This is a genomic window from Pseudomonas thivervalensis (genome assembly GCF_001269655.1).
Classification (GTDB): Bacteria; Pseudomonadota; Gammaproteobacteria; order Pseudomonadales; family Pseudomonadaceae; genus Aquipseudomonas; species Aquipseudomonas thivervalensis.
Genome location: NZ_LHVE01000001.1, coordinates 173,015 through 403,700, shown reverse-complemented (window position 1 = coordinate 403,700; position 230,686 = coordinate 173,015). Strand labels below are relative to the sequence as shown.

Here is a 230,686-nt window from a genome sequence, read left to right as displayed (position 1 = left end):
GCCGTGACCACGCTGCCGAGGCTGCGACCGCCCAGGATGTAATCGGAAAGGTTATTGGTGGAGCGGTAAGCCATCAGACCGATCAGGACCATGGCTGCGATGTAGATCACGAAAGTGATCAAGGTAGGATTACTAACACTCATGAGTTACGCCCTGGCTTTGTTTTTATGGTGCGGTGGCAGTTGAAAGCGTCGACAACACAGACGTTGTAGACGATTTGCAGACCCGCGATTTTTATGACCGATGTTTCCCCAGGAAAGCCATCAGCCGATGCCCCTCGGCTTGGAACCGGTTGCACCTTGGCCGCGAATGCTATTCAACAAATCAAATAAGGTGCAACCAGTTTCGCTCGAATAAGTTGCACCTGATCGGTTTTGTCGCCAAAACGCTGTTTTTTGCTCCCTTTTAGTGCAGTCAACGACGCGTTGCTAGAAGTCAAAGCACTAAGGCGGTGCAGGATTGGCGGGGCCGCGCTGGCTTCCGGATGAGCTGTCGGTCGTTTCAAGAAAAAAAGGGTTGCACCCGGTTGCACCTCAATCAGCGCACAGCTAATCTTGCGGCCAGCTGATGCCACGCCATACGTGGTAAACATGAGGATAAAAATATGGCTACCACCACCCTTGGGGTCAAACTCGACGACCCGACCCGCGAACGCCTGAAGGCGGCCGCAACCTCGATTGATCGCACGCCACACTGGCTGATCAAGCAGGCAATTTTCAATTACCTGGAAAAACTCGAGGGTGGTGCAACCCTGACCGAGCTGAACGGTTCCCCTCGTGCCGACAGCGATGATGCTGGCGACGTGCAGGTCGACCACGCTCACCAATGTTTCCTCGAATTTGCCGAGAGCATCCTGCCGCAATCAGTCCTGCGCGCTTCTATTACTGCCGCTTACCGTCGCCCTGAGCCGGAAGTGGTGCCGATGCTGATCGAGCAGGCCCGCCTGCCGGCGCAAATGGCCGAAGCCACCAACAAGCTGGCCGCTTCGATTGCTGAAAAACTGCGCAACCAGAAAAGTGCCGGCGGCCGCGCCGGTATCGTTCAGGGCCTGTTGCAGGAATTTTCCCTGTCGTCCCAGGAAGGCGTGGCGCTGATGTGCCTGGCCGAGGCGCTGCTGCGCATCCCGGACAAAGGCACCCGTGACGCGCTGATCCGCGACAAGATCAGCACCGGCAACTGGCAGCCCCACCTGGGCAACAGCCCATCGCTGTTCGTCAACGCCGCCACCTGGGGCCTGCTGCTGACCGGCAAGCTGGTCGCCACTCATAACGAAGCAGGCCTGACCTCTTCCCTGAGCCGCATCATCGGCAAGAGCGGCGAGCCGATGATCCGCAAGGGCGTCGACATGGCCATGCGCCTGATGGGCGAACAGTTCGTCACCGGCGAAACCATTGCCGAAGCCCTGGCCAACGCCAGCAAGTTCGAAGCCAAGGGTTTCCGTTATTCCTACGACATGCTGGGTGAAGCCGCACTCACCGAACATGACGCCCAGAAGTACCTGGCCTCGTATGAACAAGCCATTCACTCGATCGGCAAAGCGTCCCATGGCCGTGGGATTTATGAAGGCCCGGGCATTTCCATCAAGCTCTCGGCCCTGCACCCGCGCTACAGCCGCGCCCAGTACGAGCGCGTCATGGAAGAGCTGTACCCGCGCCTGCTGTCGCTGACCCTGCTGGCCAAGCAGTACGACATCGGCCTGAACATCGATGCCGAGGAAGCCGACCGCCTCGAACTGTCCCTGGACCTGCTGGAGCGCCTGTGCTTCGAGCCGCAACTGACCGGCTGGAACGGCATCGGTTTCGTGATCCAGGCGTACCAGAAGCGTTGCCCGTATGTGATCGACTACGTCATCGACCTCGCCCGTCGCAGCCGCCACCGCCTGATGATTCGCCTGGTAAAAGGCGCGTACTGGGACAGCGAGATCAAGCGCGCCCAGGTCGAAGGCCTGGAAGGTTATCCGGTCTACACCCGCAAGGTGTACACCGACGTTTCCTACATCGCTTGCGCCCGCAAGCTGCTGTCGGTGCCGGAAGTCATCTACCCGCAATTCGCCACGCACAACGCCCATACCCTGTCGGCTATTTATCACATCGCCGGTCAGAACTATTACCCGGGCCAGTACGAATTCCAGTGCCTGCACGGCATGGGTGAACCGCTGTACGAACAGGTTGTCGGCAAGGTTTCCGAAGGCAAGCTGAACCGTCCGTGCCGTGTGTACGCCCCGGTCGGCACCCATGAAACACTGCTGGCCTACCTCGTACGCCGCTTGCTGGAAAACGGCGCGAACACTTCGTTCGTCAACCGCATCGCCGACCAATCGATTTCCATCCAGGAACTGGTCGCCGATCCAGTGGCCAGCATCGAGCAGATGGCAACCCTGGAAGGCGGTTTCGGCCTGCCGCACCCGCGCATCCCATTGCCGCGCGACCTGTACGGCAGCGACCGCGCCAACTCCAGCGGCATCGACCTGGCCAACGAACATCGCCTCGCGTCGCTGTCCTGCGCCCTGCTGGCGACCGCCCATAACGACTGGAAAGCCGTACCGATGCTCGGTTGCGCCGCCAGCGAAGAAACCCCGGCAGCGGTGCTGAACCCGTCCGATCACCGCGACGTGGTCGGCCATGTGCAGGAGGCCACGGTCGCCGACGTCGACAACGCTATCCAATGCGCCCTCAACGCCGCACCGATCTGGCAGGCCACGCCACCGGCCGAGCGCGCCGCGATCCTCGAGCGCGCCGCCGACCTGATGGAAGGCGAGATCCAGCCGTTGATGGGCCTGCTGGCCCGCGAAGCCGGCAAGACCTTCGCCAACGCCATCGCCGAAGTGCGTGAAGCCGTGGATTTCCTGCGCTACTACGCAGTGCAGGCGCGCAACGATTTCACCAACGACGCCCACCGCCCACTGGGCCCGGTGGTCTGCATCAGCCCGTGGAACTTCCCGCTGGCGATTTTCAGCGGCCAGGTCGCCGCCGCACTGGCCGCCGGCAACCCGGTACTGGCCAAGCCCGCCGAGCAGACGCCGTTGGTGGCAGCCCAGGCGGTGCGCCTGATGCTCGAAGCCGGTATTCCGGAAGGCGTCCTGCAACTGCTGCCGGGTCGCGGCGAAACCGTCGGCGCCCGCCTGGTGGGTGACGAGCGGGTCAAAGGCGTGATGTTCACCGGATCCACCGAAGTCGCCCGCCTGCTGCAACGCAACATCGCCGGTCGCCTGGACAACCAGGGCCGTCCGATCCCGCTGATCGCCGAGACCGGCGGCCAGAACGCCATGATCGTCGACTCCTCGGCGCTGACCGAACAAGTGGTCATCGATGTGGTGTCGTCGGCCTTCGACAGTGCTGGCCAGCGTTGCTCGGCCCTGCGGGTCCTGTGCCTGCAGGAAGATTCCGCCGACCGCGTCATCGAAATGCTCAAGGGTGCCATGGCCGAATCGCGCCTCGGCAATCCTGAGCGCCTGTCCGTGGACATCGGCCCGGTGATCGACGCCGAAGCCAAGGCCGGCATCGAGAAACACATCCAGGCCATGCGCGACAAAGGTCGCAGCGTGTACCAGATGGCAATCGCCGACAGTGACGAATGCAAGCGCGGCACCTTTGTGATGCCAACCTTGATCGAGCTGGAAAGCTTCGATGAACTGCAGCGCGAAATCTTTGGCCCGGTGCTGCACGTGGTGCGCTACAAGCGCAAGGAACTGGATCAGTTGATCAACCAGATCAACGCTTCCGGCTACGGCCTGACTTTGGGCGTGCACACGCGCATCGACGAGACCATCGCCAAGGTCATCGACAATGTGCATGCGGGCAACGTCTACGTGAACCGCAACATTGTCGGTGCCGTGGTCGGTGTGCAGCCGTTTGGTGGCGAAGGCCTGTCGGGCACCGGCCCCAAGGCGGGTGGTCCGCTGTACCTGTACCGCCTGTTGTCGACACGTCCTACCGATGCGATCCAACAATCCTTCGTTCGTGGCGATGCCCTGACTGCACCGGACCTGCGCCTGCGCGACGCCATGGGCAGACCGCTGGCGGCGCTGCAAGCCTGGGCCGACAGCCAGAAGCTCGCCGAACTGAGCGCCCTGTGCGTGCAGTTCGCCGCCCAGTCGCAAAGCGGTATCACCCGCCAGCTCACCGGCCCGACCGGCGAACGCAACAGCTACGCCATCCTGCCGCGTGAGCATGTGCTGTGCCTGGCCGACGTGGAAGGCGACCTGCTGACGCAACTGGCGGCCGTACTGGCCGTGGGTGGCTCGGCCGTGTGGCCGGAAACCGACACCAGCAAGGCCGTGTTCACACGCTTGCCGAAGGACATTCAGGCACGCATCCAGCGCGTGGCCGACTGGACCAAGGACGATGTGCTGTTCGACGCAGTCCTGCACCATGGCGATTCGGACCAACTGCGCGGCGTTTGCCAGCAAGTGGCCAAGCGCGCCGGCGCCATCGTCGGGGTCCATGGTTTGTCCCAAGGCGAAACCGGGGTGGCGCTGGAGCGCCTGGTGATCGAGCGCGCCTTGAGCGTCAACACCGCCGCGGCGGGTGGTAACGCCAGCCTGATGACGATCGGCTAAGCGAAACGTTAGCTGAGCATCTGCAACAGATGCTCAGCCCACCGACCCTGTGGGAGCAAGCTCGCTCCCACATTTTTGATTAGCGTCACCCTCGCTCCTCCATCACCCAAATCAATCATCCTGTTCAGCCTCCATTCCCACGCCTAGACTCGGCCCATTCCAAAAAAAGGTAGGCCGCCATGTCCGAGACGTTGCTCAGTTCCCGCAATCTGGCTTTCGAGCTGTATGAAGTCCTCGATGCCGAGGGCCTGACTCAGCGCGAGCGGTTTGCCGAGCATAATCGCGAAACCTTCGACGCAGCCCTCGGCACGGCCCGCAGCATCGCCGAGAAATTTTTCGCGCCCCACAACCGCAAGAACGATGAAAACGAACCACGCTACGAGAACGGCGAGGCGATCCTGATTCCCGAGGTGAAACCAGCGGTGGATGCCTTCCTCGAAGCAGGTTTCCTTAACGCTGCACGCAGCTTCGAAGCCGGTGGCATGCAGCTGCCGACGTTGTTGTCCCAGGCCTGTTTCGCCCATTTCCAGTCGGCCAATGCCGCGTCGACTTCTTACCCGTTCCTGACCATGGGTGCGGCGAACCTGATCGAAAGTTTTGGCAGCGACGAGCAGAAGCAGCGCTTTCTGCAACCGATGATCGACGGCCGTTTCTTCGGCACCATGGCCCTGACCGAGCCCCATGCGGGTTCTTCGTTGTCAGATATTCGTACACGCGCAGAGCCGGCGTCCGACGGCAGCTATCGACTCAAGGGCAACAAGATTTTCATCTCCGGCGGCGATCATCCGCTGTCGGAAAACATCGTGCACATGGTCCTGGCGAAATTGCCGGACGCCCCGCCGGGCGTGAAAGGCATTTCGCTGTTTATCGTGCCCAAGTTCCTGGTCAACGATGATGGCAGCCTTGGCCCGCGTAACGACGTGCTACTGGCCGGGCTGTTTCACAAGATGGGCTGGCGCGGCACCACCTCTACCGCGCTGAACTTCGGCGACAACGGCGAATGTGTCGGTTACCTCGTCGGCAAACCGCACCACGGCCTGAGCTACATGTTCCAGATGATGAACGAGGCGCGGATTGGCGTCGGCATGGGGGCGGTGATGCTGGGTTACGCCGGCTACCTGTATTCCCTCGAGTACGCCCGCGAACGCCCGCAGGGCCGGGTACCCGACAGCAAGGACCCGACCACCGCCCCCGTGGCGATCATCCAGCACGCCGACGTGCGGCGCATGCTGCTGACCCAAAAGGCCTACGTCGAGGGTTCGTTTGACCTGGGCCTGTACGCCGCCCGGCTCTTCGACGACACCACCACCCTCGAAAGCGAGGCCGAGCGTCGGCGCGCCCATGAGTTGCTGGACCTGCTGACCCCCATCGTCAAATCCTGGCCCTCGGAGTTCTGCCTGAAAGCCAACGAGCTGGCGATCCAGATTCTCGGCGGCCACGGCTACACCCGCGAATATCCGGTGGAGCAGTATTACCGCGACAACCGCTTGAACCCGATCCATGAAGGCACCCACGGTATCCAGTCCCTGGACTTGCTGGGGCGCAAGCTGGCGCAGAACGGCGGGGCCGGGCTCAAGCAGTTGATCCGCCTGGTGGCCGACACCACCGAACGGGCCCAGGCGCACCCATCACTGACGCCGTTGCGCCAGCCGCTGGAGGCGTTGGTGGCGCGCCTGCAAACCGTCACCCTCGGTTTGCTGACGGACCTGGCCCAGGGCAAGGTCAACAGCAGCCTCGCCAACTCGGCGCTGTACCTGAAGGTGTTCGGGCACATGGTGATCGGCTGGCGCTGGCTGGAACAGGCCATTCGTGCAGAGGAAGGCCTGGCCAAAGGGAATGCCGCGGACAGCGATTTCTATAAAGGCAAGCTGCAAGCGGCGCGCTACTTCCTGACCTGGGAAGTGCCGGGGTGTCACCATGAACTGGCGATTCTCGAGGCGCGCGATGATACGTGCCTGGGGATGCGGGATGAGTGGTTCTGATCGGGTCTTTTGGTGTGGCTGAGAGCCAATCGCGAGCAAGCTCGCTCCCACAGGGGCAGGCGTGAATACAGATTTTGTGTTCACCGATATCTACTGTGGGAGCGAGCCTGCTCGCGAAAGCAATGGACCAGGCAAATCAGTTACAACTGACACACCGCTTCGCGAGCAGGCTCGCTCCCACAACTGGATCGCCACCAATATCAGATCTAATAGAGGTCAAGCCTGCTGGATCGTCTTGGCAATCACTTCGACCGTGGCGCTGACTTGCTCTTGGTAACGGTCGAGTTCCGCTTGATGCTGCTTCTGCATTTCCATCTGTTGCGAACACAGGTTCATGGCCGCCAATACCAGCAGGCGATCACCGATCAGCGTCGGGTATTTCCTTTTCGTGTCGGCCAGTGCGGCCTTGAGCATCGAAGCGGCGTCCAACAGGACCTGTTCCTGCCCGGCCGGCGCTTTGATTGAATAGTCTTCTCCCAGGATCGAGATGACCGTCACCCCATCGGCGCCGTGCTTCATGCGCTGACAGGACCGGCGCTGGCGCGCTCGATCAGGGCCTGGATGCGGGCGGCGGTGGCGCCGTGCAGTTCTTCCTGTTCCATCAGGCTCAGTTGCAGGCTTTCGTTTTCATCCTTGGCCCTGGCAAGTTCCGCGCTCAGGGTTTCGTTCAGGCCGGTGAGGTGCAGGTTCTGTTGCACCAGGTCGTTGACCAGTTGCTCCAGTTGGCTGAGGGATGTTTCCAACATATTGATTTCCAGGCTTTTCCAAGGGGCGCGTACGATAAAGAAAAGTCACCGCCGATGCCACGCTTTACACAGGTGGCGGTGCTTCGCTCGCGAGCTGTAGAGACTGCGATTCAGGAATCTGGTTCCTACCCTTCGTCGCACAACGAGTGCGGCACTGCGACAAAAGCACGCACGGCACTCAAGACTTCAGTCGCAAGACCGATAATTCAGTGAAACCAGTCACAGCCCCGCACGGACGCGCTTCTTCACGGTAACTTCCATGTCCCTACGTAATATGAACATCGCGCCGCGGGCGTTCCTGGGGTTTGCCCTGATCGGCGCCCTGATGCTGGCCCTTGGGGTGTTTGCCCTGAGCCAGATGAGCAAGATTCGCGTGTCTGGCGACAACATCGCCCAGAACAGCGTGCCCAGTATCAAGGCCCTGAACGAGTTCACCCAACTCACTCTGCGTCTGCGGGTGTTGTCCTATCGCCTGCTGACCAACCGCGAAGCGGATACCCAGCAAAAAACCCTGGATCTGCTCGATCAACGCAATCAGCAGGTCCGAGCCGCACAGACGGCCTATGAAAAGCTCATCAGCGCTCCGGAAGAACGGGCCGCGTATGACCAATATGTGCAATTGCTCAATCAGTACCGCCAACTCGAAGAGCGGATGAAAACCCTGTCGCGCAACAATCAGGTCACTGAACTGCAGGCGCTGCTCAACACCGAGCTGATGAGCAATTCCGACGCCATCAACGCCGTGCTCGCTCGTTTGACGGACATCAACAACCAGCAAGCCGAGGCTTTCAATAAAGGCGCGGCGCAACAGTATTCGACGGCCTTCAACTGGGTGGTCACGCTTCTGGTCATCGCCACCGGCCTGACCCTGCTGTTCGCCTGGCTGCTGACCAACAGCATCACCAAGCCGATTGCCAACGCGCTGGAGGCCGCCGAAGAAATCGCCAAGGGCAACCTGACCCGGCCGATTACAGTGGATGGCAGCGACGAAGCCGGCCGTCTGCTGCGGGCAATGTCGACCATGCAGGACAAACTGCGCGACACCTTGCAGCGGATCTCCGGTTCCGCCACGCAACTGGCCTCCGCCGCTGAAGAACTCAACAGCGTCACCGACGAAAGCGCCCGTGGCCTGACCCAGCAGAACAACGAAATCGAGCAGGCCGCCACGGCGGTCAACGAAATGACCAGCGCCGTGGAAGAAGTCGCGCGCAACGCCGTCAGCACCTCGGAGGCGTCGAAACACGCCACCACGTCCGCTGGCGACGGCCGCGACCTGGTGCAGGAAACCGTCGGCGCCATCGAACGCATGAGTGCCGACGTACAAAGCACCGCCACGCTGATCGGCAACCTGGCCAATGAATCCCGCGATATCGGCAAGGTACTGGACGTGATCCGCGGCCTGGCCGACCAGACCAACCTGCTGGCCTTGAACGCCGCCATCGAAGCCGCCCGTGCCGGTGAAGCCGGTCGTGGCTTCGCGGTAGTAGCCGACGAAGTCCGCGCCCTGGCCCATCGCACCCAGCAGTCGACCAGCGAGATCGAGCGCATGATCGGCAGCATCCAGAGCGGCACCGAGCAAGCCGTGGATTCGATGCGCAACAGCACCGAACGCGCCGAGTCGACCCTGAACATCGCCCGCGGTGCCGGCATGTCCCTGGACACGATCAACAGCGCCATCGTCGAGATCAACGAACGCAACCTGGTGATCGCCAGCGCCGCCGAGGAACAGGCCCAGGTGGCCCGTGAAGTGGACCGCAACCTGGTGAACATCCGCGACCTGTCGGTGCAATCGGCCACCGGCGCCAACCAGACCAGCGCCGCCAGCGCCGAACTGTCGCGCCTGGCCGTGGACCTGAACAGCATGGTTGGGCGGTTCAGCCTTTAACCGCAAACCTATTGATCGCTCACAGTCCGTGAGCGATCAATGCTGTTGTGGCGAGGGAGTCCCGCTGGGCTCTGTAGGAGCTGGCGAAGCCTGCGATCTTTTGATCTTGATCTTTCGCTCGGGACTCAATTGGCGGTGGAAAGATCGCAGCCTCGTTGCACTCGACAGCTCCTACAGGGCCGAGCGGGAGCAAGCTCCCTCGCCACAAGGGCTACGCCCAAACCCCAATCCCAAACCTTTTTTGACAGTATCACATTTCAACAGGTTAGAATCGCTGGCACGCAGACTGCATGGTCAGTCTGTGCTCGCCCTTCAGTATTCCCGGAGTAACGCCTTTGACTGCAACGACCATCAACAGCCTGTTCTTGATCGGCGCGTTGCTGGTAGGTGCGAGCATCCTGGTGAGTTCTCTTTCGTCCCGCCTGGGCATCCCGATCCTGGTGATCATCCTGGCCGTGGGCATGGTGGCCGGTGTCGACGGCGCCGGTATTCTTTTCGACAACTACGCCACGGCCTACCTGGTCGGCAACCTCGCCTTGGCCGTGATCCTGCTGGACGGCGGCTTGCGCACGCGGGTATCGAGCTTTCGCGTGGCGTTGTGGCCGGCGTTGTCGCTGGCCACGGTCGGGGTGTTGATCACCACCGGGCTGACCGGCCTGGCGGCGGCGTGGCTGTTCAACCTGAACCTGATCCAAGGCCTGCTGATCGGTGCCATCGTCGGCTCCACCGACGCCGCGGCGGTGTTCTCGCTGCTGGGCGGCAAAGGCCTGAACGAGCGGGTCAGCGCGACGCTGGAGATCGAGTCCGGCAGTAACGACCCCATGGCGGTGTTCCTCACCGTGACCCTGATCGGCATGCTCGCCAGTGGCGAAACCGGCCTGCATTGGAGCCTGCTGGGGCACCTGGTGCGTGAGTTCGGCATCGGCGCGGTGATCGGCCTGGGCGGTGGCTGGCTGATGCTGCAACTGGTCAATCGCATCAACCTGGCCAACGGCCTCTATCCAATCCTGGTCATCAGCGGCGGCCTGGCCGTATTCGCCCTGACCAACGCCCTGCACGGCAGTGGCTTCCTGGCGGTGTACCTGTGCGGCCTGGTGCTGGGCAACCGTCCGGTGCGCAGCCGCCACGGCATCCTGCACATGCTCGACGGCATGGCCTGGCTGGCGCAGATCGGCATGTTCCTGGTACTGGGCCTGCTGGTCACGCCCCACGACCTGTTGCCGATCGCCCTGCCGGCCCTGGGGCTGGCGTTGTGGATGATCCTGTTTGCCCGCCCACTGTCGGTCATGGTCGGCCTGTTGCCGTTCAAGGCGTTCCACGGTCGCGAAAAAGCCTTCATTTCCTGGGTCGGCCTGCGCGGCGCGGTGCCGATCATCCTGGCGGTGTTCCCGCTGATGGCCGGCCTGCCCCATGCCCAGCTCTATTTCAACCTGGCGTTCTTTATCGTGCTGGTCTCGCTGCTGGTGCAGGGCACGAGCTTGCCGTGGGTCGCCAAGTTGCTGCATGTCACCGTCCCGCCCGAGCCGCTGCCGATTTCCCGGGCCGCCCTGGAAGTGCATGTCACCAGCGAGTGGGAGTTGTTCATCTATCGCCTGGGCAAGGAAAAATGGTGCATCGGCTCACCCCTGCGGGACCTGAAAATGCCCGATGGCACCCGCATCGCCGCCCTGTTTCGGGGCCAGCAACTGCTCCATCCGTCGGGTAGTACGGTGTTGGAAGTCGATGATTTGCTGTGTGTTATCGGCCATGAACACGATTTGCCGGCCCTTGGAAAACTGTTCAGCCAGGCGCCGCAACGGGGCCTGGATTTGCGCTTCTTCGGCGACTTCGTACTCGAAGGAGACGCCCAGCTGGCCGCGGTTGCCGCGCTGTACGGGTTGAAGCTGGACGGCATCGATCCGGACATGTCCCTGGGGCGTTTCATTGCCCAGAAAGTCGGCGGTGCGCCGGTGGTCGGTGACCAGGTGGATTGGAACAACACCCTGTGGACCGTCGCGGCCATGGACGGGAACAAGATCGGCAAAGTGGGCGTCAGATTCCCCGAAGGAAGTCGCCCGGGTCCCGGCTTGTTCCTCTAAACTGCTCCCACTCTCACTTGCTTGACCGGTCTCTATGCCTACCCTGCGCTCCTTTTTCGCCATCGCCCTGCTGGGCCTGAGTCTCTCCGTCTGCTCATTGCAAGCCGCAGACCTTCCCGCCAGCACCTCGGTGCAGGCCAGCCTGGACAAGATCGCCGACCGCAAACTGCCGGAAGCCGACCAGAAGGCCCTGCAGGCCGTCTTGCAGAACACGCTGACCCAGCTCAACAACAAGGCTGATTACGAACAGAAGCTGCAGGCGCTCAAGCAGCAACTGGCCACTGCGCCCAAGCAGAACATCGAGAACCAGCGCGAGCTGGCGCGACTCAAGGGCACCACGGTGGTGCCGGTGGCCCAACGCTACGCCAACCTGCCGATTCCCCAGCTCGAGCAAATGCTCACGGATCGCTCCACCCAGCAGAGCGATCTGCAAAAAGCCCTGGCCGATGCCAACAGCCTGATCATCACCGCCCAGACCCGTCCCGAGCGCGCCCAGGCGGAAATTTCCAGCAGCCAGACCCGTATCCAGCAGATCAATACCATCCTCAAGGCCGGTCGGGATGCAGGCAAGACCCTGAGCGCCGAGCAGCGCGACCAGCTCAACGCCGAGTTGGCGGCCCTCAATGCGCTGATTCCCCTGCGCCGCCAGGAACTGGCTGGCAACAGCCAATTGCAGGACCTGGGTAACGGCCAGCACGATCTGCTGATGGAAAAGATCGCCCGCATGGAGCAGGAAATCCAGGACCTGCAGAACCTGATCAACCAGAAACGCCTGGCCCAATCCCAGGAGACGGTGACCCAGCAATCCATCGAAGCCCAGAAGGCCGGCGGCAGCAGCTTGCTGGCGACCGAAAGCGCGGCCAACCTGAAGCTCTCCGACTACCTGCTCAAAAGCACCGACCGCCTCAACGAAGTCACCCAGCAGAACCTGCAGACCAAGCAACTGCTGGACAGCGTGACCCAGACCGACGCCGCCCTGGACGAGCAGATCAGCGTGCTCAAGGGCAGTCTGTTGCTCTCCAAGATTCTCTACAAGCAGCGCCAGACCCTGCCGCGCCTGAAGCTGGACCAGAACCTGGCCGACCAGATCGCCGACATCCGCCTGTACCAGTTCGAAGTCAGCCAACAGCGTGAACTGCTGAACAACCCCAGCGCCTACGTCGACAACCTGCTGGCCTCCCAGCCCTCGGAACAAGCCACGCCGCAACTGCGCAAGACCTTGCTGGAACTGGCGCTGACCCGCGTCGACCTGCTGGAACGCCTGAACCGAGAACTGAGCGCGGTGCTCAACGAATCCATCACCTTGCAGCTCAACCAGAAGCAACTGCTCAGCACCGCCCAGAACCTGCGGGCGACCCTCGAAGAGCAGATGTTCTGGATCCCCAGCAACAAGCCGCTGGATTTCGAATGGATGCGTGCCGTGCCGACGCGCCTGGAGAAGCAGATCGACTCGCTGCCCTGGGCTTCGAGTCTCAGTGAGCTGGCCGACGGCCTGACCCAGCGGCCCTTGCTGTTCCTGCCCCTGGCGCTGCTGATCGGGGCGCTGCTGTGGCGGCGCAAGAATCTCTACGCCCGCTTGAACAAGGTTCACCAGGACGTCGGTCACTTCAAGCGCGACAGCCAGTGGCACACGCCCCAGGCGATCCTGATCAACATCCTGCTGGCAATGCCGGTGGCCCTGGCGCTGACCCTCTGCGGCTATGCCTTGCAAATCGATGCCCGTGGCCAGAACACCAACCTCGGTGCCGCACTGTTGCAGATCGGCCAGGCCTGGCTGGTGTTCTACACCGCCTATCGGGTACTGGCGCCGGGCGGCGTGGCCGAGTTGCACTTCCGCTGGGAGAAACCCCAGGTCGAGTTCCTCCAGGGCTGGATCCGTCGGCTCGGGTTGGTGGTGCTGGCGCTGGTGGCCGTGGTGGCCGTGGCCGAGTTGCAACCGTCGACCCTGGCCGATGACGTGCTCGGCATGCCGGTGGTGCTGACCTGCTATGCGCTGATGGCGTGGCTGCTCAGCCGCCTGCTGCTGAGCAGCCCGACGCACAAGAACACTTCGCTGTTCCGCAAGGCCGTCGGGATGCTGTTCACCGCGCTGCCGATCGCCCTGTTCGTGGCGGTGTGCTTCGGCTACTACTACACCGCGCTGAAACTCAGTGATCGACTGATCAATACCTTATACCTGCTGATGTTCTGGCTGGTGATCGAGGCCACCTTCGTCCGCGGCCTGTCGGTGGCGGCGCGGCGCCTGGCCTACCAGCGCGCCCTGGCCAAGCGCCAGGCCGCCAAGGAAGCCGGCGACGGCGAAGCGGTGGTCGAGGAGCCGACCCTGGACATCGAGAAGGTCAACGAACAGTCCCTGCGCCTGATCCGCCTGGCCCTGCTCGGCGGTTTCATGGCCGCGTTGTACTGGGTCTGGTCGGACCTGATCAGCGTGTTCTCGTACCTGGACAACATCACCCTCTACGAATACACCAGCGGCACCGGCGCCAACATGAGCATGGTGCCTATCAGCATCGGTGACATGCTTGGGGCGCTGATCATCATCGGCATCACGTTCGCCCTGGCGCGCAACCTGCCGGGCCTGTTGGAAGTGTTCGTGCTGTCGAAGCTGAACCTGGCCCAGGGCAGTGCGTATGCCACCACCACGCTGCTGTCCTACGTGATCGCCGGCGTCGGCTTCGTCACCACACTGTCCACCCTGGGCGTGAGCTGGGACAAACTGCAATGGCTGGTCGCGGCGTTGTCGGTGGGCCTGGGCTTCGGCATGCAGGAGATCTTCGCCAACTTCATTTCCGGGATCATGATCCTGTTCGAACGCCCGGTACGGATCGGCGACACCATCACCATCGGCAACCTGTCGGGCACGGTGAGCAAGATCCGTATTCGTGCGACCACCATTACCGACTTCGACCGCAAGGACATCATCGTCCCGAACAAGACCTTCATCACCGGGCAACTGATCAACTGGTCGCTGACCGACACCGTCACCCGGGTCACCCTGAAGCTGGGCGTGGACTACGGTTCGGACCTGGATCGGGTGCGCGAACTGCTGCTCAAGGCCGCTCGCGACAACCCGCGCGTGCTGAAGGAGCCGGAGCCGATCGTGTATTTCCTGAACTTCGGTGAAAGCACCCTGGACCATGAACTGCGCATGCATGTGCGCGACCTCGGCGACCGCAACCCGGTGCTGGACGAGATCAACCGCTTCATCAATCGGGAATTCAAGAAGGAGCACATCAACATCTCCTTCCGGCAGATGGAAATCTATCTGAAGAACCTGCAAGGCCAGGAATACAAACTGGTGCCTGCCGAGCCCGACAAAAAAACCATCACGCCCGTGCCGTCGGCTGTCGCCAGCATCAAGCCGGTGCCGGAGCCGCCGCAAGGCACACTCGACTGATTGCGGGTTGCCTGCGGGCGACCCGCCGGAGAAGGCCATGAAAACGCTGGAAACGCTGACCTTCGATAACCGTTTCGCCCGCCTGGGCGACGGTTTCTCGGCCCACGTGCTGCCCGAGCCCATCGACAATCCACGGCTGGTGGTCGCCAGCCCGGCCGCCATGACGTTGCTGGACCTGGACCCGGCGCAAGCCGAGACAGCGTTGTTTGCCGAGATCTTTGGCGGCCACAAGCTCTGGGCCGAAACCGAGCCGCGGGCGATGGTGTATTCCGGGCACCAGTTCGGTCACTACAATCCGCAATTGGGCGATGGCCGCGGGTTGCTGCTGGGCGAGGTCTACAACGAGGCCGGCGAGCATTGGGACCTGCACCTCAAGGGCGCCGGCCAGACGCCGTTTTCACGGATGGGCGACGGGCGCGCGGTGCTGCGCTCCTCGATCCGCGAATTCCTCGCCTCCGAAGCCCTGCACGCCCTGGGCATCCCCACCACCCGCGCCTTGTGCGTGATCGGCTCGGACACCCCGGTGTGGCGGGAAAAACAGGAGCGCGCCGCCATGGTACTGCGCCTGGCCCCCAGCCATGTGCGCTTCGGGCATTTCGAGTACTTCTACTACACCAAGAAGCCCGAGCTGCATGCGGCCCTCGCCGAGCACGTGTTGAACCTGCATTTCGCCGAGTGCCGCGAGCAGCCGGAGCCGTACCTGGCGATGTACCGCGAAATCGTCGAGCGCAACGCCGAGCTGATTGCCAAATGGCAGGCCTACGGCTTCTGTCACGGCGTGATGAACACCGACAACATGTCGATCCTGGGCATCACCTTCGATTTCGGGCCGTTCGCCTTCCTCGACGACTTCGACGCCAACTTCATCTGCAACCACTCCGATGACCAGGGCCGCTACTCCTTCAGCAACCAGGTGCCCATCGGCCAGTGGAACCTCAGCGCCCTGGCCCAGGCCCTGACGCCTTTCATCAGTGTCGACGCCCTGCGCGAGACCCTCGGGTTGTACTTGCCGCTGTATCAGGCCCATTACCTGGACCTGATGCGCCGCCGCCTCGGCCTGACCTGCGCCGAGGAAGATGACCAGAAGTTGCTGGAGCGCCTGCTGCAATTGATGCAGAACAGCGGCGTCGACTACAGCCTGTTCTTCCGCCGCCTGGGCGACCAGGCGCCCGAGCACGCCGTCGCCACCCTGCGCGACGACTTCGTCGACCTCAAGGGCTTCGACGCCTGGGGCGAGCGCTATGTCGCCCGCGTCAACCGCGAGGGCCCCGTCGATCAAGACCAGCGCCGGGCCCGCATGCACGCCGTCAACCCGCTGTACGTGCTGCGCAACTACCTGGCCCAGAAAGCCATCGACGCCGCCGAGTCCGGCGATTATGACGAAGTCCGCCGGCTGCACACCGTGTTGAGCAAGCCGTTCGAGGAACAACCGGGCATGGACAGCTACGCCGAGCGGCCGCCGGAATGGGGCAAGCACCTGGAGATCAGTTGCTCGTCGTAATGGGCGGCGCCCTGGCTGGAATCAACCTCCCGCCAAACATAGAACCCTGTGGCGAGGGAGCTTGCTCCCGCTGGGCTGCGCAGCAGCCCCAAAACCTCAAAAGCGACGACTGCTTCGCAGCCGAGCGGGAGCAAGCTCCCTCGCCACAAGAGCCCTGCAATCTGTTCACCGTCGTCAATGGCGTCGACACCGAAACCCTGCTCGCCAACCTCAGCGAAAACCTGGCTTCGGCCAACGCCATGGTCAGCGACCTGGCATTCGACCTGAAAGGCTCCAGGCGGCACGTCGCCCTGGGCATTCAGCAGTTGATCGAACTGAGCAGCTTATTGGCGAACCGCGCACTGGACAACGTCGAGCCCCGCCAGTCGACATAGCGCATCCCCCTGTGGCGAGGGCGCTTGCTCCCTCGCCACAGTTAGTGCGCCGCGCCAAGCCATCAAATAAAGGTCTCAACCGATACGCCGAAGCGCTCCGCCAGCCAGCGGATCTGCCTTAAATTGAGCTGACGCTTGCCGCTCAATATCTCCGATACCACCGACTGGGCGCCTATGCCCGGCAAATCGCTCTGGCTCAAACCGTGTTCGCGCATCAGATAACGAAGCGCCTCAACACCAGTGGCCTTGGGCATCGGCCGGTGTTGATGATCCCAGGCCTCGACCCATTCACCGATGATGTCCACCAGGCTCATCAGCGGGTGGGCTTCTTCTTCGCCAACCAACTCCAACAATTCATCGAGCGCTGCGACCAAGCGGTCGTAATCCTCTTCGCTCCTGGGCTTACGCAGCAGGGGCGACACAAACTCCCAATGGGCGGCGACTTGTTCGATCAGTGCACTCATCCCTTTTCCTCCTTCCACTTGCCTCTGTCGTATTCCCGATGGTCAAGCACGCATTTGATATACAGACGCTGCGCTCGGTATCGAATCACCGCAATCAGCCGCAACTTGTTTCCACCGATGTCAAACACATGCAGCGGACCGACTTTATCAGTTGCCGGAAATATGGATTTCATCGCTGCAAAATCAGCCGGGCTATTGCGCTTGATCAGCCGATACCATTGATCCAACGCATTCGCTGAATGTGGCCATTTCTCCTTGGCCTCCCAAATGCGTTTCTCAGTGATCACATGCATGCAACGTCCTTATCGCATTTTGCTATGGGGAAGTTAAACACAAATCTGGCGCATCGCAAATTGCGATAGCGCCAGTTAGACAAATGGTTAGTTCTTGCTGGTTTCCAGCCTAGTCGCCAAAAGCTTTAGGTCTCGGTAAGAAATGTGAGCAGATATGAGTCCTGCTCATCCAACCTTATCGTTCCCCTGCTCAGGCGTCTCGATCCCCGGCTCTGTCTCTTCAACCCCCTTCTCCTTGGGTTTTTCCGCTGGTTTTTCCTCGGGATAACCGGGCATGCCGCGGGCGTCTTCAGGGGTCAGTTCGTCCCGGTCGTGGCGGCGGTCGGTGGCGTAGGACGGCGCGGCGTTGGGGTCTTCGTCGCGGCCGGCGGTGCCGAGGACGAAGCCGTCGTCGTTGGGGTTGTCCACTGCCTGGGGAGTGGCTGGGTCTTGAGGATGGCTCATGGGACCTCCTGGGGTTGCAAACAGATACTTGGTGTCTTTTTGAGGCCGTGACACATTTTCAGTGCGGCGCACCTGATGAATGGCAACCTTGGATACTTTGGCAACCCCCTGGCCAGAGGGTCGACTAAAAGCCTGCTCCCACAAAAGCTTGGTTCCCACAGAAGCACTTTCAGTCAAGATGGCCTGCCCTACGCCATATCACTGTGGCTGAACTCCTCGGCCAGAAAATCAATCAGCGTCCGCACCGACGGCAACAAACCGCGGCGTGAGGCAAAGATCGCGTGGACGATCCCGCACTTCGGCGTCCAGCCCGGCACCAGTTCCACCAGCCGGCCAGCCGCGATGTCTTCGCGCACCACCACGGTAGGCAGGTGAGCGATGCCGATACCTGCCAGCACGGCATGACGCAGGGCCAGCAGGTCGTCGGTGACCATGCGTGGCTCATGGCGAATCAATGCGCGGGTGCCATCCGGGCCGAACAACTCCCACTGGTATTCCCGCTGCGCCGCGCCCCAGTGCACGCTCGGCAAGCCGTTGAGGTCCGCCGGGGACGCCGGTGAAGACAATTGCTCCAGGAACGCCGGGCTGCCCACCAGGCATTGGGTGCTGTTACTCAACACCTTCATGACCATGTCGGTGTTTTCCAGCGGCGGAAAGCGTACCCGCAAGGCGATATCGAACCCTTCATGAATCAGGTCGACCCGGCGGTTGGTGCTCTCGATGAACAACTCCACTCGTGGGTACTTGAGCATGTAGCGGGTCAGCATCGGCCCGACCCAACTGTTGAGCAGCGCCGTCGGGCAACTGATGCGCACCAGCCCCTGGGGTTCGGAACGGTTGCGCTCGATCACTTCCGCCGCGCTCTCGGCCTCGACCCGCATCGCCAGGCAGCGCTGGTAATAGGCCTGGCCGATCTCGGTCAACGTGCAGTGGCGGCTGGTGCGATGGAGCAGTCGCACCCCGAGTCGCTCTTCCAACAGGGCAATGCGCCGGCTCAGCTTGGATTTAGGCATGTCCAGCGCCCGGCCGGCAGCGGCGAACCCACGGTGTTCAACCACCTGGGTGAAGTAGTACAGCGTGTTGAGGTCTTCGATGATCGTTCTCCAAATAGAACGCCAAGGCTGATTTTTGCAGTCTAGCGCTTCAAAGGTGCCAGTTTTAATCTACACCCATCGAAACGCAACACGGATTCAAGCCGGCGCTTCGGCCAGATGAGTCACCGATCAATCGCTGCACCGACATTAAAAACCTTAACCACGCCGAAACCTTCGGCAACCAAAACTTAATGAGGGCTACGCCATGACTACTTCCTACAACCGTCTCGACAAAGATAACGCCGCCGTACTGCTGGTCGATCACCAAGCCGGTCTGCTGTCCCTGGTACGCGACATCGATCCGGACCGTTTCAAGAACAACGTGCTGGCCCTGGCCGACCTGGCGAAGTACTTCCAACTGCCGACCATCCTCACCACCAGCTTCGAAACCGGTCCCAACGGACCGTTGATGCCCGAGCTCAAAACGCTGTTCCCGGACGCGCCGTACATCGCTCGCCCTGGCCAGATCAACGCCTGGGACAACGAAGATTTCGTCAAGGCGATCAAGGCCACCGGCAAGAAGCAACTGATCATCGCCGGCGTCGTCACCGAAGTCTGCGTGGCTTTCCCGGCACTGTCGGCCCTGGCTGAAGGTTTCGAGGTGTTCGTGGTCACCGACGCATCCGGCACGTTCAACGAACTGACCCGTCAATCGGCCTGGGACCGCATGTCGTCTTCGGGTGCGCAACTGATGACCTGGTTCGGCCTGGCCTGTGAACTGCACCGCGACTGGCGCAACGACGTGGAAGGTCTGGCGACCTTGTTCTCCAACCACATCCCGGACTACCGCAACCTGATGACCAGCTACAACACGCTGACCAACGGCAAATAACCGACAACGCATAGCCCTGTGGGAGCGGGCTTGAACTGGTCCAGTAATTTTGGACATTTTTTTCGGTTCTCACGCAGCCAGCTTTTCCGCTGCTACAGGTGAGTGGTAACCGTTGTAACTGTGGCGCCTGACATTGTTGTAGCGCGTCACATAGCGGTTTATATCAACTCGGGCTTCGTGTTCCGAGTTGTATCCCTCTTCAGGCACCCACTCGGACTTCAAACTGCCAAAAAAACGCTCCATCGGGGCGTTATCCCAGCATTGGCCTTTTCGACTCATGCTCTGCTTAAGCTCGTGCGCCACCAGTTCGTCCCGGAATTTATGGCTGGTGTACTGACATCCCTGGTCAGAATGGAACAGTACGCCTTTAGGTCGCCCTCTCAATTCGACGGCCATTCGCAGTGATTCGCGCGCCAGTGTCGCGTCGGCGACCAGTGAAAACGACCAGCCCACTACTCGTCGCGCAAATAGATCCAGAACGACTGAGAAGTAGAGCCAGCGCTTGCCCAGCTGGATATAGGTGATATCTGCGCACCAAACCTTATTGATATCAGCTACGTAAAACTCACGGTCCAGCTCATTCTCAGCCACCAGCGACTCAACGCCCGATGACTTGTACTTGTGAGGTCTGCGCTGACGGCTAGCGATCCCAGCTTCCTTCATCAACCCGCGGGCCATATAGCGGCCCACCTGATGGCCGTCGCCCCGCAGGTCTTCGGAGAGGGTTCGTGCACCTGCCGAGCCTTTTGATGCCTTGTGGTATTTAATTAGAACAACCTTGAGCGCTTCGCGCTCCGGGTTGGTTTTACCTTGGCGCTGACGCCAGGCGTAATAGCTGCTGCGGTTGACTTCAAACACGCGGCAGCAGTCTGTAATGCCGTACTGCTCGCCTAGCTCACTGATCAGAGGGAATGATCTTTGGAGTCTAAAAGCAGGAGAGCACTGGCCTTTTTTAGGATTTCGATATCCCGGTCTTTCTGCCTGAGCAGGGCTTTAAGTTCCTGGATTTGCTTCTGATCGGCGGTGATTGCCTTGGTACCGACAAGCGTCGATCCGGCGCGCTCTTTTCGCACCTGCTCGACCCAGCGGCGCAGGGCTGTTGGGCCGATATCCAAGCTGGCACAGATCTCGGGAATCGGCTGATCCTCATCGAGCACCATGCTTGCAGCTTTGAGTTTGAACTCACTGGAATAGGATTTTCGCATCATCATGCACACCTCAGATTTGGGCGCCATCATAGCGCCCTATTGATGTGTCCAAATTCATTAGGCCAGATCAGCTTGCTCGCGAATGCGGTGTGTCAGACACCTAGATGACGACTGACACACCGTCTTCGCGAGCAAGCCCGCTCCCACAGGGGTTTTTGCGGTGGTTTCTATATAGTGTTCGATCTGTACCAATGATTTTCTGGAGACGACCTGATGCTGATCCCCTGCCCCCATTGCAACGGGCTCAACCGCATACCCGCCGAACGCCTGGGCGACCAGCCCAAGTGCGGGCGCTGCAAGGCCCAGGTGTTATTGAGCAAACCGTTCGAACTCAAGCAAGGCGACTATGCCAGCCAGATCAAGGGCGACCTGCCGTTGCTGGTGGATGTGTGGGCCGATTGGTGCGGGCCGTGCAAATCCTTCGCGCCCGTGTTCGAACAGGCCGCCGCGCAACTGTCGGGCAAATGCCGGTTGGCCAAGCTCGACAGCGAGGCCAACCAGCAGCTATCGGCGCAGTTGGGGATCCGCTCGATTCCGAGCCTGATTCTGTTCAGGGATGGCCGGGAGGTGGCGCGCCAGAGCGGGGCGTTTCCCTTGCCTCAATTGATGAGCTGGTTGCGCAGCCAGGGAATTTGAAGCCAGCCCCCTTGTGGGAGCGAGCTTGCTCGCGATGGCGGTGTATCAGTCAATACTGCATCGACCGGCAGGCCGCTATCGCGAGCAGGCTCGCTCCCACAGTGGACCTGTGTAAGCCAGTCAATCAGGCGCTTTCCAGCAGGCTATGCAACTCCATGAACTGCTGGGTCAGTTTGTGCCGCGGGTCGAGGTGGATCAGCGGCAGGCTGGCCTGGTGGGATTCACGCATGCGTACCGAACTGCTCAGGTACACCGGCAATACCGGCAGGCCTTCGGCGATCAGTTCGTCGAGAATCTGCTGCGGCAGGCTGGCGCGGGCCTGGAACTGGTTGACCACGATGCCTTCGACTTCCAGGCCTTCGTTATGGTCGTCCTTGAGCTCTTCGATTTCCGCCAGCAGGCCGTACAGGGCCTGACGAGAGAAGCTGTCGCAGTCGAAGGGGATCAGCACCCGATCGGCGGCGATCAACGCTGAAACCGCATAGAAATTCAACGCTGGCGGGGTGTCCAGGTAAATCCGGTCGTAATCCTCCTCCAGCTCCTCGAGCAATTTTCGCAGCTTGTTGATCTTGTGCTTGGCCTCGAGCTTGGGCTGCAGGTCCGTCAACTCCGCCGTGGCAGTGATGACGTGCAGGTTGTCGAACGGCGTTTCGTAGATATCCACCTTGTTCTTTTTCGAGAAAGGCCCGGAGGACAGGGTCTGCTTGAAGAAATCAGCAATGCCCATGGGAATGTCATCGCCGGTCAGGCCAGTCAGGTATTGAGTGGAGTTGGCCTGGGCGTCCAGGTCCACCAACAGCGTGCGATAGCCCTCGCTGGCGCTGACTGCCGCCAGGTTGCAGGCGATGCTGGACTTGCCCACGCCACCTTTCTGATTGAACACCACACGCCGCATGTCAAAACCTCCGTGTATCAAAGATTCCCGAGTGTAGTAGGCCGCGACACCGCTTAGCTACCTTCTGCGTAGAAGGACTACAGCAAGAGTGGCTTTTCCAACGATTCAGACGTCAATTTCGCCCGGACAATGACAGAAACAACCGACAGACAAGCTCGCGATGATCGCGACAATGGTCCAGGCCTGACATCGAGCGGACCAACCCGTACATTTTGCTGGGCAAAATGTAACCAGTATTTGCTACAAGCCAACCGCACCGGGATAATGCGCGCCACTTGGGTCGCAAGGCCATGCAGGGTTGGACGCGGGTCAAACCACTGAACCGTGACAATAAAAGCCCGCAGGGGTGGGATGAATTTTGTGATCAATTTCAGTATCGCCCAATGGCGCGCGTGGGCCCCTGGGCTCGAAAGCGTGGACGACTGGCAGGCCTGGAGCCGACAGCCGGTCGTATTGCCGGCCAGCGATGCCGCCCCTGACGTCTCGTTCCTGCCCGCCATGCAACGCCGACGCCTCAGCCGCCTGGCGCGGATGGCCTTCAGCGTCGGCTGGCCATTGGCCGAGGGCCGGCCGGACCTACCGTTGGTCTTTATTTCCCGCCACGGCGAAACCCCACGCACTTTCGAGATTCTCAAGGACCTGGCGGCTGACCAGCCCTTGTCGCCAACCCAGTTCAGCCTGTCGGTGCACAACGCGGTGATCGGCCTGTGGTCGATCATGCGCGGCGAAACCAGCGAAATGACCGCCCTGGCCGCTACCGGCGATGGGTTGGAACATGGCGTGCTAGAAGCCGCCGCCCTGTTGAACGAAGGCTCGCCGGCGGTGTTGCTGGTGATCACCGAAGAACAACCGCCGCAGGTCTACGCACCGTGGGTCGACGATGTGCCGTTCCCTTATGCCATGGGCCTGCTGCTGACCCCGGGCGATGACTGGCGACTGGACCTCTGCGCGCAGGCCGGCCAATGGCCTGGCAGCGACTGGCCCCATGCCCTGGATCTGTTGCGTACCCTGCTGAACGACGAAACCACCTGCCAACATGCCTGGAAGAATCGTGTATGGACCTGGCAACGCAACCGGTGACCGGTAAACATCGCGACGCCTATTACTGGCGCCTGGTCGCGACCGCCGCAAGCTTCGCCCTGTTCGGGCTGGGCGGGCTGTGCCTGCGTTTGCTGGTGTTCCCGTTGCTGGCCTGGTTGCCCGGGGACGCCAAGGCCCACCGACAAAGGGCGCGCCGCACCGTCGGACGGCTGTTCTGGTTCTTTATCCGATTCATGGCCCGCACCGGGGTGCTCACCTATCAGATCGATGGCGCCGAACGGCTCGGGCGCCCCGGGCAGATGATCATTGCCAATCACCCGTCGCTGATCGACGTGGTGTTCCTGATCGGGCTGGTGCCCGACGCCAACTGCGTGGTCAAGCGAAGCCTGTGGGACAACCCCTTTACCCGTGGCCCACTGCGTTCAACCCAATACATCAGCAATGACGGCAGCATGGACATGCTCGATGCCGCCAGCGACGCCCTGCAAGATGGCCAGGCGCTGATTGTCTTCCCCGAAGGGACACGCACCCAGCCAGGCCAAGTGCCGGCCTTTCATCGGGGGGCCGCGGCCATTGCCCTGCGGGGTGCGAAAATTCTCACGCCCGTCACGATCAAGGTCAGCCCCACGACCCTGACCAAGGCTGAGCCCTGGTACCGCATCCCCCAGCGTCGTGTGCATTTCAGTTTTCACGTCGGGGCCGATATAGACCCACAGGCGTTCGCCGCGCTCGGCCCGCCACCCCAGGCTTCGCGCAGGCTCAACGATTTCTTGCATCACTATTACATCAAGGAGCTCGCCGAAGATGAGCGATCTGCACCGTGACATCAAACAGCTGATCATCGACGCCCTCGGCCTGGAAGACATCGGCATCGACGACATCGGCGACGACCAGACCCTGTTCGGCGAAGGCCTGGGCCTGGACTCGGTGGATGCCCTGGAGTTAGGCCTGGCGATCCAGAAAAAATATGGCATCAAGATCGACGCCGACGCCAAGGACACCCGTAATCATTTCAGCAATGTGGCGAGCCTTGCGGCCTTCGTCAGTGCAAAACAAGAAGCCTGAGACCGGACCATGCAAACTCGCGACGACATCTTCAACACCCTGCGTGATGCCTTGGTCGAGCTTTTCGAGCTGGACCCTTCACGCGTGACACTGGAATCGAACCTGTACCAGGACCTGGAAATCGACAGCATCGATGCGGTCGATCTGATCGACCACATCAAGCGTCAGACCGGCAAGAAGATCGCCGCTGAAGAATTCAAGTCGGTGCGCACCGTCAATGACGTGGTCGAGGCGGTCTATCGACTGGTCCAACCGGCCGCATGACCCGGCTGATTGGCCTGGGCCTGCTGCTGGCGGGCCTGCTGTACCCCTTTGCGGTGTATTTCGGCATGGAGCATTTCGCCCCGTGGCAGTTCGGGTTGCTGCTGGGTAGCCTGTGGCTGGCCCGGGCGGTACTGGGCAAGGGCGGCGCCGGCAGCCGCTGGATGGCCGTTACCGCGATCGGATTTTGTGTATTGCTTGCGCTGTTCGACAGCCCGCTCCTGCTGCGCTGGTACCCGGTGCTGATCAGTGGGTTCATGCTCGGGCTGTTCGTCCTGAGCCTGAAATACGGCCCGCCGATGATCGAACGCCTGGCCCGCCTGCGCGAACCGCAACTGCCGGCCAAGGCCGTGGTGTATACCCGCCAGGTCACAGTGGCCTGGAGTGTGTTTTTCCTGTGTAACGGTTTGCTCGCCGCCGCCCTGACTCTCTGGGCGCCGCTGAGCTGGTGGATGTTGTACACCGGCCTGATTTCCTACGGATTGATGGGGCTGCTGTTTGCCATTGAATGGCTCATACGACAACGGGTAAGAGGCCGCCCATGAATTGGATAACACTTGAGCAGATGTTGCTCAGGGCTCAGCCGGAACGCACCGTCGCGGTCGACCCGGCGCTGGATCATTCGCAACTGCGCGACGCGGCGTTGTGCCTGGCGGCCGGCCTGCAAGCCCGGGGCGTACGGCAGGTGGCGGTGCACCTGGACGATGCCGCCGACCTGGCCATCGCCCTGCTCGGCGCCTGGCGCGCCGGGGTGCGGGTCCTGCTGCCCGCCGACCTGCAGGCGCAGACACGCCAGCGCTGGGCGGCGGACGTGGACCTGTGGCTGACCGACCAGCCCGGCGACACCCATCCCGACGACGTACAACACGCGCCGATGGACGCCGCCGAACTGGACCTCGATCACTGCTGGCTGAGCCTGTGCACCTCCGGCTCCAGCGGCGAACCCAAGCGCATCGAGAAAACCCTGCGGCAGTTGAGCAACGAGGTCCAGGCCCTGGAAGACCGGTGGGGCGCCGACCTCGGCCCGGCCTGCATGATCGGCAGCGTGGCCGCCCAGCACATCTACGGGCTGCTGTTCCGGGTGCTGTGGCCGCTGTGCGCCGGGCGTCCGTTCGTGCGCCGGCAATTGGCGTTCCCCGAAGACCTGCAACGCGCCAGCCGCGAACAACCCGCGTTCGCCTGGGTCGCCAGCCCGGCATTGCTCAAGCGCATGGGCGACAACCTCGACTGGCCGGCCCTGAGCAGCGTACGCCGGGTGTTCTCCTCTGGCGGCGCCTTGCCCTCCGAGGCTGCGCACCGCTTGCAGCAACGCCTGGGGCAATGGCCGACGGAAATTTTCGGCAGTTCGGAAACCGGCGGCATCGCCTGGCGCCAGGGTCACGGATTGTGGCAACCGTTTGCCGGCGTCGAGCTGAGCCAGGACAGCGACGGCGCCTTGCTGATCGCTTCGCCCTATCTGCCGGCCGGGCATGTGGAACACACCGCCGACGCGGCGCGGATCGCCGACGATGGACGCTTCGAGCTGCTCGGGCGACTGGACCGTATCGTCAAGCTCGAAGAAAAACGCATCTCGCTGCCGATGCTGGAACAAGCGTTGGTGGCCCACGATTGGGTCAGCGAAGCACGGTTGGGCGTGGTGCAGGAGAATCGCGCCTCCCTCGGCGCACTGGTGGTGCTGAGCGACGCTGGCCTGCACGCGTTGCGCAACCAGGGACGACGCGCCATGACCGAAGGCCTGCGCCGGCACCTGAGCGCGCATTGCGAAACCCTCGCCCTGCCACGACGCTGGCGCTGGCTGCGGCAGTTGCCGCTCAACGCCCAGGGCAAGCTGCCCCAGGCCGAGGTCGAGGCACTGCTGCTGGCGCCACGCCCCAAAGCCCCCGAGGTGTTGGAACAAGTCGAAACCGACGGTGAGTGGAGTCTGCAACTGGTCGTGCCGCCAGACCTGGCCTACTTCAGTGGCCACTTCCCCACCGCGCCGGTCTTGCCAGGCGTGGTGCAGGTCGACTGGGCCTTGAGCCTGGGCCGGCAACTGCTGGACCTGCCGCCCCGGTTCGTCGGCATGGAGGTGCTGAAATTCCAGCAACTGGTTCGCCCCGGCGATGAAATCCAACTGCACCTGCGCTTCGACCGCGAGCGCGGCAAGCTGTACTTTGCCTACCGCAATGCCACGGCGGCGTGCTCCAGTGGGCGGATTGTGTTGGGGGAAAACAATGCCTAGGCACCTGCACAAATCACTGTGGAAAGGGAGCTTGCTCCCGCTGGGCGGCGTAGGAGCTGTCGAGTGCAACGAGGCTGCGATCTTGTCCCTATCAATTGAGTCCAAAGCGAAAGATCAAAAGATCGCAGCCTCCGGCAGCTCCTACAGCGGGAGCAAGCTCCCTCGCCACAGAATGCTCCTTAGCCACCGAGACATGCCGCATGCATAACCCCTGCGCCGTCATCCCCGTCTACAACCACGAAACCGCCATCTCGGCGGTGGTCCAGGCGCTGCTCGCCAACGGCCTGCCCTGCGTGCTGGTGGATGATGCCAGCAGCCCGGCGTGTGCCGCGGTACTGGAACGGCTGGCCAAAGGCGAGCAGGTGCATCTGGTCAGGCTGGCCGTCAACCAAGGCAAGGGCGGTGCAGTGATGGCCGGCCTGCGCGAAGCCTCGCGCCTGGGTTTCAGCCATGCCTTGCAGGTGGACGCCGACGGGCAGCACGATCTGGGCGACGTGAAGACCTTCATCGAGCAATCCCGGGCCCACCCGGACGCGGTGATTTGCGGGTATCCGCACTACGACGCCAGCGTGCCGAAAGGGCGCCTGTACGCGCGCTACCTGACCCACGTCATGGTCTGGATCAACAGCCTGTCTCTGCAAATCCGCGACTCGATGTGCGGCTTTCGGGTCTATCCGCTGCCACCGGTGCTGGCACTGATCGACTCGGCCAATATCGGCAAGCGCATGGATTTCGATTCGGACATCCTGGTGCGCCTGGCCTGGCGCAATCAGCCGATGCACTGGCTGCACACCCGGGTCCATTACCCCCGGGATGGGGTCTCGCACTTTCGCCTGTTCCACGACAACGTGCTCATTTCCAGCATGCACACCCGGTTGTTCTTCGGCATGCTCGTGCGCTTCCCCCTGATTCTCTGGCGACGGTGGCGGACATGAGCCTTCAGGCAGACAAGCAACATTGGGCCGACCGTCAGGAGCGCGGCAGTTACTGGCTGATGAAACTCACCGCGCTCGCCGCCAAGGTGCTCGGTCGGCGTTTATTGACCCCGGTGCTGTACGGCATCGTCCTGTACTTCTTCATTTTCGGCCGTAGCGCCCGGCACGCGGCCTGGCAATACCAGCAGCGTCTGGCCGATTGGAGCGCACGTCCCGAACTGCGCCCGACCCGCTGGCGGGTGTTCGGGCAGTTCATGGCCTTCGCCGATTCGCTGCTGGACAAGCTCGACGTCTGGAACGGCAAGTTGAGCATCGACCAGATCGAAATCGTCGACCCGGCGCTGCTGCGCAATCACCTGCGCGATGCCCGCGGGCAAATGCTGGTGGGCGCTCACCTGGGTAACCTGGAGATGTGCCGGGCCCTGGCCGAGCTGGGCGAAAAAGTCACCATGAACGTGCTGGTGCACACCAAGCACGCCGAGCAGTTCAACCGTTTGCTGGGTGAAGCCGGTGCCACGCACTTGCGGCTGATCCAGGTCAGCGAGCTCGACCCGGTGATCATGTTGCAACTGAGCGAGCGCCTGGAGCGCGGCGAGTGGCTGGCGATTGCTGGCGACCGCGTACCGCTGCACGGCGGGCGCAGCGTGACCGTGGATTTCATGGGCCACCCGGCGGCATTCCCGCAAGGTCCGTGGCTGCTGGCCGGCCTGCTCAAATGCCCGGTCAACCTGCTGATGTGCCTCAAGCATGAGGGCCGCTATCGCGTCACCCTCGAACCCTTCGCCGATGCCGTGGCGTGGAAACGCAATGAGCGCGAGCAAGTGATCGCCCACTGGGCCGCCCGCTACGCCGAGCGCCTGGCGCAGTACTGCCTCCAGGGCCCGCAACAGTGGTTCAACTTTTACCCTTTCTGGAAGACCGATGACGATGCCCACTCTTGAGCCTGTAACCTTCGGCGAACGCCCCTTGCGCATTGAAGACGTGTTGGCCCTTGCCAACCGTCAGGCACCGACGCAGTTGCAGGATGACCCGGCGTTTCGCCAACGCATTGCCAAGGGTGCGCAATTCCTCGATTCCCTGCTGGACAAGGAAGGCGTGATCTACGGCGTGACCACCGGTTACGGCGACTCCTGCGTGGTCGCTGTGCCGCTGCACCACGTCGAGGCCCTGCCGCGTCACCTGTATACGTTCCACGGTTGCGGCCTGGGCAAGCTGCTCGACGCCCAGGCCACCCGCGCGGTGCTGGCGGCGCGTTTGCAGTCGCTGTGCCACGGCGTGTCGGGAGTGCGAGTGGAACTGCTGGAGCGCCTCCAGGCCTTTCTCGAACATGACATCCTGCCGCTGATTCCGGAAGAAGGTTCGGTGGGCGCCAGCGGCGACCTGACGCCGCTGTCCTACGTCGCCGCCACGTTGTCCGGCGAGCGGGAAGTGCGGTTCCGTGGCGAGCGGCGCCTGGCCGCCGACGTGCACCGCGAACTGGGCTGGACGCCGCTGGTGCTGCGGCCCAAGGAAGCCCTGGCGCTGATGAACGGCACCGCCGTGATGACCGGCCTGGCCTGCCTGGCCTTCGCCCGTGCCGACTACCTGCTGCAACTGGCGACCCGCATCACCGCGCTGAACGTCGTCGCTCTGCAAGGCAACCCGGAACACTTCGACGAGCGCCTGTTCGCCGCCAAGCCACACCCGGGGCAGATGCGAGTCGCCGCGTGGCTGCGCAAGGACCTGGCGATCGACGCGCCGACCGCGCCGCTGCATCGCCTGCAAGATCGCTACTCCCTGCGCTGCGCGCCCCATGTACTCGGGGTATTGGCCGACAGCCTGGGCTGGCTGCGTTCGTTCATCGAAACCGAACTCAACAGCGCCAACGACAACCCGATCATCGACGCCGAAGCCGAACGCGTGCTCCACGGCGGGCACTTCTACGGCGGGCATATCGCCTTCGCCATGGACAGCCTGAAGAACCTGGTGGCCAACGTCGCCGACCTGTTGGATCGCCAGCTCGCGCTGCTGGTGGACGAGCGCTACAACCATGGCCTACCCAGCAACTTGTCCGGCGCCAGTGCCGAACGGGCGATGCTCAACCATGGTTTCAAGGCCGTGCAGATCGGCACCAGCGCCTGGACCGCCGAAGCCCTGAAAAACACCATGCCGGCCAGTGTGTTCTCGCGTTCCACCGAGTGCCACAACCAGGACAAGGTGAGCATGGGCACCATCGCCGCCCGGGACGCGATCCGCGTGCTGGAACTGACCGAACAAGTGGCCGCCGCCACCTTGCTGGCCGCCAACCAGGGTGTCTGGCTGCGCAGCCGCGCCGAAGACGCACGTCCACTGCCGCCGGCCCTGGCTGCCATGCACGAGCAACTGGCCGAGGATTTCCCGCCCGTCATCGAAGACCGCGCCCTGGAAGGCGAACTGCGCCTGTGCCTGCAACGCATCGCTGAACAACACTGGAGGCTGCATGCGTAGCCAAGGCGTTCTGCACGTCGACACCCAGATCGTGGTGCCGTTTTTCGACGTCGATTCCATGAACGTGGTCTGGCACGGCCACTACGTCAAATACCTGGAAGTGGCCCGCTGTGCGTTGCTCGACCTGATCGGCCACAACTACAACGACATGCTCGAATCCGGCCATGCGTGGCCGGTCATCGACCTGCAACTGCGCTACGTGCGCAGCGCCGTGTTCGGCCAGGCCCTGACCGTACGTGCCAGCCTGGTGGAGTGGGAAAACCGGCTGAAGATCAATTACCTGATCAGCGATGCCGCCACCGGCGAACGCCTGACCCGCGCCAGTTCGGTGCAAGTGGCGGTGGACATGGCCAGCCGCGAGATGCTGCTGGCCTCGCCCCGGGTGTTTGTCGATGCCGTCGAAAGGAAACTGTCATGAGACGCCTGTCAGTCTGGCTGTTGCTGTGCTGCCTGGCGCCCCTGGCCCAGGCGTTCGACTTGCAACAACTGAGCGACCAACTGGCCCGCCCAGAGGTGATCCACGGGCAGTTCATCCAGGAAAAACACCTGCGCGCCCTGCCCCAGCCCCTCACCAGCAAGGGTCGCTTCGTGCTGGCGAAAAACCATGGCCTGCTGTGGCTGCTGCAAACCCCACTGCAACAGGACTACCGCATCACCGCCCAGGGCATTGCCCGGCGGGACGGCAACACCTGGCAGATGCTGCCGAACAAGAGCGCCGGCGCCGAGCAGAACCGGCTGTTCCTGGCGGTATTGCAGGGCGACAGCAGTGGCCTGCAACGGGATTTCGAGCTGAGCCTGTCGGGCGAGCCGCAGCAGTGGAAACTCACCTTGACCCCGCGCTCGGTGCTGCTCAAGCAAGTCTTCAACCAGATCAACATTGACGGCGGCGAACTGGTGCAGCGTATCGAACTGCTGGAAACCCAGGGCGACAGCACCGTGCTGCGCATGCTGGACGCTACCCCCGCGCAACCTTTGAGCGAAGCGGAGCAACATGATTTTGCCGAGTGAACGGATGCTGCCCCGGCTGTTCCTGATCCTGCTGTTGGCGGTGCTCGCCCTCGCTGGCTGGCAATGGCGCAACGGCGCACCGCTGTCGGCCAACCTCATGGAGCTGGTGCCGGGCTCCTCGCCCGACGCCCTGGAGCTGATCGCCGAGCAGCGCATGCAGGAGCCGCTCAACCGCGAGGTGCTGGTGCTGGTCGGTCATGCCGATCGCCAGCAAGCCATCGCCCTGGCGCAAACCCTGGGCGAGCAATGGCAGGCCAGCGGTCTGTTCGACAAGGTGCAGTGGACGTTGCAAGCCGACGTGCCGGCGCTGCGTACGCAACTGCTCAACGGGCGCCTGGCGATGCTCTCGGCGGAGGACCGGGAGCAATTGATCGAGCAGCCCCAGGCGTTCATCCAACAGCGGGTGCAGGCCCTGTTCGATCCATTCAGTGGCTTCAGCCTGGTGCCGAACCAAGATGACTGGCTGGGGCTGACCGGGCGCATCCAGAACAGCCAGCCGCAACGCGGCGCGATAAAATTCGACATCGGCAGCGGTGCGTTGGTCGCCGATGCCGACGGTAAAAGCTGGGTGATGCTGCGGGCCCGCGCCCAGGGCAACGCCTTCGACATGAACCTGCCGCTGCAAGTGGCCGAGCTGCTGCAACGCAGCCGCGACCAGGCGGGCCAGGCCCAAGGGCAACTGCTGGCGGCCAGCGGCCTGCTGTACGCCGCCAGCGGCCAGCAACAGGCGTCGCGGGAAATCACCTGGGTCGGCGGTGGCGCGACCATCGGCATCTTGCTGCTGCTGTTGCTGGCCTTCCGGCGCCTGCGCGTGTGGCTGGCGTTCGTGCCGGTGCTGGTGGGCATGCTGTTCGGCGCCGTCGCGTGCGTGGCCTTGTTCGGGCGCATGCACGTGATGACCCTGGTACTGGGTTCGAGCCTGATCGGCGTCGCGGTGGATTACCCATTGCATTACCTGTCCAAGAGCTGGAGCCTCAAGCCATGGCGCAGCTGGCCGGCCTTGCGCCTGACCCTGCCAGGGCTGAGCCTGAGCCTGGCGACCACTTGCATCGGTTACCTGGCCCTGGCCTGGACACCGTTCCCGGCCCTGACCCAGATCGCGATATTTTCCGCCGCCGGGCTGATCGGCGCCTACTTGACCGCGGTGTGCCTGTTGCCGGCGCTGCTCAAGGGCGTGGACCTGCGTCCGGCCCAATGGCCGCTGCGGCTGTGCGAATGCCTGCTCCAATGCCGACAGGCGCTGCTGGCGCGGGTGCCCACGCCGCTGCTGCTGGTGTTGCTGCTGGGCTTCTGCGCGGGCGGTCTCTGGCACCTGACCACGAAAAACGACATCCGCCAGTGGATCGGCACGCCCCAGCACCTCACCGACGAAGCCCGCGACATCGCGCGCATCACCGGCTTCCAGCCCACCAGCCAGTTCTTCCTGATCCGCGCCGACGATCAGCCCCAACTGCTCGAGCGCCAGACCGCCCTCAACGAACGCCTGGACCAGTTGATCGCCCTGGACAAGCTCCAGGGCTACCTGTCCCTGAACCAATTGGTGAGCCCGCCCGCCGAACAGCAGAAAGTGCGTGAGGCCCTGGCCCGCTTGCCGACTTCCTGGCAACCGCTGCTAGACCTGGGCGTGCCGCTCGCTGCGCTGCAAGCGGAGCTGGCGCAATTGCAGGCCTTGCCGGTGACCGACATCGATGCCGCGCTGGCCGGCCCCCTGGCCGAGCCGTACCGGACGCTCTGGCTCGGCCCCACCGGGCAAGGCGTGGCCGCCATGATCAGCCTGCAAGGCTTGAACGATGCCGCATTGCTGCGGGTGCAGGCGGTGGATCTGCCGGGCGTACAACTGGTGGATCGCCTGGGCGACCTGAACCGGGTCTTCGCCGCCACGCAGGTCAGCGCCGCCGAGTTGAAACTGGCCTCCTGCGTGCTGATTGTGCTGCTGCTGATCTGGCCGTTCGGCGTCGGCGCGGCCTTGCGCATCGTCGCCCTGCCGTTGCTGGCCGCGCTGTGCAGCCTGGCCAGCCTCGGCTGGCTGGGGCAGCCACTGACCTTGTTCAGCCTGTTCGGCCTGTTGCTGGTGACGGCCATCGGCGTCGACTACGCGATCCTGATGCGCGAACAGATCGGCGGTGCCGCCGTGAGCCTGCTCGGCACCCTGCTGGCGGCGGTCACCACCTGGTTGTCGTTCGGCTTGCTGGCGTTGTCTAGCACACCGGCGGTGAGTAACTTCGGCCTGGCGGTGAGCCTGGGGCTGGCCTTCAGTTTCCTGCTGGCGCCGTGGGCCGGGCGTCAGGAACACCCTATACCTGCTCAAGAAGACCAACGATGACCAAGGACATTCAAGGAGTCCCAATGCCTGCCACTGAAACGGAACATCGCCAGGTCGTCATCATCGGTGCCGGCCCCTCCGGCGCCATCGCCGCCGCCCTGCTCAAGCGCAAGGGCCACGATGTGCTGGTCATCGAGCGCCAGCATTTCCCACGGTTCTCCATCGGTGAGAGCCTGCTGTCCCATTGCCTGGACTTCGTTGAAGAAGCCGGCATGCTCGATGCGGTGAATGCCGCCGGGTTCCAGCGCAAGAACGGCGCTGCGTTTGCCTGGGGCGAACGCTACAGCGCCTTCGATTTTGGCGAGACCTTCAGCAACGGCAAGCCCACCACCTTCCAGGTGCAACGCGCCGACTTCGACAAGTTGCTGGCCGACCAGGCCGCCCTGCAAGGCGTGGAAATCCGCTACGGTCAAGCGATTGCCAGCGCCGATTTCACCCTCGCCAAGCCATGCCTGGGCGTGCAGCGCGAAGACGGCAGCGAGTACCGTGTCGAAGCCGACTTCGTGCTCGATGCCAGCGGCTATGGCCGCGTCCTGCCGCGCCTGCTGGACCTCGAGGCGCCGTCGAACTTCCCCGTGCGCCAGGCCGTGTTCACCCATATCGAGGATCGCATCGACGCCCCGGCGTTCGACCGGGAAAAGATCCTCATCACCACCCACCCGAGCAAACGCGACGTGTGGTTCTGGACCATCCCGTTCAGCGGTGGGCGCTGCTCGGTGGGCGTGGTCGCGGCGGCGGAACATTTCGCCGGTCGCACCGACGACCTCGATGCCTGCCTGCGCGGTTTCATCGACGAGACCCCAAGCCTGGCCGGCGTGCTGCAGAACGCGGTGTGGGACACCCCGACGCGGACCATCGGCGGCTACTCGGCCAACGTCAAGACCCTGCACGGCCCTGGCTTTGCCCTGTTGGGCAACGCCGCGGAATTCCTCGACCCGGTGTTCTCCTCTGGCGTCACCATAGCCATGCGTTCGGCGAGCATGGCCGCCGATGTGCTCCACCGTCAGTTGCAAGGTGAACGCGTCGATTGGCAAAGCGAGTTCGCCGAGCCGCTCAAGCGCGGCGTCGACACCTTCCGCTGCTATGTCGAGGGCTGGTACGCCGGGACGTTCCAGGACGTGATTTTCTACACCGAAGGTTCAGACGACATCCGTCGCATGATCAGCTCGATCCTGGCCGGCTACGCCTGGGATCAGCGCAACCCGTTCGTCAGCGAACCCAAGCGGCGCCTGCGCATGCTCTCGGAAATCTGCGCGAGCCCGGCGCCGAGTCAGCAGCCATGAGCTACCTGAGCGACAACTACGTCGAAGAAACCCGCTTCGGCTTCTGGTTCCTGCGCAGTCACACCTGGCAGCACCACGTGTTGCGCGTGGCGATCAACGACCTGCGCAGCCTGTTCAGCACCGCGTTGCCGGCCAACCCGGTGCTGCTGGACGCCGGCTGCGGCCAGGGCAAATCCTTCCAGTACCTGCGCCAGGCGTTCGCGCCACAACGCCTGATCGGCGTGGATGCCGACCCTCACAGCCTGGACTTGAGCCGGGAGGAGGCCGCGCGCCAAAGCATGGCCGTGGAACTGATCGGCAGTGACTGCGCGACTTTGGCGGTGCCCGATGCCAGCGTTGACCTGCTGTTCTGCCACCAGACGTTCCATCACCTGGTGGAACAGGAAAAAGCCCTGGCCGAGTTCTACCGCGTACTCAAACCCGGCGGCTATCTGATGTTCGCCGAATCCACCGAAGCCTACATCGATACCTGGGTGATCCGCTGGCTGTTCCGCCACCCCATGCACGTGCAGAAAAGTGCCTCGCAGTACCTGCAGATGATCCGCGATCAAGGGTTCCAATTCGAAGACCGCAACGTCTCCTACCCGTACCTGTGGTGGAGCCGTGCCAAGGATTTCGGCCTGCTGGAGCGCTTGGGCCTGCGCCGGCCCAAGCCCTTTGGCGAGCGTGAAGAAACCCTGGTCAACGTGGTGGCGCGCAAGCCTCACGAAGGGGTTGCCGAATGATCCGCGGCCTGCTGATCGCCTGTGTGTTGCTGCTCAGCGCCTGCGCCAGCCAGGCACCACTGCCCGCCCGCACGCCAACCCTGGCGCTGCCGATGCAACTGCACGTCGAGCGGACAATGGCCGGCCAGCGTCAGGACTGGTTGCTGGTGGTCCAGCGCGAAGGCACCGGCATCCGTTGGTCGATGATGGACCCGTTGGGCATTCCCCTGGCCCGCCAACGCCTGGTCGATGGCCAGTGGCAGGCCGACGGTCTGCTGCCCCCCAATGCCGAGGCCCGGGAGTTGTTCGCCGCCCTGCTGTTCGCCCTGACGCCTGAGGTCGAGCTGCCCGGCAACTACCCGGCGGCGCGACAACAGGCCTCGCAACGGAGCCTCGAGAATCGTTGGCAGGTGCGCTACACACAACCGCTGGATTTTGAAATGAGCCTGCCCCAAGGCCTGCGCTACCGCATCACACCGTTGACCGAGAACGCCCCATGACTCATGCCGATCAGCCAAGTGAACACCACGGGGAAACACACAAACCGTGGCGAGGGAGCTTGCTCCCGCTGGGCTGCGCAGCAGCCCCAAAACAGGGCCGCTTCGCGCCCCAGCGGGAGCAAGCTCCCTCGCCACAGGATTATTGCTCGGCTTTATTTCTCTTAACTGACTGGCATTAGCCCATGACCGCCTATTTGAATGCCCTCGGGGTGATCTGCGCCCTGGGTCGCGACAAACACACCGTCGCGCGCAACCTGTTTGCCGGCGACTGCTCGGGCGTGCGTATCGAGGACGGCTGGGTGGCCGAACGGGCCTTGCCGGTCGCCGCGGTGCCCGGTGAACTCGCGTCCATCCCCCCGGCCCTGGCAGCGCAACGCAGCCGCAACAATCAACTGCTGTTGGAGGCGGGGCTGCAAATCCGCGCCGAGATCGACCAAGCCATCCAGGCCTACGGTCGCGCCCGCATCGGCATCGTCCTGGGCACCAGCACATCGGGTATCGATGAGGCCAGCCAGGGCATCGCCCATTACCTGCGCGAGCAACGCTTCCCTGACGGCTATGACTACCAGCAACAGGAGCTCAGCGCGCCGGCCAACTTTCTTTCCGACTGGCTCGGCCTCAGTGGCCCGTCCTACGTGATTTCCACGGCCTGCACCTCCAGCGCCCGCGCCTTGATGAGCGCCCGGCGCCTGTTGGACCTGGGCCTGTGCGATGCCGTGCTGTGCGGTGGCGTGGACAGCTTGTGCAAATTGACCCTCAACGGTTTTTCCGCACTGGAGGCGGTGTCGAACGAGCGCTGCAATCCGTTCTCGGTGAACCGCAGCGGCATCAACATCGGCGAAGCAGCGGTGCTGTTTCTCATGAGCAAGACGCCAGGCGAGGGTGTACCGATTGCCTTGCTCGGCGATGGCGCCAGTTCCGACGCCCACCATATTTCCGCGCCTGAACCCAGCGGTCGCGGCGCGCGCCAGGCCATGGAAAAAGCCCTGCGCTGCGCCGGCCTCGACGCCAGCCAGATCAACTACCTGAACCTGCATGGCACCGCCACGCAACACAATGACGCCATGGAAAGCCAGGCCGTGGCCGGGCTGTTTCCAGCAGGCGTTCCTTGCTCGTCCACCAAGCCCATGACCGGCCATACCCTCGGCGCGGCCGGAGCGCTGGAGGCGGCGTTCTGCTGGCTGGCCCTGAGCACTGAAAACACCGCCCAGGCCCTGCCGCCGCATGTCTGGGACGGCCAGGCCGATCCGGCGCTGCCGACGCTGGACTGGGTCACCGCCAGCACCCGCCTGAACCCGGCCACCCCGCGCCGCCTGATGAGCAATTCATTTGCCTTCGGCGGCAACAACGTCAGCCTGATTATCGGAGACGCCCCATGATTGACTGGCCGCTCGCCGAACTGCTGCCCCATGCCGGCGACATGATCCTCATCGACCGGATCGTGTCGTTCGATGACGAGCAGATCCACACCCACGCCACCGTCAAGCCCAGTGGCTTGTTCAACCGCGACGACGGTGCGCTACCGGCCTGGGTCGGCATCGAGCTGATGGCCCAGAGTGTGGCGGCGTTTGCCGGTTGCCATGCGCGCCGTCGCGGCGATGCTGTGGAGCTGGGTTTTTTGCTCGGCACCCGCAAGTTCGAGTGCAACGTCGATTGTTTTCCCGTCGGCGCCGAGCTGAGCATCCATGGCGTGCGCTCCCTGGAAGACGACAACGGCATGGGCGTGTTCGAATGCCACATCAACGCCCCCGGCATCCATGCCACGGCCCGACTCAATGTATTCCGTCCGCCCCAGGCCGCCCATTATCTTCATGAACCGTCCGCAACAGGAAACCCGTCATGACTGAATCCGTACTGGTCACCGGCTCCAGCCGTGGCATCGGCCGCGCCATCGCCCTGCGCCTGGCCCAGGCCGGGCACGACATCGTGCTGCACTGTCGCAGCGGCCGCGCCGAGGCCGAAACGGTCCAGGCACACATCCAGGCCTTGGGCCGCAACGCCCGGGTGCTGCAATTCGACGTGTCCGACCGCGCCGCCTGCAAGGGCATTCTCGAAGCCGACGTCGAAACCCATGGCGCCTATTACGGCGTAGTGCTCAATGCCGGCCTGACCCGCGACGGCGCCTTCCCGGCCCTGAGCGAGGACGACTGGGATGTGGTGATGCGCACCAACCTCGATGGTTTCTACAACGTGCTGCACCCGGTGATGATGCCGATGATCCGTCGCCGCGCCGCCGGACGGATCGTCTGCATCACCTCGGTTTCCGGGCTGATCGGCAATCGCGGCCAGGTCAACTACAGTGCCTCGAAGGCCGGGCTGATCGGCGCGGCCAAGGCGTTGGCAATCGAGCTGGGCAAGCGCAAGATCACCGTCAATTGCGTCGCGCCGGGGTTGATCGACACCGCCATGCTCGATGAAAACGTACCCGTGGAAGAACTGATGAAAATGATCCCCGCCCAGCGCATGGGCACCCCGGAAGAAGTGGCGGGCGCGGTGAACTTCCTGATGTCCGCCGAAGCCGGCTACATCACCCGGCAGGTCCTGGCCGTCAACGGAGGCTTGTGCTGATGAAGCGCGTCGTCGTCACCGGCATGGCCGGCATCACTTCCGTGGGCAGCGACTGGGACACCATCGCCGCCAACTTCGCCGCCAACCGCAGCGGTATCCGGCGCATGGACGAGTGGGACCGTTTCACCGAACTGAACACGCGCCTGGCCGGGCCCATCGACGACTTCCAGGTCCCGGCCCACTGGACGCGCAAGCAACTGCGCAGCATGGGCCGGGTCTCGCGCCTGTCGGTGGCCGCGGCGGAACAGGCCCTGGCCGACGCCGGCCTGCTGGGCGACGAATCGATCAAGGACGGGCGCATGGGCGTGTCCTGCGGTTCATCCACCGGCAGCACCGACGAGATCAAGGCGTTCGGCAACATGCTGCTCAACAGCGTGGCAGAAGGGCTGAACGCCAACTCCTACGTGCGGATGATGCCCCACACCACAGCGGCCAACATCAGCATCTTCTTCGGACTGACCGGACGCCTGATCCCCACCTCCAGTGCCTGCACCAGCGGCAGCCATGGCATCGGCTATGCCTACGAGGCCATCAAGTTCGGGCGCCTGCCGTTGATGCTCGCCGGCGGTGCGGAAGAACTGTGCCCGACCGAAGCGATGGTCTTCGATGCGCTCTACGCCACCAGCCTGAAAAACGATGCGCCGCAAACCAGCCCGCGCCCCTACGACAAGGGTCGCGATGGCCTGGTGATCGGCGAAGGCGCCGGCATGCTCGTGCTGGAAGAACTGGAACACGCCCTGGCCCGTGGCGCGCAGATTCATGCCGAAATCGTCGGCTTCGGCAGCAACGCCGACGGCCAGCACGCGACCCGCCCTGAACTGGTCACCATGCGCCGAGCCATGGAACTGGCGCTGGAAGATGCCGGCCTCGAACCCTCGGCCATCGGCTACGTCAACGGCCATGGCACCGCCACCGAACAGGGCGACATTGCCGAAACCCTGGCCACCAGCAGCCTGTTCGGCGAGCACATGCCCATCAGCTCGCAGAAGAGTTTCCTCGGCCACACCCTGGGTGCCTGCGGCGCGCTGGAGTCCTGGTTCAGCATCGAGATGATGAACCGCGACCTCTACGTGCACACCTTCAACCTCGATGAGGTGGATCCCCAATGTGGCAAGCTCGATTACCTGCGCAACGAGTTCAGGTCGATGAGCCATGAATACGTGATGAATAACAACTTCGCTTTTGGTGGGGTCAATACTTCGCTGATTTTCCGCCGCTGGCACTGAATCGGATTCAAAACCCTGTTACCCCTCGTCAAGGAGACCATGATGTCGTTGAAGAAAATCGCCGTGACCGCCGCCCTGTTGCTCAGCACCCTGCCAAGCCTCAGCCAGGCCCGTGATACCGCGCTGTTCCTGCCGTTCGACAAAGTCGTCGCCGAAGCCATCCGCACCGGCAAGATCGACGGCAGCGTCAAGTTCTACCTGGCCGGCAACAAACCGGCCGGCAACGTCACCGTGGTCAGCCCTGGCGCGGTGACCAACAAGAAAACCAACGCCTTCAACAAATCCGATGAAGTGGCCTGCGAATGGGTGCTGCAATCGGCCCTGATCAGCCTGCACGAGGCGGCCAAGAACGCCGGCGCCAACGCCGTCACCAACATCGTCAGCTTCTACAAGCGCAACGAACGCAAGGACCCCACCACCTACGAATGCCACGCTGGCGCGATCATGGCCGGTGTTGCGTTGAAAGGGGATTTGGCGAAGGTGCAATAACAAGCATCTTGAGCTGTGTAGGAGCTGTGTAGGAGCTGACGAGTGCAACGAGGCTGCGATCTTCCCCCAGACACTTGAGTCCCAAGCGAAAGATCAAAAGATCGCAGCCTTCGGCAGCTCCTACAGGGGCCGATAGCGGTGGGTCAGTACCGATGATGTTGGCTGTGCTGCCATCATCGCGAGCAAGCGTACTCAGATAGTGCGGACACCCTAGGATCCTTGTGGCGAGGGAGCTTGCTCCCGCTGGGCTGCGCAGCAGCCCCCGATCACGAAAGGCACTCCTTCATCGCATTCGGGTGCAAGCGATGAACCTCCGCCAGCCTGAGAGCAGGCAAAAAATCCTCCGCCATCGGCACGCCTTCACGCACGATGATCATGAACCGTCTCTGAAGCGTGTTGATGATCTCGTCGCCATTACTCAAGCGGCTACCGACCAGTGCGATGTTGCTGTTGGCTGCCCCGGCACCGGTGACGATCCGCGCCGTGCGGCCATCGGCATACACCACCTGGTCGCCTTTCTGCGCGGCCCGTACTTTCCAGCCATTGTCCAAGGTGAACGTCAACGACGATGACACTTGCTGGATCGTTCCGCCGTCACGCGTCTGGCTGCCCTCGGTGGCCACTCGATAAATAGCGATCGGCGGATGTGCTTCGACAAATACTTTTTGTCGATTCATGAATGCCGCGACTTCTTCGCCGTAACCCTCCAGTTGGCGGGGCTCCAGATACAAGTCATCCAGATGACGAAGAGATTCATGGGAGATTTCGTTGGTGTAGGGCGCATCCAAAGATGAGTGCATGTCCAGGGACCTTATTCATGGGCTTCACGCTACGTCCCTTGCCGCTGGGAAGGAGCACTGAGCCGGACGATTCGGAATGATGAATAAGACGCTGCAGCACAGGCGAGTCGCAATCCCAGCGGCGTGGTATCTGGAGCGAATAGGAAGTGTCGTAACCAGAATTGCGCGTTTTCCTACAGATTCGACGCAACTCCCACCCCGCTTTTCACCCGTCCCCCTTTCTGCCGATTTCAATCAAAGCGGCACTTTTGCCGTTTGTCGGAACTGTCAGCTTTGACAGTATCGGCGGGGCTCGGCATAGCGTCAGGCTGCTAGCTGCCAGGCGCCTTCCAGGTCAACGCTCAATAAAACGGTTCAGCCTTATGAGCTGCTACTCGCCTCTCATAAAAATCAATTTGGTCCCAGCATGGATAAGGAATTGATGAACACAATCGCCTGGTCGAGCCGCGCGGCCATATCGTCCATAGACCCCGCCGCATCGCCCTCAGCGGAACAAAACAGTGTCGTTGTCGACGGTGCGACATTTACCCATGCCTATGCATCCGTGAACGGTATTCGCCTCCACTACCTTATTGGCGGCGACGGTGAACGCCCGATTTTGCTGGTGCATGGGTTCCCGGGCAGTTGGCGCAGCTGGGAGCCACTGATGGGGGTATTGGTGCGTGCCGGTTTCACCCCCATCGTTCCTGATTATCGCGGCGCTGGCGAAACGGAGATTTCAGCCGGTGGCTACGACAAAAAAAACATGGCCCATGATCTGCACGAACTGGTCACCCTCTTGAATATCAAGCAGGTCGATATCATTGGCCATGACATAGGCTTGATCATTGCCTACGCCTACGGGGTGCTTTATCCAGATGAAACCGGGCACATTGTGTTGATGGATGGGTTCATTCCGGGCATTCCCGGGTGGGAGGCTGCCTATAACGGGGATCCTGCAGCCGGCATTGCCAGTAAATGGCACTTTCGCTTCTTTGGCAAAGTGGCCCTCGCCCTGATTCAAGGACGAGAGAAGACCTACCTGGACATGTTCTTCGATGACTTCGTACTCGGGCGCAACTCTAAAGTCAGTCATGCGGTGCGACAGGCGCTGGTGGAGGACTACTCCCGGCCTGGACGCATGGAAGCGGCATTCAAGCTCTATTCAGCCTGGGTAGAACAGGATGCGAATGACAACCTGGAATTTTCCAAAAACAAATTGACTGTTCCACTACTCACCATCGGCGGCGACCACTCGCGAGGAAAAACCTTGGCCGAGCAGGCCTTGCACATTGCGGCGCAACCGCACTCATTGATATTGGTGGATACCGGGCATTGGGTGCTGGAGGAGCAAACCCAGGCGACTCGCGAAGCGATTTTGGCATTCATCACAATCACTCAATGACCCAGGTGCGCCTAATGCCAGTCAGTTAAGCGGGATCTCACAGGTTCTGCGACTCACTGACAGACATTGCCCGACTGCCCCACGTTATAGCCGCTCATTGATTGTTCCTACCCTACTTTCCGTCCCTGCATGCGGTACCTATATACCACCCACCCAACGTTTTCTTGAATAGGTTGTGCTGCCAACATTCCTCCAGGAAGAAAGCAGTGGAACACACCCCCTTGACAATGTCTTATGACTTACCGCCGGTCGACAGCGCCGTGCCGGCGGATGCCCCGCTGGTCAGCCAGCTCAAGGCGTCGCAACAACACATGATCCGCCTGAACGACGCCATCCCACGGCCTTCCAATGTGTTGAGGGAACACCTGGATTATTGGTTCAGGAGAACCTTCCCTGCCTTGGCGGGCAGCGTGACGGTGCACGAACTGTCCGTCCGCACGCTGCGAGAAGAGCCGATTCCACCCGCGCAGCGCACAGCCAATGGCCCGGCAACCCGTCGGTCGGTGACGGACATCCGCTTCCTCGAGACGCTTTTGCTGCAGTCCGTCGCCGGCAGGATCGACCCGCGCGCGTTCTTCCGTGACCTGGACACCATCGAGATTGTCACCCGCCGGGACAGCGCCACCGCGGCGCCCAGTCCCCTGAACGAGCGCGCCGTAAAAACTGAAATCAAGCGGCTGATCAGCACCGCGCCAGCGCTCCATGATCGACTGCTCAGCCGTGCATTGGATGAGTTCTGGAACACGTCGGCTGACTTCAGCCGAGGCCGCAACGTCGGCGACTGGCTGGCGGATGAATTCGCCAGGCAACTCAAGGCCCAGGCCGACCTTCATAGGCTGGACATGACGTTGGGCCCGCACATGCACACGGCGCTGACCGACCATGCGTTATCGGCACCGGACGCAGCGTCTCGCGCTCAGTTGGCAGAGCGGGTCCGCCCCGGGGTGTTCAGCCTGGGGATCACACCCCACAGGTGGAGTTTCAGCGTACCGCTGTCGGGCGCCGTTGCCTTGTCGCGACATGACAACGCCAGCGATTCGGGGAGCGCCGTGCTGTACCGCCCAGGCCAGCCGTTGCACCTGTACGACACACTCGCGGCGCTCAAGGCCGGCCTGGTGCAAGACGGCCATGCCGGGGATCACGTCGACACCGCGCCTGTGACCGAGCACTTCCTTGTTCGCCTGGTCACGGAGCTGCGGGCGGCGCAGAAAGCCGCCGTGCGCAACGCCGTGCGGGAAGGTCCGGCAGCGTCGGAAGAAATCACCGCCTGGATGAACAGGATCGACGTGGCGGCAGACATCGGCCACCAATTGGACCTGGCGAACGCCATGGCCGAGCGCGAACTGCGGCTGAACCTGAAGAGGCTCAATGACTGGCTGCACGGCAACCCGCACGTCACCGCCAGTGATCGCCTGGCGTGGTGGGCGGCGACGCGGGCCCTGCACAAAACCCTGACCGATCTGCCCCCGCCACCGGACCCGGTGACGCTGGCCACCCCGGACGCCCTCCGGGAACGGACCCGTCAATTGCTCGCCGACGTCATCAAGGCGAAATACCCACCGGTCGACCCTGAGGACGTGTCCCTGAGCATCAGGAAAACGGTGGTCGACCCTCACGCCCCAACGGGAGGTTCACCGTTCGGCTCCGGAGTCTCGCAAGGCAGCGTGAGGGGATTCGTCAATGACCGTCGCTCCCTGACGCAGTGGGCGATGGCCAACCTGACCCAGGACGAACGCAATGCCCCCCGACCGACCGTGGAAGGGCCGCTGAGCTTCACGCAAATTGTGGAAATCATTGAAAGGGCGAACATCGGCGCCCGGCTTCCAGGCGAGTTGCAACGTGTGGCCCGGGAGCGCCAGGCACAGTGGATGACCCTGAAAGCGCAACAGATGCGCGCCCAGGTGTGGGCTGCCCATATTTCCGGGGACTTGAGGCACGACCGGGACAACACCGGCTTGAAGCTGGTGCTGGCCGCACTGGACAGCCCGACCGCGGCGGAGCGCGACAAAGTCAACGGGCACGAGGTAGTGGTCCGCCAACTGCAATGGGGCGACAGTGTGCTGAAGGAATTGCTGGCGTTTGGCGTGAAGACGGCAGCGAGCCGCCCCTCGTTGACGCTCTACACGCCAGGCGCGCCCGACGGCAAGACGTTCAGGGACGTCGACGCGGCCAGCGCCCGGGCATTGGAAATAACCTTGGCGCAAACACTCACCGCCACGTCGGAAATGACCCGCTGGCTCATTTCGCACCTGCCGCTGCTCGACCAGGCCGAGCAACTTGCCAGCATGGTAGCGACCTCCGCGGACCTGGCGCTCGAGGAAAAGATCAAGCAAGTCACGCAGTCGGTCTTCGCCCTGGCCAAGGACCGGGCACAGGATGATTTCGCCAAGGCACTGGCTTCGCCCGTGGTCGAGGGGAATGTGTTCAAGGCATTGCATGAGACGCAAGTCGCCCATGGGCTCAAGACGGTGGACATGCTGACGGTGACCAATGCCGAGCGCGACAGTGCCTCCGCCCAGGAGGGACGCCGCAGCGCTGTCATGCTGCTGACCGGCGCGATGTCGATGTTCCCGGCCGGCCGGCTGGGCGGAATATTGGGGCGTGCGATCCTGCCGACCATGGCCGCGGGCGCTGCGGTGTCGGCGATAGACACCGAGGGCGGCAGTCTCCAGCAGTGGACCCACGACTTTATCGCCGGGCTGGGGGACGTCCTGAGCGAGGCCGGGCAAGACTTGATCATGGCCCGCGCCGGCCGCCATCAGCGCCAGACACGCCCAGCGCTATCAGCCCTGCCTCGCATGCCGGACCCGAACCTGGAACCGTTCGCTCTCAAAGGCTTTGACGGCAAGGGGTTGGTGCCCGAGGGGCGTCAGCGCTACAGCGACGCCGGCGGACAGGAGTATCTGAAGCTGGGCAAGGGTTACTACAAGACGCAGATGCAGGCAGGTGAAAGGATCATCTACGCACCGAACAACCGCACGCACCAACGAACGGTGACTTGGCAAAATGGCCAATGGAACGTTGAAGAACCGCTACGGTTGCTCGGCGGCGGACCTGTACACAGCCTGCTCGGCTGGACCGCGCAAACCCCACGACAGAAAACCCTCGATGCATTGGTAGAGGGCGTGCTGGTCAAGAACCGCTATCGCTATGCCGATTTGGTCAATACAGCAAAGCGTGTCTTCAATTCGATGCCCGATGAACTGGCCGAACGCATCCTTCGCGAAAGCATGGCGGAGACAGGCGTGCCCGATATAGAGACTTATCGCTCACGGATATATGACCTGACACAGGGATACGTCAGCTTGACCCCCCATGAAACGGCCCATAACAACCTGCTGGACAAGATGAACACCTGGAGCATCGTCACCCTCAGCAGCAAAGACATCGAAACCAACGTGTCAGGCGTACACCTCACCGATCCGCAAAAAATAAAAATCTACGACACGGTCCTGTCCAACAAAAAAGAGTTCTTTAGCGACGACCGGATTCAGGTCAATACAACAGTCATCACCGATAACATCACCGGCGCCGTATTCATGGCATACACCGCCAAGCAAGGAAAAAAGAAAACCGCCATCGAAAAAATAGCGAGAGACACCCGAGAGATGATCGAGGCGGCAGAAGCCACCCAGAATGCCAAGGCACTGGAACTGTTCCCCGGAGATGCACCGGAAACGGTGGCTGCCAGGCGAACATACATGGCCTCGGTCGAATACTACAACGAGCTGATCGAAGCCCTCAGGGACGAGAAAATACGCAGGCACAAACCGGGGCTGTTGACGGAAATAAGGAACCATCGGATTCCTTACGTCATTGCCAACAAGGGCCAGACACAGCGAAATGTCCTGTTGATTTCCGGAGAGGACATTACAACGTTTTCAAACACCCTTTCGCACTATGAGCCGTTCGATATCGATATCGTCACCCAGGCCCGGACCAACAGAGTCACCGGCACACAGCCTACCGTCACGGCCCCGGTCCTGCCCGAGCCAGCGCCCGTCACGGACCGGTACATCGTCAGCACCAGCCCACTGGCTGAAGCGCAGATGTCGTACGCCAACTTTCCTGAGACGGCCAGGATCAAGATAACGGAAATCATGGAAGACATCCGGGCCGGCAGGTCGACAACGAAGGTCATCAATCGATATTACTGGTACGACATGGCCCGGTTGTCCCCCGGCGGTGGCCGAGGGGCATGGCGCGCCGCGTTTGAACGCCAGGGCGATACCTGGACGCTGCAGGGGTTTTATGACTATCACGTCAGCAAGCCTGCGACGGTCTGGGGTGGTTGAGATAAAAGACCATTACTCTCTGAAAACGCCGGGGCATCTCAGCCACATCGATGCTCGCTGAGATTGCATCGCGAACACTGGAAACCAAAATGTGGGAGCTTGCTCGCGATGGCAACCTGTCAGCCCATTAAGTATTGGCTGATCCGACGCCATCGCGAGCAAGCTCGCTCCCACAGGATTTTCTTCGTCCCCGGCAATCCTGTTCGGGCTGAAGCCGGCGTTGCAGGTAGGCCAGTATCATCCGCGCCGACACTAACCATTCGATAACGCCACCCCATCGGTCAACAACGCCACAAACGCCGCCGCCATCGGCGAACGCTGATCCTTGCGTTGGACCAGCCACACCGCCGACACCGCTGCCGGGTCGAGCAGCGGTCGATAGACCACCCCCTCGATACGCATCCGCTGGTAGGACGCCGGCAACACCGAAACGCCCAGCCCCGCCGCGACCAAGCCGATGATGGTCATGGCTTCACCGGCTTCCTGGGCGAAATGCGGGCTGAAGCCGGCGTCGCGGGCCAGGTTCAGGAGTTGGGCATAGAGGCCACTACCGTAACTGCGGGGGAAGAACACGAATGGCTCCTGGGCCAAGGCCGAGAGAAACAGGCCGTCTTCATTGCCTTGGGCCAGGGGATGCTTGGCGCTGAGCACGGCCACCAGCGGTTCGCGGCTGAGTTCGATTTCCGTCAAGGTGTCGGGCAACGGCAACGGGCGCATGATGCCCACCTCGATCACTTCATCGAGCAGTGCGTCGGCCACTTGGGTACTGCTCATTTCCCGCAGGTTCAGGTGCACCGCCGGGAAGCGTTGCCGGAATGAAAAAATTGCCTGGGGAATGGTGGAATTGAACGGTGCCGAGGAGGTGAAGCCGATTTTCAGCTCGCCCAATTCACCCAGTTGGGCACGCCGGGCCACGTCGGCGGCCTTGTCGACCTGGGCCAATACCCGTCGCGCCTCTTCAAGGAACAACCGCCCGGCTTCGCTCAATTCGACCCGACGATTGGTACGCTCGAACAGCCGTGCGCCAATCTCTTGCTCAAGCGCCTGGATCTGCTGGCTCAACGGCGGCTGGGAGATGCCCAGGGCCAGCGCGGCACGGCCAAAATGCAGTTCTTCGGCCACAGCAATGAAGTAACGCAGGTGACGCAGTTCCATGAGCCATCCAATAGGTCGTCAAACGTCTTAAACAGGTCGAACAATATATTGGATAGAAACATTAGCCGGCTATATGCTTTTTTCATTGCCTGCCTGATCGTGCCCTTGCGAGGTCTACCGTGAAAACTGCTGTCGCTCCACTGGCCCATGAAATCCCGCCGCGTGCGCAGGACGATGCCGTCGCCGAACTGAAGGACATCTACATCGAGAAAGGCACGCCGATGTTCATGCGCACGGTGCTGGCGCTGTTCTGCGGTGGCTTTGCGACCTTCGCCCTGTTGTATTGCGTGCAACCGATGATGCCGCTGCTGTCCAAGGAGTTTTCCATCAACGCGGCGCAAAGCAGCCTGATCCTGTCGGTGGCGACCGGCCTGCTCGCCATCGGCCTGTTGATCACCGGCCCGATTTCCGACCGCATCGGCCGCAAATCGGTGATGGTCACGGCGCTGTTCGCCGCGGCGGTGTGCACGATGGCCAGCGCCCTGATGCCGACGTGGGAAGGTGTACTGCTGCTGCGCGCCTTGGTGGGGCTGTCGTTGAGCGGCTTGGCGGCGGTGGCGATGACGTATTTGAGCGAGGAAATCCATCCCAAGCACATCGGCCTGGCGATGGGGCTGTATATCGCCGGCAACGCCATTGGCGGCATGTGCGGGCGCCTGATCACCGGGGTCTTGATCGACTTCGTCAGTTGGCACACCGCGATGCTGGTGGTGGGCGGCCTGGCGCTGATCGCCGCGGCGGTGTTCTGGCGGATTCTTCCCGAGTCACGCAACTTCCGTCCCCGCTCGCTACACCCGCGCAGTCTGCTGGACGGTTTCATCATGCACTTTCGCGACGCCGGGTTGCCGCTACTGTTTCTTGAAGCCTTCGTGCTGATGGGCGCGTTCGTGACACTGTTCAACTATATCGGTTATCGCCTGCTGGCCGAGCCTTATCATCTGGACCAGGCCTTCGTCGGGTTGCTATCGGTGGTGTATCTGTCGGGTATCTACAGCTCGGCAAAAGTCGGCGCGCTGGCGGATAAACTCGGTCGACGCAAAATGCTCTGGGCAACCATCGCGCTGATGCTCGCCGGCCTCGTGCTGACCATGGCCACTCCCCTGTGGCTGGTAATCCTGGGCATGCTGGTGTTCACCTTCGGCTTCTTCGGCGCCCACTCGGTCGCCAGCAGTTGGATCGGCCGGCGCGCCCTCAAGGCCAAGGGCCAGGCCTCGTCGCTATATCTGTTCAGCTATTACGCCGGATCCAGCGTTGCGGGTACGGCGGGCGGCGTGGCCTGGCACTTGGGCGGCTGGAACGGAATCGGCCTGTTCATCGGTGCTTTGCTGGTGATTGCGCTGTGTGTGGCGGTGAAACTGGCGAAATTGCCGTTGTTGCCGGGGAATGTGCAGGTCTAGCCATCGCTATCCAGATCAGGAACAGCGTGAACACTTTGTGGCGAGGGAGCTTGCTCCCGCTGGGTGGTGTAGGAGCTGTCGAGTGCAACGAGGCTGCGATCTTGTTCCAGACAATTGAGTCTGGAGCGAAAGGATCAAAATCAAAAGATCGCAGCCTTCGGCAGCTCCTACAGGGCGCAGCCGAGCGGGAGCAAGCTCCCTCGCCACAAAACCTCCCATACCCTGATCAAGACTGCCGTGAGTCATTGACGCAAAACCACTCGCGCCTCCAACACATCATCACGCGCTTCCAGCGTCAGCGACCGTAGCACCGCGCCCTCCCGTTCCTGTTGATCCAACCAATGCAGCAACGCACTCGCATTGCCACTGACGACGAGTCGCAACGAGTCACCGTCGACCTCCATTTCCGCTATTTCCAAACCCGCCGCTGTCGCACTCTCGTTAACGCGCACCGACAAGGGCCGGGTGGAGGCAGCTGCATCACGGGAGGGTTCGGCGCTCTGGATACGGGCGTTCAATTCAGCCTGTTGGCGATGCTGTCGTTCGGCAACCGCCAGCCGTTGCCGGGTCGGTTGCCAAACCGCGGTGTAGGCCAGCGCCACCGCCAACAACCCGGCGAGCCCCAGCAACAGCCCTTGTTCTCGGCGCGACAGGCTTTCCCAGGCCGGTTTCAAGGCCCGCCATGCATTGACGCTCATCAGCTGTTCTCCAGCGTGAGAATGGCCTGCACGCGATTGTTCTGCTTGCTGGCGCTGCCCAGGGTGACGGGCAATCCGTTTTGCTGCCCGCGTTCACGCAGTTGTTCAAGTTCGACGAAACTGTTCGCCGTCAGCTGGATTTTCCAGCCTTCCCCTTCACGAAAATCGATGCGCTGCACCTCGACGTTGCTGGCACCAATAACCTGTTCGGTCAGACGGGCCAGACGCGCGACCTGGGTATCCTGACTCTGCCCACGCCGGCTCTGCATCGCCTGGAATTGCGCCGCCAGGTCGACGATCCGCTCCTGCCCGGGGTACAGCGACCTGAACCGCTGCTCACTTCGGGCATACAAAAGCCAGGTTTCGCTTTCAAGAAAACGTAGGCGGGCTTCGCCGAAGGCCCAGGTGAGCACCAGCAGGCCCAGTACCATCGCCGAAGCGCCACGCCATGGCAGCGGGCTTCTGCGGCGACGAAACGCCCCTTGCAACAAGTCGATAGGACGTCCACCCGCCTTCAAAATCCATTCATCGATACCCGGGCAATCGCGCTCTTCGTCCAACCAATGAATAGCTTCCGGCAGGCCGGGCTTGAGCGCGGCCAAGGCCCGTGCCGACAACGACACCCGCGCAGGCAGTCCTCCGCCCAACAACCAACGTCCGAACCAGCGCACGCCCAATGCCTGGTCATCGGCGAGCAGGTCGGCATCGACATGCACCGTCCGCACATCGATGCCTTGTTCGGCCAGCAGCGTCAGCAGCGCCTGGAACCGGGCTCGCTGCGTCACCATCATCGGATAGCGGTGCTGACGGTCGCGCGGGCCGATGCCGATGTGCAGCGCCTCCAGGTTTTCACTCAGTTGCTCTTCGATGGCGAAGGCCAGGGCCTGCGGTCGGGGTTGGCGTCGAGAGGGCCACGGATCACTGCGCAACCAACTGCACATTTCCATCGGCAACAGCACATCGACAAGTCGTCCGTTCAACTCGCCGGCTGCCTTGTGCAACGGCAGGCGACGACGCTCGCCGGTAGGCGACCACACGCAGCACGGCCAGTTGGCGCATGGCGCGTCCAGGCCTTCGGCCGTCAGGTAAAGCCAGGTTTTCATCAAGGAAGCTCGCTGGGGCTGAAAGGTAGGAAACGACGCTGACGAACCGTCCAGCGCCCGCTAACAGGGTCGCGCTCGATGTCCGAGGCCAGCCGCAGACGGCTGTCGCCACGGGTCACGTTCACGGTGATCCGGAACCAGCGACTGCTCACGCCCAACCCATGGCTGTTGAGGCCTGCTCCGGACAACAACGGGTCGTTGGTAAACGCTTGCACGCTGGCGTATGGCCCGTGGCGACGTTGCTCGACCAACGCCTTGGCGGGTCCGACTGCCATCTCATCGAGGCTCATCAACACGAGCTGCGGGGCGGTATTGATGTTCAGCCGCGCATCCTTGGGCAACAACGCCACCCAGGGCTCCAGGCGCCGCAGCGTCTGGCCGTCGACGCCTGGCAGCAGGCGCAATTGACTCAACTCCTGCACCGGCCCGACCTGGGGCAACGCCAGTGGCGGCAGATCCAGCAGGGTCAGCAAGCGGGTCCAGCGACCAAGGCTGACCTGATCGATTTGACCCAGGGCCAGCAGCGCGTTGAGATTCAGGCGCCCGGACAAATCCTCGATAGCGATGTGCAACTCGGCGCCGTCCCCTTCCAATACGGGTCCGAGCCGGGCCCAATCCTGGCTCAGGTCAACGGTCCCGGAGGGCGTTATCCCACTGTCCTCCAGCACCACCCGCGCCCAGTCTTCCCCGGCCAACCCCCATTGCCGCAGCTGGACCTGCTGCAGTTGCTGCGCGCTGCTGTGCAACAACAGGCGATGGCTGCGCAACAGGCCACCGACCAGTAGCAAGGCCAGGCTCAGCACCAGCAGCACGCTGATCAACGCCACGCCGTGTTGTCGCTTCATGGCAACGCCTCCGGCAACAGCAGCACGCGGCGAACCTGCTCGAAACGCCCCGTCGACACGATCAACTCCAGCGCCAGCGGCGCGCTGCCTCCCGCGGTTTCGCGGTGCCAGCCCCGTTGCCGGTCGAGCACACGCCAGCCCAGGCCGCGGATGTCGTCGAGCAATTTCTGCCGCTGCATAAGCGTCGAGCCCTCGCCGACACTGTCACGCCACAACACCGCACCCTCGAGTCGATAGCTCACCGCTTGCCGCTCGCTGCGCGCCTGGTCCAACGGGTTGCGCCAATGGCTGCGTTGCAATTGCAAATGCCCCGGCGCGAGCACGACCGAGTCGGCAACCGTCTGCCACACATCCCGTTCGATCACGCCGACAGCACGCTGCAAGGCCCGGATGTCGCGCTCATGCTGACCGGTCCCTTGCTGGGTCCGCACGACGCCATCGAACAATCGCCAACTGGCCAGGCCGAGCAAGGCAAAAATAGCGATGGCGATGACCAGTTCCAACAAGGTGAAACCCGACTGCTTATTCATGACGGCGGCCGATCCACCCGGTGGTGCGGTGCACGACGGTCGCACTGTCACCGCGGCTGACCTGGATCTCGACCTGCAACAGGCGCCCATCACGGGCCGGGGCGATACGCTGTTGCAAGACCCAATCGCGGCGGTCCAGGTGCCGATTCAGTCGCTGCTGTCCGGGCGGCGTGACGGCTTGCAGGCGCAATTCACTCAGCTGATTGTCCGCCAGCCAGGCGCCGAACAGACGCTCCTCGAGCCCGACGCTTTGCTTGAGCACGAACTGGCTGGCCGAGAGCACGGCCGCCGCCAGCGTGGCGAAAATCGCCAGGGCGATCATGACTTCCAGCAACGTGAAGCCTCGGCAATTGGCGGCCTGCCTGCACGCGTTATTCATCGATCAGCGGCTCCGCCAGACCATCGCTCGATACCCGGGCAATCGCCTGCCCTGCGACGTTGATCAGCAGCCTGAACGGGCTGATCTCGTCACTGCTGAGCATCAACAACTGCGGTGGGCCTTGCACGTCATCGAGGCGCAGGACATGGCCCTCCAGCTCCAACCCAAGCGTCAGACCCTCGGGCAATCGATGCAACGCCGACACCGCCGTCCAGTCCCGGGCTTCGAGCCGCAACACCTGATAACCGCCGGGCTGCACGCGCACACCGTATTCCTGCCCGTCCAACACCGCCCGCTCGCGCAACTGCTGCGCCACCGCGACGAAGTCTCGCGCCTGCTGCCGGGCCTCCCGCGACGGGCTCGACCCCGTGGCGAAGCGGACCATGCCGGCCAGGACGCCGATCAAAACAATGACGATCATCAGTTCCAGCAAGGTGAAACCCCGGCAACGACGCGGCATGTTCACTCGACCCAATTGCCGATGTCGGCCGCCATTCCTTCACCGCCCGACACGCCATCGGCGCCCAGTGAGTAAAGGTCGTAGCTGCCATCGACGGCTTTGTGCCCGGGGTTGAGGTATTGGTAAGGCGTGCCCCAGGGGTCGACCGGCAGACTCTTCAGATAACCCTGGGGGTTCCAGTTCCTCGCTGCGGGCGTGCCGGACGGGCGCTTGCTCAATGCCTCCAGGCCTTGTTGAGTCGAGGGGTATTGGAAGTTGTCGAGGCGGTACATTTCCAGGGCTGTGGCGATCGCCTGGATGTCGGTGCGGGCGGCCGTGACCTTGGCCTGATCGGGTCGGCTCATGAACTGCGGCACCACGATGGCGCCCAGCACACCAATGATGACCACCACCACCATGATTTCAATCAGGGTGAAGCCGCGTTGAGGGCGTGCAGGTCGGTTGTTTCGGAGTTTCATCGGTCAATTCACCAGTTGGTTGAGGCTCAGGATCGGTAGAAGGATGGCCATGACGATCAGCAGCACGACGCCGCCCATCAGCACCAACATGGCCGGTTCGAAAAGGCTCACCACCAGCGCGATGCGCGCCGCGAGGCTGGCTTCCTGTTGTTCGGCGGCCCGGGCCAGCATGTTGTCGAGTTCGCCGGCCCGTTCGCCGCTGGCGATCATGTGCAGCATCAGCGGCGGGATATCACCGCCCTGCTCCAGGCCACGGGTCAACGTCCCGCCCTCGCGGACCGAACGGGCGACGTCGGCCATGCGGGCACGGATCGTCAGGTTGCCGATCACCTGCGCGGCAATGTGCAAGGCGTCCACCAGCGGCACCGCGCTTTTGCTCAGGATCGCCAAGGTGCTGGCGAATCGCGCCGCTTCCATCGCCCGCAGCACTTCGCCCAATAGCGGCAGCCGCAACAGCCAACGGTGCCAGCGCAGGCGCCAGGCCGGTTGGCGCAGGCTCCAGCGCCACAACCCGAACAGCCCGGCCAGCGCACCAAGCATCAACAGGCCATGGCGGCGCAAGCCATCGCTCACGGCGATCAGCGCCTGGGTCAGCCAGGGCAACGGCTGGCCGCTGTCGATGAAAATCTTCACCACATCCGGCACCACGTAACCGAGCAGGAAGGCGACAATCGCGACGCAGGCCAGCATCAGGATCAGCGGGTACACCAACGCCAATTGAATGCGCTGGCGCGAGGCCTGGCGCGCCTGGGTGTAGCTCGCCAATTGTTCCAACACGTGGCCCAGGTGGCCGGATTGTTCGCCCGCTGCGACCGTCGCGCAGAACAGCTCGGGGAACGCCAGGGGAAAAGCCCGCAGTGCCGTCGCCAACGCGTGCCCTTCCATCACCCGGCCGCGCACCGCCGCCAGCAGGTGGGCAACGCGGCGCTTCTGGCTCTGTTGCACCACCGCCCCCAGCGACTCTTCGAGGGGCAGCCCGGCCTGGATCAGGGTGGACAACTGCAATGTCAGCAACGCCAGATCCGCCGGGCTCAGACGCCCCCCGGCCAAGCGCCCGCCAAAGGTTCGCTGTTCCTTGGCTTCAGCCAGTTCACTGGGCAGCAAGCCGCGCTCGCGCAGCAACTGGCGTGCATGGCGAGGGCTGTCGGCGTCCACGCGGCCCTTGCAGCGTCGACCCTGGGCGTCTTCGGCCCGATAGACGAAGGTCGGCATGGCGCTAATCCTCCTGGGTGATGCGCAGCAATTCGTCGACACTGGTCAGGCCTTCCAGCACCCGCTGGCGGCCGTCCTGGAACAGGCTGCGGGAGGTCTTGCGCGCCTCGGCGGCCAGCGCCTGCTCGGTGGCGCCCAGGTGAATCAACTGCGACAGGGCGGCGCTGACATTCACCAGCTCATAGATGCCGAAGCGCCCGCGATAGCCTTTCTGGCATTGCTCGCAACCCTGAGCCTTGAACAACCGGGGCGCGGCATCAGCGTCGAGGCCCAGGCGCCGACACGTGGCGGCGTCGGCCACATAGGGCGTTTTGCAGGATGGGCACAGGCTGCGCAACAAACGTTGGGCGACGATGCCGGCCAAGGATGACGCCAGCAGATACGCATCCACGCCCATGTCCACCAATCGCGTGACCGCGCCGACGGCGGTGTTGGTGTGCAGGGTCGAGAGCACCAGGTGCCCGGTCAGCGAGGCCTGGACGGCGATTTCGGCGGTCTCGCGGTCGCGTATTTCGCCGACCATCACCACGTCCGGGTCCTGGCGCAAAATGGCCCGCAAGCCGCGGGCGAAGGTCATGTCGACTTTCGGGTTGACCGGCATCTGGCCGATGCCCGGCAGGTGATATTCGATGGGGTCCTCGACGGTGAGAATGTTGCGGCTCTGGTCGTTGAGGCTGCTCAGCGCGGCGTACAACGTGGTGGTTTTCCCTGACCCCGTGGGCCCGGTGACCAACACGATGCCGTGGGGCTTGCCGAGCAACAGGCGCAGGCTCGCCAGGGTGTCGTCGGGCAGGCCCAGGCGTTGCAGGTCCAGGCGCCCGGCCTGCTTGTCGAGCAGGCGCAACACCACCCGTTCGCCATGGGCCGAAGGCAGGGTCGAGACCCGCACATCGACCTCGTGACCGGCCAGGCGCAACGCCATCCGGCCGTCCTGGGGCACGCGTTTTTCGGCGATGTCCAGGCGCGCCATGACCTTGATCCGCGACACCAGCAGGCTCGCCAGTTCTCGGCGCGGCCGGAGCATTTCCTGCAACTGACCGTCGATGCGCATGCGCACCGACAGGTATTGCTCGAATGTTTCCAGGTGCACATCCGAGGCGTGTTCGCGAACCGCCTCGCTGAGCAGGGCATTGATCAGGCGGATGATCGGCGCATCGTCCTGCTGTTCCAGCAGGTCGGTGGTCTGCGGCATCTGGTCGGCCAGGCTGAGCAGGTCCAGTTCCTCGTCCAGGCCCTGGGCCACCTGCTCGGCGGCGCTCTGGCCCTGGCGATAGACGCTGGCCAGGCGCGTGGCGAACTGCGCCGGTTCCAGCACCTGGATCGGCAAGTCCCGCCCACACAGGCGCCGGACTTCGGCCACGGCGGTCAGCGGCGTGTCACGACGCATGACCAGCGCCAAGGCCGGCCCCGTACCTTCCAGCAGCACGCCCAGGCGCCTGGCGAAACCAAAGGGCAACGGGGCTTGCGGGTCAGTCACAGGGCACCCGAGCGTTGTTGCGGATCGGCCGCCGACGCATCGGTGGATGACTCGAACAACTGGTGGGCATCCCGGGGCAGCAGCAGCGAATTGTTTTTCCGCGAGCCGGGTTTGCTCAGCTCCCGGAGCGCGTCGTAGCGCTGGCGACTGACCTCGGCCAGGTCTTCATTGCTGCGCACGATGGTCGGGCGCAGGAACACCATCAAGTTGCTTTTGGTCTGGGTGTCGCGGGTCCAGCGAAACAGCGCGCCCAGGTACGGAATGCTGCGCAGCAGCGGCACGCCGCTTTGCTGGGTGCGGACACTGTCGCGGATCAGGCCGCCGATCACGATGATCTCGCCATCGTCCGCCAGGATCGTGCTCTTCAAGGCGCGCTTGTTGGTGATCAGGTCAGAGGAATCCACGCCGGAGACCGACGGCGCGATGTCCGAAACCTCCTGCTCCACTTCCAGGCGCAAGGTCGAACCCTCGTTGATGTAGGGCTTGACCTTGAGGCTGATGCCGACGTCCTTGCGCTCCACGGTAGTGAACGGATTGTCCGCGCCGTTGCCGCTGGTGGCGTAGGAGCCCGTCTTGAACGGGACGTTCTGGCCCACGATGATTTCCGCTTCCTGGTTATCCAGGGTCAGCAGGCTGGGGGTGGACAGCAGGTTGCTGTGGGCATCGCTCGCCAGCGCCGAAACCAACGCACTGAAGCGATCGCCGCCCAGCCGCAGAAACGCGCTTTCCTTGGTTTTATCCAGCTTATCGAGGTCCATCCCGATGATCGGGATGTCGGTTCCCGGAAAGTTGATGGCCCCTGTCGCGCTGCCACTCTTGAGGCCCCACTGCACTCCCAGCGCTTCGGAGATATCCCCAGTGACCTCGACGATGGCCGCATGAATGAGCACCTGGGCCCGGGGCTGGTCCAATTCGCGGACGATGTTTTCAATGGTGCGCACCTGGGCCGGTTCGGCGATCAGTACCAGGGCATTCTGGCTTTCATCGGCCTTGATCATGAATGGACTGGCGACGGCACTGTCCCGCAGGCCGGCCAGGGCCGGCGTGGTTTTCTTGTCCTGCCCGACCGCCTCCAACACCTCGGCCAACTGTTTAGCATCGCTATGGCGCAGGCGGATGACCCGGGCATTGTCCAGGGAGGCGGCGGCCGGGACATCCAGCGTCCGGGCCAGATCGACCAGGCGCTGGCGCACCGCCGGGGCGCCGATGATCACCAATCGATTGCTGCGGGCATCGGCGATCACCGCGCCGGCCGTGTCACTCTCGCGCTTGCCACCGGCGGCTTCCATCAGCGGCGCGATGTCCCCAGCCAAGGCGTGCTGCAAACGCACCACTACATGATTGCGATTGCGCCCGGCGTCCAGCTGCCGCACCACTCCAGCGATGCGCTGGACATTGGCGGCGGTGTCGGTGACCACCAGGGCGTTGGACGATACCGAAGGGCCGACGTAACCATTGGCCGACACCAAGGGGCGGACCAACCCGGCAACGTCTGCGGCGATACTCGATTGCAAATCCAGCACCCGAGTGACGAACTGCGACGGCGTGGCGCTGCGTTCATCGGCGATACCGGCGCGCGTCTTCGCCTCGCTGACGGGCGTGATCAGGATCCGTTCGCCCTCGTCGATCACGCTGAAGTTATGTGCATCGAGTACCGAATAGAACAACCGCCGCACGCCTTCGCGGTCCAGCGCCTCGCGGGACATGACGGTAATACGCCCCGATACCCGAGGGTCGAGCACCACGGTCTTGCCCAGGATCGCTGAGAACTCCTCGACCACGTCGCGCAGTTCCGCGTTGTTCATCGCCAGTTGCCATTGAGTCTCCTCGGCGCGCAATGAACTGGAGAACGCCAGCGGGCAGGACACGGCAAGACAGAACAGGGCGTGCGATACACGATCCCGGACAAAGCGGTTCATCAATTCGATCACTCTGATTGCCCAGCCACCGGGCGTAGGTATTGCGAGGAATGAAGCGCGGCATGGCGCCCGTCTTCGAGGCCCAACCGGCGCAGCAAAGGCTTGGCCGTGGGTTGCAGGGCCAACCGCTCTTCCCGTCCATTGCGCCACAACGTCACATGGCTGGCCTCGACCCGGCGCAGCACGCTGCCACCGGACAAGCGCTCACCCACCTGGTAAACACGTGGGCCGGCGGCATCCGCCAGCAACGCCCGGGACAATCCCTGACCGGCGACAAAACTGGCTTGCAAGGTAATGGGTTCGGCGCTCGGCGCCTGGCCACCGTCAGGCGCCAGGCCGAGCACAGTCGCCACTGCCTGGACGTTGGGCGCGTCGTGAACCGACGCCATCGGTGACTCGGCAACCACCGGCACCTCGCGGCCCAATGCCTGGCGAAAACGCCATTCATGTCCGGCCAGGACTATCCCGTAGAGCAGCGGCACGAGCAGCAGCACCCGTCGCCTGAAGTAATGGGTCGGCATCATTGCGTCCTCATCTGAAGGCCCGAGGCAACCCGTGCGGATCGCCTGGGGCCGTGCCTGTAGGACTTAGAGCTTGTCCCAGGCGAGTTGCCAGGACGCACCGACACCCGGCTCGAAACCGTTCGCCGTCGAGCTGTACTGTTTGCAGTAGCCGGACGCGGGGAACGGCTTGCATTCAAAAACTTCGTCAGTCTTGGGCTGCAGCACTTTCGTGCCGGCGGTGTAGTCGCTGATGCCTTCAGGGAACACAAAGTCGTATTCGATGCCTGCGCCTTCGCCGGTCAAGGTGACCGACTGGGTGTCCTGGCGTGTGGTGCGCCCGTCTTCGGTGGTCCCCACCAGCGTCAGGGTGTGGGCGCCTGGGGCGCTGCGCACGTCCAGGCTCAGGCCGGTACTGCCTTCGCCCACCTGGCTCACGATACCCACCTGTTTGTTCTTCTCATCGAACAACGTGGCTTCGAGGTTCATCCTGCGGTTTGTCTGCGCAGTGAACGCCATGCTGACCCGGCCGTTGTCGAGTACATACTCTGGCTGCAGAGCAGAAATCTTCATGCTGGCGCCAGCGTCTTCCTGCATTTCCAGTTGCACTTCATAGCGGCGCACACCGCTTTCTGTCTGGGCATATAGGCTGTTGTTGCCCCTGATCGGGGTGATGTTGCCGTCTTCGTCACGAACGCCGGCACGAATCAGGGAGTGGGCGTTATTGATCGCTTCGGCCAGTTTGAACGACCAGTTTTCAGCCTGGCCTTCGTCTGCGTTGTCGATGCTGATTTCTACGCTGTATTGGGTATTTTCACCGGCGGTGGAAAATGCCCGGGCCTTGACCTTGTCACCCACCCGCAACGGGGTCGATGGCGCGATGCTGCCCACCGGCGACCAACCGCCCGGCAACGCGGCTTCGGCGATGATGTTTACATCCACCGGGTCGTAGAACGCGTTTGCAGTGTCGTCCACCGTCCAGACCGCCAGGATGACGTGATGACCCGACTTGCTGTCAGGAATGACGCAGTTTTGCTTGGCGCCTCCGACTGGAACTTGATGACCGCCGTCCACCGTACAGAATGGCGCGCTATCGAACGAGGCACGCTTGAGTGCTTCGTTCGGGTTCCAACCGTCGCGGGTAATGAAGTATTCGTATTGGGTCGCTGGGTGCGCTGCGGTGTATTGCCATTGGAAAGTAATGTTGCGGTCGCTGATTTCAGTCAGGTGCCAACGCGTGGCCGATTGGGCATCGAGGGCGGAAAACAGTGCGTTGCCGCCGCTGGCGATCTTGCCGTCGATGGGACCTTGCAGCGGGGCACCACCCGCTCCGTTTGGGAAACCCTTGAAGGTTTCACCGGTACTTTGCGGCTCGTATTGCGCTTGGCCGCAATTTTTGTTTTCGCCTTTCTGGCACAGCAATGCGCGCGAAGGGGGTACCTCAAGGTAGCCGTGGGCCCATACACTTTGGGACGCCGCCATGGCCGACAACAGAACTAATGAGGAAGCACACCCCGTTATTAGATTGCACGTGTTGAAGTTGTTCTTCATATAAATTCCAGACTAATCATAAAAAATGAAAGACGTATCACCGTCCTCTTGAAAGGTGCGCCAGACCGCTCAGCGCATGCCTTTGCAAGTGCCCGAAACCTTATAGAAAGCTGGCCATTTTATGTGTAGGACAAATCCCTCAACATAGAAGGAATGATCTCTTAATCGATTTCCCCTACACAACTTGGTAAGCAACTTAGGAAGAGAATTCGCCGCTAAAAAAAGACGAACAAACAGAAACAAACACGCCAGATATACAACCGGCCGGGCTCAGGACGGAGGGTTAAACACGCGGACAATAAAAAGCCTGTCCGGCACAGGTCCGGACAGGCTGAGTGACAGGGGGCCGCAATCAGACGTGATATTGCGCCGACAACTCATGCACCGCCCGCAGGAAAGCACCGGCGTGTTCCGGGTCGACTTCCGGGGTGATGCCATGGCCGAGGTTGAACACGTGGCCGCTGCCACTGCCGTAGCTGGCCAGGATGCGTCCGACTTCGGCGCGGATGGCTTCAGGCTTGGCGTAGAGCACGGTAGGGTCCATGTTGCCTTGCAGGGCGACCTTGTGGCCGACACGCTCGCGGGCGTCGCCAATGTCGCAGGTCCAGTCCAGGCCCAGGGCGTCGGCACCGGCCTCGGCGATGCTTTCCAGCCACAGGCCGCCGTTCTTGGTGAACAGGATCACCGGGACTTTGCGACCTTCATGCTCGCGAATCAGGCCACTGACGATCTTGCGCATGTAGGCCAGGGAGAATTCCTGGTACGCCGCCGCCGACAGGTTGCCGCCCCAGGTATCGAAGATCTGCACCGCTTGCGCACCGGCCAGGATCTGGCCGTTGAGGTAGGACGTGACCGACTGGGCCAGCTTGTCCAGCAACAGGTGCATGGCTTGTGGGTTGTCGTAGAGCATCGCCTTGGTCTTGCGGAAGTCCTTAGACGAGCCGCCTTCGACCATGTAGGTCGCGAGGGTCCATGGGCTGCCGGAGAAACCGATCAGCGGCACGCGGCCGTTGAGTTCACGGCGAATGGTGCTGACCGCATCCATGACGTAGCCCAGGTCCTTCTGCGGATCGGGAATCGGCAGGGCCTCGATGTCGGCCAAGGTGCTGATGACTTTCTTGAAGCGTGGGCCTTCGCCGGTCTCGAAGTACAGGCCTTGGCCCATGGCGTCGGGAATGGTGAGGATGTCGGAGAACAGGATCGCCGCGTCCAGCTGCGGATAACGATCCAGCGGCTGCATCGTGACTTCGCAGGCGAACTGGGGATTCATGCACAGGCTCATGAAGTCACCGGCCTTGGCGCGGCTGGCGCGGTACTCCGGCAGATAGCGACCGGCCTGGCGCATCATCCACACGGGAGTGACGTCTACGGGTTGCTTGAGCAGGGCGCGAAGGAAACGGTCGTTCTTCAGGGCAGTCATGTCGGCATCCGGAAAAAAAGTGCGGGCATTTTCTCAGAGCGCGACGCAAAAGGCACGGCAAGAGCCGTGCCTTTTATCTATCGGGGCAATTTGTCGCGGTGCCACATCATTTTTGACTGGTCGTAACTGATCGTTCCCCACGCTCTGCGTGGGAATGCAGCCCGGGACGCTCTGCGTCCCCTTGGAACGCGGAGCGTCCCTAGAGGCATTCCCACGCAGAGCGTGGGGAACGATCGACGGCGGTCAGACTTGCAGGTAATCCAGGATCCCTTCAGCCGCATTGCGGCCTTCGAAGATCGCCGTCACCACCAGGTCGGAACCCCGGACCATGTCGCCACCGGCGAAGATCTTCGGGTTGCTGGTCTGGTGCTTGTACTGGCCCTGCTCCGGCGCCACGACGCGGCCCTGGCTGTCGGTCTGGATGCTGAACTGCTCGAACCACGGGGCCGGGCTCGGGCGGAAGCCGAAGGCGATGACCACGGCGTCGGCCGGGATGATCTCTTCGGAACCGGGGATCGGCTCGGGGCTGCGACGGCCGCGGGCGTCCGGTTCGCCGAGACGGGTCTCGACCACTTTCACGCCCTCGACCTTGTCTTCACCGACAATGGCGATCGGCTGGCGGTTGTAGAGGAACTTCACGCCTTCTTCCTTGGCGTTCTTCACCTCTTTGCGCGAGCCGGGCATGTTCGCTTCGTCGCGACGATAAGCGCAGGTCACCGACTTGGCGCCCTGGCGAATCGACGTGCGGTTACAGTCCATCGCCGTGTCACCACCGCCGAGCACCACGACCTTCTTGCCTTTCATGTCGACGAAATCTTCCGGCGACTTTTCAAAGCCCAGGTTGCGATTGACGTTGGCGATCAGGAAGTCCAGCGCGTCGTAGACGCCCGGCAGGTCCTCACCGGCAAAGCCGCCCTTCATGTAGGTGTAGGTGCCCATGCCCATGAAGACTGCATCGTACTCTTCGAGCAGTTGTTCCATGGTCACGTCCTTGCCCACCTCGGTGTTCAGGCGGAACTCGATGCCCATGCCGGTGAAGACTTCGCGACGATTGCTCAGCACGGTCTTTTCCAGCTTGAACTCGGGGATGCCGAAGGTGAGCAAACCGCCGATTTCCGGGTTCTTGTCGAACACCACCGGGGTCACGCCACCGCGCACCAGCACGTCGGCACAGCCCAGGCCCGCCGGGCCCGCGCCGATGATTGCCACGCGCTTGCCAGTCGGCTTGACCTTGGACATGTCCGGGCGCCAGCCCATGGCGAACGCGGTGTCGGTAATGTATTTCTCCACCGAACCGATGGTCACCGCGCCGAAGCCGTCGTTAAGGGTGCACGCCCCCTCGCAGAGACGATCCTGCGGGCACACCCGGCCGCAGACTTCCGGCAGGGTGTTGGTCTGGTGGGACAGCTCGGCGGCCTGGAGGATGTTGCCCTCGGCCACCAGCTTCAGCCAGTTGGGAATGAAGTTGTGCACCGGGCACTTCCATTCGCAGTACGGGTTACCGCAACCCAGGCAGCGGTGAGCCTGGTCGGCCGACTGCTGGGGTTTGAAAGGCTCGTAGATTTCCACGAACTCTTTCTTGCGTTGACGCAACAGTTTCTTCTTCGGATCCTTGCGCCCGACATCGATGAACTGGAAGTCGTTATTCAGACGTTCAGCCATTGTTAAAACCTCATCAAACTCTTCAGGCGCATATCACTGCGGGTTGGCACGAGTGCTGGAAAGCAACGATTTCAGGTTGGCAGCCTTGGGCTTGACCAGCCAGAAACGACGCAAGTAGTCATCGAGGTTCTCGGCGAGTTCACGACCCCACTCGCTGTCGGTTTCCGCGACGTACTCGTTCAGCACGTTTTGCAGGTGGCTGCGATAGGCCTCCATTGCCTCGCCGCTGATCCGCTGGATTTCCACCAGTTCGTGGTTGACCCGGTCAACGAAGGTGTTGTCCTGGTCGAGCACGTAGGCGAAACCACCGGTCATGCCAGAGCCGAAGTTATAACCGGTCTTGCCCAGCACGCAGACAAAACCACCGGTCATGTACTCGCAGCAGTGATCGCCGGTGCCTTCCACCACGGTGTGGGCGCCGGAGTTACGCACGGCAAAACGCTCGCCCGCGGTGCCGGCGGCGAACAGCTTGCCTCCCGTGGCGCCGTAGAGGCAGGTGTTACCGATGATTGCACTGTCCTGGGTCTTGTAGACGCTGCCCTTGGGCGGAACGATGACCAGCTTGCCGCCGGTCATGCCCTTGCCCACGTAGTCGTTGGCATCGCCTTCCAGGTACATGTTCAGGCCACCGGCGTTCCAGACGCCGAAGCTCTGGCCTGCGGTGCCCTTGAAGCGGAAGGTCACCGGCGCCTTGGCCATGCCCTGGTTGCCGTGCTTGCGCGCGATTTCGCCGGAGATCCGCGCGCCGATGGAGCGGTCGCAGTTGCAGATATCCAGTTCGAACTCGGCACCGCTCAGGTCGTTGATCGCCGCAGCGGCCATGTCGACCATCTTCTCGGCCAGCTCACCCTTGTCGAACGGCGGGTTGCGGTCGACCTGGCAGAACTGTGGCTTGTCCGCCGGGATGAGATCGCTGCCCAGCAACGGGGTCAGGTCCAGGTGCTGCTGCTTGGCGGTCTGGCCTTCGATCACGTCCAGCAGATCGGTACGGCCGATCAGCTCTTCAAGGGAGCGCACGCCCAGCTTCGCCAGCCACTCACGGGTCTCTTCGGCCACGTAGGTGAAGAAATTCACCACCATGTCGACGGTGCCGATGTAGTGGTCCTTGCGCAGCTTGTCGTTCTGGGTCGCCACGCCGGTGGCGCAGTTGTTCAGGTGGCAGATGCGCAGGTACTTGCAGCCCAGGGCGATCATCGGCGCGGTGCCGAAGCCGAAGCTCTCGGCGCCGAGGATGGCGGCCTTGATCACGTCCAGGCCGGTTTTCAGGCCGCCGTCGGTCTGTACCCGGACCTTGCCACGCAAATCGTTGCCGCGCAGGGTCTGGTGGGTTTCGGCCAGGCCCAGTTCCCACGGCGCACCGGCGTACTTGATCGAGGTCAGCGGCGAGGCACCGGTGCCGCCGTCGTAGCCGGAGATGGTGATCAGGTCGGCATAGGCCTTGGCCACGCCTGCGGCAATGGTGCCGACGCCGGCTTCCGCCACCAGTTTCACCGAGACCAGCGCCTTGGGGTTCACCTGCTTGAGGTCGAAGATCAGTTGCGACAAGTCTTCGATCGAGTAGATGTCGTGGTGCGGCGGTGGCGAGATCAAGGTCACGCCAGGGACCGCATAACGCAGCTTGGCAATCAGGCCGTTGACCTTGCCGCCGGGCAGCTGGCCGCCTTCGCCGGGCTTGGCACCCTGGGCGACCTTGATTTGCAGCACTTCAGCGTTGACCAGGTACTCCGGCGTCACACCGAAGCGGCCGGTGGCCACCTGCTTGATTTTCGAACTCTTGATGGTGCCGTAGCGCGCCGGGTCTTCGCCGCCTTCGCCGGAGTTGGAACGCGCACCGAGGCGGTTCATGGCTTCGGCCAGGGCTTCGTGGGCTTCCGGGGACAAGGCACCCAGGGAAATGCCGGCCGAATCGAAGCGCTTGAGCACCGATTCCAATGGCTCAACTTCACTGATGTCCAGCGGCGTCTCGAGGGTCTTGACCTTGAGCAGGTCGCGAATCATCGACACCGGACGGTTGTCCACCAGCGAGGTGTATTCCTTGAACTTGCTGTAGTCGCCCTGCTGCACGGCGGCTTGCAAGGTGTTGACCACGTCCGGGTTGTAGGCGTGGTATTCGCCACCGTGGACGAACTTCAGCAAACCGCCCTGCTGGATCGGCTTGCGCGGGCTCCAGGCTTCGGCAGCCAGGGCTTTCTGTTCGGCTTCGATGTCGACGAAACGCGCACCCTTGATGCGACTCGGCACGCCACGGAAGCTCAGCTCGCAGACCTCTTCGGACAGGCCGATGGCTTCGAACAGTTGCGCGCCACGGTACGAGGCGATGGTCGAGATGCCCATCTTCGACAGGATCTTGAGCAGGCCCTTGGTGATGCCCTTGCGGTAGTTCTTGAACACCTCGTAGAGGTCGCCCAGCACTTCACCGGTGCGGATCAGGTCGCCCAGCACTTCGTAGGCCAGGAACGGATACACCGCCGAGGCACCGAAACCGATCAGCACCGCGAAGTGATGCGGATCGCGGGCGGTGGCGGTTTCCACCAGGATGTTGGAATCGCAGCGCAGGCCTTTTTCGGTCAGGCGATGGTGCACCGCACCGGTGGCCAGCGAGGCGTGGATCGGCAGCTTGCCCGGGGCGATGTGGCGGTCGCTGAGAACGATCTGGGTACGCCCGGCGCGTGCGGCTTCTTCAGCCTGGTCGGCGACGTTGCGGATCGCCGCTTCCAGGCCGACGCTTTCGTCGTAGTTCAGGTCGATGACCTGGCGCGCGAAACCCGGACGGTCGAGGTTGGTCAGCGAGCGCCACTTGGCCGGGGAAATCACTGGCGAGCTGAGGATCACCCGTGAGGCGTGCTCCGGCGACTCCTGGAAAATGTTGCGCTCGGCACCGAGGCAGATTTCCAGGGACATCACGATCGCTTCGCGCAGCGGGTCGATCGGCGGGTTGGTCACCTGGGCGAACTGCTGGCGGAAATAATCGTACGGCGTACGCACGCGCTGGGACAGCACGGCCATCGGCGTGTCGTCACCCATGGAGCCGACCGCTTCGTAGCCCTGCTCGCCCAACGGACGCAGCACCTGGTCACGCTCTTCGAACGTCACCTGGTACATCTTCATGTATTGCTTGAGCTGGTCGACGTCGTAGAAAGCCGAGCCATGATCGTTGTCTTCCATGGTCGCCTGGATGCGCAGGGCATTCTTGCGCAGCCATTGCTTGTATGGATGACGGGACTTGAGGCGGTTGTCGATGGCGTCGGTGTCGAGGATCTGGCCGGTCTCGGTGTCCACGGCAAAGATCTGGCCCGGACCTACGCGGCCCTTGGCGATGACGTCTTCGGGCTGGTAGTTCCAGACGCCGATTTCCGACGCCAGGGTGATGAACCCGTTGGTGGTGGTAACCCAGCGCGCCGGACGCAGGCCGTTACGGTCCAGCAGGCAGACGGCGTAGCGACCGTCGGTCATGACGATACCGGCCGGGCCGTCCCACGGCTCCATGTGCATGGAGTTGTATTCGTAGAAGGCGCGCAGGTCCGGGTCCATGGTCTCGACGTTCTGCCAGGCAGGCGGAACGAGCATGCGCACACCACGGAACAGGTCGATGCCACCGGTCACCATCAGCTCGAGCATGTTGTCCATGCTCGAGGAGTCCGAACCCACGCGGTTGACCAGCGGGCCGAGCTCTTCGAGGTCCGGCATCAGGTCATTGGCGAACTTGGTGCGACGGGCCACAGCCCAGTTGCGGTTGCCGGTGATGGTGTTGATCTCGCCGTTGTGAGCGAGGAAGCGGAATGGCTGGGCCAGCGGCCATTTCGGCAGGGTGTTGGTGGAGAAGCGCTGGTGGAACACGCAGATCGCGGTTTTCAGGCGCTCGTCGCTCAGGTCCGGATAGAAGGCGGTGAGGTCCGCCGGCATCATCAGGCCTTTATAAATGATGGTCTTGTGGGAAAAGCTGCAGATGTAGTGGTCGGTGTCGGCGGCGTTGGCCACGGACGAGCGACGACGGGAGCTGAACAGCTTGATCGACATGTCCTGGTCGCTCAGGCCTTCGCCTGCGATGAACACCTGCTCGATCTGCGGCAGGCGCTCGAGCGCCAGACGGCCGAGAACACTGGTGTCGATCGGCACTTTGCGCCAGCCGACCAGTTGCAGGCCGGCGGCCAGGATCTCGCGATTCATGTTCTCGCGAGCCGCTTCAGCCTTCACCGGGTCCTGGTTGAAGAACACCATGCCCACGGCGTATTGCTTGGGCAGGGTCACGCCAAACGTTTCCTGGGCGACGGCACGCAGGAACTCGTCGGGTTTTTGAATCAGCAAGCCACAACCGTCGCCGGTCTTGCCGTCGGCGTTGATCCCACCGCGGTGGGTCATGCAGGTCAGGGCCTCAATGGCCGTTTGCAAAAGGGTATGGCTGGGCTCGCCCTGCATATGGGCTATCAGGCCGAAACCGCAGTTATCCTTGAATTCATCTGGTTGGTACAGACCTGCTTTCATAGACACTTTCTCACCAGGCTGCCTCTTATCGAGGCAAATTTCTTTTCAATTCAACCAGTTGCGTGCCGCGCCGAACGTACGCCAGCTTTGCGGGGGCAAAAGGGAGGTCATTGTACACACCGACACAGGGGCTCACAAATTTGACGACGAACTGTCGCAAATCCATGTCGCATTTGTGAAAGGTTTAAAGCTATATGCTGTGCTAGTCAAAACTTTTTTGGGTTCGACCGCTACGACTCAAACACTACTGTGACGCAGACACCACAAGGCGCGCGGCCTGAAAGGTCGCTCGCCCTTGCGGAAATTTTTGAGGTTGCCGGGAGAGGCGGCCTGGGTAAGGCCGCCGAATCTTCAGCGAGTTGCTGCCAGTTCCTGTTGGACGCTGGCGACAGTGCGAGGCCAAGGTTTACCAGCCTGAACCTTCGCTGGCAAGGCCTTGATGGCAGAAACGGCTGCATCACGGTTGGCAAAACTGCCGTAGGTAATGACATACAGCGGCTTGCCGTTGAGCACTTTCTTGAAATAACGGTACTCGCCGCCCTGTTCCTTGACGAAGTTCTGCGCCGCGGTTTCGGAACTGGTGCCAAGGATCTGCACCACGTAGTTGCCCGGTGCCTGGCCGGCGTACCAGCTACCGCCGGCGGCCTTGGCCGGGGCTGCAGCAGGCTTGGCCGCTGGTGCAGGTGCTGGCGCCGTTGGCTTGGCCGCAGGCGCTGGAGCTGGCTTGGCAGTGGCCACCTGGGTAGGCGCCGGAGTCGGCTTGGCAGCCGGGGCCGGAGCAGGCGTTGGCGTCGGACCCGCCGGCACGCCCGCAGGCGGGGCGGTGGTGGTCACGGTCGGCGGCGTGTCGCTGGTGTCGTCCATCGGTGGCGGCGCACCGTCGTCGCCCTCGGTGATCCCACCTGCGGCTTCGGCCAGAGGTCCGCGCATGACCGGCTGCGACTGCCCGACCAACGGCAGCGGCATCGGCTGGGTATTGCCGGCAAATTCCACCGCTGGGGCGCCACCATTAGGTTGCGGCGTGCCCTGACCGAGAGGCAGCTGTGCCTGTTCGTTGGCAGGTGCGCCGGTGGTTGGTGCCTTGTTGCGGCCCGGCATCAGCCAGGCGGCAGCCACCGCGACCACGACCACGGCGGAAATCGCCAATACGTGTTTTTTCGGCATGTTGAACCCCATACTTGGACGCTTCACCGCTGAGCGGCTGGCGATCATGATTTCAATCAGAGCATCTCGGGCCACCTGGTTGATGTTGCCTGGCCAGCCGTCAGAGCTTTCGTGAATCTCAGAGATCTGATCCGCGGTGAAAAGTTCGATACCCCGGCCCGCGCCCTCAAGACGCTGGGCCAGGTATTCACGTGTCTCTTCCTCGGTGTAGGGCGCCAGCTCGATAACGTGGAAGCGCTCTTCTTCGAGGCTCAACTGGTCCAGTTTGGCGATCAGCGACGATTCGCCGAACAGGAACACGTGGGGGCGCCCCTCCGGTGCACCGGCTGCCAGGGCCAGCAGGGCTTCGAGGGCCGATTCGTCGAGTTGCTCGGCGTCGTCCACCAGCAGGTAGACCTCCTGCCCGGTCAGCGCCAGTTGCACGATCTGATCGAGAATTGCACCGACTTCAGCCTGGGCGACGTTCAGCGCCTGGGCCGCCTGCCGCAATACACCGGCGGCATCACCGGCGCCACGGGCTGACACCACCACGCTTTGCACGGACTGCTTGTTGGTGCTGGCCACCAGCGCCTGGCGCAGCAAGGTCTTGCCGCTGCCCTGTGGACCGGTGACCACCAGGAGCAACTGGCTGTAGCGCGCCAGGTGATGCAGCTGGCCCAGCACCGGCTTGCGCTGGGCAGGAAAGAATTTGAAGCCCGGGACCCTTGGCGCAAAAGGGTCATGACTCAATTGGAAATGGCCGAGGAAAGCCTCGTCGGCATGCAAACTAGTCATCGGAATCTTATTAACCTTTAAGCTGAGCCAGGGCGCGGTAGTCCGCTCCCAGCGTGGCCTGTAGAACTTCTTTCGGATAATCGTCGGTCACCACTGCTTCGCCCATGTGGCGCAGCAGCACCAGGCGTAGACGACCGTCGATCACTTTTTTGTCGATTGCCATGTGTTCAAGAAAGTCCGCCTCGCTCATTTCCTCGGGCGGCACCACCGGCAGCCCGGCGCGCTGGAACAGGCGAATACCGCGATCACGCTCCTGTTCGCTGATCCAGCCCAGGCGCGCGGACATCTCCAAGGCCATGACCGTACCGGCCGCAACCGCTTCACCGTGCAGCCAGACACCATAGCCCATGTGGGTTTCGATGGCATGGCCGAAGGTATGGCCCAGGTTGAGTGTGGCCCGCACCCCGGACTCACGCTCATCGGCACCGACCACGGCCGCCTTGGCGGCGCAGGAGCGCTCGATGGCGTAGGTCAGCGCCGTCTGGTCCAGCGCACGCAGGCGGTCGACGTTCTCTTCGAGCCAACCCAGGAACGGTTCGTCGCAGATCAGCCCGTACTTGATGACTTCCGCCAGCCCCGCAGACAGTTCGCGGGCCGGCAAGGTGTTGAGGGTGGCGGTGTCGATCAGCACCACGTTAGGCTGATAGAACGCACCGACCATGTTCTTGCCCAATGGATGGTTGATCCCGGTCTTGCCGCCCACCGACGAGTCGACCTGCGACAGCAGCGTGGTGGGGATCTGGATGAAGTCGACGCCACGCTGGTAGCAAGCCGCTGCAAAACCGGCCATGTCACCGATCACGCCACCACCCAGGGCAACCACCGTGGTGCGGCGATCGTGCCGTGCGGTCAGCAGGCCGTCGAAAATAAGCTGCAGGGTTTCCCAGTTCTTGAAGGCTTCGCCGTCGGGCAATACCACGGAAATGACCGAGAAGGCCGACAGGCTGCGGGTCAGACGTTCCAAATACAAAGGCGCGACGGTTTCATTGGAGATGATCGCCACTTGCCGCCCGGCGATATGCGGCGCCAGCAGCTCAGGCTGGTCCAGCAAGCCTTCGCCAATATGAATCGGGTAGCTGCGCTCGCCCAGGTCGACCTTAAGTGTCTGCATGTGTCCCCACAATGAAGATGGAATCAGGCATCCCGCCTGCAATTAACGAAAGTCCACGGTGCTCGTTCTGGCGCCAGGTGATAGCCATCCGCCACGCCCCAGGCGGAGCAAAACGGGACGTCGAGGATAGCGCATTTCGCCAGGCGCATTAACGGGGTGGCAATTGCTGCAGGCGATCGAGAATGTCCAGCACCACCATCCGCGGCGGCCGCTCGTCGGTTTCCACCACCAGGTCGGCGATCTCCCGATACAGCGGGTCACGCAGCGCCAGCAGGTCCCGCAGGGTCTTGGCCGGGTCGGCGGTGCGCAACAGCGGCCGGTTGCGATCCCGGGCAGTGCGGCCGACCTGCTGCTCGACAGAGGCGTGCAGATAGACCACTCGTCCGCCGGCGTGCAGCGCCCGACGATTGGCTTCGCGCATCACCGCACCGCCACCGGTAGCCAGCACCACGCCCTCGAACGCGCACAGCTCGGCGATCATCGCCTGCTCACGGTCACGAAAGCCCGGCTCGCCTTCCTTATCGAAGATCCATGGGATATTGGCACCCGTGCGCAATTCAATTTCCTTGTCGGAATCTTTGAACGGCAGGCGCAGCTCTTTGGCCAGCAAACGGCCGATGGTGCTTTTTCCAGCGCCCATCGGCCCAACAAGAATCAAATTTCGCACAGAATCAACGACTCACAGCAATCGCCTGGTTATTCATGATACGCGGAGTGAGGAACACCAGCAGCTCGGATTTTTTCTCCGAAACCACATCACGCCGGAAAAGGCGGCCAAGATACGGCACATCGCCAAGAAATGGCACCTTATCTACGACCTTGCTCTGAGTATTTGAGAAAACCCCACCAATCACAATGGTCTCGCCATCATTGACCAGCACCTTGGCGTTGACCTCGTTTTTCTTGATCGGCGGCACATCTTGCACCTTGTTCAGGTAGTCCGGCTCATCCTTGGTGACCTTGACCTCCATGATGATGCGGTTGTCCGGAGTGATTTGCGGCGTCACCTCCAGCGACAGCGAGGCTTCCTTGAACGACACCGAGGTGGCACCGCTGGAGCTGGCTTCCTGATAAGGGATCTCCGTGCCCTTGAGGATCTTTGCCGTCTCCTTGTCGGACGTCACGACCTTGGGCTGGGAAACGATTTCGCCGTTGCCGGTTTTCTCCATGGCCGTCAGCTCGAGGTCCAGCAATACGTTGTCGGTGATGAACGCAATGCCGATCCCCGAGGTATTGCCCGAGGCGCCCAGGTCGACGAACGGCTGGTTGGTGCCGGTGCTGCCCGGCGTGCCGATGGTGGTGGAGGTGCCGGTGGTCACCCCTGAGGAATTCCAGTTGCCTTTGTTCTGGATCGACCCGCCCCAGCGCACACCCAGGCTTTTGTCATAGTCGACGTTGGCCTCGACAATCCGCGCCTCGATCATCACCTGGCGCACCGGAATATCCAGCTGTGCCACGATCCGCCGCAGTTCGTCGAGCCGGTCCTGGGTCTGGTAGGCAATGATGTTGTTGGTTCGCTCATCGACCGTGATCGTGCCGCGTTCGTCGGCTTTCGCCTCGGCACTGGTCACCGACTGGAACAACTTGGCGATGTCCGCCGCCTTCGCATAGTTGACCTGCAACAGCTCACGCCGCAGCGGCGCCAGGTCGGCAATCTGCTTCTGCGACTCCAGTTCCTGGCGCTCGCGCGCCGCGATTTCATCGGCCGGGGCCACCAGCAGCACGTTACCGACCTTGCGCTTGTCCAGCCCCTTGGTCTTGAGCACCAGGTCCAGCGCCTGGTCCCAAGGCACATTCTGCAATCGCAGGGTGATGCCGCCCTGCACCGTGTCGCTGGCCACCAGGTTCAGGTTGGTGAAGTCGGCAATCAGTTGCAGGACCGAACGCACCTCGATGTCCTGGAAGTTGAGCGAAAGCTTTTCGCCACTGTAGGCGGCGCGGTCGGCATTGCGTTTTTGCAGGTCGTCGACGGTCATGGGCCGGACGCTGACGGTGAGCTTGTTGTCGGTCTGGTAGGTCGAGTAGTCGAAAGTGCCGCTGGGCTCGATGCTGATCGTCGCCCGGTCGCTGCCGGCGCTGGCATTGACGAACTGCACCGGGGTGGCGAAGTCCTTGACGTCCAGGCGCACCCGCAGCGGCTCGGGCAATTGGGTCCTGGCGAAATTGAGGATGATCTTGCCTTCGCGCTCCTGGATGTCCGGGGCGATGGAAGGATCGGACAAATCGATCACCACATTGCCTTCGCCCTGGGTCCCGCGCTGGAAATCCACGCCACGGATTGCCTTGCCCACCGGCGCACTGCTCCTGGCAGGTGCCGCACTGGCAACCGCCGGGCGCGGAGCCTGCGCGGTGCTGTCGCGGGCAGTGCTCTTCGGGGCGGTGCCCTTGCCGACCACCACGAACAGGTTATTGCCTTCGATCCGGGTGTCATACGGCGCCAATTGGGTGAGGCCGATGATCAACCGGGTGCGATCCCCCGCCTCGACCACGGTGGCGCTGCGCGCGTTGCCCCCACCCAGGTCGCGACGCCTGCTGGCCAGTTGATTGGTCACACCCGGCAGGTCCAGCGCAATCCGCGCCGGTTGTTCGGTGGTATAGCCCCGCGGTGTCGGCGGCGGCCCGTCGAAAGAGAGCTTCAACTCGACACGGTCCCCCGGCAACGCCGCCACATCCAGCGTCTTCAGGCTGGCCCCAAGAACCACCGGCGACAACAACGCTATCCATAGCGAAATACCGAGGGCAGAAAAAAACCTGTTCATTGTTCGAGTTCCACTATGAATGCTCTTTCAAAGGAATGGTCCGTGGTCGCTCCAGCCAGGCACCCTCGCCATCGGGAACGATTTCGACCACATCGACCTGGGTGGCGCTGATGGCGACGATTCGTCCGTCGTTGCGCCCCAGATAGTCACCGACCTTGAGCCGGTGCACCCCGCCTGCGCCCCGCAGGAGCGCGAAGGAGCCAGCGGCGTTGGAGATCGTACCGACCATTTCAAACTGCTCGATGTTGAAGCCTTCCAGGTACTGCTTGACCCGGTTGGGGTCGGGCCGGACGTTGCGCGAGCCGCGCTGCCGGTCGGCCTGGTCCACACGGACCTGCCGGGAAAACGGGCTGCGCAGGTTGGCGGCGCTGTAGGTAAAGGTCTCCTGGGGCCTGAACGTCGGCGTCGGCTCGATCTTGCCGGGCGGGCGCAGGCGCACTTCGTTCATGTAGGCGTCCAGGTCGCTGAACCCACTGTCATTGTTGCAGCCCGCCAGCACCACCAGGCCTGCCAGCAGACAGAGGCGACACACCAACGACCTCATGGTTGTGCCTCCTGCTCGTTGTAGCGATAGGTCTTGGCCTGGATGCTCATGCGCAGTTTCGTGCCTGCCTCGGGCTCCATCGGGGCGATTTCGAAATCGTGCAGCGTGACGATCCGGGGCAGCCCGGCCACTCCACTGACGAACGTCGCCAGGTCGTGGTAGCCGCCGGTCACGGTGATCTGGATCGGCAGCTCGATATAGAACGGCTGGGTGACTTCCGGCAGCAGCTTGATTTCCTCGAACTCCAGGCCGCTGCCCAATCCGGTGCGAGTGATGTCTTCCAGCAGGCCCGGCACCTCGGTGTCGCTGGGCAGTTGCCGCAACAGCACACCAAAAGACGTTTCCATCTGCTTCATCTGCTCGGTGTAGCGTTCCAGGTTCGCGGCCATGTGGGCCTTGCCCGCGAATTGCGCCTTGAGGGTGTTTTCTTCCTCGCGCACCTGCTGCAACTGGTTTTCCAAGTCACTCAAGGCAAAGTTATAGCCCAGCCCCAGCACCAGGGCCACCAGCAGGATCCCGGCCAGCCATTTGATCGGCGCAGGCCAGGAGCCGATGTTGTTGGTGTCCAGGTCACTGATGTCGATCTTGCGCAGCGCGTCGAACCACTCCCCCGGTTTCATTGGGCGTCCTCCACTTCGACCGGACGGGTCTGGCGAACCGTCAGCTGGAAAACGTTGGCCTGGTCGAGCTGGCCGGCAGTGGTGGCCTTGACCTCCGTCAAGCTGGGCGCGTCGAACAGGTCCGACGAGTCCAGGTTGCGCATCAGGTCCGAGACCCGGTTGTTCGATTCCGCCGCTCCCTTGATGAAGAGCGTCCGGTCCTCCATTTTCACTTCGGTGAAATAAACGCCATCCGGCAGGGTCCGCACCAACTGGTCGAAGATGCGCCCGCTGACCGGTCGATTCCCTTGCAAGTCCTGGATGATGCGCATGCGCTCCAGCAATTGCTGGCGGCGGGCTTTCAATTCGCTGATCTGCTCGATGCGCTTGTCCAGCACGGCGATCTGCTCGGAGAGATGGCTGTTGCGAGCAACCTGATGGTCGATGGCGCTATCGATGTAGCGGACGCCGACCAACACCACGCCGACCGCACCGACCAGCGCCCCCACCAAGGCCAGCAGAAAGCGCTTGCGCCGCTCTTCGCGCAGCTCCTCGCGCCAGGGAAGCAGGTTGATCCGCGCCATCAGTCGAAACTCCTGAGGGCCAGCCCACAGGCGATCATCAGTGCTGGAGCGTCACTGGCCAGGGCACCGGCATTGACCTTGCTGCTCAGGGCCATGTTGGTAAATGGATTGGCCACCTGGGTCGGCGTGCCCAGGCGCTGCTCGATCAGGCGATCCAGGCCGGCGACCGAAGCTGTGCCCCCGGCCAGCAGAATGTGGTCTACCGCGCTGTACTGGCCCGAGGCGAAGAAAAACTGCAGGGACCGCGAAACCTGCTGCACCAGGGCCTCGCGAAAAGGTTGCAGCACTTCGCTGAGATAATCGTCCGGCAGGCCCCCTTGCTTCTTTGCCAGGCCGGCCTGCTCGGGTGTCAGGCCGTAGCGGCGCTGAATTTCCTCGGTCAACTGGCGGCCGCCGAACAATTGTTCGCGGGTATAGATGATGCGCCCGTTGTGCAGCACGCTGAGGGTGGTCATGGTGGCACCGATGTCGATGACCGCCACGGTCAGCCGCTCCTGGGACGCGGCCAGTTGCGTGGCGAGCAGGCCAAAAGCGCGCTCCAGCGCATAGGCCTCCACATCGACGACCCGGGCCGTCAGCCCGGCGAGGGCCAGCGCGGCCTCGCGGACTTCGACGTTTTCCTTGCGACAGGCCGCCAGCAGCACTTCGACGCGCTCGGCGCTGCGCGGCGAAACGCCCATCACTTCGAAATCGATAGCCACCTCATCCAGCGGATAGGGAATGTATTGATCGGCCTCGATCTTGAGCTGGTTCTCCATGTCATCGTCGGACAGGCCGGCGTCCATCTCGATGGTCTTGGTGATCACCGCCGAGCCCGCGACGGCCACCGCTACGCTGCGCAGGGGTGTCCTGGCCTTGGCCAGCAGCCGCGACAGTGCCTGGCCGACCCCTTCGAGTTCGGCGATGTTCTTCTCGATCACGGCGTTGGCCGGCAACGGTTCGACCGCATAGGACTCGACGCGGTATCGCTCGCCCTGGCGACTCAACTCGAGCAGCTTCACCGACGTCGAACTGATGTCGATTCCCAGAAGCGCATGGGCTTTTTTATTGAAGAGTCGTAGCACTACCAATTCCCTATGACTATCCGTGAGTTACGGACTCTCTAATATGCATTGCGTTCAATCACGGCCGTCCGACGGACGTCCGGATGGCGTTCCCGACGAAAAAAAATGCTTATAATGCCCAGCGTTTTTTTTCGCTTTGTTGCAAGCACGGGTCCATCCCTGCACCTGGCGCCTTTTTCATTCTTTGCCTGGATATCCAAAAGCCTTGATTCGTCTGCTGAAATTTTTCGGATGGTCCATCGTCGCCGTTTTCTGCGGACTGCTCTTGGGCCTGAGCGGCGCTTTTCTTTACCTTAGTCCGGGATTGCCGTCCGTGGAGGCGCTGAGAAGTATTCAGTTGCAGATTCCTTTGCGGGTGTACAGCAGCGATAACAAGTTGATCGCCGAATTTGGCGAAATGCGCCGCACGCCGATCCGTTTCGCCGACATTCCCCCCAATTTCATCAATGCGTTACTAAGTGCTGAAGACGATAATTTCGCCAACCACTATGGCGTCGATCCTGGCAGCCTGATGCGTGCCGCCAGCCAGTTGGTCAAGAGCGGGCACATCCAGTCCGGCGGCAGCACCATCACCATGCAGGTGGCCAAGAACTTCTTCCTGACCAGCGAACGCAGCTTTTCGCGCAAGACCACCGAGATCCTCCTGGCCCTGCAGATCGAGCGACAGTTGACCAAGGATGAAATCCTCGAGCTGTACGTGAACAAGATCTACCTGGGCAACCGCGCCTACGGCATCGAGGCGGCGGCACAGGTGTATTACGGCAAATCGATCCGCGATGTGAGCCTGGCGCAGATGGCGATGATCGCCGGCCTGCCCAAGGCACCGTCGCGCTTCAACCCACTGGCCAACCCGACGCGCAGCAAGGAACGGCGCGACTGGATCCTGGGGCGCATGTACAAGCTCGGCAAGATCAGCGAGGCCGACTACACCGCCGCGATCAACGAGCCGCTGAACGCCAGCTATCACGTGCCGACCCCGGAAGTGAACGCCCCGTACATCGCCGAGATGGCCCGTGCCGAAATGGTCGGGCGCTATGGCAGCGACGCCTACACCGAAGGTTTCCGCGTGACCACCACGGTGCCGAGCAACTTGCAGGAAATGGCCAACACCGCGCTGCACGAGGGCCTGATGACCTACGACCAGCGCCACGGCTACCGTGGCCCTGAATCGCGCCTGCCGGGCAAGACCAAGGAAGCCTGGGCCCAGGAGTTGACCAAGCAGCGCACCATCAGCAGCCTGGAGCCGGCGATCGTCACCTCGGTGGACAAGGACGGCATCAAGGTGCTGACCCGCAACGGCGAGCAGGAAGAACACGTGGCCTGGGACACCATGAAATGGGCCCGCCCGTTCCTCAACACCAACAGCATGGGCGCCAACCCACGGCAGCCGTCGGACGTCGCCCAGGTCGGCGACCTGGTCCGCGTCCAGCGCCAGGCGGACAACACGCTCAAGTTCAGCCAGATCCCGGCCGCCCAGGGCGCGCTGGTGTCCCTCGACCCACAGAACGGTGCGATTCGCTCGCTGGTGGGTGGTTTCGCCTTCGAGCAAAGCAACTACAACCGGGCATTGCAGGCCAAGCGCCAGCCGGGCTCGAGCTTCAAGCCCTTTGTCTACAGCGCCGCCCTGGATAACGGCTACACCGCCGCCAGCCTGGTGAACGATGCGCCGATCGTGTTCGTCGATGAGTACCTGGACAAGGTCTGGCGACCGAAGAACGACACCAATACCTTCCTCGGCCCGATTCGCCTGCGCGAGGCGCTGTACAAATCCCGCAACCTGGTCTCGATCCGCTTGCTCCAAGCGCTGGGCGTGGACCGCACCATCGACTACATCAGCAAGTTCGGTTTCAACAAGCAGGACCTGCCGCGCAACCTCTCGCTGGCCCTGGGCACTGCGACCTTGACGCCGATGGAAATCGCCACCGGTTGGAGTACGTTCGCCAACGGCGGCTACAAAATCACCCCGTACATCATCGACAAGATCGAAAGCCGCAACGGCGAGACCTTGTTCGTTGCCAACCCGCCACGGGTGCCCACGGGCGAGCAGGCCAGCGATGGCCTCGCCGCACCGTCCACCCAGACGTTCACGGTCAATGCGACGCCAGGCGAGGCCGCCACGGCCCCGGGCCTGCCGCAAGCGCCCGCCGTCGCGGAACGTATTGTCGACGGCCGCACCACCTACATTCTCAATAGCATGCTGCAAGACGTGATCAAGCTCGGCACCGGCCGTCGCGCCCTGGCCCTGGGCCGCACCGACCTGGCGGGCAAGACCGGTACCACCAACGAATCCAAGGACGCCTGGTTCTCCGGCTACAACGCCGACTACGTGACGACCGTCTGGACCGGTTTCGACCAGCCCGAAAGCCTGGGTCGCCGTGAATTCGGCGGCACCGTGGCGCTGCCGATCTGGATGAGCTACATGGGCGCCGCCCTCAAGGACAAACCGCCGCACACCCAGCCGGAGCCGGAAGGCATCCTCAGCCTGCGGGTTGACCCGGTCAGCGGCCGCGCGGCCACGCCGGGCACCCCAGGGGCGTATTTCGAACTGTTCAAGAGCGAGGACACGCCACCGTCGGTCAACGAACTGGGCAACGGCGTCGCACCGGGCAGCCCCCTGCCAGCGGACGAAGCGGCGCCGATCGATCTGTTCTGACCGGTCCACTCCAAAAAGCCCCGCCTTCGGAAGAAGTGCGGGGCTTTTTTCAATCGAACATTGTGTAGATAACCCGTGGCGAGGGAGCTTGCTCCCGCTCGGTTGCGCAGCGACCGCCTCTTTTGGGGCTGCTGCGCAGCCCAGCGGGAGCAAGCTCCCTCGCCACGGCTCTGTGGTTTTCTTGAAGGGCTGTTCCAATCCCAATAAAAAGCCCCGACTCACAGGAGCCGGGGCTTTTTATTGAAGCGCTACAGCGGCTTAGCCGTTGAACACGTCATCCACGCTCTTGAGCGGGTAGTTTTTCGGGTACGGCAGGGTGGCCACGCCCGTCTCGATGGCGGCCTTGGCCACGGCGTCGGAGATCAGGGTGATCAGACGGGCGTCCATTGGTTTCGGAATGATGTACTCACGACCGAATTCCAGCTTGATGCCACCGTAGGCGTCGCACACTTCCTGAGGCACCGGCAGCTTGGCCAGTTCGCGCAGGGCGTTGGCGGCCGCGACTTTCATCTCTTCGTTGATGCGCTTGGCGCGAACGTCCAGGGCACCACGGAAGATGAACGGGAAGCCCAGTACGTTGTTGACCTGGTTCGGGTAGTCCGAACGGCCGGTGGCCATGATCACGTCGTTGCGGGTTGCGTGAGCCAGCTCCGGGGAGATTTCCGGGTCCGGGTTCGAGCAGGCGAATACGATCGGGTTCGGCGCCATGCGCAGCAGGTTTTCCGGGCTCAGCAGGTTCGGGCCCGACAGGCCGACGAACACGTCGGCACCGTCCAGCGCGTCCGCCAGGGAGCGCTTGTCGGTCGCGTGGGCGAAGACGGCCTTGTACTGGTTCAGGTCGTCACGGCCGGAGTGGATCACGCCGGTACGGTCGACCATGAAGATGTTTTCGATTTTGGCGCCCATGCTCACCAGCAATTTCATGCAGGAAATGGCCGCAGCGCCGGCACCCAGGCAGACGATCTTGGCTTCCGGCAGGGTCTTGCCGGCGATTTCCAGGGCGTTGATCATGCCGGCCGCGGTAACGATGGCGGTGCCGTGCTGGTCATCGTGGAAGACCGGAATGTCACACTGTTCGATCAGGGCGCGCTCGATCTCGAAGCACTCGGGTGCCTTGATGTCTTCCAGGTTGATGCCACCGAAAGTGATGGAGATGCGCTTGACGGTGTCGATGAAGGCTTGCGGGCTTTCGGAATCGACTTCGATGTCGAATACGTCGATGCCGGCGAAGCGCTTGAACAGCACGCCCTTGCCTTCCATGACCGGCTTGGAAGCCAACGGGCCGAGGTTACCCAGGCCGAGGATCGCGGTGCCATCGGAAATGACTGCAACCAGGTTGCCTTTACCGGTGTATTTGTAGGCCAGTTCAGGGTCGCGAGCGATTTCGCGGACTGGTTCGGCTACGCCGGGGCTGTAGGCCAGCGACAAGTCGCGAGCAGTAGCGGTGGCCTTGGTGAGCTCGACACTCAGCTTTCCTGGACGAGGATGAGCGTGATATTCGAGAGCGGCAGTTTTCAGATCAGACATGTGGGCATTCCGCTTTTTACTGTGTTGGACAGACGGACCGCCGAGGATACGCGCCTCGCAAAGTCCCCACAAGACTGACCAGTCACTGCTGTCAAGCGCCCTGCCCTACGACTTTGGGCCAAGAGCCGCGAAACACAAGGGCTACATGCATACAATCCATCGACGAAATGTCTACAATTTTTTCCTACAGGACCGCTTCCAGCATGGCCGGATCGGTCAGCGGCAACATCCATCGAGCCTGCCCGGCCTTGCTGTCGCCACGCCGGGCGCGGTCGACGACCCAGCCACGAGCCTCGATCTTCCGTCCTTTGAGCCGATCCAGGGCCGAGGCGTCGAAGCGTCTCTGTAGATTGGGCGCAATGTGCAAGACAACCGGCCCCTGCAATTCAATCCAGATGCCACCGCGATTACGTCGTACGCTTTCTACCCGCCCACTGGCCAGCACGAAACCGGGGGCATTGATCTGCTCGACTCGCACGACCGGGGATTTTTTCCAGAGACCGACTCTAGCTTGCCGCGCGTGACGCTCGGCCATTTGCTGACAACTGACCAGCTCGACATTCGGCGCGACCGCCACCAGAAAACCCAACCCTTCGGCAATCAGGCGCTCTTCGAGGTTTTCGCCCTGGGCGTTGTAGACATGGGCCAGCGTGCGACCGTAATCATCGCGGTCGTCCTTGCCAGGCAATACGCCCACCCGGCCACCGCTGGCGGCCACCAGGGCTTCGAGTCGCTGGCGCGCCGCCACGGCGAACGGTTCGTCGGCGCGGCCGCGCTTGCCCAACTCAGGGCTGTTGAGGCCGATCATCCGAATGCGCCGGCCACCTTCCAGATACAAGGTGTCGCCATCCACCACGCGCTGCACCGCCACCTGGGGCAGGTTGCCCGGCGATGGACACGACGCCTGGGCACCACAGAGCCAAATCGCAGACACAAAAAAGGCGCCCGCAAGGGACGCCTTCTTTATCAATCTGGAGCAGTCGAGACGACCATCCAAAATGATCAGCCTCAGGCTTTTGGAGTAACTTTGCCGAAAGCACCGAAACGATCGGCGAACTTCTGAACGCGGCCGCCGGTATCCAGAGTCTTTTGCTTACCGGTGTAGAACGGGTGGCATTCGTTGCAAACGTCGATCGCCAGGGCTTTGCCGTAGGTCGAACGCGTTTCGAACTTGTTGCCGCAGCTGCAGGTTACGGCAATTTCTGGGTATTCCGGATGGATATCGGTTTTCATGCTGTTTTCCTCAGGCTAGCGTGCCGCCACCCAACACTATTGTTGAATACCGCACGTAATTAGGCCGCGGATTCTACCAGACATCGTCATTCGCGCAAGCTATGCCTTGTACCAACCGTCTGCTAGGCTCCCGGCCTCAAGCACAATCCCTGTGGGAGCGAGCTTGCTCGCGATGGCGGTGGATCTGTCACATGCATGTTGACTGACAGGCCGCCATCGCGAGCAAGCTCGCTCCCACATTGAGCCTTGCGTATTTGTCCGCCTACCGAGATCCCCCGCGTGCCCGACGCCATCCTGCGCCTCGCCCTACCTTCGCCACTGCGCCGTCTGTTCGACTACCGCGCCCCGGCCGGGGTCCTGCGTGCGCAATTGCAGCCGGGCATGCGCCTGCGGGTGCCGTTCGGCCGCCGGGAAATGATCGGCATCCTGGTGGAGGTGACCGACCACAGCGAGGTCCCGGCCGACAAGCTCAAACCGGCCCTGGCCCTGCTCGATGCCACGCCGCCGCTGCCCGCCTCGCTGTTCAAGCTGTGCCTGTGGACGTCCCAGTATTACCAGCACAGCCTCGGCGACACCCTGAGCTGGGCACTGCCGGTGCTGCTGCGCCAGGGCGAGTTGGCCGAGGCGCGCCAGGAGCGGTTCTGGTCGGTGGCGCCAGGGGCCTCGCTGGATGACCCGCGCATCGCCCGCGCCCCGCGCCAGCGCGAAGCCTTGGCAACCCTGGCCCAACACCCCCATGGCGTGGCCCATCAACTGCTGAGCAAACTGATGCTCAGCAAGGACAGCCTCGATCTGTTGCTGGCCAAGGACCTGGTCCAAGTGGAGATCCGTCGACACGCTCCCGGCGCCCGCCATGAACATTGGCTGGCCCAGCCGGAACTGCCGCTCAACGCCGAACAGCGGGCCGCTTGCGAGGCGATTCGCGCAGGTTTCGACAGCTATCACGCCTTTCTGTTGGCGGGGGTCACCGGCAGCGGCAAGACCGAAGTCTACCTGCAACTGATCCGCCAGACCCTGGAGGCCGGCAAGCAGGCCCTGGTGCTGATTCCGGAAATCAACCTCGGCCCCCAGACCCTGGCGCGCTTCGAGCAACGCTTCAATGCGCGGATTGCGCTGGTGCACTCGGCGGTCAACGACCGCGAACGCCTGGAAGCCTGGCTCGCCGCCCGCGACGGCGAGGCCGACATTATTATCGGCACGCGCTCGGCCCTGTTCACGCCGATGAAGAACCCCGGCCTGATCATCATCGACGAAGAGCACGACGGCTCCTATAAACAGCAGGAAGGCCTGCGCTATCACGCCCGCGACTTGGCATTGGTGCGCGCCCGCCAGGAAAACATCCCGATCGTGCTCGGCTCGGCCACGCCCTCGCTGGAAAGCCTGCACAACGCCTACACCGGCCGCTACGGCCTGCTGCGCCTCAACGAACGGGCCGGTGGCGCCAAGCAACCGCGCTTTCTGCGCCTGGACGTGAAAAGCCGCCCACTGGACAGCGGTATTTCCGGGCCGATGCAACAAGCCATCGGCCAGACCCTGGCCGCCGGGCAACAGGTCCTGGTGTTCCTCAATCGCCGCGGTTTTGCCCCGACCCTGCTGTGCCACGACTGTGGCTGGATGTCTGGCTGCGAACGCTGCGACGCGCGGATGACCGTGCATCAACGCCATGGCGAACTGCGCTGCCACCACTGCGGCCACGTCGAAGGCGTGCCAAGGCATTGCCCGCAGTGCGGCAAAGTGGACTTGCGCCCGGTCGGCGCCGGTACCGAACGCGCCGAAGAACGGTTGGGCATCCTGTTTCCGGACTACCCGGTGTTGCGGGTGGATCGCGACAGCACCTCGCGCAAGGACGCGATGAACCAACTGTTCGCGACGATCCAGAAGGGTCAGCCGTGCATATTGGTCGGCACGCAGATGCTCGCCAAGGGGCACCACTTTCCGCGAGTCACACTGGTTTCCATTCTCGACGCCGACGGCGGGCTATTTTCCGGCGACTTCCGCGCCAGCGAACGCATGGCGCAGTTGATCGTCCAGGTCGCAGGCCGGGCCGGACGGGCCGAGGAGCCGGGCAAGGTGATTATCCAGACGCACCTGGCCGACCACCCGCTATTGATTCAACTCACCGAGCAGGGTTATTTCGCCTTCGCCGAGCAGGCCCTGAGCGAACGCCGCAGCGCCGGCCTGCCGCCCTTTGCTCACCTGGCGTTATTACGGGCCGAAGCCCACAAGCCGGGACAGGCTGAAGGTTTCCTGGACGAAGCGTGCAGCGAGGCCGAGCGCCTGCTGGCAGAACAGAACCTCAGCGGCATCGAACTATTGGGCCCGGTGCCAGCTCCGATGGAGCGGCGGGCCGGGCGTTATCGCGCACAGCTTTTATTGCAGGCCAATGCCCGGGCGCCGTTGCATCGATTGTTGAGCGCCTGGCTGCTGGTGCTGGAACAGATGCCCAGCGGGCGGGCGGTGCGCTGGTCGCTGGATGTGGATCCGGTGGATTTGTACTGACCCAGGCGCCGCCATCGCGAGCAGGCTCGCTCCCACAGGGGATCGCATTCCAATGTGGGAGCGAGCCTGCTCGCGATGAGGCCCGAATAGTCACCACACATCCCCAACCGACCCGCTACAGTTGGCAAGCTCGCCCGCGCCACGGATAATGCCCAGTTTTTCCACCAGCGCATCGAAGCGCCGCCGCGCCTGCGGTTGAAAGAGAAGACCATGAAAGACACCATTCGCCAGCTCATCCAGCAAGCCATCGCCCAACTCGTCACTGAAGGTGTGCTGCCAGAAGGCCTGTCGCCGGCGATTCAGGTCGAGAACACCCGCGACAAGACCCACGGCGACTTCGCCAGCAACATCGCGATGATGCTCGCCAAGCCGGCCGGCATGAAACCTCGCGACCTGGCGGAAAAAATCATCGCCGCGCTGCCGGCCGACGAGAACGTCAGCAAAGCTGACATCGCCGGCCCCGGGTTCATCAATTTCTTCCAGAACACCCAGGCCCTGGCTTCGCGCCTGGACGCGGCCCTGGCCGACGAACGCATCGGCGTGCGCAAGGCCGGCCCGTTGCAGCGCACCGTGGTCGACCTCTCGGCCCCCAACCTCGCCAAGGAGATGCACGTCGGCCACCTGCGCTCGACCATCATTGGCGACGGCGTGGCACGCGTATTGGAGTTCCTTGGCGATACCGTGATCCGCCAGAACCACGTCGGCGACTGGGGCACCCAGTTCGGCATGCTGATGGCCTATCTCCAGGAAAATCCGATCACCAGCGACGAGCTGTCGGACCTGGAAAACTTCTACCGCGCCGCCAAGCAACGCTTCGACGAGTCGCCGGAGTTCGCCGACCGCGCCCGCGGCCTGGTGGTCAAGCTGCAGGCCGGCGATGCCGAGTGCCTGGCGTTGTGGACCAAGTTCAAGGACATCTCCCTGTCCCACTGCCAGAAAATCTACGAGCTGCTGAACGTCAAATTGACCATGGCCGACGTGATGGGCGAAAGCGCCTACAACGACGACCTCGTCAATGTGGTCAACGATCTCCGGGCCAAGGGCATGCTGGTGGAAAGCAACGGTGCCCAGTGCGTGTTCCTCGACCAGTTCAAGACCGCCGATGGCGAACCGCTGCCGGTGATCATCGTCAAGGCCGACGGCGGCTACCTCTACGCCACCACCGACCTGGCGGCCGTGCGCTACCGTAACGGCGTACTCAAGGCCGATCGGGTGCTTTATTTCGTCGACCAGCGCCAGGCCCTGCACTTCCAGCAAGTGTTCGAAGTGGCGCGCCTGGCTGGCTTCGTGACCCACCCGATGGAAATGGAGCACATGGGCTTCGGCACCATGAACGGCGCCGACGGCCGTCCGTTCAAGACCCGCGACGGCGGCACGGTGAAGCTGATCGACCTGCTGACCGAGGCCCAGGACCGCGCCTACACCCTGGTCAAGGGCAAGAACCCGGACCTGGCCGAGGACGAACTGCGCAAGATCGCCAAGGTCGTGGGCATCGACGCAGTGAAATACGCCGACCTGTCCAAGCACCGCACCAGCGACTACAGCTTCAACTTCGACCTGATGCTCAATTTCGAAGGCAACACCGCGCCGTACCTGCTGTACGCCTACACCCGCGTGGCGGGGGTGTTCCGCAAGCTTGGCAAAGGCTTCGATGAAGTGGACGGCCAGATTGTGCTTGAGGCCCCCCAGGAACAAGAGCTGGCGGCGAAACTGGCGCAGTTCGGCGAGGTGCTGAACAACGTTGCCGACAAGGGCACGCCACACACCCTGTGCGCCTACCTGTACGATGTCGCCGGCCTGTTCTCCAGCTTCTACGAGAATTGCCCGATCCTCAATGCGCAAACCCCGGAGCAAATGCAGAGCCGCCTGCGCCTCGCCGCACTGACCGGGCGCACGCTCAAGCAAGGCCTGGAACTGCTGGGCCTGGAAACCCTGGAGCGCATGTAAGTTGGCCGCTAAGAAAAAACCCGCACCCAAGCGCGGCGCCAGTCGTTACCAGCCTCCAGCCAAACAGCCGATTCCGGGCTGGTTGTGGATGGCCATCGGCCTGACCGTCGGCGCGTTCATTGTGTTCTTGATGAAGCTGGAGCCGGGCCAGGGCGATGACGTCAAGCGTGTGCGGCAAGAGCAGCAGAAAGCCACGCGCATCGCCGAGGCCAACAAGACCCCGCCGAGCCCGACACAACCGGTGAAGCCGAAGTACGACTTCTACACCCTGCTGCCGGAATCGGAAGTCATCGTGCCGCCCGATGCCGTGCCGGAGAAAACCCTGCCGACGCCGCAAGTGCCGCAGGTACCCACCACACCGGTGACCCCGGCCGAAGCGGCGAAGATCGACACCGCCCGTGCCCAGGCGGCCCTGGCCGGCATCACGCCGCCACCGGCCCCGCCCGTGCAGAAAGCCGCGCCAGTGACGAAGTTCTTCCTGCAGGCCGGCTCGTTCCGCAAGGAAGCCGACGCCGACAAGGTCCGGGCGCAGATCATTCTGTTGGGCCAATCGGTGTCTGTGGAGTCCGGTACGGTGAAGGACGAAACCTGGTACCGGGTACTGGTCGGCCCGTTCAGCAACCGCGAAGAATTGACCAAGGCCCAGAAACAATTGGCCGGCAGTGGATTCAGCAACCTGTTGTTACAACAACGCCAGAGCCGCTGATCTCCGCATCCCTGCGGTACTGACTGGTGGCGAGGGAGCTTGCTCCCGCTGGGCCTGTAGGAGCTGCCGAGCGGAGCGAGGCTGCGATCTTTTGATCTTGATCTTTCGCTTGAGACTCAATTGTCTGGGGAAAGATCGCAGCCTCGCTCCGCTCGACAGCTCCTACGCGCCTCGCACCACTCGTCCCCCACAGTTGAAAAACCCCACGCCACCCCCATATGAGTTCCATCCGGGCATTTTCGCCCCGCTGCGTGGAGACTCTCCCTTGACCACCATCGTTTCAGTCCGCCGTCATGGCAAAGTCGTCATGGGCGGCGACGGCCAGGTTTCACTGGGCAACACCGTGATGAAAGGCAACGCGAAAAAAGTCCGCCGCCTGTATCACGGCGAGGTCATCGCCGGTTTCGCCGGTGCCACCGCCGACGCCTTCACGTTGTTCGAGCGTTTCGAAGGCCAGCTTGAAAAACACCAGGGTCATCTTGTCCGCGCCGCCGTGGAACTGGCCAAGGAATGGCGCACCGACCGTTCCCTGAGCCGCCTCGAAGCCATGCTCGCGGTCGCCAACAAGGACGCCTCTTTGATCATCACCGGCAACGGCGACGTCGTCGAGCCCGAGGACGGCCTGATCGCCATGGGTTCCGGCGGCGCCTACGCCCAGGCCGCGGCCAGCGCCCTGCTGAAAAAAACCGACCTGTCGGCCCGTGAAATCGTCGAGACTGCCTTGGGCATCGCTGGCGACATCTGCGTCTTCACCAACCACACCCAGACCATTGAGGAGCAGGACCTCGCCGAATAAGCCTGCCACTTGCGCACCGGCTCATTCTTGCTTGAGGACCGCCAATTATTATGTCCATGACTCCCCGCGAAATCGTCCACGAACTCAACCGCCATATCATCGGCCAGGACGATGCCAAGCGCGCCGTCGCCATCGCCCTGCGTAACCGCTGGCGCCGGATGCAGCTGCCCGAAGAGCTGCGCGTCGAAGTGACCCCCAAGAACATCCTGATGATCGGCCCGACCGGTGTCGGCAAGACCGAAATCGCCCGACGCCTGGCCAAGCTCGCCAACGCACCGTTCATCAAGGTCGAAGCCACCAAGTTCACCGAAGTCGGTTATGTCGGCCGCGACGTCGAGTCGATCATCCGCGACCTGGCTGACGCTGCGATCAAGTTGCTGCGCGAACAGGAGATCACCAAGGTCCGCCACCGCGCCGAAGATGCCGCCGAAGAGCGCATCCTCGACGCGCTGTTGCCGCCAGCGCGCATGGGCTTCAATGCCGACGCCGCCGCGACCCAGGATTCCAACACCCGCCAGTTGTTCCGCAAGCGCCTGCGCGAAGGCCAGCTGGACGACAAGGAAATCGAGATCGAAGTGGCCGAAATGGCCGGCGTCGACATTTCCGCGCCGCCGGGCATGGAAGAAATGACCAATCAGTTGCAGAGCCTGTTCGCCAACATGGGCAAGGGCAAGAAGAAGAGCCGCAAGCTCAAGGTCAAGGAAGCGCTGAAGCTGGTGCGCGATGAAGAAGCCGGTCGCCTGGTCAACGAAGAAGAGTTGAAGGCCAAGGCGCTGGAAGCGGTCGAGCAGCATGGCATCGTGTTCATCGACGAGATCGACAAAGTTGCCAAGCGCGGCAATGTCGGCGGCGCCGATGTGTCCCGCGAAGGCGTACAACGCGACCTGCTGCCGCTGATCGAAGGCTGCACGGTCAACACCAAGCTGGGCATGGTCAAGACCGACCACATCCTGTTCATCGCCTCCGGTGCGTTCCACCTGAGCAAGCCGAGCGACCTGGTGCCGGAGCTGCAGGGTCGCCTGCCGATCCGTGTCGAACTCAAGGCGCTGACGCCGGAAGACTTCGAGCGCATCCTCAGCGAGCCACATGCGTCCCTGACCGAACAGTATTGCGCGCTGCTCAAGACCGAGGGCCTGAGCATCGAGTTCACGCCGGAGGGCATCAAGCGCCTGGCCCAGATCGCCTGGCAGGTCAACGAGAAGACCGAAAACATCGGTGCCCGTCGCCTGCACACGCTGCTCGAACGCTTGCTCGAGGAAGTGTCGTTCAGCGCTGGCGACCTGGCCAGCGCCCACAACGAAGCGCCGATCCTCATCGACGCCGAGTACGTCAACAGCCACCTGGGTGAGCTGGCGCAGAACGAAGACCTGTCGCGGTATATCCTGTAAGCCATCCCCAGTGTGAGCGAGCTCCTGTGGCGAGGGAGCTTGCTCCCGCTGGGCTCTGTAGGAGCTGTCGAGTGCAACGAGGCTGCGATCCTTCCACTACCAGTTGAGTCTGGAGTGAAGATCAAGATCAAAAGATCGCAGGCTTCGCCAGCTCCTACACCGTCCAGCGGGAGCAAGCTCCCTCGCCACATAATGTTCACACATGGCTTCAAGAGACTGACGACCCATGACCAAACTCCCCACCGCCATCAACCTGCACAAAGCCTCCAAGACCCTGACGCTCAAATACGGGCTGGACGAGGAGTACCACCTGCCCGCCGAATTCCTGCGGGTGCACTCGCCTTCCGCCGAGGTCCAGGGCCACGGCAAACCCATCCTGCAATACGGCAAGCTCAACGTTGCCCTGACCAAGGTCGAACCGGCCGGCCAGTACGCACTGAAACTGACCTTCGACGACGGCCACGACAGCGGATTGTTCACCTGGGACTATCTCTACCAGTTGGCGGTGCGCCAGCAAGACCTGTGGAACGATTATCTTGACGAACTCAAGGCCGCCGGAAAAACCCGCGATCCTAACGAGTCCGTCGTCAAGCTGATGCTCTAACTCAAGGGCTGGCGCTTTAGGGCGATTTTTCTAGACTCATCTGCTTGAATGCCCGCGCAGCAACGTCAATGACTGGCCTGCTTGCGAAAAAAATTAAACTCGGGTAACCAATGGAGCTGGCAAGTTCCCTGCAAAGGAACCGGCGAGTTCCTGGCACACGTTTCCTCATTGGCCCTCGATGCGGAATTATTGGTCACCCGAGCAGCGTACCTGGTATTGGCTGTGTGGCTTCATGGCACGGTCCCGGTACTCGTCTGAAGGACAATGGAGCGTCGTAGATGAGCAACAAGAACAACGATGAGTTGAAGTACCAAGCCTCGGAAAACACCCTGGGCTTGAATCCCGTCGTCGGCTTGCGCAGGAAAGACCTGCTGGCCTCTGCCCGGATGGTGCTGACCCAGGCCATCAAGCAACCACTGCACAGCGTCAAGCACGTCGCCCACTTCGGCGTCGAACTCAAGAATGTCCTGTTCGGCAAATCCGAGCTGCAACCGGCCGGCGACGACCGTCGCTTCGCCGACCCCGCGTGGAGCCAGAACCCGCTCTACAAACGTTACCTGCAAACCTACCTGGCGTGGCGCAAGGAGCTGCACGCCTGGATCGACGACAGCAACCTCTCGCCCGCGGACATCAGCCGTGGGCATTTCGTGATCAACCTGATGACCGAAGCCATGGCCCCGACCAACTCGGCGGCCAACCCGGCGGCGGTCAAACGCTTCTTCGAAACCGGCGGCAAGAGCCTGCTCGATGGCCTGTCCCACCTGGCCAAGGACCTGGTGCATAACGGCGGGATGCCGAGCCAGGTGAACATGGGCGCGTTCGAGGTCGGCAAGAGCCTGGGTGTGACCGAAGGCGCCGTGGTGTTTCGCAACGACGTGCTGGAGCTGATCCAGTACCGGCCCATCACCGAGCAGGTCCATGAGCGACCGCTGCTGGTGGTGCCGCCACAGATCAACAAGTTCTACGTATTCGACCTGAGCCCGGACAAGAGCCTGGCGCGCTTCTGTCTGCGCAGCAACGTGCAGACCTTCATCGTCAGCTGGCGCAACCCCACCAAGGAACAGCGCGAGTGGGGCCTGTCGACCTACATCGAAGCACTCAAGGAAGCGGTGGACGTGGTCACGGCCATCACCGGCAGCAAGGACGTGAACATGCTCGGCGCCTGCTCGGGCGGCATCACCTGCACCGCGCTGCTGGGCCATTACGCCGCCCTCGGCGAGAAAAAGGTCAATGCCCTGACCTTGCTGGTGAGCGTGCTCGACACCACCCTGGACACTGACGTGGCGCTGTTCGTCGATGAACAGACCCTGGAAGCGGCCAAGCGCCACTCCTACCAGGCTGGTGTACTCGAAGGTCGCGACATGGCCAAGGTGTTCGCCTGGATGCGCCCCAACGACCTGATCTGGAACTACTGGGTCAACAACTACCTGTTGGGCAACGAGCCGCCGGTGTTCGACATCCTGTTCTGGAACAACGACACCACGCGGCTGCCGGCGGCGTTCCACGGCGACCTGATCGAAATGTTCAAGAACAACCCATTGATCCGCCCCAACGCACTGGAAGTGTGCGGCACGCCCATCGACCTCAAGCAGGTCACCGCCGACATCTTCTCCCTGGCCGGCACCAATGATCACATCACGCCGTGGAAGTCCTGCTACAAGTCGGCGCAGCTGTTTGGCGGCAAGGTGGAGTTCGTGCTGTCGAGCAGCGGCCACATCCAGAGCATCCTCAACCCGCCCGGCAACCCCAAGTCGCGCTACATGACCGGCGAGGACATGCCGGCCAAGGCCGAGGACTGGCAGGAAAACTCCACCAAGCACACCGATTCCTGGTGGCTGCACTGGCAGGCCTGGCAGGCCGAGCGCTCGGGCAAACTGAAAAAGGCCCCGACCGTGCTGGGCAACAAGGCCTACCCGGCCGGTGAAGCGGCGCCCGGCACCTATGTGCATGAGCGGTAACGGATGCAACTCGTCTGCTGTGGGGGTGGGCTTGCTCACGAATACTTCCCGCCAGCCGACACTGAATGCAAGGCCCACAGCGCTGGTGAACGCAAGATCATGTTCACAGCAGACCCCATGTGGGAGCGAGCTTGCTCGCGATGACGGCGGCACAGTCAACATTGGTATGTGCTGACACACCGCAATCGCGAGCAAGCTCGCTCCCACAGGGGATCGGGGAAAAATGAAAGACAGCGACCCAACCCACAGGGCTTGAAGCATGCCGCAACCGTACATCTTCCGTACCGTCGATCTGGATGGCCAGACCTTGCGCACCGCGGTACGTCCCGGCAAGCCTCACTTGACGCCGCTGCTGATTTTCAACGGCATCGGCGCCAACCTCGAGCTGGTGTTTCCGTTCATCCAGGCCCTGGACCCGGACCTGGAAGTGATCGCCTTTGACGTGCCTGGCGTCGGCGGCTCCTCGACGCCCAACCGGCCGTATCGCTTTCCCGGCCTGGCCAAGCTCACCGCGCGGATGCTCGATTACCTCGACTATGGGCAGGTCAACGTGATCGGCGTGTCCTGGGGCGGCGCCCTGGCCCAGCAGTTCGCCTACGACTACCCGGAGCGCTGCAAGAAGCTGGTCCTGGCGGCCACGGCGGCCGGGGCGGTGATGGTGCCGGGCAAACCGAAGGTGCTGTGGATGATGGCCAGCCCCCGGCGCTACGTTCAACCTTCCCATGTGATGCGTATCGCACCGCTGATCTACGGAGGTTCGTTCCGCCGCGACCCGAGCCTGGCGGCCAGCCACGCGGCCAAGGTTCGTTCGGCGGGCAAGCTCGGTTATTACTGGCAACTGTTCGCCGGCCTCGGCTGGACCAGCATCCACTGGCTGCACAAGATCCACCAGCCGACCCTGGTGCTGGCCGGCGATGACGACCCGCTGATTCCACTGATCAACATGCGCATGCTGGCCTGGCGCATTCCCAACGCCCAATTGCACATCATCGATGACGGCCATCTGTTCCTGATCACCCGGGCCGAGGCGGTGGCGCCGATCATCATGAAATTCCTGGAGGAAGAACGTCAGCGTGCGGTGATGCATCCGCATCCCTCGCCACTGGGCGGCGGCTGAAACCGCCCATTAGCGCCTGGCAGGACGCCGGATTGCGCAGCAACCCGAAACAGCGACTATGTTGTCTGGTTCGGTGTGTTTGTTTTTAGCCTGATGACGAAGGAGTTGACTCATGCGCGACAAACCGGCGAAGGGCTCCATGCCCGCCCCTGCCAGCTTCATCAACGCACAAAGTGCGGTCACCGGCCTGCGTGGCAGGGACCTGCTGTCCACGTTGCGCAGTGTGGCCGCACACGGTTTGCGCAATCCGGTGCACAGTGCCCGGCATGCGTTGAAACTGGGCAGTCAATTGGGCCGAGTGCTACTGGGCGAGACCCTGCACCCCACCAACCCCAATGACCCGCGTTTCGCCGACCCTACCTGGCAGCTCAACCCGTTTTATCGCCGCAGCTTGCAGGCCTACCTGAGCTGGCAAAAACAGGTCAAGAGCTGGATCGACGAAAGCGACATGGGCCAGGATGACCGCGCCCGCGCCCACTTCGCCTTCGCCCTGCTCAACGACGCCGTAGCGCCGTCCAATACCTTGCTCAACCCGCTGGCGGTCAAGGAGCTGTTCAACTCCGGCGGTTCCAGCCTGGTTCGCGGCATCAGCCACTTGGTGGACGACCTGTTGCATAACGACGGCTTGCCGCGCCAAACCACGCCTCATGCCTTTGAAGTCGGCAAGACCCTGGCGACCACACCCGGCGCGGTGGTGTTTCGCAACGAATTGCTCGAACTGATCCAGTACCGGCCCATGAGCGAAAAGCAGTACGCCAAGCCATTGCTGATCGTGCCGCCACAAATCAACAAGTTCTACATTTTCGACCTCAGCCCTTCCAACAGCTTCGTCCAGTACGCGCTGAAAAACGGTTTGCAGGTGTTCATCATCAGTTGGCGCAACCCGGACGTCCGCCACCGCGAATGGGGCCTATCCAGCTATGTCGAGGCCACGGAAGAAGCGATGAATGTGTGCCGGGCGATCACCGGCGCCCGCGAGGTCAACCTGATGGGCGCCTGCGCCGGTGGCATGACCATCGCCGCCCTGCAAGGCCACCTGCAAGCCAAGCGCCAGCTGCGCCGGGTCGCCAGCGCCACGTATCTGGTGAGCCTGCTGGACAGCCAGATCGACAGCCCGGCCACACTGTTCATCGACGAGCAGACGCTGGAAGCCGCCAAGCGCCGTTCCTACCAGAAAGGCATCCTCGATGGACGCGACATGGCCCGGGTGTTCGCCTGGATGCGCCCCAACGACCTGATCTGGACTTACTTCATCAACAACTACCTGCTGGGCAAGGAGCCGCCGGCCTTCGACATCCTCTACTGGAACAACGACTGCACCCGGCTGCCGGCGGCCTACCACGGCGACCTGCTGGATTTCTTCAAGCACAACCCACTGACCCATCCCGGCGGCCTGGAAGTGTGCGGCACGCCCATCGACCTGCAGAAAGTGACGGTGGACAGTTTCAGTGTGGGCGGCATCAACGACCACATCACGCCCTGGGATGCGGTGTACCGCTCGACGCTGTTGCTCGGTGGCGAAAAACGCTTCGTGCTTTCCAACAGCGGCCATGTCCAGAGCATCCTCAATCCACCGGGCAATCCCAAGGCCAACTACATCGAAAGCACGAAATTGAGCAGTGACCCGCGGGCCTGGTACTACGACGCCAAGCACGTCGAAGGTAGCTGGTGGACGCAATGGCTGGGCTGGATCCAGGAACGCTCCGGCGCCCAGCACGAAACCCAGATGACCTTGGGCAACGCGAACTACCCGCCGCTGGACGCCGCCCCCGGGACCTATGTTCGCGTGCGCTGAAGGCCTCACCCCACGGCCAGGCGCTTGGCCGTGGCACGACTTGATCATTAAGAAGACCGGATGAAAACCCGCGACCGTATCCTTGAATGTGCCCTGCAATTATTCAACGAAAAGGGCGAGCCGAACGTATCGACCCTGGAAATTGCCAACGAAATGGGCATCAGCCCGGGCAACCTCTACTACCACTTCCATGGCAAGGAACCGCTGATCCTCGGGCTGTTCGAGCGTTTCCAGAACGAACTGGCACCGTTGCTCGACCCTCCGGCGGATGCGCAGTTGGCGCCGGAAGACTACTGGCTGTTCCTGCACTTGATCGTCGAGCGCCTGGCCCAGTACCGGTTCCTGTTCCAGGACCTGTCGAACCTGGCCGGACGCCTGCCGAAGCTGGCCAAGGGCATCCGCCAGTTGCTCAACGCCCTGAAGCGAACCCTCGCCTCGCTGCTGGCGCAGCTCAAGGCCCAGGAATTGCTGGTCAGCGATACCCAGGCCCTGGGGCAGTTGGTGGAACAGATCACCATGACCCTGTTGTTCTCCCTGGACTACCAGCGGATCCTCGACCGCGAGGGCGAGGTTCGATTGGTGGTCTACCAGATCATGATGCTGGTGGCCCCACACCTGCCGCCCGCAACCAAAGTGGCGATTGAGCAACTGGCGTTGCGGTACCTGGAAGAACACGACTAACCACCGGCAGTGGCAGTGGCAGTGGCAGATTCCATTGTGGGAGCGAGCCTGCTCGCGATGACGGTCGCACATCCAACATCAATGTGGCTGACCCACCGCTATCGCGAGCAAGCTCGCTCCCACAGGTTGACCTGCGTACAAACAAAAAAGCCCGGTACCTAGACCGGGCGTCTTTTGTCAGCCCTGAAAATCAGGACTGGGTGGGAGGCGTCGATGGAGTCGGCGCGGGTGTCGGCGTGGCGACCGGGGTCGGAGCGGCGGCGGAGTTCGTCGTGCTCGCCGGGGTTGCCAGTTTGGCGGCCGCGGTTGGCGCCTTGGGTGCGGCCGCTTTTGGCGCGGCCGGTTTCTTCACGGCAGGTTTCTTCGCCGCAGCAGGTTTGGCCGCCGCTTTTGCCGCTGGCTTGGCTGCGGGCTTAGCAGCTGGTTTGACCGCTGCTTTAGCCGCTGCGGGTTTAGCTGCAGCAGTTTTGGCCGCTGGCTTGGCCGCAGGTTTTGCAGCAGGCTTGGCTGCCGCTTTCGCCGCTACCGGTTTGGCCGCCGCCTTGGCAGCAGGTTTGGCCGCTGCGGTTTTAGCCGCTGGCTTGGCCGCTGCTTTCGCCGCAGGCTTGGCAGCGGGTTTTGCCGCAGCCTTGACCAGTGGCTTGGCTGCCGTTTTGGTCGCTGGCTTGGCCGCTGCTGTCTTGGTCGCCACTGGGGCAACTTTGGCGCCGGTGAGTTTTTCGATCTGCTTGGTCAGTGTGTCGACCTTGCTGTGCAGCGCCTTGACTTCATTACGGCTCGGCACGCCCAGGCGTGAGATCGCGCTGTTCAGGCGCTTGTCGAAAGCCCCTTCCAGTTCGTCCCATTTGCCCAGTGCACGATCCTTCACGCCGCCGATTCGCGACTTGGCAGAGTCGACGGTTTCTTTGGTGGCATCGACTTGTTTGCCGACCGCCGTCTTGGTGAGTTTTTCGGCCTTTTCGCCGTCCTTAACCAGGGACTCGAAGAGCTTGCTGCCGTCAGTGTCGATCTTCGAGTACACGCCTAAACCAGCCAGCCAGATTTTGCGGGAATACTTTTCAATCTTCCCGGCCCACGAGCTGCCTTCTTTTTCTGTGATTTTTTTACCAGCCATCCCGTTCTCCTTAATGTTTACGCGCGACACGTTCGAGCAATGCTGTCAGCTCATCGAGCTTAGCAGAGAGTGCCTCAACGTCATGTTTAGACGGAATGCCGATACGATTCAAGGTACTTGCAACACGGGCATCGAATACCTTCTCGACTTTATCGAGTTGTACTTCAACCCTAGCCTTGAAAGTGTTGACGTCGGTCTTGGCTTCAATCAATTCGCTGTTGGCCGCTTCAAGTTTTCCGGCAATTTTCTTTTTGCCTTTGGTTTCAATAACTTCGCCAGCTTTTACCAACTCCTGAAAGTACTCGCTGCCTTCCTGGCCGACCTTCGTGTAGGCGCCCAGGCCCGCCAGCCAGATCTTGCGCGCGTACGTTTTCACGTCGCTGAGCGTGGAAGATTCAACGTCGGTTTTTTTCTTCAGAATAACTTTGGCCATGGTGCACCTCACTCGAAAAAAGGTTTGAGGAACTGCCCGCGCAGGGACGGGCTCAGGCACAAAGTAGTGACAATAATTAGAAACGGCACCCTAACAACTGACACAAACCTGAGAGCGATGACTGCCTTTGTGGGAGCGAGCCTGCTCGCGATTGCGGTGGACCAGCAACATTGATGTTGAATGACACGCCGCAATCGCGAGCAGGCTCGCTCCCACAGGGATAAGTGGTTAACTTTGGTTCTGCATTCGCGACCCTTGCGATCAATCAGGCCAACGCCTTATCCAACGCCTTTTCGATTTCGCCTTTGATCGTGCCGCTCATGGCCGACATCAACATGCCCAGCTCCACGTCGACGCGGATCGAGTCCTCGCCCACATGCACTTCGCCCTTGACCCCGGAACGCTTGAGTTTCAGGGTATCGCCCACCCACTGCGGCTCCAGGCCATAGCTGTCGGACAACTTCTGCGCCAGCTTGTCGGCTTTCTCTCGCGCCGCTTCCTTGCCCAGGCCATGGGCACGTTCAACAGTTATACGGGCCATCGGGTGACTCCTGTTTTATCGGGACTTGCCTGAACGTTTCAGACCCTGGCTGCGTCAAAACGTCCCGGCGGTCGCCCATCTTACCTTCAGCCTTGCCAAGACAAAGCCCTCCACCGGGATTAGAATGTCCCGCATTCTTTTTTGGTGACCGCGATATGACTGATCAGCGCAAAGGCAGCGATGCCGAACCCACCACTCACTTCGGCTTCAAGAACGTGCCGGAAAGCCAGAAAGCGGAAAAAGTCGCCGAGGTTTTCCACTCCGTAGCCGCCAAGTACGACTTGATGAACGACCTGCTCTCCGGCGGCATGCACCGCCTGTGGAAGCGTTTCGCGATCGAGCTGTCGGGCGTGCGCAGCGGTAACCGCGTGCTGGACATCGCCGGCGGCACGGGCGACCTGACGAAGAAGTTCTCCCACATCGTCGGGCCGACCGGCCAGGTGGTCCTGGCCGACATCAACGAGTCCATGCTCAAGGTCGGTCGCGACCGCCTGCTGGACCTGGGTGTGGCCGGCAATGTCGAGTTCGTCCAGGCCGACGCCGAGAAGCTGCCGTTCCCCGACAACCATTTCGACTGCGTGACCATCGCCTTCGGCCTGCGCAACGTCACCCACAAGGAAGACGCCCTGCGCTCGATGCTGCGCGTGCTCAAGCCCGGCGGCCGCCTGCTGGTGCTGGAGTTCTCCAAGCCGACCAACGCGCTGATGTCCAAGGCCTATGACGCCTACTCGTTCGCCTTCATGCCGCTGATGGGCAAGCTGATCACCAATGACTCGGAAAGCTACCGCTACCTGGCCGAATCGATCCGCATGCACCCGAACCAGGAAACCCTGAAGTCGATGATGGTCGAGGCCGGTTTCGACCGCGTGACCTACCACAACATGACCGCGGGCATCGTCGCCCTGCATCGCGGTATCAAACCCTGATGTTGCTCACCGGCCTGCTCGCCAGCGTCGAACTCGGCCTCAACCGGGTGCTGCGCCTGGACAGCACGGCGCTCCCGCGCCTGGCGCACTTGAGCGGTCGCGTGATCGCCGTCGACTGCCGCAGCCCGGCATTGCGGTTGTTCATCCTGCCCAGCGACGAAGGCCTGATGCTCGCCGCCCATTGGGAAGCCGAAGCCGATTGCACGCTGCGCGCCCCGGCGTCGAGCCTGCTGAACCTGGCCCTGGGCAAGGACAAGAGCGCGGTGCTGCACAGCCCCGAAGTCGAACTCGACGGCGACAGCGGTGTGCTGCTGGAACTGGCGGCGATTCTCCAGGACCTGGAACTGGACTGGGAATATGAAGTGTCCCGCTGGATCGGCCCGGTGGCGACCCAGTTGCTCAGCGGCCATCTGAACAGCCGCCGCCGCTGGTATCGCGAGGGCTTCGCCAGCCTGGGACAGAATCTGAGTGAATACCTGGCCGAAGAATCGCGTACCCTCGTAGGCCAACGCGAGGCCCAGGCCCGTTTTGATGAACTGGACCAGGTCAAGCTTGACCTGGAACGACTCGAGGCGCGTTTCGAGCGCCTTTCCCGATCCCTTGAAACCAAGCGATAACGCATGAAGCTGCTTGCCGTCCGCCGTCTGTTGCGCATCCAGCGCGTCGTGATCCGCTACCGCCTCGATGACCTGCTGTTCGCCCTGCCGCTGCCCTGGTTTCTCCTGGCGCTGCGCTTCGTGTTGCCGTGGCGCTGGTTTCCCCGGCGAACCCTGGATCTGACGCGCGGCGCACGCCTGCGCCTGGCGCTACAGGACCTGGGGCCGATCTTCATCAAGTTCGGGCAAATCCTCTCGACCCGTCGCGACCTGTTGCCCGAAGACATCGCCGATGAACTGATGCTGCTGCAAGACCGTGTGCCGCCGTTCGATTCCAAACTGTCGGTGGCGCTGATCGAGGAGCAGTTGGGCAAGAAGATCAGCGAAGTCTTCAGCCGTTTTGACGTCGAGCCCCTGGCCTCGGCCTCCGTGGCCCAGGTTCACGCCGCGCAGCTCAAGAGCGGCGAAGAAGTGGTGGTCAAGGTCATCCGTCCGGGCCTCAAGCCGATCATCGCCCAGGACCTGGCATGGCTGTTCATCCTCGCCCGCGCCGCCGAGCGGTTGTCGGCCGATGCGCGCCTGCTGCACCCGGTGGACGTGGTCCAAGACTACGAAAAGACCATCTACGACGAACTCGACCTGCTGCGCGAGGCCGCCAACGCCAGCCAGTTGCGCCGCAACTTCGAAGGCTCGCCGCTGCTCTATGTGCCGCAAGTCTATTGGGACTGGTGCCGGCCGAAAGTCCTGGTGATGGAGCGCATCTACGGCATCCAGGTGACGGACTTGGCGACCCTGGCCGACCAGCGCACCGACATGAAACTGCTGGCCGAACGCGGCGTGGAGATCTTCTTCACCCAGGTGTTCCGTGACAGTTTCTTCCACGCCGACATGCACCCGGGCAACATCTTCGTCAGCACGGTCCAGCCGTGGAGCCCGCAATACATCGCCATCGACTGCGGCATCGTCGGCAGCCTGACCCCCGAAGACCAGGACTACCTGGCCCGCAACCTGTTCGCCTTCTTCAAGCGTGACTACCGTCGCGTCGCCCAACTGCACATCGATTCGGGCTGGGTGCCGGCCGAGACCAAGCTCAACGAATTCGAAGCGGCAATCCGTACCGTGTGCGAGCCGATCTTCGAAAAACCGTTAAAAGATATTTCCTTCGGCCAGGTGCTGATGCGCCTGTTCCAGACCGCGCGACGCTTCAACATGGAGGTTCAGCCGCAGTTGGTGCTGTTGCAGAAAACCCTGCTGAACATCGAAGGCCTCGGCCGTCAGTTGTACCCGGACCTGGACCTGTGGAACACCGCCCAACCGTTCCTCGAACGCTGGATGCGCGAGCGCGTCAGCCCACGGGCCTTGCTGGGCAATGTGCAGAGCCAGTTCGAGCAGATCCCGCATTTGGCCAACATGACCCGCGACCTGCTCGAACGCATGTCCCAACCCCACGCCCACGACCCGGCGCCACCGTGGCACCGACGCAAGGATGACTGGTTGTTGCGCCTGCTGGGCGCGGCTCACCTGGGTGGCGGCGCGGTGCTGGCGACCGGCGGGCCGCTGAGTCAGCTGGGTCATTGGCCGGCCGGCATCATGATGGTGGTCGGGCTGTATCTGGTCGTTCGCCGATAGCCAGCACCTGTTCACGCTGGCACACTGTTTCAACGCAGGGCCCGCCGATGTCAGGTGCGCGGTCCATGGTCGGAGTCAAAGATGAAAAACTGGCAGGACGAGATCAAGTGGGACGCTGACGGCCTGGTGCCGGCCATCGCCCAGGACCACAAGACCGGGCGCGTATTGATGATGGCCTGGATGAACCGCGAAGCACTGGCCCTGACCGCCGCCGAGAACCGCGCCATCTATTGGTCACGTTCCCGTGGCAAGCTGTGGCGCAAAGGTGAAGAGTCCGGGCATGTGCAACACCTGCATGAGATGCGCCTGGACTGCGACGGCGACGTCATCATCCTGATGGTCGAGCAGGTCGGCGAGATTGCCTGCCACACCGGCCGTCAAAGCTGCTTTTATCGCGTCTTCGAGAACGGCGACTGGAAAACCGTCGACCCAGTGCTCAAGGACCCGCATGCCATCTATTCAGGACATACCCATGAGTGACACCCTGACCCGCCTGGCCCAGGTGCTGGAAGAGCGCAAGGGCGCCGCGGCCGACAGCTCCTATGTCGCCAGCCTGTACCACAAGGGCTTGAACAAGATTCTGGAGAAAGTCGGCGAAGAGTCGGTCGAGACCATCATCGCCGCCAAGGACGCCGCCATCAGTGGCGACTGCAGCGACGTGATCTACGAGACCGCCGACCTGTGGTTCCACAGCCTGGTCATGCTGGCCCAACTGGGGCAGCATCCGCAGGCCGTACTGGATGAACTGGACCGTCGCTTCGGTCTGTCCGGGCACGTCGAGAAAGCCTCGCGCCCGTCCGCCTGATCAATTTTTGAGAGGAGTAGCCACATGGGTATCTTTGACTGGAAACACTGGGTCGTCATCCTGGTCGTCGTGGTGCTGGTGTTCGGCACCAAGAAACTGAAAAACCTCGGCACCGATGTCGGTGAGTCGATCAAAGGCTTTCGCAAGGCCATGAACGATGACGAAAAACCGGCCGACCCGACAACCACCCCGGCTCAGCCCGTACAACCGGCCCAACCGGTACACCCGCAGGCCACTCAGCCTGTGAATGCGCCGAACACTATCGACGTGCAGGCTCAGAAAGTCGAAGAGCCCATCCGCAAAGACTCGTGAGCACTGACTAATGTTTGGGATCAGCTTCACTGAACTGCTGCTCGTCGGCCTCGTCGCCCTGCTGGTACTGGGCCCCGAGCGTCTGCCGGGTGCTGCGCGCACCGCCGGTCTGTGGATCGGGCGCCTGAAGCGCAGCTTCAATGCGATCAAACAGGAAGTTGAACGTGAAATCGGCGCCGACGACATCCGTCGGCAACTTCACAACGAACACATTCTGTCGCTGGAACAGGAAGCCCGGAAGATCTTCACGCCGACCCAGCAGGAGCCAACGCCGGTCCAGCCCACGGTCGAGCCGACGATTGCTCCCCAGGCGCCAGTGGATGGCGCAGGGCCGGTGGCTGAACCGACTCTAGTGACGCCGACGGCAGCGGATACAGCGCCCGCTGCTGTCCCTGCGCCTAACGACCCTACTTTGCCGCCGCGAGCCCCATGAGCGATAAACCTGAAAACGACCAGCCGATGCCGCTGGTATCGCACCTCACCGAGTTGCGCACCCGCCTGCTGCGTTGCGTCGCGGCGGTTTTCATCATCTTCGCCGGGCTGTTCTCCTTCACCCAGCAGATCTACACCTTCGTCTCCACGCCGCTGCGCCAGTACCTGCCAGTCGGGGCGACGATGATCGCCACCGACGTGTCGTCGCCGTTCCTGACGCCATTGAAACTGACGATGATGGTCTCGCTGTTCCTGGCGATCCCGGTGATCCTGCACCAGATCTGGGGCTTCATCGCACCGGGCCTGTACAAGCATGAAAAACGCATCGCCGTGCCGCTGCTGGTCTCCAGCATCCTGCTGTTCTACACCGGCATGGCCTTCGCCTATTTCCTGGTGTTCCCGCTGATCTTCAAGTTCTTCGCCGCCGCCACTCCGGCAGGCGTGGAGATGATGACCGACATCACCAGTTACCTGGATTTCGTCATGACGCTGTTCTTCGCCTTCGGCGTGGCGTTCGAGATCCCGGTGGCGGTGGTGCTGCTGGTGTGGATCGGCGTGGTCGACGTCGCCTACCTGAAGAAGATCCGCCCCTACGTGATCATCGGCTGCTTCGTGGTCGGCATGATCCTCACCCCGCCGGACATCTTTTCCCAGACCCTGCTGGCGGTGCCGATGTGGCTGCTGTTCGAGATCGGCATCCTGTTCGGTGGCCTGGTGCGCAAACGTCGGCAAGAAGACCCCGAGGAACAGCCGGTCGATGACCACAACGACCAGCCGCCAGCGACCCAAGCGTGAACCTGCTGCTGCTCGAAGAGGCTGACTTCATCGGGCCTGACCGCGTCATCCTGAGCGATCGCCGGTTGACCCACATGCAGGAGGTCCACCGCAGCGCCGTCGGTGACAGCCTGCGGGTCGGGCGCATCGGCGGGTTGATGGGCTCGGCCCAGGTACTGCGCCTGGAGGCTCGCGAGGCCGAACTGCAAGTGACCCTAGACCAGGCGCCGCCGGCCAAATTGCCGCTGACCCTGGTGCTGGCATTGCCGCGTCCGAAAATGCTTCGGCGGGTGTTCCAGACCGTCGCCACCATGGGCGTGCCGCGGGTGGTGCTGGTCAACAGCTATCGCGTGGAGAAGAGTTTTTGGCAGACACCGTTCCTGGAGCCCGAGGCCATTCGCGAACAATTGATCCTGGGGCTGGAGCAGGCCCGGGACAGCGTGTTACCAGAAATCGTCATTGAAAAACGCTTCAAACCCTTCGTCGAAGATCGTCTGCCGGCCATCGTGGACGGCACCCTCGGGCTGGTCGGCCATCCAGGCAATCACCCGCCCTGCCCGCGCGCGCTGACGGAACCGGTCACGCTGGCGATTGGCCCGGAAGGCGGCTGGATTCCCTACGAGATCGACCTGCTGGGCAAGGCCGGTCTACAGCCGGTGCAGCTCGGCGAGCGGATCCTTCGGGTCGAGACCGCCGTTACAGCCCTGCTGGCAAGGTTGTTCTAAATGGCATCGCCGCTTCTCCTGTGGCGAGGGGATTTATCCCCGCCGGGCTGCGCAGCAGCCCCTCTTCGGTGCCCAGTCAATGAGTGGGCACGTCACTGCTTAGGGCCGCTTCGCGTCCCCACGGGGATAAATCCCCTCGCCACAAAATAAACAGCCTGAGAATCCTGAGTTCATTCCTACAGATCGCGCCCAAGCTGCCGATACATTCCCCATAAAACCAATTCAACGCTCCAAGGGAGTATCAGCATGTTCGGGTGGCTTGCCCAGGGTCTGGGAAATGTAAGCGTTAACCGCAAACTCGGCGCAGGCTTCGGCCTGGTGCTGCTCCTCACCTTGATGATTGCCTTCACCGGTTGGTCCGGCCTGGGCAATGTCATCAGCCGGGGCGATAAATTGGGGTTCATTGCCAGTCTCAACGACTTGAGCAAAGACTTGAACCTGGCCAGCATCGACTACAACAGCACGCGGGGCGAGAAAGGGCCGCAACAGGTCAACGACTTGCTGGGCAAACTCGAAGACGGCCTGAAGACTGCTCGTCTATTGATCGAACAACCGGCCGACGTGGCGCTGATCGATGCGCAACTGGCCGCCGTCGCCGAATACAAAGGCGCCTTCACCCAGATGACCCGCGCCACTGTCAGCCGCGAAGATGCGCGCAGCAAACTCGGTGCCAGCGCCGACAACGCCGTGGCCCGCGTCGCCGAAGTGGAAAAATTGGTGCTACAAGCTGGCGACGTCACCCCGTTCAACAGCGTGGTCACCCTGAGCAAGGCGATCCAGCAAGCCCGCTACCAGGTTCGCGGCTACACCTACAGCGGCAAGAGCGAAGCCCAGCAACCGGCCCTCGAAGCCATCGACACCGTGCTCAAACTGCTGGCGCGCCTGCCAGATCAATTACCCGAGGAACACGCCGCCAACCTGCAGCAGGCCAGCGACTCCTTCAATCTCTATCGTGCGGCGGTCGCCCAGTTTCGTGACTCGCAGATCGACAACGCCGCTGCCCTCCAGCGCATGACCGAGCAAGGACAGATACTGATCGACGCCAGCCAGAAGCTGACCGTGTCCCAGACAGCCGTGCGTGATCACGACGTCGCCCAAGCCAAGACGGTCCTGATCGCGGCGGCCGCCCTGGCGCTGCTGTTTGGTGTAATCGCGGCCCTGTTCATTACCCGGCAGATCGTCGGCCCGCTCGGCCAGACCTTGAAGGTTGCCGAACGCGTGGCCGCTGGCGACCTGACCCACAACCTGACCTCCGAGCGTCGCGACGAACTGGGCCAACTGCAACGCGCCATGCAAAGCATGACCGTGGGCCTGCGGCAATTGATCGGTGGCATTGGCGAAGGGGTTACCCAGATCGCCAGCGCCGCCGAACAGCTCTCGGCCGTGACCGAGCAGACCAGCGCCGGGGTCAACAGTCAAAAAGTGGAAACCGATCAGGTCGCCACCGCCATGCACGAAATGACCGCCACGGTGCAGGAGGTGGCGCGCAACGCCGAGGAAGCCTCCGAAGCCGCCGTCGCTGCCGACCAGCAGGCGCGTGAAGGCGAAAAAGTGGTCGGCGAAGCCATCGCCCAAATCGAACGCCTGGCCCTCGAAGTGGGTAACTCCACCGCGGCGATGGGCGACCTGAAGCGTGAAAGCGACAAGATCGGCAGCGTGCTCGACGTGATCAAATCCGTGGCCCAGCAAACCAACCTGCTGGCCCTCAACGCCGCCATCGAAGCGGCCCGTGCCGGGGAAGCCGGGCGTGGTTTTGCGGTGGTGGCCGATGAGGTTCGCAGCCTGGCGCAGCGCACCCAGAAGTCCACCGAAGAAATCGAAGAGCTGATCGTCGGCCTGCAATCGGGCACCCAGCAGGTCGCGACCATCATGGACAACAGCCGCAACCTGACCGACAACAGCGTCGAACTGACCCGCCGCGCGGGGGGCTCGTTGGAGAACATCACCCGTACGGTTTCGGCGATCCAGTCGATGAACCAGCAGATCGCAGCGGCGGCCGAGCAGCAGAGTGCGGTGGCTGAGGAGATCAACCGTAGCGTGCTGAATGTGCGTGATGTGTCGGAGCAGACGGCGTCGTCCAGTGAAGAGACTGCGGCCTCCAGTGCTGAGCTGGCGCGGTTGGGGGTTCATTTGCAGACGTTGGTGGGGCGGTTTCGGGTTTGATTTTGGTGTTGGTGTTGGTGTCGTGTGAATATCCATTATTTAGGTAACGGCTGCTGACGGTTCCGCCCTTACGGCGGCTCACTTTTGAGAAGCGCAAAAGTAAGTAAAACGCTTCTGCCCCACCACTCGGTGCCTCGCTAGGGCTCGGCATGCCCTCACTCCGGCATTGGACCGTGGGCCGCCGCGAAGGGCCATCCATGGCCCAGCGCGGCTATCCCGGCATCCATGCCGGGATGCCCACGGTCCAATGCCTGCGTTCGGCCATCGTGGTTAACGGGGCGCCCGAGATCAACGTCCACGCCGAGGCGGCCTGGTAGCCGACCTGGCTCTTGGTGGGATCGCGTTCCTCCTGTGGGAGCGGGCTTGCTCGCGAAGGCGGCGGCACATCCAACATCACCGCAAACTGACACACCGCCATCGCGAGCAAGCTCGCTCCCACATAGGTTTTTTGGTCGTTTATAAGATCAGCGTCCGCCGCCAATCCCTGTGGGAGCCGTGCTTGCTCGCGATGGCGATGGGTCTGCTTGCATCAATGCTGAATGTGCCGCCGCCTTCGCGAGCAGGCTCGCTCCCACATAGGGTCAGTGGTGGCTTATGGATTTGCGACACTGCCAATCCCTGTGGGAGCGGGCTTGCTCGCGAAAGCAGTGGGTCAGCTTGCATCAGTATTGGATGTGCCGCCGCCTTCGCGAGCAAGCCCGCTCCCACAGTTCTGATGGGTGTACGACCGGAAGAGCCAGGTCGGCTGTTAGGCCGCCTCGCGAGCAAGCTTTGCTCCCACAGATCTGACGGGTGTACGACCAAGAGAGCCAGGTCGGCTCTAAGGCCGCCTCAGCGTGGACGTTGATCTCGGGCGCCCCGTTAACCACGATGGCCGAACGCAGGCATTGGACCGTGGGCATCCCGGCATGGATGCCGGGATAGCCGCGCTGGGCCATGGATGGCCCTTCGCGGCGGCCCACGGAGCAATGCCGGAGTGAGGGCACACCGAGCCTAGGCGAGGTGCCGAGTGGTGGGGCAAAAGCGTTTTGCTTACTTTTGACTGGGCCGGCTTCCGGGCTTCTCAAAAGTGAGCCGCTGTAAGAGCGGAACCGTCAGCAGCCGTTACCTAAATAACGGATATACACACAAAAACCCCAGCTCCCACAGTCTGTCATCCCAAGGCTACGGCGCCTTGCGCCATTGCCTACAACTACGCCAGAATCCGCCGGCTTGTGTGCCTTGCCCCCGAGCTCTAACGTTTGCAGGTCGCTGTCAGTTCAGCGATCGGGTTTAGCAGCTCGGCACAATATCAAGGCACGCAGGTCCGCTTTATGGCGGCTGTGCGTGGGGCACTTCGGTGCGCCGGGTTCCTTGATTCCTGGTCTGCTAACCCGCGTACTGCCGCCACCCTTTTCGTTTAGCAGCGATGTCTGGCGGCTCCATCAATCAAGGAGCGTCACTATGCACAAGGCCACACCCAACCCACCAGAACCAGAAACCGATCCCAAGAAACTCCAGGAAGCCACTGATCGCACGCTCGATTACTACCTGAACCCCAAACAGGCCAAATCCGAGAATAAAGCGTCGCCAGGCCAACTCTTCACCGTCGTCGCCAGCATCGACACCGAAAGCCTGCTGGCCAACCTCAGCGAAAACCTGGCCTCAGCCGATGCCATGGTCAGCGACCTTGCGTTTGACCTGAAAGGCTCTCGACGCCACGTTGCCTTCGGCATTCAGCAACTGATCGAACTGAGTAGGTTATTGGCAAACCGGATGTTGGATAGCATCAACCCGCGGCACTGACCGACATCGCCACAAGAAATAGCCCCGCACTCTTACAGAAGCGGGGCTATTTTGATTTATCCGGGGGACGGAACCAGCACAATTGGCGAGTGCATTAACGTACCGTCAAGTCCATTCGGTATCCTGCTCCCGGAGCACCCTCGTGCAACGCAGACTGAATCCTTTCATACAGAGCATTCGCCTCCGCAGTCGTTATTGATCGAGAACAATCACGCAGTACAACGCGCAGTAGAACATTCTCCTGACCGCTCAGAAGGCCGAGTCGCTCAATAGCTTGGGGGGGCAATTCAGACGAAACCCAACGTCCTTTGATCTGCATTTCCTCGATCCAGCCAGAACAGTCCCCGGCTGCCTGCAGCATCCTTTCGGTCAGCACCTCTTCACTCAGTCCAGGAGACACCGCCACCGAAATATCCCGAGAAATCGAAGGCAATCGCGAAACAGCGCTCCATGGCCGCAGATCTTGCATTTGGGCCTGCACCCGCTCGTTGGAGTCACGCAACAAACGGATATCTGGAATGCCCTTGCGTAGCATCGTCAGCCGATCCAGGCCCATTCCCAACGCCAGTCCGCCATGACGCCGAGGATCAATTTCCAATCGCCGCAGCAGCGAAGTGGCGATGAGGCCACATTCGAGTACTTCAACATTGGCGCCGTCGTTCAATACATTCACTTCAATTCCGCCCTCGGTGTAGTGATGCGGGCTATCGCTGTAGACCCAAGGCTTCTCGGGCACTGCGGCGCCGAGAATATCGCCGACCAGACGCAACAGATGCTCGCGATCCGAAAGTTCTGGATCGCCCAGAACCCAAATATCCATCTGATGCGGTTCGGCGCAATGCCATCTATCCCGACTGTCGCGACGAAAAGTGATGCCCGGAGCGGCGAGCAGGATCATCTCCCCCGTCCTGCGCTCTTGAGCAGCCCGTTGAAGGGCGGCAGGAATCTGGCTAGTGGTTTGTGTGCGCAATAGCGAATGCTCGCTTACCCAGCGAGTGTGTTCACTGCCCAAGGTGATCTCTGCCGGGTCATAGCCTAGTAGCCCATAGTTTTCTTCAGCGGACACGATACGCGGGCCAGTCTGAATACGTGCCCGGGGCCAGCCGCTACGGACCAATCCCTCGACAATCTCATTAACCATCAGCCGAACCGCGTGGACGGGTGTATGTGTTTCCGTCAGGTCTGTTACGGACAGCGCCTGCTGGAGAGTTGCATCAGACAAATATTTTTTTGCACCTGCCATTTCCGACCTCATTAGCTCAAAAACTCAAACGAACACTAATAAAACCTATCAACACTAGACCACCCAAACAACGCCAGAGCCTCATTTACTTAAATTTCAGAGAACCACTACAGACACTTCCTACACAAATAACCTCTTCACAGCCATCAAACATACAAACAGCATAATTCATTCTAAAAACTCTCAAAAAGACCTATTCCAAATCTTGGAAATACTTGAATTAATACAACCTCCCTTATTCGACAAAGGGATTCCCAAAAAAAAGGAGGATAAATATGGAACAGCAAATAGATACATCAGAAAAACTGAGTCGTCTGACCTCGGGCCCGGAAAACTTTGGATGGGCTCCATTGGCTTGGGCCTACACGGAGGACTGACTTCCACTAACCAGCGGGCGGCATGTATATGCCGTCCGCCTATACAGGAGCAATCCATGTCATCCTTGACCCGTATCCACACACTTTTTGGAGAGGAAGAATTCTGGGTCGTTGCAGACTCACAGGAATTCCTTGATGAATGCAGTCATCAAGGGTTAAACACAGCGCGCATTCACGAGCTCAGTACTCTCCCTCGAAATAGCATCATTTTCTCGTTCAGCAACAACGCGGCCAAGCTCACACTGGAGATTGCCAAGGCCACCCCGGTCAAGAAGAGCGTTTTCTGCGCAGCACAGGTCTTCGATCCATCTTTCAGTAGCGCGAACTACAGTTTGCACTTACTGCTTAACAGCGATTTCAGAAAGGCATTAGAAAAACAGCGTTTCTTTTTAAACATGCTTAACTCCCATGACTCATTTTTCCTATCAGGAGAAGATACTTTCGGAAAAGTCACACTCAACTGCCAAGCAGAACCCTACGCGTTGATAAAGGAGGACGTTTCAGAGAATTTCATACACTCAGCAGCCGAGTTTTTCGAAGTGCACTATGCCCACATGAATATCCAAGAACGCTGCCCGTTCTGTGTTAACGGGGTACTTAAGATTTCTGGAATTTTAACGGTCTTAAGAAAAGCCAATCCACAACTACCTAACGACATTCGAGCCAGGCTTGAGCTGTTATCAGAGTCGGTAGCTAGGGCGGGAGGATTGCTGAGCGTCGTGGAAAACAAGGTCACGTCTTTACAAGCCGACAACGAGGAGCATATCGAAACATTGAAATCAGCTGCCGGGATTCGAGGACTCGGACTGACCGAATTCGCTATCGGCGTCAACGAAGACATAGCAGCCTTCATAGATTACAAGGTGAACTCTCAAATGAACGAGGGCATCAACGGTGTCCATTTAGCTATCGGGGATGGTTCCAGCGGCTTTCACATTGACTTCCTCAGTCCAGACGTCAATGTCACTACAGTTGCTTAATAACACCAGTCGCTCGAAATCCAGAAGTCCCAGGTACAAATCCTTAGGCCAACAAAAAGCCCCGCTTCCTTCCAGAAGCGGGGCTTTTTGCGTATCAGGCCACTTGAGGCTGTACGCTCACCGGCTGTAGCGGCAGCAGCGGTGCATGGGGATCGGCCTTGACCGATTCACGCCACGCCGCCAGCCACTCCGGATGCCCCTCGCTCCAGACCTGCTCATGCAGGCGGGACAAGGCCACCGGGTCGCTCAGCAGGGCCAATCGCTCGGCATTGCTGAGACCGGCAGGGCCGACCTTCAGGGCGTGCCGAACGCGTTCGACCCGCAGCCATTCAATCGGCTCTGCCTTGCCATGGCGTGAAGTCGCCAGTGCATAGGCCAAGGCGTTCTGTTGTGGATCGACCACTGCCCGGATGAAACCGTCGTTCAGCGCGTGCCAACGGTTTTCATGGGTGTACTGGTCCGTCGACAGCAACTCTTGGGGCGGTGCGTATTCCTCAGGGATCAGGAACAGGCTCTCATCGCGGGACTTCAAGCCCAGGCCCACGCGACTGGAGATCACCGACACCGGGATCGACAGGATCAACGACCCGACGATCGGCACCAGCCACCACAGGAAGCTTGGGTTCAGCCAGATCACCAGCAAGGCCCAGAAGAAGCCCAGCAAGGTTTGCGGGCCGTGGCGCTTGACCGCTTCGCTCCATGGCGTGGAGTCGTCGTCACGTTTCGGCGAGTTCCAGGTCGCGGCCCAGCCCAGGAAAGCGGCCAGGACGAAACGGGTGTGGAAGATCATCCGCACCGGCGCCAGCAGCATGGAGAAGAGCATCTCCAGCAGCATCGACATGGTCACCTTGAACTTGCCACCGAATTCCTTCGCGCCCTTGGCCCAGATCAGCACGATGCTCAGCAGCTTAGGCAGGAACAGCAGCACGATGGTGGTCGAGAACAGGGCGATGGCTTTTTCCGGGTGCCATTGCGGCCACAGCGGATAAAGCTGGCGTGGCTCAAGGAAGTATTGCGGCTCCATCAGCGTATTCACCGCCAGCAGCGCGGTGGACAGCACCAGGAAGAAGAACCACAGCGGCGCGGACAGGTAGGACATCACGCCGGTCAGGAACACCGCACGGTGCACCGGGTGCATGCCCTTGACCAGGAACAGCCGGAAGTTCATCAGGTTGCCATGGCACCAACGACGGTCACGCTTGAGTTCGTCCAGCAGGTTCGGCGGCAGCTCTTCGTAGCTGCCCGGCAGGTCATAGGCAATCCACACGCCCCAGCCGGCACGGCGCATCAGCGCCGCTTCGACGAAGTCGTGGGAGAGGATCGCGCCCGAGAACGCCCCCTTACCCGGCAACGGCGCCAAGGCGCAGTGATCGATGAACGGCTTCATGCGGATGATCGCGTTGTGCCCCCAGTAATGGGATTCGCCCAACTGCCAGAAGTGCAGACCGGCGGTGAACAACGGACCGTACACCCGCGTGGCGAACTGCTGCATGCGCGCATACAGCGTGTCCATGCCCGAAGCCCGTGGCGCGGTCTGGATGATGCCGGCGTCGGGCGTGGCTTCCATCAGGCGCACCAGGCTGGTCAGGCATTCGCCGCTCATCACCGAGTCCGCGTCGAGCACGACCATGTACTTGTAGTCGCTGCCCCAACGACGGCAGAAATCGTCGAGGTTGCCGCTCTTGCGCTTCACGCGACGGCGACGGCGACGGTAGAAGATCTTGCCGAAGCCCCCGGCTTCACGGCAGACATCCAGCCAGGCTTGCTGCTCGGCCACGCAGATATCGGTTTCGTTACTGTCGCTGAGCACGAAGAAGTCGAAGCGATCCAGGTCACCAGTGGCCGCCACCGATTCGAAGGTCGCGCGCAAACCGGCGAATACCCGCGGCACGTCTTCGTTGCAGATCGGCATCACCAGTGCGGTGCGGGCGTCCTTGGGAATGGGCTCGTTGCCGGCGCTGGCGCCGGAAATGCGGTATTTGTCGTGGCCAGTGAGCAATTCGAGAAAGCCCATCAGCGCTGTCCAGAAACCTGCCGACACCCAGCAGAACAGGATCCCGAACAGAATCAGGATGCTGGTTTGCAACGCATACGGCAGCACTTGCGTGGCCGTCTGCAACAGCGGTTGGTGCAGGACTTCGTCCAGGTCCACCAGCGACCAGCCCTGGTACGGCATGATGCCTTTCATGTACCAACCGGCCACGATGGTCTGGCCGAGCATCAGGATCAGCAGGATGTAGCGGCGGATCGAACCCACGGTACGCCAGCGTGCATGGGGCAGCACGCGCTCATCCTTGGGCGGCTTCGGCGGGTTGGTGCGACCGGTCAGGCGCCGCCAGGCGCGCACCAGGATATTGGTGCGCCACGGCTCCGGCACGACCTTGGTCCGGCGAATCGGCGGCGTCGCCTTCAAGCACACCCGGCCGTTGGCATCGAGCGCCAGCATTTCGGCGTCCTCGAGCTCCTCGGCGGTGCTCAGCGTCAGGCGACGGCCCACCGAGGCTTGCGCCGCCTCGTCGGGTGCGTCGAATGTCGAAGAAGCCAGGCGCTGATGCAATTCGCTGAATGACGTGCAGCCTGCCAGCTCGGCGCGCTGCTCGTCGGTCATCGGCAAATGGGCCAGATACTCACTGAGAGATTCTGGTTGTACGGACGTATTACTCATCGGCAGGCAACTGGTAGCTCCAGGTCTCGGTCAGGACTTGTTCAGTCTGTTCCGGTTCCTGTGGGGTTGGGGTCGGCTCGGCAGCGGCGGTGGACGCTTTAACGGCCTTGGCTTCTTTCTGCTCGCCAGCTTGCTCGTTGGCTTTCTCTTCTTTTTCGCTCTGCTGCTTGGCGACCTTGTCGGCCTTGGCCAGGGTGGCCACGGAGTGCGCGGTAGCCGGCAGTTCGACAGGGACCAGCGGCCGGACCAAGGCGGCACGCATCTCGGTCGCTTTGCTCGGATCCTTGATCTTCATGCGCAGCGTCAGGCGCCAGCCCTTGGTTTCAGGGTTGTAGCGCACGCTGTTCTCGACGATCTCGCCATTGTCGCCAACGCTCACCTGGCTACGCACTTCGGCGTCTTCAGGCAACGCTTGCAGGGACGGACCTTCGAAATCCACCAGGTAGGCCACGCTGCCGTCCGGTTGACGGATCAGGTTGGACTGCTTCACGTCGCCGGTGGAGCGCAGGGTCTGCTTGACCCAGGCGCTGTCCGGCGAGTGCAGGTTGGCTTCATCGAGGGTCCAGTGCAGACGGTAGGCGAAGTCCAGCGGCTGGCCTGGCTCAGGCAGCTTTTCCGGGCTCCAGAACGCAACGATGTTGTCGTTGGTTTCGTCCGCGGTCGGGATCTCGACCAGATCGACGGTGCCCTTGCCCCAATCGCCTTTCGGTTCGATCCAGGCACTTGGGCGTTTTTCGTAACGGTCATCCAGGTCTTCGTAGTGGCTGAAGTCACGACCACGTTGCAGCAGGCCGAAACCACGCGGGTTTTCGACCGAGAAGTTGCTCACGGCCAAGTGTTTCGGGTTGTTCAGCGGACGCCAGATCCACTCGCCGTTACCGGCATGGATGGACAGGCCGCTAGAGTCGTGGAGCTCACGACGGTAGTTCAACACCTTGGACGGCTGGTTGGCGCCGAACAGGAACATGCTGGTCAACGGGGCGATGCCCAGCTTGTTGACGCGATCACGCAGGAACACGCGGGATTTCACGTCGACAACGGTGTCGGTGCCCGGACGCACGGTCAGGCGATACGCACCAGTGGCCCGTGGCGAATCCAGCAGGGCGAAGATCACCAGGTGCTTGTCGGTCGGTTTCGGACGCTGGATCCAGAACTCGCGAAAGCGCGGGAACTCTTCACCGGATGGCAACGCGGTGTCGATGGCCATGCCACGCGCGGACAAGCCGTAGACCTGGCCCTTGCCGATGACGCGGAAATAACTCGCGCCCAGCATGGTCATGATTTCGTCTTGCTTGTCGGCCTTGTTGATCGGGTACAGCACGCGGAAACCGGCGTAGCCCAGCTGTTCGGTGGCCTTGGGATCGAACTTCACGTCGCCGAAATCGAAACGTGTCGGGTCGTACTTGATCTCGTCGACGGTGGTCGCGGTGATTTCGTTGATCTTCACCGGCGTGTCGAAATGCATGCCCTGGTGATAGAAGGACAGCCGGAACGGAGTCTTCTGGTCGGCCCATTCCGCTTTTTCGGTGCGGAAACGGATTTTCTGATAATCGGCGAATTTCATTTCGCGGAATTCGTTCGGCAAATTGCTGCGCGGGGCTTCGAACTTCTGCCCGGCCAGTTCTTGTGCCTTCGCCGACACATCATCCAGGCTGAATGCCCACAGTTGGCCCGCGCCGAACAGGCACAGCAGGGCCGAGCCCGCTACCAAGGCGCTTCTAAACCGTTTGGCAGTCATTTTTGGTGCATTACAGGGACTAACAATCACGAGCAACCCTCGCCGAAAACTGATCAAAAAACCAACGGCCAGATAAAGTATCTGCACGGTAACGGCGCTGAAAAACCGTTCCTGCGGACCACTCTTGCCAAGTTGGCGAGCATTGTTCCGACTCCGACGGGGCAAAATGATTCCCCAAACGGTTCAGGACAAGTCTCTACCTAAGTCAAATGGACCAGCGAACGCTGATCCCCCGTAGCGCGCGATTATCTAGTAGCCCGCGTGACAACGCATCAGGGGTAGCAAAGTATTTATCGAGAAAACTCCCTGTTTAGCCTCGAAACAGAACCGAAAAGATGTTTCAAACGCTTTCAGGACTGTAACAGGAAGGTTACCGGGCCATCATTGACCAGATGAACCTGCATGTCGGCGCCGAATCTACCTGATGCCACAGTGCCATGCACCTGTTTCGCCTGGGTCAGTAAATAGTTGAACAGCTCTTCGCCCAGGGCCGGAGGCGCGGCCGTGGAAAAACTCGGGCGCAGACCGCTTTTGGTGTCCGCCGCCAGGGTGAACTGCGACACCAGCAGCAACCCACCACCGACATCCACCAGGGACAGGTTCATCTTGCCCTCGGCGTCGCTGAACACGCGATAGTTAAGCAGCTTGTGCAGGAGTTTGTCGGCGCTGGCCCGGGTATCCCCCGGCTCGACGGCCACCAGCACCAGCAAGCCCTGGTCCACGGCCCCGACGATCTCGCCTGCCACTTCGACCCGGGCGCCGCGCACGCGTTGCAACAGCCCCTTCATGCTTCTTCGGGCGGCAGGTCGAGCAGGCGCCGGGCCATTTGCGCGGCGGCGCGCACCAGTGCATCGGTAATCCCCGGCTCCGAAGCGGCGTGTCCGGCGTCGCGGATCACCTGCAGCTCGCTGTTGGGCCAGTTCTGATGCAGCTCCCAGGCGTTGTCCAACGGGCAGATGACGTCGTAGCGGCCGTGCACGATGACGCCCGGCAAATGGGCGATCTTGCCCATGTCGCGAATCAACTGGTTGGGCTCGAGGAAAGCGTTGTTGGTGAAGTAGTGGCATTCGATCCGGGCAATCGACAGCGCCCGCTGCGGCTCGGAGAAGCGATCGACCACCAGCGGGTTCGGACGCAGGGTCGCGGTACGACCTTCCCAGGTGGACCAGGCCTTGGCCGCGTGCATCTGGGCGATCTGGTCGTTGCCGGTCAGGCGCTTGTGGAAAGCGCTGAGCAGGTCGTCGCGCTCGTCCAACGGGATCGGTGCGATGTAGTCCTGCCAGTAGTCGGGAAACAGGCGACTGGCGCCGGCCTGGTAGAACCACTCGATTTCCTGCGGACGGCAGAGAAAGATCCCACGCAGGATCAGGCCATGCACCCGCTCCGGATGGGTCTGGGCGTAGGCCAGGGCCAGGGTCGAGCCCCAGGAGCCGCCGAACAACACCCATTTCTCGATGCCCAGGTGCTTGCGGATGCGCTCCAGGTCTTCGACCAGATCCCAGGTGGTGTTGTTTTCCAGGCTGGCGTGGGGGGTGGAGCGACCGCAACCGCGCTGGTCGAAGGTGACGATGCGGTACAGGTTCGGATCGAAGTAGCGGCGGCTCTGCGCATCGCAGCCGGCACCCGGGCCGCCGTGAATGAACACCACCGGCAGGCCTTCCGGGGAACCGCTTTCATCGACATAGAGGGTGTGGGTGTCATCGACAGCCAGATCGTGCCGGGCATGGGGTTTGATCTGCGGGTACAAAGTCTGCATTGCGCGCTCCGTAAGGGGTCGAGTCATCCCTGTGGGGACTTCTATTTAGTCTGCCGTCCGGCATCATAAACCCGAATCACCTCAATGAGCATGCCCCCTGCGCAGTCAAAGCATGTCAGCCAGGAACCCCAGCAGCATGCGATACAGCTGATCGACCTCCGGCACCTGGCCCCGGCCACGCAGACAACCGTGGACCAACCCTTGGCCGACATACAGCGCGGCGTCCACTCCTGCGGCGTTAAGCCGCTCGCTATAAAGGGCGCCGTCGTCGCGCAAAGGATCCCATTGGGCTACGGCAACCAGCGCTGGCGGCACGCCGCTCAGGTCGTCCGCGAGTAGCGGCATCGCATAAGGCGAGGGCCGAGCGCCCGCCAGGTACAGCGCCTCATAACGCTCCAGATCGCGGCTGCTCAGGAGCGGGGCATCGGAGCATTCATGACGCGACAGCAAATCGGCGGGACCACCGAGCGCCGGATAGATCAACACCTGGGCCAGGGGCAACGGTTGCCCGGCATCGCGCAAGGCCAGGCACAACGCAGCGGCAAGATTGCCGCCGGCACTGTCACCGATCACCAGTCGGCGGCGGGGGTCGATGGCAAACGGAGCGTCCGCCAAGTGATGCCACACTGCGAGGCAATCGTCAAAACCGGCCGGAAACGGATGCTCCGGGGCCAACCGGTAATCCACGGCCACCACCAGCGCGCCCAGCTCAGTCGCCAGTTCCATGCAGATGAAGTCATGGGAGTCCAGGCCCCCCACCACCCAACCGCCACCGTGCAGATAAAGCAAGCACGGCCAGCCAGCGAGCGGTGCCGCACGCTGCGGGTAATAGGCCCGCACAGCCACGCCGGCCAGCTCGAAATCCTCGAGGGCCAGCGTCGGCGGACACGGCGGAGTGAACGCCCGGCACATCTGACTATAGGCCTGGCGCGAGCCTTCAAGGCTGTCGTCCGGGGCGGTGAAGCTCAGGGTTTTGTCGATGAAGGCGGACATTGCCTGGGAGAGTGGGTAGGCCATCTTGGGTTGCCATGCGTCGAAGGAGGATGTGGCTCAGCCGCTTTTGTGGCTTTTGTGGCTTTTATGGCTTTTATGGCTTTTATGGCGAGGGAGCTTGCTCCCGCTCGGGTGCGCAGCGCCCGCTTTTTTTTAGGGCTTCTTCGCAGCCCAGCGGGAGCAAGCTCCCTCGCCACGGGATTATCGCTGTCCTTGATACCGTGTCAGTTCTTGAGGCTGGCCTGCACCGCCGCCACGCCATCCTTGCCATCGAAGCTCGTGACGCCAGCCAGCCAGCGCTGCAGGTCCTCGGGATGCTCGCGCAGCCATTGCCGGGCGACGTCCTGGGGTGTCTTGCGCTCCATGATCGGCACCATCAGTTGGCTCTCCTGGGCGGCGGTGAAGGTGAGGTTCTCCAAGAGCCGGTTCACATTTGGACAACGCTGGGCGTAGTCCGGCGCGGTCACCGTGGAGACAGTCGCGGCGCCTTCGTTCGGGCCATAAACGTCTTCGCTGCCGGTCAGGTAGGTGACGTTCATGTTGATGTTCATCGGGTGCGGGGTCCAGCCGACGAAGACCACGAACTCCTTGCGATTCACTGCCCGTTGCACCGCGGCGAGCATGCCCGCTTCACCGGATTCGATCAGTTTGAAATCCTTGAGGCCGAAGTGGTTGGTTTCAATCAAGGTCTTGATGGTGGTGTTGGCGCCGCTGCCCGGCTCAATGCCGTAGATCTTGGCGCCGAGCTGGTCCTTGAACCGGGCAATGTCGGCAAAGGTCTTGAGCCCCGCTGCCGCCACATAGTCTGGAACGGCCAGGGTGGCCTGGGCGTCGGCCAGGCTGGGTTTGTCCAGGACCTTCACCTGGTTGGCCGCCAGGAACGGGGCGATGTTCTTGTCCATCGCCGGTTTCCAATAGCCCAGGAAGATGTCGAGCCGCTTGTCGCGGATGCCGGCGAAGATGATCTGTTGCACGGCGCTGGTCTGCTTGCTTTCGTAGCCCAGGCCGGTGAGCAGCACATCGGCCATGCCACTGGTGGCGATCACGTCGGTCCAGTTGACCACGCCCATGCGCACGGTCTGGCAGGACGCAGGCTCGGCAGCCATCGCCCCGCCGCTCAAGATGACGGTACCGCAGAGGATCGACAGACAGCGTTTGAACAGTCTTTTCATCGGGGAGGTCTCGTGCGGCAGCGGATTATTGTAGGTCGGTGTCTTGCTGCACCGTGACCGAAACATTACGCAGCGCCGAGGGGCTGAAGATGAACTGTGGCGACGCGGTTTTGCACGGTGGCGACAGGTGGAGAGGCATGAATATAGTTAAAAAGGCATGGATGCAGTTGTGGCGAGGGAGCTTGCTCCCGCTGGGTGGCGAAGCCGCCCCGAGAATCTTGTGAGCGCTGCGCACTCAAGCGGGAGCAAGCTCCCTCGCCACAAAAAGCGCCTCACTGCAGATCAGTGCTTGTAAGCCTGCTTCCCCCACGCCAGGAAACCTTCCAGCAACTCCCTGAGCACCACTTGGGTCGGCGCCGCCAGATCCGGGCGATAGTTGAACGGTTCGAACTCTTCCATATAGGTGCTCTGGCACAGTTCCAGTTGCACCGCGTGGATGTCCTGGGCCGGGTTGCCGTAGTGCCGCGTGATGTGTCCGCCTTTGAAACGCCCGTTGAGCACATGGGTGAACTGGCCGTGGCGGGCGCAGATGGCTTCGAGCTGGCTGGCCAGGGTCGGGTCGCAACTGGCGCCGTTGAACGTGCCCAGATTGAAATCCGGCAGCTTGCCGTCGAACAGGTGCGGGATCACCGAACGGATCGAGTGGGCATCGAACAGCAAGGCATAGCCAAACTCGGCCTTGAGCCGCGCCAGTTCCTGCTGCAGCGCCTGGTGGTACGGCAGCCAGACCTGTTGCAGATACGTCGCCCGCTCCTCGGCCGACGGCTCCAGCCCTTCGCGAAACAACGGCACGCCGTCGAACAGCGTCGCCGGGTACAAACCGGTGGTGGCGCCGACGTACATCGGCTTGTCATCGGCGGGGCGATTCAGGTCGACGACGAACCGCGAGTACTCCGCGGCCAGGGTGCTGGCGCCCAGCTCGGCGGCAAACTCATAGAGCTGGGGAATGTGCCAGTCGGTGTCCGGCAGGCTCTGGGCTTCGGGGATCAACCCGGCCTGTACCGCCGGGGTCAGGCGCAGGCCGGCATGGGGCATGCTGATCAACAGCGGCACGCGCCCTTGCTTGAAATTCAGGACCTTCTCCACAACCGTTCTCCTCAATCGATTTCCACGCCGTGACGCACGACGCGTTTTTCCAGATCGCCACCGAGCCAGTACGCCAGGTCGGCCGGACGATCGATGTGCCAGGCAACAAAATCCGCGACCTTGCCGACTTCCAGCGAACCGTGGGTGTGAGCCATGCCCAAGGCCTGGGCCGCATGAAGCGTCGCCCCTGCCAGGGCTTCTTCCGGGGTCATGCGGAAACAGGTACAGGCCATGTTCAACATCAGGCGCAACGACAACGCCGGCGAGGTGCCGGGGTTGAGGTCGCTGGCCACGGCGATTTTCACCCCGTGCTTGCGCAGGGCGTCCATGGGCGGCAGCTGGGTTTCGCGCAGGAAATAAAACGCTCCCGGCAGCAATACCGCCACGGTGCCGGAGGCGGCCATGGCCTTGGCGTCGTCCTCGGTCATGAATTCCAAGTGATCGGCCGACAGCGCCTGGTAACGCGCCGCCAGGCTGGAGCCGTGCAACGATGACAATTGTTCAGCGTGCAGCTTCACTGGCAGGCCCAGTTGTTGCGCGGTGATGAACACCCGCTCGACCTGCGCCGGGGAAAACGCCAGGTATTCGCAAAAGGCATCCACCGCATCCACCAGCCCCTCGGCCGCCAGGGCCGGCAGCATCTCGGAGCAGATGTGCTCGATGTAGTCATCGGCGCGATCCTTGTACTCCGGCGGCAAGGCGTGGGCCGCCAGACAGGTGCTGCGTACGCTGACCGGCAATGCATCACCTAGGCGACGGATGACCCGCAGGATCTTGCGCTCGCTTGCCAGGTCCAGGCCGTAGCCGGACTTGATTTCCACCGTGGTCACGCCGTCGCGTATCAGGCTTTTCAGGCGTTTGGCGGCGCTGGCGAACAGTTCGTCCTCAGTGGCGGCGCGGGTGGCGCGCACCGTGCTGGCGATGCCGCCACCGGCTGCGGCGATCTCGGCGTAGCTGACGCCTTGCAGGCGCTGTTCGAATTCACCGCTGCGGTTGCCGCCGAACACCGTGTGGGTGTGGCAGTCGATCAGCCCCGGCGTGACCCAGGCGCCCTTGAGGTCGTTGACCGCCGGGTAGTCGCCCGTCGGCAATTCGGCACGCGGGCCGATCCATTGAATGTGCTCGCCCTGGGTGACGATGGCGGCGTCTTCGATGATCGAGTAGACGCCCTGGGCCATGGTGGCGGCGTGGCAGTTTTGCCAGAGGGTTTTCATCCCGATGCCTCCGTAGATTAATGACAAGCGCACACGTAGGAGCTGCCGAGTGCAACGAGGCTGCGATCTTTCCCCAGACAATTGAGTCGTGAGCGAACGCACAACAGATCAAGGTCAAAAGATCGCAGCCTTCGGCAGCTCCTACAGGGTGCACGCTCTTCAGCAGTTAAAGGCTCGGCAACAACTGCGCCGTGACCAATTCGTTCAGGCACCGACTCGCCAGCAATTCACTGGCCGCATTGATGTCCGGGGCAAAGAACCGGTCTTTCTCATAGAACGGCACCTCTGCACGCAGCAGCGCCCGGGCCTGTTCCAGTTTGACGGAGGTCTTCAAACCCCCGCGCAGGTCCAGCCCCTGGCACGCCGCGAGCCATTCCACCGCCAGGATCCCGCGGGTGTTCTCGGCCATTTCCCACAGGCGCTTACCGGCGGCCGGGGCCATGGAGACGTGGTCTTCCTGGTTGGCCGAAGTCGGCAGGCTGTCCACCGAATGGGGATGGGACAGCGCCTTGTTTTCACTGGCCAGGGCGGCAGCAGTGACCTGGGCGATCATGAAGCCGGAGTTCACCCCGCCATTGGCCACCAGGAACGGCGGCAGTTGCGACATATGCTTGTCCATCATCAACGAAATGCGCCGCTCGCTCAGGGAGCCGATCTCGGCAATCGCCAGGGCCATGTTGTCGGCGGCCATCGCCACCGGTTCGGCGTGGAAGTTGCCGCCGGAAATCACGTCGCCCTCGGCGGCGAACACCAGCGGGTTGTCCGACACCGCGTTGGCCTCTATCACCAGCACCTCGGCGGCCTGGCGGAACTGGGTCAGGCAGGCGCCCATCACTTGCGGCTGGCAACGCAGGGAGTACGGGTCCTGGACCTTGTCGCAGTTCTGGTGCGAATCGGAGACTTCGCTGCGCTCGCCCAGCAGATCGCGGTAGGCCGCGGCGGCATCGATCTGGCCTTTCTGGCCACGGGCGGCATGGATGCGTGCATCGAATGGCGAGCGCGAACCGAGCACTGCTTCCACTGTAAGCCCCCCCAGGGCCAGGGCACCGGCAAACAGGTCTTCACCTTCGAACAGGCCACGCAGCGCAAACGCGGTGGACACCTGGGTGCCGTTGAGCAGCGCCAGGCCTTCCTTGGCGGCCAGGGTCAGCGGCGCGAGACCGGCGACCTTCAGCGCGTCGACGGCCGGCAGCCATTCGCCCTTGTAGCGGGCCTTGCCTTCGCCCAGCAGCACCAGGGACATGTGGGCCAGCGGCGCCAAGTCACCGGACGCACCGACCGAACCCTTGAGCGGGATGTGCGGGTAGACCTCGGCATTGATCAGCGCAATCAGCGCATCGATCACCTGCCGTCGGATGCCGGAAAAGCCTCGGCTCAGGCTGTTGACCTTGAGCACCATGACCAGCCGTACCAGCGCATCGCTGATCGGCTCGCCCACGCCGGCGGCATGGGACAGCACCAGGGAGCGCTGCAGGTTTTCCAGGTCTTCGCTGGCGATGCGGGTCGAGGCCAGCAGGCCGAAGCCGGTGTTGATGCCGTAGGCGGTACGATTCTCGGCGAGGATCTGCTCCACGCACGCAACACTGGCTTCGATCTGTGCCGACGCGCTGGCGTCCAGGCTCAGGGTGACCGGTTGCTGATAGATGTCACGCAATTGAGCCAGGCTCAATTGGCCGGGAATCAGGTTTAAGGCAGTCATGTATTGCTCCTTTTGAGAGTTTTGTTTTCACCCGCCAGTCGCTCCGGAATGTTCCGTTGTCCGTCACCTTCGCTTTTTGGCGATGCCTTGTGGGCTATAGGTGCCTTGGCACGCTGGCGCTATTTTGATCAGTTCAAATTCGGTAATACGCTGTGCAGCACATTCGGGTCTTTCAGCAGCCCGGCGGCACTGGCGATGTCCGGCGCCAGCCAGCGGTCCTGGTCGTAGGCCGGAACACGCTCGCGCAGCAGTTTCCAGGCGATGTCGGTGCCGGCGCCGAAGCGCTGCGTCTTGAGAAATTCAAAGGCCTGGGCCGCCAGCAGGTATTCGATGGCGAGGATTTGCGTGCAGTTTTCCAACGCCCGGTGCAGCTTCAGGGCCGCGTTGGTGCCCATGCTCAGGTGATCTTCCTGCAAGCCGGAAGTGACGAAATTATCCAGCACCGCCGGTTGCGCCAGTTGCTTGTTTTCCGCGCACAGCGACGCGGCGACGTATTGCACGATCATCATCCCCGAGTTCACGCCGGGGCTGGCCACCAGGAAGGCTGGCAGGCCGCTGACGTGAGGGTTGATCAAACGGTCGAGGCGACGCTCGGCGATGGAGCCGATCTCAGCCATGGCAATCGCCAACAGGTCCGCCGCCAACGCCACTGACTGGCCGTGGGGGTTGGCCTGGGACATGACCCGGAAGTTCTCCGGCGTCCCCAGCAGCAGCGGGTTATCGGTGACCGCGTTGAGTTCGGTTTCGATCTGTTGCCGGGCATGGGCTAGCTGGTCGCGAGCGGCGCCGTGCACTTGCGGAATCGAGCGGATGCTCAAGGCGTCCTGGGTGCGAATGCCCAGGCTCGACGCGATGATTTCGCTGCCGTCGAGCAGCGCCCGCAAATTCACGCCAACCTGCTGCATGCCCGGGTGCGGCTTGAGGGCCATGACGTCGGCGTCGAACGCGGCGATCTGGCCGCGCTGGGCCTCGAAGCTCATGGCGCCGATCACGTCGGCCCATTGCATCAGCCGCGTCGCATCGGCCAGGGCCAGGCAACTCAGGCCGGTCATGCACGGCGTGCCGTTGACCAGGCACAAGCCGTCCTTGGCCCCCAGTTGCACCGATTGCAAACCTTCGGCGGCCAGGGCCTGTTGCGCCGGGACTATTTGCCCGCGATAGCTGACCTGGCCAACGCCCAGCAACGCGATGCCGATGTGGGCCATGTGCGTCAGGTAACCCACCGAACCCTGGGACGGCACTTGTGGCGTGATGCCGCGATTGAGCAATGCCAGCAACGCCTCGACCACCCGGCGATGGATGCCGGATTTGCCCTGGCTGTAATTGAGGATGGCGGCGCAGAGAATCGCCCGAGTCTGCTCGTCGGAAAGCACCGGGCCGACGCCACAGGCATGGCTGAGCAGGGTGTTGCGCGACAGTTGGCTGAGTTGTTCGTCCTTGAGCGAGACATTGCACAAGGCGCCCAGGCCGGTGTTGACGCCATAGGCGCGCTCGCCGCTGGCGACGATGCGCTGGACGATGGCCTGGGCATTGTCGATCCGCGCCCAGGTCTGGGTCGACAGCTCGAGCACAGCGCCGAAGCGAGCGACAGCGACCACGTCCTGCCAGCGCAACGGAGCGCCGGTGATTACGATTTTTTCAGCCTGGGACATCTTCAACCTCATGAAAAATTCATTTCAGCATCACATCTGGCTAAGGCATAGCCTCTGTGGCGAGGGAGCTTGCTCCCGCTGGACTGCGCAGCAGGCCCAAAAGAAGCGGCCGCTGCGCGCCCGAGCGGGAGCAAGCTCCCTCGCCACAAAAGCGCGCCGACCACCACAACCTCACACCACTGCCGCCCTGCGTTGTACAAACCGATCGACATACTCATCCGCCGGCGAATGCAGGATCTCCCGCGGCGTGCCGACCTGGATCAGCTTGCCGTCCTTGAGGATCGCAATGCGGTTGCCGATGCGCACGGCCTCGTCGAGGTCGTGGGTGATGAAAACGATGGTCTTGTGCAGGGTCTTTTGCAGTTCCAGCAACTGGTCCTGCATTTCCGCGCGAATCAGCGGGTCGAGGGCGCTGAAGGCTTCGTCCATCAGGATGATGTCAGTGTCCGCCGCCAGGGCCCGGGCCAGGCCGACGCGTTGGCGCATGCCGCCGGAGAGCTGGTGCGGGTATTTGTTCTCATAGCCCTTCAGGCCCACGGTGTTGATCCAGTGCAGCGCCCGCTCGGCGCACACCTGCTTGCTCTCGCCACGGACTTTCAAGCCATAGGCAACGTTGTCCAGCACGCTCTTGTGGGGCAGCAGGCCGAAGCTCTGGAAGACCATGCTGATCTTGTGCCGGCGAAACTCGCGCAGGGCGTCCATGTCCAGTTGCAGGATGTCTTCGCCGTCCACCAGGATCGCGCCACTGGTAGGGTCGATCAGCCGGTTGAAGTGGCGCACCAGGGTGGACTTTCCGGAGCCGGACAGGCCCATGATCACGAAGATCTCACCGGTGCCGATGCTCAGCGACAGATCGTTCACACCGACCACGCAGCCGGTTTCGGCCAGCACCTGGTCCTTGGTCTTGTTCTGGCGAATCAGTTCCAGGGCTTCCTTGGAGCGGTTGCCGAAAATCTTGAAGACGTTCTTGACTTCGATCTTGCTGATGGCTGCGTTGCTCATTTGCTCACCTCATGCCGAGGACGACCATAGGCCTGGGTAATGCGGTCGATGACCACGGCGAGAATCACGATGGCCAGGCCCGCTTCCAGGCCGCGCCCGACGTTGAGGGTCTGGATGCCCACCAGCACGTCTTCACCCAGGCCGCGGGCGCCGATCATCGAGGCGATGACCACCATCGACAGGGCCATCATGGTGGTCTGGTTGATCCCGGCCATGATGCTCGGCAGGGCCAGGGGCAGTTGCACGCCGAACAGCTGCTGCCAACGGTTGGCGCCGAAGGCGTTGATGGCTTCCATCACTTCGCCGTCCACCTGGCGGATGCCCAGGTCGGTCAGGCGAATCAACGGCGGCGCGGCGTAGATCACCGTGGCGAAGATCGCCGGGACCTTGCCCAGGCCGAACAGCATCAACACCGGAATCAGGTAAACGAAGCTGGGCATGGTCTGCATGATGTCCAGCAACGGCATCAGCACCGAACGCAGGCGATTGCTGCGCGCCGAGAGGATGCCCAGGGGAATGCCGATCAACACCGAGATCAGCGTCGCCACCAGCATCAGCGCGAGGGTCTGCATCAGCTTGTCCCACAGACCCACCGCCCCCACCAGGAACAGCAAACCGACGATCACCGCCGTGGCGACGACCTTGCGGGTGGCGTGCCAGGCAATGCCGCCGACGATGGCCAGCATCAGCCACCAGGGCGCCATGCGCAGTACGCCTTCGAGGTTGACGATGGCCCACAGCAGGGTGTCGGAGATGTGCCGGAACACATCGCCATAGTTGGTCACCAGGGCGTCGACCCAACCGTTGACCCAATCGGCGATGGAGAAGGTAAAGCTTTCGGGAAACATAAGAGACTCTCGATCAAGTGGATGCGGTGAACGTCCCGGCCAGCCCCACGGTTGGCCGGGAAGTATTCGACCTACAGAGCCGCGTCGATTTTCTTGGCAGCGTCTTCACTGACCCAGGCGTGCCAGACTTCAGGATGTTCCTTCAGGAAGATCTTCGCCAGCTTCGGCGACTCGATCCGCTCTTTGGCCATGCGCCCGAGGTTCTGGTTCAGGATATCGATCGGCAGGTTGACCTTTTCCAGCACCGCCACCAACTCCGGGGCTTCGTCGTGGAAGGTCTTGGACAGGCCGACCTTGATGCTCACGCTTTTATCCACACCGGGTTTTTCTTCCAGTTTCACCAGGTCCACCTGGCCCATCAACGGCGTTGGCGACCAGTAGTAGAACAGGATCGGCTCGCCGCGCTTGTAGCTCGACAGCACCGCCGCATCCAGCGCCGGGCCGGTGCCTGGACGAAAGTTGGTGTAGGTTTTTTCCAGGCCGTAGCTTTTCAGCATTTCGCTGTTGTCCAGCTCGCAGGTCCAGCCGGCCGGGCAGTTGTAGAAACGGCCCTTGGACGGTTCTTCCGGGTCTTTGAACACGGCGGCGTACTGGCCCAGGTCGGCGATGTTCTTCAGGCCCGGGGCCTTGGCTTCGAGCTTGCGCTTGGCGTCGCCTTCGACCACGTAGCGCGGCACGTACCAGCCTTCGATGGCGCCCACCACCGGGGCACCGACGCCGACCACCTTGCCGGCCTTCTCGGCCTTGTTCCAGACTTCACTGCGGCCGACCCACTCTTCGGCAAATACCTGGATGTCGTTGCTGCTCAGGGCGTTTTCCATGGTGATGGAGTTGCCGGGCAGGCTGTCGGTCTTGCAGTCGTAGCCTTTTTCCAGCACCACTTGCAGGACGTCGGTCAGCAGCATGCCGCTTTCCCAGTTCAGGCCGGCGAATTTCACCGGTTTACCCGACTCGCACCAACCGGCCGCTTGCGTGGCGCCGGCGCTGGCCAGCAGGCCCATGGAAAGCAATGTGGTCAGCAGGGTCTTGTTCGACTTCATTATGTGACGCTCCTAATCAGTTGGATTGGCTTACGGCAGTCAAGAGGCATCCAGCCCTGTCAACGTCCCATCAGACCGCTTGGATGCGGCCCGCCCTGCTCGGTTGTGCGTCAACCGTGTCCTGCTCGATCGGCAGGATCAATTGATCGGGTACTGCGCTGTGCCACTTCTTGGCGAGGACGTAATACAGCGCCGCCGGCACCACCAGGCCGATGATCCAGGAAATGTCCACACCGCCCATGGCCTTCACCAGCGGACCGGTATAGAACTTGGTGGCAATGAATGGCAGTTGAACCAGTACCCCGAAGACATAGACGCTGATGCCGAGGGCATTCCAGCGACCGTAGCGACCGTTCGGGTCGTTCAGTGCCGGCACGTCATAGCGCTCGCGCGTGATGCAGTAGTAGTCCACCAGGTTGATCGCGCTCCAAGGTGTAAAGAACGCCAGCAAGAACAAGATGAAGGACTTGAACGCACCGAGGAACGAGTGCTGGCCGAGCAGCGCGATCAGGGTCGCAGCGCCGACGATGACCAGCACGAAGACCAGGCGCTGCAAGCGCGTGACGTTCAGGTGGCCACGGAAACCGCTGATGATGGTCGCGATGCACATGAAGCTGCCGTAGGAGTTCAGCGTGGAGATGGTGACCTTGCCGAACGCGATGCTGAAGTACAGCAGCGCAGCGGTTGCACCGGTGCCTCCCAGGCCAACGATGTAGGCCACTTCGTGACCGGCGAATTGGCCGTTGGCTGAGGCGGCAGCAAACACGCCGAGGATCATCGCCACCTGTGCGCCGATGACTGAACCGGCGCCGGCGGCAAAAAAGGTTTTCACCGAGGATGTCTTGCTCGGCAAATAACGCGAATAGTCCGCCACGTAGGGGCCGAAGGCGATCTGCCAGGAGGCCGCGAGCGACACCGCCAGCAGGAAACTGCTCCAGCTGAAATGGCGGATCTGCAAAAGTGCGCCCACGTCCGTCTGGCTGATCAGGCGAGCGAACAGGTAAACAAAGGCAATCACACCAATCACGCTGGCGACACGGCCAATGAAGTGAATCACCCGATACCCGAGCACCGTGACCAGCACGATGACACTGGCGAAAATGAGGATGCCGACACTGTCGCTGACGCCAAACAACTGGCCCAGCGCCTGGCCGGAAAGCACGGTCCCCGTCGCGGTGAAACCCAGGTACATCAGGCACACCAGCACGATCGGGATGGCCGCGCCATACACACCAAACTGCACCCGGCTGGAGATCATCTGCGGCAGGCCAAGCTTTGGCCCTTGGGCGGCATGCAACGCCATGACACCGCCGCCGAGCACTTGGCCGATCAGCAAACCGATCAACGACCAGAACACATCACCGCCCAGCACCACCGCCAATGCGCCGGTGACGATGGCTGTGATTTGCAGGTTGGCCCCCATCCAAAGGGTGAACTGGCTCAACAGCCGACCGTGTCTCTCCACTTCCGGGATGTAGTCGATCGAACGCTTCTCGATCAACGGCTTGCTGCTTGCGCGTGTGCTGGTGACAGCCATGGTTCAACCTCTGTGGATTGTTCTGGTCATTGGATAACGCCCTGTAGGAGCTGCCGAGTGCAACGAGGCTGCGATCTTTCCCCTGACACTTGAATCTCAAGCGAAAGATCGAGACCAAAATCAAGATCAAAAGATCGCAGGCTTCGCCAGCTCCTACCCGGTAATCATCGGCAGGTTCAGCCCCTGCTCCTTCGCGCAATCAATGGCGATCTGGTAACCGGCATCGGCATGGCGCATGACGCCAGTGCCCGGGTCGTTGTGCAGGACGCGAGCAATCCGCTCGGCCGCTTCATCGGTACCGTCGCAGACGATCACCATGCCCGAATGCTGGGAGAAGCCCATGCCGACGCCGCCACCGTGGTGCAGCGATACCCAGGTCGCGCCGCTGGCGGTGTTGAGCAAGGCGTTGAGCAGCGGCCAGTCGGAAACGGCGTCGGAGCCGTCCTGCATGGATTCGGTTTCACGGTTCGGACTGGCCACGGAACCGGAGTCGAGGTGGTCGCGACCGATGACGATCGGCGCCGACAACTCGCCGCTGCGCACCATTTCGTTGAAGGCCAGGCCCAACTTGGCGCGCTGGCCCAGGCCAACCCAGCAGATCCGTGCCGGCAGGCCCTGGAAGCTGATGCGCTCGCGGGCCATGTCCAACCAGTTGTGCAGGTGCGCGTCGTCGGGGATCAGTTCCTTGACCTTGGCGTCAGTCTTGTAGATGTCCTGCGGATCACCGGACAGCGCCGCCCAGCGGAACGGACCGATGCCACGGCAAAACAGCGGACGGATGTACGCCGGCACGAAACCAGGGAAGTCGAAGGCATTTTCGACACCCTCTTCCTGGGCCATCTGGCGGATGTTGTTGCCGTAGTCGAACGTCGGCACGCCCATTTTCTGGAAGGCCAGCATGGCTTTGACGTGGACGGCCATCGATTGCTTGGCGGCTTTCACCACGGCGGCCGGTTCGGTCTTGGCGCGGGCACGGTATTCGTCCCAGGTCCAGCCGGCTGGCAGGTAACCATTGAGGGGATCGTGGGCGCTGGTCTGGTCGGTGACCATGTCCGGGCGCACGCCACGACGGACCATTTCCGGCAGGATCTCGGCGGCGTTCCCACACAGCGCGATGGAAATCGCCTTGCCTTCGGCGGTGTATTTCTCGATGCGCGCCAGGGCGTCGTCGAGGTCCTTGGCTTGCTCGTCGACGTAGCGGGTTTTCAGGCGGAAATCGATGCTCACCTGCTGGCACTCGATGTTCAGCGAGCACGCACCGGCCAGGGTCGCGGCCAACGGTTGCGCACCACCCATGCCGCCCAGGCCGGCGGTCAGGACCCAGCGGCCCTTGAGGTTGGAGTCGTAGTGCTGGCGACCGGCCTCGACGAAGGTTTCATAAGTGCCTTGCACGATGCCCTGGCTGCCGATGTAGATCCAGCTGCCGGCGGTCATCTGGCCGTACATGGCCAGGCCCTTGGCGTCGAGTTCGTTGAAATGCTCCCAACTGGCCCAGTGCGGCACCAGGTTGGAGTTGGCGATCAGCACGCGAGGGGCGTTGCTGTGGGTCTTGAACACGCCCACCGGCTTGCCGGATTGCACCAGCAGGGTTTCGTCGTCGTTCAGGTGGGTCAGGCTCTCGACGATCTTGTCGTAGCACTCCCAATTGCGCGCAGCGCGACCGATACCACCGTAGACCACCAGTTCCTTGGGGTTCTCGGCCACTTCCGGGTCGAGGTTGTTCATCAGCATGCGCAGCGGCGCTTCAGTCAGCCAGCTCTTGGCGGTCAGCGTGTTACCGCGAGGGGCGCGGATTTCAACGTCACGGTATTTTTCGGGTTTGCGGGTAGCGTCGGTCACAGCAAAAACTCCTCAGCGATCAATCCAGACCAGCCCGGGCAGTGGGCAGCGATTCAGCGAACGTTGCGTTGAATATCGGTGACTCATACACATACGTCTTTACTTGTATGTACAAGCATATGCAATCAAGCGGCCAACTTATTGGAGAGGATGGTCAGGCGCGGTTGGAGAATCGACTGAAAGCCCTGTGATTGAAGGGCTGCCGGGCTGCATGAAATTTTTCAGGAGGGTTTCTGAGGAGGAAATAGGAGGGACACAACAGCGTGGTATTGCGCCACGCTGGGGCGTTCGGTAACAAGTTGGTGCGCATGGAGGGAACAATAATGTGTCGCAGGACTTCTTAGTGGGCGGTCAGCTCGATCACGCAGCATTGACCGCGGGTGGAGATATCCACCAGCCCGGTGTTACCGCTCAGTTGCAAGCAGTCGTAGAGGCCCAAATCAACGGCGGACTCACCGATCTTGATGGCCAACCCCGGAGCCGCACTGAACACCAACACCGTTCCCGCCTCGCTGAAAAACTGCTGCTGGCCACCCATCCACTGCAACCGTGCGCGGTAACGCTGTGGCGCGTAGATCAGGTTGAAGTCCCGAATCGGCCCGCCCAGCAGCGTGCAATAGACATGGCTCTCGCCGCTGAACGCAAAAGGGTCCAGCGGATGCAGAGGACGCGTGGCCTGGCCGTCGACGTTCAACGTCATGCCGTCCCCCTGCAGGACACTGATGACCCGCTCGTAACCGGCGAAGCTGGAAAAACCGCCCGATTCAGCGATATCGGCAATCGACAGTCGCCAGCCGAAACCTTCCAGGCCGGTGCCGGCATCGCGGGTGATTTCCTCGGTGCTGCCACCACCGTTTTTCCACGGCATGCGTGGGTAGTCGGCAGCACGTAAAACCTTCAATTGGCTCATTTATGGAAACGCCCTTCCAAGCTGTGACGGGAGCCCGGATGGATCAGGCGTGCGGCGGTGACCGGTTGGCGCCCGGACCAGGTGCGGCGGCGGATCAGCAGGCACGGCTCGCCTCGCTCGATCTGCAACAGCTTGCATTCACTCGGCTCGGCCAGGATCGCCTCGACCACATGCTCGCCTTCGGTCAACGGCGCAACCTGGTTCAGGTAGGCGTAAGGGGTTTGCACGGTGAAGTCCTGCTTGAGGTATTCAGGCGCCACCAGTGCATTGACGAAACGGTCCTCGATCTGCACGGGGATGTCGTTCTCGAAATGCACGATCAGCGAATGGAACACCTTCTGGCCTTCGCGCATGTCCAGGGCCAGGGCCCGCTCGGAGCCCGCGGCCTCTTCTTCCAGGGTGATCACCTTGCAACTGTGGCGATGACCGCGGGAGGCAATTTCGTCGGCGATGTTATGCACTTCAAACAAGGCGGATTGGCTCTTGGGCTCGGCCACGAACGTGCCGACCCCTTGCATGCGTACCAACAGGCCATCGGCGGTCATTTCCCGCAGGGCACGGTTGATGGTCATGCGGCTGAAGCCCAGTTGGCTGACCAGTTCGCTTTCCGACGGCACGCGGTAATGCGGCGGCCAGTTCCCACTGTCGATCTGCTGGGTGATCATCTGTTTGACGCGGGCATACAAGGGCGCCGGACTGTCACCCATGTGTGCGGCCAGCGGCGGTTTGGCAGGCGGAGTCGGCACGGCGGTTCCCTGTTCTGCGGATAAGGTTGCTAGCTTGCCGGAGTTTACCGGCCAGGCAAACGTCTGTATATGTATATACAAATTACACACGATGAGGTTGAACCATGTCCGCCTTCTTTGCCGAACGCGCACTGCTGCCTAGTGGATGGGCCTACGATGTACGTCTCGAGGTCGACGCCACGGGCGTTTTGACCCATATCCAGGCCGGTTCCCACGCAGACGGCGCCGAACGGCTGGACGGTCCGCTGTTGCCAGGCATGCCGAACCTGCACTCCCACGCCTTCCAACGGGCGATGGCCGGGCTGGCGGAGGTAGCGGGCAACCCCAACGACAGTTTCTGGACCTGGCGCGACTTGATGTACCGCCTCGTCGGAAAAATCAGCCCCGACCAACTCGGCGTCATCGCCCGTCAGCTGTACATCGAAATGCTCAAGGCCGGCTACACCTCGGTCGCCGAATTTCACTATGTGCACCATGACATCGACGGCGCACCCTACGCCGACCCGGCAGAGCTGGCCCTGCGCATCAGCCACGCCGCCAGCGCCGCCGGCATCGGCCTGACGCTGCTGCCGGTGCTCTACAGCCATTCCGGTTTTGGCGGCCAGGCCCCCAATGACGGGCAGCGCCGGTTCATCAACAGCACCGAAAACTACTTGGAGCTTCAGTCGCGCTTGCAGCCGATCCTGGCCGGGCAAGCGTCCCAGGCGCTGGGCCTGTGCTTCCACTCGCTACGCGCCGTGACGCCCGGGCAAATCCAGGACGTGCTGGCCGCCAGCGACCGCGATTGCCCGGTGCACATTCACATCGCCGAGCAGCAGAAGGAAGTCGACGACTGCCTGAACTGGAGCGGCGCCCGCCCGTTGCAATGGCTGTACGAAAACATCGACGTCGACCAGCGCTGGTGCCTGGTCCACGCTACTCACGCCAACACTCAGGAAGTCAGCCTCATGGCCAAGAGTCGGGCGATTGCCGGCCTGTGCCTGACCACCGAAGCCAACCTGGGGGACGGTATTTTCCCGGCCGTGGATTTCCTCGCCCAGGGCGGACGCCTGGGTATCGGCTCCGACAGCCATGTGTCATTGAGCGTGGTCGAAGAGTTGCGCTGGCTGGAATATGGCCAGCGCCTGCGTGACCAACGGCGTAACCGCTTGTATCGGGCGGACCAGCCGATGGTCGGCCGCACCTTGTTTGACGCCGCGCTGGAAGGCGGTGCCCAGGCCCTGGGGCAACCGGTCGGCGCCCTCGAAATCGGCAAGCGCGCCGACTGGCTGGTGCTCGATGGCAACGACCCGTACCTGGCCACGGCCCAGGGCGACGGGATCCTCAATCGTTGGCTGTTTGCTGGCGGCGATCGCCAGGTTCGCGATGTGATGGTCGGCGGACGGTGGGTTGTGCGTGAGGGGCGTCATGCCGGCGAAGAGGAAAGCACCCGGGCATTTACCCAGGTGCTGCGCGAGCTGCTGGGCTGACCCCTAAATACCAATGTAGGAAATACCCCTGTGGGAGCGAGCCTGCTCGCGATGACGGCCTACCAGTCAACTTATGTGTTGAATGTGAAGCCCCATCGCGAGCAGGCTCGCTCCCACAGGTTCTATAGCGTCAGTCCGAAGTCTTGGCCATCTGCCGGTCCGACGCACGCCAGATCAGGCGTGTCGTGTCATACCCCTGCTGGCGCGCCTTGCTCAGCAATTCCTCGCGCACGACGCTGTTGACGGTCGGTGTACGGGACAACAGCCACATGTAGCGGCGGCTCGGGTCGCCGACAATGGCGGTCTTGTAGTCATCGCTGACGTACAGCACCCAATATTGCCCTTTCGCCACGCCCGGCACGATCCGTGAAAACCAGTTATCGAACTCGACCCAGAGCTTGTCGGTCTTGCCCGGCACTTGCGGCGTGGCGGTGCCCCTGGCTTCTTCCCACTGCCAATCCGAGGTCAGGCAACGGTTGAACACACCCACGTTGCCGTCTGGCTTGAGGGTGTAGTGAGCTTCCGATTGCGCGCAATTGCGCTGGAAATACATGGGCAGGCGGGCCAACTCATACCAGGTCCCTTGGTAACGCTTGAGATTGACGCTATTGACCGTCTTGGGTGCCAACGGATCTACGCCAGAAGTGGCACAGCCAGCCAATACCAGGCCAGCCAAAAGAACAAAAACTAACCGCATCATTATTTTTCTCCCGTGGGCGCTTCGCCCCGGTTTACTTCAGGCCTTGGCCGGAAAACATCAACACTTTGTCACCGGCGTACTGCACGCTGATAAAGCTTTTCTGGTCGCCCCAGGTGCAGCTGGACATACCGAGGGCGCCTGAGCAATCGGTCGGTTTCCCCAGTAACGTTTCGACTTCGGCCTTGGGCATGCCAGCCGACAGCTTCGAATAGTTTTCCTGGTTGACCTTGCTGCATGCGGTCAGCACGACGCACATAAACAGCAGGGCGATAGATCGCAGCGACATGGTGTAACTCCTGGAACGGAAGGGAGGTGGCAGGGTGCCAACCTGATCCTTAGAAGAGAAAACCCCTGTCTGGTTCCCTGACGCCCCCAGTATTTATTGGCTGCCCAGAGGTGTTTCATCGATGAATCAACCAGTTTGTGACGCCGTCGTACCTTTCGTCGGGATTGAGCCCCTGGCGCCTGATGGGCTGGGCTTTTGCGCCGATAAAAAGTAACAGCGCAAAATCCTGCGTTATGGCAAATTGACAGCCCGTCCTGACCCGTCCCTCCGCGGTAGTGTTCTTAATGACCAGAAACATGAAATTCAGCCATAAAATTCTGCTGGCTGCCGCCCTCGTGGTGGCCGTTGCATTCGCCTGTTTCATCCTGTTCAACGACTATCGTCAACGCCAGAGCCTGCACGCCAGCACCGAGACCTCCATGCAGGAGCTCGGCACCCTGACCAGCCGTAACATCCAGACGTGGGTCGACGGCCGTATCCAATTGCTGCAATCGCTGGCCCAGCAGATCGCCGTGGACGGCAGCAGTGCCGATAGCCTCAAGCGCGCCGTAGGCCTGCCGGCCTATACCGGCAACTTCCAGCTCAGCTATTTCGGCGGCACCGACGGCGTGATGTTCTCGGTACCGGCCGGCAATCGCGCCGCCGACTACGACCCGCGCGCCCGTGGCTGGTACAAGGCTGCCAACAGCGCGCAGCAAACCATCGTCACCGAACCCTACATCGCCGCCTCGTCGGGCAAGCTGGTGATTACCGTCGCCACGCCGGTGCAGCACCAGAACCAGATGATCGGTGTGGCCGGTGCGGACATCGACCTGTCCAGCGTCAGCGCCATCATCAACTCGCTGAACTTCGGCGGCCACGGCCACGCCTTCATCGTCAGCGCCGACGGCAAGATCCTGATCCACCCCGACAGCAAGCGCGTGCTCAAGACCCTGGCCGAGGCCTACCCCAACGGCGCGCCGCAAATCAGCCCGGGCGTGAAAGAGGTCGACCTCGACGGCAAGACCCAATTTATCTCCTTCACCCGCGTCAACGGCGTGCCAGGCGCCGATTGGTACGTGGCGCTGGTACTCGACAAGGACACCGCGCTGGCGATGCTCAGCGAGTTCCGGACTTCGGCGCTGATCGCCATGGTCATCGCGGTGGTGTTCATCATCGCCCTGCTGGGCATGTTGATCCGCGTGCTGATGCAACCGCTGCTGACCATGGGCCGCGCCATGCATGACATCGCCGAAGGCGAAGGCGACCTGACTCGGCGCCTGGTCATCCACGGCCAGGACGAATTCGGCGCGCTGGGCACCTCGTTCAACCGTTTTGTCGAGCGCATCCACACCTCGATCCGCGAAGTGGCCTCGGCCACCGGCCAGGTCAACGAAGTCGCCCTGCGCGTGGTCAGCGCGTCCAACTCGTCGATGTTCAACTCCGACCAGCAGGCGTCGCGCACCAGCAGCGTGGCCGCGGCCATCAACCAGCTCGGCGCCGCCGCCCAGGAAATCGCCCAGAACGCCGCCCTCGCCTCGCAACATTCCAGCGAGGCCCGCAACCTGGCCGAAGATGGCCAGCAAGTGGTGGATAAAACCATCGCGGCCATGCAGCAGTTGTCAGCCAAGATCAGCGATTCGTGCGGCAACATCGAAACCTTGAACAGCAACACGGTGAACATCGGCCAGATTCTCGAGGTGATCACCAGCATTTCCCAGCAGACCAACCTGCTCGCCCTCAACGCCGCCATCGAAGCGGCCCGTGCCGGTGAAGCCGGACGCGGCTTTGCGGTGGTGGCCGATGAAGTCCGCAACCTGGCCCACCGCACCCAGGATTCGGCGCAGCAAGTGCAGAAGATGATCGAGGAGCTGCAAGTCGGCGCACGAGAAGCGGTACTGACCATGACTGACAGCCAGCGCCAGAGCGAAGGCAGCGTCAGCATCGCCAACCAGGCCGGCGAGCGACTGGGCAGCGTGACCCAGCGCATCGGTGAAATCGATGGCATGAACCAATCCGTGGCGACCGCCACCGAAGAACAGACCGCCGTGGTGGAGTCGATCAACGTCGACATCACCGAGATCAACACCCTGAACCAGGAAGGCGTGGAAAACCTGCAAGCGACCTTGCGGGCCTGTGCCGACCTTGAGCAGCAGGCGGCGCGGTTGAAGCAGTTGGTGGGCAGTTTCCGGATTTAGTCTGGAAGGGCCCCATCGCGAGCAAGCTCGCTCCCACACTGGATTTCCATTCGCTGAAAGTCCTGTGGAAGCGAGCTTGGCCCGGGCGGCGATCCGACGATAGCGGCATCAGCCTCACAGCAACATCAGAACCTGGACCCAGGCCTGCTCAAGAATTCTACTTCCTCAGCCGTGGACTCGCGCCCCAACACCGCATTGCGATGGGGAAAGCGCCCAAACCGGGCAATGATCTTCTGATGCCGTTCGGCGTAATCCAGGTTGTCCTCAAACACCGCCCGCTGCGCTTCGGGCTGTTCTCGCACCAGGTCGATAAACCGCGACACGGCTTCGTTCTGCACCGCGAGGTTTTCGCAGTGTTCGAGTACGAGGTAGATGAATACGCGCTGGATGGGTTTGAGTCGTCGGTCGAAACCCGCCGCCAGGCCTTGGGCTACCAGCGCTTGGGCACGCAGGTCGCCGGAAAAGCTTTTGGGGGTGTCGCGATAGATCATCCGCGGAAGTTGATCCAGTAGCAGCACCAAGGCCAGCCAACCTTCCGGGCGTTGCGCCCAATCGGTCAATTCACCGGCCAGTGCCTGCTCGACCTGATCGCCGAAGCGCTCTTGCGCCTGGCGATCATGGCCTTTGCCAAACCACAGCTTGCCCTTGTCAGCCGCTATTTCGTCCGGTGTTTGGGCTGAACCAAACCACCAATCGAGCAACGGCTGCCAGGGCTCGGCCATGATTTACTCCTTGTGGTAAGCCGTGGCGCGGGCCACTTCTTCCTTCGAACCAAGGAACACCGCAACGCGCTGGTGCAGGCCTTCAGGCTTGATGTCGAGGATGCGCTGGTGACCGTCGGTGGAAGCGCCACCGGCCTGCTCCACCAGGAACGACATCGGGTTGGCTTCGTACATCAGGCGCAGCTTGCCCGGCTTGGACGGCTCACGGCTGTCGCGCGGGTACATGAACAGACCGCCACGGGTCAGGATCCGGTGCACATCGGCAACCATCGCGGCGACCCAGCGCATGTTGTAGTTCTTTTTCAGCGGGCCTTCTTCACCGGCCAGCAACTCACTGACGTAGCGTTGTACCGGAGCTTCCCAGTGACGCTGGTTGGACATGTTGATGGCGAATTCCTGGGTGGTTTCAGGAATGGTGATGTCTTCGTGGGTGAGTACGAAGCTGCCCATTTCGCGGTCCAAAGTGAAACCTTTCACGCCGTCGCCCAGGGTCAACACCAGCATGGTTTGCGGGCCGTAGATGGCATAACCGGCGGCGACCTGCTCGGTGCCTGGCTGCAGGAAGGCCTTTTCATTCAAGGCTTCGTTCTGGCTCAGGTACTCGTTCGGGCAACGCAGTACCGAGAAGATGGTGCCCACCGGTGCGTTGATGTCGATGTTCGACGAACCGTCCAGTGGGTCGAACACCAGCAGGTAGGCACCCTTGGGGTATTTGCCCGGGATCTGGTAGGCATTGTCCATTTCCTCGGACGCCATGCCGGCCAGGTGACCACCCCATTCGTTGGCTTCGAGCAGGATTTCGTTGGACAGTACGTCGAGCTTCTTCTGCACTTCGCCCTGCACGTTTTCGGTGCCCATGCTGCCCAGGACACCACCCAGCGCGCCTTTGGAGACGGCGTGGCTGATCTCCTTGCACGCACGCGCCACCACTTCGATCAAAAAGCGCAGATCGGCAGGGGTATTGTTGCTGCGGGTCTGCTCAATCAAATAGCGACTCAAGGTAACGCGGGACATGGACGGCTCCGAAGAATAGGGGGCGGAAAAACCAGCGCAGTTTAGCGCGAGTCGGGACTTAATTCCTCCTATGAGACGGGATATGGAGGATTGAGTTCATATCCGAGCCTGCCAACCTGCGTAGGAGCTGTCGAGCGAAGCGAGGCTGCGATCTTTTGATCTTGATCTTTCACTCAAGATTCAATTGTCTGGGGCAAGATCGCAGCCTCGTTGCACTCGACAGCTCCTACGCAGCTCCTACGGGGATTTGACCGGCGGCTTGCGCAACAGGCTGAACGCCATCGCCGCGAGGAACAGCACGCTCAGCAGCAGCACCGCCCACAAGCCAATTTTCTTCCAGTTGGTATCGACCGTCACCGGCACCGTTGCAGCGGCCGCAGCCGGCGTCGAGGTGGCTGCGCCGTTCACCGTCGCCGTCCCCAGCGTCGCCAGGCGCGACGGTTTGTAATCGGGCACCAGCGTGGTCAAGGGCAAGCTGGCCGCCTTGACGGTCGCACTGCCCAAGGCCAGGCGATAGGGCCCTTCGCCCCGCGCCAGGAACACCACCTGGGTCGGGCGCACGGCAAAACGCAAGGCTGGGGCTTCGCTGCCCAGGCCGCCGCCACGCTCGTCCACGGTCAGTTTCAATTGCTGCACGGTCTGGCCGGACAGTTGCAATTGGTTTTGCAGCACGTCCTGGCCGTTCTGGGTCAGGCGATAGAGCAAGCCACTGCCCAGCGGCTGCCACGGATGGCTGCTTTCACGACGACCGGCCAGGGTCACCGGCGCCAGGCTGTTGGCCTGGCTCAGTTCGACCTCCACCTGTTCGATGTTCAGGCCCATGGGCAACTGCCAGGTGTATTCACCGGCCTTCGTCGTGCTGCCGACCAAGGGTTGCGACCAAACCAGCGGCAACGGCAGGCTTTCGCGACTGGCGCTTTGCAGTTGGGCCGAGGTCAGCACCGGCGCGGCGGACGGCGAATCCCACAACAGCCGCAGATAGCGTGCCGACTGCCCCGGCAGGTTCACTTCATGCTGTTCGACCTGTTCGTCGGCAAAGGTCAAGCGCGCCACCTGGCCTTCGCCCCACGACTGCCAGTGCTGCAAGTCGTCACTGGCTTCGATGGTGAACCGCTGGAAGCCGTCGCGCTCGCTGGTCCAGTCGAGAATCAACTGCTGCAGCGGTGCCTTGATCGCGCTGGCATCCAACAACCAGCCGCGCAACGCCTCTTCCCCGGCTTCGAGCCGGCTGGAGGGCTGGACTTCCACCAGAGTGCCGTTGGCGTTCGACTGTACCCGCACGCTGGGCGCGCGCTCGTTATCATCGGCGGCGTTGTACAGCGGGAACCACTTCACGTCGGTGAGGGTGCGGTTTTCCCGGCTCTGGGCCGACTCGCGCACCAAGGCGTAGGCCTGGGCCTGGCCGGCGGCGTTGAAGACCCGAAGGTCGCTCAGGTCGGTCTGCCGCGCTTGCAATTGAACGTCCAAGGGCAATGGGAGGCGATACCACGGCCCTTCGCCGCTCAAGGACAACGGCACTTGATGGGCGAAATCCGCCGGTTGCTCCTGGGCCGTAGCCGACAAGGCCACCCACAATCCGACCACTCCCAGCCCGATCCGATTCAACGTGCGACTCAAGATGACACTCCCTCACTGACAGGCATCGGCGGCTCGACCGGCGAGGCCGTTTCCGGACGTTTTGGCGGCAGCGGCGCGAAGTAGCCCACCACCAGCAACAACACGCCCACGCCGATAAACGAAACGATCCGCGCCAGACCGCCACGGTTACTCAATTCGACAAAGAACAACTTGGCGACGACCACAGCAATCAACACCGCACCGACCAGCCACACTTCCCGGCGATGGCGCAGGTGTCCACCGATCATCAGGCCCAGGGCGATCAGGGTCCAGACGATGGACAAGCCGGCCTGCACGAACATCGACGCAAGCAGCGCATCCAGCTCGTACGGGACACCCATCCACTGGTGGGCAGTGCGCATCACCAGGGCAGTGAAGAACGCGAACAGCGACACACCGGCGATCAACTGGGCGATTTGTCCGACGCGACTCCAACGGTTCGTCGATTGCGCCACGGCGTTGCGGGCCCACACATAGATGCCGAACAAGGCGAACAGCAGCCCAAGTTCCAAAGGATTGAGCAACGGCACGTAAGGCAGTGGCTCCGAGTTGCCATCACTGAAGGTGTTGGTCAGCCAGAACCAACCGAGCATCAACAGCGCCATGGGCGCCGCCGCGTAGACACGGTATTCGCGCGGTTGGGCCGAAACCGGCCAAGGCAAGGTACGCGGCGTGGCCACCAGCACCAGGTACAAGCCTGGCAGGATCGCCCAGGCCAGCCAGCGCCAGGCGTTGTACTGCTCGGACAGCAACAGCAGGCCGTAACGCAACTCCAGCATCAGCACCGTCATCAGCAACCAGCAACCGAGGACGTGGGCCGTACTGCGCGCCTGCGCCGGCAGCGTCTCGGCCAAGCGCTTGAGCGAGAGGAAATGCACGGCGAATACCGCCAGCCAGGCCAGCCAGCCAAAGTTCGCCGCCGGGTGATAGTGGCTGTGTCCCGTTGCCACCAGCACACAGCCCGCAGCCGGGATCAACAAGGTGCACAGCAGCCCCAACGCCGGCCATTTCAACCGCAGCGACAGAACGCTCCACACCGCCACGCTGATCGCCGCAACCATCAGCAGCCAGCTGCCTTGCAGGTTCGCCGGGGCAAAGCGCAGCACTTCGCTGACCCACGCCAGCGCCCACCAACCGGCGCCCCAGATCAGCAACAACTCGGACAGGCGCTGCAAGCTCAAGGCTTCCAGCTCTTGCGCCGCGTGTGCCCGCTGCAGGCGCCATGCCCCCACCAGCGCGGCCAGCCCCAGTACCAACGGCGTCCAGAAACCGCTATGGGCCAGGGGACGCAGGTCCTCCGCATTGAGCGGCCCCAACAGCGCCGGCCCCGCTGTCAGGAACGCCGCACCGCCCAGCAGTTGCAGCAGCAGGCCGAAGACGAAGCTCACCCGTTGTTTCAGGTACAGGCTCAACCAGAGGATCAACAGGCCACTGGCCGCCCACACCCCACTCGCCGTTTGCCACGGCAGGACGAACAACACCGCAAGGTTGATCAGCACCAGCCCCGCCAGCAGCACCACCGACAAGCCGCGCAGCAACCGGACATCGTTGCGCACCATGTCGTCGCGCGCCGCCAGCAACATGCCGCCGATCAACGCCAGGCCGATCAGCGAAGCACTGAGCAAACCGCTCCAACCCGCGCTGAACACCGCCGTCGAATCCCCTTCGGCGCCTTGCAAGCGCAACAGGAACAGCGCGCCGCCGAGCAATTGCACCGCGAATGCCGTGAACAGGAAGCTGCGCGATTGCAGGCGCAGGCCGACAAACAGCGTCGCCAATCCGGCGAGGGCCCAGGCAATGGCGGTACCGTGGACAAAGAAGAACAGCGGTGCCAACAGATAGAGGAAACTCAACCCCAGCACAGCCAGAATCGGCCGGCCTTGGCGCTCCCATTGCGAGCAGTGTTCAGGATCAGCCTTGTGCAGTTGGTAGAACGTGAACAGCAAGGCGCCGCCGAGCATCAATGCACCCAACGGCGAACCATCGAGCAGGCTGCCAGCGCCGGTGCGCAACTCGCTGACAAATGCCAGTGCCGAGCCCAATTGCAGCAACAAGGCAAAAGCCCGAGCCAATGGACGTTGCTGACGCAGGCCCAGCCAGAAAATCCCAGCACCTTCCACGGCCCATGCCGCCGCGGTCCAACGGGCGTCGAGCCCCAACGGGATCGCCAGGCTGGCAAAGATCACTCCCAGGGCCAGGCAGGTCTCCGCCAGCAACAAGGCGCGGCCGCCCATCAATACCCGCGCCAGCCCCATGTAGATCATGCCCAGGGCCAGGGCGCTGAATGCCGCGGCGAATTCCAGGTGCTGCACCAACACGAACTGCAAGCCGAAGCCCACCAGCGGCGGGCCGAACAGCATGCTGCCGTCCACGTAATCGCCCTTGCGCGCCGACCAGCGCAGCAACGCATCACGGCTGCCATCTTCGGGGGCATCGCTCATTTCCAACAATTTGCGCCGTGTGAACAGCAAGCCAATCGCCAGGTAGATGAGGAAGAACAGGATCAGGAACGGCTCGGTACTCCAGAGCAACTCTGGCGTGTAGGAACGCAGGCCCCAGGCGAAACCGATACCGAACGTGCCGACAAAACCGATCAGGTTGAGCAGGCGCCAGGCCTTGAACCAGGCAATCGCGAGGATGCCGGCATTGAGCAGGATGAAATAACTGAACAAGGCGACGTGGTTGCCGCTGCCGGTGGAGGTCAGGATCGGCGCGGCAAACCCGCCCAGGGCCGCGGCTGCGGCCAGGCCCAGAGCGTTCTGGGTAACCGCCAGGATTGCCGAGAACACCGTCACCGCCACCAGCAAGCCCAGGGCTGCCTTGGAATCGAGCAACGGATGCAAGCGCATGGCGGCGAACACCGTCAGGTACAACACGGCGATCCCGGTGCCCTGGAGCATCAGCGCATAACTGCTGTTGCGTTGGCGCAACCACCAGCCCAGGCCCAGCAGGCCCAATGCGCTGGCCGCGACGCCGGCGTAACGCACTTCGATCGGCACCACCATGCCTTCGGTGGCATAGCGCAGCAGGAACGCCAGGCCGAGGAACAACAGCAGCACACCGACCCGCAGCACCGTATTGCCACCGAACAGCCAGTCGCGCGCGCCCATCACGGCGCGGTCGAACAGATTCGGACCGCGCGGGGCCGCTGGCTCCGCAGCCATCGGCTCCAGGGGCAAAGGGGCAAAGTCGCGGTTGGCACGTCGACTGGACGTCTCTGGCGCAGGCTTCCAAATGTCATCGGGCAACGGCTGGCTGGCCTCGGTGGCCATGGTGGGAACGGGCTCGAGGTCCGATGGCAACTCCCAGACGAGCTGCGGCTCGGTGCGCGTTTCGGGCTTCGCGGCCTGGGGGGCGACCACCTCAGGCGTCGGTGTCGGGTCACTCGGTTCGGCGACCTTGCCGCGCTCGAGAACCGCCAGACGGGCCTCCAACGTGAGCACGCTCTGCTGGGCCTCTTGCAGCAAAATCTGTTGCTTGGCTGCCTGGATACCCAGGCGCCCCAGTCGAAACGACTGGGCGATGCCGAGCCCTACCAGCGCGCCTATCAGCGCATCGGCGAACGACTCGTCCACCACCCAGCCGAGTGCCAGGCCCAACAACGTCAAGATCCATTGCATGGTCGATATCCCTAAGCGGCCCGTTGCGGGCGTAACCGGGGTGATGCGGTGCCTGGATCAGTCTAGTGGAAACCCCCAAACCCTGTGGGAGCGAGCCTGCTCGCGATGGGGCCTTCACATCCAACATTGATGCTGGCTGACAGACCGCTATCGCGAGCAGGCTCGCTCCCACACTGAACACTTTTGACTGAGCCACAACACCGCAGCCCGGCGAAACTGGCGCCTAGTATATCGACGAAGCCCAACCGCCGTTGGGCTTCGCTCACATTTCTTGCAGTAAAGGCTACTCCAGGGCTTTCCAGATATCGGTGGCGTATTCACGAATGGTCCGGTCCGAGGAGAACCAGCCCATGCGCGCAGTGTTGAGCACCGCCGAACGCCACCATTGCTTGGAATCATGCCAACGCTCTTCGACCTTGGCCTGGGCGTTCCAGTAGGCATCGAAATCGGCGCACACCAGGAAGCGGTCGTAGTCCACCAACGAGTCCACGAGCCCGACGTAGCGCATCGGATCATCCGGCGAGAACACCCCACCGCGAATCGCCTGCAACACATCGTTGAGCCGGTGGGACGCGGCGATGTCCGGTGCGGCGCTGAATTCGCCGTTGCGCTTGCGGGCTTCCACCTGCTCGGCCGTCAAACCGAAGATGAACATATGGTCGCCGCCGATGCGCTCGTGCATCTCCACGTTGGCGCCGTCCATGGTGCCGATGGTCAGCGCGCCGTTGAGGCCGAACTTCATGTTGCTGGTGCCCGACGCTTCGAAACCGGCCGTGGAAATCTGCTCCGACAGGTCCGCCGCCGGGATGATGCTTTCGGCCAGGCTGACGTTGTAGTTGGGCAGGAACACCACCTTGAGCAGGCCGCGCACGGTCGGGTCGTTGTTCACGACCCGGGCGATGTCGTTGGTCAGCTTGATGATCAGCTTGGCCTGGTGATAACTGGCGGCGGCCTTGCCGGCGAAGATCTTCACCCGCGGCACCCAATCCACTTCCGGTTCGGCGCGGATCGCCTGGTACAGCGCCACGGTGTGCATCAGGTTGAGCAACTGGCGCTTGTACTCGTGGATGCGCTTGACCTGCACGTCGAACATCGCCGCCGGGTTGACCGCGATGCCCAGCCGCTCGTGGATCAGGTAAGCCAAGGCTTTCTTGCTGTGGAGGCGCTGCTCGGCGAACTGCTTGCGAAACGCCGGCTTGTCGGCAAACGGCTCCAGTTCGATCAAGCGCTCCTCGGGGTTGTCGAGCACGCTCGGGCCGAGGGCGTCGACCATCATCGACGTCAATTCGGCGTTGGCCTGGAACAACCAGCGGCGAAAGGTGATGCCGTTGGTCTTGTTGTTGATTCGCTCCGGGTAGAGCTTGTGCAGCTCGGAGAACACCGTGCTGCGCATCAACTGGGTATGCAACCCGGACACGCCGTTGACGCTGTGGGAACCGAGGAAGGCCAGGTTGCCCATGCGCACCCGGCGGCCATTGTCTTCTTCGATCAGCGACACCGAGCGCAGCACGTCGAAATCGTGCACGCCCTTGGCCCGCAGCGAATCGATGTGCTGGGCGTTGATCAGGTAGATGATCTGCATGTGCCGGGGCAACATCCGCTCCATCAGCCCCACCGGCCAGGTTTCCAGGGCTTCGGGCAGCAGCGTGTGGTTGGTGTAGGACAGCGTGTCCTGGGTGATCTGCCAGGCCGCGTCCCAGGCCACATCGTAGACGTCCACCAATTGCCGCATCAGCTCGGCCACGGCAATGGACGGGTGCGTGTCGTTGAGCTGGATCGCGGCATGATCGCCCAGGGTCAGCACCGAGGTGTGCATGTTGCGATGACGGCGCAGCAAGTCCTGCAACGAGGCGGCGACGAAGAAATATTCCTGGCGCAGGCGCAGCTCCTGGCCGGCCTCTGTGCTGTCGGCCGGGTACAGCACGCGGGAAATACTCTCGGCCCGGGCCACTTCCGCCACGGCGCCGAGGTGGTCGCCGGCATTGAAGCGCTCCAGGTGCAGCTCTTCCATGGCCCGGGCGCGCCACAGGCGCAGGGTGTTGACGCTGGCACCGCGCCAGCCCACTACCGGGGTGTCATAGGCAATGGCCCGGACGGTTTCGGCCGGGGACCAGACCTGGCGGGTCTTGCCAGTATCATCGGTAACGGTTTCGACGCTGCCGCCAAAGCCGATCGGGTAGACCACTTCCGGCCGCTCGAACTCCCACGGGTTGCCGAAATCCAGCCAGTGCTCAGTCTGCTCCTGCTGCCAACCGTCGACGATGGCCTGGCGGAACAGACCGTGCTCGTAACGAATACCGTAGCCATGGCCGGCGATACCCAGTGTGGACATGCTTTCCATGAAACACGCCGCCAAGCGGCCAAGGCCACCGTTGCCCAACGCCGCGTCGGGCTCAAGCAGGCGGATGCGCTCCAGGTCCACGCCCAATTCGGTCAGGGCCTCGCGGGCGGTGTCCAGCAGGCCCAGGTTGCTCAGGCTGTCGTAGAGCAAGCGACCAATGAGGAATTCCAGGGAAAGGTAGTACACACGCTTCTGGCCCTTGCGGTAGATCTGTCGCGTGTGGTCCATCCAATGTTCGACCATGTGGTCGCGGGCAGCGAGGGCAATGGCTTCGAACCAGTCGTGATCAAACGCATGATCCGGGTCCTTGCCGACGGCATAAGTGAGTTTGGTCAACACGGCGTCGCGAAATGCAGCCACTTCGGCTTCGCGAACAAGTGGTTCTTGAGTCATTGATAAGACCTCGAACGAGCATGGAATTGTCTGAGCCTAGACGGTCTGACAGACGGTACAGGCTCTTGGTTCGGTGGATTTCCCCGAGTGTCGGAGAATCGCCGCCATGGAATTGCCGGATGGTCGAATGAATGCAGGGGCCGTGCCGGTCCGGACGGGTTTTGCCGGGATGCAAAAAAAACCGGCAGATGGTCGTTCAAAATTTCACCAGTCCCGGTATGATCGCGCGCCCTGATGCATGCTGGTAAACCGTGATGATGAAGCCCAACCTGATCGCCGCCGCGGAGATCGACCGACTCGATACCTGGGCCAAGTACTCCGCCCCGATGTGCGGTTCCTGCGTGTCGAGCTGCTGCACGCTGCCGGTGGAGGTGAAGATCAAGGACCTGATCCGCATCGGCATCGTCGATGAGTTCGAACTGGGCGACCCGCCGAAGAACATCGCCAAGCGCCTGCAAAAGGAAGGGATCGTCGAGCGCTACAACCAGAAGTCGGAAATCTTCACGCTCCAGCGCATGAGCAACAACGATTGCCTTTATCTGGACCGTAAAAGCCGGTTGTGCACCATTTACGAGAAGCGCCCGGACACCTGCCGTAACCATCCTCGGGTCGGGCCTCGGCCGGGCTATTGCGCCTACAAGCCCAAGGAAGTGGAGCGCGAGCGGAATCCGCGGACGTTGGATCGGTTTTGATCGACTGAGGGTTTGGCGGTGGCTGATCTACCGCCATCGCGCGCAAGCTCGCTCCCACAGTAGATTTATGCCGGGCACAAAATCCGTGTCCACTGAAATCCACTGTGGGAGCGAGCTTGCTCGCGATGAGGCCCCAACAGGCGCCACATAACTTCCAGGCACAAAAAAACGCCCCCGGTCTCACAACCGGGGGCGTTTTCTATTCAGCCGAGGCTAAGCAATCAGTTCTTGGCTTTCTTGGCAGCGCGGGTGCGCTCGCTTTCGTCCAGGATCTTCTTGCGCAGGCGGATCGACTTAGGCGTCACTTCGCACAGCTCGTCATCCTGGATGAATTCCAGGGCCTGTTCCAGGGTGAAGCGAACAGGTGGAACCAGGGCGATGGTTTCGTCCTTGCCCGAAGCACGCATGTTGTCGAGCTTCTTGCCCTTGGTAGGGTTCACGCCCAGGTCGTTGTCACGGCTGTTCAGACCAACGATCTGGCCGCCGTAGATTTCCTGGCCGTGTTCGACGAACAGCTTGCCACGCGCCTGGAGGGTTTCCAGGGAGTAGGTCAGTGCCTTGCCGGTTTCAACCGAAACCAGAACGCCGTTCTGACGGCCGGACATGTCGCCCGACTTCATCACGTCGTAACGGTCGAAAATCGAGGTCAGGATGCCAGCACCGTTGGTCAGGGTCAGGAACTGGTTACGGAAACCGATCAGACCGCGAGCAGGGATGTTGTATTCCAGACGTACACGGCCTTTGCCATCCGGCACCATGTTGGTCAGGTCGCCCTTACGCAGGCCCATCTCTTCCATCACCTTGCCCTGGGATTCTTCCGGCAGGTCGATGGTGACGTTTTCGAACGGTTCGTGCTTCACGCCGTCAACCAGACGGATGATCACTTCCGGACGACCTACAGCCATTTCGAAGCCTTCGCGACGCATGGTTTCGATCAGTACCGAGAGGTGCAGTTCGCCACGGCCGGAGACCTTGAACTTGTCAGCCGAGTCGCCTTCTTCAACGCGCAGTGCAACGTTGTACAGCAGCTCTTTGTCCAGACGTTCCTTGATGTTACGGGACGTCACGAACTTGCCTTCTTTACCGCAGAATGGCGAGTCGTTGACCTGGAAGGTCATGGAAACGGTTGGCTCGTCGACGGTCAACGGCTTCATCGCTTCAACGGTGTCCGGGTGGCACAGGGTGTCGGAGATGAACAGCGAGTCCATACCGCTGATGCAGACGATGTCGCCGGCAGCCGCTTCTTCAACGTCTACACGGTGCAGGCCGTGGTGACCCATCAGCTTCAGGATACGACCATTGCGACGCTTGCCGTCGGCGCCGATAGCCACGACCGGGGTGTTCGGCTTGACGCGACCACGAGCGATACGGCCAACACCGATAACACCCAGGAAGCTGTTGTAGTCCAGTGCGGAGATTTGCATCTGGAACGGGCCGTCACGGTCGACTTTTGGCGCAGGTACGTTGTCGACGATCGACTGGTACAGCGGGGTCATGTCTTCAGCCATTTCGGTGTGGTCCAGACCGGCAATACCGTTCAGGGCCGAGGCGTAGACGACTTTGAAGTCCAGCTGTTCTTCGGTGGCGCCCAGGTTGTCGAACAGGTCGAAGATCTGGTCCAGAACCCAATCCGGACGCGCGCCTGGACGGTCAACCTTGTTGATGCACACGATCGGACGCAGGCCGGCTTCGAAGGCCTTCTTGGTCACGAAACGGGTTTGCGGCATAGGGCCGTCCTGGGCATCGACCAGCAGCAGCACGGAGTCGACCATCGACATCACGCGCTCTACTTCACCACCGAAGTCGGCGTGGCCCGGGGTGTCCACGATGTTGATGTGGTAGCCGTTCCAGTTGATGGCGGTGTTTTTCGCCAGGATGGTAATACCGCGCTCTTTTTCCTGGTCGTTGGAGTCCATCACGCGCTCGTCGTTGAGCTCGTTGCGCTCCAGGGTGCCGGATTGACGCAAGAGTTTGTCTACCAGGGTGGTCTTACCATGGTCAACGTGAGCAATGATGGCGATGTTGCGTAGATTTTCGATCACTTGTGTATCTCGATCAGAGGATTCGGTGTGCTGACAGGTCGTGGCAGCGATTTACGTTGAGTTCCGACAGCCGTTACAGCCTGTCGGCGGCGTCGGGGGGCCGGTGACGCAGGCCACAGGCAAACAGCCCCGGGCACTTAGCTCGGTCGATAAACGCGCACATTGGCATGCCCCTCACTGAGCAAATGGTGGGCATGCAGGCGACTCATCACGCCTTTGTCGCAATAGAGCAGGTACTGGCGAGTAGGGTCCAGTTCCTTGAAACGCGCGTTCACTGCATAGAACGGCATCGTTTTTACCTCGATGCCGGCGACACTCAGCGGGTCGTCTTCAGCGTCATCCGGGTGGCGAATGTCGATGATGATCTGACCGGCCAGCGCTTCGCCGACTTCTTCAATTTGTACGTCCTGGCCCAATTCATCGATCACCCGATCGATCGGTACCAGCCTGGCGTTTTCGAGCGCTCGTTCGAGCACCGCCATGTCGAATTCTTTCTCTTCGTGCTCAACCCGCCCGCGCTTGGCCGCCGTCTTCGGATTGACCGAGATGACGCCGCAGTACTCCGGCATGTGCCGGGCAAACTCGGCGGTGCCGATTTCGTTGGCCTGGTCGATGATGTCCTGCTTGTGGCTGGCAATCAGCGGCCGCAAGACCAGCTTCTCGGTCACGCAGTCGATCACCGACAGGTTCGGCAACGTCTGGCTCGACACCTGGGAGATCGCCTCGCCGGTCACCAGCGCGTCGATTTGCAGGCGGTCGGCAATGCTCGACGCGGCACGCAACATCATACGCTTCAAAATGACGCCCATATGACTGTTATCGACTTTGCCGAGAATCTCGCCCAGGACTTCCTCGAACGGCACACTCACAAATAACACGCGTTGGGAGCTGCCGTACTTCTTCCAGATGAAGTGCGCCACTTCCATCACGCCCAGCTCATGGGCACGGCCGCCGAGGTTGAAGAAGCAGAAATGGCTCATCAACCCGCGACGCATGATCTGGTAGGCGGCCACCGTGGAGTCGAAGCCACCAGACATCAACACCAGGGTCTGCTCCAGCGAACCCAACGGATAACCGCCGATGCTGTTGTGCTGGCTGTGGATCACGAACAGCCGTTGGTCGCGAATTTCGATGCGCACTTCGATTTCAGGGTCTTTCAACGAAATACCGGCCGCACCGCACTGCCGGCGCAACTGGCTGCCGACGTACTTTTCTACATCCATCGAACTGAACGGGTGCTTGCCGGCACGCTTGCAGCGCACCGAAAAGATCTTGCCGGCCAGGGCGTCACCATAATGAAGCATGCACTTGGCGAGGATGTCGTCGAAATCCCCCAGCGGGTATTCATCGACTTGCAGGAAATGCGCGATGCCCGGCATGCAGCTCAGGCGCTCGGTCATTTCCTTCAGGACCTTGGGTTCGCTGACACGGGTTTCCAGCTCGAGGTTGTCCCACACGCCATTCACCACCACGGCCGGGTCCAGGTCTCGGAGCACGGCACGGATGTTCTTGGCCAACTGGCGGATGAAACGCATCCGTACCGGGCGGCTCTTGATGGTGATCTCGGGGAAGACTTTTACGATTAGTTTCATGAAAACAGCGCGCGAACGGCCAGCCGAAAAAGGGGGGCGCGGATTATAGCGGAAATTGCTCAAGGTTTAACCAGTTTATGTGCAGATGGTTTTGCATGCACCAAAACAGGTCATTATCGATTGGCGACGCCACATTGCAGTGCGTTATTGTCTGACAATCTTTAATTAATGCCTTTAAAAGCGTGGATTTGGTGCAAAAAACCCATGGTGGGGCACTGGCATGCAATTTGCTCCCTTGTGAGGCAGGTTGCCTTGGCAGAGTATTCGCGCCGGCATCACCCATATCTAAGGGCACTCCACTACCCGCCCGAAGCCACCCGGAGGACATATGTCGAAGTCGGTTCAACTCATCAAAGATCATGACGTCAAGTGGATTGATCTGCGCTTCACGGACACCAAAGGTACTCAACATCACGTGACCATGCCGGCCCGTGATGCGCTGGATGACGCTTTCTTCGAAGAAGGCAAGATGTTCGACGGTTCCTCCATCTCCGGCTGGAAAGGCATCGAAGCTTCCGACATGATCCTGATGCCGGACGACGAAACCGCCGTCCTGGACCCATTCACCGAAGAGCCGACCCTGATCCTGGTCTGCGACATCATCGAACCTTCGACCATGCAAGGCTATGACCGCGACCCACGCGCCATTGCCCACCGCGCCGAGGAATACCTGAAGTCCACTGGTATCGGCGACACCGCTTTCTTCGGCCCTGAGCCTGAGTTCTTCATCTTCGACTCGGTCAAGTTCAAGTCCGATATCTCCGGCTCGATGTTCAAGATCTTCTCCGAACAAGGTTCGTGGATGTCCGACCAGGACGTGGAAGGCGGCAACAAAGGCCACCGTCCAGGCATCAAGGGCGGTTACTTCCCGGTCCCACCGTTCGACCACGACCACGAAATCCGTACCTCCATGTGCAACGCACTGGAAGAAATGGGCCAGACCGTCGAAGTTCACCACCACGAAGTGGCGACTGCCGGCCAGAACGAAATCGGCGTGAAATTCAACACGCTGGTCAAGAAGGCTGACGAAGTACAGACCCTGAAGTACTGCGTACACAACGTGGCTGACGCCTACGGCCGCACCGCGACCTTCATGCCGAAGCCTCTGTACGGCGACAACGGTTCGGGCATGCACGTGCACATGTCGATCTCCAAAGACGGCAAGAACACCTTCGCAGGCGAAGGTTATGCCGGCCTGTCGGACACCGCCTTGTACTTCATCGGCGGTATCATCAAGCACGGTAAGGCCCTGAACGGCTTCACCAACCCGTCGACCAACTCCTACAAGCGTCTGGTACCAGGCTTCGAAGCACCGGTCATGCTGGCCTACTCGGCTCGCAACCGTTCCGCCTCGATCCGTATTCCTTACGTGAGCAGCCCTAAGGCTCGCCGTATCGAAGCACGCTTCCCGGACCCGGCTGCCAACCCGTACCTGGCCTTCGCTGCACTGATGATGGCCGGCCTGGACGGTATCCAGAACAAGATCCACCCTGGCGATGCCGCTGACAAAAACCTGTATGACCTGCCGCCTGAAGAGGCCAAGGAAATTCCACAGGTGTGTGGCAGCCTGAAAGAAGCCCTGGAAGAGCTGGACAAGGGCCGTGCGTTCCTGACCAAGGGCGGCGTATTCAGCGATGACTTCATCGACGCTTACATCGCACTGAAAAGCGAAGAAGAAATCAAGGTTCGCACCTTCGTACACCCACTGGAATATGAGCTGTACTACAGCTGCTGATCCAGTAAGCGCCGCCACGCACGGCGTGAACTAAAGAAAGGCCTCCTTCGGGAGGCCTTTTTTATGGGCGCAGATTCCGTGCATGATGCCCCATCGCTCCCCATAGAAGACGAGACCACCCATGACTTTGCGCTTCAAGCTCTGCCTTGCCCTGTCTGCCGCGTTACTGCCCCCTATCGCCGAAGCCGCCTCGACCCGCGCCCCTGACGACCTCACCCCGCTGCTAAACGCCATTGGCGAACGCCTGGCCATCGCCGATCAAGTGGCGCTGAGCAAATGGGACAGCGGCAAACCCGTCGAGGACCGTCAGCGTGAGCGCGAAGTCATTGCCGCCGCCGTCGCCCAGGCGCCGGCCTACAAGCTGAGTGGCGAAACCGTGGAAGCGTTTTTCGCCGCCCAGATAGAAGCCAACAAAATGGTGCAATACATCAACCTGTCCGACTGGGCCCTGGACGGCAAGGCCCCGGACCTCCCACGCCCGGACCTGGTGGGCCAGATCCGCCCGCAACTCGACCGCCTGCAAAAGCGCCTGCTGCAGCAACTGGCCGACTTCGCCCCCTACCGCACCGACCCCCAGTGCCCGCAATGGCTGGCCCGAGCCACCCATCACAACAAACAGCACCCAGTGCACCGGCTGGCCCTGATCCGGGCAACCGGAGGGCTGTGCATCTCCCCAAAATCCTGAGCCTCCCACAGTGATTCTGCATCGGGCACAAGGTTTGTGTCACAGCAGCTATCCCCTGGGAGCGGGCATGCACACAACAACTGGGCCAACCATCCGCCCTGACCTATGCTGCATCCATCACTTTTCGTTTTCGGTCGATTTTCCATGGGTCGCGGTTTTTCAATCATCCTGTTGTTGCTGCTGGCACTGCCTGCCGCCGCGCAGATCTACAAGTACACCGACGCCGACGGCAACACTGCCTATAGCAACCAGCCGCCCGAAGGCGTACCGGCGCAGGCGGTGGAGTTGCCGCCACTCAACAGTATCGAGCGCCAGTCCCCGGCCAGCCCGGACACACCGCCATCCCCCGCCCACAGCGACACGCCGCGCAATGCCTATGAAATCCTGGAACTGACGGACATCCCCACCGAGGAGGCCCTGCGCGCCAACAACGGCACCTTCACCGTTGGCGTGCACGCTCAACCGCGCCTGCGCAGCCCCCATCTGTTCCGTTTGCTGCTGGACGGACAGCCCTACGGCCAACCAAGCAACGTGCCGCGCCTGCAATTGGTGAATATCGATCGGGGCGAACACAGCCTGGCGGTTCAGGTCATCGACGGAGAAAACCTGGTGCAGCAAAGCGAAACCGTCACGTTCACCGTGCAACGGGTGCACCGACCATGATCCGCTGGTGGCTCGCACTGGGCCTGGCGCTGACGGCGCTGCCTGGGGTGGCGCAGGTCTACACCTACATCGATGCCCAGGGCAATCGCGTGTTCACCGATCAGCCGCGCCCCGGCAATGCGAAGAAAGTCCAATTGCCGCCCGGTAACCGGATGCCGACGCCGCCCACGAGCACACCCTCGGCGCCCGCAGCCGAAGCCCGGTCCGAACCGCTGTTTCATTATGAAATGCTCCGGCTGTTGATTCCCGAGCCAGACGCGACGATACGCAGCACCGCAGGCGAACTGATCGTCAGCGTCACCAGCGAACCCGGCCTGAAAAAAGGCCACCGCTTCCGCCTGTTGCTCGACGGCCAGCCGACGGACGCGCCGGGGCCGAGCCCGGTATTTGCCTTGAGCAACATCGATCGAGGCACCCATCACTTGGCAGTCGAAATCCTCGACGAGCAGGACCGTATCGTCGAACGCACCGCCAACCAGCCCTTCCACATGCAGCGCATGTCCCTCGCGCAGAAGCGCCGCATCAAGCCCTGCGCCACGGCCGATTACGGTCAACGCCCCGAGTGCCCCCTCGCCGAAAAGCCTGAAGAAGAAAAAAGCAGCATCTTGCCGTTCTTCTAACGCTGCACAGCCTTGCGCACTATATTGGTGCAATAGATTGCACGCTACCCAGTTCCAAAACCCATTTTGGTTCGAAAGTACCCGGAAAAGCTGGCAGAACGCCACGCAACCGGCCGAAAAACACCCTTTTGAGGCTCTAAACGCTTCTTTTCGGAGCCTTGGTTTGGTTTTTGCATTTTCCTTGTAACAGCGCATTAATCGCGCGCGCAATTTGGGACCGGTCCCGAGTTGCTACGCTCCAAAAGAGGTCCTGATGACCATTAGCGACGCACTACACCGCTTGCTGCTCGACAACCTCACCACCGCGACCATCCTGCTCGATGCCGAACTGCGCCTCGAGTACATGAACCCGGCGGCGGAGATGCTCCTGGCCGTCAGCGGCCAGCGCAGCCACGGTCAGTTCATCAGCGAGTTGTTCACCGAATCCGCCGAAGCGCTCAACTCCCTGCGCCAAGCGGTGGAGCAGGCCCACCCGTTCACCAAGCGCGAAGCGATGCTCACCGCGCTGACCGGCCAGACCCTGACCGTGGACTACGCCGTCACGCCGATCCTGAACAACGGCGCCACTTTGCTGCTGCTGGAAGTCCACCCGCGTGATCGCCTGCTGCGCATCACCAAGGAAGAGGCGCAATTGTCCAAGCAGGAAACCAGCAAGATGCTGGTGCGCGGCCTGGCCCATGAAATCAAGAACCCCCTCGGCGGGATACGTGGCGCGGCGCAGTTGCTCGCCCGCGAACTGCCGGAAGAAAGCCTCAAGGACTACACCAACGTCATCATCGAGGAAGCCGACCGCCTGCGGAACCTGGTGGACCGCATGCTCGGCTCGAACAAGCTGCCGTCCCTGGCGATGTGCAACGTCCATGAAGTGCTGGAGCGCGTCAGCAGCCTGGTAGAAGCCGAAAGCCAGGGCTGCATCACCTTGGTGCGCGACTATGACCCGAGCATTCCCGATGTCTTGATCGACCGCGAGCAGATGATCCAGGCGGTACTGAACATCGTGCGCAACGCGATGCAGGCCATCAGCAGCCAGAACGAGCTGCGCCTGGGCCGCATCAGCCTGCGTACCCGCGCGATGCGCCAGTTCACCATCGGCCACGTGCGCCATCGCCTGGTGACCAAGATCGAAATCATCGACAACGGCCCGGGCATTCCTGCCGAGCTGCAGGAAACCATTTTCTTTCCCATGGTCAGCGGCCGTCCGGACGGTACCGGGCTGGGCCTGGCCATTACCCAGAACATCATCAGTCAGCATCAGGGCTTGATCGAATGTGAGAGCCACCCCGGCCACACCACCTTCTCGATCTTCCTGCCACTGGAACAAGGAGCCACATCGACATGAGCCGTAGTGAAACCGTGTGGATCGTCGATGACGACCGTTCTATCCGTTGGGTCCTGGAAAAAGCCTTGCAACAGGAAGGCATGACCACCCAGAGCTTCGACAGCGCCGATGGGGTGATGAGTCGCCTGGCGCGTCAGCAACCGGACGTCATCATCTCCGACATCCGCATGCCGGGCGCCAGCGGCCTGGATCTGTTGGCGCGAATTCGCGAACAGCATCCGCGCCTGCCGGTGATCATCATGACCGCCCATTCCGACCTGGACAGCGCCGTGGCGTCCTACCAGGGCGGCGCTTTTGAATACCTGCCCAAGCCATTCGACGTCGATGAGGCCGTATCGCTGGTCAAGCGCGCCAATCAACATGCCCAGGAACAGCAGGGTATGGAAGAGGTGCCGGCCTTGGCCCGCACCCCGGAAATCATCGGCGAAGCGCCGGCGATGCAGGAAGTGTTTCGTGCCATCGGCCGCCTGAGCCATTCCAATATCACCGTGTTGATCAACGGCGAATCGGGCACCGGTAAAGAACTGGTGGCCCACGCCCTGCACCGCCACAGTCCACGGGCCGCGTCGCCGTTCATCGCGCTGAACATGGCGGCGATTCCCAAGGACCTGATGGAATCCGAGCTGTTCGGCCACGAAAAAGGTGCATTCACCGGCGCGGCCAACCTGCGGCGCGGACGCTTCGAGCAAGCCGACGGCGGCACGCTGTTCCTCGATGAAATCGGCGACATGCCGGCCGACACCCAGACCCGCTTGCTGCGCGTGCTGGCCGATGGCGAGTTCTATCGGGTCGGCGGTCATACGCCGGTCAAGGTCGATGTGCGCATCATTGCCGCGACCCACCAGAACCTGGAAACCCTGGTTCACGCCGGCAAATTCCGTGAAGACTTGTTCCATCGCCTGAACGTGATCCGCATCCATATCCCGCGCCTGGCGGACCGCCGCGAAGACATCCCGACCCTGGCCCGGCACTTCCTCAGCCGAGCGGCCCAGGAACTGGCGGTCGAGCCCAAACTGCTCAAGAGCGAAACCGAGGAATACCTCAAGAACCTGCCGTGGCCAGGCAACGTGCGCCAGTTGGAGAATACCTGCCGCTGGATCACGGTGATGGCTTCGGGTCGCGAAGTGCACATCAGCGACCTGCCGCCGGAGCTGTTGAGCCTGCCGCAGGATTCGGCCCCGGTGACCAACTGGGAACAAGCCCTGCGCCAGTGGGCCGACCAGGCCCTGGCCCGTGGTCAGTCGAGCCTGCTGGACAGCGCCGTGCCCAGCTTCGAGCGGATCATGATCGAAACCGCCCTCAAGCACACCGCCGGCCGCCGCCGCGACGCCGCTGTGCTGCTCGGCTGGGGCCGCAATACCTTGACCCGCAAGATCAAGGAATTGGGGATGAAGGTCGATGGAGGGGATGATGATGACGGGGATGAGGGCTGATCGGTCTTTAACCCTTCGCTGAATTTGAAGGCCCTATCGCGAGCAAGCTCGCTCCCACAAGGTTTTGCGGTGTTGCGACTATCACCGCCGTCCTGTGGGAGCGAGCTTGCTCGCGATGCTTTTAAAGGCTCCATGCACCGCTTCAATGCACTACGAACCGCAATTGCACATGCACCTCAAGCCAAAACCAATCGACCCAGCTCGAAAAAAACCGCACAAACAAAGGCAAAAGCCCCGGAATACGGGGCTTTTCTTATCTTCAGCAGCTTTTTTGTGACAAGCCATTTAAAACTGGCACGCCCCCTGCAACAGCTAGATCACTACCCAGTTTCGGGGACCTTGGTACAGGCAGGCCGGGGATTCCCCATTTTATACGGGCTCAGCGAGCCCACTGTTTTGGGGGCCTTGATACAGGCAGGTCAAGGTTTCCCTTCTTTACACCCAGGGCCATGCGCTAAGCGGCAGCCCTGCCGTTTTGGGGACCTTGGTACAGGCAGGCCGGGGATTCCCTCTTTTATTGCTCCTGGAGACGGACCTCCAGCCGCCAGCGATCATCCACTTCGCTGCCGGTCCACTCCCCTCGCAACGGACGCGCCGCCACCAGTGTCAGCAACAACCCCTTGTCACTCAAACGCACCCGCCAGTTCACGTCCTTGCCGTTGAGCTTGAGCTGGCCCTTCTGCGGCCGGCCTTCTGCTTGAAACAGCAGCGCGACCGAGCCGTCGACTATCTCCCCGTGGAGCTTGGGTTCATTGTTGAACCAGGCCACAAGCACGCCATCGCCCGCCTCGACCTGTTGCAACGCGCTCGGGTCAGGCGTGGTCAGGCGCCCGATCATCAGCCCCACCATCAGGCCGAAAATCGCCAACGAGCCCATCACCCGAGGCATTAGCTTCGAACGTCGGTCGGTTTGCGGCGTAGAATGCCGCTCATCTTTATCTGCGGAGCCGTGCATGTTTCACGTCATCCTTTTTCAACCGGAAATTCCGCCGAATACCGGCAACGTCATCAGGCTGTGCGCCAACAGCGGCTGCCACCTGCATTTGATCGAACCGCTGGGCTTCGACATGGACGACAAGCGCCTGCGCCGCGCCGGCCTCGACTACCACGAGTATGCCACCTTGCAGCGTCACGCCGACCTCGCCAGTTGCCTGGAGAGCCTCGGGCATCCACGCCTGTTCGCCTTTACCACCAAGGGTTCGCGGCCGTTCCATGACGCCAGCTTCGTCGCCGGAGATGCGTTCCTGTTCGGCCCGGAAAGCCGCGGCCTGCCGGCTGATGTGCTCGATGCCCTGCCCGCCGAGCAGCGCCTGCGCCTGCCGATGCGCGAAGGCTGCCGCAGCCTGAACCTGTCCAACACCGTGGCGGTGGCGGTTTATGAGGCGTGGCGGCAGAACGGCTTCGCCTGAGCCATAAAACGGCGACCAGAAAACCCTGTGGGAGCGAGCCTGCTCGCGATAGCGGTGTGTCAGTCAACATAAATGCTGATTGATTGAACGCTATCGCGAGCAGGCTCGCTCCCACAGGTTTGGTGCCTGGCTGTCGAACCCTATGCCCGACAGCGACGCTTATTGAACAGTCGGCGCGCCGCCTTCCTGTTGCATGCGCTGCAGTTCTTGCGCATACAGGGCATCGAAGTTCACCGGGGCCAGCATCAGGGCCGGGAACGAGCCGCGGGTCACCAGACTGTCCAGGGTTTCCCGAGCGTAAGGGAACAGGATGTTCGGGCAGAACGCGCCCAGGGTGTGGCTCATCGAAGCGGCGTCCAGGTTCTTGATCAGGAAGATCCCGGCCTGTTGCACTTCGGCGATGAACGCCACTTCGTCACCGTTCTTCACGGTCACCGACAGGGTCAGCACCACTTCGTGGAAGTCATCTTCCAGGGCTTTCTGACGGGTGTTCAGGTCCAGGCCTACGCTCGGCTCCCACTGCTGGCGAAAGATCGCCGGGCTTTTCGGGGCTTCGAAGGACAGGTCGCGTACATAAATGCGCTGCAAGGAGAATTGCGGTGCAGCTTCTTCTTCAGTGGCAGCTGTGTTCTGTTGGTCAGTCATCGCAGATCCTTCTTACTTTCAGGTTCTTTAGTGGGAAATTCAGGCCTTGAGCAGTGCGTCGAGCTTGCCGGCGCGCTCCAGGGCGAACAAATCATCACAACCGCCCACGTGGGTGCTGCCGATCCAGATCTGCGGCACGGACGTGCGCCCGGCCTTCCGGGTCATTTCGGCGCGCAGTTGCGGCTTGCCGTCGACCTTGATCTCTTCGAAGGCCACGCCTTTGTTCTGGAGCAGGAACTTGGCTCTGGAGCAGTAGGGGCAGTAATCGCTGGAATAGACAACAACGTGGGACATGTCACTTCACCAGGGGCAGATTATCGGCTTTCCAGCTGGCAACGCCACCGGACAGCTTGGCGGCGGTGAAACCGGACTTCATCAGCTCGCGGGCGAGGGTGCCGGCCTGCTGGCCCTGGGCATCTACCAGGATCACGGTCTTGGCCTTGTGCTTTTCCAGCTCACCGACACGAGCGATCAGTTTGTCCTGAGGAATATTCAGCGCGCCGACAATGTGACCAGCGGCGTAATCCTTGCTCGGGCGGATATCGACCACCACGCCGGCGTCCTTGTTGACCAGCGCGGTCAGCTCGCCAGTGCTCAGGCTGCGGCCGCCGCCCTGCATCGTGTGAGCAATCAACAACGCCAGCAGCACGACGAAGATACCGACGAGAATGTAGTGGTTAGTGGCAAATTGAATCAGGTGAGCAACCATCGAAGGAGGTTCCAGGGCGTTAAAATGTCGGCCAGTATACACAGCACGTAGGGCCGGCCAAACCCCGCCCGGCGGTGACGCCGCCGGAACTTACCTTTAAACTGCCCGTCCCTTTTCCATCGTCTTCTTTTAACCCGCCACGAGTGGATTCCATGACTACCACGCCTAAACCTTTGGTCCTGATGATTCTCGACGGCTTCGGTCACAGTGACAGCCACGAATCCAACGCCGTGTATTCGGCCAACAAGCCTGTGCTGGACCGTTTGTGGGCCACCGTGCCCAACGGCCTGATCTCCGGCAGCGGCATGGACGTCGGCCTGCCGGACGGGCAGATGGGCAACTCCGAAGTCGGCCACATGAACCTCGGCGCAGGCCGCGTGGTGTACCAGGACTTCACCCGCGTGACCAAATCGATCCGCGACGGTGAGTTCTTCGAAAACCCGACCATCTGCGCCGCCGTGGATAAAGCCGTGGCCGCCGGCAAGGCCGTGCATTTCATGGGTCTGTTGTCCGACGGCGGCGTGCACAGCCATCAGGACCACCTGATCGCCATGGCCGAACTGGCTGCCAAGCGCGGGGCGGAGAAGATCTACCTGCACGCGTTCCTCGATGGCCGCGACACCCCGCCGAAAAGCGCCACGTCGTCGATCGAGCTGCTGGACGCCACGTTCCAGGCCCTCGGCAAGGGGCGCATCGCCACACTCGTAGGCCGCTACTACGCCATGGACCGTGACAACCGCTGGGACCGCGTGTCCCAGGCCTACAACCTGATCGTCGACGGCAATGCCGAATTCAACGCCACCACTGCCCAGGAAGGCCTGCAAGCCGCCTACGAGCGTGGCGAAAGCGACGAATTCGTCAAGGCCACCACCATCGGCGAACCGGTCAAAGTCGAAGACGGCGACGCCGTGGTGTTCATGAACTTCCGCGCCGACCGCGCCCGCGAGCTGACCCGCGTGTTCGTCGAAGACGATTTCAAGGAATTCGAGCGCGCCCGCCAGCCGAAACTGGCCGGTTTCGTGATGCTGACCCAATACGCCGCCAGCATTCCCGCGCCATCGGCCTTCGCCGCCGGCAGCCTGGAAAACGTGCTGGGCGACTACCTGGCAAAAAACGGCAAGACCCAGCTGCGCATCGCCGAGACCGAAAAGTACGCCCACGTGACGTTCTTTTTCTCCGGCGGTCGTGAAGAACCTTTCCCGGGCGAAGAGCGCATCCTGATCCCGTCGCCGAAAGTCGCCACCTACGACCTGCAACCGGAGATGAGCGCGCCGGAAGTGACCGACCGCATCGTCGACGCCATTGAAAACCAGCGTTACGACGTGATCGTGGTCAACTACGCCAACGGCGACATGGTGGGCCACAGCGGCGTGTTCGACGCGGCAGTCAAGGCTGTGGAATGCCTGGACACCTGTGTTGGCCGCATCGTCGAGGCCCTGGAAAAGGTCGGCGGCGAAGCATTGATCACGGCCGACCACGGCAACGTCGAGCAGATGTCCGACGAATCCACCGGCCAGGCCCACACCGCCCACACCACCGAGCCGGTGCCGTTCATCTATGTTGGCAAGCGTGACTTCAAGGTCCGCGACGGCGGCGTGCTGGCTGACGTGGCACCGACCATGCTGATGCTGCTGGGCATGGAGAAGCCGGCGGAGATGACCGGGACGTCGATCCTGGTCTGATCGACACGTAGTCACCGAGCATCCGTGGCGAGGGAGCTTGCTCCCGCTCGGCTGCGAAGCAGTCGTAAACCGGCGGGTGCGGTGTGTCTGATGGCTTGGGGGCCGCTTCGCGGCCCAGCGGGAGCAAGCTCCCTCGCCACGGGTTTGTCATTGCCTTAAGTGAACAGCAAGCTCGCTCCCACATGGGTTCAAGGTGTTTTTTCGGCCAGTTATCACACAGCCCCAAATGGGCGTTTTTTTTGCAGCGTGGGGCGGGCATACTAGGCCGTCCCTTTCCCTGGTGTCGCCCGCCTCTATGCTTCGCGTCCTGATAGCCCTCGCTCTGACCTGCCTGCTCCAACCGGCCTTTGCCGACGAGCGCGCGCAAACCCAACAGCAGTTGGAAGCCACGCGCCAGGACATTGCCGAGCTGAAAAAGCTGCTGGGCAAGTTGCAGGAAGAAAAATCCAGCGTACAGAAAGACCTGCGCGGCACCGAAACCGAAATGGGCAAGCTGGAGAAGCAGGTCGACGCCCTGCAAAAAGAGCTGAAGAAAAGCGAATCCGAGCTGCAGCGGCTCGATGGAGAGAAAAAAAAACTCCAGAGCGCGCGCACTGAACAGCAAAAGCTGATCGCCATCCAGGCCCGGGCTGCCTACCAGAACGGCCGCCAGGAATACCTCAAGTTGCTGCTCAACCAGCAGAACCCCGAGAAATTCGCCCGCACCCTCACCTATTACGATTACCTGAGCCAGGCCCGCCTGGAACAGCTCAAGAACTTCAACGAAACCCTGCGCCAACTGGCCAATGTCGAAAAAGACATCGAGCTGCAACAAGCCCAGTTGCTGGTGCAGAAAAGCAGCCTTGACACCCAGCGCGAAGAACTCGAGAAAGTTCGCAAGGAGCGCCAGGTGGCCCTGGCCAAGCTCAATGACGACGTGAAGGCCCGCGACAGCAAGCTCAAGGCCCGCGAACAGGACCAGGCCGAATTGGCCAATGTGTTGAAAACCATTGAAGAAACCCTGGCCCGCCAGGCCCGAGAGGCGGAAGAGGCGCGCCAGAAAGCGCTGATCGCCCAGCAGGAAGCCGAAAAAAAGCGTTTGCGTGAAGCCCAGGCCGACGCGGACGCCGGCGATGCGCCGCGCAAACCGGCAAAATCCAGCCCCGGCGCACTGGTTTCCAGCGATGGCGAAACCTTTGGCGGCGCTTTTGCTTCAGCCCGAGGCAAACTTCCATGGCCGGTCAATGGTCGATTGCTTGCACGCTTCGGTGAAACCCGCGGCGACGACACCCGCACCAAGTGGGACGGGGTCATGATCAGCGCTTCCGCCGGCAGCCAGGTACACGCGGTGCATGGCGGTCGCGTGGTATTCGCCGACTGGTTGCGCGGCGCCGGCCTGCTGGTGATCCTCGACCACGGCAACGGTTATTTGAGCCTGTACGGCCACAACCAGACGCTGCTCAAGTCCGCGGGCGATGTGGTCAAGGCCGGTGAGTCCATCTCCACGGTCGGCAACAGTGGCGGGCAGGATACGCCAGCACTGTATTTCGCTATTCGTCAGCAGGGTCGCCCCAGTGACCCGGCCCAATGGTGTCGTGCGCAAGGATAAGCGCGCCCATCCTATTAAGGAGTTCGTTCGACATGCTGCATTTGTCCCGCCTTACCTCGCTGGCCCTGACGATCGCCCTCGTGATCGGTGCGCCCCTGGCTTTCGCCGCCGAACCGGCCCCGTCGGCACCCGCCGCCACCGCCGCGACCACCAAGGCCCCGCTGCCACTGGACGAACTGCGCACCTTTGCCGAGGTCATGGACCGGATCAAGGCCGCCTACGTCGAACCCGTGGATGACAAGATGCTGTTGGAGAACGCCATCAAAGGCATGCTCAGCAACCTTGACCCGCACTCGGCCTACTTGGGTCCAGAGGATTTTGCCGAGCTGCAGGAAAGCACCAGCGGCGAGTTCGGCGGCCTGGGCATCGAAGTCGGCAGCGAAGACGGTTTCGTCAAGGTGGTCTCGCCAATCGACGACACGCCCGCTTCCAAGGCTGGCATCCAGGCCGGTGACTTCATCGTCAAGATCAACGGCCAGCCGACCCGCGGCCAGAGCATGACCGAAGCCGTGGACAAGATGCGCGGCAAGATCGGCCAGAAAATCACCCTGACCCTGGTACGCGACGGTGGCACGCCGTTCGACGTGACCCTCACCCGGGCGGTCATCCAGGTCAAGAGCGTGAAGAGCCAGTTGCTGGAATCGGGCTACGGCTACATCCGCATCACCCAGTTCCAGGTCAAGACCGGCGAAGAAGTCGCCAAGGCCCTGGCCAAGCTGCGCAAGGACAACGGCAAGAAACTCAACGGCCTGGTCCTGGACCTGCGCAACAACCCCGGCGGCGTGTTGCAATCGGCGGTGGAAGTGGTGGATCACTTCATCACCAAGGGCCTGATCGTCTACACCAAGGGGCGAATCGCCAATTCCGAGCTGCGCTTCTCAGCCACCGGCAACGACCTGAGCGAAGCCGTGCCATTGGTGGTGCTGATCAACGGCGGCAGCGCTTCGGCCTCGGAAATCGTCGCCGGCGCCCTGCAAGACCAGAAGCGTGGCGTGGTCATGGGCACCACCAGTTTCGGCAAGGGCTCGGTGCAGACCGTGTTGCCACTGAACAACGAGCGTGCCCTGAAGATCACCACCGCGTTGTACTTCACGCCCAACGGCCGCTCCATCCAGGCCCAGGGCATCGTTCCGGACATCGAGGTGCGCAAGGCCAAGATCACCAGCGAGCAGGACAGCGAGTACTTCAAGGAAGCCGACCTGCAAGGTCACCTGGGCAATGGCAACGGCGGCGCCGACAAACCGACCGGTTCCGGCGCCAAGGCCAAGCCAATGCCGCAGGATGACGATTATCAGTTGGCCCAGGCCTTGAGCTTGCTCAAAGGGTTGAACATCACGTCCGGCCGCTGAGATGGGCCTGCGCTTTACCTTCGTCCTGCTGTGCCTGCTGGCGGGGTCCGTTGACGCGGCCTCCGCCACACCCTCCTCGCCGCACAAGGCGTACCTGAGCCTGATCATCGACGACCTGGGGCAAAACCTGCCTCGGGATCGCCGGGTCCTGGCCCTTCCCGGTCCGGTCACCGCCGCGATCATGCCTGACACCCCGCACGCCGCTGAAGTCGCCCGCGAGGCCCATCGCGCCGGCAAGCTGGTCATGCTGCATATGCCCATGGACCCCGCTACCGGCCCGTTCGCCTGGCATCCGGAACTGCCCATCGAAGAATTGGGCAAACGCCTGGACGCCGCGTTCGCCGCCGTGCCCTACACCAGCGGGATCAACAACCACATGGGCAGCCGCATGACCGCCCAGCCCCAGGCCATGGCGTGGCTGATGGCGAACTTGCAGCAGCGCCACAAGTTTTTCGTCGACAGCCGCACCAGCGCCCAGACCGTCGCCGCCGCCGAAGCGCAGAAGATCGGCCTCGCCAGTGTGTCGCGGGATGTGTTCCTGGACGACGAGCGCACCGAAGCCGCCATCGCCCAGCAACTCCAGACCGCCATCGACCTGGCCCGCCGGCAAGGCTCGGCCGTGATGATCGGTCATCCCTACCCGCAGACCCTGGCCGTGCTCGAACGCGAGCTACCCAAGCTCAAGGCACAGGGCATCGAATGGATCGACATCAAGTCGATGATCAGCCTGCGCAGCAATCGGGCGATGGTCGGGCATGGGAAAGATGGGGTTTATCGGTAGCGGCGGCACAGTCCTGCGCAGCGCTCAGAGATACCGCGCCATGATCGCGTCCACTTCACCTTCCTTGCGCAATTCATCCAGGGCTTTTTGCAGTCGGACAACCACGTCGTCAGGCACGTCCTTGTTCAAGGCCAGGTAAAGCTCGGCACTGTTGAAGCGCAGCACGGTCTTGAGATCGTTCACCCCGTCCTGACGCGCCAGGTACCGCCCGGCCGGGTCGCCAGTGGCCCACAGATCGATCTGGCCGTTGACCAGTTTTTTGGCGTTGTCCTGATCGCGCAGCACGACAATCGGTTTCAGCCCCTGCTTGGCCAATGTCTCGGCAATCGCGTCGCCTTTGTAGGCACCGATCTTGTATTGGCGCGCCTGCTCCAACGAGTCGAGGGCGATCTTGCTGTCGGCCTTGGCGAGCATGATCCAGTCGTCCGGACCGATGGGGCCGACCCATTTGAACAACTTTTCACGCTCCGGCAACCGCGCCATGACGAACACACCGTAGCCGGGATTTTCCAAGGCGAGTTTGTAGATCCGCTCCCAGGGGAAACGCAGCGTCAAGCTGTAGGAGATATCGGCGCGCTTGAACATTTCGCGGACGATGTCCACGGCAATGCCTTGGATGTTTTCGTCCTGGGCGAAGTTCTTGCCGTTCTTGGCCATGTTGTACGGGGGGAAGTTTTCCGTCAGCAGCACCAGCGATGTATCAGCGGCACGGACGGTGCCGGCGAACAGTAACGTGGCACCGGCAAAGGCAAGAACAAGGCGTTTGAGCATGTCGGGCACCCGCAATCCATGGTGTGCCCAAGAGTGCCTTGGGCCCGCCATGGTGTCCAGCGGTCAGCGAATGCAGATACCACGATGCGCCATGTAGGCCTTGGCTTCCGGCACGGTGTATTCGCCAAAGTGGAAAATGCTCGCCGCCAGCACCGCACTGGCATGGCCTTCGAGGATGCCGTCGGCCAGATGCTGCAAATTACCCACGCCGCCGGACGCGATCACCGGAATGCCCAGGGCATCGCTGATGGCGCGGGTGACACCCAGATCGAAGCCGTTTTTCATGCCGTCCTGGTCCATGCTGGTCAGCAGGATTTCACCAGCGCCCAGGCCTTCCATTTTCTTCGCCCACTCGACGGCATCCAGGCCCGTAGGCTTGCGTCCGCCGTGGGTGAAGATTTCCCAGCGCGGGGTTTCGCCCGGGCCGGAAACCTTCTTCGCGTCGATGGCCACGACGATGCACTGCGAGCCGAAGTGCTGGGCCGCTTCACCGACGAATTCCGGATTGAACACCGCCGCAGTGTTGATCGACACCTTGTCCGCCCCGGCATTGAGCAGGTTGCGGATGTCCTGCACGGTGCGCACGCCGCCGCCCACGGTCAGCGGGATGAACACCTGGCTGGCCATGCGCTCGACGGTGTGCAGCGTGGTATCGCGGCCATCGACGCTGGCCGTGATGTCGAGGAAGGTAATCTCGTCCGCACCCTGCTCGTCGTAGCGACGGGCGATTTCCACCGGGTCGCCGGCATCACGGATGTTCTCGAACTTGACGCCCTTGACCACGCGGCCATTGTCCACGTCCAGGCAAGGGATGATGCGTTTGGCCAGCGCCATGGTCAGTCCTCAGCCTGTGTATGAATCGCAGAAAGCTTGCGCTTCAGCGACATCGAGGGTGCCTTCGTAGATCGCACGGCCGGTGATTGCGCCGATGATGCCCGGCGCCTTGGCGTCGAGCAGCGACTTGATATCACCCAGATTATGGATGCCACCGGAGGCGATCACCGGGATCTTGGTGGCAGCGGCCAGTGCAGCGGTGAATGGCACGTTGCAGCCCTGCATCATGCCGTCTTTGGCGATGTCGGTATAAACAATCGAGGACACGCCGTCGGCTTCGAACTGCTTGGCCAGATCGATGACCTGCACGGTGCTGATTTCAGCCCAGCCATCGGTGGCGACGAAGCCGTCTTTGGCATCCAGGCCGACGATGATTTTTCCAGGGAACGCGCGACAGGCTTCGGCAACGAAAGTCGGGTCTTTCACCGCCTTGGTACCGATGATCACGTAGCTCACGCCAGCCTTGACGTAGTGCTCGATGGTTTCCAGCGAACGAATGCCACCGCCGATCTGGATCGGCAGGTTCGGGTAGCGCTTGGCAATGGCCGTGACCACTTCGCCATTGACCGGCTGCCCTTCGAAGGCGCCGTTCAGGTCGACCAGATGCAGGCGACGGCAGCCGCCCTCCACCCACTTGGCGGCCATGCTCACCGGGTCATCGGAAAACACCGTGGAGTCTTCCATGCGGCCCTGACGCAGACGTACGCAAGCGCCGTCCTTGAGATCGATAGCGGGGATAATCAGCATCTGGCAAACCTTCAAATACGAATATTCAGCTTGGCTCGAAAATCAGTTTTTCTCGAGCGCCCACAAGTCGCTTTCAATGCTTTCGAACCTTTCTTTAAGGTGCGTCTGCACATCGAAAATCGCCCTGTTGTAATAGTGCGGAGCAATTTCGCGGGTAAACAGGTCAAGAATTTCCGCCGCTTCGAACGAACCCAGGTCCAGCTCGAAACGCTCCTCCATGAACCGCTGGATCTTGCGGTTCGCTTCACTCTCCTGCTCGGGCGTGAGCGTGAGGATCGGCGGTTTCTTGCGGGCCATTACCAGCGCCCGTCCCATGCCGCGAAGTTCTGCAACAGTTGCAAGCCATGGGTATGGCTCTTCTCCGGGTGGAACTGCACGGCGAAGCGCGAACCATCGGCCAGGGCCGCGGCGAAATCGACGCCATAGTGACCGCTGCCCACCACCTGCCGCGCATTGCCGGCGGCGATGTAGTAGCTGTGCACGAAGTAGAAGCGCGCCAGGTCCGGAATGTTGTGCCACAGCGGGTGATCCACCGTCTGCTTCACTTCGTTCCAGCCCATGTGCGGGACTTTCAAGTGCTCGCCGTCTTCATGCAGGCCCTTGCCAAAGAACTTCACTTGGCCGGGAAACAGCGAAATGCAATCGACGCCATCGTTCTCTTCACTGCGATCGAGCAAGGCTTGCATGCCCACGCAGATGCCAAGGAACGGCCGGTCCTGGCTGACTTCGTGCACCAGCTTGTCGAAGCCCAGGCGCCGAATCTCGGCCATGCAATCGCGAATCGCACCAACGCCGGGGAATACCACCCGGTCGGCTTCGCGAATCACGTCGGCATCGCTGGTGATCAGTACCTTGCCGGCGCCCACATGCTCGAGGGCCTTGGCCACCGAGTGCAGGTTACCCATGCCGTAGTCGATAACCGCGACCGTCTGCATTACAGGACGCCCTTGGTGGAAGGCATCTGGCCGGCCATGCGGTCATCGAGCTCGACGGCCATGCGCAGCGCGCGGCCGAAAGCCTTGAACACGGTTTCGATCTGGTGGTGGGTGTTGTGCCCGCGCAGGTTGTCGATGTGCAGGGTCACGTTGGCGTGGTTGACGAAGCCCTGGAAGAATTCCTGGAACAGGTCGACGTCGAAGCCGCCGACGGTGGCACGGGTGTACGGCACATGCATCTGCAGGCCAGGGCGGCCGGAGAAGTCGATGACCACCCGCGACAGCGCTTCATCGAGCGGCACGTAGGCATGGCCGTAGCGACGGATGCCCTTCTTGTCGCCGATGGCTTTGGTGAAGGCCTGCCCCAGGGTGATACCGACGTCTTCCACCGTGTGGTGGTCGTCGATATGCAGGTCGCCCTTGCTGACGATGTCCAGGTCGATCAGCCCGTGACGGGCGATCTGGTCCAGCATGTGCTCAAGAAAAGGCACACCGATATCAAACCGGGCCTTTCCGGTGCCATCCAGGTTGATCGAGGCTTTGATCTGGGTTTCCAGAGTGTCGCGCTCGACAGACGCCTTACGTTCGGCCATCACCAGCTCCGCAAAATCATTGGGCGAAAAAGGCAGCCATTATAGGGGCGCGAGCGGCAAACAGAAACAAAAGAGGTGACATCACTGACGGGCTGAATCCCGGGCTGTCGGTGATAGACATGTGCATACAAGTCTGTGCCATCACCCAAAACGACTGTGGGAGCGAGCTTGCTCGCGATGAGGACGTGTCAGCCGACAGAGTGTCTGCTGACCCACCGCTATCGCGAGCAAGCTCGCTCCCACATTTAGCGTTGCCCTTACCTTGATGGCCAGGGCAACAGTCTTAGCGGAACAACACCGCCGTCTTCTGCAGGGTCACCCACACACCCCACGCCAACGGAATGCCCACCACCAGCCAGGCGGCGATCGCCAGGGGCTTGGTGCCCGGTGCGGCTTTCCATTCCAGCGAAGTGGTGCTGTCGGCACCCTTGTCATGGCCCAGCGCCTGTTCGGCGGCCAGTTCGGCGTCGGTCATGAAGTATTTGTCAGCGACCGGGCGGACCATCAGGTTGCACAGGAAACCCAGCACCAGCAGGCCGGCGAGGATGTACAAGGTGATGTCATAGGCCGCGGCACGTTCAACGCCGATGCTCAGTTGATATTCACGCAGGTAGTTCACCAGTACCGGACCCAGCACACCTGCCGCAGCCCAGGCGGTCAGCAGGCGACCGTGGATTGCACCGACCATTTGCGTACCGAACAGGTCCGCCAGGTAGGCCGGCACGGTGGCGAAACCGCCGCCGTACATCGACAGGATGATGCAGAACGCCGCCACGAACAGCGCGACGCTGCCCAGGTGACCGAGGTTCGGAATCAGCGCGTACAGGGCAAAGCCCAGGGCGAAGAACACGAAATAGGTGTTCTTGCGACCCAGGTAATCCGAGAAGGAGGCCCAGAAGAACCGGCCGCCGATGTTGAACAGGCTCAACAGACCGGTGAAGCCGGCCGCGATGGCCGCGATCTGGCCCAGTTGCACGGCGTCCAACTGACCGAACGGCAGGTCATTGCCCAGCAGCTTGCCGCCGAACACTTCCTGCAACAGTGGCGAAGCCATGCCGAGGATGCCGATACCCGCGGATACGTTCAGGCACAGCACCAGCCACACCAGACGGAACTGCGGGGTCTTCCAGGCGACGTTCACGTGAACGTGGCGATGGGTGATCATCGCGTTCGCGGCTTTCTTCGGTGCCGGGGTCCAGCCTTCAGGCTTCCAGCCGGTTGGCGGCACGCGGTAGGACAAGGCGCCACCGATCATGAACACGAAGTAGATCGCGGCCATGACCAGGAAGCTCTGCCAGACGCCCACGCCCGTCGGCGAAGCGAAATGGTTCATCAGCGCAGCGGCCAGTGGAGCACCGACCATCGCACCACCGCCGAAGCCCATGATCGCCATGCCGGTCGCCATGCCACGCTTGTCCGGGAACCACTTGATCAGGGTCGACACCGGGGATATGTAGCCCAGGCCCAGGCCGATACCACCGATCACCCCGGAACCGACCCACATCAGCCAGATCTGGTGGGTATAGATACCCAACGCGGAAATCAGCAGGCCACCGCACCAGCACAAGGCCGATACAACGCCGGCCTTGCGTGGCCCGGCGTGTTCCAGCCAGCCGCCCCAGATGGCTGCCGAGCAACCCAGGAAGATGAAGAACAGGGTGTAGATCCAGCCGAGCATCGAGATCGGCCAGTCACATTGGGACGAAAAGACTTGCGAGATGAAGCTCATATCCGGTGCACAGGCCACAGGCTTGGTGATACCCAAGGCTTTGGACAGTGGCAACCAGAACACCGAGAAGCCATAGGCCATGCCGATGCACAGGTGAATGGCCAGTGCGGCCGGTGGAACCAGCCACCGGTTGAAACCCGGCTTGGCGATGATACGTTCCTTGGAGAGGAACGCTGGCTGGTCGGCGATGCCGCCCGCCGTGATGCTCGTGCTCATTGTGTATCCCCCAGTTATTGGAATGGTCCGTCAGCCACGCGTCACCCTCAGCCTTCATTGCACGCAGGCATGGCTGTATTTTCTGGTGAAGCTCCATAGTGTGCGACATCAAGTCGCAGAAGGACGGACGAACGGGCAAAGGTTACCATTTGCTCGCGGCAGAAAAACCAAAGTGATATCACCTTTTTCGTGCCATCTGTCTTATCGCACGCTTGCTCGCTTTCTATAGGGGGCTAACGATTTATTTTTTTCAGGAATTTTCATGCCCATCGTTGTCGAGCTCATTTCTGACGCCAACTGCCAGGACCAACAGGACTTGCAGAAAATCTACCGGGATGCCCCGGCCTGGCTGTTCAAACCCTTTGGCGATGCCACGCAACTGATTGCGGAAGGTCTTGAGGACGGCTGGTTGATCGCGGCCCGTTTCAACGACCGCCTGCTCGGCGCTGCGCGCTTGCAACGGCACCAGAACGCTTGGCGCTTGTCTCACCTGTGCGTACGAAACGTTACCCGCCGCCGTGGCGTGGCTGAGCGGCTGGTGAGCGAAGCCCGGCGAATGGCTGTGCTAAACGGTGCCGAGCTGCACCTGGTGGCACCGGCCGGGCACCTGCAAGCCCAGGCGCTGGCGGCCAAGTTGGGACTGACGGCGCCGATCCAGGATTAGTAACTACGGTGGGAGCGAGCGGGCTCGCGATGGCGGTCGCACATTCAGCACTTTCATTGACTGCCACGCCGCTATCGCGAGCCAGCTCGCTCTCACATGGATTTGCGGCACCCAACGCACCACACCATCCACAGCGTTATACTCCCGGCTAAATTTTGAACTCAACCTACAAGGATTCGCCCATGAAAGCGTTCGGCAAAATCCTGGGTCTGGTACTTCTCGGGCTGTTGCTGATCATTGTGGCCCTGGGCTTTGCCCTGACCCACCTGTTCGATCCCAACGACTACAAAGAAGAGATCCGCCAGATAGCCCGCGACAAGGCCCACATCGAGCTGACCCTCAATGGCGATATCGGCTGGAGCCTGTTCCCATGGCTGGGCCTGGAGTTGCACGACGCCAGCGTCGCGACCTTGGCCAATCCAACCCAACCTTTCGCCGACCTGCAGATGCTCGGCCTTTCGGTCCGGGTGATCCCGCTGCTGCGCCGGGAAGTGCAGATGAGCGATGTGCGCGTCGAGGGCCTGAACCTGCGGCTCAACCGTGACAAGAACGGTCACGGCAACTGGGAGGACATCGGCAAGGCGCCAGCTTCCGCGACGACAGCGAACACCCCGGCACCGGCCGAACAACCGGCCCCTCCGGCCAGCACCCCGGCGGAAAAACCCGCCCAGCCGACCCGCCTGGACATCGACAGCCTGACCGTGAATAACGCCCGGGTCGAATACACCGACGAGCAGACTGGCAAGCTGTACACCGCCGAGAGCATCCAACTGAGCACCGGCCCGGTCCACGACTCCACCAACATCCCGGTCACCTTGACCGCCTTCCTGTCCAGCAACCAGCCGGCCGTGCGCGTACGCACCGAAGTGACCGGCGAACTGCGCTTCGAGCGCGCCCTGCAGCGCTACAAGTTCGAAGACCTGAAACTGTCCGGCGAAGCCACGGGCGACCCGTTGCAGGGCAAGACCGTGAATTTCGCCGCCCAGGGGCAACTGTTCCTGGACAAGGCGGCCAACGTCGCCGAATGGACCGGCATCAAGCTGTCGCTCAACCAGTTGCGCGCGCTCGGTGAGCTGAAGGTCAACGACCTCGACAAGACCCCGCAATTGAATGGCGGGATATCGATCGCCCAGTTCGACCTGGCGAAATTCGTCGACAGTGTCGGCCAGAAACTCCCGGCCATGGCGGAGGGCAGCCTGAGCAAGGTCGAGCTGGCCAGCCGCATTGCCGGCACGCCGACCAGCGTCGCACTCAACGACATCAATCTGAAGCTCGACGACAGCAACTTCACCGGTCGCATCGCCGTGGAAGACTTTGCCAAGCAGGCCCTGCGCGTGCAGCTCAAGGCCGACACGTTCAACGTCGACCGCTACCTGCCGCCAAAGTCCGCCGAAGCCGACAGCTCCAAGGCAGCTCGCGAGGCCGAAGTCAGCGACACTGAAGCCAGCGCCATGGCCGGTGCCGGCAGTACACCGCTGCCAAGCGCCCCGACCCAGGGTGCCTGGAGTAACGATCGACTGTTTCCGGTGGAACGTCTGAGCAAGTTGGACCTCGATGCCGACCTGACCTTCGGGCAACTGACCCTCGACAAACTGCCGATCCAGAACGCCGCGCTCAAGGCCACCGGCCTGGGTGGCCTGCTGACCCTGGAGAACCTGCGGGGCGACCTGTACAGCGGCAACTTCGAAACCAAAGGCACCCTGGATGTACATCAGCCTACGCCTCAGTTGAGCCTGCAAACCCGTATCAACCGGGTCCCGGCCGAGAAGATCATCGAAAGCCAGGGCAAGAATCCCCCGGTCAAAGGCCTGGTCACGCTCAACAGCGCAATCACCGCCAGCGGCAATAGCCAGAAGGCCCTGATCGACAGCCTCAACGGCAACGCCGGGTTCGTCATCAACGATGGCGTGCTGCTCAATGCCAACCTCGAACAGCAATTGTGCAAAGGCATCGCTACCCTCAATCGCAAGTCCCTAAGTGGCGAACCCCGTGGTAAGGACACGCCATTCCAGCAACTCAACGGCAATCTCACCTTCAACAATGGCGTTGCCCACAACCCGGACCTGAAAGTCCGCATCCCCGGCATGAGCGTCAACGGCAACGGCGATATCGACCTGCGGGTGCTGGGCATGGATTACCGCGTCGGCGTCATCGTCGAAGGCGACAAGAGCGACATGCCCGACCCGGCCTGCCAGGTCAACGAACGCTACGTCGACGTCGAATGGCCACTGCGCTGCCGCGGCCCACTGGAGCTGGGGGCGAAAGCCTGCCGCCTGGACAACGACGGGCTCGGCAAGGTCGCGGCGAAATTGGCCGGCGACCGTCTTGGCGACAAGATCGATGAGAAACTCGGCGACAAGGTCAGCCCCGAACTCAAAGATGCGCTCAAGGGACTGTTCAAGCGATGAGAGCCGAGCAGTTTTCCACCGCCGTACTGGACTGGTTCGACCGCCACGGGCGCCACGATTTGCCTTGGCAACAAGCGATCTCGCCCTATCGGGTGTGGGTCTCGGAAATCATGTTGCAGCAGACCCAGGTCAGTACCGTGCTCAATTACTTCGACCGGTTCATGGCCTCGCTGCCCACCGTTCAAGCCCTGGCCGCCGCGCCGGAGGACGAAGTGCTGCACCTGTGGACCGGGCTGGGTTATTACACCCGCGCGCGCAACTTGCAGAAAACCGCGAAAATCGTCGTCGAACAGTACGGCGGCGAATTTCCCCGGGACGTGGAAAAACTCACCGAGCTGCCGGGGATCGGCCTGTCCACCGCTGGCGCCATCGCCAGCATCAGCATGGGCCTGCGGGCACCGATCCTCGATGGCAACGTCAAGCGGGTGCTGGCGCGTTTCACCGCGCAGGAGGGCTACCCGGGCGAACCCAAGGTGGCGAAACAGCTCTGGGCCACCGCCGAGCGTTTCACGCCACAGGATCGCGTCAACGCCTACACCCAGGCGATGATGGACCTGGGCGCCACGCTCTGCACCCGCAGCAAGCCCAGTTGTCTGCTCTGCCCGCTGAAGCAAGGCTGCGAGGCCCACATGCTGGGCCTGGAAACCCGCTACCCGATCCCAAAGCCGCGCAAGGAAGTGCCGAAGAAGCGCACCTTGATGCCGATGCTGGCCAACCACGAGGGCGCGATCCTGCTTTACCGTCGCCCGTCCACCGGGTTGTGGGGCGGGCTGTGGAGCCTGCCGGAACTTGACGACCTCGACGACCTGCAGCACCTGGCCCTGCAACACTCGCTGGAATTGGGCAGCCAACACGAGATGCCAGGCCTGGTGCACACCTTCAGCCACTTCCAGTTGGCGATCGAACCCTGGCTGGTCCGGGTCCGGGAAACCGGCCATCACGTGGCCGAGGCCGACTGGCTCTGGTATAACCTCGCCACCCCGCCGCGCCTGGGCCTTGCCGCCCCGGTCAAAACCTTGCTCGAACGCGCGGCCGCCGTAATGAACGCAGGAGAGTTGCAATGACCCGCACCATCATGTGCCGCAAGTACAAAGAAGAACTGGAAGGCCTGGAACGTGCTCCGTTCCCGGGCGCCAAAGGCCAGGACATCTACGACAACGTCTCGGCCAAGGCCTGGGCCGACTGGCAGAAACACCAGACCCTGCTGATCAACGAAAAGCGCCTGAACATGATGAACGCCGAAGATCGCAAATACCTCCAGGACGAGATGGACAAGTACTTTTCCGGCGAAGATTACGCCAAGGCCGAAGGCTACGTGCCGCCGTCCGAATAAGCTGTTAAGAGCGGGGGCGAATCGTAAGCGACGGTAATAGTTAAATATTTTTTGAAAACTTGCTTGACGCCCCCCTGAAAAACCCGTTTAATGCGCCCCGTTGCCCAGATAGCTCAGTCGGTAGAGCAGGGGATTGAAAATCCCCGTGTCGGCGGTTCGATTCCGTCTCTGGGCACCAAAATACCGAAAACCCCGATCAAGCAATTGATCGGGGTTTTTTATTGCCCGGGATTTTCTTCCTGTGCATTGTCGACTCAGCTACATTCGTCCGCTCCCCTCTAGCAAGCGAGTCGACATGGACATTACCGGCATCCCCTTCGGCACCACCGATTGGTCAACCCTCGAACCCACCGAGCATAAGGGCATTACCGGAACCGCCTATTGGCGCACCCAACAGTTCGGGAACATTCGGGTGCGGATGGTGGAATACACGCCTGGGTACCTGGCCGACCATTGGTGCACCAAGGGCCACATCCTGTTTTGCCTCAAGGGCGAGCTCAATACTGAACTCGAAGACGGCCGGCAGTTTTTGCTCAAGCCGGGCATGAGCTATCAGGTCGCCGACCAGGCCGAGCCTCATCGATCCTTCACTTCATCGGGGGCTACGCTCTTCATCGTGGATTGAGATTCGAAGCGTCCGCGTTGAAGCTGTAGGATAGATGGCCTTATCCATCAGGAATCCGACCATGTCATCGGCGAACAAACAGCAGAAGCGCAGCCAGCGCGCCAAGGCGAAAGCCAAGCAGAACCGCATTCAGCGTGCTGCTGCGCCGAACGATTTCCTTGACCCGAACGATGAGCGCATCGATCTGGAAACCGTGGACCTATCGGACCTGTTCCAACTGATGGGCACCGCCGAAAAGATCAGCCAGCAGGCCATGTGCACGGTCTTCCTGGGGCATCCACTGCTGGAGTTGGTGCTGGAGCAGGAGGGCGAGGAAGAAGCCACTGACTTCATCATTACCGCCCTGATCGAATATCGCCGCCTGACCAAGGGTGTCGACGAGCAGACTGCGCTGGACTGGGTCGAGAGCAAGCAATTCCAGGCCGACTATGTGGCCGCCTCCCAGGCACTGGTGCAAGGTAAGGTCTGACTGTCGCCCGCCAAGCGCTTTGCGCCGAAGGGGTTCTCGGTAGCTGACAGGCTGTGGGGATAGCTCCTACAAACCAAGGTCCACCAACAGGGGGCGGCGTCATACCCGTCCTGCATAAATCAGTTATTTTTCCCTCCAGGCAATCAGCCCCGTCCGGCATCACCGAAACGTCGCCTGAAGCATCCTTGCGGTCCGCCCCTCTCAATGGCTGGACACTGCGATGACGCTATTGCTGCCTCAAGATGACCCACAGCTCGCCCCCTTGATCAATGAACTTGGCGAGCTGATTCGCCAGGCACGCCAGAAGGTCCTGCGTGCCGTCGATACGCTCCAGGTACAAACCTGCTGGCAGATCGGCCGACACATCATCGATGTTCGAACAGGGTGGCGCCGAACGGGCGGCTTACGGCGCAAGGTTGCTATCGTCGTTGGCGAAGGTGCTGACGGCGCGGTTTGGGAAAGGGTTTGATGCTTCAAATTTGCGCTACATGCGCCTCTTTTATCAGGCATTTCCAATCTGTGACGCACTGCGTCACGAATTGAGCTGGACTCACTATCGAACGCTGCTACGCGTCGAAAATGCGAATGCACGCCGTTGGTACATGAACGAAGCCGTCACTCAAAACTGGTCCACCCGCGCCTTGGAACGCCAGATCGGCACGCTCTATTACGAACGCCTCCTGGCAAGCAGGGACCGGCCTGCGGTAGAGCAGGAAGCGGCCGCCAATCTTGAGAAACTGGATTTCGGTCCCAGGGACATCGTCAGGGATCCGGTGGTCCTTGAGTTCCTAGGATTGCCCAATACCGGCATGCTGCTGGAAACCGACCTCGAACAGGCCTTGATCGACCAGTTACAAGGCTTCCTTCTGGAACTGGGAAAAGGCTTCGCCTTTGTCGCCCGCCAACAGCGCACCAGCACCGAAAGCAAAGACTTCTACATCGACCTGGTCTTCTATAACTACTTGCTCAAGTGTTTTGTGATCGTCGATCTCAAGCGCGGCGAGCTCAGCCACCAGGACATCGGCCAGATGGATATGTATGTGCGCCTCTACGATGACCTCAAGCGCGGCCCCGACGACAAGCCTACCGTGGGCATCATTCTCTGCGCTCAAAAGGATGAGTCGGTGGTGCGTTATTCCGTGTTGCAGGGCAATGAACAGCTATTCACCAGCCTGTATCAGTTGGTGCTCCCCACCGAAGAAGAGCTGCGCAACGCGCTGGATCGCGAACAGGCGCGCCTTGAGGAAGGGGCAATCGGGCGCAGCGACTCCAAGGAATAAAAGCCGATACTCCATGATCGCGCACTTAAAAAACCCATGTAAGATTGATGCGCTTTTTTTCCAGCAACGCTCCAGTCAATGAGCTCCATCCTGCATGTCACCGGCCGCCACCCACCCTTCCCTGATCCAGGCATTGCGGACCGAAACCGCTGAACTGCATGTTGCCCTGGAAAAACGCCTGCCGTTTTTCTCGCAGCGGTTGGACATGGATCTATACCGGCGCTTGATGGCGGCCTACTACGGTTTTTATCAGCCGCTGGAGCAAAGGCTTCACGTGCTGGCGCTGGTTCCGACCGGGCTGGACCAATCCCTGCGCGTCAAACTCCCGGTGCTACGGGCCGACCTCGCGGAACTGGGCCTGGACGAAGCCGCTATCGAGGCATTGCCCACCTGCCAGGCGCTGCCGCGAATCGACTCTCGAGCCGCCGCCCTCGGCGTTTCCTACGTGCTGGAAGGCGCGACCCTCGGCGGGCAGATCCTGCGGCGCAGGGTGGCCGAGCAGCTCGGTCTTGATGCTTCCAGCGGCGCCGCGTTCCTCAATGTGTATGGCGAACTCACCGGCCGACGCTGGAAGGATTTCCTTCAATACCTGGACGACAGGAACCTTGGCGAGGCCCGGACGCTCGAAGTCACACGCGCCGCCAAGGCGACGTTCTCTCATTTTGAACACTGGCTGGACAGCCAAAAGGTACTGCTATGAACCCGGAAAACCAGGAAGCTTTCGAAGAACTGCTGGCCAATTGCGCAGACGAACCGATTCGCTTTCCTGGGACCATCCAGCCTCACGGCGTGTTGGTGATGCTCTCCGAGCCCGATTTCGTGATCCGTCAGGTCAGCGCCAACGTGTTGCAGTTGATGGGGCAAGATCCCCACAGGCTGTTGGGCCAGACCCTCGACGCACTGTTGGGGCTGGAACAGGCCGAGGCGATCCTCGTCGCCTGTCGCGCCGCCCCGGACAGCGACAACGTGCCCGTGGCCATTGTCGTCAACCAGCAGCGCTTTGACGCCCTGGTGCATCGCCATCAGGGCGCCCTGATCGTCGAACTGGAACAGCACCTGAGCGACTATCGCCCCGAAGGCGTCAGCGGCGAGGCCAACCTGGGTCGCATGTTGCAACGCCTGCAAAGTGCGAAAACCCTCCAGGCCCTGTACGAAATCAGTGTGCGGGAAATCCAGGCCATGACCGGTTACGACCGGGTGCTGATCTACCGCTTCGAGGAAGAAGGCCACGGCCAGGTGATTGCCGAGGCCAGCGCGCCGTCGATGGAACTCTACAAAGGGCTGTTTTTCCCAGCATCGGATATTCCCGAACAGGCCCGTGAGCTGTATCGCACCAACTGGCTGCGGATCATCCCTAACGCCGACTACGCACCGGTGCCGCTGGTCCCGGAACGGCGGCCCGACACCCAGGCGCCCCTGGACCTGAGTTTTGCCACACTGCGCAGCGTCTCGCCGATCCACCGCCAGTACATGAAAAACATGGGCGTGCTGTCCTCCATGAGCATCTCGTTGATGGAGGGCGAGCGCTTGTGGGGGCTGATCAGTTGCGGCCATCGCCAGCCGCTGCTGGTGCCCCATGAAATGCGCATGGCCTGCCAGACCATCGGCCAGGTGCTGTCGCTGCAGATCAGCGCCATGCAGGCCCTGGAGCTGAACCGGCAACGAGACGCCAAGCTTGAAGACCTCAAGGTCCTCGCAGCGGTCATGGCCGAATCCAGCGACAACGTCTTCGACGGCCTGTCCCACGAGCCGCAACGCCTCATGGACTTGACCGGGGCCAGCGGCGTGGCGATTTTCGAGGACAACAAGCTGCACCGCCATGGCCAGTGCCCGGAACCGGAGCAGATCCGCGAGCTGCACAAATGGATCCTGGAAACCGGCGAGCCGGTGTTCGCCCACCACAACCTGGGTAGCGTCTTCGCACCTGCCCAGGCTTATCAGGACGTGGCGAGCGGCGTATTGGCGATCCACCTGCCCAAGCCTGTGGAAAACGGCGTGTTGTGGTTCCGCCCCGAGGTGAAGCAAACCCTCCAATGGAGCGGCGACCCGCAAAAGCCCCTGGACCTGGAAAACAGCGAGACCGGCCTGCGCCTGCGGCCCCGGACGTCTTTCGAAATCTGGAAAGTCGAAATGGCCGGCATCAGTACCAAATGGACCCATGGCGATCTGTTCGCCGCCAACGACCTGCGGCGCTCGGCCCTGGAAAATGACCTGGCCCGCCAGGTGCACAAGGAGCGCCAGGCCGTACAGGCCCGCGACGAGCTGGTGGCCGTGGTCTCCCATGACCTGCGCAACCCGATGACGGTCATTTCCATGCTCTGCGGCATGATGCAAAAGGCCTTCAGCTCCGACGGTTCCCACAGCTCCAAGCGAATTTCTTCCGCCATCGACACCATGCAGCAAGCTACCAGCCGCATGAACGCATTGTTGGAGGACCTGCTCGACACTTCGCGCATCGATGCCGGGCGCTACACCATCAACCCCCAACCGATGGACGTCAGCCAGATCTTCGAAGACGCCTGCTCGCTGCTGACGCCGCTGGCCACTGCCAAGGCCATCGACATTTCCTTCCATGCCGAACCCAACCTGCGGATCAACGCCGATCCCGAGCGGCTGTTCCAGGTGCTGTCCAACCTGATCGGCAATGCCATCAAGTTCACGCCACAGCAGGGCTCCGTGGGCATCAGTGCGATGTCTGTCGGTAACGAGATCGTGTTCAGTGTGCGCGACACCGGTGAAGGGATTTCGCCAGAGCAATTGCCCCATGTTTTCGAGCGCTACTGGACGACCAAGGAAGGCAACCCGAACGGTACCGGCCTGGGGTTGTACATTTCCAAGGGGATTGTCCAGGCTCATGGCGGTAAACTGCACGCCGAAAGCCAGCCAGGCCAGGGCAGCGAATTCCGCTTTACCGTGCCGAAAATCGACTGAGCCGGGCACCGCCCCCTAACGAATTGGAAACCGAAGCCCAATGGCCTCACTGAACAAACAGCAAAAACGCGCCAAGCGCGCCAAAGACAAAGCCAAGCAAATCCGCATGACCGGGCGCAAATCGATCCCGATGTATGGCGACCCGGCCCATGCCACCGCCCAGCCACCGGTCTACGTGTTGGAACTGTTCGCCAAGCTGCGCGACGCCGAGGCCATCAGCCGCAGTGAAATGCTCGATACGCTGCTCGCGTCCCTGAGCGTGATGATCATCGAACGCCCAGGCCTGCTCGACCTGAAAAATGCCGAAAACGAAAGCATGGCGGCGACCAACCTGGCCGCCGACATGCTGGTGGACTACCGCATGTGGGTTGATGAGATGGACCGCGAGACCGCCCAGCGCTGGCTCAGCACACCGGAGTTCATCAAGGATTTCAGCGAGGCGCTGGACCGCTATCGCCAAGTCCTGGAAGAAGAATCGGCCAGCGAATAAGCCGGTCGGCTATTCGTCACTGTTCCAATGGAACACCAGTTTGCGCGCGGCCCCGCTGCCTACCTCAGCCGTGTCGCGCCGCACCTCACCATTGCGCGTCGCCACCACGTTGTACTTGCCCGGCGGCAGTTGCACATAAACCAGCGGCCCCGCATCGCTGAGGGTCAGCAATGTCTGTCCCGATGCGTTCTGCACGGTGACCTCCACATCCGGGACGTATTTGTTCTCCGGGCCGATCGCAAAGGTCATGTGCAGGTTGTAACCCTGGGCCTGCTCGATGGCCCGGGCTTCATCTTCGCCGATGCCGCCGGACAGATAGGTCATGCCGTTCTGCTGCATGGGCTGGACCTGCACGCCTGTGTTGTCTACAGCGGCGAGGCTGGTGGCGTTGAGAGCGATGGGGAACAGCAGAATGCTGATGGCAACGAAAGGCAACAAAAAATGCTGGAGGGATTTCATGATGGAAACTCCCGCGCCCAGGAAAAGGCTCTATTGTCATTTCTCTTTGATTATTAATCATCCATCTGGGTTTAGACCGATTGGAACTTGCCTACACTGCGGTTTGGAATAGAGCCCAGCCAAGAACACTTTCATGACAAATAGCGCTGAGCGTCAGCAAGGCTGGGATAGGTGGTTCGATGACTATGCCGTAACTGCGGACTTCATGACTGAACGCGAGCAGCCTGATGGGCCAAAGGATAAACAGACAGACCGTCCGGTGGACGATAGACAGGCACCAGACGAACGCTCATCCGGTTAACCCTTCCAACCCCCGCCCAAAGCTGGCACCATCGCGCCTTTTTTTACGCAACTCCCCGGGCTTTTCACTGGTAAACAAGGTTCAAACGGCCGTTCGGTTGTTGATGGCGCGACAGTCTGCTGCGCCGATGCGACAACCTGCCGCACATCACCGGTTTACCGCCCGTAGCGCTGTTGGCGGCCATTGGGACGCATGCTAGCTTGGCCGCCTCGCCAAGGAAGGCAGCCAACAGCAAGGGAGCACATACCATGAGGACCGCACATGGCCCAGGCCACGCCCGCGCTTGAAATCCGCAACCTGCACAAACGCTACGGACAGCTGGAGGTGCTCAAAGGCGTCTCGCTGACCGCCCGCGACGGCGATGTGATCTCGATCCTCGGATCCTCCGGGTCCGGCAAGTCCACATTCCTGCGTTGCATCAACCTGCTGGAAAATCCCAACCAGGGCCAGATCCTGGTGGCCGGCGAAGCGCTCAAGCTCAAGGCCGCAAAGAACGGTGAACTGGTGGCCGCCGACGGCAAACAGATCAACCGCCTGCGCAGCGAGATCGGTTTTGTCTTCCAGAACTTCAACCTTTGGCCGCACATGAGCGTGCTCGATAACATCATCGAAGCGCCGCGCCGGGTGCTTGGCCAGAGCAAGGCCGAAGCCGTCGAAGTGGCCGAAGCGCTGCTGGCCAAGGTCGGTATCGCCGACAAGCGCCACGCCTACCCGGCCGAACTGTCCGGTGGCCAACAACAACGCGCCGCCATTGCCCGCACACTGGCGATGCAGCCCAAGGTGATTCTGTTCGACGAACCCACCTCCGCCCTTGACCCGGAAATGGTCCAGGAAGTACTTAGTGTGATCCGCGCCCTGGCCGAAGAAGGACGCACCATGCTGCTGGTCACCCATGAAATGGGCTTCGCCCGTCAGGTTTCCAGCGAAGTCGTGTTTCTTCATCAAGGCCTGGTCGAGGAGCAAGGATCGCCACAGCAGGTCTTCGAGAACCCGCTTTCGGCGCGCTGCAAACAATTCATGTCCAGCAACCGCTAACGGAGCAGTACACATGCAGACCTACAAGAAATTCCTCCTGGCCGCAGCGGCCAGCCTGGTCTTCTCGGCCAGCGCCATGGCGGCCGAAAAGCTGAAGATGGGCATCGAAGCGGCCTATCCGCCGTTCAACAACAAGGACGCCAGCGGCCAGGTCGTGGGTTTCGACAAAGACATCGGCGACGCCCTGTGCGCCAAGATGAAAGTCGAGTGCGAAGTGGTCACGTCCGACTGGGACGGCATCATCCCCGCCCTGATGGCCAAGAAGTTCGATTTCCTGATTTCTTCGCTGTCGATCAACGACGAGCGCAAGCAAGCCGTGGACTTCACCGACCCGTACTACTCCAACAAACTGCAATTCATCGCCCCGAAAAACGTCGACTTCAAAATCGATAAAGAGTCTCTCCAAGGTAAGGTCATCGGGGCACAGCGCTCTACGCTCGCCGGCACCTGGATGGAAGACAACATGGAAGGCGTCGAGCTGAAACTCTATGACACTCAGGAAAATGCCTACCTGGACCTGATCTCCGGCCGCGTTGACGGGATCCTGGCAGACAAATACGTGAACTACGACTGGCTGAAAACCGACGCTGGCCGTGCTTACGAATTCAAAGGTGACCCGGTGGTAGAGGGCGACAAGATCGCCATCGCCGTGCGCAAGGGCGATCAACTGCGTGACCGACTGAACGCCGCACTGAAAGAAATTGTTGCTGACGGCACCTATAAAAAGATCAACGACAAGTACTTCCCGTTCAGCATCTATTGATCCTGACGTGCCTGGCTGGCGCCCGCTATTGCGCGGCGCCGGCCCTTAGCAAAGCCTGCCGCGATATGAACACACACCCATGATGATCGATCTCTACGGATTCGGCCCAGCGCTCGCCGCCGGCGCGCTGATGACCGTCAAGTTGGCCCTTTCTGCCTTAGGCCTGGGACTGGTACTCGGCCTGCTCGGCGCCTTGGCCAAGACCTCGCCACACAAGCCGCTGCAATGGCTGGGCGGCACCTATTCGACGCTGGTTCGCGGCATCCCGGAATTGCTCTGGGTGCTATTGATCTATTTCGGCACCGTCAACCTGATGCGCGCCTTGGGTGAATACTTCGGCAACCCCGACCTTGCCCTCAACGCCTTCGCCGCCGGGGTCATTGCCCTGGGCCTGTGCTTTGGCGCCTACGCCACGGAAGTGTTTCGCGGCGCGATCCTGGCGATTCCCAAGGGCCATCGCGAGGCCGGCGTCGCCCTGGGCCTGTCGAAATGGCGGATCTTCACCCGGCTGATCATGCCGCAGATGTGGCGCATCGCCCTGCCTGGCCTGGGCAACCTGTTCATGATCCTGATGAAGGACACCGCGCTGGTCTCGGTGATTGGCCTGGAAGAGATCATGCGTCATGCGCAAATCGGCGTGACCGTGTCCAAGCAACCGTTCACCTTCTATATGGTCGCAGCCTTCATGTACCTGGGACTGACGGTGTTCGCCATGATCGGCATGCACCTGCTGGAACGACGCGCCGCCCGTGGATTTACCAGGAGCACCCAATGAACTGGGACGTCATCATCAAGTGGCTGCCGAAGCTGGCCCAGGGCGCGACACTGACCCTGGAACTGGTGGCCATCGCCGTGATCGCCGGGCTGTTGCTGGCGATTCCACTGGGCATCGCCCGCTCTTCACGTCTGTGGCAAGTGCGGGCATTGCCCTACGCCTACATCTTCTTTTTCCGTGGCACGCCGCTGTTGGTCCAGCTGTTTCTGGTCTACTACGGCCTGGCGCAATTCGATGCCGTGCGCAGCAGCGCGCTGTGGCCCTACCTGCGGGACCCGTTCTGGTGCGCCACGGCCACCATGACCCTGCACACCGCGGCCTACATCGCCGAGATCCTCCGCGGCGCGATCCAGGCCATCCCCCGTGGCGAGATCGAAGCCGCACGGGCCCTGGGCATGTCGCGGCCCAAGGCGCTGTTCTACATCATGCTGCCCCGCGCCGCGCGCATCGGCCTGCCGGCCTACAGCAACGAAGTGATCCTGATGCTCAAGGCCAGCGCACTGGCGAGTACCGTGACCTTGCTGGAACTCACCGGCATGGCCCGTACCATCATTGCCCGGACCTATATGCCGGTGGAGATCTTCTTCGCGGCCGGCATGTTCTACCTGCTGATGTCCTTCGTCCTGGTGCAAGGCTTCAAACAGTTGGAACGCTGGTTGCGCGTCGATGCCTGCCAGGGACGCTGACAGCGGCGTGCTGACGGGCGAAGCACTGCTCGCCCGCTTCACGGCGCTGGACGTTTTTCTCACAGCGCACCAGGCACTGTGGAAACCGCGCCCGTTCACTCATCTGCGGCTGCCTTGGGAAACCTCCCACCCGGAATTGGCCCGATGGCTACGCCAGCGCTCGCTGGAAGCGGCGGAAAACGATCATCATCAGCCGTGGTTGATGGCAGAAGCGCCAGCGCCATTCCCAGCATTGGCCGCAATCTCCCGCGCATTGAGCACTGTTGCAAAATTACCCGCCAGCACGCTCGAAGCACCAAGCCACCGCCTGAACGTCGACGTACCCGGGCGTAAATGGTGGCAGATCGAAGCCTTCGCCAGCCGCCTGCACTTCACCACCCAACCGACTCACTGGCTCGATTGGTGCGCCGGCAAAGGCCACCTCGGCCGAAGGCTGCTGCACGCTGAGCAGCAACTGACCTGCCTGGAGTACGACCCTACGCTGGTCGCCAGCGGCCAACTGTTGAGCCAGCGCCATCACCTGCCCGCCACGCACCTGCAACAGGATGTGCTGGCGGCAGACGCGGCCCAGGCGCTGCACCCGGGACACACCCCCGTGGCCCTGCATGCGTGCGGCGACCTGCATGTACGCTTGATGCACCTGGCCAGCGCTGCTGGCTGTGCACAACTGGCTATCGCGCCGTGCTGCTACAACCGCATCAGCAGCGAGCGTTATCAAGCGCTGTCCGACGCCGCCCAAGGCTCTGCACTACAGCTATCACTCGATGATCTCGGCCTGCCGCAGACTGAGACTGTCACTGCTGGCGCGCGCGTAAGAAGACAGCGGGACCAATCAATGGCCTGGCGCCTGGGTTTCGACCTCCTGCAACGGCAAATCAGAGGGTGCGACGACTACCTGCCCACTCCCTCATTGCCCAGCGCCTGGCTGGAAAAATCCTTCGCCCAATACTGCACCGATCTGGCAGCCCTGAAAGACTTATCCACAGTCGGCACGCCTGATTGGGACGCCTTGGAAGCAGCAGGCCACCAGCGCCTGGCCGAGGTGCGCAACCTGGAGTTGCTGCGAGGCCTTTTCCGACGGCCACTGGAGCTTTGGCTGGCGCTGGACCGAGCCCTTTTCCTCACGCAAAAGGGCTACCACGTTTGCCTTGGCACCTTCTGCGAAACAGCGCTGACGCCGCGCAATTTGCTACTGCTGGCAGAACGTTGCTGAGACGAAACAGCCTGTGGATAACTCTGTTGATGAAATAAACCTGGATCCAAGAAATCCGTGATTTCCTGACCGTATCAGCATTGGTCATTTTTTGTTCATATGGATAAAAAACCATGAAAACAGGCATTTGCGACAAAACGCGAAAGCGGTCACAAAATCGCAAGATGCCCCGCGCGCCATCCTGCCTGTTGTGCATAAGCGTCTAAGCAAAACGACATAACCGCCGAATTCAGTGCTGCTCCGCGCCAATAATTGCGTCCACCGCGCCCGTGCTATACAACAGCCCCACGTATCGTGATTGACACAATGCCGACGCACTCAAGGACTGGCCGTGACGTTCATTTCCTACGCACAAAACTTCGAAGACATACGCCTGTGGCGCGCCCTTCAATCGGTGGAAAACGGCTTTTACCTCGACGTCGGCGCCAACCATCCGACAGATGATTCGGTCACCCGAGCGTTCTACGAGCGCGGCTGGCGCGGCATCAACATCGAACCGGTGCCAGCCTACTACGACGCGCTCTGCCGACAACGCCCCCACGACATCAACCTGCAATGCGTGGCCGGCGAAAACGCCGACAGCCTGACCTTCTACACCATCGCCGACACCGGCCTGTCCACGGTAGAAGCCAGCATCGCCCAACAACACCGCGACGCCGGCATGGACGTGCGCAACCAGACCGTCCAATCCCGCACCCTGGCCTCCATCTGCGAGCAATACGCCCAGGACCGCCCCATCCACTTCCTGAAAATCGACGTCGAAGGCCACGAAGAAACCGTGCTGCGCGGCATGGACTTCACCCGCTGGCGCCCCTGGATCATCCTCATCGAAACCCCATGGGCCCGCGACCAGACCTGGGAAACCCTGGTGACCGACGCCGGCTACCAGTCCATCCTGTTCGACGGCATCAACACCTACTACCTCGCCAAAGAACACCTGGCCCTCAAAGCCGCCTTCGACATCCCCCCGTGCAACCTCGACGGCTTCCAACTCTGCAAAGGCCACAAATTCAGCCACCCCATCGACGACACGGACCAACAACTCAGCGCCGCCCTGCAACGCGCCGAAGAGGCCGAAGCCCAACTCCGCGCCATGCAAAACAGCCGTGCGTGGCGAGCCTTGCAGAAAGTACGCACCCTGCTGCGCCGCGCTTGAGCATGGGTCGTGCAAAAATAGTCAGAATTCAGGGGTTTACAGAACGCACCCAATCGCTATAATCGTCGCCCACACGCCGGTATAGCTCAGTTGGTAGAGCAACTGACTTGTAATCAGTAGGTCCCGGGTTCGACTCCTGGTGCCGGCACCATACAAAACGAAGCCCTCGCAGAAATGCGAGGGCTTCGTTGTTTCTGGAAGAATTCAAATCTCCTGAAAGCCGGATAAAGGCCAGCACCGCTTTATCAGCATCGACAGCCCTGCGTTGCTCGACCGTCTGCTCGTTATAATTTCACGTCAGTGCAACGTTGAGGGTCTCTTACACCTACCTATAATGCATCCCAACACACCCGCCAAGCCTAGGTTGACCCAGTCAGCAAGCTCAAATCGTGCGGGTTTTTTTTGCCTGGAGAAAACTACATGAGGCCCTTCGACAAACCGGCCCTCAGCGTAGAACAGCAATTGGAACGATGCTGGCCTACCTAACCGACTTGATCAGTCCAGACAGCCGGTGGAAGCTTCGCCTGGCCGAAATCATGGATCAGCAAGAGTTGGATTATTCGAGACTGATGGGTTTTCCAAATGGCTGGAAAGGTCAACAGCAATGGGGTCTAGCGTAAGTCTGGCAATGGCGCAGAGAGGAGGAATTGATATGGATATCTCAACCGCACAAAGCATCAAGCTCGCCATTGTGTCGGCAACCGGACTGTCAAAAGACGCGCTGCATATCTATTTGGGTATGGCGGTCTATTTGACGTTGATCGTTGGCACTCGACGATTCAGGCCATACCTTGGCTGGCTGGTTGTTTTCATCATTGCGTGTGCAGGCGAGTGGGTAGATCGGCGAGACGATATAGGAAGCTTCGGATACTGGCGCTGGCAGGCAAGCGCTCACGACATTCTCAACACGTTGTTTTGGCCGACGGTGCTAACACTGCTTTGGCTTTTAAAGTGCCGCAATAAAGTAAGCGTACATCCGTAAGACTCTCGCAATCTGCTCTACCACGCGGGTCTATCCAAACAGGGCTGCAAAGCCGCCCTGCTTGGATGGACCTCATTTAAAAAATCTAAAGCCCACGCAAATTGTCTGTGGAAAACCATAGATTTCCACCGGTGGATAATTTCATCCACAGCCGCAGAATTCCCGAAAATTCGAGCCTTGACCCAAATTATCCACAGGCGTAGAAAAGATCGGGCAAAGCGCTGTCGTTGACAGCAACCCAGGTAGCCAGAACCTTTAAGGCTACGCCACACCGTGGTGGTTCTCCCAAAGTGCGATTAGCGTCCGGCGGCTCGCACGGTCACAGCGATGTGATGGATGCCTACTTCTACCAGAGTGCCACTGCGGCAACTCATCCCCCTTTATAGCTGCCCTGCAGCAACCTATCCGCTTGGCCATTTCATTGCGCCAACCTGCGCCCGTCTCTTTCTTCCGGAAAGAGACGGGCGCTCCTACCGCTGCTGCAGCCCAACTCGTACAAGGCTTTGCGGCATTCCCCCTCGTGACAATCGGCGTGACAAACACCGAAGTCACCGGCAACAGCGATGCAGATGATGGTGCTGCAGCCCACGGAATGGACCGCACCTGACTGACAGTCAGGCATGCCCCGGTCATCGCATCACTGCCTTCACCCGACTCTGGATCTCGCGGTGCTGGTCTCGTCAACCAGTGCAGCCTCCACCCGCCCACTTCCTCGGAAGTGCTCAGGAGGCCAGATCATGAGATGCCCAAGCTCCCGGTCGTAAGGAGCCGCCATTCCCGCGTTAGTGGACAACCCTCACAGGTCGCAGGGGCCTTGATCCCTGATAACACTCAACATTCTTGGCGGGATGACGTGGGGAAGGTTTCAGCGGCTTGGCTTGAAGAGGAGTTCGATCATGGGATTGGAGGGTAGGCGAGATGGCCGCAATTTTGGCTATGGCCGGCAACTGAGTTATGCCGGGCCACAGGCGCTACGTGATCTGTTTGGCGGCGGGCATTACGGGACGGTCAAAGCACACAGTGATCGGTGGCTGGCGTTTGTACGCTGGTGTCGGTCGGAGGATGGCCCGGGAATTAATGACGCACGGCAGATTGATCGGCAGACCTTGCTGGATTACGCGGAGCATCTGCGTCACCTGGTTGAGCGCAGCGATCTCGCCATCGCCACTGCGCAAAACCGATTGTCCAGCGTCAATCGGACCCTGGCAGCGCTTCGCGGTGATCAGTATGTGAAAGTATCGAGTCCGAGCAAGGCGCTAGGAATGCGGCGCACCAGTGTTCGTCATTCGGTGCCGAAAGGCCAAGACCGCGAACATGTGAAGAGGGTCGTAGAGGTGCTTTGCGCACACCAGCAGCCGCGTGCCGCGGCCATCGCTCAATTAGCGCGAGCCACCGGCATGCGCTTACGTGAGGCCATTTTGGCCGACCTTCCGCGCTTAAAACGTGAGGCCGAACAATACGGCAAGATCAACATCCAGGATGGCACCAAGGGGGGCCGCTCAGGTGCCTCGGCACCTCGCTGGATCAGGGCGGATGATCATATTCGCGAGGCGCTGAGATTCGCCGAACAGGTCTCACCCGACGGTAGCCGCAACCTACTTGCACCGAACGAAAGCTACCTCGATTTCCAACGGGGAATCGTCCGTCCTGCACGGGACATCCTCCATCAGTACAACCTCAAAGGCTTCCACGAATTGCGGGCAGCCTATGCGTGCGAACGCTATGAGCAAATCACCCACCATCCCGCCCCCATCAACGGTGGCCATTGCTATCAACTCGACCGACGTCTCGATCAGGAAGCCCGAGTACAAATCAGCTATGAGCTGGGGCACAACCGTATCGTCGTGGTGGCCGCTTACATTGGTGGTCGCGCATGAGCACGGTATTCGATATGGATCTGTTCCTGACGGGCGTCCTGACCGGGTCGCATACCACGCGCCAACGCCACCTGCATCAGGCGAAGGCCATCCAAACAGCGATCGCTGAGCGCTGGCAACGCGACAATCCATGGACTTGGCAGAGAAAACACCTTGCGTGGTTTTTGAATTACCACCTAAACCAGCACACTCAATCGACGCGCTATTACTATTTGCTGACCATGCAATTACTAACTCATCGCTTAGGAAAATCCTGGCAGTTCAACCTCTAAACGAAGGTCAGAAAACGGCCAGAAGCGGTCATTCGCTTATAGCCGGCGAAGCCTATACCTTTATCGAAACGAGGGGATTCCAGTTAACGGCGATAGCAGCTCATCTTCGTCCATAAGATGTCTTTCGATGTCAGGTAGGATCAAAACTCCTAGCGTGTAATTGAATCCACTACCCTCGATTACAAAGGCATGTTCTTCAATTTCAAGCTCTGCTGATTCTCGCGAAAGCCAGGCGTTCGCAGGAATGATACAGGACGTTCCAGTCGCTGATCGCACCGCATTGTTCAGTACTGACTGAGCGGGAGGTTCAATGGTTTCGTTCCGAGTGGCGAAGTAAGCACCAGATCGGAATGCCCGCTCGTTTGAGCAGGACCAGTCAAGGAAGCCGTCTTTGGCTGATAGGACGATAACTCTACCCGGTGCTACCTCACGCCATTTTAAGGCGGCGGCGGTGACTGAAACACCGTATCGATCTGCACAGTGGCGAAGCAAGTCCATCGAGAACGGATGCCCATCTACCTGTGCTCGGAAATCGTTGAGCGGCATCAGCAAATACGATGCGAAGGTATCGGCTTCAACCTCAATATCGCGCCCATGGGGATCCCAAGAGTGCATGTCTTGATTTGAGCAATTGAAGCGAGATTGGCGTTCGCGATGGAGCATGTAGTGCCCAAACTCGTGGGCAATGGTGAAGCGAATCCGGCCTTCCGACTCAACGTCCTCGTTAACGCCGATCATCCACCCATTACCCTTCGGACTCTTGGCTAGCATCCCCTCGAACGAAGGTAGCGGAACTGTTTTGATAGCCAGAATTGGCTGATCAGGACAGGTCTGCGACGACCACTCGAGCGCTAACGCTCTCACATCGACCGGAAAACGGTCACCCCCTAACACCTGCTCCAAAACTCGAGATATACGAATCGCTTCGCTCTTAGGGGTAATGGCCATGCTAAGTCAGCTCCACCAATCGTCGACCATTTTCCGAAGCCGCTCTTTGTCCTTATCGTCCAGGTCTTGGTATTTGCGGAAGAACTCTTTGTCCGCCTCTACTGCCAGATCTGGAGAGGAAGAGCCTAGCAACGATTCTGGCGATAGACCCAACGCCATTGCGATTTTGGTCACCTTGTCTAAGGACGGGTTTGGCTTGTCGCGATTCTCTAGCTCCCACACGTAGCTTTTGCTCGACTCGGTAAGAGCCGCCAACTGCTCCAGCGACATGCCTAAATCCCGCCTCCTAGCGTTAATTTTTTCTCCAAGGGGTGATGCCACGGGCGCCTCCTTCGTAAGTGGGTCGACCACTATACCATTATAACGAACGAATTCGTACCTGTTGACAGATACGGCTGAGCGGAGCATTGTGGCCCTGTCGTTCGGTCCCACCGAACAAAAAAGTATCTAGATGGAGAACAAGGCAATGACTACCAACCTTCCTCTCGACCCATCTCATCAGTCGAACGCAAGCCGCGCCGCCGTAGTAAAAATTAATGGCGAGCTTGTAGGTGTTCACGACTGGACCCCTACAGCTCGCCAGATTCTGGCTGCGGCTGACTTGCAGCCAGCTACAGAGTACGCACTTTTGAGCTGGCCAGAACACGGGCCGACCGAAGAGCTTGGCCTCGACGAAACCATCCCGTTACCTCGCAACGAACAGGTAGCGGAATTTCTAGCGATGCAAGCAGATGGGGTTTTCTACTTCATGCTGAACGACGAACGCTTTGCCTGGGCAGGCCCGCTCAGCGCAGAGGACGTTCGTAAGGTTGGTCGTGTGCCAGTAACGATGGAATTGTGGCTGGAACGACGCGATGAGCCTGATTTGCAACTGGAGAAGGGAGATGTTGTTGATCTCCTGGCTCCAGGGGTTGAGCGTATTTACACCCGCCGGCGCAAATGGAAACTGGATGTACACGGGGTAATCGTCGAGTCGTCTGAGTCGCAAATTATCGTTCGCGATGCTCTGATCTTGGCCGGGATCGATCCGGACCAGGGGTGGATCATTCGTCTGAAGGTGCGTGGCGAGCCCAAGCGCGAAGTCGGATTGGCGGACAGCATTGACCTGACGAAGCCTGGCATCGAGCGCCTTCAGCTCCTCTCTGACACGATCAATAACGGCGAAGTCGCGTGTTCCATGCTGCGGAATTTCGTATTGCTGGCTAAAGACGAGACCTATCTGGATGCTCGGGGGCTGGTTTGGGAAACAGTAGATGATGGCAGACGTTGGTTGCTGATCCGGGACTACCCAGTGCCGCCGGGATATCTCCAAACAAGCACCTGCCTGGCCATAGAAATTCCGCAGAACTACCCGGCCGCAGAGATCGACATGTTCTATTGCAACCCGCCGCTCACTTTGAAAAGCGGTGGCCAGATTGCGCAAACTGAACATCGTCAGGTGGTAAACGGAGACGAATTCCAGCGCTGGTCTCGCCACAGAAATCCAGGGCAGTGGTCTCCCGTGCGCGATTCTGTGATCTCCCACATGGGGCTGGTTGACGAGTCCATTGCCCGGGAGCTAGGGCAATGAGTGCTAACACGACGTTGATATTGACAGGCGCGCTGCATGCGCGCCTTCAACAACACCTTCTTCCATCTGACGGTCTGGAAGCAGCGGCAATTTTACTCTGCAAGCGTATGCAGACAGAGAAAAGGCTGAAGTTATTGTGTAAGGAGGCAGTGCTAGTTCCTTATGGCCAGTGCACTCGAGTTCATGACCATCTTGAGTGGCCTGGAAGAAGCCTTCTTGAGGCGCTCGACCTAGCGGAATCTGAAGGTCTTTCACTCGTACTAATCCATTCCCACCCAGGAGGATTCTACGATTTCTCCCTTGCGGACTCGGAATCTGATGCCTTGGTCATACCTCAGGTGTTTGCCAATCTCGAGCAAGGTGATCATTCAGATGTGGTTCATGGGAGCGCGATCATGGTGCCGGGAGGGGCCATCAAAGCCCGGACATATGATTGCAATCATCAGATGGAACCGATCAATTTGGTAGCGGTGTATGGGGACGATATCCATCTCTTCTGGAGTGATGACGACCAGCCCTTGCAGCGCCCAATGGCTTTTTCAGAACAAATGCGATCGGAGTTGGGCAGGCTTGCTGCAGCGGTAATTGGCTACTCAGGCACTGGCAGCATTGCTGCAGAACAGCTCGCGCGTATTGGCTTCGGTGGAATGGTAGTCGTTGATTTCGACGAGGTCGAAGATCGGAACCTCAATCGGATCATCAACTCCACAGTCGCTGATGCTCTTACTGGTCAGTTGAAAGTGAACGTGCTCCGTAGGGCCGTGGCTGGCTTTCGACCCGACATGCGCTTGCAATGCGTGCCGACTTCGGTCGCTACAAGGGAGGCAGTTCTTGCTGTGGCCGAGGCCGATATCCTGTTCTGTTGCGTAGACAGTGAAGAGGGGCGCTTTATCTGCGATGCAATTGGCGCCGCGTTCATGATGCCGCTCTTTGATGTGGGAGTAGTCATTCCGGTGCGCCGAGACAAAAATGGCAAACTCGCGATTCTCGATGTCCATGGTCGGGTCGACTACGTTCAGCCTGGTGGGTCGACCTTACTGGACCGCAAGGTCTATACCCCAGCGTCCCTGAGAGCGGAAGAGTTAGCTCGACGGGATCCTGCGGCCCATGCAGAACAGGTGAAGGCCGGCTATATGCCCGGCAGTCTAGAGCAAGCTCCGTCAGTGATCACCGTTAACATGCAGGCCGCAAGCATGGTTGTTCAGGAGCTGATAGCCAGGCTCTACCCATATCGCCTGGATGGAAATAGTCGCTGTGCACGAACCATGTTTAGTCTGGCCGAGAAGGAGTTCGAGTACTTTTCAGAAGCTGACTTTGCCGCCGAAAAATCGTTAACACTGGGTTCTGGCCTAAGCGAACCTCTACTGGGTCTACCCTCTCTGAGAGGCGAACAATGATCTGGCTGGCTCGGATTTGGGCTGCAGTTCGGAAGGTTGTCTCCAGATGGTTTGAAACGGAGCTCCGGACTTACCGAGTCGAAGGCGACACTCTGCCGAAATACATCCGCCCGAATCAGCTGATCCATCTGGTTGATGATGGAGAAAGCTGGTCAGCTGCATTCATGTGCCCGTGTGGCTGTGGGGATGTCCTTGAGGTAGCTCTGATCAAAGACGCAAGGCAGAGTTGGACTCTTTCTGTGGATACTGAAAATAGACCTACCCTACATCCGTCCATCTGGAGAACTACAGGATGTCGCTCTCATTTTTGGATCAGGAAGGGACATATTCATTGGTGCGGTAAAACAGGCTAGGAGAGGTGCTGCAATGGACAGCCAAAATTTCGAGAAACTAAAAGCTCACATCTTGAGTCTTTCCGTCTCAAACATTTTCGATGTGGCGCGTCGAGAGTGGAAGCTTGTGGCTGTCGAGGTGACTGAGGATTTCGATCAGTGCCCCTGTGGTCAGGACATAAAAGAACACTGCTATATCAGGAACAGCTTGAATGGCAATCAAACCTATGTCGGTAACGTCTGCATTAACCGCTTTCTCCAGATCGATACCGGCAATTTGTTTGAGGGGCTCAAGCGCATCGCGGGCGACCTCAAGGCGAATGCAAATCACGACTTGATCGAGCATGCGTGGAAGATGGGTTATCTCTACAGCGAAAAGGAATACAGCTTTCTTCTTCAAACGATGCGAAGCCGAAAGCTCTCAGCAAACCAGTTGGCATGGAAGGAGAAGATTAATCGCCGGATAGTCCAGCAGACGGTCGTTAAGAGTCGCACCCATCTAACATGAGCTCGACCTGCAAAGGGTCGATTGCTGTCCTTCGTTTGATAGGCAAAATTTTGCCCAAAGCAGACTGTCTATTGAGTAGAAATTTCTATAAATTAGTCTGGAAAACCTGAAGATATTCACCCTTGCCCTATGCGATGCAACTCGATATATCAGAAAAAACCAGGCCATGCCCTTGGCATTTAAATTGACAAGCGATGGAGTAATCATGGAAGTTAAGAGATGGGCTTGCTTAAGGGTGGACTTAAGTATCGCTGTTGAGGTTGTGGATGCAGTTGCGGCACATGTCAATAATCTTGATCGCGCACGCACCCAAGCGCTTTATTCTACCATAACAGAACTGGTAGCCAATATTACACAGCATGCTTACCCGGATAACTTTAAGCCAGTGCAAGATCTCGCTTGTGAGATTGCCATATGTGAAACCGCAAGTGGATCTCTGGTCATTACTGTATTGGACTACGGTGTAACCATTCCACAGTCAATTCTAAATGAGATATCGAAAGAGCATGACCTGACGATAAGTTCACATACTAAAACTGACGTCCAGATAATTGCCGATGCGGTTTTTTCAACTAAATCGTCGACCAAACAGTCGGGGCGAGGGCGTGGGCTTAACTCAATTTTCGACTTTGTTTCAAAGGGTTTCTTCCAATCTATAAAAATATCTAGTCGTCGCGGAACTCTATATTGCACAAACGAAAAAAATGAACTCTCTGCTGATACAACTCTGAGAGTTGGTACCTCGGTCGAGATTGTGATTTTTCCCAAAACCGTTCCAACTGAGCTCTTACAACATGGAGATATAGATATTGCCAAAGAGTTCAGTAAATATCCTGCCGGAAGATATTTAGCCGATGGCGCACACTCTGCAGAAGCATTTCTTAATGATTTCTTGTCACCAGCTTTAGAAAAATACCAAACAGTTACTGTGAGTCTAGATGGTACATATGGATATGGAGCCTCTTTTCTGGAAGAAGCATTCGCGGGATTAATAAGGCACGGACACTCCGCATCAAGCTTGAAAGGGAGACTGAATCTGATCTCAAATGAGGATTTTCATCTACCACATCAAGTTTGGACGTACATTGATGAGGCAAGTAAATAATGAGTGCATACGCCATAAGTGTTAGTTCAGCGATTATTGGCGCGGTGGTAGCAGTGATAACTAACTACTGGCGCACTAGGTACACAGTTAGATCTCAGGATTTCTCAAAAAGGATAGAAGAGCTTTGCAAATTGATTGGCGAACTTGAAGTCGCCGCATGTAAATTTTGGGCCCAAAAAAAGGAGGCCGAACCTCATGACAAACAGTATATTCTTGGTTTGCAGGCAAAACTTTCGCTGTTAACCAATTATTTAGATGGGCAGTATAGAGGCTTTAGCACTCAGATTATATCAAAGCCGCTATCTGAATTTTTCGACGGCTGCTCAGGAGGTGATTTTGATGATTGTAATTCCTCGGACCCTCAGCGTATCAGACGAATTATGGTCGACGGCGAGAAACTTAAAATAAAGCTTATGGAAACTAGAGGCGGTCTTTATTGAAAGATAAACAAATCCATTTATATACAAAGCCGTATGTAATTAGCCGCCTGCAAACTTGTTCCCAAGCAACCGACTTCTTTAGATTGGGGGGGGGGGGGGGCGCCGGTCGCCACAAGCCTGGGCCAAAGGCAGCTATTGACTAGCAATAGCGTTGATGCGCGGCCATGGTTACTGATGGCAACAGTTAATTATGGCGAAGCCGAAAAGCATGATCATCCGTATCACATGCTCGGCTTGCTAGTTTATGTAGATAAACTATCTGGCTGCATTATAAGTCTGATATATAATGCAGCCAGATGTTTGCATGCAACCTAATCAAACAATTCAAGCTGGGATTTTATTGTCAACTTAACGGCTATCAGAGAACAGTCGTCGGTGGGTTCCAATCGAATAATACGTCTGCGCAGGTTTGCCGCAAACCGGTTTGGATCTTCCAAAGTACTTTCCAAAAAGCGAGGTCTTAATTCCCAAGAATGATAAGCCCCATCTGACATTATGAACAAGCTCACACTTCCATCCTGTGCGCAAATTTCATCGTAACTCAAGAAAGCTTCTTGGAAATGGAGGTTGATTTTTTTTGATATAGCTGAAATCAGGGTGTTTTTGCCGCTGGCTTCTTTGAGCTCAGAAGGCTTATATAACCCTTCGTCTATCAGCTTTTGGTGTTGGGTATGATCTTTAGTAACCTGCAGAAGCTTGCGGTCATTTTTTAGATAAACTCGGCAGTCTCCGATATGACCAATTTTTATTCCTTTCTCTCCCGCATAGCAGAACGTCAAAGTCGTAGCTGCATCAAAGTAGCTAGGATTTTCGATGGTCAGGTTTGAAACACGAATTTTTATTTGTTCGAAAATTTTCTCGATAGCATCAGAACTTTCGAACGCTGCGGATTGCAAACTTGTCAAATATTCGATAGCAGACTCGGACGCGCTGCTTGCCCCGGCATACGACCCTACGCCATCTGCTATAGCCATCAAAAAACCACTACCTACCTTGCGTGGCGGCAAAATAGAATCTTCGTTTTTTCGCGCAGGCTCTTTGGGGAATGAGAACGCACTTGAGCTTAATAGCTTAATCATTTGCTTTCTCCGATGGCGGCAACAAATTCATTTCGCATTTCTTGCACTTCTGAATAGCGATCAGGAGGCCGCCGAGCAGTGCTCTTCTTAAATACTTCATGGATGCCTGGATTGTCTAACATATCCAAATCCTCTAAGAGAACACCTAGTGCAAAAATATCTGTTCTTTTGCTATATTCCCCTGCGATCCCTATCTCTGGCGCCATGTATTTAGCTGTGCCCATTGCTGTCGCAATTTTTGTGATAACTTCGGACTCGGAGCTTTTATCTAAGTTCTTAACTAGCCCAAAATCAGACACCTTATAGATGTCGTCCTTAAATCTAAGAATGTTAGATGGTTTTATATCGCGATGGAGATAATCCAAAGAATGCAAATATATAAGGCCATCCGCGACCATTAGAAGCACATCGATTTTTTGAGCGGCAGTTAAAATGCCTTTATCAATATCTTTCTGTAGATCTCCGGCCGCTAGATCCATAATGAACCATGGCTGATCAGACTTGAGGTCGCACAGATAAATGTGGGCTACATTGGTGTGCACACAAGAGGCTTGGTATGATACCTCTCGTGCAAAACGTCTTCGGAACTCATCCCGAAGATCAGGTTCCAGATCGTTGAGGGACTTGCGGGCGTACTCACCGCATCTATTATCGGCAATGTTGAATAGCTCAATTTTTTCAACAAATCCAAAGCCTCCTTCTCCAATTTTCTCGATTATTCTGTATTTGTAGTTTCCGTGATAGCCATCCATTCCCTGATCCACGCTTTATAAAAAATTCAACCGATTAAATTGAAACGAGATGCTGAAGATATTGTGTAGCGTCAGCTATATATGCTCATTGTGATGTCATCATGCCATAATTTGCTGTGCAGCGTGTCTACCTGAAAAGCCCACTGACAGCTCTTTTTTTCAGGAGCATGGCTAGCCTGGCTGGATCCACCATTCGCTACAAGCCTGCGGCGGTAGCCAAACGATCTGAATTGCCCCGGTTTCCTGTGTGTTTGAATGACCGCTTATGGCCGTCTGCTGCCTGTCGCCACGGCAGCTTTTGGCGGATTCCTACCTATTCTCGACGGAGGGGATGATCAACAACGTTCGAATTCGGGAGGTTTACCATTCCGTATGCGGCTCTGAATTACTTGCAGACCGACAACGTACTAACACCTTATAAATCCCCGATTCGATTCCACCGAACGCCATAACTAGCTGATTTATTTATAGTTACTAGTTGGGGTACGCCGAATTTTCCACCGAAATCCAGACGCCCGAAAATCCTGGCCTCCCCGAAACATACCGTTCGTCTGGTGCCGCACCATACAAAACAAAGCCCTCGCAGAAATGCGAGGGCTTTGTTGTTTCTGGGGTGTTCACTTTTTATCCACCCGCTGAAAAACCTGTGGGAGCGAGCTTGCTCGCGATGAGGCCGTCAAACCCACCGACAATCTTCCAACCAGGACAATCGGCAGCCTTTCCTGCACCAGCTCAACCAAACAACATTTTTTGCCAGTGATCCTCTCCCACAATGGCAATCGAAGCACCCACCTCCCAATGTCCAGGTACAAAAATGCCCCCGACAGCGACGTTGTGGGGGCTTGTCACCAGCGATCAGCCACTGGGCCTAGGCTGCTTCCACTGAAAGCGAGAGGCGGCGACCGAGTTGCTCCAAGGCGCGCTCGACGTTCTCGATCTTGGAGTGGTGCAAGAAGTCGACCAGACGATCTACTTGAGGCCTTTGTACGTCCAGGCGGCGCGCCAGCTCGGCTTTGCTCATTCCAGACTCCAGAAGCGCATTCCACAGCCCAACCTTGGCTGCAGTTAGAGCAGGCAGGCGGAGCAGGAAATGGCCTGTCTTCCCATCTGGTTTACCGTCGGGAATTGCCCGACGTTCATCGACGTAGATGGACAGTGCTGTCTCGATCGCATCAAGGGCACCGTCCAAGGCGTCTGCGAGATTATCGCCAGCGGCGTGCATTTCCGGAATTTCCGCGCACGACAGCCAGACGCAGCCCGGCTCCTCGTGAATGTCCAACGCATATTCAAACATGCCGCCTCTCCTCTACCACAACTACCGGAACAGCTACCCTCAAAATCTCATTGGAAGGCACCCTTCCGACTGTGTCCGGTCCGTACAGACTGTGTCATTCCTGCCCAACGAATTCAGGGCTATAGATCATCCATTGAAACTTTAACTCGTTGTGGAGCAGCAAGCCGTTCTCGCGCGTTACGGATCAAGGCTACATCATCGCTCATCAGGGCCGACTCAGAGGACAATTGGCCCTGGTTGGCCAAGGTTTCTCCCTCTGTCATTTGATGTTCAGAGTCGAACACGTCCTGCTGAAATTGCTCGCATTCATAATTCATTTGAAAATCTCCTCCAACCGCTTCGCGCGTCGACAGCCCGGCATTTCGACTGCGAGGCAAATTATTGCCCATCCATAAAAATACCTAAACCTCACCCGCCAGCATCGCGCCACGATTGCAGCCTCCCCAATCGCCCGCTACTCTCCAACCGTCGCTGCCAATTCAGCGACCGGGCGTAGGAAACCCGAGTAAATCAAGGCGCATCAGCTGCGCCACCCAATCCCGTAGGAAAGGACGGTTGCGGCTCTCATAGTCAAGGAGCCAGACAATGCCAAATCCGCAAGACCTCAAAACCCCAGGCCTAACCCCCTTCTGCTACCACTCCGACCGCCCGCTATTCCGCGTCAACAGCGGCATTCCCATCGGCGAAGCCCTGTCCCACGCCTCCGACCTGCTCCACGTTGCCAAGGTCCTGGCCGAGGACGCGGCGATGATCCGCAGTACGGATCGGTATGCCTGGGCGTCGTGTTATTTGCAGGATATGAGCAAGGCCGTCATCGATGATGTGGTGAAGGTGCTGGAGGCGCCGGGGAGCAATCCGGCTTAAGGGCCGCAGACGCAATGCTGCTCACGAGCGGGGCAGCGTTGGGCTTTCCTCAGTAACCACGAAATAAAGAAGGCCTGCTCCGCAGCCCAGCGGGAGCAAGCTCCCTCGCCACGGGTTCATCCTGTCCCTGGCCCAACAGCTTGCAGCGTATTCATCTAATCAACTCCCCCGCCGATAGCCTCAGATAAGAGCTTGGCCTGTCCCAAGGCTCTGCTGGCGCTCAACTACACTTGCCCAGACATCCCCGCTCCAGGAGCAGTAAGCGATGAAGATCCGCACCAAGGTCATAAGCTCGGGGTTGGTCAGTCTTTCTTTTGCGTTGCTGCTTGGCGGTATCGGGCTGTGGGGTTATCACTCCATGACCGAAGCCCTGGTGCAGAACGAGACCAGTATTTCGGCCATGCGCAAGCACATGGAGGCGGACATGATGCACGACGCCATTCGTGCCGATGTGCTGGCCGCCCTGCTGGTGAAGCCGGGAGATGCCCAGGGGTCGAAGGATGTGCTGGAGGCGTTCGACGAGCATACGCAGCGGATGCGCAAGGTCATCGCTGAAAACGCCGAGGCGAAGTTGCCGGGGGATGTTGCCAAGGCGATTGGCGAGCTCAAACCGCAGGTCGAAACCTACATCGACAAAGCCAAGCAAATCATTGGCAAGGCACTGAGTGGTGCCCAGGATGGCCTGGCGTTGCGGGCGGAGTTCGACGGGGCGTTTTCGGCGTTGGAGGAGCGCAACGAGGCGGTGAGCGAGCTGATCGAAAACCAGGCCCAGTCATCGCGTGAGCATCAGGACGGCAGCATTCAGGCCTCGGAACGCTGGCTAATCGTAACGTTGCTGGCCACCTGCGTGGCGCTGGCGCTGTTGTCGTGGAGCCTGCTCAAGGCGGTGCTGACACCGCTGAACAAGATCATCCTCAATACCCAGGCGATTTCCCAAGGGGATTTGCAGCGGTCGATGGGCGCTCAAAGCAAGGATGAGCTGGGTCAGTTGCAGGGTGTGATCGAGCAGATGCAGACCAATTTGCGGCAGATGATCGCCACGATCCGCAGCCAGAGCGATGAGTTGCACGGTACATCCCGGAACTTGGGCGATACGGCGCGGCAGATTGTGTCCAGCGCCGATCAACAGGCCCAGAGCGCCACCAGCATGGCGGCGAGCATGGAGCAGATGATGGCGAACATCAGCCAGATCCATCAGCACGCCGACAGCGCCCGGACGATTTCGGCGCAGTCCGAGCATTTGGCGAGCAGCGGTGGCCAGGTGATCCTCGGGGTGGTGGAAGGCATGAACCGGATCGCCGAGGTGGTCAACCAGTCGTCCAGCAAGATCACGGCGCTGGACGCCTCATCCGAAGACATTCATTCGATTATCCAGGTGATCAAGAGCATCGCCGAACAGACCAACTTACTGGCCCTCAACGCTGCCATCGAAGCCGCCCGCGCCGGTGAGGCGGGGCGTGGTTTTGCGGTGGTGGCCGATGAGGTGCGCAACCTCGCGGCGCGCACGACGCAGTCCACCCAGGAAATCACTGCAATGATCGAGCGCATCCAGTCCAGCGCACGAGACGCGGTGGCGAACATGCAGGCCTGCGTCAGCCGTGTGGACGAAGGCGTCAACCTGGCCCAGCAGGCCGGGGTGTCCATCAGCGAAATCCGCACCGGCGCCCGGCATGCGGCCGAAGTGGTGGAGGAAATTTCCCAGACCATCGCCGAGCAGTCCAAAGCCAGTGATGAAATGGCCCAGCGTGTGGAGTCGATTGCCGAGCAGTCCCGTGAAAACACCCGTTCCATTCACAATCTGACGCAAACGGCGGATCAATTGAACGATGCAGCGGGATCGATGCAGGCTTCGGTGCAGCAATTCAAGATTTGATCAATCGACGCTTTTGTGGCGAGGTAGCTTGCTCCCGCTGGGCTGCGCAACAGCCTCCGCTTTCAATACTCGGGAATTATTGAAAATCATGGCTGGGCAATAATTATTGCCCAGCCATAAAACACCCCAAAAACCTGACTCACACCTGACTCACCTCAAACACAAACGAAATCTCCCGCTTCTGGGCGCTCCAGACATACCGAATATGTTTACCCTGCACCGGAATCGAAACCGCCGGCGGCCGAAATGCCGCCACGCATTCGTGGCCAGGCAAACGGACGCTGTTGTACAGCAGGCCCCACGACAAGGTTTCCCGCAGTTGCCGGGCGAACACTTGGGATGGGCCGTAGGCGGTAGGGTCCGGGTCGTGGAGGTGGGGGTAGTCGTGGCGGATGTCGTGCAGGGGTTTGACGACTTTGTTGACGTAGGTGCGCATGGTCAATTCCAGGTCTGGCTCGTTGGTCGCGCCGAGGAATCGTGCCTGGTGGTAGCAGGTTTCGGCGATGGCCGCTTCCTGGCTGCTGGCGGCGTAGTAGACGCCGAAGGTGCCATCGCTGAAGCGGCTGCTTTTGCCGATGTGGGTAAACGCCGCCATCACCGGCGAGGAGCCGGGCCCGGAAACGCGGTCCTCGGGGCGGACCCGGGACAGCACGCCGGCTTGTTCCATCAGCCGATCGTTGGTCAGCGCTTCCAGGGCGTAGGCCGTGGGCAGGTCTTCAGGGTCGAGTACGTCTTCAAACAGCGAAATCGGTGGGAAGCTGCTGTTGACGATCCGATAGGCCCGTTTCCATTTCGGGTCCGCCAGTGGTGGCATCATCAGCCGCGCACTCCGTCGAGGTATCGCCGCACGTCGGCGATGTCCACCACCCGCCCGGTCAACATGTAGGACAGGGCCGACTGGCCGTTGAACGGTGCAGCGGTATTCGGGCTGCTGACCCACTGATAGGCACGGTCCCGGCTGTTGCTGAAGATGATGCTCAGGGCCTTGTGAATACCCATGAGGTAGGAAATGCGCTCCAGCGTATCGCGAGGCAGCTTCACGTTTTCCGGCAATTGCTTGTATTTGTAGAAGGTCGTGTTACCCACCTTGCCCAACAGCGTACGCTGCTGTTCGACGCTGCAGCCCCACAGCGCCATGAGGTTGAAGAAAAACTTCAACGCGACTCGACCCGCGTCCGGGGAATCCAATTGTTGCTGTGCGTTGAGGGTAATGGAGGAAGTCGCCATGGGTTTGGGCTCCTTTGTCGCGGGGTGGAGCCTAGAGGATAGTACAGATGTGGATTATTTTTAAGTTTTTATTCGCAAGTGGACTCAACAGATCCCCTATTTGAACAATTCGGCATGACTTCCCAAGTCAACAAACGTAACCAGGTCCGGGCGTGAATGCTCCCAATTATATGACGTCCCTCATTCATATCGCGTCGCCTTACCCGTTTGACAACGCGCATCTATCGAGTCGAACCATTGACGGATATCCCGTGCCTCCATCATGGCCCGGGCGGTCTTATCCGAAGGCACTCGTACCTCGAATGGAAGCCCTTGAGTCTCAACAACCTGGCGCAGGAAAAGACGCATCGCATCGCCAACACTCAATCCACAGGCGTTCAAAACCTCAGTGGCACGGGCCTCCAAGGTTTCATCAATGCGGCAACGCACGTCAGTGTTTTTTGAAAATGTTTTCATGAAAGCACCTCACCGTTAATTTGTAGCTGCATAAGCTCGCGATGTGGCTTATTTCAACCTGAGTGTCCAAGGACGAATATCAGAGCGATCAGCCATGATGTTGGGAGTGTTCCGAGACTCACGCAGGATTTTTCGCAAGACAGTCCACCTATGACCCTGCTAACTGATCCCGGCCAGCATCGACTGGGCAAAATCCCCAAATCCAGAATAAGCTCCAACCATCGCCTCCCGGCGCTTTTCGGCACAAAATCGCGACAAGCGTGAAAAGGTGCATGATGATAGCCAGCATGACCGCCTGGCCCGGCCCAGGTGCACAACAATAGCGAGCCCACTTAAGCAGAGGGCATTACCTCATGGATAGCAGAACCCTACGCAACCTCATGCGTATCGTGCAGACCGGCTCGTTGTCGGCAGCGGCCGAGCATTCGTGCCTCACGGTGCAGGCGTTGGCGGCGCAGTTGAACAAGGTCGAGGAACAGTTCGGTTTCCGGTTGTTCCGGCGCTCGAACAAGGGCCTGACGTTGACGAGCCAGGGCTCGGAGCTGACCCCCTTCATGGATCAGGTGCTGATTGCCACCCGACAGTTGGAAGAAAAAGTCGCGGCGCTCAAGACGCCGCGACAGCGCACGCTCAAAGTGGCGCTCAATACCACCCTGCCGGCGGAGTTCAACCGGCGAATGATCGAACGGCTGATCGCCGTATTTCCCCAGTATCAGCTGGAGTTCAGCTACGCCGAATCGATGGAGAACCTGAGCAAGCTCAGGAATGAAGATTTTGACCTGGCAATCCTCATCGGACAGCAACAGGGTGGTTTTACCAGCATCACCATGCCGGATGTGCAGGTGCGGGTGGTCGGTGCCCATTGTGGCGATAAAGACGATTCCCTTGGCCTGCTCGGTGACAAGTTTCAGGTGCGCCCGGCAGAAGAATGTCCGTATTCCCACAGTTTCCTGCGCTTTCTCGACGCTGGCCTGGGTGAATACGGGTCGAGCCAGCGCATGGTGTATTCCTGCAGCGAGACGCTGACGTTGTCGTTGATCACGCAGCTCGATGGTTTGGGGCTGGTGTCCCGGGAGGCGGCGCTGCGCAACGGCCTGGCGATTTTCCCGGACTTCGAGGATTTCCTTGAGGTCCGCCTGGCGGTGAACAACCCGGAGTTGTCTGGCCAGGCGCTGCACGATGTGGTGGACCTGACGCTACAGGAACGAACCGAGCGCGATGTACGCCGCCGTGCCCACCGCCACACTGAGAAACAGGTTGCGGCTGAAATACGCACATAACAGCGTCGGGATCGCGGCATAAAACTCAGGGCGATCGAGTTGTATCTGCTGGTCCTTGATCAACAACGGGGTCAGGCTGATGGCAGCGACGATCGCCACAGGCAGGTATTCCAGGGCACGGGCGACGAAGGGCGGCCAGTGGTCGGTATTGATCTGCAACGGCAGGGCGCGCGGCAGGAAGGTCACGGCCATCATCAGGACCACGACCAGGATCAAGAACGTTTGGTCAGGCATACGCCCACCCCGCAGCCAACGAACGTGGCAATGAAGACATTGAACGGCGAACTGCCCAGCAGGCTCAGCCCGCCCATGCAGACGACAGCCGCCAGGGCCGCGATCAGTTTGTTGCGGGTGTCGCACAACGAAACCAGCACATAAAGCATCATCGCCGTCAGCGCATAGTCGAGCTGGTATTTGATGAGGTGCGCCGCATATTGCGCGCATACGGCGCCCAGCAAGCCACCGAGCACCCAGGAGGTGTGGCAGAACAGGTTGAAGCCGACCAGATAGCGCACGCTCACCGGCGCCCCGCTGCCGAGCTTGACGCTGTGGAACGCGAATGACTCGTCCGTCAGCCCCGCCGCGTAGCACCAGCGCTCGAAACGACTGAGCCCCAGCGCACGCAGGGCCTTGGCCATGTAGACCGACATCAGCATGTGCCGGGCATTGATCAGGAACGTGGTGAGCACGATGGTGGTCAGCGAGGCACCGCTGGAAATCAACGCCAGCGCCGCGAATTGCGAAGCGCCCGCGTAGACGAACAGGCACATCGCTACCGGCAACCACAAGGGCAGCCCGGCATTGACCGCCATCAGACCGAACACAAACGAAACCGTGAAATAACCCGCTACCACCGGACTGGCTTCAGCAAAGGTACGCGAGGCTTGTGGTTCGACCGCCAGCGGCTGGCTGGAAGTCTTGTTCATAAATCCCTCTCGAAGGTGATTTCACCCCGGGGCTCACAGAACCCCTGGGCGGCCCAGAAACGCTTGCCAGCCAGATTAGCATCGTCGACGAAAAGGAACATGCGCAGCACGCCTACCCGTTTCATGTCAGCCGATGCGGCCTCAACCAGCCGCTGGCCCAGGCCCTTGGTGCGATGCTGCGGGCTGACCGCCAAGTGATTGATCGTGCCACGGGTACCGAGCATGCCGCCGATCACCGCGCCGACCACTTCACCGCTCGCATCGATGGCCAGGTACGCGGTGGTGGTGTCCTGCAACAACACACCGCGCAAGAATCGGGCATCCTGCCATTCGCAGAACGACACTTCGTCGAACCCACGAAGGAACCGCTCCAGCCGCTCGGCGTCCCGGACCATGGCCCGGCGCAACAGGACCTGCTGCGTCGGGTCGTCCATGGGTTCGAGCCGTTCAGCGAACAATGTCGAAAGCGGTCCCGGGCCGCGAAAAGGAAATGGCCAGGATCTGCCGGTACGCCATGTCGTGGCTATGGGTGTTGCGCGCCGGGGTCACGTAATGGCGCATGTCGCGATCCAGGAAAAACGTGGTGTCGAGGATGTCCTCGTAGGTCGTCGCCGCCAGCTGTTCTTCCTGGGCGGTGTACAAGCGACTCTCCGCACCCGCCACATTCTGACGGCCCCAGAAGTGCACGCCGCTGAACGGATAGCCGTCGCAGTGAATCCCTTCGGGGGTGATTTCCAGCTGTTTACCCGGCTTGATCTCGATGCGGATCTGATGGATCTGGCACTGCCAGATTTCATCGTGCAGTTCCTGCGGCAAGACGTTCTTGTAGACCTCGAAGTCCGTGTCGATCAGGCTGCGCATCACCGGCGAGTTGATCACCTCGTTGGAGAAGTCCTGGAAGTGCCGCTCCAGCCCGCCGACGTAACTGTTGTTGGCCTTGGATTGAACATAGGCCCGGTGTTCGAGCTGCTTGAGCTCGCGGGTCGTAGGGTTGTATTCGAAGTCGCTGTAGCGGCGAAAACGCATGCCTGACTCGGCCTGGCCGTAATAACTGTCGGGCTCCATGTTTTCCCAGCTTTTGGTCAGCCGGACAAAATCGCCGAAATGACCGTAGAGGTTGAAGTCTCCACCGCGAACGTTGACGTATTTGTCACGTCTCAGCGCTTCGCCCACTTCCCTGTTCAGAACGATCATTTTTCATAGGTCTCCACTGCATTGAGCGGCCTAATCTAGTAGGTGCAGGATTTACGTCCATGAGAAAGTATTTGAGGCATTTCAAGCGGCGCTTGAAACGGTGGGCAACATTACATGAATACGACTTTTTCTCGGGAAAACAAGCAGTTTCAGCGGCTTTTCTTGGGCTAGAAGCCAAAAGAACCCGAGCTTGGCGTCGCAATGCTGTTCACTTCAGGCAGGCATGAATCAACCGTGGCGAGGGAGCTTGCTCCCTCGCCACGGTTTTATCGGCTTACAACCTGATCAGGCATCAGAAGACGCTGATCGGGTAATCCACGAACACCCGCAGCTCATTGCCGCTGACGTTGTACTCGCTGGACTTCTGCGACACCCGCAACACAGAACTGCGCAACCTGACGCTCAAGTCCTTGGCCGGGCCGCTCTGGACCACGTACTTGAACTGGTTGAAGATCTCGCGCTCGGTACCGCCTTCGCTGGTGGACGTGGTGATGTTATCGCCACGCACATAAGCGACGTTATAGGTCAGGCCCGGTACACCGAAGGTGGTGAAGTCCAGGCCGTAGCCCAACTGCCAGCTGCGCTCATCTTCAGCGTTGAAGTCGGACCAGTAGGAGTTGGCCAGGTAGATCGTGTTACCGCCATCACCCACTCGGTTCTGCCCGCGCTGATAACCGCCATACGCATAACCCAGGTTGCTGTCGCCGGTGCTGCGCTGGTGGGCGAGCGTGAAGCTGTGCGGACCGGTGGCGAAAGTGGCGGCCAGGCTCCAGATCTTGTTGTCGTCGCCGGTGACGTTGTTTTCGCGAACGTAGCTGTCGTCCAGCTTGGTGCGATAACCATTGAAGTCCAGGGTCAGGGACTGATCCTTGGCCAGCGGGAACACGTAGTTGGCGTTCACGTATTGCTTCTTCAATACGTCTTCGACATCCGAAGCGTAGAGCGAAGCCTTGAATTGCTCGGTGAATTGATAGCTGCCGCCCAATACATTGATCGACTTCAGGCCACCGCTGTCACGACCTTCGGCGCTCTTGCGCGATTCGGCGGTGAAACGGCCGGCATTCAGTTCCAGGCCCTTGATCTCCTTGGAGGTGACCAGCGTGCCGGTGTAGCTTTCCGGCAGCAGGCGCGAGTTGTCATAGCTCAGCACCGGCAGGGCCGGCATCTGGTCGCCGTAGGCCAGTACGGTATTGGAGACGCGGAATTTGACTGCTGCACCGAACTTGGACAAGTCATCGGCCGCGCTGCCGCTGTCACCTTGCTTGAAGAAATCGATGCCTTGCGCACCGCTACGGCCCTTGCCGCCGTCCAGACGCAACGCGTACAGGCCGAAGGCATCGACACCCACGCCCACCGTGCCTTGGGTGAAACCGGACGAGAACGTACCGATGGCCGCCTGGCCCCATTCGGCCTTGTCCTCGTTGCCGTCTTTGTAGTCGCGGTTGATATAAGCGTTGCGCAACAGCACTTTCAAGCTGCTGTCTTCAACGAACCCCTTGGACTCTGCCTGGTCGTTGGCCATGGCGTGTGTCGTGCTCAAGATCCCCAGTGCGATCAAACTAATGCGCTTGTTCAACATGATTATTTTCCTTATACGGGTTGATACGCACCGCGGCGAGCAGCCGAAATGGCGCTTTTGCGCTCTTTTTCGGACTCTTGCTCCTGAAAATAATGAAAAGGCCCGCCCACGTCTGATCGTGTCGGGCCCTTTTATTATTTAAGAGTCATGGCTGTTAGCCACAGGCGTAGGACGAATCCTAGTCGCGCCCTTAACCGTGTGTCAATTTCGTGAATCGTCTGTAATTAGGCAAAAAACGTCTAAGAACAGATCAAATCGAACAGCCATCCAGGCCGCAAGCCATGGAGGGCGCAGAGGCCTGCTCCGGAACGGCTTGCTTCAACCATCGGGCAAATACTTCAGGCTTGCCGAACCAGGGACCGATGTCGATCAGCGTGAACTGGCCGTCCTGCTCCAAGGCGAAGGTTGGAAAGCCCTGGCCACCGACTTGGTGCAGCAAGGCGCGACTGGCCTCGATATGCCTTTGCACAGCAGCCGCGCGCAACGCCGCCAAGAACGCCTGGGCCGGCAGGCCGATGGACTGAGCGAGCTCCAGCAGGACGGCTTCGTCCGCGATGCGCCGGCCCTCGACGTAGTGGGCGGTTTGCAGCCGTCCGAGCAGTTCCAGGCCGCGGCCGCCGAGCTGTTCAGCCGCAAGGATGGCAGCGGTCGGCGGCGCCGAATCGAACATCGCGCTATGGTCGCGCAGCAACCCGTCGAAATAGGCCTCGCCAAAGGGCTGCCCGGAATATTCAGCGATGCGCCGGTCGTGGGGCATCACGTAATTGCGCAATTGTGGCGAGACCTGCTGGCGATTGGCATCGGTCATCATGCCGCCGCCATGCAGGATCACCGGCAATACGGCCTGGGCCGCCTGCACCAGCGGTTTGGCACCGTAGCACCAGCCACACAGCGGGTCGTAGAGGTAATGAAGGGTGGTCATGGAAACTCCGCTAGCCATGAAAATTCAATGACCGCAGGGTAGCCTCGACAGCGCTACGGAAAAACGCCGGAATGGTTTTCAGTGTGTTTCGTGGATCGGTCGAATGTCCCGCTAAACCCCACCCCACTGTGGGAGCGAGCTTGCTCGCGATGGCAGTGTGTCAGTCAACATCTGTGTTATTGACCCACCGCGATCGCGAGCAAGCTCGCTCCCACAGGGGTTTGTGCGAATTGAAAGCCAGCGGACACAAAAAAAGCGCTGCCATTCCGGCCAGCGCTTTTTATCAATCCGTCGAATTCTATCCTTGCATCACATCCCACAACGCTTCCAACTCCGCCTCGCTGAACAGGCCAACGGGGTAGCGCTCAACGATCATCCGGCGCGGATCAGGTTCTCTGATCTGACGCGTTCCGTTGGACTTCAACCACTGCGCCAAAGCTTGAAGCGACTCACCATTAACGGCCAAGGGATGGCATGTGCGCTCGCTTGTCATATTCATTCCAGCGCCCTCTCCTGGTTGATGAGCGGCTAATTTATCCAAGGTTTATGACAAAACAACTCAGCTCCCTTCCCCGGAACTGCCGCTGGACCGATACAAGAGCTATGCCAATGTATCCACGGCGACCTACGGCTGACACAAAAAAACCCACAGCCCAATTGGACCGCGGGTTTTACCAGGATGGATCCAAAATGGCCGACTAGAGCCGGCGCAGGCGATATCACCAGGCTGTTACATCGCCACTCATTTTGCGCGCGGCGCGGGTTGCTGTTGGGTAAGGCAATGGATGTTGCCGCCGCCCAGTAACAGTTCGCGGCCCGGCACCATGACCACTTCGTGCTGCGGGAACAGCGCCTGCAGGATGTCCCTGGCCGGAACATCCAGCGGATCGTCAAAACTCGGCGCGATGATGCCGCCGTTGACGATCAGGAAATTTACATAGGAACCGGCCAGTCGCACGCTAGGATTGCGTTCCTGGGATCCCTCCACCGCATCCACGCCTGCACATTCTTCTTCGGTGGCATACAGCGGCCCCGGAATCGGCATTTTATGCACTGTGAACGAGCGCCCCTTGGCGTCAGTGCTGTTTTGCAGCACATCCATCGCCGCATGGCAGCGAGTGTAGTTGGGGTTTTGCGGGTCGTCGGTCCAGGCAAGCAAGACTTCGCCGGGACGCACGTAGCAACAGAAGTTATCCACATGGCCGTCGGTTTCGTCATTGAACAGACCGTCCGGCAGCCAGATGATTTTGTCCACCGCCAATTGCGCGCTGAGCACCGCCTCGATCTCCTCGCGGCTCATGTGCGGGTTGCGATTACGGTTGAGCAGGCACTCCTCGGTGGTGATCAGGGTGCCTTCGCCATCGACATGGATCGACCCACCCTCAAGCACGAAACCTTCGGTGCGATAACGCGGGCTGCGTTCGATCTCGAGGATCTTGCCGGCCACCTGCGAATCACGGTTCCACGGTGCGTACAGGCCGCCGTCAAAACCGCCCCAGGCGTTGAAATCCCAGTCGACGCCGCGCACTTCACCGCTGTCATTGATCACGAACGTAGGACCGGTATCGCGGACCCAGGCGTCATCGCTGGACATTTCCACCAGGCGGATATTCGGCACATCGAGGCGCGCCCGGGCATTTTCGTATTGGGCCGCAGACACCGCCACGGTCACCGGTTCGAAACGGGCGATGGCCTTGGCGACCGCCACGTGGGCAGCCTGCGCGGGCTTGCCGCCCAGGCGCCAGTTGTCCGGGCGCTCGGGCCAGATCATCCAGACCTGGGTCTGGGTCGCCCACTCGGCTGGCATGTGGAAACCATCCGCGCGCGGAGTGCTGTGCAACGTTGTCATGGGTCATCTCCTGGGCGATGGGCAGTGGCAACTTTATAAACGATAAATATCGACTAATAAAGCCACCAAAACTAAAACCTATGAAAATTTTGTCAAAAAAAGCCGACAAAAATCGATTTAGAACACCCCCAACCCCTGTGGGAGCGAGCTTGCTCGCGATGGCGGCAGGTCAGCCAAATGAATATCGGCTTGGACACCCTCATCGCGAGCAAGCTCGCTCCCACACGGGGGAACAGCTTGGCATTCCAGATCGATTACAGCCCCTCGTCCAATACCTTGGCCAGCATATCGACAAAGAAATCCACACTCTGACGCGTGGTCACCATCGGCGGTTTGATCTTGAGGATATTCAGGTAATCGCCGGTCGGCTGCATGAAGATCCCCAATTCCCGAAGGCGATTGCACAACGCCGTGGTTTCTTCAGTGGCCGGCTCCAGGGTGTCACGGTTGCGGATCAGCTCCACGCCCAGGTAGAACCCAGAGCCATGCACCGCGCCGACCAATGGATATCGGTCGATCAGGGCCTCCAGCCTGGCCTTGAAATGCCCGCCAACCACCCGGGCGTTTTCCCAGAGATTGTCTTGCTCCATGACATCGAGCACCGCCATGCCGATCTGGCAACTGACCGGGCTGCCACCGGCCGACGAGAAGAAATACCCCTCGGCCTCCAGCGCCTCGGCGATTTCCCGACGGGTGATAACCGCGCCCAGCGGCTGGCCGTTGCCCATGCCCTTGGCCATGGTGATGATGTCCGGCACCACGCCTTGCTCTTCGAACCCCCAGAAAAACTCGCCCATGCGCCCGTAACCGACCTGCACCTCGTCGGCGATGCACACCCCACCGCGCTCGCGCACCATTGCGTAGACCTGTTTCAGGTAACCGGGCGGCAGTGCGATCCCACCGGCGTTGCCATACACCGGCTCGCAGATGAAACCCGCGAGTTGGCGCTTGCTCTCGGCAATTTTCGCCAGGTTATGTTCGACGCTGCGCACGTAGTCCGGCGCACTGTCGGGGCCACGGAATTCACCGCGATAGGTGTTCGGTGCTGTCACCGGGTGCACCCAGTCCGGGCGACTGCTCAGGGCCTGGGGGTTGTCGGCGATGGAGGTCGACACCGCATCGGCCGCCACCGACCAGCCGTGGTAAGCCTCCAGCACGCTGAGCATGTCCCGTCCGCCGCTGTAGGCCCAGGCCAGGCGGATCGCCAGGTCGTTGGCCTCGGTGCCGCTGTTGACCAGGAACACGCGGTCCATGTTGGACGGCGACAGCGCCAGCAGGCGCTCGGAAAACTCAGCGATTGCTGCGTAGTGGAACCGCGAGTTGGTATTGAGCAGCGACCATTGCCGGGCAGCCACTGCCGCCATGCGTGGATGGCCATGGCCCAGCACCGCAACGTTGTTGAGCATGTCCAGGTAAGAGCGGCCCTGCATGTCGATCAGGTGGTTGCGCCAGCCACGCTCGATACGCGGCGGATCGACGTAGTAGTGCTTCTGCGAACGGGCAAAGCTCGCATCGCGCCGGGCCAGCAACGCCTCGGGATCGACCTCCGGCTCGGCATCGCACGCCAGCCCCAGCAGAACCGCTGGCGACGGGCAAAGCGCCTGCCAGGCCAGGGCCCTGGAGGGCGTGCAGAACAGCGGCGGATTCACCTGGGCGCCCCGGCACAGCTGGACCTGCAACGGCCCCGTCACTTCGCCCAGCACCTGCCCCTTGACCAGCGCCGCGCCGGAATGCAGCGGCGACGTCACGCCCCACAAGCGCACGCTCAATTGCGTACTGTCCAGTTGCAACATGCCGTCGGCGGTCTTGTGCACGACCCCGGCGAACGGTGATTCAAGCGGCGTACCTTGGGGAACACTCAACGCCACGTGCAATGGATAAGTGTCGGGTTCGGCGGCGCTGTCCGGTCGCGTGCGAGACAAGCGGTACTGCCCGTAGCGACTGGCAGCCAGGCCGTGAACCCCGGCGGCCTCATCCAGCAGGCGCTGATCGATTCCCGGCTGCTCCCAGTTGCCGGCCTCGAAATGCGGGCTCAGCACACCCAGGTCAATCAGGGCGAACTCACGCCCTACCAGGGTCGGCAACAGCGGCGCAAAGCCCTCGCTGGCAATGGCCGGCAGGCTGTGGCCGACGGCGCTGAGAATCGCCGCCTCCATCAGTTCGAAGGGCACCGAGTGGGCGACTCGGAAAATTTCCCACTCATGGGCCAGGTTGTCGCGGCTGTATTGGTTCTGCGGATCGATGGAAACCTGCTGCTCACCACTGAGCACCAGCACCGCGGCGCGCGCCACGATCAGCGGCCACAGCGCCAACAGTTCCTGGCGCTGCAAGGGGTTGACCGCGTGGTAGGCCTTGATCGCCGGCAAGATGAAGAACGGATCGCCATCGGCGTGATGCAGCAGGGCCGCGCAGGTCACCGACAAGTCCGTGATGCGCCAGGTACGGACCAGGTCGCCGAAATCGATGACACCCTGCAATTGCCACTGGCGCTGGACATCGCGCTGCCAGACCACGTTGTCGTCGGTGATGTCCATGTGGATCGCTTGCACCGGCAGGCTGGCCTTGAGCGGCTGCAAGCGCCGCTCGGCCTGTTGCGCGACCTCGGCGACCCGATGGCGCCGTGTTTCATCCTCGATGACAGGCAACAGGTACTCGACCAGGGCCGGGGCGTGGCGCGCGTCCCATTGCAGGGTGCGCTCCAGGCCCGGGTGGTCGAATGTCGCCAGGGCCAGGTCCATTTCCGCGCACAGGCGGCCCAGGCCAGTGACAAGCTCGGGGGGCAGGTGCTTGAGTTGCGTGAGGGACTGGCCGTCGATGTACTCCAGCAGGCGCATATGAACCGCTTGGCCGTCGACGTCCAAGGTCAGCAAGTCCTGCCCATTAATGGCCGCAATGACCTGTGGCACTTTCACCGCGTCGTGTCCGGCCAATTGCTTGAGGGCAGCATGTTGGGCCTGGATTTCCTGGACAGCGTAGTCGCCGTGGCAAATTTTCAACACAAAGCGCCCGCGCTCGCTGTCGACGCGGTAGTTGAGGTCCTGGTTGCTGCCAAGGGGTCGCAGGTCGCCGCTGAGTCCGTAATTCGAGCGCAGCAGCACCAGCGCTTGCTCGGCGCTGATCTGTGGGCTTGGCAAACTGGCACGGTGAACCAACGTAGCGAGTGGCATACAACGACCCCTGAAGTGGTTTTGTTCGGATGCCTATCTCGCCACTGAGTCGAGGGAATAAGCAACCCCCCTGTTCAAAAATATGCACAGTCCTCCCAAGACGCTGTAGAGGCGGTGTGTGGATGGCATATTCGTTTGCACCGCTCCCGCTATGCCGACAAGCTATGCTCCTATGCTTTGTCGTACCACGGAAAAAAGGCTTAACTGGATGCGCATTCTCATCACTGGCGGTGCTGGCTTCATCGGTTCGGCGCTCATACGGCACTTGATTCTCGACACCGAGCATCAGGTCCTGAACCTCGACAAGCTGACGTACGCTGGCAATCTCGAGTCCCTGAGCAGCATCGATCACGACAGCCGCTACGAGTTCGTCCAGGCCGATATCGTCGATCAGGCGACCGTCAGTGCGGTGCTGGCGCGATTCAAGCCTGACGCCATCATGCACTTGGCGGCCGAGTCCCATGTGGACCGCTCCATCGATGGCCCGGCGGCCTTCATCCAGACCAACATCGTGGGCACCTACAACCTGCTGGAAGCCACCCGCGCTTATTGGCAGGCCCTGGCCGAACCGCAGAAGCGCGGGTTTCGCTTCCACCACATCTCCACCGACGAGGTGTATGGCGACTTGCACGGCGTGGATGAGCTGTTCACCGAAACCACCGCCTATGCCCCCAGCTCACCGTATTCGGCGAGCAAGGCGGCGTCCGATCACTTGGTCCGCGCCTGGCAACGCACCTACGGCTTGCCTGTGCTGTTGACCAACTGTTCGAACAACTACGGGCCGTTTCACTTCCCCGAGAAACTGATTCCCCTGGTGATTCTCAACGCGCTGGCCGGTAAACCGCTGCCGGTCTATGGCAACGGTCAGCAAGTGCGCGACTGGCTGTTCGTTGAAGACCATGCCCGTGCGCTGCTCAAAGTCGTCACCCAGGGTGCGGTCGGCGAGACATACAACATTGGCGGGCACAACGAGCAGAAAAACATCGATGTGGTGCGCAGCATCTGCACGCTGCTCGAAGAACTGGCGCCATGCAAACCCGAAGGCATCGAGCACTATGCCGACCTGATCAGCTTCGTCCAGGATCGTCCCGGTCATGACCTGCGCTACGCCATCGACGCCAGCAAGATCGAACGGGAGCTGGGCTGGACACCTCAAGAAACCTTCGAAACCGGGCTGCGCAAGACAGTGCAGTGGTATCTGGAAAACCTGCTGTGGTGCCAGCGTGTCCAGGACGGCAGTTATCAGGGCGAGCGCCTGGGCTCGCTCGACGACAAGGATGCAATTGCATGATGAAAGGTATTGTCCTGGCCGGCGGTTCCGGCACCCGCCTGCACCCGATTACCCTCGGGGTTTCCAAGCAGCTCTTGCCGATTTATGACAAACCGATGATTTATTACCCGATCTCGGTGCTAATGCTCGCAGGCATCAAGGATATCCTGGTGATTTCCACTCCCCAGGATCTGCCGCAATACCGCAACCTGTTGGGCGACGGCCAGCAGTTTGGCGTGAAATTCAGCTATGCCGAGCAGCCGTCGCCCGATGGCCTGGCCCAGGCGTTCCTGATCGGCGAGCAGTTCATTGGCAGCGACTCGGTGTGCCTGATCCTGGGTGACAACATTTTTCACGGCCAGTATTTCGGCGAGCAATTACAGATGGCCATCAACCGGCCAAGTGGCGCAACGGTGTTCGGCTACTGGGTCAAGGACCCCGAGCGATTTGGCGTGATCGACTTCGATCCTGAAGGGCAGGCGATGTCCATCGAAGAAAAACCCACCGAGCCCAAATCCAGCTACGCGGTGACCGGCCTGTATTTCTACGACAACCACGTGATCGAGATCGCCAAGGCCATCAAGCCATCCAAACGCGGCGAGCTGGAAATCACCGACGTCAACAATGCGTACCTGCAACGCGGCGACCTGCACGTCGAGCGCTTCGGCCGTGGTTTCGCCTGGCTGGACACCGGCACCCACGACAGCCTGCTGGAAGCCTCGCAGTACGTGCAGACCATCGAACATCGCCAAGGCCTGAAAGTGGCATGCCTGGAAGAAATTGCCTACCAGCGAGGTTGGGTCAGCCGCGAGCACATCCTTGAGCGCGCCCAGTATTTTGGCAAGACCGGCTACGGCCAGTACCTGTTCAAGATCGCCGGAGAAAAACCTTGAACGTCATCGCCACTTCTTTACCGGACGTCCTGATCATCGAACCGAAAGTCTTCGGCGACGATCGGGGGTTTTTCTACGAAAGCTTCAATGCCCGGGCGTTCGCCGAGGCGACCGGCAGCACCCTGCCGTTCGTCCAGGACAACCATTCACGTTCCACCCGGGGTGTGCTGCGGGGCCTGCACTATCAGATCGAACAGGCCCAGGGAAAACTCGTGCGCGTCACCGCCGGGGAGGTGCTGGATATCGCGGTGGACATTCGCCGCAGTTCACCGACCTTCGGCCAATGGGCAGGCGTTCGCCTGTCGGCGCAGAACCATCGGCAGCTGTGGGTCCCGCCAGGGTTTGCCCACGGCTTCGTCGTGTTGAGCGAGTCAGCGGACTTTCTCTACAAGACCACCAATTACTACGCGCCCTCGGCCGAACGCTGCATTCGCTGGGACGATCCACAACTGGCCATCGATTGGGAACTGGAAGGCGCGCCGATCCTCTCGGCCAAGGACCAGAACGGCAAGGCCTTGCACGAGGCTGACCTGTTCCCATGAGTGCTCCCTTGCGCATCCTGATCATTGGCCAGAATGGCCAGGTTTCCCGGGCGCTCCAGTCGCGCCTGTCCGGCATGGGCGAATTGCTCGTACGCGGCAGCGACCAGCTCGACCTGGCGCAACCAGATTCCCTGCGCGCGCCCATCGCGGTCCTGAGGCCCGGCCTGATCATCAATGCCGCCGCACACACGGCCGTCGACCAGGCCGAAAGCGAGCCGGAACGGGCGTTCGCCATCAATGCCACGGCACCGGGCATCCTGGCCCAGGCAGCGGTCGAGCTGGGCATCCCGTTGATCCACTACTCCACCGACTACGTTTTCGATGGCCTCAAGCCCGCCCCCTACACCGAGGACGACACGCCCAACCCGCTGAGTGTCTACGGGCGCAGCAAACTGGCCGGCGAAGATGCCATCCGCCAGGCTGGCGGCCAGCACCTGATTCTGCGCACCAGTTGGGTGTATTCCACCGAAGGCCGCAATTTCCTGTTGATCATGCAGCGCCTGCTACAGGAAAGACCGCAGCTGCGGGTGGTCGCCGATCAGATTGGCGCACCGACCTGGGCGGGCACCATTGCCGACAGCACCGCCCAACTGATCGAGCGCTGGCAGGCCGGTCAAGCCGGAGCCTGGGGCACGTATCACCTGACGGCCCGGGGCGAGACGTCCTGGTTCGGTTTCGCCCAGGCCATTGGCGAAAACCTGCTCGAACGACACAAGCCGTGTGCGCTGCTGGAGCCCATCGCGTCCAGCGCTTACCCGACGCCAGCCCCTCGACCGCTGAACTCGCGTCTGGATTGCACCCGCCTGCTCAAGGAATGGGCAGTGAGCCAACCCGACTGGCGAAGCGCGTTGCAGCAGTGTCTTGCCGGACAAGCCTGGTAAGGCCTTACAAATAGTATTTGCGAGGCAACTAGGCATAATACGCCTGTCACCACAGGCGCCCGATGCTCATGAACTCCACCCTTCCCCGCAGACCCCGCTGGCGCAGCCTGGCCTTGCTCGCGCTGTGCCTGGCGCCGTTGCTGTGGCCGTTGGAGCACCTGGCCGAGCGTTATTACCGCAGCGAACTGGCTGGCCAGAACCGCCAGACCCTGGACCTTTACGTCGCCAACCTGCTGGGCACGTTGCACCGCTATGAGGTGTTGCCACAAATCCTCGGCGAGTTGCCGGCCTTGCGCGCCGCCTTGTCGGCCCCGGACGACGGCGTCACTCAAGGCAACGCCAACCGGCTGCTGAAAAACATCAGCGCCCAGACCGGCGCCGAAGTCATGTACCTGATGGACCCTTCCGGCAAGACCCTGGCCGCGTCGAACTGGGACAAGCACGACAGTTTCGTCGGGCGCAATTTCGCTTTCCGGCCGTACTTCATCGAAGCCATGGCCGGGCGCCTGGGCCGTTTCTTCGGTTTGGGCACGACCTCGGCCAAGCGCGGTTATTTCTTCGCCGCCGCCGTGCACGACCGCGAAAAAGTCATCGGCGTGCTGGTAGTCAAGGTCGACCTCGACCACACCGAAAGCCTGTGGGGCAAGACCCCGGAACAGTTGCTGGTGACCGACCACAATGGCGTGGTCATCCTCACGTCGCGCCAGGAATGGCGGTTTCGCGCGACCCGGCCGCTCAGTGACGACGAGCGCAAGGCCATCAGCGCGGTACAACCGTATCCAACCCGCGACCCCAAGCCGCTGAACCTGGATGCCAACGCCTGGCTGACCCAGACCCAATCCATCGAAGAGACCGGCTGGAGCGTGAGCATTCTCGCCCCGCGCACGCTGATCGACCGTCCGGTGCGCACCGTGGTCGCCACCGGTGGCGCGGCCTTGCTGGTCTTGATGCTGTTGCTCGGGTTGATGATGCAACGCCGGCGCCATTATCTGGATCGGATCGCCTTCGAAGCCAAGGCCCGTCACGAGCTGGAGGGCCGGGTGGCCGAACGGACCAGCGACTTGGAGGGGCTGAACCGACGTTTGAAGCAGGAAGTGCTGGAGCGCGAGCAGGCCCAGCAGGAATTGGTCCGTGCCCAGGATGACCTGGTGCAGGCCGGCAAGCTGTCGGCCCTGGGCACCATGTCGGCGAGCATCAGCCACGAGCTCAACCAGCCACTGGCGGCGATTCGCAGCTACGCGGAAAACGCCGAGATCCTGCTCGACCATCAACGCACCGAGGATGCCCGCGGCAACCTCAAGCTGATCAGCGAACTGACCGGGCGCATGGCGTCAATCATCGCCCACCTGCGCGCCTTCGCCCGCCGCGACCGACACGCCCCGGAAAGCGTCGCCCTGCAGCCAGCGCTGGACGATGCCCTGGCGCTGCTTGCCAAACGCCGGCGCAGCATGGAAGTGGAACTGATCCGCGACCTGCCGGCCGCCACGCTGTGGGTCGAGGCCGGTGAAACCCGCCTGCGCCAGGTACTCGGCAACCTGTTGGCCAACGCCCTCGATGCGCTCACCGAAAAAGGTCCGCCGCGCAAACTCTGGCTCAGTGCCCAGGCCACCGAAACCGGCGTCAACCTGTACATCCGCGATAACGGCCCGGGATTCTGCATGGAAGCCCTGGGCCGCGCCGGCGAGCCCTTCTACACCACCAAGACGCGCACCCAGGGCCTTGGCCTGGGGTTGGCGATCTGCGACACCCTGATGCGCGCCTTCGGTGGCGAATTGTCGTTCTCCAACCACAAGGAAGGCGGCGCCTTGATCACCCTGAAGCTACGCGCCGGAGCACCCGGGGTGAGCCTGCAACCGTCCGAGGACCGAAGTGTATGACCATCGATAACCGGATTGAGGTGGTGCTGATCGATGACGATCCCCATCTGCGTCAGGCCTTGAGCCAGACCCTCGACCTGGCCGGCCTGAAAATCCTGCCCCTGGCCGAAGCCAAGGGCGTAGCCGGGCAACTGCCCCGTGACTGGCCGGGGGTGGTGGTCAGTGATATTCGCATGCCGGGTATGGACGGCCTGGAACTGCTGGGCGAACTCCACGCCCAGGACCCGGAACTGCCCGTGCTGCTGATCACCGGCCACGGTGACGTGCCGCTGGCGGTGCAGGCGATGCGCGCCGGGGCCTACGACTTCTTGGAAAAACCGTTCGCCAGCGATCATCTGCTCGACAGCGTACGCCGCGCCCTGGCCTTGCGCCGCCTGGTGCTGGACAACCGCAGCCTGCGCCTGGCCCTGAGTGATCGCCATGAGCTCAGCGCCCGTCTGGTGGGCCAATCCCCCCCGATGCTACGTCTGCGCGAGCAGATCGGTGCACTGGCCGCCACCCGCGCCGACGTGCTGATCCTCGGTGAAACCGGCGCCGGCAAGGAAGTCGTCGCCCGTGCCCTGCACGACCTCTCGGGACGACGCAACGGCCCCTTCGTGGCGATCAATGCCGGGGCGCTCGCCGAGTCGGTGGTGGAAAGCGAGCTGTTCGGTCACGAACCCGGTGCTTTTACTGGCGCGCAGAAACGCCGCATCGGCAAGTTCGAGTTCGCCAACGGCGGCACGCTGTTTCTGGATGAAATCGAAAGCATGAGCCTGGATGTCCAGGTCAAGTTGCTGCGTCTGTTGCAGGAACGCATGGTGGAGCGGCTGGGGGGCAATCAACAGATCCCACTGGATATCCGCGTCATCGCCGCGACCAAGGAAGACCTGCGCCAGGCCGCCGATCAAGGGCGTTTTCGCGCCGACCTGTATTACCGTCTCAACGTCGCGCCGCTGCGCATACCGCCGTTGCGCGAACGGGGCGAGGATGCGCTGATGCTGTTCCAGCATTTCGCCAACGAAGCCAGCGCTCGCCACGGCCTGCCGCCCCACGAACTGCAGCCGGCGCACCGGGCTTTGCTGCTGCGCCACAGCTGGCCGGGCAACGTCCGGGAACTGCAGAACGCCGCCGAGCGCTTTGCCCTGGGCCTGGAGCTGGCCCTGGACAACAGCGCGCCCGACGGCAACCCCGGCGCACCGGTGGAGTTGGTCAGCGGCGGCTTGAGCGAGCAGGTGGAAAACTTCGAGAAAACCCTCATCGCCGCCGAACTGACCCGTCCCCACAGCTCGGTACGCAGCCTGGCCGAAGCCCTGGGCATTCCCCGCAAGACCCTGCACGACAAGTTGCGCAAGCACGGCCTGACCTTCGGCGACAGCAGCCAGGGTTCGGCCGATGAGTCCGATTGAATTATCGCCATTTCCCCGTCAAGCAAGAGGCCCCGCAATGAACCGCGACAGCCGTTACCTGGAATCGATCCTGCACCACGACATCCCCTTGACCCGGGACATGGGCCTGAAGGTGCTCGATTGGCAGGCCCGGCAACTGCGCCTGTCTTTGCCGTTGGCGGCCAACGTCAACCATAAGAGCACCATGTTCGGTGGCAGTCTGTATTGCGGCGCCGTGCTCGGTGGCTGGGGCTGGCTGCACCTGGCCTTGCGCGAGGAAGGCATCGAGGACGGACATATCGTGATTCAGGAGGGGCAGATCAGTTATCCGCTGCCAGTGACCCGCGATGCGACAGTCGTCTGCCAAGCGCCCGAGGAAAAGCTCTGGAAACGCTTCCTGGCCACCTACCGGCGTTATGGACGGGCGCGGCTGGCCTTGCAGACACAGGTGATGAACAGCGGGAACGAGGACGTGGCGGTGCAGTTCGAGGGGCAGTACGTGTTGCACCGCTGAAACAGCACATGACCTGGATTGGAGGGTGGGTGGCCCCTGTGGCGAGGGAGCTTGCTCCCGCTCGGTTGCGCAGCAACCGCCAAAGCAGGGGCTGCTTCGCAGCCCAGCGGGAGCAAGCTCCCTCGCCACAAAAAGCGCTCTAGCCAGAAAAGCGCTTACCACAAGGATAGAGCTTAAGAGCGAGCAAGCTCCAACAGCTTCCCACGCCACGCCGCTTTCGCCGGCAACGCCAGGAACGATGCATTCAACAGCGACTCACGTGGTGGGTAACAGAACGGCTCCCCGCTCAAGTCCAACACCTCGCCACCCGCGCCTTCCAGCACGCCCTGGGCGGCGGCGGTGTCCCACTGGGAAGTCGGTGCCAGCCGTGGATAGCAATCCGCCGCGCCTTCGGCCACCAGGCAAAACTTCAACGAACTGCCAATACTGGTCAGCTGCAACTCGCCCAGGCTCGCGCTCAAGCCATTGAGCAGGCGTTCCTGCTCCGGGCTGGTGTGCCGGCGACTGGCGACCACGGTGAACGCTTCACCTGGCGCCAATACGTCACGAACCGTGATAGGCAAAGGCACCCCGCCCTTGTCGCCACGCCAGGCGCCCAGCCCTGCACCACCCACGTAAAAACGACCGTTGGTGGGCATCGACACCACGCCGAACACCACACGGCCCTGTTCCACCAAGGCGATATTGACGGTGAACTCTTCGCTGCCGGAAATGAATTCCTTGGTGCCGTCCAGCGGGTCCACCAACCACCAGCGTTGCCAACCGGCACGGACGCTTTGGGCAATATCGGCGTCCTCTTCGGAGAGGATCGGAATATCCGGGGCCAGCGCCGCCAGCCCGGCGACGATCACATCATGAGCCGCCATATCGGCAGCCGTCACCGGCGACTCGTCAGCCTTGTGGCTGACCAACACGTTGGCGCGCCAGAACGGCAGGATCGCCTCGCCGGCCTTGAGTGCCAGCTCGATTACCGGGGCCATCAATTGATGTGGGAACGTCATGACAGGAAGGCTCCACGCTGGGCCAGCAGGTCACGGGCCAGGTACAGCGCCGCCAAAGCCCGCCCCTCGGTGAATTGCGGGTTCTGCGCCAGGGCCGAGAGTTCACGCAGGTTGACCTTGTCCACGCCCATCGGCTCGGGCTCGTCGCCCTCCAGCCGCTCTTCATACAGATCGGTCGCCAGCACCACCTGGATTTTCTGACTCATGTAGCCGGGGGACAGCGACAACTCGGTCAGGTGCTCCAACTGTCGCGCACCGAAACCGGCCTCTTCCTTGAGCTCTCGCTCGGCCGCCGCCAGCACATCTTCCCCTGGCTCGATCAAGCCCTTGGGCAGGGACAGTTCGTAGGCATCGGTGCCGCCGCAATATTCCTCCACCAGCACCGCGTGATCGGCGTCAAGCATCGCCACGATCATCACCGCGCCGTAGCCCGCCCCCTTGCTCGCCAGACGTTCATAGGTACGCTCCACACCGTTGGAGAACCGCAATTTCAGTTCTTCCACGCAGAACAGGCGGCTGGTAGCGACGATCCGGCGATCGAGTATGGTGGGTTTCTGGCGCATGAACGGCTCCCTGGGCGATAGCGGGCTACTATACCCGGCCTATTCTGATTGTTTGTGTCGGATATCCGATTACCGCTGGAGAAGTTTTATGGCCTTGCTGCCCTGGCATGAGATCGATACGGTTCTGCTGGACATGGACGGCACCTTGCTGGACCTGCATTACGACAACCATTTCTGGCTCGAACATCTACCCCAGCGCTACGCCGAACTGCATGGTGTGAGCCGGGCGATGGCCGAGATGGAGCTGCAGCCGCTGTTCGAGCGCAACGCCGGCCAGTTGCAATGGTATTGCCTGGATTTCTGGAGCGCCGAGCTGAAACTGCCGGTGCGCGAGTTGAAATTGGAAACCGCGCATCTGATCGCCTTGCGCCCGGACGCCGATACCTTCCTGGCGGCGATCCAGCGGGCTGGTAAACGCGTGGTAATGATCACCAACGCCCACCGTGATTCGTTGTCCCTGAAGTTGGAACGCATCGAACTGGCCCCCTACTTCGAGCGTTTGATCAGTTCACACGACTACGGCTTTCCCAAGGAAAACCCGCAATTCTGGGACGCCCTGCAAGCCGACTTGAATTTCGACCCGTCCCGCAGCCTGTTCATCGACGACACCCTGCCGGTGTTGCGCAGTGCCCGGGACTTCGGCGTGGCGCACCTACTGGCGGTCAGCGAGCCGGACAGTCGCAAGGGGCCGAAGGACACGGGGGAGTTCGAGGCGTTGGAGGACTATCGGGACTTGATCGAAGGGCTCTGACAGGATCAGTGTGGCGAGGGAGCTTGCTCCCGCTCGGCTGCGCAGCAGACGCATTGGGGCCGCTTCGCAGCCCAGCGGGAGCAAGCTCCCTCGCCACAGGGATCGGATTACTCGGGAATACGCAACACCTGCCCCGGGTAGATCTTGTCCGGGTGCGACAGCATCGGCTTGTTGGCCTCGAAGATCTTGTTGTACTTGTTCGCGTCGCCGTACTCGGCCTTGGAGATGGCGCTGAGGGTGTCGCCCTTCTTCACGGTCACGAAACGCGCCGCTTGTGCGACCGGGCCGGTCACGGTGATCTGGTCGTCGACACTGCCAACACCGGCGATGTTACCCACCGCCAACAGGATCTTTTCCTTCTCTTCCTGGCTCGCCACTTCACCCGTGACGATGACTTTGTCGCCTTCGACGGTCGCCTGTACATTGGGACTACCCAGGCCGACTTTTGCAATGTGCTCTTTCAGTTGTTCGCTGGCATTGGCATTGCCGGGGGTCAGCAGGTCGATCAGCTTTTCACCGGCTTCCTTCACAAAACTAAAGATACTCATGGCACACGCTCCTTGATTTAAGTGTCCAGACGCAAAGACTAGACCAGGCGAGACGAACCCGGTTCCCAGCCGACCAATGACCCCACCTCGCACAAGCGCTAGAATCCGAATCTTCCCGCGCCCTGGAGCGAAGATGGACATCAAGCAGCTGAAATTTCTCATCGCGCTGGACGAAACCCGTCACTTCGGCCAGGCCGCCGCACGCTGCCATATCACCCAGCCGACGCTGTCGATGCGCCTGCGCAGCCTTGAAGAAGAACTCGACCTGCCGCTGGTCAACCGCGGCCAGCGCTTTGAAGGTTTCACCGCGCCGGGGGAACGTGTGTTGGCCTGGGCGCGCACGGTACTGGCGGCCTATGACGGACTGCAGGCCGAAGCGGCGGCCTGTCGCGGCAACCTGGTAGGTACGCTGCGCCTGGGCGTGGTGCCGCTGTCGGACTTCGACCCGCTGGCGATGATGCAGCGCTTGCACGCCGAGCACCCCAACCTGCGTTTCGAATTGTCATCCCTGAGCTCCGAACGCGTCCTCGAACAGTTGGCGAACAACCGCATCGACCTGGGCATTTCCTACCTGGAACGCCTGGACAACGAACGCTTCGAGGCCCTGCCCTTCAGCCCCACCCGTATGGGCCTGCTTTACGATCAGCGCTATTTCTTTTTCGGTGAACAACCGCTGAGCTGGGAGGCGCTGATCGAATTGCCCCTGGGCATGCTCACCAGCGGCATGCATTTTCGCCAATCCATCGACCACAACTTCCACAGCCGGGGCCTGACGCCCCAACCATTGTTGCAAACCGACGCGGTGCATCAATTGTTACAAGCTGTGCACGGCGGGTTGTGTTGCGCGGTGATGCCGCTGGACAGCGGCCTCAATGTCCTGACCGAAGACTTGCGCATCCAACCCATTGAAGGAGCGCAGACGTTAGTCCCGCTGGGCCTGATCATGCGACGCGGCGCTCCGCGTTCGGCGTTGGCAGAGGCCTGTTTTGCCCTCTACCAGAAATCATCGACGACTTCTTGATCGACGTCATCTATTGGAAGATCAGTAATAGCGATTAGACGTGGCAGATTGCCGCATTTAGTCTTAACACTATTCCTACTTTCAGTGATGCCTATGAACGACAAGCCTCCGGTCAGTCCAGCGCCTGCGATGGAAACATCCGCGCCGGCCGCCAGCCAGAGCTATCGCTACTGCAACCTGGACCACTCCCGATCGGACAGCACCGCGCTGGCCGAGGAAGTGGCGCTGGCGATTGCCTATAACGGCATCAGCCAGGCGGTCATGCTGGTCACCCCCACCGACCTTGAAGACTTTATCGTCGGCTTCAGCCTTGGCAGCGGCATCATTGAAGATTCATCGGACATCTATGATCTGCAACTGAGCGGCACCGGTGCCGCGCACTATGCCCAGGTAACCATCGCCAACCGCGCCTTCTGGAACCTCAAGCAGCAACGCCGGCAGTTGGCGGGCACCAGTGGCTGCGGATTGTGCGGCGTGGAGGCGGTGGAGCAAGCCCTGCCCAACCTCAAGGTGCTGCCCGGCGCACCCTTGCCTGCGGCGCAATGGCTCGATGGCCTGCGCGACCGCATCAGCCAATTCCAGCCCTTGGGCCAACATTGTGGCGCGGTGCACGCGGCCTTGTTCATGAACGCCCAGGGCGAATTGCTGCTGGGCCGCGAAGATATAGGCCGGCACAACGCGCTCGACAAACTGATCGGCGCGTTGATCCGGCAACAGATCCCGGTGGCCGGTGGCGTAGCGATCGTCACCAGCCGTTGCAGCCTCGAACTGATCCAGAAAGTACTGCGCGCTGGCATCCAGACCCTGGTCAGCCTGTCGTCGCCCACGGGCCTCGCCGTGCAATGGGCCCGCCAACACAACCTCAACCTCATCCACCTGCCGCAAAAAAGTGCGCCGCGGGTCTATAGCCCTGCGATGGAGAAACAAGCGTGAGCAATCATCAACAAGCCGACCAGAAACCCGTTCCGCGCTACAAGCCCTACAAGGGCCCGGCTGGCGGCTGGGGTGCGCTGATCAGTGTCGCTCAGGCCTGGTTGACCAGCGACAACGCGCTGAAGAACATCCGCATGATGCTCAAGACCAACCAGAATGGCGGTTTTGACTGCCCGGGTTGTGCCTGGGGCGACTCGCCGGAAAGCGGCATGGTCAAGTTCTGCGAGAACGGCGCCAAGGCTGTGAACTGGGAAGCCACCAAGCGTCGCGTCGACGGTGCCTTTTTTGCCAAGCACAGCGTGACCTCGTTGCTGGAACAGAGTGACTACTGGCTCGAATACCAAGGTCGCCTGACCGAGCCAATGCGCTATGACGCCGAAACCGACCGCTACAAGCCCATCAGTTGGGAAGCGGCGTTCGCCCTGGTCGGCAAGCACCTGCAAGGGCTGTCCAGCCCGAACCAGGCCGAGTTCTATACCTCGGGCCGGGCCAGTAACGAAGCGGCCTATTTGTATCAATTGTTCGTGCGCGCCTACGGCACCAACAATTTCCCCGACTGCTCGAACATGTGCCACGAGGCCAGCGGCGTAGCGCTGTCCCAGAGCGTAGGCGTGGGCAAGGGCACGGTGACGTTCGACGACTTCGAGCACGCCGACGCGATTTTCGTGTGGGGCCAGAACCCGGGCACCAATCATCCGCGGATGCTCGAACCTCTGCGCGAGGCGGTGAAGCGCGGCGCCCAAGTGATCTGCATCAACCCGCTCAAGGAGCGTGGCCTGGAGCGCTTCCAACATCCGCAGAACCCGATCGAAATGCTCACCAACGGCGATAAGCCGACCAACACCGCGTATTTCCGCCCGGCATTGGGTGGTGACATGGCGATATTGCGCGGTATGGCGAAATTCCTGCTGCAATGGGAGCGTGAGGCGCAGAACAGCGGCGCCGAGGCGGTGTTCGACCACGCGTTCCTCAATGAGCACAGCACCAACGTGCTGGATTACCTGGCGGCGGTCGACGATACGCCGTGGGAACAGATTGTCGAGCAATCAGGCTTGACCCTGGCTGAAATCGAGCAGGCGGCGCGCATGTACGCCAGAAGCAAGAACGTGGTCATGTGCTGGGCGATGGGCATCACCCAGCACCGTCACTCGGTCGCGACCATCCAGGAAATCGCCAACGTGATGATGTTGCGCGGCAACATCGGCCGGCCAGGCGCAGGCCTGTGCCCGGTCCGCGGCCACAGCAACGTGCAGGGCGACCGGACCATGGGCATCAACGAGCGTCCACCGGTGCCGTTCCTCGACGCGCTGGAGCGGCGTTTCCAATTCAAGGTGCCGCGGGAAAACGGCCACAACGTGGTCGAGGCGATCCACGCCATGGCCGACGGCCAGGCCAAGGTGTTCATCGCCCTGGGCGGCAACTTCGCCCAAGCCACGCCAGACAGTCATCGGACGTTCCAAGCCTTGACCAACTGCGACCTGACGGTGCAGATCAGCACCAAGCTCAATCGCAGCCATCTGGCTCACGGCAAGGACGCGCTGATCCTGCCGTGCCTGGGCCGTACCGACATCGACCTGCAAACCGAAGGCGCGCAAGCGGTGACCGTGGAAGACTCCTTCAGCATGGTGCATGCCTCCATGGGTCAATTGCAGCCGCTGTCGAACCAGATGCGCTCCGAACCGTGGATCATCGCCGGCATCGCCGCCGCCACGCTGGGTAGCCGCCCGGTGGACTGGAACTGGCTGGTGGCCGACTACAGTCGCATTCGCGACCTGATCGCCGATACCGTACCCGGCTTCAAGGACTTCAACGAAAAGCTGAAGAACCCTGGCGGCTTCTACCTGGGCAACAGCGCCGGTTCGCGGCGCTGGAACACCGCATCGGGCCGCGCCAATTTCAAGCCAAACCTGTTGCCGACCGACCTTGCGCATGAACGCACCCGTGCCACTGGCCAGTTGCCCGACCTGATCATGCAGTCCATGCGCTCCCACGATCAGTACAACACCACCATTTATGGCCTCGATGACCGCTATCGCGGCGTCAAGGGCCAGCGTGACGTGTTGTTCGTCAACGAAGCGGACATCATTCGCCTGGGCTTCAAGCCAGGCCAGAAAGCCGATATCGTCTCGCTCTGGGAAGACGGTCGCGAGCGTCGGGTCAAGGGGTTTACCTTGCTGGCGTTCGACATTCCGGCCGGTCAGGCTGCGGCCTACTATCCAGAAGTGAACCCGCTGGTGCCGTTGGAAAGCACGGGCGACGGCAGTCACACCCCGACCTCGAAGTTCGTCGCGATCCGCCTGGAAGCGGCGAGCGCGAATGGACTGATCCTGGCCAAGTCGGCCTGATACAGCCTTTAGGATCAGGGTGGCCACGAAGCACTTTCCTGCGGGCACAAAAAAGGCCGTTTTCCATGGAAAACGGCCTGTCTCAAGTAGCTAAAGACCGGCCAATTCACCTTAAGTTCCCACCACAAAACA

Annotated in this window: 208 protein-coding genes, 2 tRNA genes and 3 pseudogenes (1 of these 213 only partly in view); 112 read left to right on the top strand and 101 right to left on the bottom strand. The window is 61.2% G+C overall.

The window, feature by feature from the left end; genetic code table 11:
* Positions 1-143, bottom strand: the 5' end (the start) of a protein-coding gene (gene putP / locus AD659_RS01715) for a sodium/proline symporter PutP (protein ID WP_053117777.1). The gene continues 1,342 nt to the left of window position 1, outside the view; the window shows 143 of its 1,485 coding nt (coding positions 1-143); it begins with the start codon at positions 141-143; the stop codon falls past the left edge of the window.
* Between the two features lie 461 nt (positions 144-604).
* On the opposite strand from putP, the gene putA reads away from it, so the two are divergent.
* The gene (gene putA, locus AD659_RS01710; RefSeq protein ID WP_053117775.1) at positions 605-4,558 is read left to right on the top strand and encodes a trifunctional transcriptional regulator/proline dehydrogenase/L-glutamate gamma-semialdehyde dehydrogenase; all 3,954 of its coding nucleotides are present in this window, start codon (positions 605-607) and stop codon (positions 4,556-4,558) included.
* Positions 4,559-4,737: 179 nt separating this feature from the next.
* Positions 4,738-6,540, top strand: coding sequence for an acyl-CoA dehydrogenase (locus AD659_RS01705; RefSeq protein WP_053117773.1), 1,803 nt, complete (start codon positions 4,738-4,740; stop codon positions 6,538-6,540).
* A 216-nt stretch (positions 6,541-6,756) separates the two neighbouring features.
* Here AD659_RS01705 and AD659_RS01700 read toward each other — a convergent pair whose 3' ends face one another.
* Complete coding sequence (locus AD659_RS01700; protein ID WP_053117771.1) at positions 6,757-7,059, bottom strand: cell division protein ZapA; 303 nt, start codon at positions 7,057-7,059, stop codon at positions 6,757-6,759.
* Positions 7,056-7,286, bottom strand: a complete 231-nt coding sequence (locus AD659_RS01695) for a hypothetical protein (protein ID WP_053117769.1) — start codon at positions 7,284-7,286, stop codon at positions 7,056-7,058. The genes AD659_RS01700 and AD659_RS01695 overlap by 4 nt, the downstream gene beginning before the upstream one ends.
* A gap of 259 nt (positions 7,287-7,545) precedes the next feature.
* Between AD659_RS01695 and AD659_RS30420 the strand changes: the two are divergent.
* The 6 genes and pseudogenes from AD659_RS30420 to AD659_RS28915 all read left to right on the top strand — a co-directional run.
* Positions 7,546-8,268 (top strand): annotated as a pseudogene (locus tag AD659_RS30420) (MCP four helix bundle domain-containing protein); the annotation flags it as partial.
* Positions 8,269-8,298: 30 nt separating this feature from the next.
* Complete coding sequence (locus AD659_RS30415; protein ID WP_419242251.1) at positions 8,299-9,171, top strand: methyl-accepting chemotaxis protein; 873 nt, start codon at positions 8,299-8,301, stop codon at positions 9,169-9,171.
* Positions 9,172-9,506: 335 nt separating this feature from the next.
* The gene (locus AD659_RS01685) at positions 9,507-11,249 is read left to right on the top strand and encodes a potassium/proton antiporter (RefSeq protein ID WP_024617971.1); all 1,743 of its coding nucleotides are present in this window, start codon (positions 9,507-9,509) and stop codon (positions 11,247-11,249) included.
* 34 nt (positions 11,250-11,283) lie between these two features.
* Positions 11,284-14,646, top strand: a complete 3,363-nt coding sequence (gene mscK / locus AD659_RS01680) for a mechanosensitive channel MscK (protein ID WP_053117765.1) — start codon at positions 11,284-11,286, stop codon at positions 14,644-14,646.
* 37 nt (positions 14,647-14,683) lie between these two features.
* The gene (selO, locus tag AD659_RS01675; protein ID WP_053117763.1) at positions 14,684-16,147 is read left to right on the top strand and encodes a protein adenylyltransferase SelO; all 1,464 of its coding nucleotides are present in this window, start codon (positions 14,684-14,686) and stop codon (positions 16,145-16,147) included.
* A complete protein-coding gene (locus AD659_RS28915; protein WP_231987636.1) occupies positions 16,135-16,521 on the top strand; it encodes a DUF6124 family protein in 387 nt (128 codons plus the stop codon). Before selO ends, AD659_RS28915 begins: the two co-directional genes overlap by 13 nt.
* 62 nt (positions 16,522-16,583) lie before the next feature.
* On the opposite strand, the gene AD659_RS01665 is transcribed toward AD659_RS28915, so the two are convergent.
* The 4 genes from AD659_RS01665 to AD659_RS01650 form a co-directional block, all read right to left on the bottom strand.
* Positions 16,584-16,985, bottom strand: a complete 402-nt coding sequence (locus AD659_RS01665) for a helix-turn-helix domain-containing protein (RefSeq protein ID WP_053117761.1) — start codon at positions 16,983-16,985, stop codon at positions 16,584-16,586.
* Positions 16,982-17,278 carry a type II toxin-antitoxin system HigB family toxin gene (locus AD659_RS01660; RefSeq protein ID WP_053117759.1) on the bottom strand — a complete coding sequence of 99 codons (297 nt, stop codon included), beginning with the start codon at positions 17,276-17,278 and terminating at the stop codon, positions 16,982-16,984. The genes AD659_RS01665 and AD659_RS01660 overlap by 4 nt, the downstream gene beginning before the upstream one ends.
* Positions 17,279-17,443: 165 nt before the next feature.
* A complete protein-coding gene (locus AD659_RS01655; RefSeq protein ID WP_053117757.1) occupies positions 17,444-17,722 on the bottom strand; it encodes a hypothetical protein in 279 nt (92 codons plus the stop codon).
* Between the two features lie 188 nt (positions 17,723-17,910).
* Positions 17,911-18,816 carry a LysR substrate-binding domain-containing protein gene (locus AD659_RS01650; RefSeq protein ID WP_197676985.1) on the bottom strand — a complete coding sequence of 302 codons (906 nt, stop codon included), beginning with the start codon at positions 18,814-18,816 and terminating at the stop codon, positions 17,911-17,913.
* Between the two features lie 205 nt (positions 18,817-19,021).
* Here AD659_RS01650 and ycaC point away from each other — a divergent pair, with 205 nt between their 5' ends.
* The gene (ycaC, locus tag AD659_RS01645; RefSeq protein ID WP_030140945.1) at positions 19,022-19,648 is read left to right on the top strand and encodes an isochorismate family cysteine hydrolase YcaC; all 627 of its coding nucleotides are present in this window, start codon (positions 19,022-19,024) and stop codon (positions 19,646-19,648) included.
* Between the two features lie 69 nt (positions 19,649-19,717).
* Here the strand turns inward: ycaC and AD659_RS01640 are convergent, their stop codons facing one another.
* Positions 19,718-20,524, bottom strand: coding sequence for an IS3 family transposase (locus tag AD659_RS01640; protein WP_231987738.1), 807 nt, complete (start codon positions 20,522-20,524; stop codon positions 19,718-19,720).
* Between the two features lie 26 nt (positions 20,525-20,550).
* Positions 20,551-20,859, bottom strand: coding sequence for a transposase (locus AD659_RS30105; protein ID WP_231987638.1), 309 nt, complete (start codon positions 20,857-20,859; stop codon positions 20,551-20,553).
* A gap of 210 nt (positions 20,860-21,069) precedes the next feature.
* Between AD659_RS30105 and trxC the strand changes: the two genes are divergently transcribed.
* Entirely contained in the window at positions 21,070-21,492 is a 423-nt protein-coding gene (gene trxC / locus AD659_RS01630) for a thioredoxin TrxC (RefSeq protein ID WP_053117751.1), read from the top strand.
* Positions 21,493-21,616: 124 nt separating this feature from the next.
* Here the strand turns inward: trxC and AD659_RS01625 are convergent, their stop codons facing one another.
* Complete coding sequence (locus AD659_RS01625; protein WP_014336219.1) at positions 21,617-22,387, bottom strand: ParA family protein; 771 nt, start codon at positions 22,385-22,387, stop codon at positions 21,617-21,619.
* 351 nt (positions 22,388-22,738) lie between these two features.
* On the opposite strand from AD659_RS01625, the gene AD659_RS01620 reads away from it, so the two are divergent.
* The 20 genes from AD659_RS01620 (at position 22,739) to AD659_RS01525 (ending at position 40,477) form a co-directional block, all read left to right on the top strand.
* The gene (locus AD659_RS01620) at positions 22,739-23,467 is read left to right on the top strand and encodes a beta-ketoacyl synthase chain length factor (RefSeq protein WP_053117749.1); all 729 of its coding nucleotides are present in this window, start codon (positions 22,739-22,741) and stop codon (positions 23,465-23,467) included.
* The gene (locus AD659_RS01615; RefSeq protein ID WP_053117747.1) at positions 23,443-24,252 is read left to right on the top strand and encodes a lysophospholipid acyltransferase family protein; all 810 of its coding nucleotides are present in this window, start codon (positions 23,443-23,445) and stop codon (positions 24,250-24,252) included. Before AD659_RS01620 ends, AD659_RS01615 begins: the two co-directional genes overlap by 25 nt.
* Entirely contained in the window at positions 24,233-24,493 is a 261-nt protein-coding gene (locus AD659_RS01610; protein WP_053117745.1) for a phosphopantetheine-binding protein, read from the top strand. Before AD659_RS01615 ends, AD659_RS01610 begins: the two co-directional genes overlap by 20 nt.
* A 9-nt stretch (positions 24,494-24,502) precedes the next feature.
* On the top strand, positions 24,503-24,757 hold the full coding sequence (locus AD659_RS01605; protein ID WP_053117743.1) for an acyl carrier protein: 255 nt from the start codon (positions 24,503-24,505) through the stop codon (positions 24,755-24,757).
* Complete coding sequence (locus AD659_RS01600) at positions 24,754-25,299, top strand: COG4648 family protein (protein WP_053117742.1); 546 nt, start codon at positions 24,754-24,756, stop codon at positions 25,297-25,299. Before AD659_RS01605 ends, AD659_RS01600 begins: the two co-directional genes overlap by 4 nt.
* Positions 25,296-26,975 (top strand): ApeI family dehydratase, encoded by a 1,680-nt coding sequence (locus AD659_RS01595; RefSeq protein ID WP_053117740.1) that lies wholly within the window; start codon positions 25,296-25,298, stop codon positions 26,973-26,975. Before AD659_RS01600 ends, AD659_RS01595 begins: the two co-directional genes overlap by 4 nt.
* Positions 26,976-27,175: 200 nt before the next feature.
* Positions 27,176-27,910, top strand: coding sequence for a glycosyltransferase family 2 protein (locus tag AD659_RS01590; protein ID WP_053117738.1), 735 nt, complete (start codon positions 27,176-27,178; stop codon positions 27,908-27,910).
* Positions 27,907-28,851 carry a lysophospholipid acyltransferase family protein gene (locus tag AD659_RS01585; RefSeq protein WP_053117736.1) on the top strand — a complete coding sequence of 315 codons (945 nt, stop codon included), beginning with the start codon at positions 27,907-27,909 and terminating at the stop codon, positions 28,849-28,851. The genes AD659_RS01590 and AD659_RS01585 overlap by 4 nt, the downstream gene beginning before the upstream one ends.
* Positions 28,832-30,376 carry an HAL/PAL/TAL family ammonia-lyase gene (locus tag AD659_RS01580; RefSeq protein ID WP_053117734.1) on the top strand — a complete coding sequence of 515 codons (1,545 nt, stop codon included), beginning with the start codon at positions 28,832-28,834 and terminating at the stop codon, positions 30,374-30,376. Before AD659_RS01585 ends, AD659_RS01580 begins: the two co-directional genes overlap by 20 nt.
* The gene (locus tag AD659_RS01575) at positions 30,369-30,794 is read left to right on the top strand and encodes an acyl-CoA thioesterase (protein WP_053117732.1); all 426 of its coding nucleotides are present in this window, start codon (positions 30,369-30,371) and stop codon (positions 30,792-30,794) included. Before AD659_RS01580 ends, AD659_RS01575 begins: the two co-directional genes overlap by 8 nt.
* Entirely contained in the window at positions 30,791-31,384 is a 594-nt protein-coding gene (locus tag AD659_RS01570) for an outer membrane lipoprotein carrier protein LolA (RefSeq protein WP_053117730.1), read from the top strand. Before AD659_RS01575 ends, AD659_RS01570 begins: the two co-directional genes overlap by 4 nt.
* The gene (locus AD659_RS01565; protein ID WP_053117729.1) at positions 31,368-33,707 is read left to right on the top strand and encodes an MMPL family transporter; all 2,340 of its coding nucleotides are present in this window, start codon (positions 31,368-31,370) and stop codon (positions 33,705-33,707) included. Before AD659_RS01570 ends, AD659_RS01565 begins: the two co-directional genes overlap by 17 nt.
* Positions 33,708-33,730: 23 nt before the next feature.
* Positions 33,731-34,990 (top strand): NAD(P)/FAD-dependent oxidoreductase, encoded by a 1,260-nt coding sequence (locus AD659_RS01560; RefSeq protein ID WP_053117726.1) that lies wholly within the window; start codon positions 33,731-33,733, stop codon positions 34,988-34,990.
* Entirely contained in the window at positions 34,987-35,715 is a 729-nt protein-coding gene (locus AD659_RS01555) for a class I SAM-dependent methyltransferase (RefSeq protein WP_053117723.1), read from the top strand. The genes AD659_RS01560 and AD659_RS01555 overlap by 4 nt, the downstream gene beginning before the upstream one ends.
* Entirely contained in the window at positions 35,712-36,194 is a 483-nt protein-coding gene (locus AD659_RS01550; RefSeq protein WP_053117722.1) for a DUF3261 domain-containing protein, read from the top strand. The genes AD659_RS01555 and AD659_RS01550 overlap by 4 nt, the downstream gene beginning before the upstream one ends.
* Before the next feature lie 182 nt (positions 36,195-36,376).
* On the top strand, positions 36,377-37,573 hold the full coding sequence (locus AD659_RS01545) for a beta-ketoacyl-[acyl-carrier-protein] synthase family protein (protein WP_053117720.1): 1,197 nt from the start codon (positions 36,377-36,379) through the stop codon (positions 37,571-37,573).
* Positions 37,570-38,037, top strand: coding sequence for a hotdog family protein (locus AD659_RS01540; protein WP_053117719.1), 468 nt, complete (start codon positions 37,570-37,572; stop codon positions 38,035-38,037). The genes AD659_RS01545 and AD659_RS01540 overlap by 4 nt, the downstream gene beginning before the upstream one ends.
* Complete coding sequence (fabG, locus tag AD659_RS01535; RefSeq protein ID WP_053117716.1) at positions 38,034-38,762, top strand: 3-oxoacyl-ACP reductase FabG; 729 nt, start codon at positions 38,034-38,036, stop codon at positions 38,760-38,762. The genes AD659_RS01540 and fabG overlap by 4 nt, the downstream gene beginning before the upstream one ends.
* On the top strand, positions 38,762-39,988 hold the full coding sequence (locus tag AD659_RS01530) for a beta-ketoacyl-ACP synthase (RefSeq protein WP_053117714.1): 1,227 nt from the start codon (positions 38,762-38,764) through the stop codon (positions 39,986-39,988). The genes fabG and AD659_RS01530 overlap by 1 nt, the downstream gene beginning before the upstream one ends.
* A 42-nt stretch (positions 39,989-40,030) precedes the next feature.
* Positions 40,031-40,477: a hypothetical protein gene (locus tag AD659_RS01525; protein ID WP_053117711.1), complete on the top strand. Its 447-nt coding sequence runs from the start codon at positions 40,031-40,033 to the stop codon at positions 40,475-40,477.
* 266 nt (positions 40,478-40,743) lie between these two features.
* On the opposite strand, the gene AD659_RS01520 is transcribed toward AD659_RS01525, so the two are convergent.
* Positions 40,744-41,277, bottom strand: coding sequence for a PAAR domain-containing protein (locus AD659_RS01520; protein WP_053117709.1), 534 nt, complete (start codon positions 41,275-41,277; stop codon positions 40,744-40,746).
* A gap of 421 nt (positions 41,278-41,698) precedes the next feature.
* Between AD659_RS01520 and AD659_RS01515 the strand changes: the two genes are divergently transcribed.
* Both AD659_RS01515 and AD659_RS01510 read left to right on the top strand, forming a co-directional pair.
* A complete protein-coding gene (locus tag AD659_RS01515; protein WP_053117708.1) occupies positions 41,699-42,661 on the top strand; it encodes an alpha/beta fold hydrolase in 963 nt (320 codons plus the stop codon).
* 227 nt (positions 42,662-42,888) lie between these two features.
* Positions 42,889-46,956, top strand: coding sequence for a dermonecrotic toxin domain-containing protein (locus AD659_RS01510; RefSeq protein WP_053117706.1), 4,068 nt, complete (start codon positions 42,889-42,891; stop codon positions 46,954-46,956).
* Between the two features lie 252 nt (positions 46,957-47,208).
* Here the strand turns inward: AD659_RS01510 and AD659_RS01505 are convergent, their stop codons facing one another.
* Positions 47,209-48,111, bottom strand: coding sequence for a LysR family transcriptional regulator (locus AD659_RS01505; RefSeq protein WP_053117704.1), 903 nt, complete (start codon positions 48,109-48,111; stop codon positions 47,209-47,211).
* A 140-nt stretch (positions 48,112-48,251) separates the two neighbouring features.
* Here AD659_RS01505 and AD659_RS01500 point away from each other — a divergent pair, with 140 nt between their 5' ends.
* Positions 48,252-49,508: an MFS transporter gene (locus tag AD659_RS01500; protein WP_425287133.1), complete on the top strand. Its 1,257-nt coding sequence runs from the start codon at positions 48,252-48,254 to the stop codon at positions 49,506-49,508.
* Positions 49,509-49,750: 242 nt separating this feature from the next.
* Here AD659_RS01500 and gspM read toward each other — a convergent pair whose 3' ends face one another.
* The 23 genes from gspM to AD659_RS01385 form a co-directional block, all read right to left on the bottom strand.
* Complete coding sequence (gene gspM / locus AD659_RS01495; protein WP_053117701.1) at positions 49,751-50,206, bottom strand: type II secretion system protein M; 456 nt, start codon at positions 50,204-50,206, stop codon at positions 49,751-49,753.
* Positions 50,206-51,309, bottom strand: a complete 1,104-nt coding sequence (gspL, locus tag AD659_RS01490) for a type II secretion system protein GspL (RefSeq protein ID WP_053117699.1) — start codon at positions 51,307-51,309, stop codon at positions 50,206-50,208. Before gspL ends, gspM begins: the two co-directional genes overlap by 1 nt.
* Complete coding sequence (locus tag AD659_RS01485) at positions 51,309-52,154, bottom strand: type II secretion system protein GspK (RefSeq protein WP_053117697.1); 846 nt, start codon at positions 52,152-52,154, stop codon at positions 51,309-51,311. The genes gspL and AD659_RS01485 overlap by 1 nt, the downstream gene beginning before the upstream one ends.
* On the bottom strand, positions 52,151-52,684 hold the full coding sequence (locus tag AD659_RS01480; protein WP_053117695.1) for a type II secretion system protein GspJ: 534 nt from the start codon (positions 52,682-52,684) through the stop codon (positions 52,151-52,153). The genes AD659_RS01485 and AD659_RS01480 overlap by 4 nt, the downstream gene beginning before the upstream one ends.
* Positions 52,677-53,063 (bottom strand): type II secretion system minor pseudopilin GspI, encoded by a 387-nt coding sequence (gene gspI / locus AD659_RS01475; RefSeq protein WP_053117692.1) that lies wholly within the window; start codon positions 53,061-53,063, stop codon positions 52,677-52,679. Before gspI ends, AD659_RS01480 begins: the two co-directional genes overlap by 8 nt.
* Entirely contained in the window at positions 53,056-53,523 is a 468-nt protein-coding gene (gspH, locus tag AD659_RS01470) for a type II secretion system minor pseudopilin GspH (RefSeq protein ID WP_053117690.1), read from the bottom strand. The genes gspI and gspH overlap by 8 nt, the downstream gene beginning before the upstream one ends.
* Before the next feature lie 2 nt (positions 53,524-53,525).
* Positions 53,526-53,981: a type II secretion system major pseudopilin GspG gene (gene gspG / locus AD659_RS01465; protein ID WP_053117688.1), complete on the bottom strand. Its 456-nt coding sequence runs from the start codon at positions 53,979-53,981 to the stop codon at positions 53,526-53,528.
* Positions 53,982-53,984: 3 nt separating this feature from the next.
* On the bottom strand, positions 53,985-55,193 hold the full coding sequence (gene gspF, locus AD659_RS01460; RefSeq protein WP_053117686.1) for a type II secretion system inner membrane protein GspF: 1,209 nt from the start codon (positions 55,191-55,193) through the stop codon (positions 53,985-53,987).
* A gap of 4 nt (positions 55,194-55,197) precedes the next feature.
* Positions 55,198-56,670, bottom strand: a complete 1,473-nt coding sequence (gene gspE, locus AD659_RS01455; RefSeq protein ID WP_053117684.1) for a type II secretion system ATPase GspE — start codon at positions 56,668-56,670, stop codon at positions 55,198-55,200.
* Entirely contained in the window at positions 56,667-58,589 is a 1,923-nt protein-coding gene (gene gspD, locus AD659_RS01450) for a type II secretion system secretin GspD (RefSeq protein WP_231987640.1), read from the bottom strand. Before gspD ends, gspE begins: the two co-directional genes overlap by 4 nt.
* 8 nt (positions 58,590-58,597) lie before the next feature.
* Complete coding sequence (locus AD659_RS01445; RefSeq protein WP_053117679.1) at positions 58,598-59,113, bottom strand: type II secretion system protein N; 516 nt, start codon at positions 59,111-59,113, stop codon at positions 58,598-58,600.
* A gap of 63 nt (positions 59,114-59,176) precedes the next feature.
* Positions 59,177-60,640 (bottom strand): N-acetylglucosamine-binding protein GbpA, encoded by a 1,464-nt coding sequence (gbpA, locus tag AD659_RS01440; protein ID WP_053117677.1) that lies wholly within the window; start codon positions 60,638-60,640, stop codon positions 59,177-59,179.
* A gap of 352 nt (positions 60,641-60,992) precedes the next feature.
* Entirely contained in the window at positions 60,993-62,060 is a 1,068-nt protein-coding gene (hemE, locus tag AD659_RS01435) for a uroporphyrinogen decarboxylase (protein WP_053117675.1), read from the bottom strand.
* A 243-nt stretch (positions 62,061-62,303) separates the two neighbouring features.
* Complete coding sequence (locus AD659_RS01430; protein ID WP_003196992.1) at positions 62,304-63,722, bottom strand: FAD-dependent oxidoreductase; 1,419 nt, start codon at positions 63,720-63,722, stop codon at positions 62,304-62,306.
* A gap of 33 nt (positions 63,723-63,755) precedes the next feature.
* Positions 63,756-68,204, bottom strand: coding sequence for a glutamate synthase large subunit (gene gltB, locus AD659_RS01425; RefSeq protein ID WP_053117673.1), 4,449 nt, complete (start codon positions 68,202-68,204; stop codon positions 63,756-63,758).
* A gap of 351 nt (positions 68,205-68,555) precedes the next feature.
* Positions 68,556-70,142 (bottom strand): AAA family ATPase, encoded by a 1,587-nt coding sequence (locus AD659_RS01420; protein WP_053117671.1) that lies wholly within the window; start codon positions 70,140-70,142, stop codon positions 68,556-68,558.
* Positions 70,143-70,152: 10 nt separating this feature from the next.
* Positions 70,153-71,253, bottom strand: coding sequence for a 3-dehydroquinate synthase (gene aroB, locus AD659_RS01415; protein WP_053117667.1), 1,101 nt, complete (start codon positions 71,251-71,253; stop codon positions 70,153-70,155).
* Positions 71,254-71,401: 148 nt separating this feature from the next.
* A complete protein-coding gene (gene aroK / locus AD659_RS01410) occupies positions 71,402-71,920 on the bottom strand; it encodes a shikimate kinase AroK (protein ID WP_053117665.1) in 519 nt (172 codons plus the stop codon).
* Between the two features lie 4 nt (positions 71,921-71,924).
* On the bottom strand, positions 71,925-74,012 hold the full coding sequence (locus tag AD659_RS01405) for a type IV pilus secretin PilQ (RefSeq protein WP_053117663.1): 2,088 nt from the start codon (positions 74,010-74,012) through the stop codon (positions 71,925-71,927).
* 13 nt (positions 74,013-74,025) lie between these two features.
* Positions 74,026-74,556 carry a pilus assembly protein PilP gene (locus AD659_RS01400; protein WP_053117661.1) on the bottom strand — a complete coding sequence of 177 codons (531 nt, stop codon included), beginning with the start codon at positions 74,554-74,556 and terminating at the stop codon, positions 74,026-74,028.
* On the bottom strand, positions 74,553-75,176 hold the full coding sequence (gene pilO / locus AD659_RS01395; protein ID WP_053117658.1) for a type 4a pilus biogenesis protein PilO: 624 nt from the start codon (positions 75,174-75,176) through the stop codon (positions 74,553-74,555). Before pilO ends, AD659_RS01400 begins: the two co-directional genes overlap by 4 nt.
* Positions 75,173-75,739 (bottom strand): PilN domain-containing protein, encoded by a 567-nt coding sequence (locus tag AD659_RS01390; RefSeq protein WP_053117655.1) that lies wholly within the window; start codon positions 75,737-75,739, stop codon positions 75,173-75,175. The genes pilO and AD659_RS01390 overlap by 4 nt, the downstream gene beginning before the upstream one ends.
* The gene (locus AD659_RS01385; RefSeq protein ID WP_053117653.1) at positions 75,739-76,803 is read right to left on the bottom strand and encodes a pilus assembly protein PilM; all 1,065 of its coding nucleotides are present in this window, start codon (positions 76,801-76,803) and stop codon (positions 75,739-75,741) included. The genes AD659_RS01390 and AD659_RS01385 overlap by 1 nt, the downstream gene beginning before the upstream one ends.
* Positions 76,804-77,011: 208 nt before the next feature.
* Here AD659_RS01385 and AD659_RS01380 point away from each other — a divergent pair, with 208 nt between their 5' ends.
* Complete coding sequence (locus AD659_RS01380) at positions 77,012-79,456, top strand: penicillin-binding protein 1A (RefSeq protein ID WP_408003320.1); 2,445 nt, start codon at positions 77,012-77,014, stop codon at positions 79,454-79,456.
* 258 nt (positions 79,457-79,714) lie between these two features.
* Here AD659_RS01380 and AD659_RS01375 read toward each other — a convergent pair whose 3' ends face one another.
* The 3 genes from AD659_RS01375 to rpmE form a co-directional block, all read right to left on the bottom strand.
* A complete protein-coding gene (locus AD659_RS01375) occupies positions 79,715-80,983 on the bottom strand; it encodes a malic enzyme-like NAD(P)-binding protein (protein ID WP_053117649.1) in 1,269 nt (422 codons plus the stop codon).
* Between the two features lie 184 nt (positions 80,984-81,167).
* Complete coding sequence (locus AD659_RS01370; protein ID WP_053117647.1) at positions 81,168-81,980, bottom strand: thermonuclease family protein; 813 nt, start codon at positions 81,978-81,980, stop codon at positions 81,168-81,170.
* An 11-nt stretch (positions 81,981-81,991) separates the two neighbouring features.
* The gene (gene rpmE, locus AD659_RS01365) at positions 81,992-82,216 is read right to left on the bottom strand and encodes a 50S ribosomal protein L31 (protein ID WP_053117645.1); all 225 of its coding nucleotides are present in this window, start codon (positions 82,214-82,216) and stop codon (positions 81,992-81,994) included.
* A 279-nt stretch (positions 82,217-82,495) separates the two neighbouring features.
* Here rpmE and AD659_RS01360 point away from each other — a divergent pair, with 279 nt between their 5' ends.
* The 10 genes from AD659_RS01360 to AD659_RS01315 all read left to right on the top strand — a co-directional run bounded on the left by AD659_RS01360 (position 82,496) and on the right by AD659_RS01315 (position 95,707).
* Positions 82,496-84,715 carry a primosomal protein N' gene (locus AD659_RS01360; RefSeq protein WP_053117643.1) on the top strand — a complete coding sequence of 740 codons (2,220 nt, stop codon included), beginning with the start codon at positions 82,496-82,498 and terminating at the stop codon, positions 84,713-84,715.
* Between the two features lie 210 nt (positions 84,716-84,925).
* Entirely contained in the window at positions 84,926-86,662 is a 1,737-nt protein-coding gene (gene argS / locus AD659_RS01355) for an arginine--tRNA ligase (protein WP_053117641.1), read from the top strand.
* Between the two features lies 1 nt (position 86,663).
* Positions 86,664-87,368, top strand: a complete 705-nt coding sequence (locus AD659_RS01350; protein ID WP_053117638.1) for an SPOR domain-containing protein — start codon at positions 86,664-86,666, stop codon at positions 87,366-87,368.
* 265 nt (positions 87,369-87,633) lie between these two features.
* Complete coding sequence (gene hslV, locus AD659_RS01345; RefSeq protein ID WP_003196958.1) at positions 87,634-88,164, top strand: ATP-dependent protease subunit HslV; 531 nt, start codon at positions 87,634-87,636, stop codon at positions 88,162-88,164.
* Positions 88,165-88,214: 50 nt separating this feature from the next.
* The gene (gene hslU / locus AD659_RS01340) at positions 88,215-89,552 is read left to right on the top strand and encodes an ATP-dependent protease ATPase subunit HslU (RefSeq protein ID WP_053117636.1); all 1,338 of its coding nucleotides are present in this window, start codon (positions 88,215-88,217) and stop codon (positions 89,550-89,552) included.
* A 226-nt stretch (positions 89,553-89,778) separates the two neighbouring features.
* Complete coding sequence (locus AD659_RS01335) at positions 89,779-90,156, top strand: gamma-butyrobetaine hydroxylase family protein (protein WP_053117634.1); 378 nt, start codon at positions 89,779-89,781, stop codon at positions 90,154-90,156.
* A gap of 278 nt (positions 90,157-90,434) precedes the next feature.
* A complete protein-coding gene (gene phaC, locus AD659_RS01330) occupies positions 90,435-92,114 on the top strand; it encodes a class II poly(R)-hydroxyalkanoic acid synthase (protein ID WP_053117632.1) in 1,680 nt (559 codons plus the stop codon).
* 259 nt (positions 92,115-92,373) lie between these two features.
* Positions 92,374-93,231 (top strand): poly(3-hydroxyalkanoate) depolymerase, encoded by an 858-nt coding sequence (gene phaZ, locus AD659_RS01325; protein ID WP_003186648.1) that lies wholly within the window; start codon positions 92,374-92,376, stop codon positions 93,229-93,231.
* A 112-nt stretch (positions 93,232-93,343) separates the two neighbouring features.
* Complete coding sequence (phaC, locus tag AD659_RS01320; protein ID WP_053117630.1) at positions 93,344-95,026, top strand: class II poly(R)-hydroxyalkanoic acid synthase; 1,683 nt, start codon at positions 93,344-93,346, stop codon at positions 95,024-95,026.
* A gap of 60 nt (positions 95,027-95,086) precedes the next feature.
* The gene (locus tag AD659_RS01315; RefSeq protein WP_053117628.1) at positions 95,087-95,707 is read left to right on the top strand and encodes a TetR/AcrR family transcriptional regulator; all 621 of its coding nucleotides are present in this window, start codon (positions 95,087-95,089) and stop codon (positions 95,705-95,707) included.
* A gap of 190 nt (positions 95,708-95,897) precedes the next feature.
* Here the strand turns inward: AD659_RS01315 and AD659_RS01310 are convergent, their stop codons facing one another.
* The 3 genes from AD659_RS01310 to AD659_RS01300 all read right to left on the bottom strand — a co-directional run bounded on the left by AD659_RS01310 (position 95,898) and on the right by AD659_RS01300 (position 97,795).
* Positions 95,898-96,821 (bottom strand): phasin family protein, encoded by a 924-nt coding sequence (locus tag AD659_RS01310; RefSeq protein ID WP_053117626.1) that lies wholly within the window; start codon positions 96,819-96,821, stop codon positions 95,898-95,900.
* A 10-nt stretch (positions 96,822-96,831) separates the two neighbouring features.
* Positions 96,832-97,254, bottom strand: a complete 423-nt coding sequence (locus AD659_RS01305; protein WP_053117624.1) for a phasin family protein — start codon at positions 97,252-97,254, stop codon at positions 96,832-96,834.
* A 265-nt stretch (positions 97,255-97,519) separates the two neighbouring features.
* On the bottom strand, positions 97,520-97,795 hold the full coding sequence (locus tag AD659_RS01300; protein WP_053117622.1) for a polyhydroxyalkanoic acid system family protein: 276 nt from the start codon (positions 97,793-97,795) through the stop codon (positions 97,520-97,522).
* Between the two features lie 155 nt (positions 97,796-97,950).
* Between AD659_RS01300 and ubiE the strand changes: the two genes are divergently transcribed.
* From ubiE to AD659_RS01240, 12 genes and pseudogenes are all read left to right on the top strand, one after another.
* A complete protein-coding gene (ubiE, locus tag AD659_RS01295) occupies positions 97,951-98,721 on the top strand; it encodes a bifunctional demethylmenaquinone methyltransferase/2-methoxy-6-polyprenyl-1,4-benzoquinol methylase UbiE (RefSeq protein WP_003196937.1) in 771 nt (256 codons plus the stop codon).
* A pseudogene (locus tag AD659_RS01290) lies at positions 98,721-99,345 on the top strand (ubiquinone biosynthesis accessory factor UbiJ). Before ubiE ends, AD659_RS01290 begins: the two are co-directional and overlap by 1 nt.
* On the top strand, positions 99,342-100,946 hold the full coding sequence (gene ubiB, locus AD659_RS01285; protein WP_053117620.1) for a ubiquinone biosynthesis regulatory protein kinase UbiB: 1,605 nt from the start codon (positions 99,342-99,344) through the stop codon (positions 100,944-100,946). Before AD659_RS01290 ends, ubiB begins: the two are co-directional and overlap by 4 nt.
* An 81-nt stretch (positions 100,947-101,027) precedes the next feature.
* Complete coding sequence (gene hisI / locus AD659_RS01280; RefSeq protein WP_003196931.1) at positions 101,028-101,426, top strand: phosphoribosyl-AMP cyclohydrolase; 399 nt, start codon at positions 101,028-101,030, stop codon at positions 101,424-101,426.
* Entirely contained in the window at positions 101,419-101,751 is a 333-nt protein-coding gene (locus AD659_RS01275; RefSeq protein ID WP_003186671.1) for a phosphoribosyl-ATP diphosphatase, read from the top strand. Before hisI ends, AD659_RS01275 begins: the two co-directional genes overlap by 8 nt.
* A gap of 24 nt (positions 101,752-101,775) precedes the next feature.
* The gene (locus AD659_RS01270) at positions 101,776-102,063 is read left to right on the top strand and encodes a twin-arginine translocase TatA/TatE family subunit (RefSeq protein ID WP_053117618.1); all 288 of its coding nucleotides are present in this window, start codon (positions 101,776-101,778) and stop codon (positions 102,061-102,063) included.
* Between the two features lie 10 nt (positions 102,064-102,073).
* Positions 102,074-102,496, top strand: a complete 423-nt coding sequence (gene tatB / locus AD659_RS01265) for a Sec-independent protein translocase protein TatB (RefSeq protein ID WP_053117616.1) — start codon at positions 102,074-102,076, stop codon at positions 102,494-102,496.
* Positions 102,493-103,290 (top strand): twin-arginine translocase subunit TatC, encoded by a 798-nt coding sequence (tatC, locus tag AD659_RS01260; protein WP_053117615.1) that lies wholly within the window; start codon positions 102,493-102,495, stop codon positions 103,288-103,290. The genes tatB and tatC overlap by 4 nt, the downstream gene beginning before the upstream one ends.
* On the top strand, positions 103,287-103,994 hold the full coding sequence (locus tag AD659_RS01255; protein WP_053117613.1) for a 16S rRNA (uracil(1498)-N(3))-methyltransferase: 708 nt from the start codon (positions 103,287-103,289) through the stop codon (positions 103,992-103,994). The genes tatC and AD659_RS01255 overlap by 4 nt, the downstream gene beginning before the upstream one ends.
* Positions 103,995-104,240: 246 nt before the next feature.
* Entirely contained in the window at positions 104,241-106,157 is a 1,917-nt protein-coding gene (locus AD659_RS01250) for a methyl-accepting chemotaxis protein (RefSeq protein WP_053117611.1), read from the top strand.
* Positions 106,158-106,306: 149 nt separating this feature from the next.
* Positions 106,307-106,474 (top strand): nucleoid-structuring protein H-NS, encoded by a 168-nt coding sequence (locus AD659_RS29695; RefSeq protein WP_156330576.1) that lies wholly within the window; start codon positions 106,307-106,309, stop codon positions 106,472-106,474.
* A gap of 1,126 nt (positions 106,475-107,600) precedes the next feature.
* The gene (locus AD659_RS01240; protein ID WP_053117607.1) at positions 107,601-107,942 is read left to right on the top strand and encodes a DUF6124 family protein; all 342 of its coding nucleotides are present in this window, start codon (positions 107,601-107,603) and stop codon (positions 107,940-107,942) included.
* Positions 107,943-108,036: 94 nt separating this feature from the next.
* On the opposite strand, the gene srmL is transcribed toward AD659_RS01240, so the two are convergent.
* Complete coding sequence (srmL, locus tag AD659_RS01235; protein ID WP_053117605.1) at positions 108,037-109,185, bottom strand: PheS-related mystery ligase SrmL; 1,149 nt, start codon at positions 109,183-109,185, stop codon at positions 108,037-108,039.
* Between the two features lie 433 nt (positions 109,186-109,618).
* Between srmL and AD659_RS01230 the strand changes: the two genes are divergently transcribed.
* A complete protein-coding gene (locus AD659_RS01230) occupies positions 109,619-110,542 on the top strand; it encodes a CgnE/CgnB domain-containing protein (protein WP_053117604.1) in 924 nt (307 codons plus the stop codon).
* 94 nt (positions 110,543-110,636) lie between these two features.
* Here AD659_RS01230 and mdoH read toward each other — a convergent pair whose 3' ends face one another.
* The 17 genes from mdoH to hutC form a co-directional block, all read right to left on the bottom strand.
* On the bottom strand, positions 110,637-113,207 hold the full coding sequence (gene mdoH / locus AD659_RS01225) for a glucans biosynthesis glucosyltransferase MdoH (protein ID WP_053117602.1): 2,571 nt from the start codon (positions 113,205-113,207) through the stop codon (positions 110,637-110,639).
* Positions 113,200-114,945, bottom strand: a complete 1,746-nt coding sequence (locus tag AD659_RS01220; RefSeq protein ID WP_209447357.1) for a glucan biosynthesis protein G — start codon at positions 114,943-114,945, stop codon at positions 113,200-113,202. The genes mdoH and AD659_RS01220 overlap by 8 nt, the downstream gene beginning before the upstream one ends.
* Before the next feature lie 350 nt (positions 114,946-115,295).
* On the bottom strand, positions 115,296-115,733 hold the full coding sequence (dtd, locus tag AD659_RS01215; RefSeq protein WP_053117600.1) for a D-aminoacyl-tRNA deacylase: 438 nt from the start codon (positions 115,731-115,733) through the stop codon (positions 115,296-115,298).
* Positions 115,730-116,701: a prolyl aminopeptidase gene (gene pip, locus AD659_RS01210; protein ID WP_003196909.1), complete on the bottom strand. Its 972-nt coding sequence runs from the start codon at positions 116,699-116,701 to the stop codon at positions 115,730-115,732. The genes dtd and pip overlap by 4 nt, the downstream gene beginning before the upstream one ends.
* Positions 116,702-116,806: 105 nt before the next feature.
* A complete protein-coding gene (locus tag AD659_RS01205; protein WP_053117598.1) occupies positions 116,807-117,718 on the bottom strand; it encodes an alpha/beta hydrolase in 912 nt (303 codons plus the stop codon).
* Between the two features lie 200 nt (positions 117,719-117,918).
* The gene (locus AD659_RS01200; RefSeq protein ID WP_053117596.1) at positions 117,919-118,866 is read right to left on the bottom strand and encodes a choline ABC transporter substrate-binding protein; all 948 of its coding nucleotides are present in this window, start codon (positions 118,864-118,866) and stop codon (positions 117,919-117,921) included.
* A gap of 282 nt (positions 118,867-119,148) precedes the next feature.
* Positions 119,149-119,952, bottom strand: coding sequence for an N-formylglutamate deformylase (hutG, locus tag AD659_RS01195; RefSeq protein WP_053117594.1), 804 nt, complete (start codon positions 119,950-119,952; stop codon positions 119,149-119,151).
* Positions 119,953-119,963: 11 nt separating this feature from the next.
* Positions 119,964-121,166, bottom strand: coding sequence for an imidazolonepropionase (hutI, locus tag AD659_RS01190; RefSeq protein ID WP_053117592.1), 1,203 nt, complete (start codon positions 121,164-121,166; stop codon positions 119,964-119,966).
* Between the two features lie 166 nt (positions 121,167-121,332).
* Complete coding sequence (gene hutH, locus AD659_RS01185) at positions 121,333-122,865, bottom strand: histidine ammonia-lyase (protein WP_053117590.1); 1,533 nt, start codon at positions 122,863-122,865, stop codon at positions 121,333-121,335.
* A gap of 128 nt (positions 122,866-122,993) precedes the next feature.
* On the bottom strand, positions 122,994-124,517 hold the full coding sequence (locus tag AD659_RS01180) for an HAL/PAL/TAL family ammonia-lyase (protein WP_053117587.1): 1,524 nt from the start codon (positions 124,515-124,517) through the stop codon (positions 122,994-122,996).
* 171 nt (positions 124,518-124,688) lie between these two features.
* Entirely contained in the window at positions 124,689-125,519 is an 831-nt protein-coding gene (locus tag AD659_RS01175; RefSeq protein WP_050586211.1) for a quaternary amine ABC transporter ATP-binding protein, read from the bottom strand.
* Complete coding sequence (locus AD659_RS01170; protein WP_053117585.1) at positions 125,516-126,367, bottom strand: ABC transporter permease; 852 nt, start codon at positions 126,365-126,367, stop codon at positions 125,516-125,518. Before AD659_RS01170 ends, AD659_RS01175 begins: the two co-directional genes overlap by 4 nt.
* Positions 126,368-126,438: 71 nt before the next feature.
* Entirely contained in the window at positions 126,439-127,407 is a 969-nt protein-coding gene (locus AD659_RS01165) for an ABC transporter substrate-binding protein (RefSeq protein WP_014336129.1), read from the bottom strand.
* A 70-nt stretch (positions 127,408-127,477) separates the two neighbouring features.
* On the bottom strand, positions 127,478-128,944 hold the full coding sequence (locus tag AD659_RS01160; RefSeq protein WP_053117583.1) for a purine-cytosine permease family protein: 1,467 nt from the start codon (positions 128,942-128,944) through the stop codon (positions 127,478-127,480).
* Positions 128,945-129,097: 153 nt separating this feature from the next.
* A complete protein-coding gene (gene hutU / locus AD659_RS01155; protein ID WP_053117581.1) occupies positions 129,098-130,783 on the bottom strand; it encodes a urocanate hydratase in 1,686 nt (561 codons plus the stop codon).
* A gap of 340 nt (positions 130,784-131,123) precedes the next feature.
* Positions 131,124-131,693 (bottom strand): HutD/Ves family protein, encoded by a 570-nt coding sequence (locus tag AD659_RS01150; protein WP_053117580.1) that lies wholly within the window; start codon positions 131,691-131,693, stop codon positions 131,124-131,126.
* Positions 131,690-132,400: a histidine utilization transcriptional repressor HutC gene (hutC, locus tag AD659_RS01145; protein WP_014336125.1), complete on the bottom strand. Its 711-nt coding sequence runs from the start codon at positions 132,398-132,400 to the stop codon at positions 131,690-131,692. The genes AD659_RS01150 and hutC overlap by 4 nt, the downstream gene beginning before the upstream one ends.
* Before the next feature lie 143 nt (positions 132,401-132,543).
* Here hutC and AD659_RS01140 point away from each other — a divergent pair, with 143 nt between their 5' ends.
* Positions 132,544-133,908, top strand: coding sequence for a formimidoylglutamate deiminase (locus AD659_RS01140; RefSeq protein WP_053117576.1), 1,365 nt, complete (start codon positions 132,544-132,546; stop codon positions 133,906-133,908).
* Between the two features lie 130 nt (positions 133,909-134,038).
* Here the strand turns inward: AD659_RS01140 and AD659_RS01135 are convergent, their stop codons facing one another.
* Together AD659_RS01135 and AD659_RS01130 are read right to left on the bottom strand one after the other, a co-directional pair.
* Positions 134,039-134,608 carry a lipocalin family protein gene (locus AD659_RS01135; protein ID WP_053117574.1) on the bottom strand — a complete coding sequence of 190 codons (570 nt, stop codon included), beginning with the start codon at positions 134,606-134,608 and terminating at the stop codon, positions 134,039-134,041.
* A gap of 31 nt (positions 134,609-134,639) precedes the next feature.
* Entirely contained in the window at positions 134,640-134,894 is a 255-nt protein-coding gene (locus AD659_RS01130) for a hypothetical protein (protein WP_003186715.1), read from the bottom strand.
* A gap of 284 nt (positions 134,895-135,178) precedes the next feature.
* On the opposite strand from AD659_RS01130, the gene AD659_RS01120 reads away from it, so the two are divergent.
* Positions 135,179-137,071 carry a methyl-accepting chemotaxis protein gene (locus AD659_RS01120; protein WP_197676970.1) on the top strand — a complete coding sequence of 631 codons (1,893 nt, stop codon included), beginning with the start codon at positions 135,179-135,181 and terminating at the stop codon, positions 137,069-137,071.
* Positions 137,072-137,196: 125 nt separating this feature from the next.
* On the opposite strand, the gene AD659_RS01115 is transcribed toward AD659_RS01120, so the two are convergent.
* The 5 genes from AD659_RS01115 to AD659_RS01095 form a co-directional block, all read right to left on the bottom strand.
* A complete protein-coding gene (locus AD659_RS01115) occupies positions 137,197-137,793 on the bottom strand; it encodes a DUF924 family protein (protein ID WP_053117566.1) in 597 nt (198 codons plus the stop codon).
* Between the two features lie 3 nt (positions 137,794-137,796).
* Positions 137,797-138,807: a class 1 fructose-bisphosphatase gene (locus tag AD659_RS01110; RefSeq protein ID WP_030141457.1), complete on the bottom strand. Its 1,011-nt coding sequence runs from the start codon at positions 138,805-138,807 to the stop codon at positions 137,797-137,799.
* Between the two features lie 237 nt (positions 138,808-139,044).
* Positions 139,045-140,424, bottom strand: coding sequence for a DUF3999 domain-containing protein (locus AD659_RS01105; RefSeq protein ID WP_053117563.1), 1,380 nt, complete (start codon positions 140,422-140,424; stop codon positions 139,045-139,047).
* Complete coding sequence (locus AD659_RS01100; protein WP_053117560.1) at positions 140,421-144,044, bottom strand: DUF2339 domain-containing protein; 3,624 nt, start codon at positions 144,042-144,044, stop codon at positions 140,421-140,423. Before AD659_RS01100 ends, AD659_RS01105 begins: the two co-directional genes overlap by 4 nt.
* Positions 144,045-144,327: 283 nt before the next feature.
* Positions 144,328-146,778 carry a glycogen/starch/alpha-glucan phosphorylase gene (locus tag AD659_RS01095; RefSeq protein ID WP_053117558.1) on the bottom strand — a complete coding sequence of 817 codons (2,451 nt, stop codon included), beginning with the start codon at positions 146,776-146,778 and terminating at the stop codon, positions 144,328-144,330.
* 254 nt (positions 146,779-147,032) lie between these two features.
* Here AD659_RS01095 and AD659_RS01090 point away from each other — a divergent pair, with 254 nt between their 5' ends.
* A complete protein-coding gene (locus tag AD659_RS01090) occupies positions 147,033-147,470 on the top strand; it encodes a YkgJ family cysteine cluster protein (protein ID WP_024778075.1) in 438 nt (145 codons plus the stop codon).
* A 221-nt stretch (positions 147,471-147,691) separates the two neighbouring features.
* Here AD659_RS01090 and typA read toward each other — a convergent pair whose 3' ends face one another.
* Entirely contained in the window at positions 147,692-149,512 is a 1,821-nt protein-coding gene (gene typA, locus AD659_RS01085) for a translational GTPase TypA (protein ID WP_053117555.1), read from the bottom strand.
* A gap of 137 nt (positions 149,513-149,649) precedes the next feature.
* On the bottom strand, positions 149,650-151,104 hold the full coding sequence (gene thiI, locus AD659_RS01080; protein ID WP_053117552.1) for a tRNA uracil 4-sulfurtransferase ThiI: 1,455 nt from the start codon (positions 151,102-151,104) through the stop codon (positions 149,650-149,652).
* Positions 151,105-151,432: 328 nt separating this feature from the next.
* Between thiI and glnA the strand changes: the two genes are divergently transcribed.
* The 6 genes from glnA (at position 151,433) to ntrC (ending at position 157,579) form a co-directional block, all read left to right on the top strand.
* Entirely contained in the window at positions 151,433-152,839 is a 1,407-nt protein-coding gene (gene glnA, locus AD659_RS01075) for a glutamate--ammonia ligase (protein ID WP_053117549.1), read from the top strand.
* A 121-nt stretch (positions 152,840-152,960) separates the two neighbouring features.
* Complete coding sequence (locus tag AD659_RS01070; protein ID WP_053117546.1) at positions 152,961-153,524, top strand: chorismate mutase; 564 nt, start codon at positions 152,961-152,963, stop codon at positions 153,522-153,524.
* 144 nt (positions 153,525-153,668) lie between these two features.
* Positions 153,669-154,187 carry a DUF4124 domain-containing protein gene (locus AD659_RS01065; RefSeq protein WP_053117544.1) on the top strand — a complete coding sequence of 173 codons (519 nt, stop codon included), beginning with the start codon at positions 153,669-153,671 and terminating at the stop codon, positions 154,185-154,187.
* Positions 154,184-154,807, top strand: coding sequence for a DUF4124 domain-containing protein (locus AD659_RS01060; RefSeq protein WP_053117541.1), 624 nt, complete (start codon positions 154,184-154,186; stop codon positions 154,805-154,807). The genes AD659_RS01065 and AD659_RS01060 overlap by 4 nt, the downstream gene beginning before the upstream one ends.
* Before the next feature lie 253 nt (positions 154,808-155,060).
* Positions 155,061-156,146, top strand: a complete 1,086-nt coding sequence (glnL, locus tag AD659_RS01055) for a nitrogen regulation protein NR(II) (RefSeq protein WP_053117539.1) — start codon at positions 155,061-155,063, stop codon at positions 156,144-156,146.
* Positions 156,143-157,579: a nitrogen regulation protein NR(I) gene (gene ntrC / locus AD659_RS01050; protein WP_014336110.1), complete on the top strand. Its 1,437-nt coding sequence runs from the start codon at positions 156,143-156,145 to the stop codon at positions 157,577-157,579. Before glnL ends, ntrC begins: the two co-directional genes overlap by 4 nt.
* A gap of 514 nt (positions 157,580-158,093) precedes the next feature.
* On the opposite strand, the gene AD659_RS01045 is transcribed toward ntrC, so the two are convergent.
* Entirely contained in the window at positions 158,094-158,534 is a 441-nt protein-coding gene (locus tag AD659_RS01045; RefSeq protein ID WP_082343495.1) for a hypothetical protein, read from the bottom strand.
* On the opposite strand from AD659_RS01045, the gene trmL reads away from it, so the two are divergent.
* On the top strand, positions 158,533-158,988 hold the full coding sequence (gene trmL, locus AD659_RS01040) for a tRNA (uridine(34)/cytosine(34)/5-carboxymethylaminomethyluridine(34)-2'-O)-methyltransferase TrmL (RefSeq protein WP_053117534.1): 456 nt from the start codon (positions 158,533-158,535) through the stop codon (positions 158,986-158,988). The genes AD659_RS01045 and trmL overlap by 2 nt on opposite strands.
* 159 nt (positions 158,989-159,147) lie before the next feature.
* On the opposite strand, the gene secB is transcribed toward trmL, so the two are convergent.
* The 3 genes from secB to AD659_RS01025 are packed head-to-tail and all read right to left on the bottom strand — an operon-like array spanning position 159,148 to position 160,342.
* Positions 159,148-159,633: a protein-export chaperone SecB gene (secB, locus tag AD659_RS01035; protein WP_053117531.1), complete on the bottom strand. Its 486-nt coding sequence runs from the start codon at positions 159,631-159,633 to the stop codon at positions 159,148-159,150.
* Between the two features lie 39 nt (positions 159,634-159,672).
* Positions 159,673-159,927, bottom strand: a complete 255-nt coding sequence (gene grxC, locus AD659_RS01030) for a glutaredoxin 3 (protein ID WP_053117528.1) — start codon at positions 159,925-159,927, stop codon at positions 159,673-159,675.
* Position 159,928: 1 nt separating this feature from the next.
* Positions 159,929-160,342, bottom strand: a complete 414-nt coding sequence (locus AD659_RS01025; protein ID WP_053117525.1) for a rhodanese-like domain-containing protein — start codon at positions 160,340-160,342, stop codon at positions 159,929-159,931.
* Positions 160,343-160,494: 152 nt separating this feature from the next.
* Here AD659_RS01025 and gpmI point away from each other — a divergent pair, with 152 nt between their 5' ends.
* The 4 genes from gpmI (at position 160,495) to AD659_RS01005 (ending at position 165,742) form a co-directional block, all read left to right on the top strand.
* Complete coding sequence (gpmI, locus tag AD659_RS01020) at positions 160,495-162,024, top strand: 2,3-bisphosphoglycerate-independent phosphoglycerate mutase (protein ID WP_053117523.1); 1,530 nt, start codon at positions 160,495-160,497, stop codon at positions 162,022-162,024.
* Between the two features lie 295 nt (positions 162,025-162,319).
* Entirely contained in the window at positions 162,320-163,612 is a 1,293-nt protein-coding gene (locus AD659_RS01015; protein ID WP_053117519.1) for a murein hydrolase activator EnvC family protein, read from the top strand.
* A gap of 32 nt (positions 163,613-163,644) precedes the next feature.
* Entirely contained in the window at positions 163,645-164,961 is a 1,317-nt protein-coding gene (locus tag AD659_RS01010) for a S41 family peptidase (protein WP_053117516.1), read from the top strand.
* Between the two features lies 1 nt (position 164,962).
* The gene (locus AD659_RS01005) at positions 164,963-165,742 is read left to right on the top strand and encodes a divergent polysaccharide deacetylase family protein (protein ID WP_053117513.1); all 780 of its coding nucleotides are present in this window, start codon (positions 164,963-164,965) and stop codon (positions 165,740-165,742) included.
* A gap of 24 nt (positions 165,743-165,766) precedes the next feature.
* On the opposite strand, the gene AD659_RS01000 is transcribed toward AD659_RS01005, so the two are convergent.
* The 7 genes from AD659_RS01000 to AD659_RS00970 form a co-directional block, all read right to left on the bottom strand.
* Positions 165,767-166,513, bottom strand: a complete 747-nt coding sequence (locus AD659_RS01000) for a substrate-binding periplasmic protein (protein WP_053117510.1) — start codon at positions 166,511-166,513, stop codon at positions 165,767-165,769.
* A gap of 63 nt (positions 166,514-166,576) precedes the next feature.
* Positions 166,577-167,347 carry an imidazole glycerol phosphate synthase subunit HisF gene (gene hisF, locus AD659_RS00995; protein WP_003196830.1) on the bottom strand — a complete coding sequence of 257 codons (771 nt, stop codon included), beginning with the start codon at positions 167,345-167,347 and terminating at the stop codon, positions 166,577-166,579.
* Between the two features lie 9 nt (positions 167,348-167,356).
* On the bottom strand, positions 167,357-168,094 hold the full coding sequence (gene hisA, locus AD659_RS00990; RefSeq protein ID WP_053117507.1) for a 1-(5-phosphoribosyl)-5-[(5-phosphoribosylamino)methylideneamino]imidazole-4-carboxamide isomerase: 738 nt from the start codon (positions 168,092-168,094) through the stop codon (positions 167,357-167,359).
* A 42-nt stretch (positions 168,095-168,136) separates the two neighbouring features.
* Positions 168,137-168,391: a DUF2164 domain-containing protein gene (locus AD659_RS00985; protein WP_003186749.1), complete on the bottom strand. Its 255-nt coding sequence runs from the start codon at positions 168,389-168,391 to the stop codon at positions 168,137-168,139.
* The gene (gene hisH, locus AD659_RS00980) at positions 168,391-169,029 is read right to left on the bottom strand and encodes an imidazole glycerol phosphate synthase subunit HisH (protein ID WP_024619262.1); all 639 of its coding nucleotides are present in this window, start codon (positions 169,027-169,029) and stop codon (positions 168,391-168,393) included. The genes AD659_RS00985 and hisH overlap by 1 nt, the downstream gene beginning before the upstream one ends.
* A complete protein-coding gene (gene hisB, locus AD659_RS00975) occupies positions 169,029-169,622 on the bottom strand; it encodes an imidazoleglycerol-phosphate dehydratase HisB (RefSeq protein ID WP_003186751.1) in 594 nt (197 codons plus the stop codon). Before hisB ends, hisH begins: the two co-directional genes overlap by 1 nt.
* A gap of 283 nt (positions 169,623-169,905) precedes the next feature.
* The gene (locus AD659_RS00970; RefSeq protein WP_053117505.1) at positions 169,906-171,567 is read right to left on the bottom strand and encodes an OFA family MFS transporter; all 1,662 of its coding nucleotides are present in this window, start codon (positions 171,565-171,567) and stop codon (positions 169,906-169,908) included.
* A gap of 262 nt (positions 171,568-171,829) precedes the next feature.
* On the opposite strand from AD659_RS00970, the gene AD659_RS00965 reads away from it, so the two are divergent.
* The 11 genes and pseudogenes from AD659_RS00965 to AD659_RS00915 all read left to right on the top strand — a co-directional run bounded on the left by AD659_RS00965 (position 171,830) and on the right by AD659_RS00915 (position 181,767).
* Positions 171,830-172,231: an acetyl-CoA sensor PanZ family protein gene (locus tag AD659_RS00965; RefSeq protein WP_053117502.1), complete on the top strand. Its 402-nt coding sequence runs from the start codon at positions 171,830-171,832 to the stop codon at positions 172,229-172,231.
* 182 nt (positions 172,232-172,413) lie between these two features.
* The gene (locus tag AD659_RS00960) at positions 172,414-174,639 is read left to right on the top strand and encodes an AsmA family protein (protein ID WP_053117499.1); all 2,226 of its coding nucleotides are present in this window, start codon (positions 172,414-172,416) and stop codon (positions 174,637-174,639) included.
* Positions 174,636-175,703: an A/G-specific adenine glycosylase gene (gene mutY / locus AD659_RS00955; protein WP_053117495.1), complete on the top strand. Its 1,068-nt coding sequence runs from the start codon at positions 174,636-174,638 to the stop codon at positions 175,701-175,703. The genes AD659_RS00960 and mutY overlap by 4 nt, the downstream gene beginning before the upstream one ends.
* A complete protein-coding gene (locus AD659_RS00950; protein WP_053117491.1) occupies positions 175,700-175,972 on the top strand; it encodes an oxidative damage protection protein in 273 nt (90 codons plus the stop codon). Before mutY ends, AD659_RS00950 begins: the two co-directional genes overlap by 4 nt.
* A 102-nt stretch (positions 175,973-176,074) precedes the next feature.
* Positions 176,075-176,150 (top strand) — tRNA-Phe (locus tag AD659_RS00945).
* A 117-nt stretch (positions 176,151-176,267) separates the two neighbouring features.
* The gene (locus AD659_RS00940) at positions 176,268-176,597 is read left to right on the top strand and encodes a DHCW motif cupin fold protein (protein WP_053117489.1); all 330 of its coding nucleotides are present in this window, start codon (positions 176,268-176,270) and stop codon (positions 176,595-176,597) included.
* Between the two features lie 61 nt (positions 176,598-176,658).
* Entirely contained in the window at positions 176,659-177,066 is a 408-nt protein-coding gene (locus tag AD659_RS00935) for a hypothetical protein (RefSeq protein ID WP_053117486.1), read from the top strand.
* A gap of 220 nt (positions 177,067-177,286) precedes the next feature.
* Positions 177,287-178,346 (top strand): annotated as a pseudogene (locus AD659_RS00930) (PDDEXK nuclease domain-containing protein).
* Between the two features lie 94 nt (positions 178,347-178,440).
* Complete coding sequence (locus AD659_RS00925; protein ID WP_053117483.1) at positions 178,441-179,046, top strand: biliverdin-producing heme oxygenase; 606 nt, start codon at positions 178,441-178,443, stop codon at positions 179,044-179,046.
* Positions 179,043-181,277, top strand: coding sequence for an ATP-binding protein (locus AD659_RS00920; protein WP_053117480.1), 2,235 nt, complete (start codon positions 179,043-179,045; stop codon positions 181,275-181,277). The genes AD659_RS00925 and AD659_RS00920 overlap by 4 nt, the downstream gene beginning before the upstream one ends.
* 40 nt (positions 181,278-181,317) lie before the next feature.
* Positions 181,318-181,767, top strand: a complete 450-nt coding sequence (locus AD659_RS00915; RefSeq protein WP_053117477.1) for a hypothetical protein — start codon at positions 181,318-181,320, stop codon at positions 181,765-181,767.
* A 9-nt stretch (positions 181,768-181,776) separates the two neighbouring features.
* Here AD659_RS00915 and AD659_RS00910 read toward each other — a convergent pair whose 3' ends face one another.
* The gene (locus AD659_RS00910) at positions 181,777-182,226 is read right to left on the bottom strand and encodes a hypothetical protein (protein WP_053117474.1); all 450 of its coding nucleotides are present in this window, start codon (positions 182,224-182,226) and stop codon (positions 181,777-181,779) included.
* Positions 182,227-182,788: 562 nt separating this feature from the next.
* Here AD659_RS00910 and AD659_RS00905 point away from each other — a divergent pair.
* The 10 genes from AD659_RS00905 (at position 182,789) to AD659_RS00860 (ending at position 191,286) form a co-directional block, all read left to right on the top strand.
* Entirely contained in the window at positions 182,789-183,562 is a 774-nt protein-coding gene (locus AD659_RS00905) for an ABC transporter ATP-binding protein (protein ID WP_018606345.1), read from the top strand.
* 13 nt (positions 183,563-183,575) lie between these two features.
* On the top strand, positions 183,576-184,325 hold the full coding sequence (locus tag AD659_RS00900; protein ID WP_053117473.1) for an ABC transporter substrate-binding protein: 750 nt from the start codon (positions 183,576-183,578) through the stop codon (positions 184,323-184,325).
* 79 nt (positions 184,326-184,404) lie between these two features.
* Complete coding sequence (locus tag AD659_RS00895; protein ID WP_053117471.1) at positions 184,405-185,100, top strand: ABC transporter permease; 696 nt, start codon at positions 184,405-184,407, stop codon at positions 185,098-185,100.
* On the top strand, positions 185,097-185,786 hold the full coding sequence (locus AD659_RS00890; protein WP_039592683.1) for an ABC transporter permease: 690 nt from the start codon (positions 185,097-185,099) through the stop codon (positions 185,784-185,786). The genes AD659_RS00895 and AD659_RS00890 overlap by 4 nt, the downstream gene beginning before the upstream one ends.
* Entirely contained in the window at positions 185,767-186,999 is a 1,233-nt protein-coding gene (locus tag AD659_RS00885; protein WP_053117468.1) for a methyltransferase, read from the top strand. Before AD659_RS00890 ends, AD659_RS00885 begins: the two co-directional genes overlap by 20 nt.
* 331 nt (positions 187,000-187,330) lie before the next feature.
* The gene (locus AD659_RS00880; protein WP_053117465.1) at positions 187,331-188,155 is read left to right on the top strand and encodes an FkbM family methyltransferase; all 825 of its coding nucleotides are present in this window, start codon (positions 187,331-187,333) and stop codon (positions 188,153-188,155) included.
* A gap of 75 nt (positions 188,156-188,230) precedes the next feature.
* Positions 188,231-188,306: transfer RNA gene (locus AD659_RS00875), tRNA-Thr, on the top strand.
* Positions 188,307-188,807: 501 nt separating this feature from the next.
* The gene (locus tag AD659_RS00870) at positions 188,808-189,137 is read left to right on the top strand and encodes a hypothetical protein (protein ID WP_053117462.1); all 330 of its coding nucleotides are present in this window, start codon (positions 188,808-188,810) and stop codon (positions 189,135-189,137) included.
* An 896-nt stretch (positions 189,138-190,033) separates the two neighbouring features.
* Positions 190,034-191,014 carry an integrase domain-containing protein gene (locus AD659_RS00865; protein ID WP_053117459.1) on the top strand — a complete coding sequence of 327 codons (981 nt, stop codon included), beginning with the start codon at positions 190,034-190,036 and terminating at the stop codon, positions 191,012-191,014.
* Entirely contained in the window at positions 191,011-191,286 is a 276-nt protein-coding gene (locus AD659_RS00860; protein WP_053117456.1) for a hypothetical protein, read from the top strand. The genes AD659_RS00865 and AD659_RS00860 overlap by 4 nt, the downstream gene beginning before the upstream one ends.
* A gap of 60 nt (positions 191,287-191,346) precedes the next feature.
* On the opposite strand, the gene AD659_RS00855 is transcribed toward AD659_RS00860, so the two are convergent.
* On the bottom strand, positions 191,347-192,234 hold the full coding sequence (locus tag AD659_RS00855) for an ImmA/IrrE family metallo-endopeptidase (protein WP_053117453.1): 888 nt from the start codon (positions 192,232-192,234) through the stop codon (positions 191,347-191,349).
* 6 nt (positions 192,235-192,240) lie between these two features.
* A complete protein-coding gene (locus AD659_RS00850; protein WP_053117449.1) occupies positions 192,241-192,555 on the bottom strand; it encodes a helix-turn-helix domain-containing protein in 315 nt (104 codons plus the stop codon).
* A 145-nt stretch (positions 192,556-192,700) separates the two neighbouring features.
* Here AD659_RS00850 and AD659_RS00845 point away from each other — a divergent pair, with 145 nt between their 5' ends.
* The 6 genes from AD659_RS00845 to AD659_RS28875 all read left to right on the top strand — a co-directional run bounded on the left by AD659_RS00845 (position 192,701) and on the right by AD659_RS28875 (position 197,586).
* On the top strand, positions 192,701-193,804 hold the full coding sequence (locus tag AD659_RS00845) for a multiubiquitin domain-containing protein (RefSeq protein ID WP_053117446.1): 1,104 nt from the start codon (positions 192,701-192,703) through the stop codon (positions 193,802-193,804).
* Positions 193,801-195,201 carry a ThiF family adenylyltransferase gene (locus tag AD659_RS00840; RefSeq protein ID WP_053117443.1) on the top strand — a complete coding sequence of 467 codons (1,401 nt, stop codon included), beginning with the start codon at positions 193,801-193,803 and terminating at the stop codon, positions 195,199-195,201. Before AD659_RS00845 ends, AD659_RS00840 begins: the two co-directional genes overlap by 4 nt.
* Positions 195,198-195,554 (top strand): ubiquitination-like system serine protease family protein, encoded by a 357-nt coding sequence (locus AD659_RS30410; RefSeq protein WP_408003289.1) that lies wholly within the window; start codon positions 195,198-195,200, stop codon positions 195,552-195,554. The genes AD659_RS00840 and AD659_RS30410 overlap by 4 nt, the downstream gene beginning before the upstream one ends.
* A gap of 13 nt (positions 195,555-195,567) precedes the next feature.
* On the top strand, positions 195,568-196,041 hold the full coding sequence (locus AD659_RS00835) for a hypothetical protein (protein WP_053117441.1): 474 nt from the start codon (positions 195,568-195,570) through the stop codon (positions 196,039-196,041).
* A gap of 205 nt (positions 196,042-196,246) precedes the next feature.
* Positions 196,247-197,146, top strand: a complete 900-nt coding sequence (locus AD659_RS28880) for an STAS-like domain-containing protein (RefSeq protein WP_162277308.1) — start codon at positions 196,247-196,249, stop codon at positions 197,144-197,146.
* Positions 197,146-197,586 (top strand): hypothetical protein, encoded by a 441-nt coding sequence (locus tag AD659_RS28875; RefSeq protein ID WP_082343492.1) that lies wholly within the window; start codon positions 197,146-197,148, stop codon positions 197,584-197,586. Before AD659_RS28880 ends, AD659_RS28875 begins: the two co-directional genes overlap by 1 nt.
* Before the next feature lie 311 nt (positions 197,587-197,897).
* Here AD659_RS28875 and AD659_RS00830 read toward each other — a convergent pair whose 3' ends face one another.
* The 4 genes from AD659_RS00830 to AD659_RS00815 all read right to left on the bottom strand — a co-directional run bounded on the left by AD659_RS00830 (position 197,898) and on the right by AD659_RS00815 (position 201,100).
* The gene (locus AD659_RS00830) at positions 197,898-198,665 is read right to left on the bottom strand and encodes a PP2C family protein-serine/threonine phosphatase (RefSeq protein ID WP_053117438.1); all 768 of its coding nucleotides are present in this window, start codon (positions 198,663-198,665) and stop codon (positions 197,898-197,900) included.
* Complete coding sequence (locus tag AD659_RS00825) at positions 198,662-199,417, bottom strand: serine/threonine-protein kinase (RefSeq protein ID WP_053117435.1); 756 nt, start codon at positions 199,415-199,417, stop codon at positions 198,662-198,664. Before AD659_RS00825 ends, AD659_RS00830 begins: the two co-directional genes overlap by 4 nt.
* An 868-nt stretch (positions 199,418-200,285) precedes the next feature.
* On the bottom strand, positions 200,286-200,711 hold the full coding sequence (locus AD659_RS00820) for a type II toxin-antitoxin system HicB family antitoxin (RefSeq protein WP_053117432.1): 426 nt from the start codon (positions 200,709-200,711) through the stop codon (positions 200,286-200,288).
* Between the two features lie 119 nt (positions 200,712-200,830).
* Positions 200,831-201,100: a hypothetical protein gene (locus AD659_RS00815; protein WP_153043928.1), complete on the bottom strand. Its 270-nt coding sequence runs from the start codon at positions 201,098-201,100 to the stop codon at positions 200,831-200,833.
* 196 nt (positions 201,101-201,296) lie between these two features.
* Here AD659_RS00815 and AD659_RS00810 point away from each other — a divergent pair, with 196 nt between their 5' ends.
* Positions 201,297-201,575: a DUF3077 domain-containing protein gene (locus AD659_RS00810; protein WP_024619250.1), complete on the top strand. Its 279-nt coding sequence runs from the start codon at positions 201,297-201,299 to the stop codon at positions 201,573-201,575.
* 265 nt (positions 201,576-201,840) lie between these two features.
* The gene (locus AD659_RS00805; RefSeq protein ID WP_053117426.1) at positions 201,841-203,448 is read left to right on the top strand and encodes a methyl-accepting chemotaxis protein; all 1,608 of its coding nucleotides are present in this window, start codon (positions 201,841-201,843) and stop codon (positions 203,446-203,448) included.
* A gap of 139 nt (positions 203,449-203,587) precedes the next feature.
* On the opposite strand, the gene AD659_RS00800 is transcribed toward AD659_RS00805, so the two are convergent.
* The 3 genes from AD659_RS00800 to AD659_RS28870 all read right to left on the bottom strand — a co-directional run bounded on the left by AD659_RS00800 (position 203,588) and on the right by AD659_RS28870 (position 205,131).
* Complete coding sequence (locus tag AD659_RS00800) at positions 203,588-204,265, bottom strand: RES family NAD+ phosphorylase (RefSeq protein WP_053117423.1); 678 nt, start codon at positions 204,263-204,265, stop codon at positions 203,588-203,590.
* The gene (locus tag AD659_RS00795; RefSeq protein ID WP_003196771.1) at positions 204,265-204,675 is read right to left on the bottom strand and encodes an MbcA/ParS/Xre antitoxin family protein; all 411 of its coding nucleotides are present in this window, start codon (positions 204,673-204,675) and stop codon (positions 204,265-204,267) included. The genes AD659_RS00800 and AD659_RS00795 overlap by 1 nt, the downstream gene beginning before the upstream one ends.
* A 180-nt stretch (positions 204,676-204,855) precedes the next feature.
* A complete protein-coding gene (locus tag AD659_RS28870) occupies positions 204,856-205,131 on the bottom strand; it encodes a type II toxin-antitoxin system RelB/DinJ family antitoxin (RefSeq protein ID WP_082343491.1) in 276 nt (91 codons plus the stop codon).
* A 353-nt stretch (positions 205,132-205,484) separates the two neighbouring features.
* Between AD659_RS28870 and AD659_RS00790 the strand changes: the two genes are divergently transcribed.
* A complete protein-coding gene (locus AD659_RS00790; protein WP_053117419.1) occupies positions 205,485-206,411 on the top strand; it encodes a LysR family transcriptional regulator in 927 nt (308 codons plus the stop codon).
* On the opposite strand, the gene AD659_RS00785 is transcribed toward AD659_RS00790, so the two are convergent.
* From AD659_RS00785 to AD659_RS00745, 9 genes are all read right to left on the bottom strand, one after another.
* On the bottom strand, positions 206,328-206,645 hold the full coding sequence (locus AD659_RS00785) for an AzlD domain-containing protein (protein ID WP_053117414.1): 318 nt from the start codon (positions 206,643-206,645) through the stop codon (positions 206,328-206,330). The genes AD659_RS00790 and AD659_RS00785 overlap by 84 nt on opposite strands.
* Positions 206,624-207,337 carry an AzlC family ABC transporter permease gene (locus AD659_RS00780; RefSeq protein ID WP_053117411.1) on the bottom strand — a complete coding sequence of 238 codons (714 nt, stop codon included), beginning with the start codon at positions 207,335-207,337 and terminating at the stop codon, positions 206,624-206,626. Before AD659_RS00780 ends, AD659_RS00785 begins: the two co-directional genes overlap by 22 nt.
* Positions 207,334-207,771 carry a GNAT family N-acetyltransferase gene (locus tag AD659_RS00775; protein ID WP_172681699.1) on the bottom strand — a complete coding sequence of 146 codons (438 nt, stop codon included), beginning with the start codon at positions 207,769-207,771 and terminating at the stop codon, positions 207,334-207,336. Before AD659_RS00775 ends, AD659_RS00780 begins: the two co-directional genes overlap by 4 nt.
* A gap of 13 nt (positions 207,772-207,784) precedes the next feature.
* Positions 207,785-208,531 carry a 2OG-Fe dioxygenase family protein gene (locus AD659_RS00770; RefSeq protein ID WP_053117408.1) on the bottom strand — a complete coding sequence of 249 codons (747 nt, stop codon included), beginning with the start codon at positions 208,529-208,531 and terminating at the stop codon, positions 207,785-207,787.
* Between the two features lie 292 nt (positions 208,532-208,823).
* Complete coding sequence (locus AD659_RS00765; protein WP_053117404.1) at positions 208,824-210,110, bottom strand: OprD family porin; 1,287 nt, start codon at positions 210,108-210,110, stop codon at positions 208,824-208,826.
* A gap of 250 nt (positions 210,111-210,360) precedes the next feature.
* Positions 210,361-211,032 carry a DsbA family protein gene (locus tag AD659_RS00760; RefSeq protein WP_053117401.1) on the bottom strand — a complete coding sequence of 224 codons (672 nt, stop codon included), beginning with the start codon at positions 211,030-211,032 and terminating at the stop codon, positions 210,361-210,363.
* A gap of 298 nt (positions 211,033-211,330) precedes the next feature.
* Positions 211,331-211,531, bottom strand: coding sequence for a hypothetical protein (locus AD659_RS00755; RefSeq protein WP_003196752.1), 201 nt, complete (start codon positions 211,529-211,531; stop codon positions 211,331-211,333).
* A gap of 243 nt (positions 211,532-211,774) precedes the next feature.
* The gene (aguA, locus tag AD659_RS00750) at positions 211,775-212,881 is read right to left on the bottom strand and encodes an agmatine deiminase (RefSeq protein ID WP_053117399.1); all 1,107 of its coding nucleotides are present in this window, start codon (positions 212,879-212,881) and stop codon (positions 211,775-211,777) included.
* Between the two features lie 254 nt (positions 212,882-213,135).
* Complete coding sequence (locus AD659_RS00745) at positions 213,136-216,048, bottom strand: aminotransferase (RefSeq protein ID WP_053117396.1); 2,913 nt, start codon at positions 216,046-216,048, stop codon at positions 213,136-213,138.
* A gap of 208 nt (positions 216,049-216,256) precedes the next feature.
* On the opposite strand from AD659_RS00745, the gene rfbB reads away from it, so the two are divergent.
* The 7 genes from rfbB to AD659_RS00710 all read left to right on the top strand — a co-directional run bounded on the left by rfbB (position 216,257) and on the right by AD659_RS00710 (position 223,392).
* Positions 216,257-217,339 (top strand): dTDP-glucose 4,6-dehydratase, encoded by a 1,083-nt coding sequence (gene rfbB / locus AD659_RS00740; RefSeq protein WP_053117394.1) that lies wholly within the window; start codon positions 216,257-216,259, stop codon positions 217,337-217,339.
* Entirely contained in the window at positions 217,336-218,211 is an 876-nt protein-coding gene (gene rfbA, locus AD659_RS00735) for a glucose-1-phosphate thymidylyltransferase RfbA (protein ID WP_053117391.1), read from the top strand. Before rfbB ends, rfbA begins: the two co-directional genes overlap by 4 nt.
* The gene (rfbC, locus tag AD659_RS00730; RefSeq protein WP_053117388.1) at positions 218,208-218,753 is read left to right on the top strand and encodes a dTDP-4-dehydrorhamnose 3,5-epimerase; all 546 of its coding nucleotides are present in this window, start codon (positions 218,208-218,210) and stop codon (positions 218,751-218,753) included. Before rfbA ends, rfbC begins: the two co-directional genes overlap by 4 nt.
* Entirely contained in the window at positions 218,750-219,634 is an 885-nt protein-coding gene (rfbD, locus tag AD659_RS00725; RefSeq protein ID WP_053117385.1) for a dTDP-4-dehydrorhamnose reductase, read from the top strand. The genes rfbC and rfbD overlap by 4 nt, the downstream gene beginning before the upstream one ends.
* Positions 219,635-219,702: 68 nt before the next feature.
* Positions 219,703-221,511, top strand: a complete 1,809-nt coding sequence (locus AD659_RS00720; protein ID WP_053117382.1) for a sensor histidine kinase — start codon at positions 219,703-219,705, stop codon at positions 221,509-221,511.
* Complete coding sequence (locus AD659_RS00715) at positions 221,508-222,899, top strand: sigma-54-dependent transcriptional regulator (protein WP_053117379.1); 1,392 nt, start codon at positions 221,508-221,510, stop codon at positions 222,897-222,899. The genes AD659_RS00720 and AD659_RS00715 overlap by 4 nt, the downstream gene beginning before the upstream one ends.
* A gap of 37 nt (positions 222,900-222,936) precedes the next feature.
* Complete coding sequence (locus AD659_RS00710) at positions 222,937-223,392, top strand: YiiD C-terminal domain-containing protein (RefSeq protein ID WP_053117376.1); 456 nt, start codon at positions 222,937-222,939, stop codon at positions 223,390-223,392.
* A 173-nt stretch (positions 223,393-223,565) separates the two neighbouring features.
* Here AD659_RS00710 and cysQ read toward each other — a convergent pair whose 3' ends face one another.
* A complete protein-coding gene (gene cysQ, locus AD659_RS00705; protein ID WP_053117373.1) occupies positions 223,566-224,393 on the bottom strand; it encodes a 3'(2'),5'-bisphosphate nucleotidase CysQ in 828 nt (275 codons plus the stop codon).
* A complete protein-coding gene (gene nudE, locus AD659_RS00700; RefSeq protein ID WP_053117370.1) occupies positions 224,390-224,956 on the bottom strand; it encodes an ADP compounds hydrolase NudE in 567 nt (188 codons plus the stop codon). The genes cysQ and nudE overlap by 4 nt, the downstream gene beginning before the upstream one ends.
* Positions 224,957-225,044: 88 nt before the next feature.
* Between nudE and yrfG the strand changes: the two genes are divergently transcribed.
* Positions 225,045-225,707 (top strand): GMP/IMP nucleotidase, encoded by a 663-nt coding sequence (yrfG, locus tag AD659_RS00695; protein WP_053117367.1) that lies wholly within the window; start codon positions 225,045-225,047, stop codon positions 225,705-225,707.
* A gap of 107 nt (positions 225,708-225,814) precedes the next feature.
* On the opposite strand, the gene lysM is transcribed toward yrfG, so the two are convergent.
* A complete protein-coding gene (gene lysM / locus AD659_RS00690) occupies positions 225,815-226,255 on the bottom strand; it encodes a peptidoglycan-binding protein LysM (RefSeq protein WP_053117364.1) in 441 nt (146 codons plus the stop codon).
* Between the two features lie 133 nt (positions 226,256-226,388).
* Here lysM and AD659_RS00685 point away from each other — a divergent pair, with 133 nt between their 5' ends.
* From AD659_RS00685 to AD659_RS00675, 3 genes are all read left to right on the top strand, one after another.
* Positions 226,389-227,276, top strand: a complete 888-nt coding sequence (locus tag AD659_RS00685) for a LysR family transcriptional regulator (protein WP_053117361.1) — start codon at positions 226,389-226,391, stop codon at positions 227,274-227,276.
* Between the two features lie 93 nt (positions 227,277-227,369).
* Complete coding sequence (gene fdhD, locus AD659_RS00680; protein ID WP_053117356.1) at positions 227,370-228,209, top strand: formate dehydrogenase accessory sulfurtransferase FdhD; 840 nt, start codon at positions 227,370-227,372, stop codon at positions 228,207-228,209.
* Positions 228,206-230,554, top strand: coding sequence for an FdhF/YdeP family oxidoreductase (locus tag AD659_RS00675; RefSeq protein WP_053117353.1), 2,349 nt, complete (start codon positions 228,206-228,208; stop codon positions 230,552-230,554). The genes fdhD and AD659_RS00675 overlap by 4 nt, the downstream gene beginning before the upstream one ends.
* The last annotated feature ends 132 nt before the right edge of the window (positions 230,555-230,686 follow it).

What these genes read in the sequence shown, in the direction of transcription:
- putA (WP_053117775.1), top strand. Translation starts at nt 605, where the DNA reads ATGGCTACCACCACCCTTGGGGTCAAACTCGACGACCCGACCCGCGAA.
- AD659_RS01705 (WP_053117773.1), top strand. Translation starts at nt 4,738, where the DNA reads ATGTCCGAGACGTTGCTCAGTTCCCGCAATCTGGCTTTCGAGCTGTAT.
- AD659_RS01700 (WP_053117771.1), bottom strand. Translation starts at nt 7,059, where the DNA reads ATGAAGCACGGCGCCGATGGGGTGACGGTCATCTCGATCCTGGGAGAA.
- AD659_RS01695 (WP_053117769.1), bottom strand. Translation starts at nt 7,286, where the DNA reads ATGTTGGAAACATCCCTCAGCCAACTGGAGCAACTGGTCAACGACCTG.
- AD659_RS30415 (WP_419242251.1), top strand. Translation starts at nt 8,299, where the DNA reads ATGTCGACCATGCAGGACAAACTGCGCGACACCTTGCAGCGGATCTCC.
- mscK (WP_053117765.1), top strand. Translation starts at nt 11,284, where the DNA reads ATGCCTACCCTGCGCTCCTTTTTCGCCATCGCCCTGCTGGGCCTGAGT.
- selO (WP_053117763.1), top strand. Translation starts at nt 14,684, where the DNA reads ATGAAAACGCTGGAAACGCTGACCTTCGATAACCGTTTCGCCCGCCTG.
- AD659_RS01665 (WP_053117761.1), bottom strand. Translation starts at nt 16,985, where the DNA reads ATGAGTGCACTGATCGAACAAGTCGCCGCCCATTGGGAGTTTGTGTCG.
- AD659_RS01660 (WP_053117759.1), bottom strand. Translation starts at nt 17,278, where the DNA reads ATGCATGTGATCACTGAGAAACGCATTTGGGAGGCCAAGGAGAAATGG.
- AD659_RS01655 (WP_053117757.1), bottom strand. Translation starts at nt 17,722, where the DNA reads ATGAGCCATCCTCAAGACCCAGCCACTCCCCAGGCAGTGGACAACCCC.
- ycaC (WP_030140945.1), top strand. Translation starts at nt 19,022, where the DNA reads ATGACTACTTCCTACAACCGTCTCGACAAAGATAACGCCGCCGTACTG.
- AD659_RS30105 (WP_231987638.1), bottom strand. Translation starts at nt 20,859, where the DNA reads ATGATGATGCGAAAATCCTATTCCAGTGAGTTCAAACTCAAAGCTGCA.
- trxC (WP_053117751.1), top strand. Translation starts at nt 21,070, where the DNA reads ATGCTGATCCCCTGCCCCCATTGCAACGGGCTCAACCGCATACCCGCC.
- AD659_RS01625 (WP_014336219.1), bottom strand. Translation starts at nt 22,387, where the DNA reads ATGCGGCGTGTGGTGTTCAATCAGAAAGGTGGCGTGGGCAAGTCCAGC.
- AD659_RS01620 (WP_053117749.1), top strand. Translation starts at nt 22,739, where the DNA reads ATGAATTTTGTGATCAATTTCAGTATCGCCCAATGGCGCGCGTGGGCC.
- AD659_RS01615 (WP_053117747.1), top strand. Translation starts at nt 23,443, where the DNA reads ATGGACCTGGCAACGCAACCGGTGACCGGTAAACATCGCGACGCCTAT.
- AD659_RS01610 (WP_053117745.1), top strand. Translation starts at nt 24,233, where the DNA reads ATGAGCGATCTGCACCGTGACATCAAACAGCTGATCATCGACGCCCTC.
- AD659_RS01605 (WP_053117743.1), top strand. Translation starts at nt 24,503, where the DNA reads ATGCAAACTCGCGACGACATCTTCAACACCCTGCGTGATGCCTTGGTC.
- AD659_RS01600 (WP_053117742.1), top strand. Translation starts at nt 24,754, where the DNA reads ATGACCCGGCTGATTGGCCTGGGCCTGCTGCTGGCGGGCCTGCTGTAC.
- AD659_RS01595 (WP_053117740.1), top strand. Translation starts at nt 25,296, where the DNA reads ATGAATTGGATAACACTTGAGCAGATGTTGCTCAGGGCTCAGCCGGAA.
- AD659_RS01590 (WP_053117738.1), top strand. Translation starts at nt 27,176, where the DNA reads ATGCATAACCCCTGCGCCGTCATCCCCGTCTACAACCACGAAACCGCC.
- AD659_RS01585 (WP_053117736.1), top strand. Translation starts at nt 27,907, where the DNA reads ATGAGCCTTCAGGCAGACAAGCAACATTGGGCCGACCGTCAGGAGCGC.
- AD659_RS01580 (WP_053117734.1), top strand. Translation starts at nt 28,832, where the DNA reads ATGACGATGCCCACTCTTGAGCCTGTAACCTTCGGCGAACGCCCCTTG.
- AD659_RS01575 (WP_053117732.1), top strand. Translation starts at nt 30,369, where the DNA reads ATGCGTAGCCAAGGCGTTCTGCACGTCGACACCCAGATCGTGGTGCCG.
- AD659_RS01570 (WP_053117730.1), top strand. Translation starts at nt 30,791, where the DNA reads ATGAGACGCCTGTCAGTCTGGCTGTTGCTGTGCTGCCTGGCGCCCCTG.
- AD659_RS01565 (WP_053117729.1), top strand. Translation starts at nt 31,368, where the DNA reads ATGATTTTGCCGAGTGAACGGATGCTGCCCCGGCTGTTCCTGATCCTG.
- AD659_RS01560 (WP_053117726.1), top strand. Translation starts at nt 33,731, where the DNA reads ATGCCTGCCACTGAAACGGAACATCGCCAGGTCGTCATCATCGGTGCC.
- AD659_RS01555 (WP_053117723.1), top strand. Translation starts at nt 34,987, where the DNA reads ATGAGCTACCTGAGCGACAACTACGTCGAAGAAACCCGCTTCGGCTTC.
- AD659_RS01550 (WP_053117722.1), top strand. Translation starts at nt 35,712, where the DNA reads ATGATCCGCGGCCTGCTGATCGCCTGTGTGTTGCTGCTCAGCGCCTGC.
- AD659_RS01545 (WP_053117720.1), top strand. Translation starts at nt 36,377, where the DNA reads ATGACCGCCTATTTGAATGCCCTCGGGGTGATCTGCGCCCTGGGTCGC.
- AD659_RS01540 (WP_053117719.1), top strand. Translation starts at nt 37,570, where the DNA reads ATGATTGACTGGCCGCTCGCCGAACTGCTGCCCCATGCCGGCGACATG.
- fabG (WP_053117716.1), top strand. Translation starts at nt 38,034, where the DNA reads ATGACTGAATCCGTACTGGTCACCGGCTCCAGCCGTGGCATCGGCCGC.
- AD659_RS01530 (WP_053117714.1), top strand. Translation starts at nt 38,762, where the DNA reads ATGAAGCGCGTCGTCGTCACCGGCATGGCCGGCATCACTTCCGTGGGC.
- AD659_RS01525 (WP_053117711.1), top strand. Translation starts at nt 40,031, where the DNA reads ATGTCGTTGAAGAAAATCGCCGTGACCGCCGCCCTGTTGCTCAGCACC.
- AD659_RS01520 (WP_053117709.1), bottom strand. Translation starts at nt 41,277, where the DNA reads ATGCACTCATCTTTGGATGCGCCCTACACCAACGAAATCTCCCATGAA.
- AD659_RS01515 (WP_053117708.1), top strand. Translation starts at nt 41,699, where the DNA reads ATGAACACAATCGCCTGGTCGAGCCGCGCGGCCATATCGTCCATAGAC.
- AD659_RS01510 (WP_053117706.1), top strand. Translation starts at nt 42,889, where the DNA reads ATGTCTTATGACTTACCGCCGGTCGACAGCGCCGTGCCGGCGGATGCC.
- AD659_RS01505 (WP_053117704.1), bottom strand. Translation starts at nt 48,111, where the DNA reads ATGGAACTGCGTCACCTGCGTTACTTCATTGCTGTGGCCGAAGAACTG.
- gspM (WP_053117701.1), bottom strand. Translation starts at nt 50,206, where the DNA reads ATGAGCGTCAATGCATGGCGGGCCTTGAAACCGGCCTGGGAAAGCCTG.
- gspL (WP_053117699.1), bottom strand. Translation starts at nt 51,309, where the DNA reads ATGAAAACCTGGCTTTACCTGACGGCCGAAGGCCTGGACGCGCCATGC.
- AD659_RS01485 (WP_053117697.1), bottom strand. Translation starts at nt 52,154, where the DNA reads ATGAAGCGACAACACGGCGTGGCGTTGATCAGCGTGCTGCTGGTGCTG.
- AD659_RS01480 (WP_053117695.1), bottom strand. Translation starts at nt 52,684, where the DNA reads ATGAATAAGCAGTCGGGTTTCACCTTGTTGGAACTGGTCATCGCCATC.
- gspI (WP_053117692.1), bottom strand. Translation starts at nt 53,063, where the DNA reads ATGAATAACGCGTGCAGGCAGGCCGCCAATTGCCGAGGCTTCACGTTG.
- gspH (WP_053117690.1), bottom strand. Translation starts at nt 53,523, where the DNA reads ATGCCGCGTCGTTGCCGGGGTTTCACCTTGCTGGAACTGATGATCGTC.
- gspG (WP_053117688.1), bottom strand. Translation starts at nt 53,981, where the DNA reads ATGAAACTCCGAAACAACCGACCTGCACGCCCTCAACGCGGCTTCACC.
- gspF (WP_053117686.1), bottom strand. Translation starts at nt 55,193, where the DNA reads ATGCCGACCTTCGTCTATCGGGCCGAAGACGCCCAGGGTCGACGCTGC.
- gspD (WP_231987640.1), bottom strand. Translation starts at nt 58,589, where the DNA reads ATGAACCGCTTTGTCCGGGATCGTGTATCGCACGCCCTGTTCTGTCTT.
- AD659_RS01445 (WP_053117679.1), bottom strand. Translation starts at nt 59,113, where the DNA reads ATGATGCCGACCCATTACTTCAGGCGACGGGTGCTGCTGCTCGTGCCG.
- gbpA (WP_053117677.1), bottom strand. Translation starts at nt 60,640, where the DNA reads ATGAAGAACAACTTCAACACGTGCAATCTAATAACGGGGTGTGCTTCC.
- hemE (WP_053117675.1), bottom strand. Translation starts at nt 62,060, where the DNA reads ATGACTGCCCTGAAGAACGACCGTTTCCTTCGCGCCCTGCTCAAGCAA.
- AD659_RS01430 (WP_003196992.1), bottom strand. Translation starts at nt 63,722, where the DNA reads ATGGCTGAACGTCTGAATAACGACTTCCAGTTCATCGATGTCGGGCGC.
- gltB (WP_053117673.1), bottom strand. Translation starts at nt 68,204, where the DNA reads ATGAAAGCAGGTCTGTACCAACCAGATGAATTCAAGGATAACTGCGGT.
- AD659_RS01420 (WP_053117671.1), bottom strand. Translation starts at nt 70,142, where the DNA reads ATGACTAGTTTGCATGCCGACGAGGCTTTCCTCGGCCATTTCCAATTG.
- aroB (WP_053117667.1), bottom strand. Translation starts at nt 71,253, where the DNA reads ATGCAGACACTTAAGGTCGACCTGGGCGAGCGCAGCTACCCGATTCAT.
- AD659_RS01405 (WP_053117663.1), bottom strand. Translation starts at nt 74,012, where the DNA reads ATGAACAGGTTTTTTTCTGCCCTCGGTATTTCGCTATGGATAGCGTTG.
- AD659_RS01400 (WP_053117661.1), bottom strand. Translation starts at nt 74,556, where the DNA reads ATGAGGTCGTTGGTGTGTCGCCTCTGTCTGCTGGCAGGCCTGGTGGTG.
- pilO (WP_053117658.1), bottom strand. Translation starts at nt 75,176, where the DNA reads ATGAAACCGGGGGAGTGGTTCGACGCGCTGCGCAAGATCGACATCAGT.
- AD659_RS01390 (WP_053117655.1), bottom strand. Translation starts at nt 75,739, where the DNA reads ATGGCGCGGATCAACCTGCTTCCCTGGCGCGAGGAGCTGCGCGAAGAG.
- AD659_RS01375 (WP_053117649.1), bottom strand. Translation starts at nt 80,983, where the DNA reads ATGTCTGATCTGAAAACTGCCGCTCTCGAATATCACGCTCATCCTCGT.
- rpmE (WP_053117645.1), bottom strand. Translation starts at nt 82,216, where the DNA reads ATGAAAACCGATATCCATCCGGAATACCCAGAAATTGCCGTAACCTGC.
- argS (WP_053117641.1), top strand. Translation starts at nt 84,926, where the DNA reads ATGAAAGACACCATTCGCCAGCTCATCCAGCAAGCCATCGCCCAACTC.
- hslU (WP_053117636.1), top strand. Translation starts at nt 88,215, where the DNA reads ATGTCCATGACTCCCCGCGAAATCGTCCACGAACTCAACCGCCATATC.
- AD659_RS01335 (WP_053117634.1), top strand. Translation starts at nt 89,779, where the DNA reads ATGACCAAACTCCCCACCGCCATCAACCTGCACAAAGCCTCCAAGACC.
- phaC (WP_053117632.1), top strand. Translation starts at nt 90,435, where the DNA reads ATGAGCAACAAGAACAACGATGAGTTGAAGTACCAAGCCTCGGAAAAC.
- phaZ (WP_003186648.1), top strand. Translation starts at nt 92,374, where the DNA reads ATGCCGCAACCGTACATCTTCCGTACCGTCGATCTGGATGGCCAGACC.
- phaC (WP_053117630.1), top strand. Translation starts at nt 93,344, where the DNA reads ATGCGCGACAAACCGGCGAAGGGCTCCATGCCCGCCCCTGCCAGCTTC.
- AD659_RS01315 (WP_053117628.1), top strand. Translation starts at nt 95,087, where the DNA reads ATGAAAACCCGCGACCGTATCCTTGAATGTGCCCTGCAATTATTCAAC.
- AD659_RS01310 (WP_053117626.1), bottom strand. Translation starts at nt 96,821, where the DNA reads ATGGCTGGTAAAAAAATCACAGAAAAAGAAGGCAGCTCGTGGGCCGGG.
- AD659_RS01305 (WP_053117624.1), bottom strand. Translation starts at nt 97,254, where the DNA reads ATGGCCAAAGTTATTCTGAAGAAAAAAACCGACGTTGAATCTTCCACG.
- AD659_RS01300 (WP_053117622.1), bottom strand. Translation starts at nt 97,795, where the DNA reads ATGGCCCGTATAACTGTTGAACGTGCCCATGGCCTGGGCAAGGAAGCG.
- ubiE (WP_003196937.1), top strand. Translation starts at nt 97,951, where the DNA reads ATGACTGATCAGCGCAAAGGCAGCGATGCCGAACCCACCACTCACTTC.
- ubiB (WP_053117620.1), top strand. Translation starts at nt 99,342, where the DNA reads ATGAAGCTGCTTGCCGTCCGCCGTCTGTTGCGCATCCAGCGCGTCGTG.
- hisI (WP_003196931.1), top strand. Translation starts at nt 101,028, where the DNA reads ATGAAAAACTGGCAGGACGAGATCAAGTGGGACGCTGACGGCCTGGTG.
- AD659_RS01275 (WP_003186671.1), top strand. Translation starts at nt 101,419, where the DNA reads ATGAGTGACACCCTGACCCGCCTGGCCCAGGTGCTGGAAGAGCGCAAG.
- AD659_RS01270 (WP_053117618.1), top strand. Translation starts at nt 101,776, where the DNA reads ATGGGTATCTTTGACTGGAAACACTGGGTCGTCATCCTGGTCGTCGTG.
- tatB (WP_053117616.1), top strand. Translation starts at nt 102,074, where the DNA reads ATGTTTGGGATCAGCTTCACTGAACTGCTGCTCGTCGGCCTCGTCGCC.
- tatC (WP_053117615.1), top strand. Translation starts at nt 102,493, where the DNA reads ATGAGCGATAAACCTGAAAACGACCAGCCGATGCCGCTGGTATCGCAC.
- AD659_RS01250 (WP_053117611.1), top strand. Translation starts at nt 104,241, where the DNA reads ATGTTCGGGTGGCTTGCCCAGGGTCTGGGAAATGTAAGCGTTAACCGC.
- AD659_RS29695 (WP_156330576.1), top strand. Translation starts at nt 106,307, where the DNA reads ATGCCCTCACTCCGGCATTGGACCGTGGGCCGCCGCGAAGGGCCATCC.
- AD659_RS01240 (WP_053117607.1), top strand. Translation starts at nt 107,601, where the DNA reads ATGCACAAGGCCACACCCAACCCACCAGAACCAGAAACCGATCCCAAG.
- srmL (WP_053117605.1), bottom strand. Translation starts at nt 109,185, where the DNA reads ATGGCAGGTGCAAAAAAATATTTGTCTGATGCAACTCTCCAGCAGGCG.
- AD659_RS01230 (WP_053117604.1), top strand. Translation starts at nt 109,619, where the DNA reads ATGTCATCCTTGACCCGTATCCACACACTTTTTGGAGAGGAAGAATTC.
- mdoH (WP_053117602.1), bottom strand. Translation starts at nt 113,207, where the DNA reads ATGAGTAATACGTCCGTACAACCAGAATCTCTCAGTGAGTATCTGGCC.
- AD659_RS01220 (WP_209447357.1), bottom strand. Translation starts at nt 114,945, where the DNA reads ATGACTGCCAAACGGTTTAGAAGCGCCTTGGTAGCGGGCTCGGCCCTG.
- dtd (WP_053117600.1), bottom strand. Translation starts at nt 115,733, where the DNA reads ATGAAGGGGCTGTTGCAACGCGTGCGCGGCGCCCGGGTCGAAGTGGCA.
- pip (WP_003196909.1), bottom strand. Translation starts at nt 116,701, where the DNA reads ATGCAGACTTTGTACCCGCAGATCAAACCCCATGCCCGGCACGATCTG.
- AD659_RS01205 (WP_053117598.1), bottom strand. Translation starts at nt 117,718, where the DNA reads ATGGCCTACCCACTCTCCCAGGCAATGTCCGCCTTCATCGACAAAACC.
- AD659_RS01200 (WP_053117596.1), bottom strand. Translation starts at nt 118,866, where the DNA reads ATGAAAAGACTGTTCAAACGCTGTCTGTCGATCCTCTGCGGTACCGTC.
- hutI (WP_053117592.1), bottom strand. Translation starts at nt 121,166, where the DNA reads ATGAAAACCCTCTGGCAAAACTGCCACGCCGCCACCATGGCCCAGGGC.
- hutH (WP_053117590.1), bottom strand. Translation starts at nt 122,865, where the DNA reads ATGACTGCCTTAAACCTGATTCCCGGCCAATTGAGCCTGGCTCAATTG.
- AD659_RS01180 (WP_053117587.1), bottom strand. Translation starts at nt 124,517, where the DNA reads ATGTCCCAGGCTGAAAAAATCGTAATCACCGGCGCTCCGTTGCGCTGG.
- AD659_RS01175 (WP_050586211.1), bottom strand. Translation starts at nt 125,519, where the DNA reads ATGAGCAACGCAGCCATCAGCAAGATCGAAGTCAAGAACGTCTTCAAG.
- AD659_RS01170 (WP_053117585.1), bottom strand. Translation starts at nt 126,367, where the DNA reads ATGTTTCCCGAAAGCTTTACCTTCTCCATCGCCGATTGGGTCAACGGT.
- AD659_RS01165 (WP_014336129.1), bottom strand. Translation starts at nt 127,407, where the DNA reads ATGAAGTCGAACAAGACCCTGCTGACCACATTGCTTTCCATGGGCCTG.
- AD659_RS01160 (WP_053117583.1), bottom strand. Translation starts at nt 128,944, where the DNA reads ATGGCTGTCACCAGCACACGCGCAAGCAGCAAGCCGTTGATCGAGAAG.
- AD659_RS01150 (WP_053117580.1), bottom strand. Translation starts at nt 131,693, where the DNA reads ATGAGCCAATTGAAGGTTTTACGTGCTGCCGACTACCCACGCATGCCG.
- hutC (WP_014336125.1), bottom strand. Translation starts at nt 132,400, where the DNA reads ATGGGTGACAGTCCGGCGCCCTTGTATGCCCGCGTCAAACAGATGATC.
- AD659_RS01140 (WP_053117576.1), top strand. Translation starts at nt 132,544, where the DNA reads ATGTCCGCCTTCTTTGCCGAACGCGCACTGCTGCCTAGTGGATGGGCC.
- AD659_RS01135 (WP_053117574.1), bottom strand. Translation starts at nt 134,608, where the DNA reads ATGATGCGGTTAGTTTTTGTTCTTTTGGCTGGCCTGGTATTGGCTGGC.
- AD659_RS01130 (WP_003186715.1), bottom strand. Translation starts at nt 134,894, where the DNA reads ATGTCGCTGCGATCTATCGCCCTGCTGTTTATGTGCGTCGTGCTGACC.
- AD659_RS01120 (WP_197676970.1), top strand. Translation starts at nt 135,179, where the DNA reads ATGACCAGAAACATGAAATTCAGCCATAAAATTCTGCTGGCTGCCGCC.
- AD659_RS01115 (WP_053117566.1), bottom strand. Translation starts at nt 137,793, where the DNA reads ATGGCCGAGCCCTGGCAGCCGTTGCTCGATTGGTGGTTTGGTTCAGCC.
- AD659_RS01110 (WP_030141457.1), bottom strand. Translation starts at nt 138,807, where the DNA reads ATGTCCCGCGTTACCTTGAGTCGCTATTTGATTGAGCAGACCCGCAGC.
- AD659_RS01100 (WP_053117560.1), bottom strand. Translation starts at nt 144,044, where the DNA reads ATGCAATGGATCTTGACGTTGTTGGGCCTGGCACTCGGCTGGGTGGTG.
- AD659_RS01095 (WP_053117558.1), bottom strand. Translation starts at nt 146,778, where the DNA reads ATGACTCAAGAACCACTTGTTCGCGAAGCCGAAGTGGCTGCATTTCGC.
- AD659_RS01090 (WP_024778075.1), top strand. Translation starts at nt 147,033, where the DNA reads ATGATGAAGCCCAACCTGATCGCCGCCGCGGAGATCGACCGACTCGAT.
- thiI (WP_053117552.1), bottom strand. Translation starts at nt 151,104, where the DNA reads ATGAAACTAATCGTAAAAGTCTTCCCCGAGATCACCATCAAGAGCCGC.
- glnA (WP_053117549.1), top strand. Translation starts at nt 151,433, where the DNA reads ATGTCGAAGTCGGTTCAACTCATCAAAGATCATGACGTCAAGTGGATT.
- AD659_RS01070 (WP_053117546.1), top strand. Translation starts at nt 152,961, where the DNA reads ATGACTTTGCGCTTCAAGCTCTGCCTTGCCCTGTCTGCCGCGTTACTG.
- AD659_RS01065 (WP_053117544.1), top strand. Translation starts at nt 153,669, where the DNA reads ATGGGTCGCGGTTTTTCAATCATCCTGTTGTTGCTGCTGGCACTGCCT.
- AD659_RS01060 (WP_053117541.1), top strand. Translation starts at nt 154,184, where the DNA reads ATGATCCGCTGGTGGCTCGCACTGGGCCTGGCGCTGACGGCGCTGCCT.
- glnL (WP_053117539.1), top strand. Translation starts at nt 155,061, where the DNA reads ATGACCATTAGCGACGCACTACACCGCTTGCTGCTCGACAACCTCACC.
- ntrC (WP_014336110.1), top strand. Translation starts at nt 156,143, where the DNA reads ATGAGCCGTAGTGAAACCGTGTGGATCGTCGATGACGACCGTTCTATC.
- trmL (WP_053117534.1), top strand. Translation starts at nt 158,533, where the DNA reads ATGTTTCACGTCATCCTTTTTCAACCGGAAATTCCGCCGAATACCGGC.
- AD659_RS01045 (WP_082343495.1), bottom strand. Translation starts at nt 158,534, where the DNA reads ATGCACGGCTCCGCAGATAAAGATGAGCGGCATTCTACGCCGCAAACC.
- secB (WP_053117531.1), bottom strand. Translation starts at nt 159,633, where the DNA reads ATGACTGACCAACAGAACACAGCTGCCACTGAAGAAGAAGCTGCACCG.
- grxC (WP_053117528.1), bottom strand. Translation starts at nt 159,927, where the DNA reads ATGTCCCACGTTGTTGTCTATTCCAGCGATTACTGCCCCTACTGCTCC.
- AD659_RS01025 (WP_053117525.1), bottom strand. Translation starts at nt 160,342, where the DNA reads ATGGTTGCTCACCTGATTCAATTTGCCACTAACCACTACATTCTCGTC.
- gpmI (WP_053117523.1), top strand. Translation starts at nt 160,495, where the DNA reads ATGACTACCACGCCTAAACCTTTGGTCCTGATGATTCTCGACGGCTTC.
- AD659_RS01015 (WP_053117519.1), top strand. Translation starts at nt 162,320, where the DNA reads ATGCTTCGCGTCCTGATAGCCCTCGCTCTGACCTGCCTGCTCCAACCG.
- AD659_RS01010 (WP_053117516.1), top strand. Translation starts at nt 163,645, where the DNA reads ATGCTGCATTTGTCCCGCCTTACCTCGCTGGCCCTGACGATCGCCCTC.
- AD659_RS01005 (WP_053117513.1), top strand. Translation starts at nt 164,963, where the DNA reads ATGGGCCTGCGCTTTACCTTCGTCCTGCTGTGCCTGCTGGCGGGGTCC.
- AD659_RS01000 (WP_053117510.1), bottom strand. Translation starts at nt 166,513, where the DNA reads ATGCTCAAACGCCTTGTTCTTGCCTTTGCCGGTGCCACGTTACTGTTC.
- hisF (WP_003196830.1), bottom strand. Translation starts at nt 167,347, where the DNA reads ATGGCGCTGGCCAAACGCATCATCCCTTGCCTGGACGTGGACAATGGC.
- hisA (WP_053117507.1), bottom strand. Translation starts at nt 168,094, where the DNA reads ATGCTGATTATCCCCGCTATCGATCTCAAGGACGGCGCTTGCGTACGT.
- AD659_RS00985 (WP_003186749.1), bottom strand. Translation starts at nt 168,391, where the DNA reads ATGGCCCGCAAGAAACCGCCGATCCTCACGCTCACGCCCGAGCAGGAG.
- hisH (WP_024619262.1), bottom strand. Translation starts at nt 169,029, where the DNA reads ATGCAGACGGTCGCGGTTATCGACTACGGCATGGGTAACCTGCACTCG.
- hisB (WP_003186751.1), bottom strand. Translation starts at nt 169,622, where the DNA reads ATGGCCGAACGTAAGGCGTCTGTCGAGCGCGACACTCTGGAAACCCAG.
- AD659_RS00970 (WP_053117505.1), bottom strand. Translation starts at nt 171,567, where the DNA reads ATGAGCACGAGCATCACGGCGGGCGGCATCGCCGACCAGCCAGCGTTC.
- AD659_RS00965 (WP_053117502.1), top strand. Translation starts at nt 171,830, where the DNA reads ATGCCCATCGTTGTCGAGCTCATTTCTGACGCCAACTGCCAGGACCAA.
- AD659_RS00960 (WP_053117499.1), top strand. Translation starts at nt 172,414, where the DNA reads ATGAAAGCGTTCGGCAAAATCCTGGGTCTGGTACTTCTCGGGCTGTTG.
- mutY (WP_053117495.1), top strand. Translation starts at nt 174,636, where the DNA reads ATGAGAGCCGAGCAGTTTTCCACCGCCGTACTGGACTGGTTCGACCGC.
- AD659_RS00950 (WP_053117491.1), top strand. Translation starts at nt 175,700, where the DNA reads ATGACCCGCACCATCATGTGCCGCAAGTACAAAGAAGAACTGGAAGGC.
- AD659_RS00940 (WP_053117489.1), top strand. Translation starts at nt 176,268, where the DNA reads ATGGACATTACCGGCATCCCCTTCGGCACCACCGATTGGTCAACCCTC.
- AD659_RS00935 (WP_053117486.1), top strand. Translation starts at nt 176,659, where the DNA reads ATGTCATCGGCGAACAAACAGCAGAAGCGCAGCCAGCGCGCCAAGGCG.
- AD659_RS00925 (WP_053117483.1), top strand. Translation starts at nt 178,441, where the DNA reads ATGTCACCGGCCGCCACCCACCCTTCCCTGATCCAGGCATTGCGGACC.
- AD659_RS00920 (WP_053117480.1), top strand. Translation starts at nt 179,043, where the DNA reads ATGAACCCGGAAAACCAGGAAGCTTTCGAAGAACTGCTGGCCAATTGC.
- AD659_RS00915 (WP_053117477.1), top strand. Translation starts at nt 181,318, where the DNA reads ATGGCCTCACTGAACAAACAGCAAAAACGCGCCAAGCGCGCCAAAGAC.
- AD659_RS00910 (WP_053117474.1), bottom strand. Translation starts at nt 182,226, where the DNA reads ATGAAATCCCTCCAGCATTTTTTGTTGCCTTTCGTTGCCATCAGCATT.
- AD659_RS00905 (WP_018606345.1), top strand. Translation starts at nt 182,789, where the DNA reads ATGGCCCAGGCCACGCCCGCGCTTGAAATCCGCAACCTGCACAAACGC.
- AD659_RS00900 (WP_053117473.1), top strand. Translation starts at nt 183,576, where the DNA reads ATGCAGACCTACAAGAAATTCCTCCTGGCCGCAGCGGCCAGCCTGGTC.
- AD659_RS00895 (WP_053117471.1), top strand. Translation starts at nt 184,405, where the DNA reads ATGATGATCGATCTCTACGGATTCGGCCCAGCGCTCGCCGCCGGCGCG.
- AD659_RS00890 (WP_039592683.1), top strand. Translation starts at nt 185,097, where the DNA reads ATGAACTGGGACGTCATCATCAAGTGGCTGCCGAAGCTGGCCCAGGGC.
- AD659_RS00885 (WP_053117468.1), top strand. Translation starts at nt 185,767, where the DNA reads ATGCCTGCCAGGGACGCTGACAGCGGCGTGCTGACGGGCGAAGCACTG.
- AD659_RS00870 (WP_053117462.1), top strand. Translation starts at nt 188,808, where the DNA reads ATGGATATCTCAACCGCACAAAGCATCAAGCTCGCCATTGTGTCGGCA.
- AD659_RS00865 (WP_053117459.1), top strand. Translation starts at nt 190,034, where the DNA reads ATGGGATTGGAGGGTAGGCGAGATGGCCGCAATTTTGGCTATGGCCGG.
- AD659_RS00860 (WP_053117456.1), top strand. Translation starts at nt 191,011, where the DNA reads ATGAGCACGGTATTCGATATGGATCTGTTCCTGACGGGCGTCCTGACC.
- AD659_RS00855 (WP_053117453.1), bottom strand. Translation starts at nt 192,234, where the DNA reads ATGGCCATTACCCCTAAGAGCGAAGCGATTCGTATATCTCGAGTTTTG.
- AD659_RS00845 (WP_053117446.1), top strand. Translation starts at nt 192,701, where the DNA reads ATGACTACCAACCTTCCTCTCGACCCATCTCATCAGTCGAACGCAAGC.
- AD659_RS00840 (WP_053117443.1), top strand. Translation starts at nt 193,801, where the DNA reads ATGAGTGCTAACACGACGTTGATATTGACAGGCGCGCTGCATGCGCGC.
- AD659_RS30410 (WP_408003289.1), top strand. Translation starts at nt 195,198, where the DNA reads ATGATCTGGCTGGCTCGGATTTGGGCTGCAGTTCGGAAGGTTGTCTCC.
- AD659_RS00835 (WP_053117441.1), top strand. Translation starts at nt 195,568, where the DNA reads ATGGACAGCCAAAATTTCGAGAAACTAAAAGCTCACATCTTGAGTCTT.
- AD659_RS28880 (WP_162277308.1), top strand. Translation starts at nt 196,247, where the DNA reads ATGGAAGTTAAGAGATGGGCTTGCTTAAGGGTGGACTTAAGTATCGCT.
- AD659_RS28875 (WP_082343492.1), top strand. Translation starts at nt 197,146, where the DNA reads ATGAGTGCATACGCCATAAGTGTTAGTTCAGCGATTATTGGCGCGGTG.
- AD659_RS00830 (WP_053117438.1), bottom strand. Translation starts at nt 198,665, where the DNA reads ATGATTAAGCTATTAAGCTCAAGTGCGTTCTCATTCCCCAAAGAGCCT.
- AD659_RS00825 (WP_053117435.1), bottom strand. Translation starts at nt 199,417, where the DNA reads ATGGATGGCTATCACGGAAACTACAAATACAGAATAATCGAGAAAATT.
- AD659_RS00820 (WP_053117432.1), bottom strand. Translation starts at nt 200,711, where the DNA reads ATGTTTGAATATGCGTTGGACATTCACGAGGAGCCGGGCTGCGTCTGG.
- AD659_RS00815 (WP_153043928.1), bottom strand. Translation starts at nt 201,100, where the DNA reads ATGGGCAATAATTTGCCTCGCAGTCGAAATGCCGGGCTGTCGACGCGC.
- AD659_RS00810 (WP_024619250.1), top strand. Translation starts at nt 201,297, where the DNA reads ATGCCAAATCCGCAAGACCTCAAAACCCCAGGCCTAACCCCCTTCTGC.
- AD659_RS00805 (WP_053117426.1), top strand. Translation starts at nt 201,841, where the DNA reads ATGAAGATCCGCACCAAGGTCATAAGCTCGGGGTTGGTCAGTCTTTCT.
- AD659_RS00800 (WP_053117423.1), bottom strand. Translation starts at nt 204,265, where the DNA reads ATGATGCCACCACTGGCGGACCCGAAATGGAAACGGGCCTATCGGATC.
- AD659_RS00795 (WP_003196771.1), bottom strand. Translation starts at nt 204,675, where the DNA reads ATGGCGACTTCCTCCATTACCCTCAACGCACAGCAACAATTGGATTCC.
- AD659_RS28870 (WP_082343491.1), bottom strand. Translation starts at nt 205,131, where the DNA reads ATGAAAACATTTTCAAAAAACACTGACGTGCGTTGCCGCATTGATGAA.
- AD659_RS00790 (WP_053117419.1), top strand. Translation starts at nt 205,485, where the DNA reads ATGGATAGCAGAACCCTACGCAACCTCATGCGTATCGTGCAGACCGGC.
- AD659_RS00785 (WP_053117414.1), bottom strand. Translation starts at nt 206,645, where the DNA reads ATGCCTGACCAAACGTTCTTGATCCTGGTCGTGGTCCTGATGATGGCC.
- AD659_RS00780 (WP_053117411.1), bottom strand. Translation starts at nt 207,337, where the DNA reads ATGAACAAGACTTCCAGCCAGCCGCTGGCGGTCGAACCACAAGCCTCG.
- AD659_RS00775 (WP_172681699.1), bottom strand. Translation starts at nt 207,771, where the DNA reads ATGGACGACCCGACGCAGCAGGTCCTGTTGCGCCGGGCCATGGTCCGG.
- AD659_RS00770 (WP_053117408.1), bottom strand. Translation starts at nt 208,531, where the DNA reads ATGATCGTTCTGAACAGGGAAGTGGGCGAAGCGCTGAGACGTGACAAA.
- AD659_RS00765 (WP_053117404.1), bottom strand. Translation starts at nt 210,110, where the DNA reads ATGTTGAACAAGCGCATTAGTTTGATCGCACTGGGGATCTTGAGCACG.
- AD659_RS00760 (WP_053117401.1), bottom strand. Translation starts at nt 211,032, where the DNA reads ATGACCACCCTTCATTACCTCTACGACCCGCTGTGTGGCTGGTGCTAC.
- AD659_RS00755 (WP_003196752.1), bottom strand. Translation starts at nt 211,531, where the DNA reads ATGAATATGACAAGCGAGCGCACATGCCATCCCTTGGCCGTTAATGGT.
- aguA (WP_053117399.1), bottom strand. Translation starts at nt 212,881, where the DNA reads ATGACAACGTTGCACAGCACTCCGCGCGCGGATGGTTTCCACATGCCA.
- AD659_RS00745 (WP_053117396.1), bottom strand. Translation starts at nt 216,048, where the DNA reads ATGCCACTCGCTACGTTGGTTCACCGTGCCAGTTTGCCAAGCCCACAG.
- rfbB (WP_053117394.1), top strand. Translation starts at nt 216,257, where the DNA reads ATGCGCATTCTCATCACTGGCGGTGCTGGCTTCATCGGTTCGGCGCTC.
- rfbA (WP_053117391.1), top strand. Translation starts at nt 217,336, where the DNA reads ATGATGAAAGGTATTGTCCTGGCCGGCGGTTCCGGCACCCGCCTGCAC.
- rfbD (WP_053117385.1), top strand. Translation starts at nt 218,750, where the DNA reads ATGAGTGCTCCCTTGCGCATCCTGATCATTGGCCAGAATGGCCAGGTT.
- AD659_RS00720 (WP_053117382.1), top strand. Translation starts at nt 219,703, where the DNA reads ATGAACTCCACCCTTCCCCGCAGACCCCGCTGGCGCAGCCTGGCCTTG.
- AD659_RS00715 (WP_053117379.1), top strand. Translation starts at nt 221,508, where the DNA reads ATGACCATCGATAACCGGATTGAGGTGGTGCTGATCGATGACGATCCC.
- AD659_RS00710 (WP_053117376.1), top strand. Translation starts at nt 222,937, where the DNA reads ATGAACCGCGACAGCCGTTACCTGGAATCGATCCTGCACCACGACATC.
- cysQ (WP_053117373.1), bottom strand. Translation starts at nt 224,393, where the DNA reads ATGACGTTCCCACATCAATTGATGGCCCCGGTAATCGAGCTGGCACTC.
- nudE (WP_053117370.1), bottom strand. Translation starts at nt 224,956, where the DNA reads ATGCGCCAGAAACCCACCATACTCGATCGCCGGATCGTCGCTACCAGC.
- yrfG (WP_053117367.1), top strand. Translation starts at nt 225,045, where the DNA reads ATGGCCTTGCTGCCCTGGCATGAGATCGATACGGTTCTGCTGGACATG.
- lysM (WP_053117364.1), bottom strand. Translation starts at nt 226,255, where the DNA reads ATGAGTATCTTTAGTTTTGTGAAGGAAGCCGGTGAAAAGCTGATCGAC.
- AD659_RS00685 (WP_053117361.1), top strand. Translation starts at nt 226,389, where the DNA reads ATGGACATCAAGCAGCTGAAATTTCTCATCGCGCTGGACGAAACCCGT.
- fdhD (WP_053117356.1), top strand. Translation starts at nt 227,370, where the DNA reads ATGAACGACAAGCCTCCGGTCAGTCCAGCGCCTGCGATGGAAACATCC.